The organism is Rhodococcus sp. NPDC058639, from assembly GCF_042717545.1.
Taxonomy (GTDB): domain Bacteria; phylum Actinomycetota; class Actinomycetes; order Mycobacteriales; family Mycobacteriaceae; genus Rhodococcus.
The window spans coordinates 55,560-284,495 of record NZ_JBHXRF010000007.1 but is presented as its reverse complement, the minus strand read 5'-3'; the positions used below and the strand labels follow the sequence as shown (position 1 = coordinate 284,495).

The window sequence follows — 228,936 nt, the reverse complement described above, 5'->3', positions numbered from 1 at the left end:
GTCGCGAAAGGTCTCATTGCGAGTTGCCGGTGTCGAAGTCCTGGGTTCCGACGGCGAGATCGTCCGAGGGCTTTCGAGCAACCGCGTCAGCGCGCTCCTCCCCTGTGTTCACGCGACCTCGTGCCACGGTGCTCGCATGTGAGCGGCTGCTGGGCAGGGGGTGGGATCGACGCACCACCCGTCCGTAGGCGGCGAGGGTGTCGGTGGCGACCCGGTCCCACGAATAACGCGTGACGGCACGATCCCGCCCTGCCACCCCGAAGGAACCGTGTCGGACAACGTCGGCGAGCAACTCACGCACGCTCGTGGCCAGAGCGCGTGGTGAACGCGGCGGTACCAGGAGCCCGGTCACCCCGTCGACGACGGTGTCCCGCAGAGTACCGACCGCCGAGGCGACCACCGGGCGTCCACACGCCATTGCTTCGAGAGCGACACTCGCGGAAGGTTCGCGCCCGGATGTGCACACCACCACGTCGGCAGACCTGAGCAGTGCCGGCATGTCGTCATGCGAGACATACCCCGCGACGTGCACCCTGTCGTGCACTCCGAGCTTCTCGGCGAGGTCGAGCAACCGCGTGCGCTCGTCGACCGCTGCGTCGTGTGCGACTCCGCCGGCGATAACCAGTTCGGTGTCCGGCATCAGTGGCAACGCCGCTACGGCGACGTCGAGTCCTTCCTCCGGCATCAACTCCCCCGCTACGACGAGCCGGTACCGCTGGCCTCGCCGCGGGGCTGTTTCGGATCCCGACACGGTGAAACGGTCGAGGTCCACACCAAGGGGCACCACGGACACTCGTGTGCGCGGCAGGCCCATCCGCGCCAGGTCGGACACCTGCTCGGAACAGGTCACGACGACACGTCCGGCCCCCTTGGCGAGCACGCGTTCGAGCCGGATTCGGTTGGACGTGTCGTTGTCCGGGCTGTTCCCCCGACCGTGCTCGGTAACGCCGAGCGTGATGTAGGACTGCACGGTCGGCACGCCGAGGTCGCGGGCTGCAAGTTGGGTCGGGATGCCCGTGGTCCACGAGTCCGCATGAGCGACATCGGGCCGGTTTCGCATCCATTCCTGTGCAAGGAAACTGCCGAATGTGCTCATCGACGGCACGAGAAGAGGTTCTGCCAACACGGTGGCGGGGCCCGCCGGCACCTGGACCAGCGTGTAACCGTGCTCGGTGGCGACCCGGTCCGGCAGTTCGTGGGCAACGCGGCGGGTGTAGACGGTCAGGGTGTGGCCGGCCCGGGACAGCGCCGCCGACAGCTCGGCAATATGCGGCGCACTGTGGTCCCTGTGAGCTCCGCCCACAGCGGCAGTTGGGCTGATGTGCTCGGCAACTATCGCGATCCGCATAACGTTCGCCTTCTTCTCGTCGGTGTTCGAAGAGCGTCCGCGGGCACCGGCGTCGCCTGCCGATCCGGTGTCTGCGTAGGTGTGAGGATCTGCAGTCCGTATCGGAAGCACACAGTCGATCTGTCGACCGGGTCTGATGGGGCGCTCGCCCCTCCGTTGCCAGGCCGTCGCGAATCGGACTCGGAACGCCGTCGCTGTCTGCCGTATCGATGCCGGAAAAAGGTACTCGAAATCCCCCGGACACGAGAGCGTCGGCGCGATTCTGGACCGACTGAACCAGTGGACACGAAATACCCCGAATTGCGGGGCGCAAACCTCCTCACGGAATTCCGCGCCCGGTGGCCGGTTCGTCACCACCCGGCGCGACCCTTATCCTCGACTATATGAACGCGGATTCTCCCCCGGAACTGGTGCAGCTCCTCGGCGATCTGGCGATCGAGCTCCAGAACGAGAGCGGCCCCGAGGCCACGCTGCGGGGGATCACCGGTGGTGCTGTCAGTCTGATACCCGGCGCATGGGGGGCCGGCATCTCGAAGGTCGAAGGCCGCGAAACTACAGCCGAGGCGCCGACCAATCCGACCGTTGCCGAACTCGACGAGTTGCAGACCGCACTGGGAGAGGGCCCCTGCCTGACCGCCCTGCGTGAGCACCGGACGGTGCACATCGAGGACATGGCGACCGAAACCCGCTGGCCACGTTTCGCCCGTGCCGCGTTCGGTCTCGGCGTGCGCAGAATGCTGTCGTTCCAACTTTTCGTCGTGGGCGACAATCTGGGCGCGCTCAACCTCTACGGCAACGATGGCATCGCATTCGACGAGGAGTCGCGTTTCGTCGGCAGTGTCCTGGCGCAACACGCGTCGATCGCGATGATCGGTGCGTCGGCGCAGGCGCAGTTCGACATTGCGCTGGCGAGCCGCGACATCATCGGTCAGGCCAAGGGAATTCTCATGCACCGGGAACAGCTCACCGGGTTGCAAGCATTCGCGCTGCTGGTCAAGACATCGCAGAACGCCAACATCAAATTGCTCGAGATCGCCCGCTGGGTCGTCGATCAACACGAGTCGGGATGCCTTTCGGCCTGACCCTGTCGTCGGCGCTCCGGCGGTGTGCGAATCGCACCCGGCAGCGATGATCCCGAAACGCCGATTTCGGCGAGAACTACTGCCGCGCAGGGTCGTACCGGTCTCCTCGCGCGGTGATCGCATCGGGTGCGATCATCAGGTGGGCCACGATGATGCACGCTCCGATGAGCAACGACGAGATCAGGCCGATCGAGTACGAGCCGGTGAGTGCGGCAGCGATGAACCCGATGGTGAGCATGGCGGAGAGAACGAGTATGGCGAGCATCCTCCGCTGCGACGACGGCGCGTTTTCGGATGCCTTTCGGCGGTGTGCAGCCATGACGATCTCCGTTCCCTCCCTGGAACACAGTCGCCGGACGCCCCCACGTCCGCACCCTTACCGACCGAGTTCTCGGTACGGCGGTGTGCACCTCCGTCGTTCGACGGATTCAGCGTTGCGCTCCCCACCCACTCGACGAGAGCGGATTCGGTAACGAAAATTCTATCAACTGTGATAGACGTCTCGCAATCGATTAGTGCCTCGTCACCGGCTTGTGTCCTCCGCGTCACCGACCCGGCCGGGACGTACCCGTCCCTCGAGAGGATCCCTGACGCCGTGCGGATCCCGATTCGAGGGTCTCGCCCCTCTCACCCGTGGTGCCGGCCGCTCGGGGCGACGGACGCAACGGTCACCGCCGGTGCGCGTACGCCCGGATGATGCCGTCTCCGATGGATTGCATGATCTGCACCATCACGATCAGGACGACCACCGCGACGAGGAGCACGGGGGTATTGAACCGCTGGTAGCCGTACACGATCGCGAAGTCGCCGAGACCACCGCCGCCGATCACCCCGGCCATGGCGGAATACCCGACGAGCAGGACGAGTGTCAGCGTGGCGCCGGCCACCAGAGGAGAGACCGCTTCCGGCAGCAGGACCTTCCGCACGATCTGCCCGGTCGACGCGCCCATGGCCTGGGCCGCCTCGACCCGGCCGCGCGGCACCTCCCGCAACGCTGACTCGACGATCCGCGCGAAGAACGGGATGGCGCCGATGGTGAGCGGGACGATCGCTGCCGTCGGGCCGATCGCGGTGCCGACGATCGCCCGGGTGACTCCGATCAGCGCGATGAGCAGGATCAGGAACGGCAGCGACCGGAACAGGTTGACGATCACGCCGAGCACCGTGTTGAGCGTCCGCCGCGGCAGGAGGCCCGACGGGGAGGTGATCTGCAGGACGATGCCCACCAGCACTCCCCCGATCACGGTGAGCACGAACGACACCGTGACCATGTACAGGGTTTCGAGGGTCGCCTCCCACACTTCGGGCAAGGAGTCGTACCAAGTGAGCTTGTTCATCGCGGATGTGACCTCATTCGGTGAGTCCCTCCAGTTCGGTCCCCGCGCCCCACGACAGGGTCAGGTGCGGGTGCTGGTCCACGAACCGTTCGACCCGGGCGTGGTCGGTGTCCGTCGTGAATCGCAAACGCATCCGGCCGACCGTCACGTCGCCGACCTGCTCGACCCGCCCGCCGACGACGGCGATATCGGCGTCGGCAGCCCGGATCATCTGGGACAGCCACGGCCCGTGCGCTGCGTCTCCGATTGCGGTGACCACCGCGGTATCGGCGCTCGACCCCAGCGAGGGGTCGTCACCGACCGGCAGCATGGCGGCACCGAGCGCCGAGTCGGCCGAGGCGACGAGATCGGTGATGCGCCCGGTCTCCACGATCCGTCCGGCTTCGAGTCGCGCCGCCGACGTGCAAATTCTGCGTAACACCCCGAGTTCGTGGGTGATCACCACGACCGTCACGCCCAGGGTGCGGTTCACCTCGGCGACAAGGTCGAGCACCTGGTCGGTGGTGTCGGGGTCGAGGGCGCTGGTCGCTTCGTCGCACAGCAGCACCTCGGGTTCCGCGGCGAGCGCGCGCGCAATGCCGACGCGTTGCTGCTGGCCGCCCGACAATTGGGACGGGTAGCTCTTCTCTTTGCCGGACAGGCCGACGAGGTCGATCAGCGACGCCGCGCGGGCGCGTCGCTCGTCCTTGCTCAATCCGGCGAGTTCGAGTGGCAACTCGATATTGCGCAGGACGGTGCGCGAATGCAGGAGGTTGAACTGCTGGAAGACGGTGCCGATCCGGCGCCGCGCGGAGCGCAGTTCGGCCCCGGAGAGAGTCGAGAGGTCGTCCCCGCCGAGAAGGATGCGACCCGACGTGGGCTTTTCGAGGAGGTTCAGGCACCGGAGAAGAGTGGATTTGCCCGATCCGGACGGACCCACGATGCCGAAGATCTCTCCGTCCGGGATGTCGAGAGAAACCCCTCGCAACGCCGCGACCTCCCCGGCGCCACCGGCTCCGGGGAAGGTCTTGACGAGGTTGTCGACGACGATCATCAGTTCGCGGGCTGGACCGGAACGACGGAACCCGAGTAGGTCTCCTCGATCCACGCAGCGGTTTCGGGCGACTCGAGAGCGTCCGCGAGTGCGACCACTGCGGGGTCGTTCTCGTTCTCGGCGCGCACGACGAGCAGGTTGGAGAAGGGGTTGCCGTCGACCTGCTCGGTGACGATGCCGTCCTCGGCCGGGGTCAGGCCCGCCTCGAGGGCGTAGTTGGAGTTGATCACGGCGGCGGTGACCTGCGCGTCGTCGAGCTGACGCGCGAGCTGGGGCCGCTCGATAGCCAAGAACTTCAGGTTCTTCGGATTCGCGGTGATGTTCGCTTCGGTGACCACCGAGAGATCTGCCTGGTCGAACGGCACGTCCATCTCGATCAGGCCGGCCGATTCGAGCAGGTACAGCGCGCGGGCGTAGTTGGTGGTGTCGCGCGGCACCGCGATGGTGTCGCCGTCCTTCAACTCGTCGAGCGACCCGATCTTGTTCGAGTACAGGCTCAGCGGCTCGAGGTGCACATCGGCGACGGCGACGAGATCGTCGACACCGTTCTGCTTCTGCCAGTCGATGAGGTACGGCTCGTGCTGGAAGAAGTTCGCGTCGACGTCACCGGCTTCGAGCAACTCGTTGGGATCGACCTCACCGGTGATGTCGAGGACGTCGAGCTGGTAGTCGCCGAGCGCACCGGTGCTCACGATGTGATCGAGGATCTCGACGTGCGGCGTCGACGAGGCCGAGATCCGGAGGGTGTTCTCGTCTCCTCCGGACGACGAGCAGGCGGCCAGGCCGAGAGCGAGGGTGAAAGCGGTGGTCGCGACGACGGTACGACGCAGGAACATCGGGTACTACCTTCCGTTGTGGAACTGCCGGTGGTCGGCAGGGTGGAACTGTGGGAGCGCCCGGGACGACGCGGGATCGCGCAGTCCGGACGGGTTGGCTCTCAGGCTACGGCGGGCGTGTGCTCGGGCCGGACGAATCCGGCACCGGCAGTGCGGGGACGGCAGGCGAGGACGCGGTCATCGGCCGAGTTCGAACGAGCGGAGCAACTCCGCGTGGTATCGCTCGGTGACGTTGGGATGAGCACGCAACCGGGATTTGAGTGCGTTGAGCCCGTACACCGCGTGCAGCGCTCCGCCGTGCGCGTCGTGTCCCACGCCCCGCGCCGCGGGTGCAAGGTGATCCGGCAACGGGATGGTCGGCAACGCTTTGTCGAGTGCGGGATTGAGAAAGAACGGCAAGGACACCCGATCCGTTCCTGGCGCCGGCGGTTGGACGCGGTGGACGGTGGCGGTGAGGTATCCGCCGGTGGCCACCTCGAGGAGTTCACCGATGTTGACCAGGAGGTGCCCCGGGAGCGGGTCGACCTCGAACCATGCGCCGTCGCGCTGCACCTGAAAGCCGGTGCTCCCGGGTTCGGGGTACAGAAGGGTCAGCGCGCCGACATCCTTGTGGCTGCCTACTCCCTGCTCGGTCACCGATCGATCGTGGCCGGGATAGCGCACGATCTTGAGAAGCGGGTCCGGGTCGGCGAAGGCCTCGGCGAAGAAATCTGCGGGCGCCCCGAGGGATTCGGCCCAGGCGCGCAGCAAGCGCAGACCGACCACCTGCAGTCGGTCCATCCACTCCACTGCCGCCGCCCGCAACTGCGGAACCTGCGCGGGCCACAGGTTCGGTCCGTGGAGCACCTCCCAGGGACGTGCCGGATCGAACTCGGCGACGGCGTCGCGTTCCGGCCCGACGTCGAGTTGTTCGCGCCAGTCGACGTGGCCCTGGGTGCGCTCACCACCGACCCGGGTGTAACCGCGGAAGTGTGGTGAGTGGCTGTTCTCGACCTCGAGTTTCGCGGCGTCGGGAAGCGCGAAGAACTCGCGGGAGGCAGCGATCAGGCGATCGGCCGCCGCGGGGTCGATCCCGTGGCCGGCGAGGTGGAAGAAGCCGATCTCGTGCGTGACGGTGCGAAGACGGTCGAGCGCAGCATCGCGTGTTTCGGGTGCACTGTCGAAGTCGGCGAGATCGATGACGGGGAGTGCCGTCGAATCGGACATGCGGAGGATCCTTTCGAACCGTCGCGGGCTCGGGTGACGAGGCCAACGGCGCACGGTTCGGGGACGGATTTCGGGCACGGCTCCCGAGGGGACCTATGCCCCGGTCGGGGGTATCAGAGGCAGGCGCAACAACACGACGGGGCAGCGATGCCCGCACGTGTGTGCATGTCCTGTGCTCGATTCATGCCGAACATGTCCCCTCCGATGGGTCGGCTCGACCCTTGACGACAGCAAAACCACCGAGTGGTCGATACGAGGCTAATCGTCGACGCGGCAGTCGGGCAAATTGTCCTTCGACGGCAGATCATTGACAGCACACTGTCATAATGACAGGGTACTGTCATGGATGGCATCGTCTACTTCGCCGTGTACGACACGCTCGCCGACTGGGAGATCGGATACGCGATGGCGAACATCGCAAATCCCGACTTCCAACGTCAGCCGGGGCGCTACAGCGTCCGCACCGTCTCGACCGGCCGCGACCCGGTCACCACCATGGGCGGTCTCCGCATCGTGCCGGATGTCACACTCGACGAGGTGGATCCGGCCGCCTCCGCGATGCTCGTGCTCGCGGGCAACAACATCTCGCCCACCGAGGCCTTCACTCCGTTCACCGACAAAGCGAGGGAGTTGCTCGACGCCGGCGTCCCGGTCGCCGCGATCTGTGGAGCAACCGGCGGACTCGCGCGGGCGGGCCTGCTCGACGACCACGCCCACACCAGCAACGCGAAGGAATTCTTGGAGAGCGTCGGATACGGCGGCGCACACCTCTACCGCGACGACCTCGCCGTCACCGACCGAGATCTCCTCACCGCAAGCGGCATCGCACCCGTCGAGTTCGCCCGCGCGATCTTCGAGCGCCTGGATCTGTACACACCCGAGGTGCTCACCGCCTGGTACAAGCTCTACGGCGAGCACGACCCGTCGGGCTACTACGAACTGACGGCACACGAGGGATGAGTACGACCGAGACCTCGATTCCGGAACTGCTCAGCGCCGCCGCCCTGACGTCGTTCCGTCTCAACGGCCAATTCCTGGACCTCGCGGAGACCCTCGCCGCACCCGCAGGCCTGACCGCCTCACGGTGGCAGGTACTCGGCGCCGTACTCACCACGCCGTTGCCGGTCGCGGGGATCGCGCGCGAGATGGGCATCACCCGCCAGAGCGTGCAGCGCATCGCAGATCTGCTCGTCGAGCAAGGTCTGGCGGAATACCGGCCGAACCCGGCGCATCGCCGCGCGAAGCTGGTCGCCGCGACGCCGGCGGGTCTCGAGGCGGTCGCACAGATCGGCCCCGCACACGCGACGGCCGCGCGCCGTCTGTGCGACGAGATGGGCCGCGACGACTTCGAGGAGGCCGTGTCGGCGCTGCGACGGTTGTCGGCAGCGATCGAGCGGATGCACGGCAGTTCCGCCGACCGGACGTGAGCTTTGCTCCGACCCGATGTGAGCTGCGCTCAGCGACGGGACGGGAAGTGCCGGACCAGACCTTCCTGCACGACCGTCGCGACGAGTTGCCCTTCGAGGTCGAAGTACCGCCCCGTCGCCATCCCACGCGAGCCGGCCGCGACCGGCGACTCGGTGGCGTAGAGATGCCAGTCGTCGAATCGGAGCGGGCGGTGGAACCAGATCGAATGATTGACGGTGGCTGCGACGATCCGGTCGAGACCCCACGAGAGTCCGTGCGTGGTCAGAATCGAGTCGAGGACCGTGGTGTCGGAACTGTAGGCCAGAGTCGCCGCATGCAGCAGCGAGTCGTCCGGCATCTCACCGTCGGGACGCATCCAGACACGGTTGTGGTTGAGCTTCTCGCCCGTGCCCCGCAGCACCCAGGCAGGGTCGTTCGCATACCGCATGTCGATGGGCTTGAGCGCCCCCGCGAAGTACGGCAACTGCGCCTCGAACCCCTGCAACCGCTCCCCGATCGACGGAAGTGATTCCGGCAGAGGAACTTCCGGAACTCCGACGGAATGCTCGAGTCCCTTCCCCCAGCGCTGGAACGCTGCGAGCATGACGAACAGTTCCTGCCCGTCCTGGTAGGCGGTCACCATCCGGTTCGCGAAGTCACGACCGTCGCGGTGCCGCGCGACCCGGTACTCGATGGGCGCCTTGACGTTTCCACCTCGGATGAAGTGCGCGTTGATCGCGTGCACCGGCCGGTCCCCGACCGTGCGCCCCGCCGCGACGAGTGCCTGCGCGACGAGCTGCCCTCCGAACGTCCGGGCACCGACCTGCGGAGGATGCTCGCCGCAGAACACGTCCTCCCCGGTCTGCTCGAGATCGAACAGTCCGAGGAGGACGTGGAGATCCGACGTGCCGACACCCGTCACCGGGTGTCCTTCTCCCCCAGCCGGTGTACGTGGATCAGGTTGGTCGAACCCGTCCGTCCCGGAGGGGCACCTGCGACGATCACCACGAGATCGCCTTGCTGGTAACGCCCGAGCGAGAGCAGCGCCGCGTCGACCTGCTCGACCATCTGGTCGGTGGTGTCCACCGGCGGCACCGAGAACGTTTCGGTGCCCCACGTCAGTGCCAGCTGATTGCGAATGCTCGGCGCGGGCGTGAAGGCGAGCAGCGGAAGGCGGGTGTGCAGCCGCGCGAGTCGGCGCACCGTGTCGCCCGACTGCGTGAACGCGACGAGTGCGCTCGCATCGAGCCGCTCGCCGATGTCGCGGGCCGCATACGAAATCACGCCGCGCTTCGTGCGGGGAACGTGCGTCAGGGCGGGAACGTCGGTCGAATCCGATTCGACCGCCGCGATGATGCGCGCCATCGTCTTGACGGTCTCGATCGGGAACTTGCCCACCGAGGTCTCGCCGGACAGCATGACGGCGTCGGCGCCGTCGAGTACGGCGTTCGCGACGTCGGATGCCTCCGCGCGGGTCGGGCGGGAGTTCTCGATCATCGACTCGAGCATCTGCGTCGCGACGATCACGGGCTTGGCGTTCTCCCGGGCGATCTGGATCGCGCGCTTCTGCACCAGCGGGACCTCTTCGAGCGGCAGCTCGACGCCGAGGTCGCCGCGAGCGACCATCACCGCGTCGAATGCGAGCACGACCGCTTCGAGGTTCTCGATCGCTTCGGGCTTCTCGAGCTTGGCGATGACCGGGACACGGCGGCCGACACGATCCATGATCTCGTGCACGAGTTCGATGTCGGCCGGAGAACGTACGAACGACAGAGCGATGAAGTCCACACCGAGCTGCAGCGCGAATTCGAGGTCGGCGATGTCCTTTTCGGACAGCGCCGGAACGGAGACGTTCATACCGGGCAGCGAGACACCCTTGTTGTTGCTGACCGGGCCGCCCTCGGTCACGCGGCAGACCACGTCGTTTCCTTCGACGGATTCGACCACGAGGCCGACCTTGCCGTCGTCGACGAGCAGCCGGTCGCCGGCGACCGCGTCCTGCGCGAGTTCCTTGTACGTGGTCGAGACGCGGTCGTGGGTGCCCACGACGTCGTCGACGGTGATCCGGACGAGTTCACCGTTGTTCCAGACGGTGCGTCCGTCGGCGAACCGGCCCAGACGAATCTTGGGTCCCTGGAGGTCGGCGAGCACGCCGACCGCCTTGCCGGACGACTCCGCGGCGGCACGAACGTGGTTGTACTGGAGCTCGTGATCGGCGTGATCTCCGTGGCTGAAGTTCAGCCGCGCCACATCCATGCCGGCGTCGACGAGTTCCCGGAGGACGTCGGGGTCCGAGGTAGCCGGGCCCATTGTGCATACGATCTTGGTACGTCGGGTCACGCCTCGAGCCTAGCCCCCAAGGTGCGCGCCCACCATCGGAGTCCGTAACCCGCACGCGCGTACCCGGAGCGGCAGCCCGGTGTGTCAGTCCTTCGGGTCCTCTGCTATTTCGGGTGCATTCTCCCTGGTCGCCATCCCGCCGGTCCCGCCCTCGTCGGCGGGTCCGGGCCGGCCGCCCTTGGGTTCGCGGGCGTGCGACGCGCTCGCCTCGTCCGTCTCGTCGGGGCCGTCCGAACGGTTCTTCTTCTCTGCCATCACGTCATCTCCTCATCTATCGGATACACGGACACCGGTCTCACGCATCGAGAACCTCACGCATCGAGAGAGGCTCCCCGTCCCGCGCGGCTACCGCGATACGCGTCCCGGCGCATCTCGGCGACGAGGTCGGGCCACATCCGCAACGTAGGGGGACAGTGCACCACCGGGTCGAACGAGGTCATCGCGGAATCGTCCACCGCGAGTCGCGAGGTGAGGGTGACGTCCCCGAAGCGGAGTGCCGGGCCCCGCGCGGGCGCCCAGCCGAGCGAGAAGACGAGCGGCAGCACCTCGGGCCGGAGATCGTCCGCCGATGTCGTGTTCGGCTGTCGTCCCACGGGCGTCGCGAGCACCCATCGCACCCGATCGTCACCGTATCTGCGGTACGCGGCGACGCTGCTGTAACGGGCGCTCTCCCAGCCACGCACCGGGAGCAGTACCGCCCGCGCCGGGAGATACGAGGTCGCGAGCAACAGATCCCAGGGGCCCGATTCCAGGGAGACCCGCAGCGCGAGACCGAGAATGTCGGGAACGCCGGCGGGCAGTCCGATTCCTCGGGAGAGCCGGCCGGTGACGTCATAGCGCCCCGGGGGCACGGGCCCACCTTCCACCTGTACGTCCAGATGTCCGCGGAACAACGCGCCTTCGGGGTGGAACGCTCGCGCACCCCGCAGCGCCGAAGCGGCCCGGAACACTCCGGACACGGCCGAGCGCAGGGGTCCTGCAGATCGGGAGCGGCGGGAGAGATCGAGGGGCGGCACGGACCGCGTATACCCGGTGCGGTCGGGTTCAATCCTGGTCGTTCGGTCCGGGCCGCAGGGTTCGCCGCTCGTGTGAACCCGTCACCGATCGACGCCGGCCGCTACGGGCGGAGCGGTCGTCCGTGCTCGTCGCGTACCTTGCCGGTGAGCATCAAGATGCCGTCGATGACCGGCCAGATGCCCCCGATACCGCAGGTCAACCACGTGACCGCGATCTGCGCCACCGCCGTGCCGGGCTGGCCGAGGTAGAAGCGTCCGGCACCGAAGGCGCCGAGCAGGATCTCGAGTACGCCGGCCGTGACCTTCGACTTGTCCGAGTACGCCTCGCCGGTATAGGGGTCGCGTCCGAACGGGGCGGAAGGATCGGTGCCGTATCCCTCGGTCGCGCCATAACCCTGGGGGCTGCCGTAGGCAGGCGAGTTCCCGTAGGTCGGCGGAGGTCCGTAGGCAGGCGGGGTGCCGTATCCCGACTGCGGGCCACCCTGTGCGGGAAAGCCCGGAGCGGCGGTCGGATAGCCCGGGTCCGGAGCGCCGTAGACAGGCCCCGGCGACGCGGATTCCCGTCCCTGGTTCGGACCGGGGTAGGGATAGCCGCCCGGTGGCGGATAGTCGGACTGGTGCGCCGCCGGCGGTGGGTAACTCGGCGTGGAGCCCCAGCCGGGACCGTTGCCGATCCCGGAGTTGGTATCCCAGCCGGGGCCGGGGGTTCCGGTGTGACCGCCGAACGACTCCGCCGGGGACTGTTGCTCGGACAGCGAGGCTTGCGCGGTCGCGTCGTAGTCGAAGGTCCGGCCGAAGTCCCGGGTGGGCTCGTCGTGGTGCGCGGTGTCTCCGCCCGGCGCCCCGGTGTCGGAGTGTTTGCGCAGGTCCGGCTTGGCAGGTTCGGCGTCGCGCGAGTCGGAAGCGCCCGGTTCCGGTGCGGTCACGAGTTGTCTCCCTTGCTCTTGCCTGACCGTGAACCATCTAGTTTAGCTGCGCGTTCGGCCTCGTCGTCGTCCCCTGCGCGGGGCGTCTCGGCTGCAGACGATTCACCCTCGGGCGCCTCGGCTGCGGAGTCCTCGTCGCCCGGCGCGACCTGCGGGTCGGCAGGCGTGCCGCCGAGCGTGGCCGGATCTTCGCGGCCCTTGCGCGCGAAGATCACGTAGGCGACCGCCAGCACGAACACGATGCCCGAGGTGAAGGTATTGATGCGGATTCCGGCGATCTCGGTTGCCGCATCGGCACGCATCAGCTCGATCCAGAACCGTCCGGCGCAATAGCCCGCGACGTACAACGCGAACAGGCGTCCGTGCCCGATGGCGAATCGGCGGTCGATCAGCACCAGCAGAATCACCACGGCGACGTTCCACAGCAACTCGTACAGGAAGGTCGGGTGGACGACGAAGGCCACTTCGCCGGTGGAGACGCCGTCGATCAATGCCGGCGACACGCGACCGGCGTCGTCGCTGCGCTGGTAGATCTCGAGGCCCCACGCGACGGTCGTTTCCCGCCCGTAGAGTTCCTGGTTGAACCAGTTGCCGAGCCGTCCGATGGCCTGGGCCAGCAGGATCACGGGTGCCAGCGCGTCGCCGAATGCGGGCAACGGGATCCCGCGGCGGCGGCAGCCGATCCACGCTCCGACGGCGCCGAGCGCGACGGCACCCCAGATTCCGAGGCCGCCCTCCCAGATCTTCAGGGCATCCGCAGGGTTCGCGCCCTCCCCGAAGTATTTCTGCCAGTCGGTGAGGACGTGGTAGAGACGGCCGCCGATGAGGCCGAACGGGACGGCCCACACGGCGATGTCGAGAACCGTGCCGGGCTGACCGCCGCGGGCGACCCAGCGACGATCGCCCCACCAGATGGCGACGACGATGCCGACGATGATGCAGAGGGCGTAGGCGCGCAGGGCAAAGGGCCCGACGTACCAGACGCCCTGTGCGGGGCTCGGCAGATAAGCCAGAACAGACGCAGTCGATGTCACGAGGCCACGGTAGCCGAGCGCACGCCCCTCGCGAGATCCTGCGTCAGCGCGAGCAGCGCGTCGCGGCCCTGGCCCACCGCTGTCACGAGCGCCGAGCCGACGATCACGCCGTCCGCATAACCGGCGATCTCGGCGGCCTGGGCACCGTTCCGGACCCCGAGTCCGACGCCGATCGGGATGTCGCTGTGGGTGCGCACCCGCGCCACGATCTCGGGTGCGCGGTTGTCGACCTGGTCGCGGGCGCCGGTAACACCCATCGTCGACGTCGCGTACACGAATCCGACGCACTGGTCGACCGTCTTGGCGAGCCGCTCGTTGGTGGACGACGGTGCGACGAGGAACGTCCGGCCGAGGCCGTACTTCTCGGCGGCGGCGATCCACTCTCCCGCTTCGTCGGGAATGAGGTCCGGCGTGATGAGCCCGAGGCCTCCGGCAGCCGCCAGATCACGGGCGAAGTTCTCGACGCCGTAGCGCATTACGAGGTTCCAGTACGTCATCACGACCGCTGCGCCGCCGGCGGCGTTCACCGCTTCGATCGCCCGGAACACGTCGCGCACCTTCACGCCGTTGGCGATCGCCTCGAACGCCGCTTCCTGGATGGTGGTGCCGTCCATCACCGGGTCGCTGTACGGGATGCCGACCTCGATGAGATCGCACCCGCCCTCGACCAGGGTGGTCATGGCTTCGAGCGAGCCTTGGACGGTCGGATAGCCGACGGGGAGGTACCCGATGAGCGCGGCGCGGTTCTCCGCCCGGCAGGTGTCGAATATCTGGGTGAGGCGTTCGTGCGGGGCGCTCACTGCGCGGCTCCTTGGGTGCTGTCGCTGGCGTTGTCCGGGAGGTAGCCGAACCACTTGGCTGCGGTGTCGACGTCCTTGTCGCCCCGGCCGGACAGGCACACGAGGATGATCGCGCCCTCCCCCAGCTCGGGTCCGAGTTTCAGGGCTCCGGCCACGGCGTGTGCGGATTCGATCGCGGGAATGATGCCTTCCGTCCGGCACAGCAGCCCGAACGCGTCCATCGCCTCGCTGTCGGTGATCGCCCGGTACTCCGCGCGACCGATGTCGGCGAGCCACGAATGCTCGGGGCCGACACCCGGATAGTCCAGACCTGCTGAAATGGAATGCGATTCGATGGTCTGTCCGTCTTCGTCCTGCAGCAGGTACGAGTAGGCACCGTGCAGTGCGCCGTGGGTGCCGCCGCCGATGGTCGCGGCGTGCCGGCCGGTGTCGACGCCGTCCCCACCGGCTTCGCAGCCGATCAGCTTGACCGACGGGTCGTCGATGAACGGATGGAAGATGCCGATGGCATTCGACCCGCCGCCGACGCACGCGACGACCGCGTCGGGCAGACGACCGGTCATCGCCCGCACCTGCACACGCGACTCGAGTCCGATGATGCGCTGGAAGTCGCGCACCATCGCGGGGAACGGGTGCGGCCCGGCCGCGGTCCCGAAGCAGTAGTACGTGTTGTCGGCGTTGGTCACCCAGTCGCGCATCGCTTCGTTGATCGCGTCCTTGAGTGTGCGCGACCCGGTCTTGGCGGCGATGACCTCGGATCCCAGCAGGCGCATCCGGGCGACGTTGAGGGCTTGACGCTCGGTGTCGACCTCGCCCATGTAGACGCGGCACTCGAGCCCGAGCAGAGCACATGCGGTGGCCGTGGCGACACCGTGCTGCCCGGCACCGGTCTCGGCGATGACACGGGTCTTTCCCATGCGCTTGGCGAGCAGGACCTGCCCCAGCACATTGTTGATCTTGTGGGAGCCGGTGTGGTTCAGATCTTCCCGCTTGAGGAGGATGCGGGCCCCACCCGCGTGCTCGCTCAGTCTGGTCGCTTCGAACACCGGGGACGGCCGGCCGGTGTAGTCACGCTGCAGCCGGTCGAGTTCGGCGAGGAAACCGGGGTCGGTCCGTTCCTTCTCGTACGCGGCGGTGACCTCTTCGATGACCGCCATGAGCGCCTCGGGGACGTAACGTCCACCGAACACCCCGTAGTGGCCACGAACGTCCGGCTCATGGGCGGTGGGGGTGGATACGGCGTCACTCATCGAGGGAAGGCCGTGCCCCTTGGCGAAAAGTGCGGAATCGTCTGCAGTCACTTCTTCAGTCTGCCCCACCTGGCGACGCGGATCGTGCTCGGGTCCGGCCCCGGCGACGGCTCAGCGTGCAGGCTTGGGGCACGACGGATGTGTGCCCACCGTCACCAGCTCGGCGACGGCCTGACGCGGGTCGCCGCTGGTCACCAGACCCTCGCCCACCAGCACCGCGTCGGCTCCTGCTCCGGCGTAGGCGAGCAGGTCGGCCGGTCCACGGACACCCGATTCGGCGATCTTGATGACGTGGCTGGGCAGTCCGGGCGCGATGCGGCCGAAGGTGTTCTTGTCGACCTCGAGGGTCTTGAGGTTGCGGGCGTTGATTCCGATCACGGTCGCGCCGGCCTCGAGCGCGCGGTCGGCCTCTTCCTCGGTGTGGGCTTCCACCAGGGCGGTCATCCCGAGCGATTCCGTGCGATCGATCAACGCCGTCAGCACGGTCTGTTCCAGGGCCGCCACGATGAGCAGCACGATGTCTGCACCGTGAGCACGCGCTTCGTGGATCTGGTACGGACCCACGACGAAGTCCTTGCGGAGCACCGGGATACGCACCGCGCGACGCACGGCATCGAGATCGGCGAGGCTGCCGTGGAAGCGACGCTCCTCGGTGAGCACACTGATCGCGCGTGCACCGCCTGCTTCGTATGCCTTGGCCAACTCGGCGGGATCGGCGATGTCGGCGAGCGCACCCTTGGACGGGCTGGCGCGCTTGACCTCCGCGATCACTGCGATGCCCGGCTCGCGGAGAGCGGCCTTCGCATCGATCGGCGCGGGCGCGGCAGCACCGGCGGCCTTGACGGAAGCGAAGTCGACAACTGCCTCACGGGCGGCGACGTCGGCTCGCACACCTTCGAGAATCGAGTCGAGAACTGTCATCGTGGCTCGAGTCCTTTCCCACCCTTGTCAATCCCGATGTGATTAAGCTCATCGGATTTCCTCAGAGCCTAGTGCGCGTGCCCACAGCGCTCATCGCCGGGTACCCGAATCCGATGAGCCTCCGTCGTCGTGCCCCTCGTCACCGTGGTCGACGGTCGGATCCTCCCCCGCATCCATTGCGTCCCACAGCGTCCGTTCGGTCATCGGTTCGTCGGTGTCGGCCCGTCGTACCGCCGCGTCACGGCGTACTGCGGGGCTGTCGTACTTCGACGACAACCCTGCCTGCTCGCGCGGGGTGCGCCACAGTGCGAACGCGGCGCCGAGCGCCAGGACCGCGCCCAGCAGCGCCAAGACCGCCGGCATCGGCGACACGGTCACCGCGGTGACCGTGGCACGGCCCGGAAGTTCGGCGATCCTGGCTGCCGTCTCCGGATCTCCGCCGCCGGCAAGCAGTTGCACCGCGGGAACAGCGGCGGCCACCGCGACCGCGGCGACCGCGACCGCGACGACACGCAGAGCCCGCCCCCGGACCGCGAACGCCGCGGCAATAGCGGCGAGCAGCGCCAGCGCGAGGGGGGTGGTGGCTGCGGCCCATCTCGCACCTTCGAGGTCGGTGACACGATCGGCACCGAGCCCGTCCGACGATTCGGCCCGCACCCAGGTCATCCGGCTCGAACCCCACAGTGCGGCCGCGCCGAGGGCGAGAAGCGCCGCCGCCACAACCGTGGGACGCCTGCTCACACCTGTGCGCGCCCGGGCATTGTCGCCGGTCTGCGGGTCCGGGGCGGTCACCGTACGTCCCCGCTGTAGTTGGTGACGGTCGCGGCCGCAGCGACCGCTGCGAGCGCGGACATCGCCTTGTTGCGGGCTTCGGTGTCCTCCGCGTCGGGTACCGAGTCGGCGACGATGCCGGCACCGGCCTGTACGTACGCGATCTTGTCCTTGATGAGTGCCGATCTGATCGCGATCGCGGTGTCCGCGTCGCCGGTGAAGTCGAGGTAGCCCACGATGCCGCCGTAGATGCCGCGGCGGGTCGGTTCGAGTTCTTCGATCAATTCCATCGCCCGCACCTTGGGTGCACCCGAAAGCGTTCCCGCCGGGAAGCACGCGGTGACGGCGTCGAGCGCGCGCTTGCCGTCGGCCAGCCGCCCGGTGACGGTGGACACGAGATGCATCACGTGGCTGTACCGCTCGATGTGCCGGTAGTCGTGCACCTTCACGGTGCCCGGCGCGCACACCCGGCCGAGATCGTTGCGCCCGAGGTCGACGAGCATGAGGTGCTCGGCGTTCTCCTTCTCGTCGTGCAGGAGATCCTTTTCGAGCAGGGTGTCCTCTTCCTCGTCGGCACCTCGCCACCGCGTTCCGGCGATCGGATGTGTGGTGGCTGTGCCGTCCGCGACGGTCACCAGCGCTTCCGGACTCGAACCGACGATGGAGAACGCGGTGTCGCCGTCCGGTCCCGGAATGTGCAGCAGGAACATGTACGGGCTCGGGTTCGACGCGCGGAGCATGCGGTAGACGTCGATGGGCGCAGCGTCGCAGTCGATTTCGAAGCGCTGCGAGAGCACGACCTGGAACGCTTCGCCGGCTTCGATGTCGCCGATGAGTTTGCGGACGTCGGTGCCGAACGACTCGGTGGTGCGCTGGCGACGGTATGCCGGTTCGGGGCGCGAGAACGTCGCGACGGTGGCCGGTGCCGGTGCGGCGAGCGCGGCCGTCATCCGGTCGAGGCGCGCGACCGCGTCGTCGTAGGCCTCGTCCACGCGCTGATCGGACCCGTCCCAGTTCACCGCGTTGGCGATGAGCCAGATGGTGCCTTCGTGGTGGTCCACGGCCGCGAGATCGGTTGCAAGCATCATCACGAGTTCGGGAATCTCGAGGTCGTTCTCGGAGTGGTCCGGCAGCTTTTCAAGATACCGCACGGTGTCGTAGCCGAGATACCCGACCATGCCGCTCGTCAGGGGCGGCAAACCGTGGATGCGGTCGGTGTGGAGCAGGTCGAGGGTGTCCCTGAGCACGTCGAGCGGGTTGCCCCCGGTGGGCGTACCGGCGGGGACGTGCCCGTACCACGCGGCTTCGCCGTCGACGACGGTCAGCGCCGCGGGGCTGCCCGCGCCGATGAACGACCACCGGGACCACGACCGGCCGTTCTCGGCGGACTCGAGCAGGAACGTGCCGGGACGGTCGTCGGCGAGCTTGCGGTACGCCGAGAGCGGTGTCTCCGCGTCGGCGAGCACCTTGCGGGTCACCGGGACCACACGGTGCTCGCGCGCCAGTTGCCGGAACTGCTCTCGCGTCGTGGTCGAATCGGACCAGCCACCTGCGGGGGAATCGGTGGTGGCTGCGGGAATGGTGGTGGGCTCGCCGGACATGAGGACATCATCCCAGGGATCACCCGGGGCGGCGCAGGCGCGGTCGTCCGTAACCGGACGTGCGCCACCTCCGGAACGACCACGTGCCTCAGGCGACCTGGATCGACCGCTTCGCCAATCCCATCCAGAATCCGTCGATGACCTGTTCGGGCGGCTGCGCCGGGTCGCGGGATGCCCCGAGGGTGACGAACAGCGGAGCGAAGTGCTCGGTGGTCGGGTGGGCGTAGGGCATGCCGGGTGCGCGGTTGCGGAAATCCAGCAATGCGTCGACATCCCCGCGCGCCAGTTGCTCGCCCGTCCAGTGATCGAACTCCGCGGACCACCCCGGCGCGGGGGCTTCGGGTCGCGGGTCGCGCAGGAACGGGAGTCCGTGGGTGGTGAAACCGGAGCCGACGATGAGCACCCCTTCGTCACGCAGCGGCCGCAATCGCTCACCGAGGAGCAGGAGGCGCTGCGGGTCCAGGCTCGGCAGCGATATCTGCAGGACCGGGACATCCGCGTCGGGATACATCACGGTCAGCGGCACGTAGGCGCCGTGGTCGAGGCCTCTGTGCGGTTGTTGTACGACGGGTTCCCCGTCGGGCATCAGCATCGCCACCCGGCGCGCGAGGTCCGGTGCTCCGGGCGAGGCGTAGGTGACCTCGTAGAAGCGGCGTGGGAAGCCTCCGAAGTCGTAGACGAGTGGTGTCCCCGTGGTGGTGGACCCGATCGTGAGGGGTGCGGATTCCCAGTGCGCCGAGACCACGAGGATCGCTGTCGGGCGCGGCAGACCCGCGGCCCAGGTGCGGAGTTGCGTCACCCACAGGTCGCTGTCGACCAGGGGCGGTGCCCCGTGACTGAGATAGAGGGCAGGCATCTCGCTCATGAAACTCCTTAAGTTGAAGCTTCAAGTATCGTAGCGTGTCACGGGCAGGTCCGCCGAATCGCCTCCCCCGGCGTACGTGCCGTCCCCCGCTTTGACAGGCTGGACACAGGACGACGGAAACGAGGACACCGGCAATGAACAGCGACGACCCGAGGTGGCTCGATGCGAACCAGCAGGCGGCGTGGCGCGTGCTGGTCTCGGTGATCACTCGGCTACCCGCGGCGCTCGACACCCAGATGCAGCGCGACTCGGACATGACGCACTTCGAGTACTTCGTGCTCGCCGTGCTGTCGGAGGCTCCCGGGCACCGGTTGCAGCTGAGCACGCTCGCCACCGAGGCCAACGCGTCGCTCTCGCGCCTGTCCCACGTCGTGACCCGCCTCGGCAAGCGCGGGTGGCTGCGCCGCGAACCGGTCACCGGGGGCCGCGGGTCCTACGCGGTGCTCACCGACGCCGGGCACGCGAAAGTCGTCGAGTCCGCCCCCGCACACGTGGACACGGTCCAGCGCTTGGTTTTCGACGGACTCGACGACTCTCAGGTGCGTGACCTCACGCGCCTCGGCACGGTGCTCGTCGAGCAGATCGACAAGGGGATCGCCTCCGGCACCGGAAAGGCCTGATCTCGTTTATCCCGCAGCGCGGCCCTTCGGCACGTCGCGGAACGCGAGATTTGGATCGTGGCTGCGCTCGCGCGGCATGCCGAGCACCCGCTCACTGATCGCGTTGCGCGCCATCTCCGTGGTGCCGCCGGCGATGCACCACACCTGCCGCAGCAAATAATCGACTCCGCGCTCGGCAACTGCGCCGTCGTCCTCGTCCCACGCGGCGCCGTCCGCACCCGTGAACTCGTATCCGATGGTGACCAAACGGGATTCGACCACGCCGGACATCAACCGGGAGATACTCGCGGACTGGTCCGAGATCGTCCTCGTCGCCATCCCTTGCCCGACGCGCTTGTTCAGTGCCTGTTTGGCCAGTTCGAGCGCCCGGGCTTCGCCGAGAAGATCGCGTGCGACCGGATCGTCGAGCCGACCCGCGTCGCGGGCTACCGCGAACAATTCCGAGATACGGGATCCGCCGCGCACCGAACCCGCCGGAATCGTGGTGTACGGCGAGTTCTGGTACATCCGCTCGTGGAACATCCACCGCGTTCCCACGGTCCAGCCGTCGTCGACCTCGCCGATGCGATCACTGTCGGGCACACGCACATCCGTGAGGTACTCCTGGCAGAATTCGCTGGACCCGCTGAGCATTTCGATGCGGTGCACCTCGATGGACGGTTGCTTCAACGGCAGCATGAAGACGGTCAGGCCGCGGTTCTTGGGCACATCCCAGTTGGTGCGGACCAGGCACAGCGCCCAGTCCGACCACCATGCCCCGGTGGTCCAGATCTTCGACCCGTTGAGAATCCAGTCTTCGCCGTCTCGCACCGCAGTGGTCACCGCGCCCGCGACATCGGATCCCCCGCTCGGTTCGGACAGCATCTGCATCCACAGTTCCTCGCCCTTGAGTATGGCGGGGATGTGCCGTCGCTTCTGTTCTTCGGTACCGAACTCGAGGAGGACCGCAGTGCACGGCACGAAGGTGGGCACCTGTAGCCGCGACGGGTATTCGTAGCCCCGGAGTTCCTCGTTGAGTACCTGCTGGTACGGCCGTGTGAGCCCCTGTCCGCCGTATTCGCGGGGCACGCAGATTCCTGCGAGCCCGGCGTCGAAGAGTGCGCGCTGAAGGTCGCGCTCCCGTTGGACCGCGGCGAGTTCGTCCTCGTCGGAGGTTTCCTCGCGCAGCACCCCGATGTGGGACGCGAAGTCGGACCGTTGCAGATTCGCGCTGATCCATGTGCGGGCGCGGGCACGGAAATCGTCGAGCGATTCCACATCCCGGTCGGTCGCCGAACTCTCGACGGTCATCGGTTGGCCTCCTGGTATTCGACGATGTCGGCGATGCGGACGCGGTGCTCGGCGGGCGTCCCGTAGTTCGACCGGTTGGCGGCGCCGCGCCGCGCGAACAGATGCAGGTCGTGCTCGAACGTGATGCCGATGCCGCCGTGGATCTGCATGCAGTCCTGGAAGAGTTCTCCGCCGTAGTGACCGATGTACGCCTTTGCGGCGGAGACCAGTTCGGGGGCGTCGGCTGCCTGCGTCGCCACGGCGTGCGCAGCACTGTCGCTGATGCCGTGGCTGGCCTCGAGCCACATCTTCATGTCCGCGAACCGGTGCTTGAGTTCCTGGTAGGAGGCGAGCGGACGGCCGAACGAGTACCGGTCGAACGCCCATTCCACCGTGAGGTCGAACGCGGCCTGGAGAGCGCCGACGGATTCGGCGCAGCCCAGCACGGCGCCGATGCGCAGCGCACGTTCGATGTCGGCTGCGGCGCCGCCTGCGGCACCGACGAGCGCGGTGGCGGGTACGCGGACATCGGTGAACTCGACGGCGGCGTAGCGGCGGGTGATGTCGATGGATTTCAGGGGAACGACCCGCACACCGGGGGCCTCGCGCGGCACCAGCACGTGCGAGAGCCCGTCACCGGTACGGCCGGTCACGAGCAGGAAGTCGGCCGAGACCGCCGCCTCGACGGGACGCTTCGTTCCGCGCACGACGACCTCGTCGCCGTCCACAGTGATCTCGACGCCGCTGGAGGCGACTTTACTGCCCGCACGAGGTTCCTCGAAACACCATGCGGCGGTGGCAGTTCCTTCCACGAGAGAAGCGAGAACATCGCCGTGCGCCTCGGCGTGCCGGCTCAGGACGTCGGCGACGATGTTGGTGGGGACCAGCGGGCCCGGAGCCGCATGCGTACCGAACTCGTACGCGACCAAGGTCAGGTCGACCAGGCCGTATTCACCGATCGACCCACCGCCGGTGTCCTCCCCCGCGAGCAGGCTGGTCCAGCCGAGTTCGGCACCGCTTCGCCAGTATTCCGCGCCGAACCCCGCCGGGTCGTGGCGAAGGCGACGGATCTCGGCCACGGGCACCCGGTCGGTGAGGAACCGAGATGTGGTGTCCCGGAAGAACTCTTGATCCGGACTCGGATCCAGCAACATGCGCTCCCCTATCCACTTTCAGTTTACGTATATATAACTCTCAATACAGAGAACACTATTCTCTCGCAATGCGAAAGGTCCGGGGGGACATTCCTCGGGACGCCGAGCACGCAGGGTCCGGGCGGCGTCGGTGGGCCGGGCGCCCGGTATGGCACAGTCGTCGCTGTGCCCTTGATTCAGATCAGCCAGACTCCGGGTCTCACGCCGGAGCAGAAGCGCGCGGTAATTGCAGCAGTGACCTCGGCGTACGCCGAGGCAGCCGGAAAGAATCCGGACAAGGTGTGGGTGACGATCACCGAGGTTCCCGGCGAGAACTGGGGCGTGGGCGGCGTGCCGTTGAGCTGACGGAACCTTCCACATCCAGCGCTCCGAGCCTCCTTCCTCCACCGCCGAACCCGCTCGCGGTCGGAGCGGTCTCCTTCCTGCAACTATGCGGGTGGAATACAGGTCGGGGCCGGCGCGGTGGCGTAGCCCGCTGACGATGCCCGACCGGAGCGAGGGCAGGCGCCCCGAAGGTCGATGCACACCCGACGTTCGTCGTCGTTGCCGAAGGTGTGCCGGTCGCCTGCGAGGGAGGCGAGGGCGTAGACCCACGCCGAGCGGACTGCGGAATTGCGATCGGGCCGCCATCGAATCTGGGTCTACATTTATTCGAATGTATGTGCGAATATTGCGGGTATGGGGTCGTGCGAGCGTGCACCGAAAGCGTGCCCGGAAGGGGCACGTAACGGCACGCCTCGTGCGGGGCGCAGATTTCATTCCCCCGCGCACCGGCCCGGTGCTGTTCACGGTGCAGTGGCCGGCAATCGCCGTGCTGCGTGGGGCCGCCGGCATCAATATTTACGCAGTCGCCGCACCCTTCGATGCGCGCACCGCACATGCCGTCGCATATGGCGCCGGCGCGCAGCAGCCCTCGTGGCGGACCGTTCGTCGGGATGTCTACCCGGTAAACCCTCCGATTTCAGCCAGAGACGACGTCCAGCGGACCGTGGCCCTTGGCGTTTCCGGCCGAGTTCGCATCGCATTCACTCTTCGATCGAACCTCTAGGAGCCCTCGTGCCGAGCGAAAAACTTTCGACCGCATCAGGTGTGGGCGACAATTTCATCCGTGCGGGCGTCGACACCCTCCCGTGTCACGGCTGCGACCCCGATCTGTGGTTTGCCGAGGCCCCGTCAGACCTGGAACTGGCTAAATCCCTGTGCACCGGATGTCCCGTGCGTGCGCGCTGCCTCGCGGCAGCACTCGCCCGCCGAGAGCCATGGGGAGTGTGGGGTGGCGAAATCATCAACCAGGGTGCGATCGTCGCTCGCAAACGCCCCCGTGGACGACCCGCACGACGGCCCATCACCCAGCTGCGAAAAGAATTGGTGTGCGCCTGATTGTGCCGTGGTATTCGGCGCTGCCGTCGCTGGACGCACTCCTGGGTCCTGCACCTCATGACCGAGTCGGTGGCTGCTTCGGCAGATGTCCCGCCTCGTTCCTGCGCCCTTAACTGCGGGACATAGTTTATTCACGTACCGGGTATTCGCTCCTGTGCGCCTCGACCCGGACGATCGCCGCCGTCCCGACCGTGGGATCCAGATCCGCGACGTTGCTGAACACCTCCGTGATGTTCGGTGTGCCGGACCCGCGGACGGGCGCGACCGCACGGTTACCGGCATCAGCGACGATTCCCGAACGGTGCAACCCGGCGATCTGTATGTGGCTCTTCCCGGACACCGATTCCACGGCCTCGACTTCGATGCCGATGCTGCGGCCCGCGGCGCGGTCGCCGTGCTCAGCGACCGGTCTTCTCGAGTCCTGCCCACCTTGATCGTCGACCGGCCACGCGACCGGGTCGGCGGGCTGGCGTCCTGGATCTACGGCCATCCCTCACACGAACTGCATGTCCATGGCATCACCGGTACCAACGGCAAAACGAGCGCGACCTATCTCCTCGACGCCGCACTCGCTGCCACCGGGGTCGTCACAGGCTTGATCGGCGGTGTCGTCGTCCGGGGCCCCGAGAGCACTCGACCCGCCACACACACCACGCCGGAGGCCGCGGTGATCCATCGGACCCTCGCGCAGTTCCGGGACCAGGCCGCGCGAGCGGTGACGCTGGAAGTGTCGTCGCACGCCATCAGCCACGGCCGCGTCGACGGTGTGCGGTTCCGGACAGCCGCCTTCACCAATCTCGGACCCGACCATCTCGATTTCCACCACACGATGGAGCAGTATTTCGCCGCCAAGGCGGCACTGTTCACCTCCGACCGCGCGCAGGCCGCCGTGGTGAACATCGACGACGAGTACGGCAGACGGTTGGCCGCCGCAACGGACGTACCGGTGTGGACGCATTCGACGCTGGACCCGGGCGCCGATGTGTACGCAGACTCGATCCGGTGCGACGTTCACGGCAGCACCTTCACCGTGCACACTCCAACCGGGCACGCAGGAGTGCGACTGGCCCTTCTCGGCCCCCACCAGGTGGCCAATGCACTGACAGCGCTCACCTCGATTGCCGCAGCGGGCCGCGACGTCTTGCAGGCCGCTGCGGGCTTGGAAACCCTCGCCTGCGTGCCCGGCCGACTCGAGCGCGTCGATGCCGACCACGGCATCCTCGCCCTGGTCGATTTCATGCACAACACCTCCGGACAGCAGGAACTACTGCCGTTCCTGCGGTCACTGGCAGCCGAGCGGCGACTGATTCTCGTGATCAGCGCGACCGGAGAGCGCGATCCCGAAAAACGGTTCCCGATCGGCCACACCGCAGCGACCTACGCCGATGTCGTCGTCGTCACCGACGACAGTCCGTACAACGACGACCCTCGTCTCCTCAGAGAGGCGGTCGCCGAAGGTGCACATGCCGCGCAGAGCGCCCACGTTGTGGTCGAAGGCGACCGTCGCCGCGCTTTCGAGATCGCCGCCTCCTACGCCGGCCCCGGAGATGTTCTCGTCGCGGCCGGACGGGGCAGTGAGCGTCGTCTGGTCGCGGGCGACTCCGTGCGGTTGTTCGACGACCGGGACGAATTACAGCGCGCACTGCAGCGGATACAGCGCACTGTTCGGAGTGATCGAGCCGGTCGTGAGAGGCACGGCAACTGATCGGCTACACGGATGACCACTGTCGCCGACCTGATCAGAAACGGCAGCGACGGTTGCGTGCTCGCCGACAGGACCCCTGCCACAGGCCTCCCCGTGTATGTTCCGGATATGCCCGACGACGTCACCGGGATCAGCACACTCGCCGAAGCCCAACAGACGCTCATGTCTCAGCCGTTCAGTGTTCTGATCGGTGCACAGCTCGTCGTCTACACGAGGGGCCGCGCCGAACTGGAGATTCCGCTCAGACCGGACCTGTTGCAACAGTTCGGTTTCGCACACGGCGGGGTTCTGGCCTATGCGGCCGACAACGCACTCACCTTCGCCGCCGGTACGGTCCTCGGCCCGTCGATCGTGACGACGGGTATGACCCTCGATTACCTACGCCCAGCGAAAGGCCCGCTGTTGCGGGCGGTTGCTACCGTCGTCAACGGCGGCCGTACTCAGGCGCTGTGCCGGTGCGAGATCTACTCCGTCGACGACGACTCCGGCCAGAAGCTCTGTGCTGCCGCCCAGGGAGGGGCACGCGTCATCGACCTGACCCGGTAGCCGCCGTGAACGGGAGATTCGGTGGTTTCGGGACGACGAACGACGTGGTGCAGCACATGACGGCCGATTAGTCACTGGTTTCATTCGGGCCGACCGTAATTCGTGACGTGACGCCACCACGTTGGTTGGCTGCGTTCATGACAGACGAACCTCAGCGTGTGGATGCCGCGCGCGCCACGTTGCTCAACGAGGACTGGGCCGCAGTCGTCGCGGGCCTGATCCTCATCGCCGCCGTGTTGCTCGGCGTGATTCCCTCCGGGCTGGTCCCGTGACGACGCGAGATACCGACGGGCGGAACGCCGCCGTCGAGACCGAGAGCGCACCCCAGGCAGACGGTGCAACGAAGGTCGAGGCGGCACCCGCACGGCGTCCCTCCGCTCCTGCATGGGCCGCGGCGGGTGTAGCCGTCGTCATCGTGCTGGGTGCCCTCACACGATTCCTCGAGCAGAACGTCCCGGACTGGGCTGAGGGAGGCCCCTTCGAGCGGGTGGCGGGAGCGATCGAGTTCCCGGTCTACGCGATCGTGCTCGGCCTGCTCGGGAATCTGGTCCTGACCCGCACGGGCGTGCGCGACAAGCTTTCCGGTGGTTTCCGCACCGAGTTCTTCATCAAGACCGGCTTGGTCCTCCTGGGCGCATCCATCAACCTGACCGTGCTCGCGACGGCAGCCGGGCCGGCGATCCTGCAAGGTCTGCTGCTGATCACCGCCGTGTTCTCGTTCAGCTGGTGGTTCGGCGGGAAACTCGGACTGGACGAGAAGCTGCGGGCGCTGCTGTCCGCCGCAGTGTCGATCTGTGGGGTCAGTGCCGCGATCGCCGCGGCCGGGGCGGTGCAGGCCAAGCGGGAACAGCTCGCGTACGCCGCGTCGCTGGTGATCGTGTTCGCGTTGCCCTCGATCTTCCTGCTGCCCTGGCTCGCCGGTGTCTTCGGACTGTCCGATGTCGTCGCCGGCGCCTGGATCGGCGGCAACATCGACACCACCGCCGCCGTCGCGGCGTCCGGCGCGATCCTCGGCGACGACGCCCTGCAGATCGCCACGATCGTCAAGACGACCCAGAACGCCCTCATCGGTTTCGTGGCGGTGGGGTTGACGGCCTACTTCGCGCTGAAGGTGGAGCGTCGCCCCGGCTCGGCCCGCCCGAGCATCGGTGACTTCTGGGAGCGCTTCCCGAAATTCGTGCTCGGTTTCATCGCCGCGTCGGTGATCGGCACGCTGTGGGTGAAGTTCGTCGACGACGGCAAGGCCGACATCTCCACCATCAACGACCTGCGGACGTGGTTCCTGATCTTCGCGTTCGTCTCCATCGGCCTGGAGTTCTCCGCGAAGGGACTGCGCGACGCGGGATGGCGCCCGGTAATCGTGTTCGGATCGGCGACGGTGGTCAACATCGTCGTGGCGCTCGGTCTCGCGACCGTGCTGTTCGGCAACTTCGAGTTGCCCTCATAGACCCGAGCCCCGCCCCGCAATGCGGGGCGGGGCAATCGGAGCACCAGAATGTGCCGGACACTGCCGGTTGTCCGTGGCTCCGGAAGTCAGTGGGATTCTTCGTGCGGTGCAGCGCTGAGCAAGACGTCGGTGTCGAAGCACGTGTGGGTGCCGGTATGGCATGCCGCCCCGACCTGGTCCACGACGAGCAGCACGGTGTCGCCGTCGCAATCCAGCCGCACCTCGTGCACGTACTGCGTGTGTCCGGAGGTCTCCCCCTTCACCCAGTACTGCTGCCGTGACCTCGAGTAGTACGTGGCCTTGCGGGTCGCGAGGGTGCGGGCCAGCGCCTCGTCGTCCATCCAGGCCATCATGAGCACGTCGCCCGTCGACTTCTCCTGGACGACAGCGGCGAACAGGCCGTCATCGTTGCGCTTGAGCCGGGCGGCGATGTCCGGGTTGAGGATCTCGCTCATCGGACGATGATCCCTTCTGCTCGCATCGCGTCCTTGACCTGGCCGATGGTGAGCTCACGGAAGTGGAAGACACTCGCGGCGAGGACCGCGTCGGCACCGGCATGGACCGCAGGCGCGAAGTGTTCGACAGCTCCCGCCCCACCAGAGGCGATCACGGGCACGTCGACCGTCTCGCGCACCGACGCGATCATCTTGAGGTCGAATCCCGCCTTGGTGCCGTCCGCGTCCATCGAGTTGAGGAGAATCTCCCCGACTCCCAGTTCGGCGCCGCGGCGCGCCCACTCCACTGCATCGATGCCGGTACCGCGGCGACCTCCGTGGGTGGTCACCTCCCAGCCCGACGGTGTCGGCTGCTGATCGGCGGGGACGGTACGGGCGTCGACCGACAGCACGATGCACTGCGACCCGAAGCGTTCGGACATCTCCCTCAGCACCTCGGGACGCGCGATCGCCGCAGTGTTGACCGATACCTTGTCGGCACCGGCGCGCAGCAGGCGGTCGACGTCCTCGACGGTGCGCACGCCGCCACCCACCGTGAGGGGGATGAACACCTGCTCGGCGGTGCGTGTGACCACGTCGAGCATCGTGCCCCGGTCCCCGCTCGACGCGGTGACGTCGAGGAACGTCAGCTCGTCGGCGCCTTGAGCGTCGTAGAGCGCGGCGAGTTCGACGGGGTCACCGGCGTCGCGCAGATTCTCGAAATTGACACCCTTGACGACGCGTCCCGCGTCGACGTCGAGGCACGGGATGACCCGCACGGCCAGTGTCATGATCGATCTCCTTCGAAACGCGGATCCGTCGCGGATTGCACTATGTCCAGTATTTCACCGTGGATTCCGGGTGCGGCGGCGAGCACCGACCCCGAGCCGATGCGCCACGGCTGCCCGTGGAAGTCGGTGGCGATACCGCCTGCCGCGCGCACGAGTGCGACACCGGCGGCGTTGTCCCAGGGGTGATGGCCGAAAACCACGGCACCGCCCAGCGAGCCAGCAGCGGTGTATGCGAGGTCGACGCCGGTCGATCCGTGCATCCGCAGGCGCGAGACGCGCCGGCTCAACTCGGTGATCACCGCGAGGCGTTGCGTGCCCGGCACGCGCCCCCGGCTGTCGATGTCGAAACTGCCGACCCCGACCATCACGTCCTCGAGACGACGTGGCTTCAGCTTGTCGGCGATGTTCCCGTTGAACCACAGCGGGCCCTCGGCGACGGCGGAGAACCGCTGATCGGTCAGGGGCAGCCAGGTCAGCCCGATGACGGGAATCCCGTCCTGGACCAGAGCGAGCAGGATGCCCGCCATCGGCAGGCCTGCCGAATAGTTGACGGTGCCGTCGATCGGGTCGAGCAACCACACGGTGCCCTCGTCGGCCGCCGGCCCGCCGAACTCTTCACCGTGCACAGCAATTCCGGTGCGGTCGACGAGCTCACCCGAGATTCGCCGTTCGAGTTCGAGATCGAGCTCGGTCGCGAAATCGTTCGGTCCTTTGTCGACCGAGCGCGGAGCCCCGTGCCCGGCGACGAAACGCTCCGCCACCTCGTCGAGCACATCACCCGCTACCGAGCGCAGTCGGTCGAGATCGACGGATGCAGTCATCGGATCAGCGGGACACGGCGTCGAGCGCCTCAGTCAGTGTGAACCGTCCTGCGTAGAGCGCCTTGCCGATGATGGCGCCTTCGACGCCTTCATCGACGAGCGTGGCGATGGCACGCAGATCGTCGACAGTCGAGACACCGCCCGACGCGACAACAGGCGCGTCCGTGGCAGCGCACACCTCACGCAGCAGGTCCAGGTTCGGTCCGGTCAGGGTGCCATCCTTCGTCACATCGGTGACGACGTAGCGCGAGCAGCCGTCGCGGTTGAGGCGCTCGAGCACCTCCCACATGTCTCCACCGTCCGAGACCCAGCCGCGTCCGCGCAGCCGCCACTCGCCGTCGATCAGCTTGACGTCGAGGCCGACGGCGATCCGGTCGCCGTACTCACCGATAGCGCGGGCACACCACTCGGGGTTCTCGATGGCGGCGGTACCGAGATTGACGCGTGCGCACCCGGTGGCGAGCGCCGCGGCCAGCGTGGCGTCGTCGCGGATGCCGCCGGAGAGTTCGACCTTCACATCGAGTTCGCCCACCACACGAGCGAGTAGTTCACGGTTGTCACCACGGCCGAAGGCGGCGTCGAGGTCGACGAGATGCACCCATTCGGCTCCGGCGTTCTGCCACTCGAGGGCGGCGTCGCGGGGAGATCCGTAACCGGTTTCGCTGCCTGCCTCTCCTTGTACGAGGCGAACTGCTTCACCGTTGGCAACGTCGACTGCAGGCAAAAGGACCAGGCTCACTGTCCCTACATTAGTGCCTGCACGATGGGCGCCACCACGCGCCTTGGCCGGAGGCCACCCGCTGCGGTCACCGCAGTTTGATGGTGCCACCGTCGACCATCAAGGTCTGCCCTGTCATATAGGCGGCGTCCCTGCTCGCAAGGAAAACCGCCACCCCGCCGATGTCCGCCTCCGGGTCGCCGAAACGGCCCAGCGGTGTCTTGGCCAACAAGGCTTTCTCGATGCCGGGATTCGCCTGGATGTAAGCCTCGACGCCCTCCGTCAGGGCGAGCGGCGAGATGATGTTGACATTGATGTCGTCGGCGGCCCACTCGTTGGCGGCGACACGGCTGATCGCGCGGATCGCTTCTTTTGCCGCCGCGTACGACCCCTGTGTCACAAGACCGTCGATACCGGCTCCGGAAGCGAAGTTGATCACCGATCCGCGCTGCGCGGCGAGGTGCGGATGTGCCGCCTTCATCAGCCAGAACGTGGGATAGAAGCCCGTTCCGAAGGACAGGTCGAGCATCTCCTGGGTGGTCTCGAGCAGCGGCGCCTGCCGGGAGGCGTGTGCGTTGTTGACGAGAACGTCGAGTTGGCCGAACGCGTCCACCGCAGCCGCCACGATCGCTGCGGCGTTCTCCTCGACGGAAATGTCCGCCTTCATGAACTTGCCCGCGCCGCCGAGTTCCTCCTCGAGCGCCCGTCCGGCGTTGTCGTCGATATCGACGAACAACACGCGGGCACCTTCCTTGGTGAACGCCCGGACGATCCCTCGCCCGATTCCGCCTGCACCACCGGTCACCACGGCAACCTTGTCCGTCAGTCTCATGCGGTACTCCTCTGCATCGAGTCGATCACGTGCCGTCGTCGATCGCGTGCTGCCACGGCAGGCTCCTACCCTTCCGACCCTACGCATCGACCGCCGCGCGCTGCTGCTTTCCGAGCCTGCCGCCCGGTGGGTCCTGCGGGGCAGGTGTCAGCGTTGTTCGAGCCGGTCCTGCGACGGCCGTTGTGGACAGTCGATGGCGATATCGACTGTGGCCGAGTCAGACCGTTCAGAGTCCGGCAGGGGCTGTGTGAAGTTGGGGCGTCAATCAGCCAACCAGACTCCAATGCCACGGGGGGATCGCTTGGCCGGTTGAGCTTCCTGCGGCCACCACGCTCCCCCACCCCACTCCAGGGTCTACAACCACGGGCAGGATGGATTCTGTGCCAAGCTTCCACCTTCCGGCCGCACCCCGACGACCTCTTCGCCCGTCTGCGGACTAACGGGACGGTTCGGTTTGTGACTACCGCCGGATGAGTCCTGCGACCGATCTGACCGCAGGCGCCCAGCTATGCCGGCCACTTCGAGTCTTGCACCGTTCTTGCGCAAACGGGCGAGGCCCCCGGAACTAAGGATTCCGTGGGCCTCGCTTGTTGGCGGCTCAGAGCCAGTCAGGACTCGGGGTGGGCAGTTCGACGCCGCACGTGTTGCGCCCGATCCCGACTCCGGTACCGGACACCTTGCGCATCTGCTTCGGGTGTATTCCGGCGTCGAGCGCCTGCTCGATCAGATCGAGGAGTCGCGTGTTGCACAGGGGATGCTGGGCGGCTTCGGCGCGGGCAGCGTCGATGGCGCACCGTGCGCTCGGTCCTTGAGTCGACGTAGGCGAAGAACCCAGCCGCCGTCAGCGTGGCCACTCGCTCGGGACCTTGGAGCATCCGTGCGACTGCCGCCATTGTTTCGGACGCGACTGCCGTGTCGATCACTGCGAGACCCAGAGCGGCGTCGCGGGCTTGGGTGTCGGTGGTCAGGAGGAGACCGACTCGTGCTGCAAGTGCGGCTGTCGGCTCCTGGCGCTTGCCCACAATGTCGGCCAGCTCGCTGAGGACGCTGGGAGCGAAGTTCTCGCCCATTGCTTTCCGGGTTGCGCGTGCGCCGTGCTCGTCGGTGCTGCGTGCGTCTGTGCGACGGTAGCGGTCGGTGATCTCGTCGCGGTTTTTCGCCATGGTCTTGCCGGTGAGGACAGTTGCGGCGGCGAATTCGGCCGCGGTCGGATCGACCACCGTTCCGATCTCGAACGTACGCATGTCGGTCCAGGTTTCACCACCCTCGATGCCCGGGGTGTAGTAGATGTCCTCCACCTTGACACCGAATCCGAGCAGCATCGCCCCGCGGATGTTGAGGAGATGCGTTATGCGGCTGACGATTTCGTAGATCGATTACATCACGAACCGATTCGCGAGTTCTACAGGCGCTCTCGTGGCAAGAGGCTGCCTGTGGACCCGGTCGAGACGTTCCGGCGCACCGTGACGAGCCGGCTCAACGCCGCCCACCTACTGCTGTTCACCATCGGGCAGGTCGAGACTGAGCCGCCGGGTCGGGTCGACGCTGGTTCCTGGACCGCCCGGCTCACGCCGGTAGGAACTCCACCCCGGATGCAGTCTGTTATCGACCGTTACCTGAAATTGCATCTGGAGGCGAAGCTCGGGCGTGAGCAGTCCGTCCGCCACTTCCGCGATGCATTGCGCCGTCTGGTGTTGTGGCTGCGACAGGCGCACCCGGAGGTCGAGAGCTTCGATCAGCTCACCCGTGAGCATGCGGAGGAGTTCCTGCGGTGGCTCGGTGAGCAGACCAGCCAGCAGACCGAATTTCCCCTGGCTGTGAGCACCCGGCGCTCGATCGTGACCATTCTGTCCCGGTTCGTCAGCGAGACCGCATCGTGGGGTTGGGAGGACGTTCCTGGGCGGGTGCTTTTTGCCCGAGGCGACATTCCAAAGATCGCCAAGACCGTGCCGCGGTTCATCCCCGACCACGAGCTTGCCGCTCTCATGAGCGCGATCGAGCAACTGCCCGACCCGTATCAGCGGGCCGCGTTGATCGTGGCCCGCTGGTCAGGCGCTCGACGTGACGAGATCCGCCGACTTGCGCTCGACTGCCTCGATACCTATCCGGACGGGCACCCTCGACTGCGCATCCCCGTCGGGAAGGGCTACACCGAACGCTCGATTCCGCTGCACCCCGACGCAGCTTCCGCACTTCAACCGCTGATCGAAGTGGCTCGCGCGCGTGGCGCACGTGGAAGATACGACGTCAGTGCCGGACGCGCTGTCGAGTACGTTTTTACGCAACGAGGCAAATTGTTGTCCCAGGGATTTCTGTTCGACCTCTCGCTCAAAGCCGCCTGCACCACTGCGGGACTGATCGACTCGCAGGGCCGGCCCACCGTGAGCGCGCACCGATTTCGGCACACCATCGGCACCCAACTCGCCGAGGGCGGAGCCCGGCTGCAGACGATCATGGCCGTGCTCGGGCATCGCACGCCGCACATGTCGCTGATCTACGCGTCCTTATCGGACCCGACTGTCAAACAGCAGTACCAAGACGCCCTCGGTCGGCATCTCGGCGGAGTCGCGTTGGCGGGACCAGCCGCCCAGGCACTGCGCGAGCACCAACTCGATCCCGAGGCAGTGTCCTGGCTGCAGACAAACTTTCTCGAGACCGAACTCGAACTCGGGCATTGCCTGCGCCTCCCACAGGAGGGACCGTGCGAATGCGATCTTGTCCTGACCTGCTCGAAGTTCTTGACTACCAGTGATTACGCACCCCGGCCCAGATCGAGGCTGGTCACCGAACATGCACTGATCGTCGATGCCGTCGAACGAGGGTGGGACCGGGAGGTCGAACGGCACCAACGCACCGTCGACCGAATCACAGGACTTCTGGCCGACCTGGGTGAAGACCCGGAACCGAACGGCACATCTTCCCTACGGTGCGGACGCCCCGACTGACTGCCTGCGAGGCAGTACCAAGTGTGTTTGCCGTATCCAGCAGTCGACTGCGCACGCCGTTGAACGTCCGACCTGCGGACACCTCGATCTATCTATCAGCTCGGGTAGCTGACGTTTTTGCGACGGCGGGGATCTTTGATCGGATCTGCTGCGATGATCATTAGGGTGATCCAGGCCAGAATCGAGAGCGTGCCGACGATGATCCCTACGGCGGGCGGGGTCCCCCACAGGAGCTGTCTGTCCTGGATCGCTCCGAAGATCCCTCTCAGCAGAAATATTCCTCCGCCGACTGTGAGTATTACGCTGGCGACGTAGAGTGGCCAGCCGACTGATTTCTTGTGGCCGCGCGCGAGCTGTTTCGCGAACTCTCTTGGTGTTCCGAAGACATCTGCCGGTTCATCCCCGCCTTCGGCGACGTGGCTTTCAACTTGAGCTACCGAATCGCCGATGACCTTGCCTGCAACCCCGTTCTCTCTCAGCTCCTTGACGAGTTCGGCAGTGTATTTTTCAACTGGTTCGTGTGTCCTTCGGGGTTGATGATTGACGTGACTCGGCCGCTGAAAGACAGCCACTGTTGGCGCTCTAATGAGAGGCGGGCAAGCCCTTCGTCGGTCATCCTGTAGAACTTCCGACCGGGACCGCCATCTCCTTGACGCCACTCGGCGGTAAGGGCACCGCTATCTACAAGGCGATTGAGGATTGGGTAGAGGGTGCCGCCCTTGATCGTGCCGAGTCCGGCCTCGGCTAAGCGGGCGCCGAGAACATATCCATAAGTTTCGCCCTCGGCGGCGATGGCTAATACCGCGAGTTCGATCACGCCACGCAGCCACCCTGAAGGCCAATTTCCTTGATTCACAACTAGAATGTGACACATGCTAGTCAGTGTCACAACTTAGTGATTCATTGCTGGGCACGCTTACGAGTCCCAGGCTCGGAAGAGTCGATGGACGAAGCCATTGAGCACGGATTACCTTGAGGGGCAGGATTGCCCTGTTCCATGGCCGAGAATCTTCTTTCGGTATCTCATCGGAGCACTGCTTCAAGTTCGACCTTGGCCTCAACGGGTCAGCGCATCGTTCGCGACCAATCGCGTAGCAACTGGGCAACAAAGGGGTGGTCATTCATCTTGACTTCCAGATCTTGCCCACATAATCGAACGCAATCTCATCCATGAACGCACTTCTGCCGGCGTCACCGCTGCCCGCGCCAGAGGCCGGATCGGCGGCGCCCACTTCTGAAAACGACAGAAGCGGTCTCGAATTTCAGCTCCCGCCTGATGTCTCATTAACCTTTTAGCTTTTGAAACGCCAAAGAGGCCGTCGTTCCTGATCGCGGAGCAATGATCAGAACCTGTGGATCCCAGGAGGGCGTACCTTCCCGGAAGATGATCTACGAAGTCACAAGAATCTGATCAAGACCAGCATTGGCGCGCTGGCGGGAAGGCACGCCCGTGCTCACGCTAGTACACGAAGGTCAGGGCCCGAATGAGACCGGCACCACCGCCGGTGCGGGCCGGTCGCTGCTCGACGAAATCGTCCGCGACGGCGCCCGGCAGATGCTCGCCGCAGCCCTGCAGGCCGAGGTCGCCGACTATATCGCCCGCCATGCCGGTGAGGTCGACGACAACGGCCACCGGTTGGTGGTGCGCAACGGCTACCATCCCGAACGCGACGTGATGACCGCCGCCGGTGCGGTGCCGGTGAAGGCGCCGCGGGTCAACGACAAGCGGGTCGATCCGGATACTGGTGAGCGCAAGAAGTTTGCCTCATCGACCCTGCCGGCCTGGGCCCGCAAGTCCACCCAGGTATCTGAGGCGCTGCCGCTGCTGTACCTGCACGGCCTGTCGACCAGCGACTTCGGACCTGCGCTCGAGCAGTTCCTCGGCAGCGGCGCCGGCCTGTCGCCCGCCTCGATCACCCGCCTGACCGCGCAATGGCAGGACGAAGCGAAAGCCTTCGCCCAGCGGGTTCTCTCAGAGGTCGACTACGTGTACCTATGGGTCGACGGAATTCATGTGAAAGTGCGCCTCGAGCAGGAGAAACTGCGCCTGCTGGTCATGCTTGGTGTGCGTGCTGACGGCCGTAAGGACTCGTCGCGCTCACCGACGGCTACCGAGAGTCCACCGAATCCTGGGCCGATCTGCTGCGAGACTGCCGCCGGAGGGGAATGCGGGCCCCGGTGCTCGCGGTCGGCGACGGCGCGCTCGGGTTCTGGAAGGCATTGCGGGAGGTGTTCCCCGAGACCCGCGAGCAACGTTGTTGGTTCCACAAACAGTCCAACGTTCTTGCCGCACTACCGAAATCGGCGCATCCTGGTGCATTGGCAGCGATGAAGGAGATCATCGGGGCTGAGGACATCGACAAGGCGCAGGTGGCGATCGCGGCGTTCGAACGTGACTACGAGGCGAAGTATCCGAAGGCGGTCAAGAAGATCACCGACGACGCCGATGTACTGCTCGAATACTTCCGGTATCCGGCCGAACATCGGGTGCACCTACGCACGACGAATCCCATCGAATCTACTTTCGCGACAGTGCGCTTACGGACCAAGGTCACCAAAGGCCCGGGTCCGAGGGCGGCAGGGATGGCGATGGCCTACAAGCTGATCGAGGCGGCCCAGTCGCGGTGGCGGGCGGTCAATGCGCCGCAGCTGGTTGCGCTGGTGCGGGCTGGTGCGTTGTTCCACAAGGGCAAGCTCCTTGAACGGCCGGTCAACATCGTCCCGGAACCGTCACCCGATCTTTCGGTGTCCGAGACCGCCTGACGTGGTCCACGATGACAGAACCTGACGTCATCCTTTCTCCCGAAAGGTGCCCAAATGGTACTGAAGCCCATTCCGATCTTGACACTCTCCTTCGTGCTCATCGCATGTATGTCTTGCGGGGCGACGACCAACCCGCAAAAATATGCCGCAGATTCGGCCCCTTCGAACTGTTCGCGCACAGAAGGGTGGTCAGGCCAGATAGCTGTTGGGCAAGGAGGGAACCCGCCTGGTCCAGCACTAGCGCCTCCGGACGAATCGGGAGTGACATCAGAATCAACACCGCCGACGCCAGCGGAACTCGAGAACGTGTCAATCTCGCCCATGGGTGAGTCCGCCCCCGGAGTGGAACGTATCATTTACCAGTTCGCTGGTGATGGTCAGCTTGGATGGTCGGTACGATTCGTCGACGTTCCGCTCCGTTATGCTGATACTCAGCGCGTACCGATTGCGGGAAGGTGTGTACTCCAAGTCGATTTCACCGGCTTTCCATGGGGAGAAGGCGAACCCCACTACCCCCCACGAGTCACGGCGGCGGAGGCAAGTCAAGTCGTCGAGGTACTGACATTTCCGCCGCGTGAAGGGGTGACGCAGTCGTTCACGGGACTACGGTCGCAGGACGCCCAGGTGGCTGTCGATCAGGATTCCGGTCGCGCACAGCTCTCAATCATCCTCAGCTCGTAGAGACCGTCTCAGTACCATAACGACCTCCCGGTTTGTTTCTAGGCCGTCGGAACCAAGGGTAATGATTCGTGATGAAGTCGGTAATCAGTACGTCAAGGGGAGGAACTATGTCGAAAGTGAAAAGGACTTTGTCGGCGCTGGCAGCCACCGCCGCAACAGTCGGATTGGGGCTGGCGGCACCGGGCGTGGCAGATGCGGCAAGTTGCTCCAGTGGGAGGGTGTTTTTTCAGCGGAACGAATTACACGGGTAGCCAGACGAAGCTGGACTGGACGTCCGCTTCCGACAAGCAGTTCCGTGACAAGGTCGCAGCTGCCATTGACGAAGGGCAACTTGAGGCCCTCATCGATTGCACAGCGGAGTGGGAAGACCGCTACAACAACATGGATTTCTGACACTCCGCACCTCCGACCGGCCAATCGGCGAATCCGTCCCATCACCGGGCCCCATCTCCCGCCGACTAATACAAGCTAAAGCAGCAATTCTCATCTATGCTTGTATCAGCAGGCAGAGGGGTGAACCAGAATGAAAGCGACAGCACCAGTTCTCACCGACGCGGTCGAGCTGTTGCGCCGAGCCGGCATCCGCATCGCGTCGGGCTCACTGCACGAGCTGGACCTGACGCTTCCCGACGGCCGGGCGGTGTCCACGACCGTGCATGTGCGGCGGCGTCCCCCCACCCCACACACGCTGACCGCCCTCTTCAACACTCCCACCCCGGCTCGTCGCCCGCTGATCGTCACACCACACGCCACCGCACACCTGCGAAGTCTCGCCTCCGCCGGCGAAGTCGACGTGATCGCACCCGACGAGGATCTGCTCGTATTCGGTGGCATCCGCTACCCGGCGACACCCGAAGCCGCACCCCGGCCCGCGTCGAGCGTGACCCCGGTCCGAGGCCGCAAACCGTGGACCCGCTGGGCGATCGAGCGGTTGCTTCTGTTGACCGACCAGCCGATGCCGCAACGCGAACTGGCAGCGGCGTTGGACGTCACCCAGCAGGCGGTGTCGTTGGCACTGCGACAGTGCCGTCACATACGCCGGACCCCGGCGGGCTGGGTCGCCGACTCCCGCGAGGCACTGCTCGAGGACTATCTGGCCGACTATCCCGGCCCGGGCGGTGCGACGACATACTGGTACGGCGTCGACCCGGTGCTCGCCCAAGCGGCCACCGCGGTGGAGTTCTGCACCGACCGGGATGTCACCGTGCTCCTCAGCGGCGATGCGGCAGCCGACGTGTACGCACCGTGGCGTCTACCGGCCCAGGCCGTGCTCTATGTCCCGGAGTTCGTCGACGTGGCCACAGCCGGATTCGGTCCCGCCACCGCAGAGGAACACACCCTGGCGGTCACGGTACCGGCAGATCCGACACTGTGGCGCACCGCCGCCGCAGCGGGCGAACCGGCACTGCTGGCCGATCCGCTGATCGCCGTGCACGATGTGCTCCACAGTTCCGGTGCCGACGCACACGAGGCCGCCGAGCACCTGCTCGCCGCGATCAAGAAGGGCGCACTGTGACCGAGGTCGAAGTCCTGGCCGCATCGAACGCGGCCGATCGCGGGCTGCGCTCGCGGCGGCGGCCCACGGCAGCAACTATCGGGTGATCGGCGGGCACATGGTGCACCTGCTCAACCGGATCTATCCGACGACCGACTCGGTCGCTCGGGTGACCGCCGACGCGGACGCCGGCATGGACATCGTCGCCGCTGCCGACAACGGCCTGCACGAAGCGCTCGTCAAGCGCGGATACAGGCTGGTGACGGGCAATCACTACGAAGCGCCCTCAGGCTCGGCGACTCCACTGTCGGTGGACCTGCTGGTCCCCGGCACCAGCGGACGCTCGTTGGCGAAGATCGAGTACGGCGGCCGAGGATTCGATGCGATTCCCGGGCTGAATCTCGTGCTCGCCACCGATCCTCTCGACGTGCGGGTCCGCGCACGTCTGACCGCCTCCGAGACGTTGACGTTCGAGGTGCCGGTCCCCGACGTCGAACAGGCGGTCGTGCTCAAAGCGCTTGCCTGGCGCAGCCGCCTCGCGCCGAAGGACGTCACCGATCTGTGCGCCCTGTTGGTCATCGCCCACGAGTATCGGGATCGGCTCCCCGAGTGGAAGCTCGACACCCCACGCAAGGGTGCCCGTGGCGATGCGGCCAAGGCCCTGTTCGCTCTGGTGTCGATGATCGACCGACGCCGCCCGGTCGACGGCCTCACGATCGCGCCGGGTCGTCTCGCCGCTCTCATCCGCACACACGTCGCCGACCCCGATGTGAACCCAAACCGACCGGGTAGCCGCACCGAGGACGAGGTCGATGTCGCACCCGATCGCAGCGAGCGCGATGCCCTGCTGTCCGCACTGGCTGCCGCTGCGGCAGCGCATCCGCGGCAGCCGCGGTCTGCCCGACCCAGTGAGCCACGCGTGACCGGTCACTCGTCTTCCGGCCTCGAACCTGCACACGAACCCGATCCCGGACCGGGCGCGTAGACAGTCGAGAAGGGCGATCTGCACTCGCTAACCGTTTTCGGCATCCGCGGGTTCGCCTCGATATGGCAGCACTCGACGATGCCGTCTTTGACCGCGGCCGCCGCTATGTCCTCGTATTCGTACAGGTCGATACGGTCGAGGGCATCGGCGACGCGACTGGGCGCGACAATCACCGATCCGGAATCGGGGCGTTGATGCGCAGTCTCACATACGGCGAGTCTTCGCCGATCCGGTGGGTGGCGCGCACAAAGACGGCGCATCGCGGCTGCGTCGGCGACCTCGGTGGCAGCGGTGCCGGATTGAGCTGATGATGCTTCGCCTCAGGTGTTCACGGTGTCGCGGTCGAGCGAGCCGTCGCCGTCCCAGGCTCCCATTGCCATTGTCGGTCGTCCCAGCGCACTCGGGCGCCTGGCTGTCCGGTGTCGGCGTCGAAAGCCGTACTCCCAGGTCGCTTTCGCTGTCATAGAGGGTCACCCACGGTCGAGCTTTGCGATTCGCTTCCCGCCGTTCGGCCCCGTCGAACCATTTCCTGTCGGGCTGCGGCCATCTGCGCCAGAACCGAGGCGATCAGGTCTCTTGGTCTCTTAGGTCATTGGGGCTACTGCCCAGCCCAGGCATCGGTGGGGTTGAGGTCGAGGACCTACGGTCGTCTCGTCGGCCCCGTGACTTCGGGAGCAGTGCCGAGTCGATCTCCGGCGCAGAGCCGACGAGTTGTAGCCACTCACATTCGAGGAAGCTCCGCCAACCTCTTCCCACCGGCCCCCGGGTGAGGTAGACAGAACTACGTTCCGCTCCTATGAGAACGCTGTTTTGCTCAACCGGTAGTTGTGTTCTTTCCGGCGCGAGCTTGAGCGGACGCGGCAACTTCCGGCCCACCATCCGATACGAGGCACCAATGCTCCGACGACGACGCTCCCTCACTTCGACACTCGCGGCACTGTGTGTCGCCGCCCTCGCACTCACCGCGTGCAGCAGCGGCGATACCTCGGCTGCGTCCGCGCCCGGCACGCCCGTCGGCGACCCGGTCTCCGGTGGCACGTTGCAGGCCATCCAGATCCGCGAGCCGGTCAGCCTCGACCCCGTCGCGCTTCCGAACGTGTGGACAAACTCCGGATTGCTCGGCAACGCCCTGTACGGCACCTTGATGACCAACGACGTCGACAGCCTCGACATCGAGTATTCGATGGCCACCGACTTCTCGACCGACGACGGGGGCCGCACGTTCGTCCTGAAACTCCGGCCGGGACTGACCTTTACGGACGGCACTGCCCTGGACGCCGCCGCGGTGGCATACAACTGGGATCGCCTGCGCGACCCGGCCAACGGATCGGAGTCGATTCGGCAGGCCGCACAGATCGCGGGCACCGAGGTCGTCGATGCCGAAACACTGAAGGTCATGATGGTCGCCCCCAGCCCGGTGTTCGCGTCGTCGCTGGTGCTCTCCGGACTCAACTGGATCGCCTCCCCCACCGCACTGGCGAAGGGCCGGCAGGCGTTCGACGAGAATCCCGTCGGCGCCGGGCCGTTCACCCTCACCAAGTGGGCTCGGCAGGACGTGCTCGAACTGACGCGCAACCCGGACTACTGGGATGCGCCGCGGCCCTACCTGGACGGCATCACCCTGCGCCCGGTGCCCGACGCGAACCAACGCCTCAACGCCCTGACCTCCGGCAGTGCCGATCTGGCGTCCGAAAGCAGCTGGTCCAACCTGAGCAAAGCGGAAAGTGCAGGGTTGTCCACGTCCGTCGTTCCGCTCGGCGGAGGTCAGTACCTCGCGATGAACACCCGCCGGGGTCCGTTCGATGACACTCGTGCGCGACGCGCGGTGTCTCTCGCGCTCGACCTGGACGCAATCAACACCGCGGTGTTCGAGGGCACCGGCACTGTCCCTCGGACGCTGTTCCCGGAGAACTCACCGTTCTTCGAGAACATCGCATTGTCCGAATCCGACGACGCCGAAGCACAACGCCTGTTCGACGAGTTGGCCGCCGAAGGCACTCCGGTGAAGTTCACGTTCCTGGCGTACTCCCTGGTGGAGATCAAATCGGTGGCGGAAAGTGTCCAGGCGCAACTCGCGGCGTTCGACAACGTCGAGATCGCCGTCGAGATCATGGACTTCACGGCAGCGCAGGCCAGGGTCGCCGCCCGCGACTTCGACATGACGATCGCTGCCGCCGTCGTCCAGGACCCGGACTCGTCACTGTGGACGTCGTTTCATGCCCGATCCCAGGGCAACCCCACCGGCATCGACGACCCTGAACTCAACGACGCGCTGGACTCCGGCCGCGTCGGCACCACCGTCGAGGAGCGCAAGGCGGCATACGACGTCGCGCAGCAACGTCTCGTCGATCTGGCTCCGGGCGTCTTCTACGTCCAGTCGGCGCCGTCGGTCGTCTCGGGTCCGGACGTGCACGGGGTGCGGATGTACGGGATGGGGTCCGCGATGCTCGACGGAGTGTGGATGAGCGAGTAGCCGCGCCTGGAGTCGGCTGTCTCTCGGCCGTGGGGATGACGTAGCGGGCCGACACCCGACAGATCACCCTGGCGGCTGAGGGATACTCGCGCCGTGCAGCAAGCGGCGCACCGGCAGCATCGTCGCCGCATACGCGACCACACAGACGACGAAGACCGTCCCTGCCACCGGCCACCACGGACCCTGCGGCCAAGGCTTGCCGACGAACCCGAAAGCCAGCACCGACATCGGACCGAGTGAGATCACCAGTCCGACAGCGATGGCGCCGACACACACCAGCACGGTTTCCGTCCGCGCCATCGTGCGGAGCTGGCGCGGGGTGGCCCCGACAGCTCGCAGTAGCTGCCATTCCCGTCGACGCCGAAGAGTGGTCGCGACAAGGCGATTGGCGACGGCGAGCAGGATGTAGCCCATCAGTACCACGGAGATCCCGAGGTTGAGCACGCGAGCGGGATCCTGCGAGACCGGACCGACGAGGGCAGCGGTCGCGTCGTCGATCCGCAAGCCGGGAGCCACCGAGATCAGATCGTCGAGATCTGCTGCAACTCCGGGGGTCCGACCAGAAATGAGCACCGAATCGTACGGGCCGCTTGCCCCCTGGGAGAGCAGTTCGAACGAGGCCACGATCTTGCCGAACCCGAAGCCCCGGGCGTAGATGGCGACCACCGTCGGCTCCACCGCCGTTCCGTCGGGCAGGATCAGCGACACTGTGTGCCCGACGTCGATTCCTGACGACCGAGCTGTCGCGGAATCAATTGCCACAGAGTTGTTGTCGAGTCTCGACAGGTCTCCGTCCACGACCCCGAGGTCGAGAACCCCGTCGATTCCGGAGCCGACAACAGACATCGGGTAGGTCTCGACGAGCGCCACACCGTGCTCGTCGACGGGTCTCATCACCGTCGACCCGACCATCGGAACCGCCGCAACAACGGACGGGTCATCCGCAATCGCCGCGACCGTCGCCGAGGACACACCGCCGGCCGCGGGCGCGGATACGAGCACATCCGCTACCGTGCCCTCCCTCACCTCTTGGTCGACCGCCGCGCTCACCGTCGACCCCACGTACACCTGGGTCGTCAGCAACCCGACCGCGAGCGCGAGGACGCTGACGGTCCCACCGGTGCGCACGGCATAGCTTCCCGAGTTGCGCACGGCCAGCCAGCGGCTCGCCGGCCCGGACCGGGCCGCGAGCCATCCACCGAGGCGACCGACCACCGCCGGGGCAATCAGTGCAACACCGATTACCGCCAGCAGAGTCCCCGACGCGGCACCCATCACGGCGGCCTCACTACGCGTCACGAGCGGGACGATGGCAGACCCGGCTGCCAGCGCAAGGACGATGGACCCTACGGGAGTGCGCACGGAATTCGCACTGCGCGGTTCGGCTTCGGTCTCCACCATCGCGTCGGCCGGGGACATCCGGGAGAGCCGGAAGGACCCCGTTCGCGCCGCCACCTGAACCACACCCAGCATCAACAGCCCGGTTGCCAACGCCGGGACGGGACTCCAACTCAGCGACTGCCCGCGCGCGAGCAGTCCCAGATCCACCAATGGTCCTGTGGCTGCTGCGGCCCCCAGCATGCCCGCGGCGATCCCGACAATCGTCGAGCCGAGCGCCACTCCGGTGATCTGCCGCGCCGTCATCGATCGGATCTGCGCCGGTGTCGCGCCCACCGCACGCAACAACGCCAGTTCGCGCGACCGGCCCGCCACCCCGACGGACACCGCTCCCGCTGTGATGAATCCGACGAGGGTCACCACCACTCCTCCGGCCGACAACGCGAATGCCAGCAGCATTCCGGCCCCGGCCGCCGCAGCGGGCCGTTCGACTCGGCCGATGTCGTCGCCCGCCGCAACCACCAGACCCCGACCGTCCACGAGCGCCTCGACGCGGTCGGTGACCGAACCGATATCGGCGTCGTCATGGAGGACGACGGAGAGCAGATCCACGACGCCGTCCGGCCTGCCGCCAAGATCTCGCGCCAGGGCATCGCTGACGAACACACCACCACCCCGCAGATCCGCGACACCGCTGACCCGCATATCCCGCACCTCGCCACGGAGCAACACCTGCACCGGGTCGCCGGGCGAGACGCCCACCGCGTCGGCCGCATCCACAGCCAGCACGACGTCGTCGGGGCCGATCGGGGGTGCGCCGATCAGTCCGACGGTGCCGAGGAACGCATCCCAGCCGTGCCCGTTGCGCCGGACGGACTCCACCGGCACCACCCCGCCGCGACCGTCTGCGACCGCTGCCGGGAAACCGACATCGATCGCCACCGCCCGCACACCCGGGATCTCCGCTACGGCGGGGGCCAGGTCGACAGGCACTCCGACGGGGTCGGGCAGGACGAGGTCGAAGTCCTCGTCCTGCCGCACCGTCTGGTCACCACCGATGAGGATGTCGACACCGGCGAACCGCTCGGCCGGCACAGCCGAGCGCAGGCCCGACTCGGCCATCACGAGGCAGAACGCGACCAGCGCGGCGCCCACCGCCACCGCGCACGCCACGGCCAGCATCTCGCTCCCTCGGCTGGGCAATCGCACCGTCATCGGGTTCTCCCGCCCAGGGCTGCGGTCAGCCCGACGGTGTCGGGATTGTGCACGATCTGTTGAATGCGGCCCTCGGCCATCACCACGACGTTGTCGGCCCGGGCCGCCGCTGCCGGATCGTGGGTGACCATCACGACGGTCTGCCCGAGATCACGCACGAGATCACCCAGCAGGGAAAGGATCCGGTCGCCGGTCTCAGGATCGAGTGCTCCGGTCGGTTCGTCGGCGAAGATGACGTCCGGGCGGGTTGCCACAGCACGCGCCACCGCGACCCGCTGCTGTTGCCCACCGGACAGATCACCGGGCATGCGGGACAGGAACTCACCCAGCCCGACCCGGTCGACGACCGTGGTCAGCCACGCCGGGTCGCCGGGTGTCTGCGCCAGCCGCAGCGGCAGGGTGATGTTCTCCTCGACGGTCAGCGACGGAATCAGGTTGTAGGCCTGGAAGACGAACCCGACCCGCTCCCGCCGCACCCGCGTGCGGGCACTTTCCCGCAGCCGTCCGACCTCCGTGTCCCCGATCCAGACGGCACCCCGCGTCGGTGCGTCGAGTCCGGCGGCGCAGTGCAGCAGTGTGCTCTTCCCGGAGCCTGAGCGACCCATGATCGCGAGGAACACCCCGCGTGGCACGGTCAGGCTCACGTCGTCGAGAGCAGGCGCGCCCATACCACGCCGGTATACCTTGGTCACGGATTCCAGCCGGACAGCGGGTATCCCACCGGACTCTCCTGCCACGGTGAGGGTCGTGCGCGCAGCGGCAGTGGTCACCCGTGCCGCCGGCTCAGGTAGCGCATCACCAGTACGGCAAGGCAGAGAACGCCGGGGATACCGAACACCAGCGAGAACACGATGGTGTCGGGTCGAATGATCGAGAACGCGGCGTTCAGTCCCACGAACACGGCGAGCGCGGCCCACAATGCGCTTGTCACCCAGTCGCGTGACGTCGCGCCCGAGGACGCGGCATCCGTCGTCGTCGATGGATCGAATTCCCCGGATACCTGGTTCGTTCGAATGCGATAAGCGTCGTCCACGATGTCTCCTTTATGTCGTTTGTGGTTCGACTCGACGCTATGAGCAGACGCGGCGTTCCGACATCCCGTCCTCTACCCCAGTCCGGTACAGCAGGCTGTACCTTTACCCGCCCACGTGGACGGCACCGTCGACCACCGCATAACGTCGTCTCGCACACCCACAACCTCCACCCGAAGGAGGATCCGAGGAGGACACGTGACAGCGGTTCGCGACGCCTGGCCCACCACGCTGCGCGAAAAGGCAACGGCAACAACGACACAGGCCGTCCTCGCGACGAAATGGCTCGCACTCGGGGCAGGCACCGCGATACTTGCACTGGGTCTTGTGATCGCGTTGATCACGGTCGCGCTGCTCAGCCTGGTGGGTATCGGATTGCTTCTACTGGGACCGACACTGTCCGCCGTCCGGTGGATCGCACAGCTGGAACGACGCCGCCTGGCCGCGATGGGACGGTCTGTTCGCTCGCCCTACGGACCCGTTCCCACCGACTGGCACGATGCCTGGCAATTCCTGCGCGCAGATCCCGGCCCCCGACGAGATGTCGCCTGGATGGGCATCCACGCGACGTTCGGTCTCGTCGTAGGCCTGCTGCCGTTGCAGTTCCTGTCGAATGCGATACAGGATCTCGCGACGCCGCTGTGGTGGCACTTCGTCTCGCCCGGTGCCGCGACCTTCGTCGGCGGCCTGGTTTCTGTCACGACGTGGACCGACGCGTGGTGGGCCGTCGTCGCCGGTCTCGTCTGGGCGACCCTGTGGTTGTCGCTGTCGCCGTTGTTGCTGAAGGCCCAGGTCGCGCCCGGTGTCCGTCTCCTTGCTCCGCACCCGGATTTCGACCTCTCCGAACGCGTCGCAGTACTGACCGCCACCCGAGCCGCGGCCCTGGACGCACACGCCGTGGAGCTGCGACGGATCGAACGGGCACTGCACGACGGCACACAGAATCGGCTCGTGACCGTCGCGGTCCTCACCGGCGCGGCCCGCCGAGCACTGGCACGGGATCCCGCTACCGCCGACCCGCTGCTCGAACGTGCCCAGCAGAGCGCCGAACTGGCGCTGGCAGAGTTGCGCTCGGTGGTGCGGAACATCCTGCCGCCGGTCCTCGAATCCGAAGGGTTACCGGGGGCATTGTCGGCGCTGGCCGCACAATGCGCGGTCGAGGCGCGCGTGGACACCCACGTATCCCCTCGCTGCCCGGTGGCCCTCGAAGCCATCGCGTACTTCACCGTCGCCGAAGCGCTCACCAATGTCACCCGCCACAGCGGGGCTCAGCGGGCCGACGTGCGGGCGCACCGACAGGGCGACACACTCGTCGTCGAGGTGGAGGACGACGGTATCGGCGGCGCGGTCGTCCGGCCGGGATCCGGTCTCGCCGGAATCCAGGGACGCGTCGAAGCCCACGACGGAACGCTCGAGGTGCACAGCCCGGCCGGTGGACCGACGCTCGTGACGGCGGTGATCCCGTGCGGATAGTGGTCGCCGAGGACGATGCACTGCTGCGGGAAGGACTCGTACTGTTGCTGCGCGGCGAAGGACTCGACGTCGTCGACGCCGTGGGTGATCCCGACACCCTGCTCGAGGCGGTCGAGCGCCATCGTCCCGACGTCGCGATCGTCGACGTCCGCATGCCCCCGACCCACACCGACGAGGGCATCCGCGCAGCCGTCGCGGCGCGAGCGGCCCACCCCGGCCTCGCGGTTCTCGTGCTCTCGGCCTACGTGGAGCAGAGCTTCGCCACCGAACTGCTCGCGGGCGGCGCACACCGCACGGGGTACCTGCTCAAAGAACGTGTCGGGCGGGTCGGGGACTTTCTGGAGGCACTCCGCCGTGTCGCCGGTGGCGGCACCGCCATCGATCCCGAAGTGGTGGCTCAACTCTTCGCGCGACAGCGCGCCGCCGACCGGCTCTCCGGCCTCACCGCGCGAGAGCGGGAGGTGCTCGGGGTGATGGCTGAAGGAATGGGCAACAGCGCAATCGCAAGTCGACTGTTCATCACGGAAAATGCTGTGCACAAACATATTCGGAATATTTTTTCGAAACTCGGCCTGCAGGCAGGCGACGACTCCGACCGGCGGGTCGTGGCGGTGCTCCGTCATCTCGAAGCAACGGGAGAACGGAGCTGAGCGTCGAAACCTGCGATCCGATTGCCGGAAGCACTGCCGGTGACAGAGAGGTCATGAAGGAGTTCTCGACCCCCGGCGTCCTACAGCGCGGACTCCGCCGTCAGGATCGACGCTCGTCCCGTCCGAAGGCGCGGCGGGTGGTGCGAACCGACACGAATCCCATAACTCCGATGGCGCCCACGACACCGAGCAGCGCGATCGCGAGGCTCAGTCCCGGACTCGGCTTCAGTACCACGATGACCACGGTGACGAGCGCGAGCACCGCGGCCGCCGCACCGAGCGAGGACAGGGCGAGCCGGGCCAGCGAGAAGTTCGCACCCGGCTCGTCGTCCCCGCCACGTGTCACAACGAGTTCACCCAGTTCCTCAGCAACTGCGCCCCGGCATCCCCGGACTTTTCGGGGTGGAACTGCGTAGCCGACAACGGACCGTTCTCGACGGCCGCGAGGAAGCGGCTTCCGTGTTCGGCCCAGGTCAGCTTCGGCGGAGCGAGCCGCTCCGGGTCCGGCAGTTCCCACTTCTGCGCCGCGTACGAGTGCACGAAGTAGAAGCGGGTGTCGGGGTCCATGCCGGCGAACAACACCGAATCGGCGGGGGCTTCGACGGTATTCCATCCCATGTGCGGCAGCACCGGCGCGTCGAGACGCTCGACGGTGCCGGGCCATTCGCCGCAGCCCTCGGTCTCGATGCCGTGCTCGATACCGTCTTCGAAGAGGATCTGCATGCCGACGCAGATGCCGAGCACCGGCCTGCCACCTGCGAGCCGGGTGCCGATCATCTTCTCGCCACCGACGCTGCGAAGGCCCCGCATGCAGGCGTCGAATGCCCCGACGCCAGGGACGACGAGCCCGTCGGCGGCGAGCGCAACCTTGGGGTCGGAGGTGACCTCCACGTCCACACCGGTACGGGCGATCGCTCGCGTCGCGGAGTGCAGATTGCCGGAGCCGTAGTCGAGGACGGCGACCTTGGTTGTGCTCATGGCCTCGATTCTATGCGGCGGCACGAACAGCCCCGTGCGGTGGCAGGGTCCTCCCTATTCCGTGCCGGGCCGCTCGGTGACCTGTGGCACACCGGGACGCTCCGAGGGACCGGCGAGCCGAGCCAGGAGCGGAAGAACGGGGACGAGCACCGCTGCGATGGTGAACGCCGTCGGATATCCGGCGGCCGCGGCAATCGCACCGAGCGCGAAGGAGCCCGCGCCGGTACCGGCGTCGAAGCCGATGTTCCAGGCTGCACTGGCCGAACCGATGTGTTCTGAGCCCGCTCGGCGGAACGCGATGAGCAGCGCCTCGTTCTGCACGACACCGAACCCGAGCCCGAAGCACACCGCCGCCCCGATGAGAGCCACGGCGCCGGCCCGGCCGTCGGCGACGAGCGCGAACGGCACCATGGCGAGCGCGGCGAGTCCGAGCCCGACCGGAAGCATCCGGCCCGCACCGACCCGGTCCGCGACAGCCCCGGCGCCGAACCGGCCGACCAGCGTCGAACCGCTGAGTACAGCCAGTGCTGCCGCGACCGGGAGGTCGGCCACGGCGATGGCGAGCAGCGATGTCAGACCGCCGTATGCGATCGCGCCGGCGCCCACCGCCACGGTCGGGAGCAACAGCAGCACGAACGGCATGCGCGCCGGGCGCGGGCCCGTGCGCGCTTCGAGACGCGGCAGGCGCGCTGCGGCGATCAGTCCCGCCGACGACAGGATCGCGCCCAGCACGAACACCGGTGTGGTCGAGAACCGTTCGGACAGTGCGAGCCCCGTGGGCAGTCCGATCATCTGCGACGCGGCGATCGCGATACCGAGCATGCCGGTGGCACGCCCGAGCAGTCGGGCAGGCGCGAGTTCGCCCACCAGCGCGGCGGAGGCCACCGTGATCATCCCGAAGCCGATCCCCCGGATCGCAGAGATTCCCAGGGCAGCTGCGGGCTCCATGGACACGAGGAACAGCAAGGACGGCGGACCGAGGAACAGACAGCCCGCGACGAGGGTCGCGCGATGGCCGAACCTGCGGAGCAGCTTGGGCATCGCGATCTGGGTGAGCACCGTGGTGAACATGAACACCGCGGTCACCGAGCCCGCGACGGTATCGCTCCCGCCTTCTTCCGCGATCGCCCAGGGCACCACCGGAAGCAACAGTGAGAAACCCGCGAACGCTGCCGCGGATGTCGACCACGCCGCGACGAGTCCCCGGACTCCGAACAGCTTCGGGTTGTCCGTCACGCCGGATTCGGCCACGTCACATCAACCGGAGGACACCGGCGATCACTGCCAGCAGTCCCAGGGCGAAGAGGATGCCCGCGAAGAGGGTGTTGCGGGCCTTCCACATCGACCACGTGCCGCCCGCGAGGATCCCGGCGGCGATGAAGCACAGGTAGGTCAGTACGACATCCATACCGTCAGAGCGTTCCCTTGGTGGACGGCACGCCGGTGACGCGCGGATCGGGTTCGACCGCTTCGCGCAGCGCACGTGCGACTGCTTTGAACTCGGCCTCGGTGATGTGGTGCGGGTCGCGCCCGTACAGCACGCGCACATGCAGTGCGATCCGCGCGTGGAACGCGAACGATTCGAAGACGTGCTTGTTGATCACGGTGGCATAGGGCACGCCCGGGTAGCCACCGATCACCGAGTGCACCAGGTAATCCGGTTCGCCGGTGTGGACGAAGTACGGACGTCCCGACACGTCGACCGACGCGTGGGCGAGCGTTTCGTCCATCGGGATGAAGGAATCCCCGAAACGCCGGATACCGCGCTTGTCGCCGATGGCCTGGTGGAACGCCTGGCCCAGAACGATCGCGGTGTCTTCGACGGTGTGGTGCGCGTCGATCTCGACATCACCCTGCGCGTGGACCGTGAGGTCGAAGCTGCCGTGCTGGCCGAGCGCCGTGAGCATGTGGTCGTAGAACGGGATGCCCGTGGAGATGTCGGTGCGGCCGGTGCCGTCGAGGTTCAACTCGACGGTGATGGACGATTCCTTGGTGGTGCGTTCGACCTTCGCGATGCGGTCGCTCATCGGGTTGCCTCGATTTCCGTAGCGGCGAGTTTCTCACTGACCCGCAGCAACTCGTCGTTCTCGTGTGCCAGGCCGATCGTGGTGCGCAGATATCCGGGGATGCCGACGTCCCGGATCAGGACGCCCTCGTCGAGGTAGTGCTGCCAGGTGGTGGCCGAATCGGCGAAACGGCCGAAGAGGATGAAGTTGGCGTCGGACGGGATGACGTCGTATCCGAATCCGGCGAGTTCGGCTGCGACGCGGTCGCGCTCGGCGGACAGTTCCGCGACGGAGCCGAGGGTGTCGTCGGCGTGCCGCAATGCGGCGCGCGCTGCGGCCTGGGTGATCACCGACAGGTGGTACGGCAACCGGACCAGCAGCAGCGCGTCGATCATCGCGGGCGCGGCGGCGAGGTAACCGAGACGGCCACCGGCGAAAGCGAATGCCTTGCTCATGGTGCGCGAGACGACGACCTTGGCCGGGTACTCATCGATCAGCGCGACTGCGCTGGGCGCGCTCGAGAACTCCGCGTACGCCTCGTCGACGATCACGATGCCGGGAGCGGCGTCGAGGATCTCGCGGATGCTGTCGAGCGGGACGCTGTGCCCGGTCGGGTTGTTGGGGCTGGTAACGAACACCACGTCGGGACGCCGGTCGCGGATGGCGGCGACGGAGGCCTCGACATCGAGGGTGAAGTCGGAGCGGCGGTACGCAGGTACCCACTCGGTCTGGGTGCCGTCCGCGATGATCGGGTGCATCGAGTACGACGGCACGAATCCCATCGCGGACCGGCCCGGTCCACCGAACGCCTGCGAGAGCTGCTGCAGAATCTCGTTGGAACCGTTTGCAGCCCAGAGGTTTTCGACGCCCAGGGCGACACCGGTCTGCCGCGTGAGATACGCGGCGAGGTCGGCACGTAGCGCGACGGCGTCGCGATCGGGATACCGGTGCAGCTGTGTCGCGGCCTCGCGGACCGACTCGGCGACGTCGTCGACGAGAGCCTGCGTGGGCGGGTGCGGGTTTTCGTTGGTGTTGAGCTGCACGGGCACCGACAATTGCGGCGCGCCGTACGGCGACTTGCCGCGCAGGTTCTCGCGAAGCGGCAGGTCCTCGAGCGTGATGCGCGAGCCGGGAATCGACGGGCCGGTCACCGGAGTGCCTCGAATCGCAGCCGCACCGCTTCACCGTGCGCGGGCAGATCCTCGGCGTTCGCGAGGGTGATCACGTGGCCGGCGACGTCCTTCAGTGCGGACTCTGAGTATTCGACGACGTGGATGCCACGCAGGAAGGTCTGCACACTCAGTCCGGACTGATGCCGCGCGCAGCCCGCCGTAGGCAGCACGTGATTCGAGCCGGCGCAATAGTCGCCGAGCGAGACCGGCGCCCACGGGCCGACGAAGATCGCTCCCGCCGCGCGGACCCGGGCGGCGACAGCCGACGCGTTCTCCGTCTGGATCTCGAGGTGCTCGGCCGCGTAGGCGTTGACCACCGCCAGGCCCTGCTCGATGTCGTCGACCAGCACGATGCCCGACTGGCTTCCGGACAGCGCGGTGGTGACCCGCTCGCGGTGCTTGGTCAGCTCGAGTTGCGCGGCGAGCGCGGCATCGACGGCGTCGGCGAGTTCGGGGCTGGTGGTCACCAGGACGGAGGCGGCCATGACGTCGTGCTCGGCCTGGCTGATCAGATCGGCGGCCACATGCACGGCATCGGCTGTGTGATCGGCGAGGATCGCGATCTCGGTGGGGCCGGCTTCGGCGTCGATACCGACCACCGAGCGGCACAGCCGCTTGGCGGCGGTGACATAGATGTTTCCGGGGCCGGTGATCATGTCGACCGGGGCGAGTTCGGCGCCGTCGGTGTCGATGCCGCCGTAGGAGAGCAGTGCCACGCCCTGTGCACCCCCGACCGCCCAGACCTCGTCGACGCCGAGCAGCGCGGCGGCAGCGAGGATCGTCGGGTGCGGGAGGCCACCGAAGTTCTTCTGCGGCGGCGAGGCGATGACGAGGGACTCGACCTCCGCGGCCTGCGCGGGCACGACGTTCATCACCACCGACGAGGGGTACACGGCGTTGCCGCCGGGCACGTACAGGCCGACACGGTCGACCGGCACCCAGCGTTCGGTGACGGTGCCGCCGGGGACGACCTCGGTGACGGTGTCGGTGCGACGTTGCTCGGCGTGAACCTTGCGGGTCCGTTCGATGGCGACCTCGAGCGCGGCGCGCACAGCGGGGTCGAGTTCGGCGAGTGCGCGGTCGAGTTCGGCCTGGGGAACGCGCACCGAGGCGGGGCGCACGCCGTCGAACTTCTCGCAGTAGTCGAGGGCGGCGTCGGCTCCGCGCTCGCGGATGTCATCGACGACGGGACGGACCTGATGGAGCACCGCGTCCACGTCCACTCCGCCGCGGGGCAGCGCGCCCCTCAGCTCCGCGGTGGTGGGTGTACGACCACGCAGGTCGGTGCGGGCAAGCATGAGGTGTCCTCTCTCGCAGAACAGGGATCGACCCCCATTATCCGCGATGAACCGGAGTGGTCTGTCATCCACTCCCCGTAGCGGGCGTTGTGTGCCCTCGTCGACCATAGACCGACGGCACGCCCGGCGAATCCGTCTCGAAGTGCCGCGGGCGCGTCGCAGGCGCTCTACCGTGCGATACATGGCTGCCGCGTGGCGTGCTCGGATGTCCGTCGCACCCGTTCGCGCGGCACTGCGGGTGGTGCTCGTCACTCTCGTGGCGCTGACGGCAGCCGTGTCGGGCGGGCCTGCCCACGCCGACACCGACGCCTTTCTGTGGGGCGTGTCGAGTTCCGGTTTCCAGTCCGAGGGGTCGGGCCCCGACAGCAACTGGTCGCGGTACGCGGCGAGCGGGCGCCACGATCCGGTCGGCACCGCCGTGGACTTCCGGCATCGTTACCGGGAGGACATCGCACGCGCCGCCGGCCTGGGGGTCGGGGTGTACCGCATCTCTGTGGAGTGGGCGCGCATCCAGCCGGAACCGGAGCGGTGGGACGACACCGAACTCGCCTACTACGACGACGTGATCGCGACGATCCGCGCGCACGGCATGACTCCGATGATCACGCTCGACCACTGGGTGTACCCGGGCTGGACCGCCGACCGGGGCGGCTGGGCCCACCCGGGGACGGTCGACGCGTGGCTCGCCCACGCGGACACGGTGGCGGCACGCTACGCCGGACACGGCGCGCTGTGGGTGACCATCAACGAGCCCAGCGTCTACGTGTGGCACGAGGTGTCCAACGGTGCCCTCTCCCCCGGTGACGCACCGATGATGTTCGACCGTCTCGTCGACGCGCATCGCGGGGCCTACGAGACGATCCACCGGTACGACCCGCGGGCGCAGGTCACCTCGAACGCCGCCTATGTTCCCGGTGCGGCGCCCTACCTCGACACCTGGTTTCTCGATCGCGTCCGCGACCACCTCGACTTCGTCGGCGTCGACTACTACTACGGGGTGGCCCCCGGTAATCTCACCGCGATCCGTGCGGCCACCGGGGAGCCGGCATCGGTGACCCCGCATCCGCCTGGGATGTACGACGCACTGATGGACTACACCCGGCGCTTTCCCGGGATGCCTCTGTATGTCGTCGAAAACGGAATGGCGACCGCGGATGGTGCTCCCCGCCCGGACGGCTGGACCAGATCGCGGCACCTGCGCGAGCACGTGGACCAGATGATGCGTGCGGTCGACGACGCCGCACCGGTGTTCGGGTACAACTACTGGTCGATCACCGACAACTACGAATGGGGTTCGTACGAACCGCGTTTCGGCTTGTATTCGGTCGATGCCCGGACCGATCCCGCACTCGTCCGGCTGCCCACCGACGGGGTGGAGACCTACCGGAAGATCATCGCGGAGACCCGCGTCCGGTAACGGATCAGTGCCGTGCGGGATCGACGCCGAGCCGCGCGCACGCCGCCTGGTAGAGCGCGACCACCGCGGTACGCAAACCGCGACGGTCCGTGACCGGCTCGAGCCACGGGATCCGTACCGTCTGTTCCTGCCCGTCGATCACGATCACCCACACGCCGGCCTCGCTGCTCACGCCGGTCATCCGGGTGTGCGCCGCGCGCGGTTCGGCGAACGCCCGCACGATGAGCAGACTGTCGTCGGCGTGGTCGTCGTTCATATGAGCGGTTACCGCCGCCACCACATCGGGTTCGAATTCGGTCACGGGCGTCGAGCCTAGCCAACGACCCGCCGCCGTGGGTCTCACCGGCTGGGTCTCACCGGGCCTCGTCGAACGCACCCGTGGTGACGACGGCTTCGAGTGCGACGAGTTCGGCGTCGAGATGGTCGAGCAGGCACGGCAGATCCGGCACGGTGCGCCCACACGCCGTGAGCCCGAAGGCAATCTCGTCGTCGGTGCTCGTGCACGTGATGTTGAGAGCCTGACCGTCCACCGGAACCGACAGGGGATACAGCGCGTCGACGCGCGCGCCGTTCCAGTACAACGGCTCCTCGGGCCCGGGAACGTTGGAGACGATCACGTTGAACGGCGTCCACGGCACTGCCCGGTTGCCGGTCAGTACACCGACCGCGACGGGGGCGACACCGACTGCGCTCGTCGCGAGACGGCCGACCTTGCTCATTCCGCGCATCGCACGCTTGCCCTCGGTCATCGAGTTCCGTACCCGCTCGAGCCGGTGCGCCGGATCGGAGTGCCGGGTGCCGAGATCGCACATCAGGACAGCGATGTCGTTGCCGGACTCTTTGCTGCGCAAGGAGACCGGGACCATCGCGACAAGGGACTCGCCGGGAAGCGCGTCGCGCTCGAGAAGATAGGTCCGCAGCGCTCCCGAGGACAGCGCGAGCACCACGTCGTTGATCGTGCTGTCGGTGAGCTTTGCCACCAGCCGGAGACGCTCGAGCGGCCACGACCGGGCGGCGAACCGCCGCGAACCCGAGATCTGCTCGTTGAACATGGTGTGCGGTGCGCCGAGCGACAGCGGGCCCCCGCGGTCGTGAAGGGCACGATCGACCGTACCGACCAGCGCCGGAACCAGGGAGGCCGCGCCGGAGGCGACCGTCAGCGCCTCCGACACCACACCCCGGACGGCGCGCACGGCGTGGCCGGGAAAGCCGATGGCCGCAGCCATCGTCGAGCGTGCGGGCGGTGCCCCGTCGGTCGCTGCCCACGGCGCGGGCATCCCGACCTCGCTCGGATCGGCGCCGAGCGCGCGTCGCAGCAACCGCATCGCACCGATGCCGTCGGCCAAGGAGTGATGGATCTTGACGTAGAGCGCGTACCGACCGTCGGCCAGACCTTCGATGAGGTGCATCTCCCACAGCGGCCGGGTGCGATCGAGCAACGAGGCGTGCAGCCGGGAAACCAGTTCCCACAAGACCTCGGTCGTTCCCGGCTCGGGCAGGGCGTTGAACCGCACGTGGTACTCGATGTCGAATCTCGGATCTTCCTCCCACGCCCACTGTCCCAGGGTGGTCACCGACCGGACGGGCCGCTGGCGCCACAGTGGTGCTGCCGGATCGTCGCGGCGCAGCGCCTCGTCGAACCTCTCCCGCAGTTCGGTGGCATCGGAATTCTCCGGCGGCTGCAGCAGCAGAAGCCCACCGACGTGCATCGGATGGTCGGGCGATTCGCCGAGCAGGAACATCGAATCGGTCGGTGCCATGGGTAACCGCATCGTCAATCCCTCCGCCCCCGCTGACGAGAACTGTGCTCCGCGCGGGGCCACCCCACCCCGCGATCCGACATTGCTGGTACTCGAGATGAACAGTTGTACCCCAGATCGAGGGGCCCCGGCCTCGGAACGACGCAGTTCCGGGACTCGCCCGGGATCACCCCGGAGGCAATAGCACTGCACCGGAACTGCCGGTGCCGCAGAATGGGCGCCAGTCGTGACGAACGGAGAACTCGTGAGTCTTCGAACCTGGACCGGGCCGCTTCACGGCGGCATCGTCATCCTCGGTGGCGGTCTGAGCGGGCTCTCGCTCGCCGCGCATCTCGCAGCGACACGTCCTCGGCCGGGCCCGGTTCTGGTGGTCGACGACGCCGCCCGCGACATCACCGCCGCCTCGTGGGCGTCGTGGACGCGACGCACCGCCCTGCTCGACTCCGCGGCCACCGAGACGTTCGATCGGATGCGCGTGTATGCGGGCGGGCACGACCGGACCCTCGCGCTCGGACACTATCGCTACCGCGTGGTGCACGGTGCAGCGCTGGTGGCGGCAGTTCGTCGCCACACCGATCCGGTGCCGGACGTGGGATCGGTGACCGGGCACGTCGTCGACGTCGACGATGCCGACCGGCCTCTGGTGACACTCGACGACGGGCGAGAACTACGGCCCGACTGGGTGTTCGACGCGCGCGGTCCGGTGGCGGTCGATTCCCGCGCCGATGCCGCCCTGGACTTCCTCGGGGTGCCTGTTCGGGCGGAGGACCCGCTGTTCGACCCCCACGTGCCGTTGCTGTTCGACTTCCGCACGGATCAGACCGATCGGGCGTCCTTCGTCTACGTGCTCCCGACCGACGCCCATCACGCGCTCGTCGAGCACACCTGCTTTCTCGATCCTGCTAACCCGGGCGTGCCCGCCGATGTGCACCTCGCGGCGTTGCGCGTCTATTTCTCCGAGGTCCTCGGAGTTGCGGAGAGCGCCTACGAGTTCGGCGCGTCGGAGCAGGCGCGGTTACCGCTGGTGGCGCAGCCCGCGGAGCGCAGCGACGGGCACATCGTCCGGATCGGAGCCGCTGCGGGGTTGCTCAAAGCGAGCAGCGGCTATGCGTACGAGCAGATCCAACGCGACTGCGAAGCGATCGCGTCGTCGTTCGCACAGCACGGACACCCGTTCGATCTTCCCAAGCGCCACAGCCGTTTCGAACGCTACGACCGCGCATTGCTCGCGGCCGTTGTCGAACGTCCAGGTTTCCTCGAGGACATGTTCGCCGCGCTGTTCGCGCGGACGTCGGCAGAGCCCGTGCTGCGCTTCCTCGACGAGGACACCTCCCTGCGCGACGAAGCGCGGTTGTTCGCCTCACTTCCCGCGGGACCACTGATCCGGGCGATGACCGGACGCTGACACCTACATGTCGAGGCCGAGATCGAGCACCGTCACCGAATGGGTGAGCGCACCGACCGCGAGGAAATCGACTCCGGTGCGGGCGTACTCCGCGGCGACCTCGAGCGACAGGCCTCCCGACGACTCGAGCCGGGTCTGCGGGGAGTAGGTGTTGCGCCGTTGCACCGCGATCTGTGTCTGCCACAGCGGAAAGTTGTCCAGGAGGATCAATTCGACATTCTCGGCGAGCACCTCGTCGAACTGCTCGAGTGTGTCGACCTCGACCTCACACGGGACGCCGGGCGCGTGCGCACGGACCGCACGCAACGCGGCGAGCACCGACCCGGCGGCCGCGACGTGGTTGTCCTTGATGAGGGCCTCGTCGCCGAGACCCATGCGGTGATTGACTCCACCGCCGACGCGCACCGCGTACTTCTGCAATGCGCGAAGCCCGGGCAGCGTCTTGCGACTGTCGCGGATCTTCGCCTCGGTGCCCTGCACCGCGTCGACCCAATGCGACGTGGCGGTCGCGATGCCCGACAGGTGGCACAGAATGTTGAGCATCGTCCGTTCCGCGGTGAGCAAACCGCGCGTCGGTGCGTCGACGGTGAGCACGGCCTCGCCGGGCACGACGCGGTGGCCGTCTTCGGCCCGGTCGACCACACGATAGTGATCCGGTCCGATCACCTGATCGAGGACGAGGAGTCCGACGTCGAGTCCGGCGACGGTCCCGGCCTGCCGGGCCACGACCGACGCGGTGGTGGTCGCGTCTGCGGGCACGGTGGCGTCCGAGGTGATGTCGGGTCCGTAGCGCAGGTCCTCGTCGAGGGCGCGCACGACCAGCGCGCGGGTCTCGTCGAGATCGAGGCCGGCGGGCAGGGCGGTGGCCATGTCAGTTCGCTCCTGTCAGTTGCGGGGTGGTGACGACGGTGTCGCCATCGATGCCGAGACGCATTTCGATGCTGTGTGCCCCGGCGGGGTCGGACTCGGGGTGGTCGCTGCGGGTATGACACCCGCGTGACTCGGTGCGCCGCTCCGCCGCGGCGACGAGTGCCCGCGCGGTGACGGTGAGCGCAGCGTCTTCGACCAGCGGCACGTCGATGCACGTGCTGTTCGGGGCCGCACCGAGCGTGGCCGACGCCGCCGCGAGTCCGTCTGCATCGCGGACCACCGACGCGTGCCGCGTCATCAACTGTTGCAGCGTGTCCCGGTCGAGCCGGGGAAGGACGGGCGGCGACGCGTCGGTCGCTTCGACGCGCAGACCGGCGCGTTCCACAGCGGCGGCGATGCCGGCGCGTTCGCCGAGCACCAGCCCTTCCAGGAGGCTGTTGGAAGCAAGGCGGTTTGCCCCGTGCAGCCCGGTGCGGGCGACTTCCCCGGCCGCGTACAGCCCCGGAATCCGGGTGCGTCCGTGGATGTCGGTGACGACGCCACCACACGAGTAGTGCGCGGCCGGAGCGACCGGTAGCAGGTCGTGGGCAGGATCGAGTCCCGCGTCGGCGCACAGGGCTGTGATGGTCGGGAACCGCCTCGCGAAACCGTCGAGGTGACGCGCGTCGAGGAAGACGTGATCCTCACCCAGGTCCGCCAGGCGACCCGCGATCGCGCGGGAGACCACGTCACGAGGTGCCAGGTCGCCGAGCGGATGGACACCGTCGGTGACCGATCCGCCCCGAGAATCGACGAGGCGAGCACCCTCCCCCCGGACCGCCTCGCTGATGAGCGGTCGCCGTCCTACGCCACCAGCGGCGAACAGCACCGTGGGGTGGAACTGGACGAACTCGAGATCGGCGATCCCTGCCCCTGCCCCGAAGGCGAGCGCGACGCCGTCGGCGGTCGCCCCGGGCGGGTTGGTGCTGCACGCGTACAGCTGTCCCAGCCCGCCGGTGGCGAGCAGCACCGCGGGAGCGTGGACGACACCGGCGCCGCGCTCGTCGAACACCAGCACGCCGGTCACGCCGGCATCGTCGGTGAGGATCCGTGCTGCGGCGGCACCGAACAGCACGGGCAGACCCGCGGCATTGAGCGCCCGCTGGATTTCGGCGCCGGTCGCGTCGCCGCCGGCATGGATGATGCGGCGGATGCTGTGCCCGCCTTCCCGGGTGCGGGCGACGTCGCCGTCCCGGCCGGTGTCGAACACCGCGCCGAGGTCGCGGAGTGCGGCGACCGCGTCGGGACCCGCCGACACGATCGATCGCACGGCATCGTCGTCGCACAGCCCGCCACCGGCCGCGAGGGTGTCGGCGACGTGCGCGTCGACGGTGTCACCGTGCGGCGCGACCACGGCGATACCGCCCTGCGCGTACTGGGTGGAGGTGTCGGTGGGCCCACCCTTGCTCACGGTGAGCACCCGCATCCCGCGCCGGGACGCGGCCCGCGCGGCGGTGAGGCCGGCGACCCCACCGCCGATCACGACGAGGTCGGTGTGGTCTTCCCACACCACCGCGTTCGTGCGGGTCGTCACTCGCCGCTGCCCGGGTTTCCGATGGCGATCATTCGCTGCACCGACAGGCGGGCCCGCTCGGCGACGTCGGGGGCGACGTGCACCTCGTCCTTGCCTTCCTGGAGGCAGCGCAGCAGGGCGGCGGGCGTGATCATCTTCATGTAGGGGCAGGATGCGCGATCGTTGACCGCCTGGAAGTCGATGCCCGGTGCTGCCTTACGGAGTTGGTGCAGCATGCCCACCTCGGTGGCGACGAGAACCTGCTTGGCGCCGGTTGCGCGGGCCGCGTCGATCATGCCGCCGGTCGAGAGGATCTTGACCTTGTCCTCGGGGACGAAGCCTTCCCCCGCGAGGTAGAGCGCCGATGTCGCGCAGCCGCACTCGGGGTGGACGAACAGGTCGGCGTCGGGATGTGCCTTGGCCTTGGCGGTGAGTTCGTCACCGTTGATGCCCGCGTGTACGTGGCACTCGCCGGCCCAGATGTGGATGTTGTCGCGTCCGGTGACGCGCTTGACGTGTGCGCCGAGGAACTGGTCGGGCAGGAACAGCACTTCGCGGTCGGGGTCGATGGACGCGACCACGTCGACCGCGTTGGACGACGTGCAGCAGATGTCGGTCAGGCCTTTGACCTCCGCAGTCGTGTTGACGTAGGAGACGACCACGGCGTCCGGGTGTTCGGCCTTCCACTCGCGGAGTTGGTCGGCGTCGATGGAGTCGGCCAGTGAGCAGCCCGCGCGTTCGTCGGGGATCAGGACCGTTTTGTCCGGGCTGAGGATCTTGGCGGTCTCCGCCATGAAGTGGACGCCGCAGAAGATGATGGTGCCTTCCTCGGCCTCCGCGGCGATGCGCGAGAGGGCGAGTGAGTCGCCGACGTGGTCTGCGACGTCCTGGATGGCGGGCAGCTGATAGTTGTGTGCCAGCACCGTCGCGTTGCGCGCCCGGGCCAGCCGGCGGACCTCGTCGGCCCATTCCGGCGTTGCCTCGATGCCCGTGTAACCACCGGGGCCGTCGACGATAGCGGCGGCGCCCGCCCACTCGGTCGTGGTCATGGCCTTGCTCCTTCGGGAAGGGGACTCCGGGCGGGCTGCGCCCGGATTTCCGCTTTCAGGGGTTTTCGACTTAGAATCGAAAACATGCCACATAGTAACACTCGTCACGAAGTGCTCATCGTGGTGTTCCAGGTTCGCACGTTCCCGCCCTCGTCACGGAACCCGGGCGGCGAACCCGAACTCGGGGTCCTGCTGTGGCAACGCGCCCTCGATCCCGAAGCCGGAACATGGTCGCTGCCGGGAGGCACGCTCCGCGACGACGAGGACCTCACCTCGTCCGCGCGCCGCCAGCTTGCCGAGAAGGTCGACGTGCGCGAGGTCGCCCACCTCGAGCAGTTGTCGGTGTACTCCGATCCCCACCGCGTGCCCGGCGAACGCACCCTCGCGTCGACGTTCCTGGGGCTGGTTCCGATCACGTCCGACCCGCAGCTACCGGCGGACACGTCGTGGCATCCCGTCTCCCAGCTGCCCGCAATGTCGTTCGACCACGGCCGGATGGTCGGCAATGCGCGGACCCGCCTGGCGGCGAAACTCTCCTACACCAACATCGCGTACGGACTTGCGCCCGCAGAGTTCTCGATGTCGACCTTGCGCGACATCTACTGTGCCGCATTGGGTTACCAGGTGGATGCGACGAATCTGCAGCGCGTACTGGCCCGGCGCCGCGTGCTGACGGCGACCGGGAACACCGCACCGCCCGGCCCCGCCGGTGGCCGGCCGCCCGCGCTGTACCGGTTCACCGAATCGCGGCTGCGCGTGACCGACGAATTCGCCGCGTTGCGTCCGCCCAGCTGACGACCCGAACCTCCGCAGCGCCCGCCTCGATCGAACACGGGTACGGCGAGGTGTGGCTAGGGTGCGCACGTACTCGACATCGGCCTACCCAGGAGCATCGTGACCACGATCGGCAATTCCCGGCTCGACATCTTCCCTCTCGCCCTCGGCGGCAACACCTTCGGCTGGACAGCCGACGAAACGGCATCCTTCGAGATCCTCGACGCCTTTCGCGCCGCGGGAGGCAACCTCATCGATACCGCGGACTCCTACTCCGCCTTCGCGCCCGGCAACTCCGGTGGCGAATCCGAGACGATCCTCGGCAACTGGGCTGCAGCGCGCGCCAACCGCGACGAGGTGATGATCGCAACCAAGGTCGGGCACCATCCCGAACACCGCGGACTCGCCCCGGCGAACATCCGCGCCGCCGCCGACGCGTCGCTGAAGCGGTTGCAGTCCGACCACATCGACTTGTACTACGCGCATTCCGACGACCCCGACACCCCACTCGCCGAGACCGTGGCCGCGTTCGACGAACTCGTCCGCGACGGCAAGGTGCGCTATGTGGGCCTGTCCAACTTCTCCCCCGCCCGGGTCTCCGAATGGCTCGAGATCGCGGACGCGCACGGGTTCGACGCTCCCGTGTCGCTGCAACCGCACTACAACCTCGTCCACCGCGCGGAGTACGAGACCGGGTACGCCCCTATCGCCCTCGAACACAACTTGGGCGTTCTGCCCTACTACTCTCTCGCATCCGGGTTCCTGACCGGAAAATACCGGTCGCAGGACGACGTCACCGGCCGGGTCCGCGAGCGGATGGCCTCGCGGTACCTCACCGACGCCGGCCTCGCCGTGGTCGACGCGCTCGGTGAGATCGCAACCGCCCACGCCGTCGAGATCTCCACGGTCGCGCTGGCCTGGCTGCTCACCCGCCCCGGCGTCGTCGCCCCGCTCGCCAGTGTCAGCCGGATCGAGCAGTTACCGGCATTGCTCGAAGCCACACGTCTCACGCTCACCGACCTCGAACGCGACCGTCTCACCGCGCTGTCGAACGCTGTCGCGGCGTAGGGGGTTCGACACCGGGGTGGTGGTGGGCGCGGGTCCACCACCACCCTCGTCGGTTGCTGCGGAGTTCGGAGTCCGCGTGTCTCCCGCGCGGGCCTCCCGGACCCGCCCGAGAAGCAGCAGACCTACAGTGCCGACGGCCGTCACGACCATCGCGACCGGTGCCAACGCACCGGTACTCGAACCGGCCACCAGGCTTCCGAGTGCAGCCCCCGCGGCGACGCCGAGGTTGAGAAGGGTGATCGCCACCGCTCCAGCGAGGGAACGGAACTGCGCTGACGCGAGCCGGACGACGCGGACTTGGAATACGGGTGGAAGCAAGCCGATAGCAGTCCCCCACACCACGATCGCGGTCACGAAAACCACAGGCATCGTGGGTGCGATCGTCAACAAGGCGAACGCGGCGAACATCGCCAGAGCGACCGCGGGCAGGGTCGCTCTCGGCCAGCGATCCGAGAGCCAGGCCGACAGCGCCAAACCGACCGCCCCGGCCGCGCCGAACAATGCGAGGAACCACGCGAGCGCAGTGGATTGGTACTGCGCGACCTCGGTGACCACCAGCGACACGAAGGTGAACACCACGAAGTGTCCGACCAGTACGACCGCCCCGGCCAGTGCGGTCCCGACGGAGGGAATGGCACTGCGATCCCATCGTGCCGCCGTGGCACCATCGGCTGTGACCGCCGACCCGCCGGTATCGGCGAGGATCGGCACGAGGGCAATGGCGATGACGGCGAGAACCACCGACGCTCCTGCGAATATTGCACGCCACCCGACCACGTCCGCGAGCGCAGTTCCGAGGGGCAGCCCGACGAACCCTGCGATCGTGGGCCCGGCCAGCACGATTGCCATCGCACGGCCGACGCGCTCGGACGCAACGATGTCGGAGACATACACGACGATTACCGCCACCAACACACCGTGTCCGGCTGCAGCGATCACTCGTCCGAGCAAAGCGATCTCGAACGTCGGCGCGAATGCCGTGGCCGCCCCCGCCACCGCGACCACACCGAGCGCGGTGGGGATCAACCGCGCCCGGCGAGCCTTTCTGGTGATCCGGACGAGTGGGATACCGGTAACCACGATCGTGAGTGCCCACGCCGTGACCAACGTTCCCACCACGGCCGGATCGACCCCCAGGCCGCGACCGATCTGCGGGAGAAGCCCCGAAGGAAGCATCTCCATGGTCACCGTTGCGAATGCTGCGCAGGCCAATGCGATCAACTTCGGCCACGGAAGTGCGGCATCGCTCTGCGCAATCACCGAAGTGGATTCGTTCGTCGTGCTTTCGGATGTGTTCGATCCGTCGATGTCGGTCATGGCCCGACGCTAAACTTTGACATCAGTGTGAAGGTCAAGCCCGAAATCGAGGGAACCTATGCGGATCGGCGACCTGTCCCGGCAAACCGGACTCAGCTCCCGGATGCTGCGCTACTACGAGCAGGAGGGTCTGCTCCACCCGACGAGGAGCGCGAACGGCTACCGCGAGTACACCGAGGACGATGTCGATCGCGCGAAGTGGATTCGCGACCTCGTCACGTCTGGTGTACCCACTCGTCTGATCTCGATCGTCATCGACCAACGCGACGACCGGGAAGGCAGGTGGACGAGCAACTGCGATCGAGTCTTCGCAGAACGGTTGAGCACCGAAATCGAGGACCTCGACCGCCGCATCGCCTGCTTCACTCGCAGTCGGCATGCACTCGACGACCTGTTGCGCATCACCCGGTCGGAGATTCGGTCCGCACAGGCAGATGCCTGAGCAGTCCTGATCGCTGCACCGCCGGATTCGGGAGCGGATGGCGAACGCTACTTCACAGCTGCCGGTACCCCCGAGCCGGTCGGCTCGGGGGTACCGGGTCAGGCGACGGTTGCTAGTCGCCGAGCCTCTCGTCTGCGTAGACGACCATCGCGTCTCGCTGATACTCGGCCAGGCCCTCGGCGATCTTCTCGTAGTTCGCCTTGAACCGCTCGTCGTCCACGTACATCTGCCCCAGGCACTTGTACGCGTCCCGGTTCGGGGTCCACATGCGGCATATGCCCTGGTACTGCGTGTGGATTTCCGCTTGCACGGCCGCGTCCCCGACCTGGGTTCCGGCGGCCATGAACTCCGCCATACGGATCATCGCCGCGGTGACCTCACGCTGCATACTCTCGACGTCGTCGGTGGTCAGCGTGGCGGTCTTGCGGCGAGACTGCTCGAACTCCTCCGGCCAGCGCTCGCGGGCCTCGTCGTCGTACTGCTTGTAATCGAAGCCCTCGAACAAGTTCTCCGGGCGGTTGATCTTTCCGGTCATTGCCGTTGTCCCTTCGATTTCGGCGATGGTGCGCGCCACCGTGTCGGCCATCCGTGCCAGTCGGTTCCGTTCCGTCAGCAGGCGGTCGTGCTGCCGTTTGAGGGCGGCGAGCGTGTCCGGCTCGGAGTCGACCGCTTGTGCGATCTCGGCGAGACTCAGGCCGAGTTCACGCAGTACGAGAATCTGCTGCAGGCGCAGCAGTTGCTCCTCCTCGTAGTAGCGGTAGCCGTTGGCGCCTACATAGGCAGGCTCGAGCAGTCCGATGTCGTCGTAATGCCGAAGAGTGCGGGCGGTGACTCCCGACATCCTCGCCACATCCGCGATCGACCAGCTCATATCCGTTCCCATCGTTCCGCGAGACCGGTCGGTCCGGTCTCGGCTCCGACCGTAGAAGTTGCCGTAGCGAGAAGGTCAAGCGAGAAAACATGCACTCTTCGCCCGGCGAGCGAGTGCCGTCCGGCAGGTCCGAGGCACGCGGACCGGGCCACGGTCGACGGCGCTGCAAGGCCGCGACCGACACACCGCTGCGAACTCAGCCGAGTCGTCGCGCGCGCAGCACCGAGTCGCGGACGGTGATCTCCTCGCCGGTGTGCGGGTGGGTGGCCGTGCGGGATCGGGCCTCGCAGAGTTCGATCTCCCACTTGCCGTCCTCGAGGGCCGGCACGAGCGATTCGGGGGTGAAGAGGAACGAGTGGTGGCCGTGCCGGAGCCCGGTGGCCATGTCGTCGGGATGGTGGCCCACGACGAGCAGGGTGCCGCCGGGGGCGACCGCGGAGCCGAGGCGCCGGGTGAGGTCGACCATCCCGCCGTCGGGCAGGTGCATGAACTGCGACGAGACCAGGTCCCAGCGTTCCTCACCGGGCTCCCAGCTGCGGATGTCTGCCTGGCGAGTCGAGACGCGGTCCCCGACTCCGGCCTGGGCTGCGTGCGCGGCGGTCTTGTCCAATGCCGCGGCGGCGAAGTCGAGGGCGGTCACCGACCAGCCGCGGCCGGCCAGCCAGATCGCGTCGGCACCCTCGCCGCAGCCCACGTCGAGTGCCCGCCCGGGCTCGAGAGCGGATGCCTCGGCCTCGAGTTGCGGGTTGACGTTTCCGCTCCAGACGCGATCCCCGGAGTAGCGATCCTCCCACGCGGGTTGCTCGAACATCTCGGCCCTGCGCGCGGCGACCGCACGGTCGGCGTCCTCGGCCGCCAGGTCCGCATTGATGAAGGCTCCCACCCGATTTCCGTGTGCGGCCGAGCCGATCAGGGTCATGCTGATGTCGGTCGCGTTGCCGGCTGCGTAGAGACCGGAAACAGTGGTTGCTCCCATCGCGTCGACCGCGATCACGGTGCCCATCGGCACCCCACCGAACTCGACCTGCTGCGGCTCCAGCCCCAGAGACCCGAGGAACTCGAGACGTACCTGCGGCCGCGTGCCCACCACGATCGCCTCCCGTTCGAGGACCGAGCCGTCGGCGAGCCGCAACCCCACCAGACGGTCACCGTCGGTGACGACCTCCTGCGGAGTGCCGTGCTCGATCCGCACACCGATGGCGGCCATCCGTTCCACATCGTCGGGCGGCAGTTCCACCCCGTCGGCGACGATGATCACGACGTCGTCGGTCAGTTGACGGAAGAGCAGACCCTGATGTCCTGCCATTGGACTGGTCGCCAGCACCGCAATCGCTCGATCGCGCACCTCCCAGCCGTGGCAGTAGGGGCAGTGCAGCACGTCGCGGCCCCACCGTGCGGCCAGTCCGGGAACGTCGGGCAACTCGTCCACCGCACCGGTCGCGATCAGCACGCGCCGCGCCACGACCTGGCGTCCGTTTCCGGTGCCCACGGCGAAGCCGTGCTCGGTGCGGGTCACGGCTTCTACCCGATCGCCGGTGACTTCGACGCCGTACGCTTCCACCTCGCCTCTGCCGTCGGCCAGCAGGCCGAACGGAGCGACCCCTTCCCGGCCGAGGTAGTTGTGCGCGTGCTCGGCGGGGGCATTGCGGGGTTCTCCGGCGTCGATCACCAACACTCGGCGACGGGACCGGCCCAGCGCCATCGCGCCGCTCAGGCCGGCAGCGCCGCCGCCGATGATCACCACATCGAAGTTCTCGTTATCGGTCATGTTCCGAGGGTGCAGTCCCGAGCCGAGAATTGGCAAACATTCTTGCCGGTGCAGCAAACGATTCGGGCATACTGGATGCTATGGCAGACGAAGACGTACTGAAGGGCGTGGGGCCGAGACTTCGACAACTCAGGCTCGAGCGGGAGGCCACCCTCGGCGACCTCGCGTCAGAGACCGGCATCTCCGTCAGCACCCTCTCCCGACTGGAATCGGGACAGCGCAAGCCGACCCTCGAACTTCTGCTGCCGCTGGCCCGCGCCTACCGCGTCGCACTCGACGAACTCGTCGACGCCCCGGAAACCGGTGACCCCAGAATCCGGCCGAAGGCGGTGACCCGGCACGGCCGGACCTTCCTTTCACTGACCCGGCGTCCCGGCGGCCTTCAGTCCTTCAAGATGGTGCTGCCGACGGTCGATGACGTGACTCAACCGACGTTGCAGACGCACGAGGGTTACGAGTGGCTCTACGTGCTCAGTGGACGGCTGCGCCTGATCCTGGGTACCCGCGACATGGTGCTCGCGCCGGGTGAGGTCGTCGAATTCGACACGCGCACGCCGCACTGGATCGGCAATCCCGGCCCCACCGCATGCGAAGCGTTGGCGATCTTCGGTCCCCAAGGGGAACGGATGCACGTGCGTTCGTGAACGGCCCGAGTGCGGCATGTCACCCTCGACTCGGGACAGCAGATCCGGGCGCCACCCGCTCCGCAACCAGGCCATGGCGGGCATCCGGTACTCGTCGATTCCCTTGTACGCCGCGATCTCGGCAGGAAGTTCCTCGACGATGTCGGCAAGTTGTTCCGCCCACGCGGGGTAGTCGGCGATCTCCGCCAGCGGAACCATGTAGGTGCGGATGTCGAATACGATCGCGCCCGTCAACGGAAGCCTGATGAGGTGCTCGAGCTCGATACGCAGCTGGATCCGGCCCCAGTCCCGGTCGGCGATCAGCCGGGGCATGTCGTCCATCCACTCCGGCATCGTCTCGAGACTGGTATCGCGGCGCCGCGATCCCACGGCCGAAAACGTCCAGTTCACGCGTCGGTACGGCCGATCGCTCGTGAGGCTCCGAAGAAACTGTTCGGCGCGGTCGGTGACACCGTCACGTGTCAGTCCCGGTACAGGTCTGTGGATCTCGTGCATGTTCATGCCGATGTCGAACTTCACCGACCAGTCGGCCGACGACGTCACCACCGCCGCGTCGAACCACAGGCGGTCGTCGCGTTCGGTGACGAGTAGAACGTCGTCAGGGACCTGGCACCCGGCGAACAACATTGGGTGCTCGGGCAAGGTAGTCGCGTCACCGAACACGAAGCGCTGATCGATTCCCAGAAGTCGGTTACGCCACCGATAGCTTCCGCCCTCGTCCTCGAGGTGCATCACCTCGGGATACGACGCCGCAAGTTCGCGGAAGCAGAACATCATCAGGTCCCACGCCGCAGGGGTCATGTGGGGCAGGATCTGGAAGCGCCCCGGGTCCGCTTCGAGCACGGAGCGGCGCAACGCCATCATCTCGACGTAATCCGGTCCGAGGTCGAATACGTGCGCACCCCAGGTGCCGGCGAGTGTTTGCACCGGCCGACGAGCCGGTTCGACGTTCACGCCGTAGCGGAACGTCCTGTCGCCGTCGGGGAATGGCCAGGGCAGGGAGGGCAGGTCGCTGGTGACAGTCACGGTCGCTCCATTTCCGAGAGATCCGATCGAGAGATCGAGTCAGGCAACGGCACCGAGGTAGGTGCCGTGGTGGGATGACAGATGTGGGCGGATCTCGAGGCCGATCCCGCACGCACAGCAGACGACGCGGTCCCCCGGCACAGCATCGACACGGTGCGTGGTGTCGCAGTGCGGGCAGAAGACCGCCACCGTTGTGGACTCGGTGATGTGGGTGACCGTTTCGCACGGAAGCGCTCCGGCGCGGCGAGCTGCTGCGGTCAGCGCCATCGCGTCCGGTGCGGGTCCGGCAATCATCACGCGACCACCGACGCGAAGATTCTCGACGAGGACCTCCGCGTGCGCGAGGGCCGGGTCGTCCACCACCGTGAAGTCTTTGCCCCGGATTACGGCGTCCGATGACCATTGCCGGACAGCCTTTTCCGCAGCAGCGCACTGGCCCGCCCTGAAGATCAGGAAGCTTCGGCCGGTGAGGTCGATTTCGGGGAGGGGTCCGTCCCGGAATCCGGAGATTCTCACGGCCGCACCCCCGCGTACTCCGTCAGCCAGCGCATGCCCGGCCCCCGGGTTCGCGCAATGCCCTTGTACTCGGCCATGTCGTCGGGCAGTTCCTCGAGCACCCGGTACAGGCGGCCGGCCCATTCGGGTACCAGCGCAATGTCCTCGAACGGGAGCAGGTGCGTGCGGATCAGGAACATGATTGTCCCCGACACACCGAGCCGGACGAGGTGCTGCACCTCCACACGTAGATTCAGCCTGCGTCCCACCTGCTCGAGTGGCCCGTCACCGAGCGTGCGACGGTCGCGACCCCACACCGGGTAGGTCTCGGTGGACTGGTCCAGCCGCCGGTCGACGCTCAGCGACCAGTTCGTGCGTCGATACCGTTGTCCCGCTTCGAGTCCCATGAGGAATTGTTGCGCGCGGGGAATCACGCCCTCGGCGTGGACGCGCGGAACCGGCCCGTGGATTTGCAGGAAACTCATGCCGACGTCGAAACGCAGCGACCAGTCGGCAGCGAACGTCACCAGACCGGCGTCGCCCCACAATTCGCCGTTCCGTTGATCGAGCAGCACGACATCTTCCTGGATGTGCCGGCCGATGTAGCGCAACGGCGGTTCCGGAAGAGTGGTGCGTTCACCGAATACGAAGGCCTGCTCGACGTCGAGCGCCCGGTTGCACCAGCGCCACAACTTGCCGTCGCGCGCGAGGGAGAACGTCTGGGGGTACGCGTCATCGAGCATCTTCATCAACGTGAGCATCGCGTCCCACTGGGCGATCTCCATGTGCGGCAATGCCTGGAACCGCGTTGGGTCCATGTCGAGGATGCGGTCACGTTCGGCGAGGTCGTCGAGGTAGAAGCCGTCGATGTCGACGGGGTGCTCCCCCCACCCTCCTGCCCGCGTGGTCACCGGGGTACCGGCGGGTTCGACGTTGGTGGTGTAACGGTAGGTGTCGTGCGGAAAGGGAAAGGGGAACCGCACAATCCGCTCCGGAAGAATCCCGATGCCTGCTATCGCGCTCACAGGTCCAGCTCCAATCGATCACCGCGAGCACGGGAAACACACGGCATCATGCAGTCGCCGGCGGCCTTCTCGGCTTCGCTCAGGTACAGGTCACGGTGGTCGACACCGCCGCCTCTCACCGGTAGACGGCATTCGCCGCACACTCCCTGACGGCAGAGGCTGGGTACCGCCACTCCTTCCGATTCGAGAGCTTCGAGGAGGCTGACTCCCGAATCGACGGGGACGTCGACTCCGGTGCGGCGCAAGTGGGCAGTGAACGGCGTACCCGGGTCGAGCTCGCCGACACCGAAGTGCTCGTAGTGCAGGCGCGCGTCGGGCCATCCTGCGTGGCGGGCCCGGCCGGTGAGCGCATCGATGAGGCCGGACGGGCCGCATACGTACAGGTGGGTGCCGAGCGGCTGGTCGAGCAGCGCAGGTTCCATGTGCGACCAGAAGGCGTCCGCCGTGTTGTAGGTGCGCAGCCGGTCGCGACAGAGTTCGCGCAGGTTCTCGAGGTGCGGTCCGTCGCCGTCGCGGAAGATGTAGTGCACCTCGAAGGACCGTCCCCATTGCCGCGCGGCGCGCGCGTGCGACAGGATCGGTGTCACACCGATACCGCCTGCGACGAGCACGTGGTGTCGCGCGGTGAGGACAGGAGCGAAGGCGCTGCGCGGCATCCCCGCCCGTACCACCTGCCCGACCTCGAGCTCGTGAACCCATCGTGATCCGCCCCGGCCGTGCTCGTCGAGGCGTACAGAGATCGAGTAGTGGTCGGGCTCGAACTCGGGTCCTGTCAGCGAATACGCGTTGCGGCGTGGGCGTCCGTCGGCGTCGGTGCCACACCAGAGCACCAGGTGGCTACCCGGGGTGAACGACGGCAGGGTGCGTCTTGCTGGGTCGGTGAAGCGCACGTGCCGGACCCCCTGAGTAAGGGATGCGACCTCTGCAACGGTGAGCGCGAGGCTCGTCTCGTCGATCGAAGGTCGGACTTCGGTCCGTGCTGCCAGTGCCATCAGCGCTCCTCCGCATCGAACATGTAACCCAGATACGCGCCGTGATGACGCGACACGTGGTGATAGACAACCAGTTCCACCGCGCAGTTCGGGCAGGTGGTGACCTGTCCGATCCCGGCCGAGGCGAGGTGGGTGGAGTGGCAGTGCGGGCAATACACGGTGCGTGCTTCGCGGCCGATTGTGATCGGCAGGATCTCGTCATCGAGCAGTCCCGCGGCTACAGCCTCCGCGCGGGCGGAGAGTATCGGCGCCTCTTCACCGACGAGCACGAGTCGGAATCCGACCCGCGCCGCCGCGAGCCGGCGGCGGAGTGTATCCGCCGACGCGTCGTTCCAGTTCGTCGATAGCCGTAACCAGTCCACTCGGCGACCGGGGAAGGTGGGCAGAACTTTTCGCGCATGCTCGGTTGCCGCGTCGCCGAAGGACAGGATGGTCACGGTCCGCCCGCCTTCGGCGATGTGCTGCTCCTCGTACCAGCGCGGCACGCTGGTGGTTTCCATACACACGCTCATGACGTATCCCTACGGCGCGAAGGTGCGCTGGCCGACGTAGAAGGCCAGTGCGCCGTCCGGGGTTGTGAAGCGAATCCGGGAGCCCTTCGGGAAGAAGATCGCGTCCTTGGCGCGTGCGGTGGCCACCTGCCCGGTGTCGAGGTTCTCGAGCCGGAACTCTCCTTCCAGCACAACCTTCATCTCGTCGTATTCGTACAGGTAGTCGAGCGGTGCATCGGTGGGCTTCAGGGCGAAGTACCCGGCGGCCATGTCCGACCCTCCAGGGTTCGGGTAGACGTCCTCGATGTATCCCTTTGTGCCGGGAAACTCGTCGTTGGACATCTGCGGCAGCGACTTCCAGAAGTCTGCTGTGACCAGAAAGGGCGGCGTGGTGCGCGTTTCGACCATGAGGAGTCCTTCGAACGAGGCCGGTGGGCCGGCCGTGTCGGGAGAAGAGCGCCGATCGCTGGCGTGAAACACACGATAGTGGCGAGAAACGATATGGCGGTTTCATCATGGTTAATTCGTGTAACCGACTCCTTCGCTGTCGATCCCACGACAACACCGCACCGCCACCTCCTCAGCTGATTGCGCCGCCCTCACCGCATGCCGCGAACGAGGCCGCCGACTCGTGCCGAGCCGGCATGCCACCAAGTTCGTGATCGATGCTCAACGCAGCGGTTCAACATGAAGGTTGAGCGAACGCTCCGCAGCTGCCTCTGTCGCCACCGACAAGTGGCGAGGTAGCCGCCCGGTCACGAACGACAGTGGATCCGGCGACGAGCGGGAGGGTGTCAACGACGACTGAAGGTTGACCCGTGGTGGCGAAGGAAAACTGGCCCCTGTGTGCCGCTTCCGATGCGTGGTGACGAGTCACGGTGCAAGTTGCCGAGGGCCGGGGCCGTTCCGTCGAAGGTTCATCAACTGAGCGAGGCTGGTCACGAGCACCGCCAGGAACCCGGCAGGCCAAAAGAAACCGAACAGATCAAGCAAGGTCGGCTTCCATGAGAAGACGAGCGCGAAAAACCCCACGGCTGGAAACACGAAAGTGCGGCCGTTGTCAGCCAAGCAACACGCTGGCGCGGCATGAACACAGGTATCAGAGACACGAAAACCGGCAGCGCAAGAACAGGCACGATTACATTCCCGAAGTAGCTTTGGATCGAAGCGTTGCAGGCCTCGCGATTGGGGACTTCCCGCGAGTACGTGTCCAACTCGCAATCCGTGATCTGCAGCATCGGGCTGGTAGCTGCCCCGATTCCGAGCAGCACAGCTATGGCGGCAATGAGAATCCAGCCCACACGGATCGCGATCATCGAGAGATCATGCAGCATCTGAATCGTTGACGCCTGCACCCGATCAGCGGCGTCCCCGGTCGAAGTACAAGACAGACTGTCTGCCATTCAAGGCGCGGCGGCCGCCACTTCAACAACACCGGGATCGGATTCCGCGATGGTTGTGATCATGGCTGCGCCGATGCGGGTGCGGAACGCTCACCACACGTCGATCACGCCGCGACACGTGTTGGTCGGGATGCTCCACAACAGAAGACTGTTGACTGAACGGAACGTGAATTCGACCCGGCCAGGCCCCGTGCTCAACAGGAAGAACGCCGTAGGGGCAGGCACAGTGGAGCGGATCGACGTGTTCTCCGTTCCCCGAGCGCCGGTGTCGGTGTTGTGCCAGTCGAGGCGGATATCTGCGTTGTCACCGCCGGCGAGGAACCAGAAGGACGATGACGTCCCGAGCATCATGTCGCCAGTCCCCGACACCCGCTGGTGGACGGTGACGCTGGTCTGAACGTACGGCTGATCGAGAATGTTGGGACTCAGGCTGAAACAAGGCCGAGTCAGCGGCACTTTCGTTTCCGCTGCCGCCGTGCCGGTTCCCGTCGTAACTCCTGCTGTGACGCCGCGGCCGCGAATCCAGCGGCGACGATGCGTCGAAACGAAAGGTACTCAGCCGGCGCGTAAATCGAGTCGCGGCGTCTAGGCTCCTCCCATGAGCAAACCCAGCGTGTTCGTCACCGGCGCCGCATCCGGAATCGGCCGGGCCACCGCACTGCAGTTCGCGAAACACGGCTACCGCGTCGGCGCCTTCGACGTCGACGCGGCGGGATTGCACAGCCTCGCCGCCGCGCAGCCCGACATCGTCACCGGCATTCTCGACGTCACCGACGCCGGCGCCTGGGCTCGTGCACTGTCGGAGTTCTGCCCGGACGGTCGGCTCGACATCCTCGTCAACAACGCCGGCATCCTGTCGTCCGGTCCGTTCGAGGACACTCCGCCCGAGCAGCACCGCCGGATCGTCGACGTCAACGTCACGGGCACCATCCTCGGCTGCCACAGTGCCTTCGAATATCTTCGCCGCACCCCAGGCGCGCAGGTGGTCAACCTCTGTTCAGCGTCGGCGATCTACGGGCAACGCGACCTCGCCACCTACAGCGCGACCAAATTCGCCGTACGCGGTCTGACGGAGGCTCTCGAACTCGAATGGAGCCAGTACGACATCCGGGTGTTCGCGTTGTGGCCGCTGTTCGTCGACACAGCGATGACACAGAACATGAACGTCGGTGCCGTCCGCACCCTGGGCATCCACCTCACTCCCGACGATGTCGCCGCCGAACTCTACGAGGCGACCCGCCCGGGGCGTGCCTGGGGCAGGGTGCACCGTGCGGTGGGATGGCAGGCACGACTGCTCGCGGCAGTCGCGCAGGGCTCACCGGCGAGGTTCAATCGACTGGCCAACAAATGGGTGACACGCCGCTGACAACCGGCCGAGCGCAAAGAGGGCACGCGCTGCCCGTGTGTCTCCGACCTCGCGACTGTTGTGGGATGCGGCACACCGCTCTGCCGCAGGCAGGCACTGCTGAGCAGGACGGGAATTACCGTGGAGAGTCCTCGGAAAAGCGCGATCTCAGGTGCGCCCGGGTCGTTGCGCTCCGGCAAGGTTGGAGGCCAACTGTTCTCGCGTCTGGTGTTCGTGGGCGAGCCACGCCGGTTGGCCGGGACCGCTGCGCCACGACTCGCTAAGCGGGCTGTTGTCGACTGTGTCGAAACCGAATTCGTCGTACAACCTGGTGACCAATGCGACGGCATCGGGAAAGTCGCTCGAGACCGAGAGCGCGTGACGGTCGGGGCTTCCCGCCGGCTTCGCCGAGGTGAGGAGGCGAGGCGCTTGGATGTGAGTGAACGCCTTGGCCACCTTCGAATGCGGAAGCTGTTCTTGGCGCAGTTCGTGGACCGTCATCTCGCCCGAATCGACGACGGGAAAGTGACCGTCACGCCACGGCATGTAATTGTTCGTGTCGAGCACGATCTTGCCCGCCAGTTCGCGCACCGGCATGTTGTTGTCCAGTCGTAAGGGAACGGCCACCACCACGAAATCGCCGGCAGCCGCAGCACCGGCCGCAGTGTCGGCACGCGCCGAGGGGCCGAGTTCGGCGACAAGGTCGGCCAGAGTCTCCGGACCTCGCGAATTGGCGATGACCACCGTGTAACCGCACCCGACCGCTGCACGAGCGATCTGGCTGCCCACTTCGCCCGCACCCAGGATTCCGATAGTCGTCACGGGCGGTTTCCCTCCGAAGTGCCGGGTTTCGCCACGGATCGCTCGATCATCTCGAGAGCAGCATTTTTCGCGCGCCGCACCTCGTCTTCCGCGATTCCCGATTTCTGCAGAAACTCGATTCCCTGCATGACGGCGATCAGTGCCCGGGCAAGTTCTGTCGGCTCGGCGTCGGCATCGATCTCGCCGCGTTCCTGAGCTTCGGTGATCTGCCGAGCGAACAGTGCGAGAGTCTCCGAGTACACCCGGCACGCCCGTTCCCGCACCTCGTCGTCTTGGGCGCTGAGAGCCGCGATGCTGTTGGCCATCAGGCAGCCTTGGGGCGGCAATTCCAGACGGCCGTCGTCCTCGAACACCACTGCGGTAGTGAGCCCGTGCCACGGACTGGGGTCTGCGGTGACCGCAGCTTCGAGACCGGCAGCTTGGGTCGCGCAGTACTCGTCGAGAATCCGCATGAACAGGTCCCGTTTGCTACCGAACGCACCGTAGAGACTCTGCGCCCCCAGTCCGGTCGCCTCGGCGAGGTCCTGGACCGAGGTCGCCTTGTATCCGCCCCGCCAGAACGTGTCCCTCGCGGCGGTCAAGACGTCCTGCTCGTCGAACTTCCTCGGCCTTGGCATGCCGACCACACTAGCCATTATTGAATGATCCTTCAAATTTGACAAAGCGAGTCGGCTCCTCTTCTATTTGAATCACCACTCAATAACCGAAGGACGTTGCTACTCATGACAACACGAGCACTCGAAGGCAAGACCGCACTCGTGACCGGCGGATCCCGCGGCGTCGGTGCCGCGATCGTGTCGCGGTTTGCCGAGGAAGGTGCGCACGTCGCGTTCACGTATGCCAATTCCGAGGAACACGCGAAAACCGTGGTGGCTGCGGCGGCTGCAACGGGCGGCATCGCACACGCCATCCACGCGGACAGCATGAAAGAACAGGACGTGGCGTCCGCGGTCGCACAGACCGTCGACCGATTCGGAGGCCTCGACATCGTGGTGAACAATGCCGCAGTCGGCAGCTTCGGTGCGCTCGAAGATCTGACGATGGACGAAATCGACGCGATGCTGACCATCAACGTGCGATCCACTGTTGTCACCATCCGCGAGTCGCTGACCCACATGGGCAGCGGCGGGAGGATCATCAACATCGGCAGTATCAACGCCGACCGGACACCGTTTCCCGGACAGTCGATCTACGCGATGACCAAAGGTGCACTGGCGAGTCTGACACGAGGTCTCGCACGTGAATTGGCCGCGCGCGACATCACGATCAACAACATCCAGCCGGGTCCGATCAACACCGACGCCAACCCCGCAGACGGACCTGCCGCGCCGAGCATGCTGGGAGTCATGGCGTCGGACCGATTCGGCACCACCACCGAGGTCGCAGCCCTCGTCTCCTATCTCGCTGGGCCCGACGCCGCGTACATCACGGGATCCAGCCTGAACATCGACGGTGGATTCGCCGCATGACCATCCGGCACTCGGTCGCCGACATCGAATTGCGTTACCCGGGAAGACCCCGTATCAGGAGCCCGCAACGGAGACGAAACTGAGCGCGTGCCGCCCACCGACCGGGAAGCCGCGGCGTTCAGCGTTGCTCGTGCATCGGCGAGTCGATCGCACCGTGGCGTGAACACCGCGCCCACCACCCGTCGGGGACGACCTGCACGACCATCCGGCGACCGCACTGCACGCAGTACCGCGGTGGTTCGAGGCCCAGCCGAACTCCCAAGCGGCGCTCGATCTCCACACCCTCGGCGAGTTCGGCGCCGGTGTATTCGTCGAACACGTCAGATGCTTTCGCCGAGCGCCTTGATCGGCATCTGCAGGTCGACGAGCAGATCGAGATCGGTTTCGGCGCGGCGCCCGAGGGTGGTCAGGTAGTTGCCGACGATGACGGCGTTGATGCCGCCGAGCATGCCCTGCTTCGCACCGAGATCACCGAGGGTGATCTCGCGGCCTCCGGCGAACCGAAGGATGGTGCGCGGCAGGGCAAGCCGGAATGCCGCGACCACCTTGAGCGCCTCGGTGGCCGGAAGCACCTCCCGATCCGCGAACGGCGTGCCTGGCCGGGGATCGAGGAAGTTCAACGGCACCTCGTCGGGTTCGACCGACGCGAGGTCGGCGGCGAATTCGGCTCGTTGCTCCAGGCTTTCGCCCATTCCGAGGATTCCTCCGCAACACACCTCCATGCCGGCCTCCCGCACCATGCGGAGCGTGTCGAATCGTTCTTCCCAGGTGTGCGTGGTGACGACGTTCGGGAAGTAGGAGCGGGCTGTTTCGAGGTTGTGGTTGTAGCGGTGCACACCCATCGCCGCGAGTTGGTCGACCTGGTCCTGGGTGAGCATGCCCAGCGAGCACGCGACCTGGATGTCGACCTCGTTGCGGATCGCTTCGACGCCTGCCGCCACCTGCGCCATGAGCCGCTCGTCGGGACCGCGGACGGCGGCGACAATGCAGAACTCGGTCGCGCCGGTCTTGGCGGTCTGCTTCGCGGCTTCTACGAGCGACGGGATGTCGAGGCGCGCGGCGCGTACCGGTGAGGCGAAGAGGCCGGACTGGGAGCAGAAGTGGCAGTCCTCGGGGCAGCCGCCGGTCTTGAGGCTGACGATGCCTTCGACCTCCACCTCCGGGCCGCACCACGCCATGCGGACTTCGTGCGCGACGCCGAGTAGTTCCTCGAGCCGGGAGTCGGGCAGGCGGAGCACCTCGAGCGTCCGGTCGCGGTCGAACCCGACCCCACGCCGGAGTACCTGGTCGCGGGCGAGGTCGAGGATGTCGGTGCGAGCGGGCGCCTGGGTCACTGCGTCTCCTGACACGAAGAAACTTGAACGGTGTTCAATTGAACGGCGTTCAGGTTAGGTGTGGGGTCGGATACTGTCAACGGGAGGCCCAGGTACAGCGGGACGGACAGGAGCGGACACGGTGCAGTTGCGACGCGGCGACGTTCTCGACGGCGCCATGGCGATCCTCGACGAATACGGGCTCGGCGACCTCACGATGCGCAAGCTCGCCACCTCCCTCGGCGTCCAGCCCGGCGCCCTGTACTGGCATTTCCCCAACAAGCAGACCCTTCTCGGCGCGATGGCCGACCGCATCCTCGACGGCGTCGACGCGGACCCGGACTCCCCCGACTGGGACGATGCGCTCACCGAACTCGCCCACCGGCTGCGCTCCGCCCTGCTCGCCCATCGCGACGGCGCCGAACTCGTCGCGTCCACCTACGCGTCGCGGCTGACCACCTCTCGTGCCCGCGACGCGTTCGTCGTCGCGGCGCAGCGCGGAGGACTTTCCCGCGCGCACGCCGAACTCGCCGGTTACGCCCTGTTGCACTATGTACTCGGCCACACCGTCGACGAGCAGTCCCGCGCGCAACTCGCCGAACTCGGCGCGCTGACGCGGGGACCGTTGTCGCCCGACGTCGCGACGGAGACGGCACCGACCTCGGACGACGATCTCCTCGACGGCGATCCCGCAGTCCGTTTCGACTTCGGCCTGACACTCTTCGTCGACGGCATCCGGAGGCGTTTGAACGCCCGTGCCACATCCTGACGATTCGGTAGCTGTCGGAACCCTGCCGTACGTTCTCAGGACGTGACAAGCCCCTGGCCTCCCGATCGGATCGCTGCCGCCGCGCCCGATCCGTCCTCGCTGACTGCTGCGCGCGGACTGGTGTCGGGGTGGATCGATACAGGGCGGCAGGACGACGCACTCTGGGGTGAATGCCACGGCCGGGGCACCGCTGTCTACCGCACCGCGATCGACCTCGACGGCCCCGCCTACACATGCACGTGCCCGAGCCGGAAACTCCCGTGCAAGCACGCACTCGCACTGCTCATACGCTGGTCCGACGGCATGGTGCCGGAGTCCGACCCACCCGGCTCGGTCACCGACTGGCTCACGTCACGCGCCGCGACAACCACTCCCCCGGACGAGCCGGGCGACGAACCCGCCAAGGCTCCCGATCCCGCGACCGTCCAGCGTCGCGCGGAGCGCGCGGCCGCCGGTCTGGAGGACCTGGATCGGTGGCTGACCGACCGGATCCGCAGCGGTCTCGGTGCCGTCGACCACGGGTATTCCACCTACGACGACATCGCGGCTCGCATGGTCGACGCGCAGGTCCCCGGCGTCGCCTCGACACTGCGCGCTCTCGCCGGGGTCGTCGCGACCGAGGTGGACTGGCCGGCCCGGGTGCTCACCGAGTACGCGCGTCTGCATCTGCTGGTGGTCGCGTTTCGGAGGCTCGACGATCTTCCCGGCCCTCTCGCGCGCTCGGTGCGCACCCACCTCGGATTCCCCACCCGCGCCGACGACGTGCGTTCCGAGCCACCCGTCCGCGACCGATGGCAGGTGCTCGCGACCCGCATCTCCGAGGACAGCCGACTGTTCACCCGCAAGGTGTGGTTACGCGGCCGCAACACCGGACGCTGGGCGATCCTTCTGGATTTCTCCCACGGCACCGCCCGGTTCCCCGACGCGACTCCCTCGCCGGGCATGCTCGTCGACGCCGACCTGCATTTCTATCCCGGTGCCGCGCCGCTCCGCGCGCTCGTCGGGGAGCGATACGCCGCTCCCGAACCGTTCACCACGCTGCCGGCATCCCTGCCCGGTACCGCACCGGATTTCGATGCGGCACTGGACGAGTACGCCCGTGTTCTCGGCGCCGACCCCTGGATCCGCTCGTGGCCGATGCTCCTCGACAGCGTCGTCCCGGTCGAGTCCGGCGGAACCTGGCACCTCGTCGACCGGCACGGTCGCGCGCTGCCGCTCGGCGGTGACGACGACACGCGGTGGCGCCTCGTCACGGTCGCGGGTGGCCACCCGCTGACGGTATGCGGAGACTGGGACGGCGCCCGCCTGGCACCGGCGTCGTTGTTCACGGCAGGACAGGAGTTGTCGCTGTGACGGAGACCTTCGAAACCTTGTCGACCGCAGCGCTGCTCGGCACAGCCCGCTCGGCACCGGCAATATCGGCGCTGCACACCGCCGACGCGGCGACGGCGCTGACCGGCGATCCGGCCTCGCGTCTGCTCGCGGCGGCCGCCCTCGAGTCCGCGTTCCTCACCGCCGCGACCCTCCCCACGGTGCGCACCCTGCCGAGCCCTGCCCCGGACGACGACCGTCTCACGCTCCCACCGGCGGCAGCCGAGCGGTTGCGTGGACTGCTCGTCGTGCGCTCTCCCCTGCTTCCGGAGTGGTTCGCGCTTGCCGAGCGGTTCCGGGCACCGCACGAGATCGTGGTGGATCTGCTGTGGTTCGCCGCGCCCGACACCCCACACCGCGAGCACCTGCTGCGCCTCGCCGGCGCCCGCGGCCAATGGGTGGCAGCGCTCAACCCGGAGTGGTCCCACCTCGTCACACCCGATCCGTCCGACGAGCGGCTCTGGCTGCACGGCTCGCCTGCGCAGCGTCGCCGGTGGTTCGCGGTGGCGCGGGCCACCGACCCCCACGCCACCGCAGCGCGACTGACGGCATCGTGGTCGTCGGAGACAGCGGCGCAGCGGGCCGCCCTGCTCGAACTGCTGACGAACGGCCTCGGCGAGCACGACGAAGCCTTGCTCGAGCACGCGCTCGACGACCGCAGCCGCAAAGTCCGCGCGACCGCCCTCGAGTTGCTGCGCCGCCTCCCCGACTCTGCTTTTGCCGAGCGGATGACCCGGCGGGTGCGGGAGTGGACACGCGTCGCCGGCGGCGATCTCGTGGTCGAGGTCCCGGAACGACTCGACGAGGAAGCGCTGCGCGACGGCGTGGACGAGGGTGCCTCCCGGCCGGGTGGTGTCGCGATGCGCCGGCTCACGGCTGTCGTGTCCTCGGCCCCGCCCGCCGCGTGGCAGCACATCGCTCCGACTGCCCGGCAGGTACTCGAGTACCGCGTCGACGAACCCGCACGCGAGGCGCTCGACGCGGGCTGGGCCGCGGCCACTGCCCTGCATCGCAACGGCGAATGGGCCGCCGCACTGCTGCGGCGCGACGGCACGGTCGGTTCCGGCGTCGCGCAGTCGCTGCCCCGCCCCGTGCTGGTGGCGCATCTGCGCGACTCGGCCGGCCGCGCCCTGCTCGACCCCGACCTGCTCGGCGCTCTCCCCGCGCCGTGGCCCCGGGACCTGGCGGAGAAGGTACTCATCGCCCTGTACGGCGACGAGGGAACCGGCGTCCGCTCGTTCCAGACGATCCTCACTCTGATCGCGCATCGCGCACCGTTCGAACTCACCGAACTGCTCGCCGACGCCGCGAACCGCACCGACCACCTCGACCGGCTGAACCTGTTCGCGACAGCCGCCGACACCTTGACCCTGCGTAAGACCCTTCACGAGGAGCTGAGTTGACCGACGCCGTTTCCGAACCAACGCTGTTGCGCCCCCATGCGGAGCAGCAGTACGCGCACGAACTCGCGGCGCTGGCGCGGCTCGACGACCGGCCCCGCCCGCCGTCCTGGCAACTGTCGCCCTGGGCGGTGGTGACGTACCTGTTGGGCGGCGAACTGTCCGACGGCACCGTCATCACTCCCAAGTATGTCGGGCCGCGACGTCTGATGGAAGTCGCGGTGGCCACCCTCGCCACCGACCGCGCCCTGCTGCTGCTCGGCGTCCCCGGTACCGCCAAAACCTGGGTGTCCGAACATCTTTCCGCTGCGATCAGCGGTACGTCTACCCGACTGGTCCAGGGCACGGCCGGCACGTCCGAGGACTCGGTCCGCTACGGCTGGAACTACGCGCGACTGCTCGCCGAAGGACCGTCCGCGGACGCGCTCGTCCCGTCGCCGATCATGACGGCGATGCGCGACGGTGCCATCGCCCGCATCGAGGAACTCACCCGCATCCCCGCGGACGTGCAGGACGCACTCATCACGATCCTGTCGGAAAAGACCTTGCCCGTCGCCGAACTCGGCATCGAGGTGCAGGCGACCAAGGGCTTCAACGTGATCGCCACCGCCAACGATCGCGATCGGGGCGTCAACGAACTGTCCTCGGCGCTGCGACGACGGTTCAACACCGTCGTGCTTCCGCTGCCCGCCAGCGAGGAGGACGAGGTCGCGATCGTGACCCGTCGCGTCGAACAACTCGGAACCGCGCTCGAGCTCCCGAAGATCCCCGCTGCGGCCGAGGAGATCCGGCGCGTGGTCACGGTGTTCCGGGAACTGCGCCAGGGGGTCACCACCGACGGGCGCACCAAGCTCAAGTCGCCGTCCGGCACCTTGTCGACCGCCGAAGCGATCTCCGTGGTCACCGGTGGGCTGGCGCTGTCGGCGCACTTCGGTGACGGAGTCCTGCGCTCCACCGACATTGCCGCGGGCATCCTCGGGTCGGTGGTGAAAGACCCGGTGGCCGACCGTGTGGTGTGGAGCGAGTATCTCGAGGCGGTCGTGCGGGAGCGTCCCGAATGGGCGGACTTCTATCGCGCATGCCGGGAGATCGCCGGGTGAACGACGGCGCCGAGATCCGGGTCTTCGGCATCCGGCACCACGGACCGGGGTCGGCGCGCGCAGTGCTGCGTGCACTCGCGGAGTTCGAGCCCGACACCGTCCTGATCGAGGGACCGGCCGACGCCGATCCGTTCCTCGCCCTTGCCGCGTCCGACGAGATGCAACCACCGGTCGCGCTGCTCGCGTACGTGCGCGACGAACCGGCGCGCGCGGCGTTCTGGCCGTTCGCGGCGTTCTCGCCGGAGTGGCAGGCCCTGCGCTGGGCGATCCTGCACGACGCCGACGTGCGCTTCTGCGACCTGCCGGCGGCGATCTCGTTGGCCGCGGAACGTTCTCCGGAATCTGCGGAGCGCACGGACCCGCTCGCGGCGCTGGCATCCGCCGCGGGTTACGACGACTTCGAGCAGTGGTGGGATGCCGTGATCGAGCATGCCTCTGCGGAGGAAGAGGATTCGGGAGCCGGAGCGTTCGACGAGATCACCGCGGCGATGGAGGCCTTGCGGGCCGACGTGGAACTCGACGAGCACACGGCGCGCCGCGAGGCCCACATGCGGCAGGTGTTGCGCACCGCGGTCAAGGCCGGCGCCCGCAACATCGCCGTCGTGTGCGGCGCGATGCACGCGCCCGCCCTCAGCGGGCCGCTCGGACCGGCTGCGCCGGACGCGCGCGTGCTCAGAGGTCTTCCGAAGGTGAAAGCGGCGCTCACCTGGGTTCCGTGGACCCATTCGCGGCTGTCTGCCGCGTCCGGCTACGGCGCGGGCATCACGTCACCCGGCTGGTACGACCACCTGTTCCGCTACCCGGACGACACGACTGCACGCTGGTTCACCCGCGTCGCGCGGGTGCTGCGGGAGGAAGACCTCCCGGTTTCGAGCGCGCACGTCATCGAAGCCACTCGTCTCGCCGATACGCTCGCGGCGCTGCGCGGACGCGCAGTGCCCGGTTTGTCGGAGGCCGTCGAAGCCACCCGTGCGGTCCTGTGCGACGGCGACGAGGTGCTGCTCGACTTCGTGGCGCGCACACTCGTGATCGGAGAAGCACTCGGCGCGGTCCCCGAGGACACCCCGACGGTCCCGCTGGACGCCGACCTGCAGGCGCGCTCGAAAAGCCTTCGGCTCAAACGCGCCCCGATCGCCAAGAAACTGGACCTCGACCTCCGCAAAGATCTCGACCTGCAACGATCCCGCCTGTTGCACAAGCTGTCGCTGCTCGGGATCGAGTGGGCGCTACCGGCCGAGAGCGCGGTGCGTTCGACGGGAACGTTTCGCGAGACCTGGTCGCTGCAATGGGATCCGGAACTGTCGGTCGCCATCGTGGAGGCGTCCCGGTGGGGCACCACCGTCGAGGCTGCCGCATCCGCCACGGTGCTCGACCGCGCCCGGACCGCGGGCACCACGCTCGGCGAGGTCACCGACCTGCTCGAACAGGCATTGCTCGCGGATCTGCGCGACGCGGTGCCCGAACTGGTCACTGCGATCGACGCCGCTGCTGCACTCGATCACGATGTGCTGCACCTGATGTCGGCACTCCCGTCTCTGATCCGTACGGTCCGCTACGGCGATGTGCGCGGGACCGATCTGTCATCGCTGGTGCATGTCGCCGATGCGGTCCTCGCTCGTGTCTGCGCGGGCCTGCCGTCCGCCGTGACCGGGCTCGACACCGACGCCGCCGACACGGTGCGGAATGCCGTCGACGAGGTGCACACGGCTCTGGCGCTGCGCGACGACCCCGGCGCGACCGACCGGTGGCTCGACACCCTCGCCTCGGTGTGCGACCGCGACGATGTCGACGGTGTGCTCACGGGCCGGACGGTACGGATGCTTCGCGATGTGGGGAGATTGGACGAGCGCGCCACCGCCACCCGGGTCGCTCGCGCGCTGTCGGTGGGGTCCGCGGCGGCCGCGAAGGCACGCTGGATCGATGGATTCGTCGGCGGTGGAGGGCTGCTGCTCGTGCACGACCGCGATCTGCTGTCCCTGATCGACACATGGGTGTCGGGTCTGCACTCCGAAGAGTTCGTCGATGTCCTGCCCGTGCTGCGACGCACATTCGGTTCGTTCGCACACGGGGAACGCAGTCTGCTCGGCCGGGCTGTGCGAGGGGGTCCCGAGCACCGCACCTCTGCGGCCCTCGACCCCGAACGCGGCCGCCGTGCAGTCGCGGCCACCGCCTTGATTCTGGGGGTCCCGGCATGACAACGGAATTCGACGAGCGAATGCGGCGCTGGCGACTTCTCCTCGGCGATGCCGCGGAAGAATCCACCACCGCGCTGGGCGCGGGAGCCGATTCGGCGATGGACGCGGCGCTCGCCGCGCTGTACGACACCGACGCGGACGGGACCGGCGGACCGCGCAGCGGCGGGCTGGGCGCTTCGGCCCCGAAGGTCGCGCGCTGGCTCGGCGACATCCGCACGTATTTTCCGACGACGGTCGTGCAGGTGATGCAGCGCGACGCGGTCGACCGCCTCGGACTCGACCGGCTACTGCTCGAACCGGAACTGCTCGACGCTGTCGAACCCGACGTGCATCTCGTCGGCACCCTGCTGAGCCTCAACAGTGTGATGCCCGAGACGACCAGGGCCACAGCACGAGCAGTCGTCGGAAAAGTCGTCCGTGAGGTCGAGGCACGCATCGCCCAGCGCACCCGGACGGCGGTATCGGGAGCACTCAACCGATCGTCCCGGACGTCGAATCCGAAGACTCGCGACATCGACTGGCACCGCACGATCCGCGCGAATCTGGCGCATTACCAACCCGAGTATCGCACCGTGGTACCGCAGCGTCTCGTCGGATTCGGACGACGCTCGCAGGCGGTGCAGCGGGACGTGGTGCTCGCCGTCGACCAGTCGGGGTCGATGGCGTCGAGCGTGGTGTACGCGGCGATCTTCGCTGCGGTGCTCGCCTCGATGCAGGCGCTGCGCACCTCCCTCGTCGTGTTCGACACGGCCGTGGTGGACCTCACCGGCAAGCTCACCGACCCTGTCGACGTGCTGTTCGGCACGCAACTGGGTGGCGGCACCGACATCAACCGGGCGATCGCCTACAGCCGGACCCTCATCACGCGCCCCACGGACTCGTTGTTCGTGCTGATCTCCGACTTGTACGAGGGCGGCATCCGGGCCGAGATGCTCTCCCGGGTGCGCGAGATGCTCGCCGCCGGGGTCCAGGTGGTGGTGTTGCTCGCGCTGTCGGACGACGGGGCTCCCGCGTTCGACCGGGAGAATGCGGCGGCGCTCGGTGCTCTTGGTGTGCCGGCGTTCGCGTGCACCCCGGACCGGTTCCCGGACCTGCTCGCACTCGCGCTCGAACGTGGCGATGTCGGTCGATGGGCGCAGTCGATGTAACTCGGACGCCGAGATACCGTGCCGCACCCCCCGGGGGTTAGGATCGCCTAACGCACATACGACGTGCACCGGCAAGTGAAACGAGGACACCTGTGAAACTCCGACTTGTGGCGCTGATGGCGGCCACCACGCTCGCGGTGGGAGCGTGCGGCTCGACCGACAGCGACTCGGCCGAAGAGACGAGCAACAACGGATCCGGGGCGTTTCCCGCCACCATCGAAACGATGTTCGGTGATGTGACGGTCGAATCACAGCCGGAGCGCGTCGCAGCCCTCGGATGGGGTGACGCGGAGACCGCACTGGCGCTCGGCGTCCAGCCTGTCGGCGCGAGCGACTGGCTGGCCTTCGGTGGCGACGGAGTCGGCCCGTGGGTCGAGAACGGCTATTCGGAGTCACCGGAGATCATCGGTACCGTCGACCCGTCCTTCGAGCAGATTGCCGCGTTGGCACCCGATCTCATCCTCGACACCGCCAGTTCGGGCGATCAGGGCCGGTACGACACGCTCTCGGCGATCGCCACCACGGTCGGTCCCCCGAAAGGCGCCACGGCATACCTGACGCCGCGCGACGAGCAGATCTCCATGGTGGCCTCCGCGCTCGGCGTCCCCGACAAGGGCGCCGAAGTGGTCGCAGACATCGACGAGCAGTTCGCCACCGCGGCGGCGGAGCATCCGGAGTTCGCCGGCAAGACCGTCACCGTCGCCGCCTACACCTCGGACGGTTGGGGCGCATACGTCTCCGGCGACGCGCGCGTGCAGTTCCTGCAGGACCTCGGGTTCGTCAACAACCCGGCGGTGGAGGCCGTCGAGACGGACAGCTTCTTCATCCCGATCTCGGAGGAGAACCTGGGCATGCTCGACGCCGACCTGCTCGTCGTGCTCCCGATCTACGTCGAGACCTCCGAGGTCACCGACAACCCCTTGTTCCAGCAGCTTCCCGCCGTCCGGGACGGTCGTTTCCTCGTCCTCGACAGCGGCAGCGACATCGCCAATGCCATCTCGCTGAACTCGGCCCTGTCGATTCCGTTCGCGCTCGAGCAGTTGGTGCCGCTACTGAGTGAGCGCGTCAGCTGACGACCGGCGCACCCGACCCGGTCGATCAGCGCCGGAACAGCTTGTTGCCCAGCCACACCACCGGGTCGTAGCGGCGACCGGCCACCCGTTCCTTCATCGGGATGATGGCGTTGTCGGTGATGTGGATGTATTCGGGGCAGACCTCGGAGCAGCATTTGGTGATGTTGCAGAGGCCGAGTCCGGCTTCGTCCTGAGCGAGGTCGCGTCTGTCCGCGACATCGAGCGGGTGCATATCGAGTTCGGCGAGGCGGATGAAGAACCGGGGTCCCGCGAACGCGGGCCGGTTCTCCTCGTGGTCGCGCGTCACGTGACATACGTTCTGGCACAAGAAGCATTCGATGCATTTGCGAAATTCCTGCGAGCGCTCCACATCGATCTGCTGCATGCGGTACTCCCCCGGTGCGAGGTCCGGGGGAGGCGCGAACGACGGAATCTCCCGCGCCTTGGCATAGTTACCCGACACGTCGGTGACGAGATCACGGATGACCGGGAAGCCCCGCAACGGGGTGACGACGATCGGATCGTCCGTCTCGAAGAGCGACATCCGGGTCATGCACGTCAGACGCGGGCGTCCGTTGATCTCCGCCGAGCACGAACCGCATTTGCCGGCCTTGCAGTTCCACCGCACCGCGAGGTCGGGCACCTGGGTGGCCTGGAGCCGGTGGAGGATGTCGAGGACCACCTCACCCTCGTTGACCCGCACCGAATACTCCTGCAGTTCCCCACCGTCGCGGTCCCCGCGCCAGATCCTGAACTCGGCGGTGTAGCCCTCACTGTCGGCCATCTCAGTGCCTCCGTCCGGGGTGACCGGCGAGTTCCTCGTCGGTGTAGTACTTGGCGAGTTCCTCGATATCGAAGAGTTCGAGCAGTTCCGGATCCATGGGAGTCTGCTCTTCCTGTTCGACGGACACCTCCGGGATGATGCGGTCCTCTCCGGACTTGCGGCACACCAGCAGTGTCCGCCGCCAGTTCGCGTCCATCGACGGGTGGTCGTCGCGCGTGTGACCGCCGCGACTCTCGGTGCGCAGCAACGCCGCCCGCGCCACGCACTCACACACGAGCAGCATGTTGCGCAGATCCAGCGCGAGGTGCCAGCCCGGGTTGTACTGCCGGTTTCCCTCCACCGCAATGTTGGGGATCCGCGCACGCAGGTCGTCGAGTTCGGCGAGAGCGCGTTCGATCTCGTCGGCTGTGCGGATGATGCCCACGAGGTCGTGCATCACGCCCTGCAGCCGCTGGTGCAGCGAGTACGGGTTCTCCACCTCGTCGTGGTCGGCGGGATCGAACGGTGAGAGCGCTGTGCGGGCCGCCTCTTCCACCGCCTCGTCGGCCACCTCGGGCCGGGTGGTGAGACCGTGCACATAGTCGGCGGCACCGAGCCCGGCACGACGGCCGAACACCAGCAGATCCGACAGCGAGTTACCGCCGAGACGGTTGGATCCGTGCATCCCTCCCGAGCACTCTCCCGCCGCGAACAGGCCCGGTACCGACGCCGCGCCGGTGTCGGGATCGACCTCGATGCCGCCCATCACGTAGTGGCACGTCGGACCGACCTCCATCGCTTCCCGGGTGATGTCGACGTCCGCGAGTTCGAGGAACTGGTGATGCATCGACGGCAATCGCCGGATAATCTCCGCGCTCGGCATCCGCGACGCGATATCGAGGAATACGCCTCCGTGTGGGGTGGCGCGACCCGCCTTGACCTCGGAGTTGATGGCCCGCGCCACTTCGTCGCGCGGCAACAGGTCGGGTGTGCGGAGATTGTTCTCCTGATCCTCGTACCAGCGGTCCGCCTCCTCGGGCGTCTCCGCGTACTGACCTTTGAACACCGGAGGGACGTAGGAGAACATGAACCGCTCCCCCTCGGAGTTCTTCAGAACACCGCCGTCACCGCGGACCCCCTCGGTGACGAGGATGCCCTTCACGCTCGGTGGCCAGATCATCCCCGTGGGGTGGAACTGGACGAATTCCATGTTGATCAGGGCGGCACCGGCACGCAGCGCGAGGGCGTGCCCGTCCCCGGTGTACTCCCACGAGTTGGAGGTCACCTTCCAGGATTTGCCGATTCCCCCGGTCGCGATGACGACGGCAGGCGCCGTGAACTGGACGAACCTGCCCGATTCCCGCCAGTATCCGAAGGCACCGGCGACCCGGCCCTGCCCGTCGAGAAGGAGTTCGGTGATGGTGCATTCGGAGAACACCCTCACCTTCGCCTCGTAGTCTCCGGTCGCCGCGAAGTCCTCCTGCTGCAGCGAGACGATCTTCTGCTGCATCGTGCGGATCAATTCGAGGCCGGTCCGGTCGCCGACGTGGGCGAGCCGCGGATAGGTGTGTCCGCCGAAGTTGCGCTGGCTGATCCGGCCGTCCGGGGTGCGGTCGAACAACGCCCCGTAGGTTTCGAGTTCCCACACCCGGTCCGGTGCTTCGCGGGCGTGCAGTTCGGCCATCCGCCAGTTGTTGAGGAACTTTCCGCCGCGCATCGTGTCCTTGAAGTGGACCTGCCACGAGTCGCGCGAGTTGGCGTTGCCCATCGCGGCGGCGCACCCGCCTTCGGCCATCACGGTATGTGCCTTGCCGAAGAGCGACTTGCAGACGACCGCGACCCTCAGTCCGCGCTGCCGAGCCTCGATGACCGCCCGCAGTCCGGCTCCCCCCGCTCCGATCACGACCACGTCGTAGTCGTGCCGCTCGACTTCCCCCATGTGTGGTGCCTTTCCGTATCGCGTCGTGCCTCGTGTGGTGCCGGTCGTGCCGGTCTGTCAGCCGATGAATCGGAGGTCGGAGATCGTGCCGCTCGCGACGAGCATGATGTAGAAATCGGTGAGGACCAGCGTGCCGAGAGTGATCCACGCGAACTGCATGTGCCGCGCGTTGATCTTCGAGACGAACGTCCAGATCTTGTAGCGCACAGGGTGTTTCGAGAAATGCTTGAGCCTGCCACCGGTGACGTGCCGGCAGGAGTGGCAGGAGAGCGTGTACCCCCACAACAAGATCACGTTCACGACCAGGATCACGTTCCCGAGTCCGAACCCGAAGCCGCTCGGACTGTGGAACGCGAGTATCGCGTCGTACGTGTTGACCAGCGAGATGACGAACCCGATGTAGAAGAAGTAGCGGTGCGTGTTCTGCACGATGAGGGGGAATCGGGTTTCGCCGGTATACGTCCGGTGGGGTTCCGCAACACCGCAGGCCGGTGGCGACAACCAGAAAGACCGGTAGTACGCCTTGCGGTAGTAGTAGCAGGTGAGCCGGAAGAGCAGCAGGAACGGCAGCGATACGAACGCCAGCGGAATCCACCGTGGGAGTTCGCCGACCCACACGCCGAAGTGCGACGAACCCGGCAAACACGAGGCGCTGACACACGGTGAATAGAAGGGCGTGAGGTAGTGGTAGTCGTCGACCCAGTAGGCGGAACGCGTGAACGAACGCACGGTGGCGTAGACGATGAAGGCGGCCAGACCGAGAACGGTCAGTGCAGGTGTCTGCCACCACCGATCGGTCCGTAGTGTGCGCGCGGCAATGCGCGCCCGGGCCGCAGTTCGGACCCCGGCGCCGGCAGGCGCGCTCACCGCTCCCCGTGCAATCCGCCGAGTCCTTCGTCGTCGGCGTCGATTCCGCGGAACAGTGACTCGTCGTAGGGCGAATCCGGAATCGGGATGCGGTCCTCGGATGCCGCCCACAGGGGACGCGGCGGTGTCTCCTGGAAGTCGCGCGCATCGATGTCGAGACGGTCGAGGTCGTTGGAGAGCCTGCGGACCGACGCGGCATCGCCGTACCGCGACCTGATCGACCCGACGCATCGACGCAATTGCCCGATCGCGTTCTGCAGATCATGCATGTCGGTGGTGGACATCGGTACCTCCGAAGAAAACGGTCGGCACGCCGACGCCCGCCGACTCCATGTGATTGCATTCACAGTACGACAGGTGCGCGTGCTCCCGAGTCGTTTCACAGGTTGCGACGAGCGGTTGTCGCCGATCACTACGCAGGCGGAACGGAGATGTCGTGGCTCGTCCGGACAACGAACGGATCGCGGAAGTCTTCGACGCCATGGCCGACCGGTACGACTCGCAGATCGGCGTCGTCGAACGCCGCCTGCTCGGTCGCCCCCGGCAGTGGGCGGTGGAGCGGGCACGTGGCCGGGTGCTCGAGTTCGCCGTCGGTACCGGACTCAACCTCCCCCTCTACGGGCCGGACGTCACCGAAGTCCTCGGTGTCGACCTCTCCGAGGGCATGCTGCGGCTGGCACGCGCCCGCATCGAGGCGGGCCACCTCGGCCACTGCACGGTGGTCCGGGGCGACGTGCAGTCACTCGGGGTTCCGGACAACTCGATCGACACCGTGCTGTCGACCATCACCTTCTGCACCATCCCGGACCCAGCGCAGGCCGCTCGTGAAGCGATGCGCGTGCTCGTGCCGGGCGGACGGGTGGTCCTCGCCGAGCACGGCCCGTCCACCAGCAGAGTCGTAACGGCGGGGATGCGTGTACTCGAGCCGCTCTCGATCCGGTTCGGCGCCGACCACCTCACCCGGGACCCCGTCTCGTATCTGGAACCGGCGGGGTTCATCATCGACGAGGTCGAACGCACCGGGTTCGCGGGAATCGGCATCCGGGTGGTCGCGCACTCTCCCTCCTAGACCGGAACGTCCCGCAACCAGCGGGGTACCGCGGACACGAACTCCGCGGAACTCAGCGCGCCCGCCCCTTCGGGTATGGAACCGAGCAGTGGCACACCGGTGACCGCGGGCAGGTCACCGACGTTGCAGCGCTCGGCCAGATCAGGTGTGGCAGGACTGCTGCCGATGACGAGTCCGCGGCATTCGACGCCGCCCGCGCGCAGCGCCCCGACGGTCAGCGCGCTGTGATTGAGGGTGCCGAGGCCCGCGGCCACGACCACCACCGTCGGCGCGCCGAGCGCCCCGGCGAGGTCAACGAGTGTGAACCCGGCGGCGCCGAGACGGACCAGCACACCCCCGGCGCCTTCGACGAGGACCAGGTCGGCGGTGTCCTCGAGGGCGCGCACCGCGCCGACGGTTCGGTCGAGATCGAGCATCGGCCGTCCCGAGCGCCGGGCTGCGATATCGGGCGCGAGCGGATCGGGATATCGGGCGAGTTCGACGGTCTCGATATCGGCTCCGCTGAGCCGGGTGATCTCGGCGAGGTCGCCGGGTTCGCTGTCGCCGACCCCGGTCTGGGCCGGCTTGCACACCGCGACCCGCAGTCCCCGGCTCGCGGCGAGTGACGCGAGCGCGGCGGTCACGACGGTTTTTCCGACTCCGGTCGACGTGCCGGTGACGCACAGCGTCGTCACGTGCGGGCCTCGGCCACTACGTCGGTGAGCACCGAGTCCACCAGGGAGCGTTCGTGCTCGGAGAGATTCGCCCGTGCGGTCAGGCGCAGGCGGGAGGTTCCCGCGGGCACCGAGGGCGGGCGGAAACAACCCACGTGCACGCCGCGCTCGCGGCATCGCCGGGCCGCGAGCGCGGCGACGTGCGGGTCACCGAGGATCACCGACACCACCGCGGAGGGTGGCGGAAGCACACCCGTCACCCGGGCGAGATGCGCGGCCTGCTCGATGACCGAGCCGGCGAGTCCGGGCTCGGCGCGAAGCACCCTCAGGGCTCCGCGCGCGGCACCGACCGCGGCGGGAGCGAGTCCGGTGTCGAAGATGAACGTGCGGGCGGTGTCGATCAGATGTTCACGCACCCGGGCGTCCGCGAGAACCACACCCCCTTGGGAGGCCAGCGATTTCGACAGGGTGGCCGTGACGATCACGTCCGGCTGCCCGGCGAGACCCCTCTCGTGGACGAGCCCGCGGCCACCCGCTCCCCGAACCCCGACCCCGTGCGCTTCGTCGACGAGGAGGAGTGCGCCGTGGGTGCGGCACGCATCGTGCAGGTCGCGCAGCGGGGCAAGGTCGCCGTCGGTGCTGAACACCGAATCGGTGAGGACCAGCGCCCGCGGTTCGGTCCGTGCGGCGAGAGCGCCGGCGACCGCCCGGACGTCACCGTGCGGGGTGACGACGATCCTCGACCGGGACAGCCGGCACGCGTCGACGAGCGACGCATGACATCCCGCGTCGGAGACGACGAGAGTGTCCCTGCCCGCCAGCGCGGTGACAGCGCCGAGGTTGGCGGCGTATCCGCTCGAAAACACCAATCCGGTTTCTGCGCCGGTGAACTCGGCGAGTTCCCGTTCGAGTAACTCGTGCTCGGCGGTGGTGCCGGTGACCAGTCGCGATCCGGTGGCGCCGCCGCCCCAGCGGCGTAGCGCTGCGGTTGCTGCGGCCACCACCTCCGGATGGCGGACGAGCCCGAGATAGTCGTTGGATGCGAGGTCGACGATCGGTGCGGCGGCGGTGCGGGGAGCGAGTTCTCGGTGTAGACCGGCGAACCGTCGCCGTTCTGCGGCGTCGTCGAGCCAGGCGAGACCGGCGAGTGTGGACATGACCACACCGTACTTGAACAGTGTTCAAGTACGGTAGCCCCGGGAGCTCAGTCCCGGACGGTCGCTGCCGCGGCGACCACACCCGCGGTGATCGCGGCGACATCCTCCGGCGTGCAGACATACGGCGGCATCGTGTAGACGAGATTCCGGAACGGACGCAGCCAGACGCCCGCCTCCACCGCCGCCGCGGTCGCCGCCCGCATGTCGACCGGTTCCCTGGTTTCGACCACCCCGATTCCGCCGAGCACCCGCACGTCGGTCACGCCCGGGAGATCGCGCGCGGGCGCCAGCCCGGACTCGAGCCCAGCCGTGAGATCGGCCACCTCTCCGCGCCAGTCGCGCGACAACAGAAGTTCGGTCGATGCCACCGCGACCGCGCACGCGAGCGGGTTCCCCATGAAGGTCGGGCCGTGCATGACACCGCCGCCCTCGCCCGCGCTGATCGTTTCGGCGATGTGCGTCGTGCAGAGCACCGCCGCAAGCGTCAGGTAGCCGCCCGTCAGCGCCTTCCCCACACACATCAGGTCGGGCGCGACGCCGGCGTGGTCGGCAGCGAACATCTCCCCGGTCCGCCCGAACCCGGTCGCGATTTCGTCGAAGATCAGCACCAGCCCGCGTTCGTCGCACATGCGCCGCAACTCGCGCAGGTACGCCGGGTCGTGAAAGCGCATACCTCCCGCCCCCTGCACGACGGGCTCGACGATCACGCCGGCGAGTTCGTCCGCGTGCTCGATCAGGACCGACTCGAAGGCCGCGACGTAGGACGCGTGGAACGCGCGGGGAGGTGCCGGCGCGAAAACCTGCTTGGCCAGCACGTCCGTCCACATCGAGTGCATGCCACCCTCGGGGTCGCACACGCTCATCGGTGCGAGGGTGTCGCCGTGGTACCCGCCGCGCCAGGTAAGCAGGCGATGTCGTTCGGGGTGGCCGACCGCACGCTGGTACTGCAGTGCGAGCTTCGTAGCTACCTCGACCGAGACCGACCCCGAGTCGGCGAGAAAGACCTTGTCCAGGCCCTCCGGCGAGATTTCGACGAGCAACTCCGCGAGCCGCGCGGCCGGAGCGTGCGTGAGGCCGCCGAACATCACGTGACTCATCTTCGCCACCTGCTCGGTGACGGCGGCGTCGAGCGCCGGATGCCGGTATCCGTGGATCGCGGCCCACCACGAACTCATGCCGTCGACGAGTTCGCGTCCGTCCGCGAGCACCAGTCTCGTACCCGTGGCCCGATCCACCACGAGGGGTTCGGTGGACGCCGGAAACGCGCCGTAGGGATGCCACAGATGGTCGGCGTCGAGCGCTGCGATCCGCTCTGCCGACATGGGGAGGGAAACCACGGCACGACTGTAGGCGGTTGGAATCGGCCGGCATCTTCCGCGTAGTCTGCCCAAGTTCCTGGGTACGAAGGTCACAGGAATCGATCTCGCGTGCTCCACGGCGTCCCGCCCGAGGCACCGCCGAGTCCACGACACTGAGGAGAACGTGAATGGCAGTCCGCACCTCGGACCGGAGTCCGAAGGCCGCCGCGGTCTCTGCCACCCGTCTCGGATACCGCGCCGACCTCGACGGTGTGCGCGGTCTCGCGATCGGCCTCGTCGTGGTCTTCCATGTGTGGTTCGGGCGCGTGTCCGGTGGCGTCGACGTCTTCCTCGCACTCTCCGGATTCTTCTTCGTCGGCACCCTGCTGCGGGTCGCGGAGTCGCATGCTCCGCTCGACCCTCGGCCGGTGCTGCGGCGGGTGGGACGGCGCCTGCTTCCGCCGCTGATAGTCGTGCTGCTCGGCACGACCGTCGCGGCGGTGGTCCTGTTGCCGTTCACGCAGTGGTTCCGGGTGGCCGAGCAGACCGGCGCGTCTCTCCTGTTCATGCAGAACTGGCATCTTGCGCGCACGGCGAGCGACTACCTCGCCGCCGACCCGATGGTCAGCCCCCTGCAGCACCTGTGGTCGATTTCCGTGCAGGGCCAGTTCTATGTCGCGGCGCTGCTGGTGGTGTTCGGCGCGGTCTGGGTGCTGCGGCGGAGGGCGCTGCCCGCACGCCTACCGCTCGCGGCGTTGCTCGCGCTCCTCACCGCGGCGTCGCTCACGTACGCAGTCCTGGCGGACGTACCGCAGTCGTGGCTGTACTACGACAGCGCCGCCCGGATGTGGGAACTCACCCTGGGCGGAGTGTTCGCCTGCGTGATCCCGTGGCTGCGGGTGCCCCGCGCGGTCCGTATCGTCCTCGGTGCCGCCGGTCTGGCGGTGCTGTTCCTGTGCGGCGTCGTCCTCGACGGAAACAGCCTCTTCCCGGGTCCGTGGGCACTCGTGCCGGTAGGGGCGGCCATGGCGCTGATCGTGGCCGGTCACATGGCGTCGGGGGACGGCACCGCCGACACCCCCACCGCGCGGTTGTTGTCGAGCGCCCCGCTGGTCCGGCTCGGATCGGTCGCCTACGCCCTGTATCTGTGGCACTGGCCGGTGCTCATCGGCTACCTCGTGCTCCGCGACCGGCCCTCGGTCGGCCTGCTCGGCGGCCTCGGCGTGATAGTGATCTCGCTCGCTCTCGCGGAAGCCACGACCCGGTGGCTCGAGAATCCGATCCGCCGGTCCGACTCGGGCCGGACGCGCACCGTCCTCATCGCTTCCGTCACGGTGCTCGGCGTCGTGGTGATGGCCGCGGCCGCCACCTGGACGGCGCATGTGGCCCGCCAGGACGATGTCCTCGAGCGGGTGGTGGCGTTGTCTCCCGACGTGTATCCCGGGGCGGCGGCACTGAAGGGGTTCGTCGACGTCGTACCGCAACCCGTACAGCCACCGCTGCTGGTCGCACACCGCGATCTGCCGCCGGCGACGCTGGACCACTGCATCGCCCAGCACACCAACCGTGAACCGTTGACCTGCACCTACGGTGATCCGTTGTCGACGAGAAGGATGGTCCTCGCCGGCGGATCCCACTCCGAGCACTGGCTCGCGGCCCTCGACACCATCGGCAAGCAGCGCGGGTTCCGGATCGACACCTATCTCAAAGTCGGTTGCCCCCTGTCGGATCCGCTGGCGCCGCTCACGGAGGAATCCCCGACCGTGGAGTGCGACACGTGGTCGGTGAAGGTGCTCGCCGAGTTGCAGGCCGATCCACCGGACTACCTGTTCACCACGTCGACGCGGACGAAGGACGACGGTGAGGGACCCGGCGATTTCACGCCGTTCTGGTACGTCGACCTGTGGCGGACCCTCGGCGAGTACGGCATCCCCGTAGTCGCGATCCGCGACAATCCGTGGCTGCTGCACGGGGACACGAGTTACCGCGCCGCCGACTGCCTCGCCGGCGGCGGCACATCCGACTCGTGCGCGGTGGCACGCGCCGACGCACTCGACCCCGTCGATCCGGCGATCGAGGCCTCTGCGTTCTCGCCGAACGTGAGCCTGATCGACCTGTCGGATTCGCTGTGCCGGGCGGATGTGTGCCGCGTGATCGAGGGCAATGTTCTGATCTATCGTGACGACAATCACCTCACCACCACGTACGTGCGAACGTTGACGCCGGATCTCGACGAGCAGTTGGGTGCGGCCACCGGCTGGTGGTGAGCGGCCCGGCGGGTTCATGCCGCCGGGTGCGGCTACTGTGCAGTCATGCAGCCCAGCCAGACGGACAACAGCGAAGAAACCCGGGAGCCCATCCCCGTATGGCCCGGCAGTGCCTATCCCCTCGGCGCGACCTACGACGGCGCCGGAACAAACTTCGCACTGTTCTCCGAAATCGCCGAAAAGGTCGAACTGTGCCTGATCTCGCGTGAGGGCACGGAGACCCGGATTCCTCTCGAAGAGGTCGACGGATACGTGTGGCACGCGTATCTGCCCACGGTCTCGCCCGGCCAGCGCTACGGGTACCGCGTCCACGGCCCGTACGACCCCGAAAACGGTCACCGGTGCGACCCGAGCAAGCTGCTGCTCGACCCGTACGGCAAGGCGTTCGACGGGGATTTCGACGGCGATCCGTCATTGTTCTCGTACGCCCTGCCCTCGGACGCAGAAGCGGAGTCCGGCGCCGCGCAGAACGCCGACGACAGCGACGAGACCCCCGCGGAGACGACGGAGTCCGACGTCGACTTCCCCCGGCTCGATTCCCTCGGCCACACGATGACGACCGTGGTCATCAACCCGTTCTTCGACTGGGCGAACGACCGGCATCCCCGGCGCCCCTACAACGAGACGGTGATCTACGAGGCACACGTCAAGGGAATGACGGCCACGCATCCCGACGTTCCCGAGTACCTGCGCGGCACCTATGCGGGTCTCGCCCATCCCGCTGTCATCGATCACTTGCTCGACCTCGGGGTCACCGCGATCGAACTGATGCCCGTGCACCAGTTCATGCACGATCAGGTGCTCCTCGACCAGGGTCTGCGCAACTACTGGGGATACAACACCTTCGGGTTCTTCGCCCCGCACACGGAGTACTCCTCGTCGTCGAAGCCGAGCGAGGCGGTTGCCGAGTTCAAGGCTATGGTCCGCGCGTTCCACGAAGCGGGTATCGAGGTGATCCTCGATGTGGTGTACAACCACACCGCCGAAGGCAATCACCTCGGGCCGACCATCAGCTTCCGAGGAATCGACAATGCCGCGTACTACCGTCTCGTGGACGACGACAAGACCCATTACATGGACTACACCGGGACCGGCAACAGCCTCAACGCCCGGCATCCCCACACGCTCCAATTGATCATGGATTCGCTGCGGTACTGGGTCACCGAGATGCACGTCGACGGTTTCCGATTCGACCTGGCATCCACTCTCGCCCGCGAACTGCACGATGTGGACCGGCTGTCGGCGTTCTTCGATCTGGTGCAACAGGATCCGGTGGTCTCGCAGGTCAAGCTCATCGCCGAGCCGTGGGACATCGGCGAAGGCGGTTACCAGGTGGGCAACTTCCCCAGCCTGTGGACCGAGTGGAACGGCAAGTACCGCGACACGGTGCGCGACTACTGGCGCAGTGAGCCGTCGACCCTCGGGGAGTTCGCCTCTCGTCTGACCGGCTCGTCCGACCTGTACGAGGACACCGGACGGCGTCCCGGCGCCTCCATCAACTTCGTCACCGCGCACGATGGCTTCACACTCGCGGATCTGGTGTCCTACAACGACAAGCACAACGACGCCAACGGTGAAGACAACCGGGACGGCGAATCGCACAACCGGTCGTGGAACTGCGGCGTCGAAGGCCCGACCGACGATCCCGAGGTCCTTGCTCTGCGAGCGCGTCAACAGCGCAACATCCTCGCGACGCTGGTGCTGTCGCAGGGCACCCCGATGCTCGCGCACGGCGACGAGATGGGCCGCAGCCAGCACGGCAACAACAACGTGTACTGCCAGGACAACGAATTGTCGTGGATGGATTGGTCTCTCGCGGAGGCCAATGCCGATCTGGTGGCGTTCACCCGCAACGTCATCGCCTTGCGGACCGAGCATCCGGTGTTCCGGCGTCGTCGCTTCTTCGAGGGCCGGCCGATCCGCAGCGGCGACCAGTCTCGCGACATCGCGTGGCTCACGCCCTCGGGCGAAGAGATGACCCCCGAGCACTGGGACAGCGGTTTCGGCAAGTCGCTGGCGGTGTTCCTCAACGGTGACGGCATACCCGAACCCGACCACCGCGGGCAGCGCGTCGTCGACACCTCGTTCCTGCTGTGCTTCAACGCGCATCACGAGCCGATCGAGTTCGTCACCCCGGACGGCGCGCACGCTGACGAATGGTCTGTGGCGATCGATACCGATGCCGCGGACGGCGTGCGGGAGTTCACCGTCACCGCAGGAAAGCCGATCCTGGTCGAAGCACGTTCGATGGTGGTGCTGCGGAGGACCGCATGACCTCACTCCCGTTGCTGTCCACCTACCGGCTCCAGATGCGAGGTGACGCGTTCACCTTCGCCGACGCCGTCTCCATCGTCGACTATCTCGACGGCCTCGGGATCTCGCATGTGTACCTGTCTCCCCTCCTCACCGCCACGACCGGGTCGAATCACGGATACGACGTCGTCGATCCGTCCACGGTGTCGTCGGCACTAGGGGGGCGTGCGGGTTTCGAACACCTCGTACGAGAAGTGCGCTCGCGCGGCATGGGCGTGATCGTCGACATCGTCCCCAACCATGTGGGCGTGGGCGACCCGCGCCAGAACGCCTGGTGGTGGGACGTGCTGCGGCTCGGCCGCGAATCGGAGTACGCGTCGTACTTCGACATCGACTGGTCGGAAGACAACGGTGCCGACGGCCGGATCGCGCTGCCGGTGCTGGGCTCCGCCGACGCGGTGCAGGAACTGACGGTGGATCGCACGGGTGACGAACCCGTGCTCGCGTACTACGACAAGCGATTCCCGGTCGCACCGGGAACCGACGACGGAACCCCGGGCGAAATCCATGCGCGCCAGGCATACCGGCTGGTGCCCTGGGATTCCGGGTTGATCGGATACCGGCGCTTCTTCACCGTGGACGATCTGGCCGCGGTGCGGGTCGAGGACCCGCGGGTGTTCGACGCGGTGCACGCCCAGGTCGCGTCGTGGATCGACGACGACCTCGTCGACGGCCTGCGGGTCGACCATCCCGACGGTCTCGCCGATCCGTCGGCGTATCTGAAGCGCCTGCGCGCCTTGATCGGACCGCAGCGCTGGTTGGTGATCGAAAAGATCCTCGCCGAGGGTGAGCCTCTGGACACGACGTTGCCGGTCGACGGCACCACCGGCTACGACGCACTCGACGAACTCGCTGCGGTGTTCGTCGACCCCCGCGGCGACAAGGCACTCACCGCGGTGTCCCGGACCTACACCGGCTCCGACGGCGACGCCGCGTGGTTGCACGCCCAAGAGCGTGCTCTCGAACGGTCGGTGCTCGAGTCGGGTCTCGCCCCGGAGGTGGGCCGCCTGGTCCGCGCGATCCGGCGTGAGGCCGGGGACACCGACGCACCTGGTTCCGAGCACGAGTGCGCGGACGCGGCGCTGCGCGAGGCAGTGATTGCGGTCGCGGCCCGGGTGCCCGTCTACCGTGCCGACTACGCGCCGCTCACCACCATGCTGCCCCGGATCGTCGGCGAAGTAGCCCGGGAGAAGCCGGATCTCGAACCTGCTCTCGGAATCTTCGTGCGAGCACTCACGATCGGTGGCGAAGCGGCCGCCCGTTTCGGGCAGGTCTGCGGTGCCGCAACCGCCAAGGCGGTCGAGGACTGCTTGTTCTACCGGGCTGCCCGGCTCGTGTCGTTGCAGGAAGTCGGCGGGCAGCCGGGCCGGTTCTCGCTGGGTGCAGCGCAGTTCCATCTCTCCTGGGCACAACGTGCGCGGCGGCTTCCGCGTGCGATGACGACGTTGTCCACACACGACACCAAACGTAGCGAAGACGTGCGAGCGCGGATCGGTGTGCTGTCCCAGGTGGCCGAACTGTGGTCGGAGCGCCTGCACGAATGGAACACCCTCGAGCCCGCTCCCGACCCTGCCATCGGCTTGTTCTTCTGGCAGACCCTGTTCGGGGTATGGCCGGCGGACGGTGTCGTGACCGCCGAGTTGCGTGAACGACTCCACAACTACGCTACGAAAGCGTTGCGGGAGAACGGCACCCGTTCGACGTGGACCGAGGTGGACACGGATTTCGAAGCCGCCGTGACCAACTGGCTCGACTCGGTGTGCGACGGCCCCGTCGGCGCGGCCCTGACCGAACTGGTTTCCGACCTCGAACCGCACATCGCTGCGGTGTCGCTCGGGCAGAAGCTTCTGCAACTCCTGGGCCCGGGCGTCCCGGACGTCTATCAGGGCACGGAACTGTGGGACGACTCGCTCGTCGACCCCGACAACAGGCGGCCGGTGGATTTCGGGATCCGTCGGCAACTGCTCGCCGAACCCGAGTCGGCTCCCGCCAAGTTCACGGTCGTGCAGAAGGCACTCCGGATTCGCCGAGACCGGCCCGAGAGTTTCGTGGGCGGTGCGTACGTCCCCGTGTACGCCGTAGGGACGGGCGCCGAGTACGTCCTCGCGTTCGGCCGCGGGCCGTCCGCCGAGGACCTCGATGTGCTCGCGTTGTCCGTGCGGCACACCGTCGATCTCGCGGCGACGGGATGGGGTGACACGGTGCTCGACCTTCCCCTCGGGTCCTGGACCGACGTGTTCTCGGGACAGCGTTTCTCCGGAACAGTGCGGCCCGCAGATCTTTTCGCGGCGCTGCCGGTCGCGGCGCTGGTGCGTGACTGAGGTACGGCCTGTCGACCTTGGTGGATTGATGCCCGCATAGCGGGCACAATCCGACCGAAGATTTGGGGCAGGTTCTCAGACGTCGGCGGCGTCGCGCGCAGCCTCCTCGGCTTCGCGGCGCCGGTCGCGGCGGCGGACCCACATGAGGACCGTCGCCGCCGCGCCGCCACCGACGAGGGCCCCCACGACCATCCCTGCCCAGGTCGCACCGTCGTACCGGAAAGGATCCGCCAGCTCGATGTAGATGCCGGCGACTCCCGCCAGGTAGAGCGTGACGGCGAAGATCGACCGCGGCCGAAGTGTTTTCATCGTGGCGTACACGTCGACGTCGCGGGCGCGGGCGTATGCGATGGTCACCATCGCGAGCACGAACCACGCCGCCAGAATGCCGATGGCGACCATGGCGCCGCCGCGCCCGGCGATCCAGGGCAGGACGGCCCCGGCCACGAGGGCAGTCCATTGGAAGGACTGGAAACCCACCGCGGAGGCCTCGTTCCAGACCTCACGCTGTCGTTCGTCCTGGTAGAAGTCGTCGTCCAGGTCGGCGACGACGCGAGCAGCCTTGAGAAATGCGGTCACTGGGGCCCCTCCGGGGTGAGCGGGAACAGTCCTTCGACAGTGGTGCCGAGAGTCCGGGCGAGCCGCAGCGCCAGGTAGACGCTGGGTGCGTAATCGCCCTTCTCGGTCGAGACGATGCTTTGACGGCTTACTCCGACTGCCGCACCGAGTTCGGCCTGGGTGAGACGCGCCTGCTTGCGAAGCTCGCGAACCCTGTTGCCTCTCGGTATCTCCGGCATGCAAGAAGTAAAGCCTGCTTGTCATTTCATGTCAAGGATACTTGTCTTTCGAACTGTTCCCACTCAGCAGCGCACCGGCCGGCCAGGTCAGGCCACCGACCCTGCTCCGCTCCCGATCTCCACCGCTTCCACTGCCTCCACCGCGGCTCTGATGGCGTCCATCCGCTTCTCGATGTACCCGAGATATTCCGGGTGCGTGACGATGTAGGGCAGGTCCTGGACGATCCCCCGCACCACGCAGGCGCCCGCCGCGGCCGGCGTCATCCCTACATCTCCTGCGCCCTTGATGTGTGAAGCATCCTCCACATGCCCTCCCAACCGGGTGGTGTTCGCGTCGAGGTTCGACCTCACAAGTCCCGGGCAGAGCACGGACACGCCCACACCGTGTGGCGCCATCTCGGCACGGAGCGCCTCCGACAGAGAGACGACGGCACTCTTCACCGCGCTGTAGGCACCGCGGCCGGGAGCACCCGCCGTGAGCCCCATGACCGACGCCGTGTTGACGATGTGCCCGCGCCCCGCATCCCGCATCTGTGCACCGAATGCGGCTACGCCGTTGAAGACTCCCGCCAGGTCGATCGCGACGAGCAGGTCGAAGACGTCCGCGTCCGTGTCCACCACGTCGCGGCCGTTGAACCCGATCCCGGCGTTGTTGACGAGAATGTCCACCGGTCCGAACACCGATTCGGCGTCGGCCTTCGCCTGCGCCCAGGAGTCGCGATCGCGCACATCCAGACCGACTCCGCGGATCCCGGACGCCCGCTCGGCCGTCACCGCCTCGACAGCCTGCCGATCGATATCGGCGATCGTCACGGAGATCCCGTGCTGCGCCAGCGCGTCGACGATTCCGAGCCCGATCCCGCTCGCGCCGCCGGTGACGAATGCATGCCGTGCCGAAGACAGTTCCATCGCTTCACCTTCCCGTCACGAACCGGATCAGTTCGTCATCCACATTTCTTCGGGCATCGGTGAGCCGAGGGTGAACATCCGGACGCCGTGGACGTTCTCGCCGTACACCACCGCGGGCGCGGCCTTGGTGTACCAGATTCCGGGCACCAGGTCGACGAGCCGCTTCTGTGCTGTCTCGTATGCTGCCTTGCGCTCGTCCGCCCCTTCGGCGACGCGGCCGGCATCCAAGGCGTCGTTGAGTTCCGGGTCATCGAGACCCGAAAAGTTTCCGGGAGAGTCACCGTGGAATGCCGTCCACAGCGCGTAGTCCGGATCCTGAGTGATCGCAGAGGAGATCACCATGTCGAAGTCGCGTGCGCCGGCGCGGGCCGTCGCCGCAGCGTAGTCCACCACCTCGACCTTGACCTCGACGTTGTCGAACGCTCCGAGTTGCGCCTGCAGCGACTCTGCGGCCGCCTTCGTTTCCTGCGTGGGGTAGGACATGAAGGTGAAGGAGACCGGCTTGCCTTCTGCTGCCAGTTCGTCGAACAGTTGCTGCGCGGTCTCCTTGTCACTCGTCGCGAGTGGGATGTCGGCGAAGTACGGTGAGCCCTCAGGGAACAGGGTCTCGGGGATCTCACCCTCGCCGTTGAAGACGACGCTGTTGAGGGCGTCGAGGTCTGCTGCCAGGGATACCGCCCGGCGGGCCCGCACATCGTCGAACGGCGCACGCGCCGAGTTCATGATCATGATCTGGCCGCCACCCGCGGGTACGACCTCGGCGGGGATACCCGCTGCGTCCGCCTTGGCCAGAGTTCCCCAACTCGCTTCGAGAGACAGATCCGCGCCGCCGGTAGAGATCATGTTGAACCGCTGGGAGTTGTCGGCCACGGTGCGGACGGTGAGCTTGTCGAGGTACGGCTTGGGAGCGTCCCAGTAGTCCGGGTTCTTCACCAGATCGATCGAGTCACCCCGCAACCAGTTCTCCAAGGAGAACGGCCCGGCACCCACCGGCTCACGGTCGAACTCCGCCGCGCCCTTCTGCAGTGCGGCCGGCGAGGCGATCCAGTTCATCGAAGTGGTGAGCATGCCCTGCGGAAAGTGCGGATTGGGTGCTGCCAGCGCGATTCTCAGTGTGGTCGGATCGACAACCTCCGAGGACGCCACCTGCGCGGCCTGCCGGATCGCAGTCGATCCGAGCGCGGGGTCGCGCAGCCGGTCCCAGTTGAACTTGACCGCAGCCGCGTCGAGCGGCGTGCCGTCCGTGAACGTCAGCCCGGGGCGCAAGATGAGGTCGAAGGTCGCTCCCCCGTCCGTGGTGGCGAAGTCGGTCGCCATCTTGTACTCGATGTCGAGGGTGTCGAGATTGTTGATCATCAGCGTTCCGTAGAGCGCGTTGCCGAGCACGGGCTGGTGCGCCCAGGTATTGGACAGTGCCGCCGGATCCAAGCTGCGCGGCTCGCCCATCTGGATGGTGCGGAGGGTGCCGCCCGCGACGGGTTCGCCGGCATCGGCGCCTGCTGCGGACGCGACGTTGCCGGATTCGGCGCCGCCGCAGGAGGTCAACAGTAGGGCAGCGGCACAGGCCGCCGCGATCGCGGGTAGGAAGCGCTGGGGTCGGAACATGGGGACCTCTCGACGTGCGGAACAAGGGGCGAGCCGAACCACACGCGCACACATCCACCCATGCGCAGTGCAACGGATCGACAGAACTCGATTCGAGCGCTGCGCGCCCGACAAAACAGATGGCACCGAACCAGGTTCGAGGAGCAAAGCCACCCGGTGCACGCCCACTGTCAATGAGCTTCGTCCATTTGTCAACGGCACCAAGCAATTCGACGTCTTTGGGAGTAATTCCCTGGAAATGCTTGCGTTGACGAGGGCGTGAGACTAATGTTCTCTCATTACGGAACGCCATTCTTCACGAAAGGATAGTGAATCTGCCGGAGGAATTCTACTGCGGCGCAGTGCAATCCGGTTCCGCGCAAGCACTGCTGTGCCCGTGCCTGCGATTGGTGAAAGCCCCTCTTCTTCAACCAATTCCGCGATCGCGTTGCGATTCGTCGCACCTGGGTCGTCGCCGGGATCTCGGGACACGCCGTTCACCCGCGAGGGTGGCCGAGTGATTCGAGGAGGTCGACCTCGGCCGGGAAATCGCTGCGGAGCCGGTGGCGCACATTCTCGACCGATGAGTGGGCGGAAACCGGGTACCGGTGTCGTCGTGCTGCCACAGACCCGATCGAGCAGCAGCGCGCTATAACTCGTCGTTCCGGGCGTCATCGGTAACGCTGGTCATGAGGTGGGATCGGCCTGGGCGTAGGGGCGGTAGACGCGCTCGATCCAGTCCGGGACCGGCTTGTCGCGTGCCTCGAGTATCGCGCCGATCGCCACCCGAGCATTGTCGCTGCATTTTGTGAACGAGGCACCACCGTCGAGCGTGTAGTCCCATCCGAGGACCGGGAAGTAGCGGAGCTCGGACTCCACATGGTCGATCAAGCGCAACGCACAGTATCCACCGGTATCGGTGAACAATGCGGAGGTATCCGGCGCCTCGGGTGCAGGCAGATTCGGGATGATGTTCCCGCGCAGATCAGCAGCCAGACGCGCACGCGGAATGTCCGCGGTCGCATCGACCAGATCGGGGCGTTCTTCGGCGACGACCGCAAAGGCGGTCTCGACGCCGATCTCGATCATCGGCGCGCGCGTCGACATCGGCAGCTCCGCCCACGAGCCGATCAGCGGATCACGCCGCAACTGCATCGTCATCCATGCCGTCCACTCACCGGCGACAGCCTCGTCCCAGGTCAGTTCCGATCCGTGGATGCGGTCCCACTCGGCGTAGGCCAGTTCGAACATTTCGATCGGCAGCGGATGGTCCCCGAGCAGAGCCTTCGCCGCGGACTGCCGCAAGGGCGATGCACCGCGGGCAGCTTCGCCGATCAAGACTCTGGCGTAGTCACCGATGACGGCCGACAGATAATCCGGACGACGTCCCCCGACCCGATCGACGAGCCGAGGATCGACTGCGACATCGGCGATGAGAGCGTGCCGCGCCTCGGTGGTGTATTCGAATCGCGCCAGCTCGACGCCTTGGAACCACTGGTCGCGGATCGCTTGGCGTGCCTTGCGATTGCGCACCTTCGAGATCGCGGCGGCAACCTGCGGGTCGACGTCGGGTTGCGGCAGCATCAGCGGGTCGGCCGGGTCGTAAGCGGTGCGGCCCCTCGTCGACCACTTCTCGACCTCGGCGATTGCGGCCTGGTCGATACCGTCCTGAATCGCGTCGATGTGTCGGCTGCGCTGCTCGACGGTGTCGAGAAGTGCAGGGGCCCGCGCGTCGAGTGCGCGTCGGACGGTGTCGAGGAAGTCCTCTTCGACGGCTCGTGCCCGACCGGTGCGCGCCTCGATGATCGTGTCGGTCACCTCAGCGGTGACCGGGCTCTGCACCGGCCGGCCGGTGCGGGATTCCCAAAACGCCTCGGCGGCGTAGTGGCCGAGTTCCCCCCAGGCTCTCGGGTCTTCGAGCATCGCCCTGAAGACGACGAACGGGCCATCGCGGAATGCACGATCGGTCATCAGGTCGGCCAGGGCGACCAACAGCTTGACCTTGAAGTGCCCGTCCGCCCATGAGAAGAACCGGTCGGGGCAGTCGACTTCGGACTTCGCTACGGCGTCGGCCTCCGCGTCCGGTTCTTCGAGGCAGTCGAGCGGGGAGCGCGCTTTCAGCGGGCGTGTCAGTGCGTACCGTGCGGTGTCGTAACGCGGCCCCGGCACGGGTTTCGGCCTCGGGACGGTTGCTACCGGCGCGGGTGTCCTGGTCGGAGGTGCGGTCGGGAGTGGCTCGGGGACGAACATGAACAGCGGCCCTGCGGGCCGGTCCCTGATCTGCGCCTGCGGGATGTTGCCGGCCAGCAACGAGGCGACCAGGTCGTAGGCCTGGCCACGGGTGCTGGTCGCCCCAGCCGGAAACGTCGCGTCCGTCTCGGCTTCGAGCCGTTCGAGGATCTGCAATTGACGGGCGGTGACGGGGTGCTCCCGCCAGGACGATCGGGCCGTTGCGATGTCACGTACCGCCCGCTTCGGCACAACCTCCGGCTCGATGCCCGAGGCGTGTAATTCGCTGCGGAGTCGAGCTTCCAGGTCGTGCAGCTCACGCCACTGCACGCGGAGCCCGGCCAAGCGCTCGCTGAGGGAGACGAGATCCGCGGCGTCAGGCCGGTCATCACCGTCGAGACCACAAACCTGCTCGGTCGCCGAGGCGTTCTTCGCTGCTGCCAGGCGCCCGGCCAGCTTTCGGCCGAGCAGTTCCAGATCTACGAGTTCCTCACGGACCTGCGCCCATTCCGCCTGGATCAGAAGGGGAGATTCTGGTCCTGCGGAGGATTGCGCCGCATCTCGTCCTCGATCATCTCGGTCAGTTCGTCCGCCAGCGGATCGCGGGAGGTCATCGGCACGGGTCGGCCGTCCTCGATCCGCTGCGCGATCAGTGCCTGTCCCAACGCCCGGAACCATGCCGCCTTCTCCAGCCACACCCGCTCGACCACTCGCACCGCAGTCGGGTTCGGACGGACGCTCTGCGTCCGCCACCGATCCGGGTCCCGCACCGTCCGAGCCGTTTCCCACTTCTGCTCCGCTTTCCGGTCGGCCCACCGCTCGGCCGCCGTCACCGGATCGCTGTCCTCGACCGGCAGGGGGAACTCTCCGCTCTGCGCCACCGCTACGTCCTCCCTGACCCCCGGAACCGACTTCCCCTCGCTGGGTGTCCTCGTCTGCCACACGACCTCCTCTGCCGCACCGCGCGCGCAGCATCCCTCATCGACGGTGCCGGACCATGAGGCCGATCCTAGCGCCTTCGGCCCCGAAAACTGTCGCTGAACTGGCATTTCAGCGAATTGATCAAAGGGGAACCCATCGGCACGGGAAGCGCGGTGAGCGGGCGCCGGACATTCCCTCGAACCCACCTCCCCCACCGGAACGACGACCTACCCGACCTCGGGCGACCGAGGATTCCCAAGAAGCAGCATATTCAGTAGTGTGGAACGTGATTCTCGTGCATGGAAGCGATATTCTCTTGTGTGACCGGGATCGCTGCGAGCGCTCACCGCGCAGGACAGGAGAGGAACGGACCCAAATGAACATTGATGACATGGTGATGATCAGCATCGACGACCACGTCGTGGAGCCAGCTGACATCTTCGAAAAGTATTTCCCCAAGAGCCTGATGGATCAGGCACCGCGCCTGACCGCCCATCCGCGCAATCCCAACGTGCAGGCCTGGCTGTTCCAGGACACAGTCGTCGGCAGTTCCGGACTCAACGCCGTGGTCTCCTGGCCCAAGAGCGAGTGGGGCATGGACCCCACCGGATACGCCGAAATGCGGCCCGGCGTCTACGACATGGACATGCGCGTGCGCGACATGGATGCCAACGGCACCCTCGCCGCCACGCTGTTCGCCACCTTCCCCGGCTTCGCCGGCACCCACCTGGCCAGCCTGCCGGACAAGAAACTGTCCCTCGCCGCCTGTAAGGCGTTCAACGACTGGGTGGTCGGCGAAGTCCCCAACGCCCACCCCGGACGGTTCATCCCGCTCGGGATCATCCCGTTCTTCGACGTGGATGAATCCGTCAAGGAGATCGCGCGGCTCGCCGCCATGGGATGCCGCTCGATCAGCATCCCGGAAACCCCCTACGGCGTCGGCGAAGGCTACCCGGACTTCAAGTCCGGCTACTGGGACCCGATCTTCAAGGCCTGCGTCGACAACAACATCGTGCTCAGCCTGCACATCGGTGGCGGTTTCAGCCTGGTCAAGCGGCCCGAAGGCTTCAACATCGACGACATGATGGTGTTGACGCCGCTGATTTCCACCATCGCGGCAAACGACGTCATGCTCAGCGGTGTTTTCCAGAAGTTCCCGGACCTCAAGTTCGCCATGAGTGAAGGCGGCGTGGGCTGGGTGGCTCCCTGGCTCGACCGTCTCGAGCGGCACATCGTCAACCAGTCCTGGACGGGAGTGAGTTTCCTGCCCAAGGGCATGACACCGACCGACGTGTGGCGCAAGAACTTCCTGGCGTGCTACATCACCGAGCCGAGCGGCCTGAACAACCGCGACCACTTGGGGATCGACACCATCGCGTGGGAGTGCGACTACCCGCACTCGGATTCGACCTGGCCGAACTCACCCGAGATGCTCATGGAGGAACTGGTCGCCTCCGAGTGCACCGACGAAGAGATCGACAAGATCACGTTCGGTAACGCCGCGCGGTTCTTCGATTGGGACCCGTTCGCCCACATCCCCCGGGAGCAGGCGACGGTCGGTGCTCTGCGCGCCCGGGCCACGGACGTCGACATCAGCGAGACGTCCAAGACCGAGTACCGCCGCCGCTACGAGCTCGCCCAGCCGTAGGCGTCCGCACCGGATCAGGAAACACGCGCCGTCTCCTCTCGGCATCCGTTGCAGCACCGGCCATCCCATCGGATGGCCGGTGCTGCACCGCTTATTGGGGTTCTTTGCGCCACAGCAGCGCGTGCACGCACTCCACCGCCTCGGCCGGAGATTCGACGTCGAGCACGCCGCCGGCGGGCATCTTCCATCCGCCGACGGAGAAGACGGGCACACCCGTTCGCACCGCGAGCGCGATTTCACTCATCGTCCCCCAACTGCCGCCGACGACCACGAGGGCGTCACAACTCCGGACGAGAAGCGCGTTACGCATCTCCCCCAGCCCGGTGGGGATCGCCACCGTCAGATACGGATTGCCGTCGGCACGATCGTCACCGGGGAGGAAACCGACGGTGGTGCCGCCCGCCTCGATCGCGCCCCGGGACGCCGCGGCCATGACCCCGCCCAATCCCCCGGTCACCACGATCGCGCGGCGGCCCGCGAGCAGACCGCCCAGCGTGCGGGCGATCCGTCGTTCCTCGGGCGTGGCCTCACCCGGTCCGACCACCCCGACGTATCGCTGCGCGTGCATGGTCGGCATTCTCCACCACCCGCACGCCCCGAGGTGAGGGATCCGGGACAGTGGGACAATGACCGGATGGGTCGACGTCGCCGCAATTCCGAACATTCCGCCGACACCGCGTGCCCGTGCGGCCGCGGGATACCGATGGACGAATGCTGCGGGGTGTTTCTCGCCGGGCGCAGCGCACCGACCGCCGAACAACTGATGCGGTCGCGGTACACCGCGTTCGTCCTCGGCGACGTCGACTATCTCCGTCGCACCTGGCACCCCTCCACCCGGCCCGCACGCCTCGACCTGGATCCCGAACAACATTGGACCGGTCTGGAAGTCGTGCACACTACCGGCGGGGGTTTCCTCCATACGGAAGGCACCGTCGAGTTCCGCGCCCACTGGACGCACGCAGGTGTGTCCGACTCGATGCACGAGCACAGCCGGTTCGTGAGGGAGAACGGCGACTGGCTCTACCTCGACGCCGACGGCGGCAGGTAGGCCCGGTCACCGGAGAAGTGTCGCGCGGAGCGTCGACGCGAGCCACGAGCGGTAATGCTCGATGTCCCACCCGCAGTCACGGCGCAACAGCGAGTGCACTTGCGGCGAGATGAGCGCGTACAGCACGTCGGCGGCGTGCTCGGCGGTGATGTCGGGACGCAGCCACCCGCCCTCGTACAGACCTTCTGCGATGGTGCGCGCGTTGTCGGCGGTCGCGCGTGCATCTTCTTCCGCGAACCTGCGCATGTCGGGGTCGGCACCCGACGACTCGACGGAGGTCATGAGGAGCCCGCCGGCACGTTCGAGCATCTCGGCGCCGTAGTCGACGACCTGCCCGAGGATCAGGTCGGCCTCGGTCACCGGGCGGCCACCGGGCCGCCGCACGGCGGGGCGACCCTGAGTCGCCGACGTGTCGCCGGGGCCGGCCACGGCTTCGTCGAGGGCTTCGCGGAACAGATCTGCCTTTCCACCGGGGTAGGCGGTGAAGACGGTTCGCACCGCGACACCTGCCTCTTCGGCGATGTGCCGCACAGTGGTGCTCACGTATCCGTCGCGAACGAAGAGTCGCGCCGCTGCCCCGCGGATCGCGGCCCTGGTGCGCCGCGCCGCTTCTTCTCTGAGCGGCGAGCTGTAGGTTCTTCGGGCGGGCTCGGACATCACGATCACCCTAGCAGCATCGGGTGCAGCACCGATGCGCCAAAATCGGTCCCGGCGTAGGTGACACGCTGCACCGCAGGAGAACACACGGCATGCTGGTGTGGTGCATACCTTCGAGGTCTGGGCCCCGATCCCATCATCAGTGCAGCTGTACGCCGACGAGACTCTTCATCCCATGGAGCGTGACAGGCGAGGGTGGTGGCGTGCCGAAGTCGACGTCCCCCCCGACGCCCGATACGGCTTCGTCCTCGACGGCGACACCGACACGGTGCTCCCGGACCCCCGCTCTCCGAGGCAACCCGACGGGGTACACGGACTGTCACAACTCCACGTCGCCGACCCCGGCGGGTGGACCGACCGGTTGTGGACCGGCCGGCAACTCCCGGGCAGTGTCCTCTACGAACTTCACATCGGCACGTTCACCGAAGAAGGCACACTCGACGCCGCGATCGACCGACTCGACGAACTCGCCGACCTCGGTGTCGACTTCGTCGAACTCATGCCGGTCAACGCATTCAACGGCACCCACGGATGGGGCTACGACGGTGTGCTGTGGTACGCGGTGCACGAATCCTACGGCGGCCCCGCCGCACTGCAACGTTTCGTCGACGCTGCGCACGCGCGAGGCATCGCGGTGGCGCTCGACGTGGTCTACAACCACCTCGGCCCGTCGGGCAACTATCTCGGCAGGTTCGGCCCGTATGTGGCGCCTGCTCCGGGCATCTGGGGTGACAGCATCAATCTGGACGGCACGGAGTCCGGTGAGGTTCGCCGGTACATTCTCGACAACGCGCTCCGCTGGTTCCGGGACTTCCACATCGACGCTCTCCGGCTCGACGCCGTCCACGCTCTCCTCGACCACACCGCGACCCATCTGCTCGAGGAACTGTCTGTCGAAACGTTCCGTCTCTCCACGCACCTCGGACGCCCACTGAGTCTCATCGCCGAGAGCGACCTCAACGATCCGCGCATGATCACCCCGCGCTCCGGTGGCGGGTACGGGTTGCAGGCACAGTGGGCAGACGACATCCACCACGCGATCCACACCGCCGTATCGGGGGAACGGCAGGGTTACTACGGCGATTTCGGGTCTCTCGAATGCCTGGCGCAGACACTGGGACACGGGTTCTTCCATGCCGGAACGTATTCGACGTTCCGTGGCCGGATACACGGACGGCCGCTCGATATCCGTCGCACGCCTGCGAGTTCACTGGTCGCCTACACGTGCACCCACGACCAGATCGGCAACCGGGCGCTCGGCGACCGGCCCGGCGCCTATCTCGACGCCGGGCAGCTTGCCGTTCGCGCTGCTCTCGTCCTCACCTCGCCGTACACGCCGATGCTGTTCATGGGCGAAGAATGGGGTGCCGGTACACCGTTCCGCTACTTCACCTCGCATCCCGAACCGGAACTCGCCGCGGCGGTCGTGGAGGGTCGGCGTCGGGAGTTCGGTGAACACGGGTGGAACACCGAGGACGTTCCCGACCCGCAGGATCCGGCCACCTTCGAGGTCTCGAAGCTGAACTGGGACGAGCGCACCGCACCCGAGCACGCACGACTGCTCGACTGTTACCGGGAGCTGATCGCGCTGCGCCGCGAGCGGGCAGAAATCAGCGATCCGTGGCTCGAGCATCTCCACGTCACCTACGACGAGGAGGAACGCTGGATCACGTTGTACCGTGGGGCATTACGAGTGGTCTGCAATCTCGGACCCGATCCGGTGACGGTACCGGCCGGAGGGCGCCCGATCCTGTGGTGGGACGAACCGATCGTCAATCGCACCGAATCCGCGGTGCTCGTACCGGGACATTCCTTCGTGATTCTCGAATCCCGTACCGGCGCGACCCGATCGGAACCACTCGTCTGACACAGCCGAAATCCCCGTCGGCGGGGACGGGGACGCCGGCCTACGTCAGATAACGGTAGGCCGGCGACCCGGGCTCGAGCCGCTGTGCCTCGACGGGCGACGCGTCCATCCGATGAAGCAGCGACGAAAGGTTCTCTGCCGCACCGAGTTCGATACCGACCAGCGCCGCACCCGTCTCGCGGTTGTTGCGCTTGACGTACTCGAACAGGGTGATGTCGTCGTCGGGGCCGAGCACCTCGTCGAGGAACCTGCGCAACGATCCGGGCTCCTGCGGGAAATCCACGAGGAAGTAGTGCTTGAGACCACGGTGCACGAGCGACCTCTCGATGATCTCACCGTAGCGCGAGACGTCGTTGTTGCCACCGGACACCAGGCAGACGACATTGGCTCCCGGCTGCACCACGAGTGACTCGAGCGCGGTCACTGCCAGCGCGCCGGCAGGCTCCGCGATGACGCCTTCGTTCTGGTACAGCTCGAGCATGGCCGTGCAGATCGCTCCCTCGTCGACCTGCGCCAACCCGAACGGGCCGCTGCCGAGACCCTCCCGGCGCAGCGCGGCCACGAGCGGAAGGTTCGAGTGGGTGACGACCTCCGCACCGAGACGGGAGACCACGGCGTACGGAAGATCACCGATCCGTTTGACCGCCGCGCCGTCCACGAACGGTTCGACCTCGGGCAACGTCACCGGACCACCCGCGACCAGCGCAGCGGTCATCGACGCCGCACCGGCAGGCTCGACCCCGACGATGGATGTGTGCGGCGATCGTTCGCGGAGGTACGCCGCGAGTCCGGCGATGAGTCCGCCTCCACCGACCGGCACGATCAGCACGTCCAGGTCTCCGTGCAACTGTTCCAGGATTTCGCGGGCGATGGTGCCCTGGCCGGCGGCGGTACGCGCGTCGTCGAACGGCGGGATCATCGTCGCGCCGGTCCGCGCGACATCCGCGGCGGCCGCGGCGGCCGCCGCGTCGAAGGTGTCGCCGACACCGATGAGCTCGACGAAATCGCCGCCGTGCGCACGGATACGGTCGCGTTTCTGCTTCGGGGTACGCGTCGGAACGTAGATACGTCCGGTGATTCCCATCGCGCGGCAGGCGTATGCCACGCCCTGCGCATGGTTGCCGGCGCTCGCGGTGACCACCCCGGCCGCACGCTCACTGGCGTCGAGTTGAGCCATCGCGTTGTAGGCGCCGCGCAACTTGAACGACCGCACCCGCGTAAGGTCCTCACGTTTGAGGTAGACATGAGCACCGGTCAGCGCGGACAGCCGGGGGTTCGGTTCGAGGGGGGTCGGGGCGACCACCGCGGAAATTCGCTCGGCAGCCGCATCGATGTCAGCCGCGCTGGGCACGGTGGTCTCGTGTGTCGGTTCTGCTGTTCGCGCGGTGGAGGTCACCGGTCAATGCTGCCACTACCTGTGCTTCACCGACAACGCGGGACCCCCACCCGCGCCTCTCGGACGCCACGGGTCGCCCGGTCAGGAGCCGAACTGCGACGGCCTCGGCACGTTGCGAAGGTTCGATTTCGCCATCTGCACAGCTTCGCCCACTCCCCCGTTCATGACGACTTTCGACATGGCCAGTGCGAAGCCCTTGACCTGTTCGCCGGTGATCGCCGGTGGCAGCGACAACGCCCGTGGGTCCGTGACGACGTCGATCAGCACCGGTCCCGGCCGGGCGAACGCGTCCCGCAGTGCGTGCTCCACGTCCCCCGGATCTTCCACGCGGCGGGTGAAGAACCCCAGCGCGTCGGCTACCTTCGCGTAGTTCACGGCCGGGACGTCGACCCCGAAATCCGCGAGGCCGTCGACCAGCATCTCGAGTTTGACCATCCCGAGGGTCGAGTTGTCGAACAACACGATCTTGATGGGCAACCGGTGCATCGCCACCGTGATCAGTTCCCCGAGCAGCATCGCCAGTCCGCCGTCGCCACTCACGGACACGACCTGCCGTCCGGGTGCGGCGATCTGCGCGCCGATCGCGTGCGGCAACGCGTTGGCCATCGAACCGTGCAGGGCGGACGCCAGGAATCGCCGTCGGCCGTTCGGGTTCAGGTACCGGGCGGACCACACGTTGCACATGCCTGTGTCCGCGGTGAACACCGCGTCGTCGGCGGCGACGTCGTCGAGGATCGAGGCCACATACTCGGGATGGATGGGCTTTCGCTGGCCCACCGGTGTCGTGTACGCCCCGACGACCTTCCTCATCAGATCGCGATGACGTTCGAGGGTGTGTTCTAGAAATCCGCGGTCGGTCTTGCGGTGGACCAGGGGTTGCAGGGCACGCAAGGTTGCGGCGGCGTCCCCGTGCACCGCGAGCGAGAGCTCGGTGCGGCGGCCCAGCCTCGCGGCATCGACGTCGATCTGGGCGGTCGGCACATCGGGAAGGAACTGGTCGTACGGGAAATCTGTGCCGATGAGCAGCAGCAGGTCCGCACCGTGCATACCGTCGTGTGCGGCGCCGTATCCGAGCAGGCCGGTCATTCCCACGTCGAACGGGTTCTCGTACTGGATCCATTCCTTACCGCGCAGGCTGTGCCCGATCGGCGCCGCGACCGTATCGGCGAGCGCGAGCAACTCCTCGCGCGCTCCCCGCACCCCTTCACCCGCAAAGATCGCGATCTTGTCCGCTGCGTTGACGGCCTCGGCGAGCGCATGGACGTCGGCGGGATCGGGAACGAGCGTGGGTGCGCCCGTGCGGACGACGCGCGGTGCCCTACCGACGGCAGGCAGCGCGGCGATGTCGCCGGGCAGGATCGCGACCGCGACGCCCGGCGCTGCCAGGGCATGCGACATCGCGCTGTGCACGACGCGCGGCGCTTGAGCGGCCGCGCTGATCAATTCGGTGTAGGTCGAGCATTCGACGAACAACCGGTCCGGGTGGGTCTCCTGGAAATAGGCCGTTCCGATCTGCGTCGACGGGATGTGGGACGCGATCGCCAGGACGGGAGCGCCCGACCGGTGGGCGTCGTACAGCCCGTTGATCAGATGAAGGTTTCCCGGACCGCAGGACCCGGCGCACACAGCCAGTTCACCGGTGATCTGCGCGTCGGCCGAAGCCGCGAACGCGGCCGCCTCCTCGTGGCGCACGTGGATCCAGTCGATGCCACCTCGGGCGGCGCCGCCGGTGCGGCGCACCGCGTCGACGACCGGATTGAGGCTGTCGCCCACGATGCCGTAGATCCGGCGGACGCCGGCATCGACGAGCTGAGCCACAAGCTGGTCCGCGACGGTGCGCCCGGCCATCGTGCTAGATCCGCTCGAGGACGAAGACAGGGATGGCGCGCTCCGTCTTGGTCTGATAGTCGGCGTAGTCGGGGTACGCCTCGACCGCCCGCTCCCACCACAGAGCCTTCTCGTCACCGTGCACTTCGCGGGCGATCATGTCGTAGACCTCGGTGCCGTCCCGCAATTCGACGTGCGGATCTGCGACGACGTTGTAGTACCACACGGGATTCTTGGGAGCGCCCCCGAGCGAGGCGACGACGGCATACGTGCCGTCGTGTTCGACCCGCATCAACGGGGTCTTCCGCAGCTTGCCGCTCTTGGCACCGCGAGTTGTCAGGATCACCACGGGCCTGCCGCCGAGGGTGGTGCCCTCGGTACCGCCCGACGACTCGTAGGTTGCAACCTGATCGGCCGCCCAGGACGAGGGGCTGGGTTCATATTCTCCGGTAAGGGGCATGCACCCAGTGAACACGCTCCGGTGATCCGCCACACGTCCGTCCGAAAGTTCGTTGACCCGAATTCTCGAATGCGACTACCCTGAAGGAAGGCTTTCCCGACCCGCAGGAGGTGCGATGACGACACTCGAGTCGCCGACCCGTGATGCTGGGCGCGACAGCTATATCGACATCGCCGGTTCCGCATGGCCGATGTACAAACTCGAGGCCCTCGCAGTCGGGTTCCTGGTGCTCGTGGCGCTGCTCGTCCTCACCGGCACCGCACAGACCGCGGTGCTCACTGCCGCAGCAGCCACCACACTCGTGTGGTGGGTCCGCCGGGCGTATTACCGGCGCTCGTAACTGCCCGGACGGGACGGCCCCGGAGCCCGGTACCGAGTCCCCGTCCCCGTCCCCGTCCCCGATCAGGTCGCCAGACAGCTGGGTCCGAGCAGAGCCTTGAGGTCACCCATCAGTGCGGACGACGGTTCGACGCGCAGGCTGTCGTCGAGTCGGAGCACCGTGACCTTGCTCCCGGTGATCAGTCGCACGTTCACGTCGGCCGTCCCCGGATGCCGCGTGAGCACATTCTTCAGCGCCCCGACCTTGTCGGGAGTGCACAGCCGTGTCGGCATCGACACCGACACCGGTTTCGCGACCCCGATCTGGGACAGGTCCGGTACGGCGAGGTCGTTGGCGATCAACGAGATGCGGTCGTCGCGGACCGAGACCCGCGCCTTGACGAGCACCACCGAGTCCTCGACGACGTCCATGCCGTAGACGGCGTAGGCCTGCGGGAAGAAGAGCACCTCGATGCCGCCGGTGAGGTCTTCGAGCTGAGCCGACGCCCACGCGAGACCGTTCTTGTTGATGCGACGGTTCACCGACGCGAGGATGCCGCCGACAGTGACCTGCGTACCGTCCTTGAACCCGCCCTCGAGGATCGCCGGAATGTGCGTGTCGGATTGGGCGGCGAGCACGTGCTCGACACCGTTGAGGGGATGTCCCGAGACGTAGAGACCGAGCATCTCGCGTTCGAGCGCGAGACGATGCTTGCTGTCCCACTCCTCGTCGGGGATCTTCACGTTGAACACCGACGCGACCGACTCGTCGGCGTCGGCGCCGCCGAACAGGTCGAACTGGCCGATCGCCTCGGCCTTCTTGGTGCTCATCACCGCGTCGATCGCGTCGGCGTGCACGAGCATCAATCCCTTGCGGGGATGCCCGAGCGAGTCGAAACCGCCTGCCTTGATGAGAGATTCGGTGACCTTCTTCGAGCAGGCGACCGTATCGATCTTGTCGAGGTAGTCGGAGAAGTCGGTGAACCTCCCCTTCTCCTCACGGGCCTTGATGATCGATGCCACGACGTTGGTGCCCACGTTGCGCACCGCACCGAGCCCGAACCGGATGTCCTCACCCACCGACATGAAGTTGGTGTGCGACTCGTTGACGTCGGGGGGCAGCACGGTGATGCCCATCTTGCGGCAGTCGGACAGGTAGATCGCGGCCTTGTCCTTGTCGTCGCCGACCGAGGTGAGCAGACCCGCCATGTACTCGGCGGGGTAGTTCGCCTTCAGGTACGCCGTCCAGAAGGAGACGAGACCGTAGCCGGCTGCGTGCGACTTGTTGAACGCGTAACCCGCGAACGGGAGGATCGTGTCCCACAGGGCCTTGACCGCCGGCTCGGAGAAGCCGTTCTTCAGCATGCCTTCCCGGAAGCCCGCATACGCTTCCTCGAGCACCGAGAGCTTCTTCTTACCCATGGCGCGCCGGAGGATGTCGGCCTGCCCGAGCGAATAACCGGCCACCTTCTGAGCGATCTGCATGATCTGCTCCTGGTAGACGATCAGACCGTAGGTATCGGCGAGGATCTCCTTCAGCGGTTCCTCGAGCTCGGGATGGATCGGCGTGACCTGCTGCCGGCCGTTCTTACGGTCGGCGTAGTCGTTGTGCGCGTTCATGCCCATCGGGCCGGGGCGATACAACGCGAGGACGGCGACGATGTCCTCGAAGCCGGTGGGCTGCATGCGGCGCAGCAGATCGCGCATGGCGCTGCCGTCGAGCTGGAACACGCCGAGGGTGTCGCCGCGCGCGAGGAGTTCGTAGGTCGCCGGGTCTTCGAGCGGAAGAGTATCGAGATCGAGATCGATCCCGCGGTTGACCTTGATGTTCTCGATCGCGTCACCGATCACCGTGAGGTTGCGCAGCCCGAGGAAGTCCATCTTCAGCAGGCCGATGGCCTCGCACGACGGGTAGTCCCAGCCGGTGATGATCGCGCCGTCCTGCGCACGCTTCCACAGCGGGATCGCATCCATCAGCGGCTCGGACGACATGATCACCGCGCAGGCGTGCACGCCTGCGTTACGGATCAGGCCTTCGAGACCTCTCGCGGTCTCGTAGATCTTCCGCACGTCGGGGTTCGAGTCGATCAGTGCGCGCACCTCGACGGCTTCCTTGTACCGCTCGTGGCTCGGATCGGTGATGCCGGACACCGAGATGTCCTTCGCCATGATCGGCGGCGGCAGCGCCTTGGTGATCTGGTCCGCGATGGCGAAGCCCGGCTGCCCGAACTGCACTCGGGCGGAGTCCTTGATCGCAGCTTTGGTCTTGATGGTGCCGAACGTGATGACCTGCGCCACCTTGTCGGTTCCCCACTTCTCCGAGGCGTACCGCACCATCTCGCCACGGCGGCGGTCGTCGAAGTCGATATCGATATCGGGCATCGACACGCGCTCGGGGTTGAGGAATCGCTCGAACAGCAGTCCGTGCGGGATGGGATCGATGTTGGTGATGCCCATCGCGTAGGCGACGAGGGAACCCGCAGCCGAACCACGACCGGGTCCGACCCGGATACCGACCTCCCGCGCGTGATTGATCAGGTCGCCGACGACGAGGAAGTAGGCCGGGAAGCCCATCTCGTTGATGACGCCGATCTCGTAGTCGGCGCGGGCGAGGTACTCCTGCGGCGGGCCGGACGGGAACCGGCGGTCAAGTCCGCGCATGACCTCGTGGCGCAGGAAGCTCTCCTGGGTGTGGCCTTCGGGCACCGGGAAGATCGGCATGCGGTCGCGGTGGGTCCACACGTCGTCGTACGACTGCACGCGTTCGCCGATCAGCACCGAGTTGTCGCACGCCCCGGGCACCTCGGCGTCCCAGATGGCGCGCATCTCGTCGGCGGACTTGAGGTAGTAGCCGTCACCGTCGAACTTGAACCGGGTGGGATCGGAGAGCGTCTTGCCGGTCTGGATGCACAGCAGCGCCTCGTGGTTCTCCGCGGCGTCCTTGGTCACGTAGTGGCAGTCGTTGGTGGCCAGCGGCGGGATACCGAGTTTGTTGCCGATCTCGAGCAGACCCTCGCGGACCCGGCGTTCGATGGACAGACCGTGGTCCATCAGTTCGAGGAAGAAGTTGTCCTTGCCCCAGATCTCCTGCCACTTCGCTGCGGCCTCGAGGGCCTCGCGGTCGTGGCCGAGCCGCAAGCGTGTCTGGATCTCGCCGGACGGACAGCCGGTGGTGGCGATGATGCCCTCGGCGTGCGACGCGATGAGTTCTTCGTCCATGCGTGCCCACTTGCCCAACTGGCCCTCGATCGAGGCCAGGGAGGACAACTTGAACAGGTTCCGCAGTCCGGTGGCGTTCTCCGCAACCATCGTCATGTGGGTGTAGGCACCCGAGCCGGAGACGTCGTCGGACTTCTGGCTCGGGTCGCCCCACTTGACACGCTTGGTGTCGAAGCGGGAGCCGGGTGCGACATATGCCTCGATACCGATGATGGGCTTGATGTCGTACTTCTTGGCGACGTTGTAGAACTCGCTGGCGCCGTACATGTTTCCGTGGTCGGTCATGCCGACGGCCGTCATCCCCAGCCGCTGCGCCTCGGCGAACAACGGGCCGACCTTGGCGGCGCCGTCGAGCATCGAGTACTCGGTGTGGTTGTGCAGATGAACGAACGAGTCAGCCACGCGTGCCTCTCCCGGGATGTCTGTGGGCACCGACGAGTCTAAGCCGAGCTACCGACAGCCTTGACCGCGGCGCGCCCACGACGCGACCGGATCAGCGCGTCGGTGCTGTACACCACAAGCGCCACCCAGATCAGGACGAAACCGATCCACCGCGACGCCGGCATGTCCTCGTGGAGGACGAGTACCCCCCACGCCATCTGCAGGCTGGGCGTCAGGTACTGCAACATCCCCAGCGTAGCCAGCGGAACGCGTTGGGCGGCAGCCCCGAACAACAGCAACGGCACGGCGGTGACCACCCCGGCGGACATCAGCAGGGCGGTGTGACCCGCACCGAAACCGATGAAGGTGCCGGTTCCCGTCACAGCGAGAAAGATCACGTATCCCAGCGCGAACGGGGCCGCGACGACACCCTCCCCCGCCAGCGATGTCCTCGGGTCGAGTGGCACGACCTTCTTGATCACTCCGTACAACGCGAACGACAGCGCCAGCGTCAGCGCCAGGACCGGGGGCCGCCCGTAGTCGGCCGTGATGACCAGGACCGCACACACCGCGAGCACGAGCGCACCGATCTGGGCCGGCCGCAACCGCTCGCGGAAGAACAGCACGCCGAACAGCACGCTCACGAGCGGATTGATGAAGTACCCCAGTGCGGTTTCGACGACGCGTCCCGACGTGACCCCGTAGATGTAGGTGCCCCAGTTGACCGCGATCGCCGCCGAGGCCGCCGCGACGAGTGCCCAGGTGCGCAGGGACAGGCCCCGCAGCGAACCGAGCCTGCCCATCACGGCGAGCACGACGACCATGAGCACGAGCGTCCACAGCACCCGGTGCGCGAGGATCTCGATGGCACCGGCCGGCGCGAGAAGCCCGAAGAAGGCGGGAAAGAGTCCCCAGGACAGGTACGCGCCGAGGCCGCACAACACACCTGTGCGCAGAGCGGGAGCGGTCGGCCGGTTCACGAGGACACCGTACGGCTGCGACGATCCCGGCTCACGCCGAGGGACGATTCCGGCTCACGCCGAGGGACGATTCCGGCTCACGCCGAGGGACGATTCCGGCTCACGCCGAGGGACGATTCCGGCTCACGCCGAGGGCGGGCGATCTCAGGGTTCGGCGTCGTCCGGCCCGGGCACGACGGTCTCGACATGCTCGGGCAGCAGCGGAATCAGGGAGAAACGTCCCGCTACAGCATCGGAAGGCAGTACTTCCACCGCGCGTACCGCCGGGTCCTCGGCAGCGGCACGCAACTGCGCGGCGGTGCCCCGCACCGCGACCCCCACGATGCAGGCACAGCCCGCGGCCAGCCGGTCCGCAGACACCGCCGCGATCCGCGCGGCCCGGTCGGGACCGGACGACTGGAGACGCAACCGTCCCGCCGCCACCAGCGGAGCCTTGCGCAGCGCCTCCGGATGCGCCGACACGGCCACCGGGACGAGCGGCGTCTGCACTCGGTCGATCGGGACGCGAAACAACACCTGCGCGATCCGCAGTTGCCCGGGCAGAGCCGCGACGGCGGCGGTGTCGACCTCCCGCTCGAACGAGATAAGGCCCCAGTGCGGGGCGTCCGGTTCGCGCGCCGCGTCGGCAAGGCTCGCGTCGGCGCGTGCGAGATAGTCGGCGACGAGTTCACCGCTGTCCGGACCGACGCCGTCGCTCCGCACGGACGCGGGCCGCACGGGCGAGAGCCACCCTACGAGGAGCACCGCGAGAACGAGGACGGCGACAGCCGCCCACGGGAGCGCGCGCCTCATCGGTCAGGCGCTGCGGAGCACGTCGAGTGCGTGTTCCAGATCGGCCGGGTACTTGCTCTCGATCTCGATCCACTGACCCTGGGTCGGGTGCGCGAACCCCAGCGACTTTGCGTGCAGCCACTGGCGCTCGAGACCGAGCCTGGCCGCGAGGCGAGGGTCGGCACCGTAGGTGAGGTCGCCGCAGCACGGGTGTCGCAACGCCGAGAAGTGCACGCGGATCTGGTGCGTGCGCCCGGTCTCGAGGTGGACGTCGAGCAGGCTCGCGGCCTGGAACGCCTCGATGGTGTCGTAGTGGGTGACGCTGGGCTTGCCGTCCGCGGCCACGGTGAATTTCCAGTCGCTGCTGCGGTGCCGGCCGATGGGGGCGTCGATGGTGCCGCTGCTCGGATCCGGGTGGCCCTGCACCAGCGCGTGGTACCGCTTGTCGATGGTGCGCTGTTTGAAGGCGCGTTTGAGCACGGTGTAGGCCCGCTCGGAGGTCGCCACGACCATCACTCCCGAAGTCCCGACGTCGAGACGGTGGACGATGCCCTGCCGTTCGTGCAGACCGGACGTGGAGATGCGGAACCCTGCGGCTGCGAGGCCGCCGATGACGGTCGGCCCGGTCCACCCCACGCTCGCGTGCGCCGCCACCCCGACGGGCTTGTCGACCGCGACGATGTCGTCGTCGGCGTACAGGATTTCCATGCCCTCGACGGGCTGCGGCTCGATGGTCAGCGGACGCGGCGGCTCGGGGAGTTCGACCTCGAGCCACGACCCCGCCGAGAGACGATCGGACTTGCCGACGGGCGTCCCGTCCACGAGGACGGCGCCCTCCTCGGTGAGGGCGGCGACGGCGGTACGGGACAAACCGAGCAGGCGGGCGAGGCCGGCGTCGACACGCATCCCGTCGAGCCCGTCGGGTACAGGCATCGACCGGGTTTCCCTCACTGGCGGCTTTCCTTTCCGGTGGTGTCGGATTTCGTGGACCTGCTGCCGTTCGGCTCGATACCGAACACGGTCAGCGCGACGAGGAGGATCGCTCCGCACACGATCGCGGAGTCGGCGACGTTGAACACCGGCCACCATCCGACCGAGACGAAGTCCACCACGTGACCCTGCAGCGGGCCGGGGGAACGGAAGAGGCGGTCGGTGAGGTTGCCCAGCGCCCCGCCGAGTACCAGACCGAGGCCGAGTGCCCACCAGCGCGACTGCAGGGTGCGACCGATCTTGATCACGCCGATCACCACGCCGATCGCGACGATGGTCAGCAGCCAGGTCATGCCCGTGGCCATGGAGAACGCCGCACCGGGGTTGCGCACGAGCGTGAGCGTCACCGTGTCGCCGACGATGGACACCGGATCGGCAGGATCGATGAAGCGGACGGCAAGCACCTTCGTCACGAGGTCCGCCACGTAGATCAGGAACGCGAGGACGAAAAGGGCGCGGGTCGCCCGACGACCGACCGGGGACTTCACCGCGCCGTGCGGTTCCTCTGCCGCGTCGCGCAAGGGTTCCTCTGCCGCGTCGGGCAGGGGTGCCGCTACCGCGTCGGGCGTGGGCGTCTCCACCGCCCTCGGCACAGCGGGATCGCCCGCGGGATCGGGGCGGGAAGCTTCGTCAGTCACCGTTACATCATCCCCTACCCGCACGAGTGAGCGGTCACCCCTCCCGCCGTGGCTACCCTGGTGATGTGCCTGTGCTGTCCAGATTCCCTCACCCGAGGCCGTGTGCCCTCGCCGCCGTTCTCTCACTCGCCGCGTTCGTCACCGGATGCGGCGATTCTTCGGAGGGGGCCCCTGCTACGTCCGCCGCGACGTCCTCCGAGGTGACGGTGCCCGTATCCGCGGTGACGACCACGGTGTTGGAGGCGGGCAGCGAGCCCCGCGCGGTGGTGCGGCTCGCACCTCCGGCCGATGTCGAGCAGAGCGTCGTGCTGACCACCCGCTCGGAGGTGTTCCAGCAGATCGACGACGAGCAACGTCAGGACTTCTCCACCCCCGAACTCAACCTTCCCCTCGCCGCGTCGGTGACGCAGGCGGTCTCCGAGAGCCAGCCGAGCACCCTCGTCGACATCGTTCTCGGCGAAGGGACGTCACCCGATCCGATGCTCGCGTCGGCACTCGCCGACGCTGCCGGCTCCCGGGCCGGGCTGACTGTCGCCCCGACCGGCGCGATCAGCGCACTCCGATTGGCGCCGACGGTGGAAACGGCGAACGTCGCCCGCTCCGCGATCGAGCAGGCGTTCTATCAGTCCGTGTACCGCATGGTCTCGTTCCCGGACGCCGAGATCGGCGTGGGCGCGGTGTGGCAGATCCGTCAGCAGGTGATGAGTGCCGGCGTCACGATCGACCAGGTGAGCACCGCCACGCTGGTCTCCGACGACGACGAGCGCGTCACCGTCGACGTCCGGGTCGAGCAGACACCGAAGGGCTCGGTGTGGATGCTGCCCAACGGACAGGGCCAACTCGACATCGAGCACTACACGATGGCCGGGGAAGGCAGCATGACATTCGATCCGATGCTTCCGTTGCCCGTCGAGGGGACACTCGTGCTGTCGGGTGACCAGGTCTACGTCGACCCCGACGCCACGACCCGGCTCGCGCAGTCGCAGGTCGACCGTGTGGAATGGCACTCCCCCGAGAACTGACCGGGTCCGAACAGCGAAAAACGGTGCCCTACGCGGAAATCCGCGTAGGGCACCGTTCTGTGCCGAACCCTTGTATCAGGGGCAGGCAGGCATATCAGGGGCAGGCAGGGGTCTGCAGCTGTGCGGCCGCGACGATGCCGCAGGCATTGTTCTTCGACAGCTTCCAGACACCGTCCTCCGCGACGAAATCGACGGTGCCGGTAGCGACCTGGTCGCCGAGCTGGGTCTCGATGCCGGCGGTGGCGGTGCCGTTCTCGTTGTCGTTGACGTCGATGATGGTGATCACCGCACCGGCCTGCTTCGCAGCGATGGCGACCTGGTCGATCAAGGTGGGATCGAGCTCGGCGCCCTGCACCAGGTCGGTCTTCTCCTCGGCGGGCACGGTCTCGTCGAACGCGCGGTCGAGCGAGGCCTGCAGTTCCTCAGGGGTCGGGACGGGCGGGTAGTCCGCAACGACCTCGGTCGTCGTGGTTGCCGTCGTGGTCTTCGCGGTGGTCTCGGTGCTACCTCCGTCATCCGAGCTGCAGGCGGACATCGTGAGGGCGGCGGCGAGCGCCACCGTGGCCACGGTGATCTTGCGAAGCTTCAACTTGTCGTCCTTCTCGTATCTCGGTCGTGCACGAGTATTCGTGCCCGGTTCATCCGGTTGCGATCGTCCGCAACAGTACCCGGCGGTAGTAAGAACACCATGAGGGTAGCGAGAACCCGTGTCAGTTCAAGCTCGCCAGCGGATCGGCCATCTCGAGACGCGAGTCGTCTTCAGGGAGTGTACGAGCAGGTCCCGGTCCCGTCGAGCGGGTCTCGAATCGCACTGTGACGACCCCGTGGCCTGCTCCCTGCACCCACCCGTGCCCGTGTTCGGGATGGAACACATCCGTTCCCGGACGCCACCGGTCCGCGAGCACCGGCGCGATCGCCGGGAGATCCTCGTCGTCCGCGACGGTGTCCGGCGCATCGCCGTCCGAGCGGTCCAGTTCCGGGAACAACGTGTCCTGCACCGACGCCGACAATCCGGCGAAGCCGACCCCGACGAGCCGGATCGGGCCGATATCGAGCGGGTCGAGGGAGAGCCGTTGCGCGGCCGCGGTGAGCACCTGCAGGTCTTCGGTGGCGTACGACAGCGTCGACGATCGGGTCAGCACCGACATGTCGGATTTCCGGAGCTTGAGCACCACCGTGCGCGCCGCACGACCGTCTTTGCACAGCCGGGTGTGTGCCGCGAGCGCACTCGCCGAGATGGCGCGTCGCAGGTCCGGGAGCGCGACGATGTCGGTGGCATAGGTGGTTTCGGCGCTGATCTGTTTGGCCTCGGCCCGCTCCGCGACGGGACGGTCGTCGTGCCCGTTGGCGAGCCGGTGCAGCCCCGGGCCCACGGTGGGCCCGAGGATGGACGCGGCTTCGGCGACCGGCATCGATGCGAGATCGCCGATGGTGTCGATTCCGAGCTTGCGCAGCCGCTCTTCCGAAACCGGTCCGATGCCCCACAGCTTGCGGACCGGAAGACCGTGCAGCAGTGCCATTTCCTCGTCGGGCGGGACGACGAGAAGCCCGTCGGGCTTCGCGAGACCCGACCCGATCTTGGCGATCTGCTTTCCCGAACCCGCCCCGATGGAGGCAACCAGTCCGGTGCGCTCGAGCACGTGCGCGCGCAGTTCCGTGCAGAACCGTTCGACTTCGGCGGCGGACGCTCCCGCGAGCCCGGTCGGTTCGGCGAACGCTTCGTCGAGGGACAGGGTCTCGAGCACCGGGACGTGGGCACGCAAGGTCTCGAACACGACCGAACTCAGGTGGTGGTAGACCACGCCCCGCGGTGGCAGCACCACTGCCGACGGTCCGATGAGCCGGCGTGCGCGGCTCATCGGCATGGCGGAGCCTGCACCGTACACGCGAGCTTCGTAACTCGCGCCCGCGACGACCCCGCGGGCACCGAGCCCACCGACGAGCACCGGCCGACCCCGAAGGGTCGGCCGGGTCAGTTGCTCGGCGGACGCGAAGAACGCGTCGAGGTCCAGGTGCAGAACCCAGCGCCGACTCACGGAGGCGGGCACATCTCCAGGTTAGAGCCCCACACCGACGCGCTCACGCCTGCCCGCCGGGCACTCACGCCTTGGTGATGGACGCCCGGACTCCTTCACCCAGCTCGATCGCGTCCGGTCCGGCCGGGCCGAGGTCGAACGTCGTCGCGAGGACTTCGCCGGCGATCAGATCACGGTGCCGGGCTGCCCACTCGGAACGGTCTGCGGGAACCTCGAACTGCACCGAGATCCGGTCGGACACATCCAGACCGAGGTTGCGGCGCGCGTCCTGCAGCTCCCGGATGCGGTCCTTGGCCCAGCCCTCCGCCTCGAGTTCCTCGGACACGGCCGTATCGAGGACGACGAGCCCGTTGCCGTCGGGCAGCGCGGCGGTGGATTCCGGTTCCGCCGCGACGAGCCTGCTCGTGTACTCCTCCGGCAGCAATTCGATGCCCGCTGCGGTCACGACGCCGTCCTCGGATTCGGTCCAGTCGCCTGCCTTGACTGCCTTGATGACCTTCTGGACGTCCTTGCCGAGGCGCGGACCGGCGACCCGTGCGTTGACCGCGATCTCGAAACGGCCGTGCGCTTCCACGTCGTCGGTGGTCACGACCTTCTTGACGTTGACCTCGTCCTTGATCAGGTCCACGAACGGTTCGAGGTGCGCCGAGCCCGGTGTCGCGACCGTGACGAGCGGCAACGGCAGCCGCACGCGGAGATGCTGTGCCTTACGCAGCGACAGCACCGTCGAGCAGACACCACGGACCTCGTCCATCGCGGTGACGAGCGCGGGATCGGCGGGCAGTTCCTCCGCTGTGGGCCAGTCGGCGAGATGCACCGAGCGCTCGCCGGTCAGCCCACGCCAGATAACTTCGGTGGCCAGCGGCAGGAGCGGTGCCGCCAGCCGCGTCACGACCTCGAGGACCGTGTGCAGGGTGTCGATCGCGTCGCGGTCCTCGTCCCAGAAGCGGGAGCGGGACCGTCGCACGTACCAGTTGGTCAGTGCGTCACAGAATGTGCGCAACTCGTCGCAGGCACCCGCGATGTCCACGGCCTCGAGCGCGTCGGTGATGACGTCGCGGGTCTCGGCGAGCTTGGCCAGGATGTACCGGTCGAGGACGTTCGACGAGTCGGTCCGCCACGTGCCGGGGGTCGACGCGTACAGCTGCAGGAAGCTCCATGCGTTCCACAACGGCAGCAGTGCCTGTCGCACGCCCTCGCGGATACCCTGCTCGGTGACGACCAGGTTGCCGCCGCGCAGGATGGGCGACGACATGAGGAACCACCGCATGGCGTCGGAGCCGTCGCGGGAGAACACCTCGTTGACATCGGGGTAGTTGCCCTTCGACTTGCTCATCTTCAGGCCGTCCTCGCCGAGGACGATGCCGTGGGCAGCAACGGTTTTGAACGCCGGACGGTCGAACAGCGCGGTCGCGAGGACGTGCAGGGTGTAGAACCAGCCGCGCGTCTGCCCGTTGTATTCGACGATGAAGTCGCCGGGGAAGTGCGAGTCGAACCAGTCGGTGTTCTCGAACGGGTAGTGCACCTGCGCGAAAGGCATCGAGCCCGACTCGAACCAGCAGTCGAGCACCTCGGGAACCCGCCGCATCGTCGACGCCCCGGTGGGATCGTCGGGATTGGGCCGGGTGAGCAGGTCGATCATGGGCCGGTGCAGATCGTCCGGTCGCACGCCGAAGTCACGCTCGAGTTCGTCGAGCGAACCGTAGACGTCCACTCGGGGATACTCCGGGTTGTCCGACACCCAGACCGGGATCGGGCTGCCCCAGTAGCGGTTCCGGCTGATGTTCCAGTCGCGTGCACCCTCGAGCCATTTACCGAACTGTCCGTCGCGGATGTGTTCGGGCACCCAGGTGATCTGCTTGTTCAACTCGACCATGCGGTCGCGGAACTCGGTGACCGCGACGAACCACGACGGCACCGCCATGTAGATCAGCGGCTGGCCCGAACGCCAGGAATGCGGGTACGAGTGCTCGATCGTCTCGTGGCGCAACAGTTTTCCGGCGGCCTTGAGGTCCTTGATGATGACCGGGTTGGCGTCGAAGACCTGGAGGCCCTCGTACGGCGGCACCATCGAGGTGAACTTGCCACCCGGGTCGAGCGGCTGTACCAGTTCGATGCCGTTACGCTGGCAGTACTCCATGTCCTCCTCACCGAAAGCCGGTGCGAGGTGGACGATTCCGGTACCGGAGTCGGTGGTGACGTAGTCTGCCGCGATCACCTGGTGCGCGTTGTCCCGGCCGACGAAGAAATCGAACGGCGGCTCGTACGCGAGACCGACGAGGTCCGCTCCGGTGTACTCGGCGAGCACCTCCGGCTCGTCTCCGAGCTCGCGGCTGTAATGCCCGAGCCGGTCCTTCGCGAGCAGGTAGGTCTTGGCCTCGTCACCGGTGCCCGCCCGCACCGCGACGTAGGTGATGTCGGGGTGTACCGCGATCGCGAGGTTGGACGGCAGCGTCCACGGCGTCGTGGTCCAGATCAGCGCGTTCGCCCCGTCGAGCTCGGTGCCCGGTGCGTGCAGCACCATGTCCACGGTGACGGCCGGGTCCTGACGCATCTTGTACGCGTCGTCGAGACGGGTCTCCTGGTTGGACAAGGGAGTCTGCTCGTACCAGCTGTAGGGCAGCACGCGGAAGCCCTGGTAGATCAGGCCCTTGTCGTACAGCGACTTGAACGCCCACATGACCGACTCCATGAAGTCCAGGTCCAGCGTCTTGTAGTCGTTGTCGAAGTCGACCCACCGGGCCTGCCGGGTGACATAATCGCGCCACTCGCCCGTGTACCGCAGCACCGACTGCTTGCAGTACTCGTTGAACTCGGCCAGACCCATCGTGTCGATCTGCGACTTGTCGGTGATGCCGAGTTGCTTCTCCGCCTCGAGCTCGGCAGGAAGTCCGTGGCAGTCCCACCCGAATCGGCGATCGACCCTCTTGCCCCGCATGGTCTGGAACCGCGGCACGAGGTCCTTGACGTACCCGGTGAGGAGATGGCCGTAATGCGGCAGACCGTTCGCGAACGGCGGGCCGTCGTAGAACACGTAGTCCTCGGCGCCGGCGCGGTGCTCGAGCGAGGCCCGGAACGTGTCGTCCTTCGCCCAGTGCGCGAGGACCCGTTCCTCGAGGTCGGGAAAGTCGACGCCGGAATCGCGCGGGAGCCCGTAGTCCACTCGGGGATACCCACTGCCTTCCGCCGGCGTCGCCGTGGGTTCCTGGGTGCGATCCGATGCAGCGTGATTCTCGGTCACAGCGTTGATACCTCCGTGCCTGTGTCTTCGGCACGGGGACGATCACCGTGCCCTTCGCACGGCCACCGCGGTACCACCCCGCTTGCTCGCTCCTGCGGAACGAGCCACTCGTTCTTCAGGCTGTGACGGGCCCACCCGTTCGGTTCTACTGAGCGGTGCCCACACGAGCGGTGCATCGCTGTTCTTCCGAAGGCTCCCCGGTGATGGCCGGATCGACGCCGCCCCGCTGTGCGGGGGTACTGCTCATCTTCGACGATTGTGCGCTTCCCATTGTAGGGAGCGATCACTCGTCCGAGGAACCCTGGTCTCCCGGGGCCTTCTTCGGCGTCCGAGACGACGAACGGCCCGTTCGGGCGGCGCGCTCACCTGCCGACGCGTTACGCGCACCGAGCGCGCTGACCAGCAGGAGCACCGCCCCCACCACGCACACCGCGATGCAGCCCCACGCCCACACCACCGAACCGGTCATCAACGCAATGACGAGAAGACCGAATCCGATTGCTGCGAGCACCAGCGTCACGACCAGCACGACGCTCCTCCTCAACCGCGGGGCAACAGCGACCGTAGAGCTCGGTCAGTTGGCGCCCTTCGCGAAGGACGTGGAACCGAAGGACGAGGAATTGGACTGATTGAACGCATCCTGGCCACCGTCGACCGGCACCGCGGAGCCACGCTGCTCGAGTTCCTCGAGCTGCGATTCGAGGTACGACTTGAGGCGCACGCGGTACTCGCGCTCGAACGTCTTGAGCTGCTCGATTCGTCCTTCCAGCACCGAACGCTGCTGGTTGATCGTCGCCATGATCTCGGTGTGCTTCTTCTCCGCGTCGGCCTGGAGGGCATCGGCCTTCTCCTTGGCCTGACGCAGTTGCGTCTCGGACCGGGTACGCGCATCCGACAGCATCGCGTCGGACTTCTGGCGCGCGTCGGCGATCATCGCTTCGCTGCGCGTCCGCGCGTCGGAGACGAGCTGCTCCGAGTTCGTCCGCGCGTTGCGCACGAGCTCTTCGGCCTCGGTCTTGGCGTCGCCGGTGAGCCGGTCGGCCATCTCCTGGGCGAGGCCGAGCACCTTGGCGGCCTGCATGCTGGCGTCACCGCTCGTCGGCGCGGCAGCCGCCACGGGCGCCGGCGTCGGTGCGGGTTCCGGCTTCGCAGTCTCGACCACGCGTGCCGGCTCGGGCTTGGTCTGTTGTGCTGCCGGAGCGGAGGAGGCCGAGCGCGGAGCCTTCTTGGCCTCGGCCAGCTCCTGGTCGAGTTCGGCCACGCGCTGACGGAGGTCGGCGTTCTCCTCGATCAGGGAGGTCAATTCCTGCTCGACGAGATCGAGGAATGCGTCGACCTCGTCCTCGTTGTATCCGCGCTTCCCGATAGGGGGCTTGCTGAACGCGACATTGTGCACATCAGCTGGTGTCAGCGGCATGGAAGGGTCCCTTCACGCGTCAAGTAAGCGGTCAAGCAGGCGTTCGGTGATATCGACAGTGCGTCACGCGTATCAAAACGCACTGTATCTGGCTTCCTATTCTGGCACATCGCGGTCGTCACGAGCCTCGTGGCCGCGCCGGTACGGCGCGTCATACAACCCCGCCACGCGGCAGGAACGCCATGAGGAAGTACACGATGAACAGCAGGACCATGATCGAAAGGTCGAGCCGGACACCGCCGAGATTGAGCGGCGGAATCAACCGCCGCAACAACTTCACCGGCGGATCGGTGACTGTGAAAATTGCCTCGAGCACCACCACGACGAAACCCGAAGGCCTCCAGTCCCGAGCGAACGTCCTGATGAACTCGACGATGATCCGCCCGATCAGCAGAAGCCAGAAGATGAAGAGCAGGAACCAGAGCACCTCGAATACGGCCACGTTTCCACAATGCCCGACGAACACAAGCTAGCCAAACCGAAACGCCCGGCCTGCAGTGATCTGCATCATGGCCGGGCGTGTCCGCGAGCCGCGAGGGTGACGGCGCGCGTCGGTTACTGCTGGTTGTAGAAGCCGGTCTCCGCGATGCGCTTGCGTTCTTCGGCGGAGACGTCGATATCGGCGGGAGAGAGAAGGAACACTTTCGTCGCGACCTTGTCGAAAGAACCCCGCAAGGCGAAGGCGAGGCCTGCCGCGAAGTCGACGAGTCGCTTGGCGTCGGCGTTGCTCATTTCCACCAGGTCCATGATCACCGGCGTGCCATCGCGGAACCGCTCGCCGATGGTGCGTGCCTCCCCGTAATCCCGGGGTCGCAGGGTGGTGATCTTCGACAACGGTCCACCTTCGTCGAACAGAGCGCCGCGGCGGGGTTCCACGCGGTCGAGTCGAGCTTCGGCGCCGAGCGCCGAACGGGCCGGCACACGTGCCGGCGCCACGGATCGGGGTGCCCGCGCCGTGATCGGCTCGACCCGGGGAGCCCGGGCCGGCGGCTCGTAGCGATCGAAATCGTCGTCCGCGAATTCACGGACACTGTCGTCACGCCGGACGGGCGGGTACTCGTCGCGGTGCGAGGGCGCGTACGAGGAGTACGGCGGTTCGCCGTAGTCGCGATCCCGCTCACGGCGCGCACTCGACGGATCATCGAGGTAATCGTCCTCGTAATCCTCGAGTGGCACCATTCCGAAGTAGGCCTTGAACTTGTGGAGCGTGCTCATCGATCGCCCTTCCCTCACGTGGCGGTTCCCATCAGGCTAACGGCCGTATACCCAGCACAGCCGTTCCGACACGCACACAAGTAGATCCCCATCGCACCGCGTGTTCAAGATCACCCGACATTCCCGCCGACAACTCCGTCGCGCCGGGATATCGCTGGAGCAACCGCGCGTGCAGTTCCGCCAGTCGTTCGAAGGCGGCGTCCGGTTCCCACCCGAGTGGCGGGACACCCATCACTCCCCCGAGTTCCAGCTCACCGGAGGCGGCGACGGCGTCGGCAAGGGAGTCCAGTTCGTCGGCCACCACACCGCCGCGCTCACGGTCACCGTCGAGGCTGATCTGGAGAAGCACCCGGACCGGCGTGGAGCGTTCTCCTGAATCTTGCGCAGCGGCAACACCTTTGGCCAGCGCACCGGCGAGACGGAGACTGTCGACCGAATGGACCGTGTGCGCCCAGCGTGCGACGGCACGCGCCTTGTTCCGTTGGAGTCGGCCGATCATGTGCCACTCGACCCCGTCCGGCACCTTCTCGCGGAACTGCGCGATCTTCGCGGCCGCCTCCTGCTCCCGAGACTCTCCGAAAGCGCGGCATCCCAATTCGTGGAGCAAAATCGCATCGGTGACCGGAAAGTACTTGGTCACCACCAACAGCGAGACCTCCGACGGATCGCGTCCTGCCGCGCGGGCGGCGGCAGCGAGACGCTCTCGCACAGCCTGCAATCGGCGGGCAAGTTCCACGCGGCGATCCTGCATGGATTGTTCGGCCGAGTTCACGCCGTGTCCTCCTTCGCACCGCCCGCGGTGTTGTCCTCGAGCCAGATCACCGAGGCGAACCGGCCGGTGGGCGCACTGCGCCGGTGGCTGAACAACATCGGATCCTCGATCGTGCACCGCGGGTCCTCGGCGACCGAGGTGACACCGTGGTCGACGAGTTGTCTCCTCAGCCCCGCACGCAGGTCGAGACCGGGTGTGCCACGGGCTGTTCGGGTGGCGCTGCCGGGGAGATGCGCCTCGACGTCGTCACGCATCGCGGCCGGGACCTCGTAGTTGGCACCACTGGCGGCCGGACCGAGCAGCGCGGCAATGCGTTCCGGTCGTGCGCCGAGATCGCGCATGACGTCGAGTACCCGCGGCAGGATCCCGATCCGGGCACCGACACGTCCCGCGTGCACCGCCGCGATGACGCCCGCCTCGTCGTCCGACAGCAGAATCGACACACAGTCGGCGCTGAGGGCAACCAGAGCGAGATCCGTCGCCCGCGTCACGAGGGCATCGGTTGCGGGAACCTCGCCCTGCACCGGGCCCTCCACGACCGTCACGTTCCGGCTGTGGATCTGCTCCATCCAGACGAAGCGTTCTTCGGGCAGGCCGATCACCGATGCCAGGCGGCGACGATTCGCGGCCACAGCCGCGGGATCGTCACCGACGTGGCCGGCGAGGTTGAAACTGTCGTAAGGCGGGGCCGAGATCCCGCCGGCTCGTGTGGTCACGACCCGGCGAGAACGCAACCCGGTGTGCGAATCGGTCAACGGCGCATGAAGATCGGAACGTCGACGTCGTCGCCGTCGTCCTCGTCGTCGTCGACGGGGCGCGGCTGAGTGCCGCCCGTCGCCGGCGGAAGTCCGCCGCCCACCGGCGTGGAAGCGGGTTCCCGGGACGAGACCGCGTCCGCGTTCTCACGCTCGGAACGGCCGAGTTCACCGGCCCGCCCGGCGCCGATGCCCCCGGGACGGGTAGTGGTGGTCTGTGCCGGCGGAGCGGATTCCACCGGTCGGCGGGCGGGAGTGCCGGCATCGAAGCCGGCGGCGATCACGGTGACCCGCACCTCGTCTCCGAGCGAGTCGTCGATGACCGTGCCGAAGATGATGTTGGCGTCGATGTGCGCGGCTTCCTGCACGAGCGATGCCGCCTCGTTGATCTCGAACAGACCGAGATCCGAGCCGCCGGCGATGGAGAGCAGCACGCCCCGTGCGCCTTCCATCGACGCTTCGAGCAGCGGCGAATTGATCGCGGACTCGGCGGCCTTGATCGCGCGACCCTCACCCCGCGACGAGCCGATACCCATGAGTGCGGATCCCGCGCCGGACATCACGCCCTTCACGTCGGCGAAGTCGACGTTGATCAGACCCGGGGTGGTGATGAGGTCGGTGATGCCCTGGACGCCGTTGAGAAGTACCTCGTCGGCGGAACGGAAGGCATCCATGAGGCTCACCGCGGCGTCCCCGAGCTGGAGCAGCCGGTCGTTGGGGATCACGATGAGCGTGTCGCAGGATTCACGCAGCGACTGGATGCCGTTGTCTGCCTGGCTCCCGCGCCGCTTGCCCTCGAACGAGAAGGGACGCGTGACGACGCCGACGGTGAGGGCACCGAGCTTGCGGGCGATGCTCGCCACGACGGGTGCGCCGCCGGTGCCGGTTCCGCCGCCCTCGCCGGCAGTCACGAAGACCATGTCGGCGCCCTTGAGCACCTCTTCGATCTCGTCCTTGTGGTCCTCGGCGGCCTTCCGGCCCACCTCGGGGTCGGCGCCGGCGCCGAGTCCGCGGGTCAGTTCACGGCCGACGTCGAGTTTGACGTCGGCGTCGGACATCAGCAGAGCCTGCGCGTCGGTGTTGACGGCAATGAACTCGACTCCTTTGAGTCCCTGCTCGATCATGCGGTTGACCGCGTTCACGCCGCCACCGCCGATACCGACGACCTTGATTACGGCGAGGTAGTTGTGCGGGGGCGTCATGGGCTCTCGCCTTCCTGGGTTTTCGGGTCACGCTTCGATCAATCGATGTCGCCGTCACCGTGAAAACCCTCAACCATAGCTTGAAGGTGATGTCAAGTGCGCGACTGGTTCGAAACGCTATGGCACCACAACGGGGATTTGCTAGTGGACTCGCCGGAGAGAGCGCACGAATTTCGCGGCGATCCCCTCAGCGGACCGTCGGGAGGTCCGGGCTGGCGACATCGAACTGCTGACCTGGCTGGGTGAGCAACGGAAGAATCACCGCTGCCTTGCGTTCCGATCTTTCCACACTCCCCCACACCACCACCCGGCCGTCCGCAAGAACGAGCGAGATATCCGTCTCCGATCGGGCTTCCACGGCGTCGACCTGCACACCGAGTTCCGGTGGCAGCACCTCGAGCACACGCACCGCGGCCATCGTTGCGGGATCACCGGTGCCCGGTGTCGCCGTGACGAGACGAGGAGTCAGGAGCGGTGGTGGCTCGACCGCGAAATCGACGCCCTCGGCATCGACCGAGTGGGTGCCGTCGGGTGCCTCGAAGTACAAGACCGCTTCACGCTCGGTGACCGTCACCCGCACCGACGACGGATACTCACGCTGCACCCGGACGGACGCCGCGCGCGGAAGAGTCGCGACGCGCTGCGCTGCCGCGGCGGTATCGACTTGGAGCAGAGGTGTGCCTTCTGCGACCGCGAGCGCGTCGAGCACCTCTTCCCGTGTCACAACGCCGATTCCTTCGACGTCGATGGTGCGCACCGACAACAGGGGCGAGAACCAGGCGACGGCGATCGCGGCGAGCAACGCCACCACGACGCCGGCGCCGAGGAACACGGTCCGCACCCGCACGGAACGACCCGACGGACGCCGGGCGGTGTTTCGGTCGCGTCGATCCCGCGTTCGAGTGGAGGAGGGCGTCACGAGCCTGCCGACTCCGGTCCGGAAGCTGTGGACCGGAACCTGCTGGGCCTGCTGTGCAAGGCGTCGAGAATCTGCCGGCCGAGCATCGTGACATCGCCCGCGCCCATGGTGATCACGATGTCACCGGGTCGGCTGAGGTTCGCCACCTGACGGGGCACCGCGGACAGATCCGGTTGATAGTGCACCGGCTTGGTCACCGCCCGCGCGACCAGTGCGCCGCTCACCCCCGGAATCGGTTCCTCACGGGCTCCGTACACATCGAGGACGACCACCTCGTCCGCGAGATCGAGCGCTGCACCGAATTCGGTGGCGAACGTCTCGGTCCGCGAATACAGGTGGGGCTGGAACACCACGATCACCCGGGGACGTTCCGTCCCGGATTCGGTGTACCGCAGCGGTTCCCCCGCGACGAGTTCGGCGGCCGCAGCCAGCACGGCCCGGACCTCGGTGGGATGGTGCGCATAGTCGTCGAACACCCGCACGCCGTGTTCGCGGCCGGTGTACTGGAAACGGCGGTGTACCCCACCGAATCCCGCGAGACCCTCGATCGCCTCGTCGACCTGTGCGCCGGCGTCGAGTGCCCCCAGCAGCGCTGCGAGAGCGTTGAGCGCCATGTGCCGGCCGGGCACCGACAGGCGCACCGTGCGCGGCGCCTCTTCGCCGGTGAGGTGGAACTCGGCGACACCGCCGATGTCCTTGGCTTCCCAGTTCAGCAGTCGCACGCCGACGGGCACGCCCCGGTATTCGGGATCCGTGCCGATGACATCGGACGTGCCGTAACCGAGTACGCGCAGGTCGCTGCGGCCCGATGCGACGACGCGCTCGGCGAGCGCGGCCGAACCCGAGTCGTCGAGACACACCACGAGCAGCCCGCCGTCGGGCAGACGCGCGACGAAGTCGTCGAACACGCGGGTGTAGGCCTCGGGAGTGCCGAAGTAGTCCAGATGGTCGGGCTCGATGTTGGTGACGATGATGGTGTCGGGGTCGTACTGCAGGAGCGAGCCGTCGCTCTCGTCGGCCTCGGCGACGAACACGTCCCCGCTGCCGTGGTGAGCATTGGTGCCGGATTCGTTGAGTTCACCGCCGACCGCGAAGGACGGATCGAACCCACAGTGCTGCAGCGCGACCACCAGCATCGAGGTGGTCGAGGTCTTGCCGTGTGTACCGGAGACGAGGAACGTCCGGTGCCCGCGCATCAACGATGCGAGGACCGTGGGCCGCAACAGGATCGGAATACCGCGCTGCCGTGCTGCGACCAGTTCGGGATTGTTCTGCGGGATCGCGGCGAACGTGGTGACCACCGCGGTCGGCCCGCCCTCGAGCAGGTCGAGGGCGCTGGCGTCGTGCCCGATGCGAACCTGGGCGCCGCGCGCGCGCAGTGCGAGCACCCCGCGGCTCTCCTTCGCGTCCGACCCGGATACCTGTCCGCCGCGAGCCAGGAGGATGCGTGCGATACCGGACATTCCGGCGCCGCCGATCCCGACCATGTGCACCCGCTGGAGTTCTGCGGGCAACTGCGCACTCATCGTTCGCTCCTGTTCGGTTCCGTACCGGCCACGTCCAGCACGATTCGTGCCACTTCGTCGGCGGCACTGCGGTGTCCGGCCGCGCCTGCACGCCGACCCATCTCGTCGATTCGCTGCCGGTCGCGCAGGAGCGGGACCACAGTGCCGGCAATGTACTCGGGCGTCAGATCGCCGTCCGCGACAATCATCGCACCCCCGGCGGCAGCGACGGGACGGGCGTTGAGTGCCTGTTCCCCGTTGCCGTGCGGAAGCGGCACGTATACCGCGGGCAGTCCCACGGCCGACACCTCCGCGACGGTCATCGCCCCCGAACGGCACACGACGGCGTCGGCCGCCGAGTAGGCGAGGTCCATGCGCTCGAGGTACGGCACCGCCACGTACGGCGCGGTCGCATGACCGGGATGGGCCGGAACGCTCACGGTGTTCTTCGGTCCGTGCGCATGCAGCACGGCGATCCCCGCCTCGGCCAGCGCGCCGGATGCCCCGACGACCGCCTCGTTGAGCGAGCGTGCGCCCTGGGATCCGCCGAAGACGAGCAGCACCGGCACGTCGTCGGGTAGCCCGAAGTGGCGGCGCGCCTCGGCGCGCAGCGCACGACGGTCGAGACGGGTGATGGACGAGCGCACCGGAATGCCGACGATCTGCGCGTCACCGCGGCGGAGGATCCCCGATCCCGGCACTGCCGCGAGTACCCGTTCGGCCCGCAGTGCGCCGATCCTGTTCGCAATACCGGCGCTCGCGTTGGCCTCGTGCACGATGACGGGGATGCGGCGGCGCCTGCGGAGCGGTCCGGCCCCGGCGGCGAGATAGGCGGGCAACGCGACGTATCCACCGAACCCGACGATCACGTCGGCATCGACCTCGTCGAGGATTTCGCGGGTGCGGCGCACCGACGCCACCACACGAGCGGGCAACTTCGCCAGGTCGAGGGTCGGCTTGCGCGGCAGGGGCACCGGCGGAATCAGCTCGAGGGGGTACCCGCGCCGCGGCACGAGCGTCGTCTCCAACCCGCGCGCGGTGCCGAGCGCGGTGATCCTCGCATCGGGCACGAGTTCCCGGACGGCATCGGCCACGGCGAGTGCCGGTTCGATGTGGCCGGCGGTCCCACCTCCGGCCACCACCACGGACAGGGCAGACTTCTCCCCACTCACCTACGATTCCCTCGCTCTCCGGTTCGTCCATTCGCACCGCGTGTGGTGCGGGCGGTCTTCTGACGGGCGGCACGGCCCGGTTCCCGTGTGGGTTCGGCTCTGCGCGTGGGTGCACCGTCCACCCGGGCGGGCGCCCGGCGCGTCCGAGTGCCCGCACCGGCAGACCGGCCACGATCGTCCCGGCCGGCGCCCCGCGGGTCTCCACGGCGCTGCGCTGCCCGTGCTGTGACGGTACGCGTTCCGCCCCGGGGAGGCAGGTATGGCTCCGGCTGCCGCAACCGGATCAGCCGCGCGAACCGGCCGTCCTGGCCCGCCTGCAGCGCGGCGATGGCCTCCGGTTCGTGGCGGGCAGCATTGGCGATCAACCCGAACATGAGAAGTGTCGTCGCGGTCGAAGTGCCACCGGCGGACACCAGCGGCAACTGGAGACCCGTCACAGGGAGCACACCGACGACGTAACCGATGTTGATGAAGGCCTGGCCGATGATCCAGGTGGTCGCCGTGGCGGTGAACAGACGCAGGAACGGGTCGATCGACCGCATCGCGACGCGGAGCCCGACGAAGGCGAACAAGCCGAACAGTCCGATGACCGCGGCGCCGCCGAGAAAACCGAGTTCTTCGCCGATGATCGCGAAGATGAAGTCGTTGTGCGCGTTCGGCAGGTAGCTCCACTTCGCGCGACTCTGGCCGAGGCCGCGGCCCCACAGCCCCCCGTCCGCCAGCGAGAACTTGGCCTGGCGTGCCTGATACCCGCTGCCCTGAGGATCGTCGCCCGGATTGAAGAAGGCGCGCACACGCTGTGAGCGGTAACCGGCGGTCACCGCGAGGATCGCCGCGAGCGCGACCGCCGTCCCGAGCATCCCCATGTACACCTTGAGCGGCAACCCGGCGAACCACAGCAGCGCCAGCACGATGATGACCAGCGACACCGTGGTACCGAGGTCGGGCTGCAGCACGATCAGCCCCGTCACGACCAGCGCGGCGGGGAGGAGCGGGACGAGCATCTCCTTGAGCGTGGAGTGCTCTGCGCGTCGCGATGCCAGCAGGTGGGCGCCCCACAATGCGAGCGTGATCTTGGCGACCTCGGACGGCTGCAGGGACACCCCGAAGACGACGAACCAGCCTCGCGTGCCCTGCGAGAGGGTGCCGATGCCGGGGATGAGCACCAGGACGAGCGCGACGACCGACGCTGCGAACGCGACGAACGAGTACTTCCGCAGCACCCGCACCGGTATCTGCAACGCGATGTAGAAGATGACCATGCCGATCGCGGCGAAGACCAGCTGGGAGGTGAACAACCCGTAGGCGGACCCCACCGACACCACAGCCCCGACGCTGGACGACGACAGCACCATCACCAGGCCGAGCACGGTGAGCAACACCGCGATCGTCACCACGAGGTGGAACGATGCGAGTGGCCGGGCCATCCACGCCCCGACCCGTCCGCCGCGGGCCTCCACGGCCGGACGTTGGGCCGCTCGGCCTGGCTTCGAGATCACCGCTCGGTCCCGCCCCGGCGGAGTTCTTCCACAGCGGCGACGAAACTGCGACCGCGTTGCGCGTAGTCGGCAAACATGTCGAGCGACGCGGCGGCCGGTGCCAGCAGCACCGCCTCACCGGGCCGTGCGAGCGCGGCCGCCTCCTGCACGGCGACGCGCATCGCCGCGGGTGCGTCGGCGCCCGGAACGGCGACTCGTCTCGGTCCGGCCTGCACTCGCGACTCACCGGGGAGCTCACTGATCATCGCACCATCGTCGCGCGTGTCCACCAGCACCACGGGGACCTCGGGTGCGTGTCGCGTGAGTGCGTCGGCGATCTCGCCCGCGTCACGTCCGAGCAGCACCACCGCCGAGAGCCGCGGTGCCACCTCGACCACGAGATCGTCGACGCGGGCACCTTTGAGGAGGCCTCCCGCGATCCACACCACGCGATCGTGGGCAAGCAGCGAACTGCGTGCGGCGTGCGGGTTGGTGGCCTTCGAGTCGTCGATGTAGAGGACCTCGTCGACGACCCCGACGGGTGCGGCACGGTGCGGTCCGACCCGGTGCCGCAGCAGTCCGTCGTGCACGGCTGATTCCGGAACGTCGATGGCACGCGCGAGCGCGGCTGCAGCCAGTGCGTCGGACAGGCCCGCGGGCCCGGGCGGAGTGACGTCGTCGACGGACGCGAGAACCGCGGAATCCGCGAACGCGCGGTCGACGAGAACGTCGCCGCTGATCCCGAGTTCGCCGGCATCGGGATAGCCGAGCGTGAATCCGACGGTGAAGACCGCGCGCGACCGGTCACGCAGCGACCCGGCGATGGGGTCGTCGAGTCCGAGCACCCCGACGGTGCCGGTCAGTGCGCCGAGCTTCGCCTCGATGTAGTTCTCGATGCCGCCGTGCCAGTCGAGATGGTCTTCGGCGATATTGAGGATCACGCCTGCGTCGGGCCGCACCGACGGCGCCCAATGCAGCTGGAACGAGGACAGTTCGACAGCCAGCACGTCGGCGCGGGGCTCACCGCGGCGAAGCACGTCGAGCACCGGCAGACCGATGTTGCCGCAGGCTGCGCTGGGGATACCGGCAGCCTCGAGGATCGCGTGCAGCATCGTCGTCGTGGTGGTTTTGCCGTTGGTGCCCGTCACGACCAGCCACCTGCGGGCAGGGCCGTAGATCTCCGCCCGGTCGATGCGCCACGACAACTCGATATCGCCCCAGATGGGAAGGGCGGCACCGGCCGCCCGCGACAACAGCGGTGCGCTCGGCGGAAAACCGGGACTCGTGACGACCAGGGCGAAATCACGCAGCGACGCATTGTCTTCGAGCAGGCTGTCCAGCTCGACAGTGTCCGCTCCCAGTTCGGCACATCGTGCCAGCGCGTCGGCGTTGCGGTCCGTGACGGTGACGTGGGCGCCGAGATGGGACAGCGGCGCGATCGTCGCTCGACCCGACACCCCGGCACCCGCGACGAGGACGCGGGCTCCGCGCAGTCGCTCGAGATCGTAGGTCATGGCGTCAGTCCCCGATCGCCGCGAGGTACTCGCTGTAGAACAGGGCGAGGCCGATCGCCGAGGCGATGGCGGCGAGCAACCAGAACCGGATGATGACCGTGGTTTCCGCCCATCCGCCGAGTTCGAAGTGGTGATGGAACGGCGCCATGCGGAACACGCGCCGTCGGCTGGACCGGAACACCGCCACCTGGATGACCACCGATGCGGCTTCGGCGACGAACAACGCGCCGATGACGACCATGAGCAGTTCGGTACGGGTGGTAACCGACAGACCGGCGAGCATCCCGCCGAGCGCGAGCGAACCGGTGTCGCCCATGAAGATCTTCGCGGGAGCGGCGTTCCACCACAGGAAGCCGATGCACGCGGCCGCTGCGGCCGCACATAGCAACGCGAGGTCGAGCGGATCGCGGACGTCGTAGCACCCGGCGGTCGGTTCGACCACGCACGCGTTGCGGTACTGCCAGAACGTGATGATCACGTACGCGCCGAGCACGAGCGCCATCGATCCCGCGGCGAGCCCGTCGAGTCCGTCCGTGAGGTTCACCGCGTTCGACCACGCGCTGACCAGCAGATAGACGAAGAGAATGAACACGATCGAACCCATCGACACCGTGGCGATGTCGCGCACGTACGACAGGTCGGTGCTGGCGGGCGTCAGTCCGTCACTGTTGCGGAACTGCAGCGCGAGGATGCCGAAGGCGACGGCTGCGACCAGCTGGCCGACGAGCTTGGCCGTCTTGTTCAGACCCAGGTTGCGCTGCTTGCGAATCTTGATGAAGTCGTCGAGGAAACCGACACCGCCCAACGCGGTGGTCAGGCCGAGGACGAGCAGGCCCGACGCCGTGGGTCCCTGAGCGTCGTAGCCCAGGCCGATCAGGTGCGACCCCCAGTATCCGGCCCACAGGCCGGCGAGAATCGCGACGCCGCCCATCGTGGGCGTGCCTCGCTTGGACTGATGGCTCTGCGGTCCCTCCACCCGGATCTCCTGGCCGAAGCCCTGCCGGGAGAAGGCTTTGATGAGGACCGGGGTGAGCAGGATCGACACCGCAAGTGCGATACCTGCGGCAAAGAGAATCTGTCTCACCGGGCGTCCTCCGTCCCCGTAGCAGCGGTGTTGTCGGCGGGGTCGCCGAGCAGGGCATCGGCCACCACCCACAGTCCGACCGATTGTGACGCCTTGACGAGAACGATGTCGCCCGGCTCCAGTTCTTCACGGAGAACGGCGAGCGCGGCGTCCGCGTCGGGGACATGGCAGGCTTCCTCGCCCCAGGAGCCTTCCATCACGGCGCCCTGATAGAGCCCGCGGACCTGTCTCGTGGGTCCGACCGCGATGACGCGGCTGACGTCGAGCCGGACCGCGAGCCGGCCGATCGCGTCGTGCTGGACGACGGAGTCGTCGCCGAGTTCTGCCATCTCGCCGAGCACCGCGAAGGTGCGGCGACGGGTGTTTCCGGCTCGCGCCATCGTCACCAGGGCTTTGATACCCGCGCGCATCGAATCCGGGTTGGCGTTGTAGGCGTCGTCGATGATCGTGACGCCGTCGGCGCGCGTGCGCACCGCCATACGGTGCGCCGATACGGGTGATGCGGCGGCGAGAGCTCCGGCGGCCTGCTCGGGGGTCGCACCGCACTCGACCGCGACGGCGAGGGCCGACAGGGCGTTCGAGACCTGGTGCTCACCGTGTACCGCGAGGGTCACCGGTACGCGGCGCTCCCCCGCGTCCTCACGGAAGACGGCGGTGAACGAGGCCCGCGCCTCGTCGTCGAGGCGCACGTCTTCGGCGCGGATATCGGCCGAGTCTCCGCTGCCGACCCACACCACGCGTGCCGTTGTGCGCGCTGCCATCTGCGCCACGAGGAGGTCGTCTGCGTTGAGCACCGCGACGCCACCCTCCGAGGCGTCGGGCAGTGCCTCGACCAGTTCGCCCTTCGTTTGGGCGATGACTTCCTGCGACCCGAACTCGCCGAGGTGCGCGGTGCCGACGTTGAGCACCACGCCGATCTTCGGCGGTGCGATGGCGGCGAGTGTCGCGATGTGCCCGCGACCGCGCGCGGACATCTCCAGGACGAGGAACCGGGTGTCCTCGGTGGCGCGCAATGCCGTCCACGGATGACCCAGTTCATTGTTGAACGATCCAGGCGGGGCGATCACCTGGCCGAGGGGTGAGAGCACCGCCGCGAGCAGGTCCTTCGTCGACGTCTTGCCGGCAGATCCGGTGACGCCGACGACTGTCAGCCCGCGTTCGGTGAGGGTGTCGACGACCGACCGTGCCAAAGCCGCCAGCGCCGCGAGCACCGCAGCGCCCGATCCGTCGGCGTCGTGCTCGAGGGCGAGCGCGTTGGTGTCGGTGGGGGCGAGCGCCGGCACCACGATCGCGGGAACACCGACGGGTCGCGCGGCAAGCACCGCGACCGCCCCGGCCGCGATCGCTGCGGCCGCGTGGTCGTGGCCGTCCGACCGGGCGCCGGGCAGCGCGAGGAACAGGTCCCCGGGGCCGATCTTCCGGGAATCGAACTCCACCGTGCCGGTCACCTCGGCGGACGGATCATCGGCGTCGTAGAGCGTTCCCCCGACCACCTCCGCGATGCGTTCGAGTGTCATCGGGATCATGCAGTGCCTCCGTGATGCGGTCCGCCCACAGCGGGCGGGATGTGACCGTCGTACCCGGAGGTGCTGCGGCGGTCGATGGACGCGGCCAGCACCTCTCGGTCGTCGAAAGGATGCTTCGTACCGTCTATTTCCTGACCGGTCTCGTGGCCTTTACCGGCGACGAGGACGACATCACCCGGGCGGGCCCACTGCACGGCAGCATCGATGGCGGCCGCACGGTCGCCGATTTCGAGGATGTCGCCGCGTTCGGTGTCGGGGACGGCCCATGCCCCGTCGAGCACAGCCGCGCGGATCGCGGCGGCGTTCTCGCTTCGGGGATTGTCGTCGGTCACGATGAGCAGATCGGCTCCGCGAGCGGCGACCTCACCCATGAGCGGTCGCTTGCCGCGGTCTCGGTCTCCCCCGGCCCCGACGACGACCGCGATCCGGCCGGTGGCACTGCCACGCAGGGTGTCCACCACCGCCGAGAGAGCGGCGGGTTTGTGGGCGTAGTCCACGATCGCGAGAAAGTCCTGTCCTCGCTCGACACGTTCGACCCGTCCGGGAACCGAGACGGTCGCGATGCCGCGGATCGCGGCGTCGAGGTCGGCGCCCACGGCATCGCAGATCGCTGCCGCCAGGGCGGCGTTGGTGACGTTGTACCGTCCGGGCAGAGCGACCGATACCCGGTGCCCGTCGCCGCCGGGTCCGGTCAGCGTGAAGTCCTGCGCCCCGTCGGGGCCGGTGGTCGCGTCGGAGACCGTCCAATCGGCCAGGGTCCCCGGTGCGGTGCCCAGCGTCCACACCGTGTCCTCGCCGGCACGGCCGGCCGCGGCAAGCTCGGCCATCCGCTCGCCCCAGGGATCGTCCACGCATACCACCGCGCGTGCGGCGCGCACCGGAGAGTCCTGCGCGAACAGTCGCGCTTTCGCGGCGAAGTAGTCCTCGAAGTCCTTGTGGAAGTCGAGGTGATCCTGCGACAGATTGGTGAAGGCACCGACGTCGAAGTCCGTGGCGTCGACGCGTCCGAGTGCCAGCGCATGGCTCGACACCTCCATCACCACGGTGTCGACACCGCGTTCGAGCATGACGGCGAACAGAGCGTGAAGTTGCGGAGCTTCCGGCGTCGTCAGGGCGCTGGGGATCCGGATGCCGTCGATGCGGGTCTCGACGGTGCCCACCAATCCGGCGACACGCCCGGCCGCGGACAGTCCGGCTTCGACGAGATATGCGGTGGTGGTCTTGCCGGAGGTACCGGTGATGCCGACGACTCGCATCCGGCGGGACGGATGTCCGTACACCGTCGCCGAGGCTGCGCCCAGTACCGAACGAGGGTCGGGATGCACCAGGACCGCGACGGGGCCGGAGGCGACTGCAGCGACGAGGTCGCGTCCCTCCGCATCGGTGAGGACGGCGACGGCACCCCTGTCGAGGGCCTCGGCCGCGAAGGACGCGCCGTGCGCGCGTGCACCGGGCAGGGCCGCGAAGATGTCGCCGGGTCGGATGCCCTGCGCCCGGAGATCGATGCCGGTCACCGTGGTGTCCCCGGTCGGCGCTTCGTTCCCCACCGCGGTCAGCTCGGCGCCGATCGCGGCGGCGAGATCCTCGATCCGCGTCACCGGTGGATGTTCGGGCCGACGGCCCTCCTCCGGAGGCGTCGGATCCGGACTCGATGACACAGGCACCAGGTTCCTCTCACTATCGCCGCAGCGTCTGCTGCCGGGCTCAACGGTTGCGTTCGTTCCGGCGTATCACGTTACCGACGTGCCCGGGTAAGGACAGCAGGCGGTCGGGCGATCAGTCGATCTGCAGGATCAACTTGCTCCCCGGATCGGTGGACAGCGGGACTCCGGTGCGCTGCAGCAACCACGACGCGATGTCGCGGAACAGCGGCGCGGCCGACTGCCCGCCGGAACCGTCGGCACTGCGCGTCGGCGCGTCGAGCATGATGCCGACGACGTACCGAGGATCGTCCGCCGGGGCGATACCGGCGAAGGTGATCCAGTAGTCCGAATTCGAGTAGCACTTGCAGTTCTGGTCGATCTGCTGGGCGGTGCCCGTCTTACCCGAAATCTGATAACCCTCGATCGCGGCTCCGGTGCCCGTCCCGCGCTGGTTACCGGTGTCGTCCTGCACCACCGACCGGAACATGTCGCGCACGGTCGCGGCGGTCTGCGGGCTCACGACACGCACCGGGTCCGGCCGGGGTGTCTCCTCCCGAGACCCGTCCGGTCCGATCGTCGCCCGGACGATCCGCGGAGGCACGCGTTCGCCGTCGTTGGCAATCGCCTGGTAGATGCTCGTCATCTGCAACAGCGTCATCGACAGTCCCTGCCCGATGGGCAGGTTCGCGAAGGTGCCACCGGACCACTGCTCGCGGCTGGGTACCAGACCGGCGGATTCGCCCGGCAGGCCCACCTCGGTGCGCTGCCCGAGTCCGAACAAGTGCAGCATCTCGGCGTAGCGGTCCTCACCGACCCGCTCCGCGAGCATGAGCGTTCCCACGTTCGAGGACTTTCCGAACACGCCGGTCGTGGTGTACGGGACCACCCCGTGGTCCCACGCGTCCTTGACCGTGGCACCGGACATGGTGATGGTGCCGGGCACCTGGAGTACCTCGGCGGGAGTCGTGAGACCGTCCTCGATGGCCGCAGCAGCGGTGATGATCTTGTTCACCGACCCGGGCTCGAACGGGGAACTCACCGCGAGGTTGCCCTGCTCCGCATCGGGCGGGTTGTCGGCCACCCCGATCGACGGGTCGAACGTGTTGTCGTTGGACATCGCGAGCACCTGGCCGGTGCGCGCGTCGAGCACGACCGCTGAGGCGTTCTTCGCACCCGACAGGTCGCGGGCACGTTGCACCTGCTGCTGGACGTAGTACTGGATGTCGTTGTCGATCGTGAGTTCGACGGACGATCCGTTCACGGCGGGTTGCCGGTCACGCCAACTGCCCGGGATCACCGCACCGTCGGAACCGCGGTCGTAGGTCGACGAGCCGTCCGTACCGGCGAGCATCGAATCCATCGACGCTTCGAGGCCGATGAGCCCGTGTCCGTCCCAGCCGGTCGCGCCCACGATGTTCGCGGCGAGGGAACCGCCCGGATACAGCCGGATGTCCTGCCGTTCGAGACCGACCATGTCGTATTCCTCGACGATCTCGGCTGCGACACCCGGGTCGACCCCGCGCGCGAGATAGACGAAACTCTCGTCGCTCTGGAGTTTCTCCAGGACGTCCTTCTCGGGTGCCGCCGTACCCAGTGCCTTGTGCACGGCCTTGGCGACGCCCTCGAGATACTCGTCGGTCGCAGGCGCCGACGGGTCTTTCTCGCGTGCCTCTTCCAGTTCTTTTCGGACGCGGACCGGCTGAAAAGTCAGCGCTTTCGCTTCCATCGTGTACGCGATGGGATTTCCGTTGCGGTCGGCGATCGTCCCTCGGGTGGCAGGTTCGACGAGACGGGTGGTCCGCTGGCTTGCAGCCTCGGCCGACAGCGTCGGCGCTTGGAACACCTGGACGATCAGCAACTGCACGGCGACGGTGACCAACGCCAAGAACATGACCCCGCGCCCGACCTTGGTCCGGAACTCGAAGCCGGTGGAACCGCCCCGAGCCGGACCCTTTCGAGCGCGTCGGGCGCCGCCGCGCGCTGCCGGTGTCGCACGACCCGGCGGTACACGGCGAGAGGTGGAGCCTCGCGTCACCGGCGCCCGTCCTCGGGCTCCGCCGGTTGCCCGGCGCCCGGAGCCTCGGCGGCTCGTGGCGCGGCGTCCTCGGGTCGGGGCATCTCGCTCACGGGCACCAATTGTTCCGCTTCCACCCCGGGTGTCCCTGCATTCGGGAGCTCCGGCGTGGCGGCGGCCTGCGGTTCCGCCGGGCGGGGCGCAGCGTTCTCGGCCAGCGCGTCCGTTCCGCTCGGCCGCGGGGTCGGTTCTTCACCGACCTCGGACAGCGGACGCGGGCTTTCGACGCCGGCACTACCCGACAGGGGCGCTTGTCCCCGTGTCTCGGTGCTCTGCCGCCCGCGGTTGAGCGGAGCCGGCGGAGCGCCCTGGGCGGGGACGGCTTCTCCCACGACGCCGACGGATCCGTCCTCGGCGACGACGATCCGCGCCGCCTGCGTACTGGGAATCATGCCGAGCTTCGCGGCTTCCACGGCGAGTACGGGTGCGGAGTTGCCTGCCTCGACGTCGCGCTGCAGCACTGCCCGTTGCTGAATCAGAGTCTCGTTGTGGGCGCGCGCGGTGCTCAGGTGGTAGGTGTCCTCCGCGGCACCGCTCGTGAGCAGGAGCGTCGCGGCCATACCCACCCCGAGCAGAGCGAGAATAGTGGCTACGAACGGGATTCGGGTCCGGACACGACCGCCACCGGTGGTACGTCCACGCGTCTGCGCCACGGGCACACCGAGTTGCGCGGCACGCTGGTGCCGGCGCTGATATGCGCGTTGCGCCGCCGTGGATCGAGCCGGCCCGCGGTGGGGCGACGACGCCACCTGTACGGTCATCGGTTACCTCCTGGCGATTCGTTCTGCAGCACGCAGGCGGACGGGAGCCGAACGTGGGTTGATCTCGATCTCGTCGTCCGAGGCGCGCTCGGCGCCACGGGTCAACATGCGTAGCTCGGGTCCCATCCCCGGCAGTTCCACCGGGAGTCCCTCGGGGCTGCGCGATTTCGCGCGAGGAGCGAGTTCCTGCTTCACCACCCGGTCTTCGAGGGACTGGTACGACATGAAGACGATCCGGCCGCCTACCGCCAACGCGTCGAGGGCCTCGGGTATCGCGTCACGCAGCGAGTCGAGTTCGCTGTTGACCTCGACGCGCAGCGCCTGGAACGTCCGCTTGGCGGGGTGGCCGCCGGTACGGCGTGCCGCAGCGGGGATCGCCCGGTAGAGCAGTTCGACGAGTTCGCCGCTGGTGCGGAACGGGGTCTTCTCCCGGGTGCGGACGATGTCGGAGGCGATCTTGCCCGCGAAGCGTTCCTCCCCGTAGGTGTGGAGGATCCTCGCGAGGTCGCCGTGACTGTAGGTGTTGAGCACGTCCGCGGCCGTGATGCCGGTGGTGGGATCCATCCGCATATCGAGGGGAGCGTCCTTCGAGTACGCGAAACCCCGTTCCGCCTCGTCGAGTTGCATCGACGAGACTCCGAGGTCGAACAGAACGGCGTGTACGGACCCGACGCTGTCGAGACCGCACTGCTCGAGCGCGTCGGCGAAGCCGTCGTATCGCGTGTGCACGAAGTCGGTGCGATCGGCGAACTCGGCGAGCCGATTCTGCGCGATCGACAGCGCATCGGGGTCGCGGTCGAGTCCGACGAGGCGTAGACCCGGATAAGTCCTCAGGAAGTGCTCGGCGTGCCCGCCGAGACCGAGCGTGGCGTCGACATAGACCGCACCTTCGCCGCCGGGGCCCACCGCTTCGATCGCGGGGCCGAGGATCTCGATGGCCCGGCCGAGAAGGACAGGGACATGCCCGAATTCTCCGTGCTCGTCCGCGGTCGACTCGTCCTCGCCGTCCACCATGTCTCCTCCGGAATCCTGCTCGGGCCGCATACGGTCTGTCGGTTACTCGATCGAGATGCTCGGTGTCGCACTGGTTCCGGATACGGCGACGGCGAATGCCTCGAGGTCTCTGTCCGAGCGCGGGAGACCTGACGCTGGGGAAGTGCGTCAGGGCTTCCCTGTCCGAACCTGGCGCTGGGGAAGTGCGTCAGGGCCGGCGTCGGGCAGAGACCTCGCGGCATTCGCCGCGCAGCCGTGGCTCCGTCACGAAATGTCGCGGTCACAGGATGTCGCGCAGTGCCTCGTCTCTCGCTTCGGAGAAGTCCTCTTCGTGTTCGGCCAGGTAGCTGTCCCACGCCTCGGCGTCCCAGATCTCCAAATACTTGACCGAGCCGATCACCACACAGTCCTTCGTCAGCCCCGCGTACTTGCGGTGCGCCGAGGACAAGGTGATGCGACCCTGACCGTCCGGACGTTGCTCGTCCGTCCCCGAAGCGAGGCTCCGAAGGAACGCGCGAGCCTGGGGGTTGCTGCGAGAAGCACCCGCAGCGCGCTCCGCCAAGGCAGCGAACTCTTCCCGAGGGAACACGGTGAGGCTGTGATCCTGCCCCTTGGTGATCATCAGCCCTCCCGCCAGCTCGTCTCGGTATTTCGCCGGCAGCGTGAGCCGGCCCTTGTCGTCCAGCTTCGGCGTGTAGGTACCGAGGAACACTCGGCACCTCCCGCCTTGGTCGGACGGATCTTTCGTCTATGACGGGCTCACCTGCCTCCCGCCGCGACCCACAGTACCCCACTTTCCCCCACCGCAGCCCGATTACCGCACCCGTTTCGTGTGTGTTGCGGCAAAAGTTCCAGCTCACTCGTGGTGGCGGAAAGTGGGGGCGATTTCGTCACCCGGCCGGCGACGCCGAACACGCCGACGTTCCGGTGCGATCTCCATCACACGAATCCGAGCAAAAGCCCAGGTAGGGCGACGGTGCCGGATGGCAACCGTGGACACCGAGCCGGAAGGTGGGGGGCGGTGGAGATACGGGCCGGGGCAGGTCGCCCGGCAGGTCGCGAACCTCCCCGGAAACGACTACGGCGCGACCCGTCGGGTCGCGCCGTAGTACGTGTGAAGCGGTGATGCGTCAGTCTTGTTCGAAGCGCCTTCGGAAACGCTCCTCCATGCGGTGGGTGAACCCTCCGCCGGATTTCTTGCCGCCCCGAGGTCCGGTACCGCCGGTCCTCCCGGAAGCAGGCCGGGTGGGTGCATCTCCCGCATTCGATCGTCGACGACCGCCTACCAGGAGCAGAACACCAGCCGCGAACATCACCAGAAACCCGAGCAAACTGATGACCGGGAATCCACCGGGCTTGACCGGCAACGCGACTCCAGCGATCAACAGTGTCAATCCCAAGACGAACAGCACACCGGCCTGTAGCCGGTGTCGATTCGACGCCATCCCCAGCCGCTTCCCGCGGACGGTCGAGGCGAACTTGGGGTCCTCAGCATAGAGCGCGCTCTCGATCTGATCGAGCATGCGCTGCTCGTGCTCGGAGAGTGGCACGGTACCTCCCCCGGCACTAAACGGTGGCCACCGAATTCTGGGTGAATCCGACGGGGGGCCGACTTTGACGGCCGCCTGGTGTTGATAATACGAGTACATCTCCCCCGGGACCACCAACTCTGTGGCCGAGTTCCCGGACGCCTCACGAAAACGGAGACCGGATGGGGACAAAAGTCACCGCGTAGAGGCGATTTCGGCACCTTCTTCACTGGCGAGATAGTCCTCGACGTCGTGGAGGAAGCGCCCCACCTCGTCGTAGAACCCACCGGCCTCGTCGACATCCACCGCTCGCGCCACCCCGGCTTCGACCGCGGCGCGCGTGGCGGAGCGATCGGCGAAGTAATCCGCCCAGACCGCGAACGACTCGTCGGCGCGCGCCATCAAGAGCCACGCGTTGCGGGTACCGGGCCGGCGCAGCGGACGAGTCGGGGCGCGCAACTCCGCCGCCGCCACCACCGCGCCCGCACCTCGCAGCGCAGCGAGATAGGCGAGCCGGAAGCGCTCGGGAGGGGCGTCTGCACCGGCAGCCGCGGACAGAAGTGCGTCCGCCTTGCGGAGCAGCGTGGCCGCGCGGGCGGATGTCGAATGCCCGGCGCATCGCGCGGAGCCGCGGGACGACTCGCCCGGAACGTGGCGTGGTCCTCGTATGCCGAAATCTATGGTGGACATGCCGTGCACCTCCTCGACCTCACCACCGGTGTCCGGTAGTGCCACCCACCACCGTGGTCTCGGTGGTGGTATTACCGGTGTTCCGGTAGTGCCCGGAGTGATCCGGGGATGTTCGCTTCCCTCGAACATCACCGGATCACCGGTATCGAACATGCGTTCGACGTATTGAATGATAACCGGACCTACCGACAACCCGTCAAGAGAAGGCGGCCCCCGATCCCAGACGAGCATCGATCCTCTGTGAACCCATCGAACGAACCGCCCGCCGAGACGGGCAACGACCGTCGTCCCGAACCCCCTCGCGGCGCACCGATCTTCGTCGACCTGTCCCCCGCGGCGTTCCGGGCACACCTGCCCCAACTGCTGGCGGTCTATGTAGCCGCGATGAGATACCCGCGCGGGACGGAGCAGCATCGCGCACCGATGTGGTCCGAACATGCAGGGCGCGCCGGATGGCAGGCCGTCGCGGTCGCACTTCCCGAGGACCCCGGAACCTTCGTCGGCATCGCCTACGGATACCGCGGCGACCCGCACCAGTGGTGGAACCAGCAGGTCCGCACCGGGATGCGGCACACGGGCCGGACGCAGGACTACATAGATTCGGTCCTCGGTGACTATTTCGAACTCACCGAACTGCACGTGCGACCCGATATCCAGGGCCTCGGCCTCGGCCGGGCACTGCTGTACCGACTGCTCCGCGACCGCACCGAACGCACCGTGTTGCTCTCCACCCCGGAGGTCCCGGGCGAGGACAATCGTGCGTGGCGCCTGTACCGGAGCTTCGGCTTCGTGGACGTCGTACGTAGATTCGTCTTCACCGGCGACGCGCGGCCCTTCGCCGTCCTCGGCCGCACGCTTCCGCTCGAACCACATCTCGCCCCTCCCGCTTGACAGGACCCTCATGACGCCAGTTCTGGATACGCTCGTCGTCGGCTCGGGACACAACGCGCTGGTGTCGGCGTGTTATCTGGCCCGAGAGGGCTGGTCGGTCCACGTCCTCGAACGTGACACCGTGCCGGGCGGGGCCGTGTCCACCGTCGAACGATTTCCCGGCTATGCGGTGGACCGCGGGTCATCGGCGCACATCATGGTGCGGCACTCCGGCATCGTGGAGGAACTCGACCTCGCCGCACACGGGCTGAGATATCTGGACTGCGATCCGTGGGCGTTCGCGCCTCCGCCCCCCCACACCGACCGTCCCGGGATCGTGTTCCACCGCGACCTCGACCGGACCTGCGTGTCGATCGAAAAGGCGGCCGGCAAACGGGAGGCCGACGCCTACCGCCGCTTCGTGACCGACTGGGGACCGCGCAGCGCCGCCGTCATGAAGTCGTTTGCGAACCCCCCGACCGGCCGGCATCTGCTGTCGTCGTTCTGGGGTCTGGACGCGAAGGACGGTGGCAGCGCACTGTCGCGCCGCTTCCTCACCACGGGCGACACCCTGCTCGACGAGTACTTCGACGACGAACCGCTCAAGGCCGCGCTCGCCTGGTTCGGCGCACAGTCCGGGCCGCCGATGTCCGAACCCGGCACCGCCGCCATGGTCGGCTTCGCCGCGCTCATGCATACGCTTCCACCGGGCCGGGCGATCGGCGGGAGCGGCGCCTTGACCCAGGCACTCCTCTCCCGCCTCGAGTCGGACGGCGGATCGGTCACCTGTGGCGATGCCGTCACGGAGATCCGCCGGACCGGGTCGACGTGGACGGTGCGCACCGCGTCGGGTAACACCTTCACTGCTCGCACCGTGATCGCCGGGTGCCACATCCTCACCACCCTCGATCTGCTCGGACAGGGCGGCTACGACCCCGACACACTGACACGCTGGCGCCGCGCGGTACGGGTGGGACCGGGCATCGGAATGGTGCTCCGCCTCGGTACCGATGCTCTTCCCCGCTACCTCGGTGCCGACGATCCCGCCGACACCACCACCGGTCTGCAACTGCTCGTCGACGATCGCGCGCACCTTCGCCTCGCACACGGTGCTGCGATGGCGGGCGAACTGCCGCCGCGCCCTTCCGTGCTCGGGATGAGCTTCTCCGCGATCGACCCCACGATCGCCCCCGAGGGCGAGCACCAGGTGACCCTGTGGTCGCAGTGGCATCCGTACCGGCTCAGCGGCGGACGCACCTGGGACGAGGTCGCCGAGAGCGAGACGGACCGGATCCTCGCGGAGATGGAATTGCGCGCACCCGGTTTCACCGACAGTGTCCGGCACCGGTACGTGCAGACTCCCGCCTCGATCGAAAGCGAACTGGGCCTGCTGGGGGGCAACGTGATGCACGTCGAGATGTCGCTCGACCAGATGTTCCTGTGGCGTCCGCTGCCCGAACTGTCCGGCTACCGGGTGCCCGACGCTCCCGGCATGTATCTCACGGGCGCGTCGACCCACCCGGGCGGCGGGGTCTCCGGCGCCAGCGGCCGCAGTGCCGCGCGGACGGTGCTCGCGGATGCACGGGGCGGTGTACTGCGGCGGACCTGGAACCGGATCTCACGGTGACGGATGTCGGCACCGGGTGGAGGGTCCCGACGTGGCAGACGGCCGTGCCGGTCGTGCTGGCCGCGTGCGCTGTCGCCGCCCAGATCGCCTATCCGCTCACCGAGGGAGCCGCGCGGGACCGGGTCACGGTCGCGGTGGTGCTCCTGCTCGCCGCAGCGTCGCTCACCCATGCCGCCGCGCGCCGTGGCCTCGGCTGGGCCGCGGTGCTGTTCGTGGTCTCCGCGGGCGGGGGTTTCGCCTCCGAGTTGATCGGGACCGCCACCGGCTACCCGTACGGCTGCTACGCCTACGCGATCGACCGGATCGGTCCGGCCGTGGCGGACGTACCGCTCGTGGTTCCTCTCGCCTGGACCGCCGGCCTCTACCCCGTGTGGTGTGTCGCCACACGCATCACCCGTACGGCGCCGGGCCGCGTCGCCGCGGTCACCGTCGGGATGGTGGGCTGGGACCTGTACCTGGACCCGCAGATGGTCGCGGACGGCCAATGGGTGTGGTGCAACGGCGGCGGCCTGCCCGGCATCGCGCACATTCCCCTCACCAACTACGCGGGCTGGGTGGTGGTCGCCGCGGCGATGGCCACAGTCCTGCTGGTGTTCGATTCCCGCTCGAGACGTCTCTCACCCCGGCACGACACCGTTCCGATCGCGTTGTTCCTGTGGACGTGGCTCGGCTCCGCACTTGCCCACAGTGTGTTCCTCCAGGCGTCCGAACTCCGCTTTTCCGCGATCTACGGTCTCGTCGTCATGGGGATTCTCGGCGTTCCGCTACTGCGGTCCCTCATGTCCACGGCGCCGGACGACACCGACCGGCGACTCGCCGCAACGACCCGGATGGCCCGCCGACCGTGACCGCGCCTGGCACCATATCCCCCGTGCAGCAGTCCACCATGCCTGTCCGCCGCGCCCTCACGGTCGCGGGCCTCGTACTTCTCGCCCTTCCGTTCCTCACCGGTTGTCTCCGGGTTCAGGCGTCGATGGGTATCTCGTCCGACGACCGTGTGTCGGGGCAGATCGTCGCCGCAACCATTCCCGCCGACGAGGAAGACAACGGCCCCCAGCTCGTGGCACCGGCGTCACTGGAGGGCAAGGTCCAGGTCCAGCAATACGAGCGGGACGGCTATGTGGGCAGCCAGGTCTACTTCAGCGGTCTGACGTTCGGCGATGTGCAACAGCTGATGACGATGTCCGAGCAGGGCGCGGGTATGCTCCAGCTCAACCTCCAACGCAACGGGGACCTGGTCTCGCTCAACGGCCGGGTCGACCTCGAAGCGGCGCCGTCGCAGGGCACCGACGTGCAGTTCACGATCGCCTTCCCCGCCCGGGTCGCGACCACCAACGGCACGCGTGAGTCCGACTCCATCGTGACGTGGAAGCTGCCCGCCGGAGAGGTGAGCACCCTGCGGGCCGAGGTGCGCTACTCCGACCCCAACACCCGGGGCCTGGCAGGCTGGGCCGGAATCATGGCGGGCGGAACATTCGGGGTCGCGCTCCTCGTCGGCGTGCTCGCCTGGTGGACCCGCAACCCGGTACCCCAGCGCACCACAGTGTCCGACGACGAGGACCGGTCCTGAGCCGGATGGTCCGCTCGACCGGTCACGGCGCAGCCGGCCCGGTACGGCTCCGCCTCACCCGCCGCGCGGTCGCGCTGGGCGCTGGTGCCGCCGTGTACGGGGCCGTCGTCGCGTCCGCCAACCGGTTCGCTCTGCCGCGCCTGCGCGAGGGATCTGCGGTCACCGAATCGGTGACCGTGGTGGTTCCGGCCCGCGACGAAGCACCCCGGATCGCATCCGTGATCGCCGACCTCCGGGAACAGCGCGGTGTTCCGCGGCTGCGGGTGCTCGTGCTCGACGACGACTCCTCCGACGGCACCTTCGAGATCGCGCGGCGCGCGGCGGGTAGCGATCCACGGATCACGGTGGTGCGGTCGAGCACGCCTCCTCCGGCCGGCTGGACCGGAAAAGCCGCGGCGTGCGAGCGGGCCTTCTCGGAGTCCCGCCCCGACGAGACCGGCGTCGTGGTGTTCATCGACGCGGATGTACGACTGCGCCCCGGCGCGATCGCCGCGGCGGTCACACTGCTCCGGTCACGATCGGCGGCACTGGTGTCGCCGTGGCCGTACCAAGTTGCCGGCACCGCGACGGAGCGTCTCGTGCAGCCGTTGCTGTTCTGGTCCTGGTTCTCGATATTGCCGGTCGCGGTTGCCCATCGCACCAGTCGCCCGTCGATGGCCGTCGCCTGCGGTCAGTTCCTCGCGTTCGATACGGCCGACTACCGCGCGATCGGGGGGCATTCCGCGGTCGCGGCGAGCCCCACCGAGGACCTCGACCTGGCGCGGACGTTGCGGCGGTCCGGGCGCACCACCGTCGTCGCGGCGGGCGGGCCGCTCGTGTCGTGTCGGATGTACGAGGGCGCACACGCTCTGACCGGCGGCTACACGCGATGGTTGTGGTCGGCGTTCGGATCACCGGCGGGTGCGGCAGCAGTCGTGACGGCATACGCGGTCGCCTACGTCGTTCCCGCCGTGGCCGCGGTGACGGGGCGTGGTCGCACCCGCCGCTGGGGGGTGCTCGGCACGAGCGCGGCACTGTTGTCCCGCTGGGTCGCGCGATCGACGGAGCGGGGCGAGCGCCTGGACGCGGCGGACGCCCTCGGTATCGCCGCGCATCCGGTCTCCGTCGTCATCTTCGGGTGGCTGACCGCCGCGTCCGTGCGGGCCCGCAGCGCGGGACGCGCGGTATGGAAGGACCGCCTGCTGCCGTGACCCGGGGATCGGACGGGCCGTGATCGGACGGGCCGGGTATCAGACGGGCTGCCCGGCCGGCACGGAGGAACGGACCTCGATCCCGAGCCGCGAGAGCACCTCGCTGGTCGCCCGGGCGAAGTTCAGCGTGATGAAGTGCAGGCAGGGTGCGCCTTCCGCGATCAGCCGCTCGCACATCTCGGTCGCGACCTCGATGCCGACCTCGCGCACGGCGGCGCGATCCTCTTCGGGCCCGTCTCCGGCCGCGCGGACCAACCGCTCCTCGAGCGCAGTGGGCAGCTTCGAACCCGACAGTTCGAGGCTCCGGCGAGCCGAGCGCAGCGACGTGATCGGCATGATCTCCGGAATGATCGGCTTGGCCGCCTGTTCGGGATCGCACGCGGCGACCCGGTCGCGCAGTCGCAGATAGTGCTCGACATCGAAGAACATCTGCGTGATGGAGTACTCGGCACCCGCGCGCAACTTCTGTACGAGGTAACGGGTGTCGTGGTCGAGGTCCGGCGAGCGGTGATGACCTTCCGGGAACGAAGCCACTCCGACGTGGAAGTCGCCGAGATCGCGCACCAGTCGCACGAGTTCGTCGGCGTGCTCGAGACCGTCGGGGTGCTTCTCCCATTCCCCGAGCGGATTTCCCGGCGGGTCGCCGCGCAACGCGAGAATGTTGGTGATGCCGCGGTCGGCGTAGGCACCGACCATCGCGCGGATCTCGTCGACGCTGTGTCCGACCGCGGTGAGGTGGGCGACGGGGAGCATCGTGGTTTCTTCGGCCAGGTCGCCGGTGACGCGAACGGTACGGTCTCGGGTCGATCCGCCGGCGCCGTACGTCATGGAGACGAAGGCGGGGCCGAGCCGCTCGAACGCGCGCACGGCTCGCCACAGTCGTGCCTCGGCGTCGGCATCCCGGGGCGGCGAGAACTCGACCGAGAACGGAATCCTGCCGGACCGTGTGGCACCGAGACGGTCCACGATGGATGGGGTGCGGGACTCTCCGCTGTCCTCGGTCGCCCTGACCAGATCGTTTTCCACGCGTTCAGCATAAGGCGCGGGCATTCGCGTCCGGTCTGCGGCGACCCCTGCGGGGGCCGGTTAGGGTGGACCGAGGTGCCGGGACCGTGGTCGTCCGGCGGTGCCGTGCACATCGACCAGGAGGTTTGTCCTGTCCACCGGAGCCGATCCCGTGCCCGCCCCCTCACTCCCCGGACTCGTCGAGGACGCCCTGCGGCAGTTCTTCGCCACCCGCGCCGAACTGGTCGACTCGGTCGGCGGTGGATACCGCGACGCCGTGGCGACACTCCAGTCGTTCGTGCTGCGCGGCGGAAAGCGGGTCCGGCCGTCGTTCGCCTGGACCGGCTGGCTCGGGGCCGGCGGCGATCCGGCCGGACCCGACGCGGACGCCGTGCTGCGCGCGTGCTCGGCCCTCGAATTGGTGCAGGCCGGTGCGCTCGTCCACGACGACATCATCGACGCGTCGACCACCCGCCGGGGCTTTCCGACCGTGCACGTCGAGTTCGCGAGCGGGCACCGCAACGCCGGGTGGCAGGGTTCGCCGGAGCAATTCGGTGAGGCCGCTGCCATCCTGGTCGGCGACCTCGCTCTCGTCTGGGCCGACGACATGCTGCGGGAGTCGGGACTCTCCGCCGAGCAACTCGCACGGGTGACGCCGGTGTGGTCGGCGATGCGGACCGAAGTCCTCGGTGGCCAGTACCTCGACATCGTCGGTGAGGTCGCGTCGGACGAGACGGTCGAGTCCGCGACGCGTGTGAACCGGTACAAGACCGCGGCGTACACGATCGAGCGCCCGCTGCACATCGGTGCGGTGCTCGCCGGCGCCGACGACGACCTGATCGCCGCCTATCGCCGGTTCGGCACCGACATCGGTTTGGCATTCCAGCTTCGCGACGACCTGCTGGGAGTCTTCGGCGACCCCGCCGTCACCGGTAAGCCGTCGGGAGACGACCTCCGGTCCGGCAAGCGCACCGTACTGCTCGCACTTGCGCTCGAGTCCGCGGACGCGACCGACCCGGCTGTCGCTCGAGCGCTGCGCGAGGCGATCGGCGCCGACCTCACGGACGATCAGGTCGAGGAGATCCGCGGCGTGCTCGTCGATCTCGGCGCAGTCGACAAGGTCGAGCAGCGGATCACGGCTCTCACCGAAAGCGCGTTCGAGGCTCTCGACGCGTCCGGCGCCACCGAGGAGGGCAAAGCGCGGTTACGCGCGTCGGCGGTCGCCGCGACGCGACGCGCCGCCTGATGACCGGCACGCGCATCGTGCCCGGCGCACACCGGGTGGTCGTGGTCGGTGCGGGCCTCGCCGGCCTCGCGGCCGCCCTGCACCTCCGTGGTGCCGGGAAAGAGGTCACCGTCCTCGAGCGCGCCGACAGCGTCGGGGGCCGCGTCGGGACCTACACCGGCCCGGGCTACGAAATCGACAACGGCGCAACGGTGCTGACGATGCCGGAACTGATCGTCGACGCACTCGCCGCGGTGGGCGCCGACGCCGGTTCCGTGGATCCGCCACTGCATACGAGCCGGCTCTCCCCCGCCTATCACGCCCGGTTCGACGACGGCAGCACCCTCGACGTCCACTCGGACCCGGACGCGATGACCGCCGAGATCACGCGAGTGTGCGGCGCCGAGGAAGCGCAGCGGTATCTGCGCCTGCGCGCGTGGCTCGCAGACATCTTCGACGCGGAGTACGACCGCTTCATGGACGCGAATTTCGATTCGCCGCTCGACCTCGTCTCCTCTCCGGCCGCCGTCCGCGACCTGCTGCGCCTGCTCCGGATCGGCGGGTTCGGCCGGCTCGGCACTCAGGTGGGCCGCCGGGTCACCGACCCGCGGCTGCGGCGGGTCTTCACGTTCCAGTCGCTCTACGCGGGGGTCGCTCCCGCGCAGGCACTCGCGGTGTACGGAGCGATCGCACATATGGACACCACACTCGGTGTGTACACCGTCGAGGGTGGGATGCGCCGGATCGCCCGGGCGATGGCCGGAGCATTCGTCGGTGCGGGTGGGCACCTGCACCTCGGCAGCGAGGTCACGGCGCTCGACGTCGACGCCGGACGTGTCACAGCGGTATCCACGGCGGAAGGTGACCGTTACGAATGCGACGCCGTGGTGCTCACGCCGGGCTCGCCCGTGGTGGACCGCCTGCTGCCCGCGCGCCGGCGCCGGCGGACGCTGGCCGCACCGTCGGCCGTCGTGCTGCACGGCACCGTTCCCACCGCGGTCTCCGGCGCGTGGAACGCCCGGCATCACCACGTCATCGATTTCGGTGGCGCGTGGGAGCGCACGTTCGCCGAGATCACCCGGCCGCGGGGTCGTGGACGGCTGATGTCGGATCCGTCTCTGCTCATCACCCGGCCTGCACTGTCCGATCCGGGACAGTTGCTGGAGCGCGACGGTATCGAACACGAACCGCTCTCGGTGCTCGCACCGTGCCCGAATCTCGACAGCGCGCCGTTCGACTGGTCGGCGCTGTCCGGCCCGTACCGCCGGGAACTGCTCGCGGTCCTGGAGTCGCGCGGCTACCTCGGCGTCGCGAACGAGTTCCGGATCGACCACGTCGACACCCCGGCCACGTGGCACGCCCGGGGCATGATCGCCGGAAGCCCGTTCGCCGCGGCGCACGTGTTCCGCCAGACGGGGCCGTTCCGTCGTCGCAATGTCGATCCTCGGTTCCCGAATGTGGTGCTGGCAGGGTCGGATACGGTTCCCGGAGTCGGTGTTCCCACTGTGCTCATGTCCGGACGTCTGGCCGCCGAACGGCTCGGCGTCCCGCGGACCCGACGGACTAGGGAGCCGGGGACACCACGCCTCCACTAAACTGTCACCGTTCGTCAGCACCTGTTCGTCAACATCGTTCGTCAGACCCTGCGCTCCGCGCCGGCACCGCTTCCGGGGAGGAACCCACACCCATGTCGTCCCCCGCCGCCCCAGACGCCGACCCGCAGGACCGATCGGCGGCGGATTCGGCAGCATCCCCACCCCCTGACGTCCCCGTCTCTGACGTCCGCGACTCGCAGAACCGGGTGGCGAACGGCCGAACGTCGGCCGGCAGGGTCACAGCGTTCCTTCGGAGCCCCGCCGGCAATGCGGCCCTCCTCGGGACGTGCGGTTCGGTACTGATGACGTTCGGTAGCTTCGGCGCCGGTAGCGTCCGCCGGCAGGACCCGCTTCTCGAAGAGATGTTCCTGTCGTGGCTGCGGTTCGGCCACGGGCAACTGCTGTCGATGATCATTCTCTGGGTCGGCGTGCTGATCATGATCGGCGCGTGGGTCCGCGTCGGCCGCGCGACACTCGCCGGCACGGTCGGCCTCCGCGACCTGTGGACCGTGTTGCCCGCCTGGACCGCACCGCTCCTCGTGGCCACGCCGATGTTCAGTCGGGACGCATATTCGTATCTGGCGCAGGGCGCGATGCTGCGGGCCGGTTTCGATCCGTACACCGACGGCCCGGTGGTCAACCCGGGCGTCCTGCTCGACAACGTGAGCAACGTATGGACGACGACGACCACGCCGTACGGTCCGGTGCATCTGCTGCTCGGTTCCGGTATCACGGCCATCACCGGCGACAACGTCGTGTCGGGCACCTGGTTGTGGCGGGTGACGATGCTGCCGGGCCTGTTCCTCATGGCCTGGGCCGTGCCCCGCCTCGCACGCCGCATGGGCGGCAACCCGGCGATCGCCCTGTGGCTCGCGGTACTCAATCCCCTCGTGCTCATCCACCTCGTCGGTGGCGTCCACAACGAACTGCTCATGGTCGGCCTGATGACGGCGGGTATCGTGCTCGTCCTCCAAGGCCGTCATGTCGGCGGCATCGGCCTGGTGTCGGCGGGCGCCGCGATCAAGGCCACCGCCGGGATCGCGCTGCCGTTCCTGGTCTGGGTGTGGATGATCCACGAACGCGACCGGGCGCTCGCCGAGGGGCGCGAACCGGCGGCCCCGGTGCGGCTGTTCTTCAAGGCGGCGGGCGCCGGATTCGCAGTGTTCGTGGCGGTCTTCGGTGGTGCCTCACTCCTCGCAGGCGTGGGTATCGGCTGGCTCACGGCCCTGTCCGGATCCTCGAAGATCATCAACTGGCTCTCGCTGCCTACGATGGTGGCGCACGTGGGCACCTGGATCACGCCGTGGCGACTCGGGTCGATCCTCGATGTCACCCGAATGCTGTGTGCCCTCGCGCTCGTCGCGATCCTCGTGTGGGCATGGTGGCGATTCCGCCGCACCGAACGCGACGCCGTGCTGGGCATCGTCGTGGCGCTCACCGCCGTGACGTTGCTCTCCCCCGCGGCGCTGCCCTGGTACTACTCGTGGCCGCTCGCGGTGGCCGCAGCCTTCGCCATGTCGGATCGCACCCTGATGATCCTGGTCGCCCTGTCCACCTGGCTCATGTTGGTCTTCAACCCCGACGGTTCGATCGGCATGTACAACATCGCGCACGTGGCGCTCGCGGTGGTGGCAGCCGTCATCGCCGCTCGGTCGCTGACCACGCGCGACCCGCTACGCCTGAGTTCCCGGTCCCGCACCGCACAGGTCGACGGTCCCGGCTCCGCACCTGTCGGCGGGGCCTGATCACCGGAGTGTTCGATCCGCAGGTCCCCCGACCACGCCACGACGACCTCGACGCGGCGTTCGCACACTGTGCTCGTCTCACCGCGGAGCACGGGCGCACGTACCACCTCGCGGCGCGGCTGCTCCCGTCCTCGCAACGACGCGCGATCCATGCCCTGTACGGGTTCGCGCGGGTGGTCGACGACCTCGTCGACGTCACCGCGGTCGACGATCCGGTCGAGGCCGCGCGCGGGCTCGCCACCACTGAGCACCGGTTCCGGGCCGCTCTCGCCGGAGAACCCGGCCGGCCCGACGAACTGGGCCTCGTGCTGCGTGCTCTCACCGAGACGGTGCGCCGATACGACGTTCCGATCGCCCATTTCGAGGCGTTCCTCCGATCCATGCGCATGGATGTCCCCGGTACGCCCGAGCACCGCAGCCACTACCGCGACCTGGCCGAGTTGCACGACTACATGTACGGCTCCGCCGTGGTGATCGGTCTCGAACTGCTCCCGGTGTTCGGGGTGGACGATCCGGACGCGGTGCCGCATGCCTCCGCGCTCGGCACGGCATTCCAGCTCACGAACTTCATCCGCGACGTCGGTGAGGATCTCGACCGTGGCCGTCTCTACCTTCCGGTCGAGCTGTGGGCCTCGTTCGGGGTAGATGTCGAACTGCTGCGGGAGGGCCGACGCACCGGCACGGTGGATCCCCGCGTCCGGCGGGCTCTGGCCCACGCGGTCGCGCTGGCCCGGGCCGAATACCGCAAGGCCGAGCCGGGGCTGGATCTGCTACCCGGCCGGGTGCGACCGGGTATCCGTGCCGCTTTCGTGCTCTACGGGCGAATACTCGACGAGGTCGAGGCGAGCGGCTTCCGGGTTCTGGACCGGCGGGTGACGGTCCCGCGGCGCACCCGCGCGGCGGTCGCGCTCACGCAGTTCGTCGCGGGATCGGTCGGAGCGTCCGTCAGATGGCGGCAGCCTGAGCGCGCCGCATGACCTCGCGCGCCGAGTCGGTGTGCAGCGCGGCGATCGGGCAGCCACCCGGCAGCGAATCGTCGTCCTGGAAGAGCCACTCGAGGATCTCCTCGTCGTGGAATCCACCGTCGTGGAGCAGGGCGAGAAGCCCGCGAAGCTGCGGGAGCACCTGCCGGTCTTCACCGAAGAACGCCTTGGGTACCACGGGGACGCGGTTGCGCTTGAAGGCGAGCAACTGCCGGTCGCGCAGCATCTGATGCACGCGGACGATCGGGACATCGAGGCGTTTTGCCACGTCGACGAGCTGATAGACCGATATGGAGGGGTCGAGGACGTCGTCGCAATAGGGAATCGAACTCACTGCTCCACGGTATCGTCGCCTACCCGCAGCCATCTACGCGGCTGCCGCTTTTGTGGGCTGGCTACCATCTACGGAGGACGAGATCGGCTTCCGCGCAGGCGACGACGTACTCCGTCTCGCCGGCACCACGGCAGTCGCGTCCAGTGCCGGTTGTCGATGTTCCACACCGATGTTCCACACCAGAGACGGGAGTACACCGGGTGACCGCTGGAGGCGACCGAATGGTCGGCGTCGTGCTCGATCGGCGCTATCGCATCGAATCGCGGATTGCGCGCGGCGGGATGTCCACGGTCTACCGCGCGACAGATCTGCGGCTCGATCGTCCGGTCGCGGTGAAGGTCATGGATCCGCAGTTCGCCGCCGATCCGCAGTTCCTCGCGCGCTTCGAGTTCGAGGCGCGCGCCGTCGCACGACTGAACCACCCCGGTCTCGTCGCCGTGTACGACCAGGGCCAGGACGGTGACCATGTTTTCCTGGTCATGGAACTGGTCGAAGGCGGCACGCTGCGCGAACTGCTCCGCGAACGCGGACCGATGCCGCCGCACGCCGCCGCTGCCGTCGCCGCGCCCGTCCTCGGAGCGCTGGCCGTCGCCCACCGCGCGGGTCTCGTGCACCGCGACGTCAAACCCGAGAACGTCCTCATCTCCGAGGCGGGAGAGGTGAAGATCGCCGACTTCGGTCTGGTCCGGGCGGTCGCGGCGGCCACCACCACCTCGCGCAGCGTCATCCTCGGCACGGCGGCGTACCTGTCTCCCGAACAGGTCACCGCCGGGAGTGCGGACGCCCGGAGCGACGTCTACTCCGCCGGCGTCCTCGTGTTCGAGATGCTCACCGGACGCACGCCCTTCTCGGGCGACACGTCACTGTCCGTGGCGTACCAGCGCGTCGAGAAGGACGTGCCCGATCCGGGCTCCTGGATCGACGGGGTGCCAGAGGAATTCGACGAGTTGGTGCGGCGCGCCACCGAACGCGAGCCCGGCGAACGGTTCGACGACGCCGAGGCGATGGCCCGCGCCCTCAACGACGCGTGTGAAGCGCTCGACCTTCCCCGTTACCGTGTCCCGGCTCCTCGCCGGTCGGCTCTCGCGACGAGCGCGGTGCCCGCGGCCTCACCTCCTGCCGCAGTCGAAGGTCCGGCGTCCCGGGCAGAACCTGCGACGACGGTGATCTCGTCGCCGGAATCGACGTCGTCGCACGCTCCCACCGCCGTCTACCCGGCCGGACCCGAGCAGCGCGCCCCCGCAGATCCCGGCGCGGTACCGCAGGCCGAGCTGCATCCCACCCGCACGATGCACACCAAGGTCGTCACGCAGCCGCATCCTCGCTCCGACCCGGAGCAGCCTGCACCGCAGCCCGATTACGTACACGAGCATCACCGGCACCGGCGCTCGGTGGTCGGGTGGATCGCGGCGATTCTCGTACTCGCACTGTTCATGGGCATCGCGGGATGGTGGCTCGGCGCCGGCCGGCTCACCGACGTACCGACGGTCAACGGACTGGACCGCGCGGCCGCGGTCTCCGCGATCGAGGCGGCGGGGCTGACGGCCGAGGTTCGCGGCGAGTATTCCGACGACATCCCGCCCGAGACGGTGCTGGGCACCGATCCCCCGACGGGCTCCCGTGTCCCGGACGGCAACTCCGTGGCGCTACTGGTCTCGCTGGGGCCGCCCACGGTGCCGAACGTCGCCGGATCAGGTGAGCTGTCGGTCGTCGAGGACGAATTGCGCCGGCGCACGTTCGAGCCCGTGGACGGCGGAAGCGCCTTCAGCACGACAGTCCCCGAGGGTGGTGTCGCGGCGCTCGATCCGGCACCCGGGACAGTCCTGCCCGTCGGATCGCAGGTCAAAGTCGTGGTGAGCAAGGGCTCCCCGCCGGTGGAACTGCCCGATCTCACCGGACGAACCGTCGACGACGCCCGGCGCATCCTCGACGAAGCCGGCCTGACGGTGCAGGACGTGCGGGAAGTGTTCGACCCCGAGGTCGACGGCGGTCGCGTCGCGGGCACCGATCCGGAGGCGGGTACCGAAGTCCGCGCGGGCAGCACTCTGACATTGCTGGTGTCCAACGCCGTCAAGGTGCCGTCGATGCTCGGACGGTCGGTCGGTTCGGCACGGGACGAGCTGCGGGAACTGGGGTTCGACGTGTCGGTGCGGCAGGTCGCCGACTCCGACCGCTCGGTGGTGATCGCTCAGAGCCCGGGTGCGAACGGTCGCGCCGAAGAGGGCAGCACGATCACACTGACCGCGCTGCCCTGATCGGCTCCGCCACCGGCGGAGTGATGTCCCAGGCGGAGGGCTAGCCCCGCAGCATCTCGGCGACGAGGAACGCCAGTTCGATCGACTGCTGGGTGTTGAGCCGGGGGTCGCACGCCGTTTCGTACCGACCGTGCAGGTCGAGGTCGGAGATGTCCTGGGCACCGCCGAGGCACTCGGTGACGTTCTCGCCGGTGAGTTCGATGTGGATGCCGCCGGGGTGGGTGCCGAGCGCGCGGTGCACCTCGAAGAAGCCCTGCACCTCGTCGACGATGCGGTCGAAGTGGCGGGTCTTGTACCCGGTCGATGCCTCGTGGGTGTTGCCGTGCATCGGATCGCACTGCCAGATCACCTTGTGGCCGGTGGCCTCGACGGCCGCGACGATACCGGGCAGCACCTCCCGAACCTTCCCGTGACCCATACGGGAGATCAACGTCAGGCGACCGGGCTTGTTGGTGGGGTCGAGGCGCTCGACGTATTCGGCGGCCATCTCGGGTGTGGTCGACGGGCCGATCTTCAGGCCGATCGGGTTCGACAGCAGTTCGGCGAACGCGATGTGCGCTCCGTCGAGCTGACGGGTGCGGTCGCCGATCCACAGGAAGTGGGCCGACAGGTCGTACAGACGCGGTTCGTCACCGGAGGTGTCGAGACGCAACATCGCGCGCTCGTAGTCGAGGACGAGTGCCTCGTGGCTGGCGAAGATGGTCGCGGCCCGCAGGTTGGGGTCGACCACGCCGCAGGCATCCATGAAGCGCAGGCCGCGGTCGATCTCGGAGGCGAGTGCCTCGTACCGGGCGCCGGCCGGCGACGACGCCACGAAGGCGCGGTTCCAGTCGTGCACGCGGTGCAGGTCGGCTTCACCGGCGGCGGTGGCGGCGCGCACCAGGTTCATCGCGGCACTCGCGTTGGCGTAGGCGCGTACCAGCCGCGACGGGTCGTGCGCGCGCACACTCTCTTCGGCGACGAGAGAGTTGATCATGTCGCCGCGGTAGGACTTCAGGCCCAGCGCATCCGTGTCGGACGAGCGAGGCTTGGCGTACTGACCGGCGATTCGCGCGACCTTGACCACCGGCGTCGATGCGCCGTAGGTGAGCACGACGGCCATCTGCAGCAGCGTGCGGATGTTGCCCCTGATATGCGGTTCGGTGTTGTCGGCGAACGTTTCCGCGCAGTCACCTCCCTGCAGGAGGAACGCCTCACCGCGCGCGACGGCCGCGAGCTGGCGCTGCAGCTCCTCGACCTCGCTCGGCACGGTGATCGGGGGCACGCTCTCGAGCACGGTCCGCATCGCGGCCGCCTGATCTTCCGGCCAGCTCGGTTGTTGCAACGCCGGCTTGGCGAGCGCCGCGTCGAGTTGGTCGCGCAGCTCCGCCGGAAGTGGAGGCAGTTCGGGCAAGCGGTCGATCGGCACGTCCACAGTCCAGTTCACAGAACCAGGATATGACCCGGCGCGTTCTGCCGTGCGATCACCCCGGATCGCAGTGTCACCGGGAGCGGCGGGCGACCTCGATCGCTTCGAACTTCGCGAGGTTGTGGCGGGCGTCGGCGAGCGCGTCGTGGTTGTCGTCGGGCACCCGGGGCAACGGGGGCCGGCCTGAGTATTCCCAGTGTTGCCGGAGTTCGCGCGTGTACCGCGGGAGTACCTCCGGCAGTTCCGGCATGGTTCCCCACAATTGCACCAGCACGACGTGGTCGTACGCGCCGATCCACGCCCAGAGTTCGGGTTGGACGCCCGGCCTGGGAACGAGGAACTTCAGCAGGTCGTCGCGGATCCGCTCGCGCGAACGCCACGCGGGATGCGACCGAGGAGGCAGCTTCGGAAGAACATTGCGGCGCACCCACTCCCCGGCCCGGTCGGGATCGAACTCCGTTGACACCGCGTAGAACTCGCGGCCGTCTTCGCAGGCGACACCGATCGATACGAGTTCGATGGTTCGACCGTCCTCGATGAACTCGCAGTCGTAGAAGTAGCGCACGCACTCACATTATGCCGGTGGGACCGTCGAGCGTGCCCGCGGGGTCGCGGCGCGATCAGCCCGCTTGGGTGTCGGGCAGGCGATCCGCCGTCGGAGTCTGGACGGCAGCCTTCCCGTCCGCGATGTCCTGGGGCTTCGGCTCCTTGAGGGAGGCCGCATAGATGTCGACGTACTCCTGGCCCGACAACTGCATGAGCGCGTACATGACTTCGTCGGTGACGGTGCGCTCGACGAACCGGTTGCCGCCCATGCCTTCGAAACGCGAGAAGTCGATGGGCTTACCGATGCGTACGGTGACCTTCGCCGGACGCCATATCTTGGATCCGATGGGGTTCATCTGGTCGGTCCCGATCATCGCGACCGGAATGACGGGGACGCCGGTCTCGAGCGCGAGCCGGGCGAGGCCGGTTTTGCCTTTGTACAGACGACCGTCGGGCGAGCGGGTGCCCTCCGGGTAGATCCCGAGGAGTTTCTGCTGACCGAGGACACGGGTGCCGGCCGCGAGAGCGTCCTGCGCGGCATCGGCGCTGGTGCGGTCGATGGGCACCTGGCCGGCCGCGGAGAAGAACCAGCGCTGGAAGCGACCCTTGAGGCCCGTGCCGGTGAAGTACTCACTCTTGGCGAGGAAGGTGATCCGCCGCCGAACCAGCAGGGGAAGGTAGAACGAGTCGAGGACGGCTCGGTGATTACTCGCCAGGATGGCCGGACCGTTGACGGGAATATGTTCGCCGCCTTCGAATTTCGGGCGTCCCATCAGCAAGAGCAGCGGGCCCAGCAGAACGTACTTCAACAGCCAGTACCACATGGCATCCTTCCCCGACATAGATCGGTCCCCGACATAGATCGGTGCGGGCAGCACAACCGGCCCGTCGGTCGACTCTACGACGATGCGCCCACCACACGCACATCGGCCACGTGCCCGGCCCCACGCAACGCCGCCGAGGTGACACGGATCTCACCCCTCGATGGCCGCCCGCGCGAGGTCCGCCGCCCCGACGAGCCCGGCCGCGTCGCCGAGCTGGGTCACGCGGACCCGCGCGAGAGGCCGATGTCCGGCACCGGTGGTCGCGGCGGCGTAGCGCTCTCGGGCGTCGTCGAGGAACAACGACGCCGAACCGGACACCCCACCTCCGACCACAATGATTTCGGGGTCGTAGATGTCGGCCACCATCGCCAGTCCCAACCCCAGCCAACGAGCGAACTCGGCGATCGCGGCCACCGCGAGCGGGTCGCCGTCCTGTGCGGCGCCGGCGATCCGGCGCCCGGTCAGCGAACCGGGATCGGCGTCGACATGTGCCGCGAGCTGAGACCTGCCGGGGTCCGCGGCGAGCATCTCTACCGCGGTATCGACGAGTGCTGTTCCACTGCAGTATCTTTCCCAGCACCCACGCTTGCCGCACGGGCACGGCCGCCCGTCCGGCACTACCTGGAGATGACCGAGTTCCGGCGCGACGCCGTAGGCCCCGCGGTACAGCCGACCGTCGATGAGCAGGGCGGCACCGATCCCGGTTCCGAGCGCGACGACCACCGCAACTCTGCTCCCTGCCGCCGCCCCGAACCGATATTCGGCCCACGCCGCGGCGTTGGCGTCGTGCTCGAGCACCACGGGCAGCCCGAATCTCTCGGAGAGCGTCGCCCCGACCGGGGCACCGACCCACGGGAGATGCGGAGCGAATCGGACGGTCGTGCAGTCGGCCGTGAGGAAACCCGCGACCGCAAGACCGACCGCAGCGACGTCGTTACGTTCGGCGAGGTGCCGTACGACGCGGTGCAGGGCGTCCTCGAGCACGGGGGCCGACCCGGGAGTCTGTGCTCGCACCGAATCCACCACTTCACCGGCACGGTTCACCACCGCTGCGCGGATGCTGGTGCCGCCCACGTCGATTCCGATCGTGTGGCGGTCGGATGAATCGCGCTGCCGCAGGTCCGGGTTCATACCTACAGCCTGCGGCGTCAGGGGCGGATGGTGACGGAAATCGGCACGAATCCCCCGCCGTTGTCGCGAGGCTCAGGCGGCGTCGGATCCGTGGGCGCCGACGGGTCGGGCCGTCCCGGGAGATACCGCTCGAGCAGTTCGCGTACCAGAGCGATCAACGCCGCGAGTTGGGATGCGAGGAGCGTGAGCAACTCGTGGTTCTCCCCGCGGAACAGCGCCACCACCGCGCACACCGGGCACCAGGAACACCCGGTGGTCGCCGGTCGCCCGGATTCGCCTGCGTCGGCGTGCGCACCGGGCTCCTCCGGAACCGGTCCCGAGACGTCGCCGCGACCGGCAAGTTGTTCGGCCACGCCGTCCAAGTAGTCGAGGACCGTGTCGGCCAGGACCCGCAGGTCGGCGAGGAGAGCGTCGTGGTCGTTGTTGCTCACTGCGGCCACACCGCCGGGTCGGGCACGAAGTGCACGAGCAGATCGGTGCCGTCGAACTCCGCGTCGGAGACCGTGCATCTGCGCAGCACCGAGGCGAGGTGCACCCGACGGCGGATGCCGTCGGCACCGACCACAAGGTGGTCGTCGACTCGGCCCAATGTCAGCGACGCCGGATCCGCCAGCGGCAGATACATCCGCATCGCATACACCGCGTCCACCCCCGTCCCCGACTCGTGCTGTACGCGAATCCGTTCCATGCCGTCCCGAAGGGTGGCCGGATCGCGGAGATCCCGGAGATCGGTCGCCAGGTCTCCGAGAGACGCCCACCCTACCGGTTCTTCGTCGCGTTGCTCACACCCGACCACCGGCACCTCGGTGACGATCGAGGTCATTTCGTCGAGCACGGCCAGTTGGTCGGCACGCCGGCGCGCGAGCCACCGCGCGGCCGGGCCGTCGCCGTCGAACGCCGGCACGATCCCGTTGGCGATCACGGCCTCGAGGGTCAGGCCGATCAGGGCGGCCCACGAGCGGAGCCGGACCATCTCCGCACGACCCGCACGGTCGGGAGTGGAGACGAGCACGGCGGTGGTCCTGTCCGGGTTCTCGAACAGGTCGCGGGTGGCGGCAATCCCCGAGAGAACCCGGTCGAACAACGCCACCACGACCGTCAGGCGCGGGTCCGGCCCGATCGCCGCCTCGACGCGGCTGTGCTGCGGCCAGATGCGATCCATATAGTCCGAGATCGTGCGCGGCGCCGCGAGCATGCGCACCGCGTCCGCCGATGCGGGGGCGTCCACGATCACGGTGTGCCAGCGTCCGCTGTCGGCCAAGCGCGCCACCTCCGAGAGGGCGAGCAGTTCCTCCACCCCGGGAAGGCCGGTGAGTTCTTCGGGCGCGGGCAGAGCGAAGCGGTCGCCGTGCTCATGGCCCGCGGCGATCGACGCCAGTGACGCCAGGCTCGCGAAGCGTTGCTCGAGCAACGCGAGCGAATCGATCTCGATCAGGTCGACCCCGTCCCCTGCCGAGCGCACACCGTCACCGGGGGCAACGTCGAGGACACCGGCCAGCGAATGCGCCTGGTCGATGGAGGCGATCAGCACCGGTGCCCCGGTGCGGGCGATGCCGAGCGCGGTCGCCGCGGCCAGCGTGGTCTTGCCTGCTCCGCCCTTGCCGAAGAACACACGCACGCGCGCGGGGGTGGTGGCCTCGCTCGAGGTGCTCAGCCCTCCACCTGCTTCTTCAGTTCCTTGAGCGCGGTGTCGGTGATGACCTTCTCCGCCTTGCGCTTGAACAGTCCGATCATCGGGATGTTGACGTCCACGGTGAGCTGGTAGTCGACGACCGTTCCGCCGTCCGGGGTGTCGTTGAGAACGTACGAGCCGGACTGCGCCTTCTGGATCTCTCCGGATTCGAGTTCCCAGCTCACGGCGCGGCCGTCTTCGGCCCACTGGTATCGCAGGACGTAGGTGTCCTTCACGATTCCGGCGTCGAGCACGAAGCGGACCCGGTCCGCGAGACCATCAGGCCTGGTGCTCAGTACCTCGACGGTTTTGGCGGCTTCGACCCATGTGGGGTAGGCGGCGAAGTCGGCGATGACAGCCATGACCCGATCGGCCGGCGCATCGATGGTGATCGACCTCTTGGTCTTATCGGCCATGCGATGAATGCTCCCTTTCGTCCGTCCACCCGACACAGCGCGCTCGGCGCCGTCGCCCGTTGTCTATCACACCGTATCCGGCGGCTCCGCCGTCAGAGGCGCGGGGATTCGCCCGCCGGACGACCTGCCTCGAGGCGTGCCTTCACCTCGAACGCCATCTTCTTTCCCGCGACGCGCCGCTCGCGGGTGATGCCGGCGATGTTCACCGATGCGATGCGCGACGGTGCGACACCCGTCGGTTCACAGTGCAGAAAGTAGTGGACGACGGCTCCGTCGAGAACCGGTTCGATCCACACTTCCATCGTTCCGTTCAGCGGGCCCGCGACGGCCCATCGGATGCCCTTCTCGGCTCGGTCCTCCCGGACCGTGAGCGCGAGCTCGGGCCACCACTCGCGCCATCGCGCGGGCGACGCCAGGGCGGTCGCGATCCGTTCCGGGGGTGCGGCGATGAAGGTTTGGTCCGCCACCTGAATGCTGCTCACGGGGACAGCTTCACATACCCGCCGACGGTGTCCGTCCGTCGCCCCGCCGATCGGGATCCGTCGCCGAAGGCACGGGCTCCACCTCGAGGAATCGGCGCAGCTTTGCGCCCAGCACGTCCCATCGCCACTCGGTCGACACCCATTCGCGTCCCGCCGCGCCCATCGCCGCGGCGCGGTCCCGGTCGGCGAGGATTCCACTGACGGCCGTCGCGATCGCGGTCACCGACGTGCCGTCGACGACGAATCCGGTCTCCCCGTCCCGCACGGTTTCGGGAGCGCCCCCGGACCGCCCCGCAACCACAGGGACACCGGTCGCGGACGCTTCGAGGTACACGATGCCGAGTCCTTCGACATCCAGTCCGCCTCCCCGGGTCCGGCACGGCATGGCGAACACGTCGGCGATGGTGTGATGGGCCGCGAGTTCGGCAGCGGGGACGCCACCGGTGAAGACGACATGGTCGGTGACACCGGTGCGGTGTGCGAGGTCGCGGAGCCGGTCCTCGTAGGGTCCACCACCGACGATCACGAGCACCGCGCCGTCGATCCGGCGCCGGATCTCGGGCAGGGCGCGGATCAGCATGTCCTGGCCTTTGCGCGGGACGAGCCGCGACAGGCACAGCACCGTCGGGCGGTCGCCGAGCCGGTAGCGGGCGCGCAACTCGGCGCGTGCGACCGGGTCCGGGCAGAAAACGTCGGTGTCCACTCCCGACGGGAGGTGTTCGAGTGCGGCATGCGGGCCGAATGCCGACGCGAATCGGCTGCGCGTGTAGCGGCTCACATAGGTGATGGTGTCGGTGTGGTCGCCGATCCGGCGTAGGGCCTGACGTCCGCCCGGCACCATCGACCAGCCGACTTCGTGGCCGTGAGTACTCGCGATCACGCGCTCCGCCCCGGCTCGTCGCAAGGCGGGAGCCATCAGCGCCAGCGGTGCGGATGCTCCGAACCACACGCTCTCGCAGCCGTACTCGGATACCAGGCGCGCTGCGCGTCGAGCGACGTCCGGGGTGGGGAGCATCAGCGTCGTCGGATGCCGCACCACCTCGTACCGCTGCTGCGCGTCGAACTTCACGTGACTGTCCCCGCGCCAGCGAGGTGCGTAGACAACGAGATCCTCGGGACGCAACTGCCCGGTGAACGCCTGCAGGTACGACTGGATACCGCCGGGTCGGGGCGGAAAGTCATTCGTGACCAGCAGAGTTCGCGACATGGCTACACCGTAGCGATGCCCGGGCCGAGTCCGGGTGGACGGGTGGGTTCAGCCCACGGTGAGTCGTTCGGAGACCCAGTCGCCCCACCGGCCCACAAAGTCGTCGGTCCCGAGTCCCACGACCTCCCGGAGCGCGTCGTCGACCTCGTCCGGCTCGGCCGGTCCCGTCGCGAGCGCTCGGTACAGCGACGTCAACCGGTCGGCGCCGAACTCGTCGGCGGTGAACGCCGCCACGGACCACGCCTTCTCGTAGGCGCTGCGTGCGCCCTCACCTGCTGTGAACTCGGAATCGTCGGGTAGTGCCCGGGGTAGGCCGTTGCGGAGAGAATCCGCGACGAGAGTCGGTGCGATCCGGCGAAGGTCGTTCGCGGTGACGCCGCCCGCGAAGTCCGTGCCCGTTCCGCGGTACCCGATGTAGTCGGCATAACCCTCGAGGATCCACAGCGGGGAGCCGTCGACCGTCTCGGTCCGGGTGGCGATGTGCACCATCTCGTGCCGCAGCAGGGCGCGCAGACCCTGAGCGGTCAGGCGTTCCCCCGCATCCGGAGCGAAGACGATCCGCTGTCCGGTCGCGGTGTCCATTCCGGGCCGGACGGCGTCCGAGACCGCGACGGCTGCGATTTCCTCCCCGTCGTGGCGGGTTCCCACCTGGTGTGTGAATTCCTCCCGCGATCCCGTCGCGACGACGAGGGCGCGCCGGGACCATTCCTCTCCCCACACGTCGGAGACGGCGTCGACCGCGGAGTCGAGTTCGGTCGCCGTCGCCTCGATGAGGTCGCGGCGGTCGGTGGGCCCTATCACCAGCGAACTGCCTCCGGAGGTCGCGACCTCCGCGACATGGAGCGGTCCGTGGTCCCACGGGCCGCGCCACGTCACTGCTCCGGGAATCACGGGCGCATCGTCTGCGAGCAGCCATCCGCCGGACCGCTCGACGAACAACGCCGTGACGGGACGGCGGGTCGGTTCCTCGTCGACACCGTCGACCGCGTAGCGGAGATAGACGATGTGCGCACGCACCGGGTCCGCGCCGAACGCTGCGGTGAGGGTCGTGGGTACGTCGAGGTCCGGTTCGGGTCCCAGCTCGTATCCGAAATCGGCGAGGGGCACCGCCCGGAGCGACTCCGCGCGCAGCGTTTCGGCCTCGAGCAGTGTTGTGGCGGCCGGGTCGATCACCGTCGCCAGCGCGGCGCGGTCGGCGCGGCGCACCGCATCCGCCCAGCGATCGACCAGCGACTGCAGTTCGGTGCGGGTCGTCTGCTCGGTGTCGGCCGAGTCCGCGGGCGCGACGACGAGGAGCACACCGGCAGTGACGACAGCGAGAACGAGCCCGGCCAAGCCGAGACGTTCCCACCGCCGATCACGGTTTGTCGACGCAGGCGCAGGCACGGCGGCCAGTGTAAGGGGCCGCCCGCGCGGTCAGTACCGGCGTGCGCTGTGGAAGGGGAAGCTGGCCATCGACTGCACCTTGACGGGTACACCGAACGTAGAGGCGTGCACGATGTTGCCGTCACCCGCGTAGAGGCCCACGTGGGAGGCATCGTCGTAGAAGATCACCACGTCGCCGGGCTGAAGGTTGTCGCGCGAGACGGGGATGCCGCCCTGCGCCTGGGCCTGGCTCGAGCGCGGCAGGGTCTTGCCCACCTGGTTGTACGCCCACACGACGAGTCCCGAGCAGTCGAACTGGTTCGGTCCGGTTGCGCCCCATACGTACGGGTCGCCGATCCGGGTCATGGCAGCGCGGAGCGCGCCCCCACCGGTGCCGGGAACGAGGTGCTGGAGGATCGTGTCGGCGTCGAGACCGGGCGGGAACGGAGTGCCTGCGAGCACTTCCTTTTCCTGGTCGCTCAGCGCGTCGAAGGCGTCGAGGACGCCGGCGATATCGGCTTCGAGTTCGGCCTTGCGGCGCTGCAGATCGTCCCGGAGTACCTGTGCCTCCTCGGCCGCGACCGCGGCGGCTTCCGCCGATCGCTCCGACGAGGCGGCCACTTCGGCGGCCGCGGCCGTGGCGACCTTGAATCGTTCGACGTCGCGGGCCGTCTGGGCGCCGAGGACGTCGAGCAGCACCATCTGGTCGAGCATCTGCTGCGGCGAGTCACTGACCATCAGGGCGAAGAGCCGGTTGGTGCGGGCCCCCCGGTAGTTCGCCTGCGTGAGTTTGTCCACGGTGGGCTTGAACCGGGCGACCTCGGCGCGCGCCAGGTCCAGCGCGTCGCGGTCCTCGGCGGCAACCGCCTCGGTGGCCTGCTGGTCGGCGATCTTCTTCTCGAGGTCCAGCCCGGCGTTGTGAAGGGCTTCGGTGGTCTGTTCGGACCGACGGGACAGGTCCGCCAGATGTTCGAGCTTTGCCGTGGGGCTGTCGTCCACCGGCTGCGCCCCCGCGGGCGAGAGGGAGACGGCCAACGCCATCAAGACCGCAACCGCCAACACCGCACGAATTGCCTGCTTCGTCCTATCGGAAACCACGAAGGCGCATCCTTTCCAAAGGTCTCGATGAGGTTACGGAATGGCATACGTTTGTGTCTACCCGGTGGTAGCGACCCGGACTACGACGTGAGGGTGGGTCCGGCCTGAGCCGGACCCACCCTCACGTAGCTGCATACCGACGGATCAGAAGCGGCGTGCTCCGTCGACCGGCATCGAGTCGAGCGGTGCGATCTTCACCGGCTGGCTCGAGGTGGACGCGTGCACGATGTTGCCGCCACCGACGTAGATCCCGGTGTGGCTTCCGCCGTAGAACGACACGACGTCGCCCGGCATCAGGTCGGAGATGTTCACGGCCTGACCGGCGGATGCCTGGTCGTAGCTGGTGCGGGGAACGTTCAGTCCGGCCTGCTGGTAGGCCCACTGCACGAGACCGGAGCAGTCGAACGAGCTCGGGCCGGCGGCGCCGTACACGTAGGGGGACCCGATCTTGCTCTGGGCGGCGTCGGCTGCACGCTGGCCGACCGAGGTGAACGGGGCGGTGTATGCCGCAGGCGCGGGGGCGTTTCCGGCCTGCTGGGGGATCAGGTTGGCGACCTCGGGCGGCAGGGTGACACCGGCCGGGAGGTCGAAGGATCCGACTCCGGGGATGTTGACGGTGTCCGCCGTGGCGGGGCCGGCCGAGACGGTGACTGCGCCGAGCGCGATGGCTCCGGCGACGAGCGCGCGCCGAACGGTGCGCTTGTTGTTCTGCGAAACCACGAGGGGGGTGCTCCATTTCTTCCGTTCGCCCGCCGACCGAGTTAGCTGACGGGTTCGGGCCGGAAGTCAGCCCTACCCTTCGCCGGCGAGCGGCTGAAGGGATTCACCCCAGGTACTAAGTGGGTCCCCGGCTCGGATCCTCCGTGACTGGAGCCTCCGATTAGGCGGTGACCGAGCGGCTCCGACACGGGAGTGGGCCGGAAAAACACTCCGCTTGGTCTCGAGAAGGTTACGAAACGGCAACGGAGAAGTCGAGTGCCTTCCGTGAGCATTGTCCCTTTTGGTTTAATTTCGGTCACTTTTGCGCCCGGTGCTCCCCTTCGATAACGAAGCAATAACGACCGGTCTGCTTTACTTCGCGCGCCGTGCGCGACACGACGAGTTCTACCCCGGTGCCGACGACGTCCGCGCGGACGCTTTCCCAGGTCCGCGGCCCGATCCCGGGGACGGGCGTACCCGCACGCAGCGACGCTCCGACACCGCTCCAGCGCCGGGCCGATCGGTATGTTTCGAGGTAGTCGAACGTCCTTGTATCCCAAACCGAAAGACCCCTGTGACGCTCGTCTCTCGCACCCGTACGCGCGCCCGCCGACGTCGTTTTCCGAGGTGAGGTCACGGCCCGGGCACGGGGCTGTGGCGGAGGGGCCGGCGGCCGTGTCGGTGCCGATTCCTAGGCTCGGCCGCATGACGTCGCCGCCACGGTTCACCGAATCCGGGCCCGGAGTCCAGCTCGGCTTCGACGAATTGGACACCCCGCTCCGAGACACCACCTTCGTCGTCGTCGACTTGGAAACCACCGGCGGGCGGGCAGGCGACGACGCGATCACCGAGATCGGCGCGGTCAAGATCCGCGGCGGAGAGGTCCTCGGCGAGTTCGCGACGCTGGTGGACCCGGGGCGTGCGATCCCGCCGCACATCGTGCAGCTCACCGGCATCACCACCGCGATGGTGTACGCCGCGCCGAAGATCGACGAGGTGCTGCCGGCGTTTCTCGAGTTCGCCGCGGGTTCGGTACTCGTCGCCCACAACGCCGGATTCGACGTCGGTTTCCTCAAAGCCGCGACCGCCCGGTGCGGCGCGGCGTGGCCACGTTTCCCGGTGGTCTGCACAGTCAAACTGGCGCGTCGCGTCCTCGGCCGCGACGAGGCGCCCTCGGTGAAACTCTCGGCACTCGCCCAGCTCTTCCGCGTCTCGACGCAGCCGACACACCGCGCGCTCGACGACGCCCGCGCCACCGTGGACGTCCTGCACGCGCTCATCGAGCGCGTCGGCAATCTGGGCGTCCACAGTCTCACCGAGCTCCGGGACTACATCCCGGCCGTCACCAGCGAACAACGGGCCAAGCGCACGCTCGCCGCGCACCTGCCCCGGCGACCGGGTGTCTACATGTTCCGCGGACCGTCGGACGAAGTGCTCTACGTCGGCACCGCCGTCGATCTCCACCGCCGGGTGCGCTCCTACTTCACCGGGTCGGAGACGCGCCCCCGGCTGCGCGAAATGGTCGCGGTGACCACCCGCATCGACCACGTCGAGTGCGCCCACGGCCTCGAAGCGGGTGTGCGTGAACTCCGGTTGCTCGCAGCCCATGCGCCGCCCTACAACCGCCGCTCGAAGTACCCCACCCGTGGGTGGTGGATCGTGCTCACGGACGACCCGTTCCCGCGTTTCGCGGTCAGCCGCACCCCTGCCGCCGACGCGATCGGGCCGTTCTCGGCACGCACAGCAGCGTCCGAGGTTTCGACCCACCTCGCCGAGCTGTGCGGGATCCGCACCTGCACCCGCCGGATCGGCCGTACCGGCAAGCACGGGGACCGGTGCCTGCCCGAGGCCGTGGGTGCGTGTGCAGCCGCGACCTTCGGAGTTCAGGACGCGGCCGCGTACTCGCGACAGGTCGAACGTGCCCGCGCCGTGATCCGGGGTGGCGACGACAAGGTTCTCCACGACCTGCACGGCCGGCTCGACCGGCTCGTCCTCGACGAACTGTTCGAGAACGCGGCACGTCTGCGCGACCGCGCGGCCGGCACGCTGCTGGCCCTGCGACGCACCCAGCGACTCGCCGCGCTCGCCGCGGTGGACGAACTCGTCGCGGCCCGTCCACGCGACGAGGGCGGGTGGGAGTTCGCGGTCGTGCGGGCGGGAAGACTCGCGTCCGCCGGGGTCGCGCCCCGGGGGGTGCCGCCGATGCCGGTCGTGGACGCCATCGTCGCGTCTGCGGAGACGGTCCGGCCGGCTCCGGGGCCGTTCCGGGGCGCCTCGCCCGAAGAACTGGGCCTGGTGGCACGCTGGCTGGACTCCGGGGGTGTCCGTATCGTCCGCACCAGCCACGGGTGGTGCGAACCGGCTCTCGGCGCCGGTCGCTGGAGCGGATGGGCCGAGAAAGCACGTGACGCCCGCGCGGTATCCGCCGTGGCGCCCGACGAGCGAACGACCACATAGTCTGATGGAACCCGAGGAAGGCAAGGAGCCCTCATGATCAACGCCATCGTCCTGATCGACGCCGAAGCGCACCGTATTCCGGAGACCGCGCAAGCGGTGGCCGACCTGGCCGGGGTCGACAAGGTGTATTCGTGCGCCGGGGACGTCGACCTGGTGGCTCTGGTGCGCGTCCGCGACCACGAGCAGATCGCCGAAGTGGTCACGCGCGGCATCAACAAGGTCGAAGGCGTGACGAAGACCGTCACGCATATCGCTTTTCAGTCCTACTCGAGCGCGGACGTCGACGCGGGTTTCTCGATCGGCAGCTGATCCGCCCGGCGGACGACTGTGGGCCCGGACTCCGAAGAGTCCGGGCCCACCTTCAATTCGCGGACTTCTATGCTCCCGGAGCGGCACCGAGACGGGTGGTCACCTCGGACCACACCCGGAGGACTTCTTCGGCCCGGCCGCTGTCGATCGCGGCAGCAGCGGCCTCGAGTCCGGCCTCGAGCGCCTCCTCGAGACTGTCGCCGATCCCGCGGAACGCCGCGATCGCGCCGGCCGCGTTGAGCAGGACCGCGTCGCGCACCGGCCCGGCCTCCCCCGCCAGTACCGCACGGGCGATGGCGGCATTCTTCTCTGCGTCGCCACCGCGTAGCGCCTCGAGCGGTACCCGGGCGATGCCGAGGTCGGTGGGGTCGAGGGTGACGACCCGGACCTCTCCGTCCCGCACGATATGGACGGTGGAGGTGGTCGAGGTGGTGAGTTCGTCGAGGCCGTCGTCGCCGCGCACCACCAGGGCCGAGTTCCCGCGCTGGGCGAGCACACCGGCGACGGTGCCGACGAGGTTCTCGAATGCGCATCCGATCAGACCCGCGCGCGGGCGCGCGGGGTTGGTCAGCGGCCCCAGCACATTGAACGCCGTCGGGATGCCGATCTGCTTGCGCGGGGCCGCGGCGAAACGGAGTGCGGGGTGGTAGACCGGCGCGAAGCAGAATCCGATGCCCGCCTCGACCACCGACTGCGCCACCTCCTCCGGCCCGAGGTCGATGTGGACGCCCAGTGCCTCGAGCACGTCGGCGCCGCCGCTCTTCGACGACGCCGCCCGGTTGCCGTGCTTGACGACGCGGATCCCGGACGCTGCGACGACGATCGACGCCATCGTCGAGATGTTCACGGTGTCGGCGCGGTCACCGCCGGTGCCGACGACGTCGACCACATCGTTGTCGACGGGAACGAGCCGGGCGTAGCCGAGCATGGTGTCGGCCAGCGCGCGCAGTTCGTCGGGGGTTTCCCCTTTCATCTTCAATGCGACACCGAAGGCTGCGATCTGCGCGGCCGTCGCATTGTCGGAGAAGATCTCCTCCATCGCCCACTGTGCTTGTTCACGCGAGAGATCGTGCCCGGCAGTCAGCGCACCGAGGACCGACGACCAGGTCGTCACCGTCCCGTCCACCGCTCGAGTCGCGTTCATCGCACCTGACCTCGCCGCATGCCGCTCCCTACCGGGCACCGGTGTGCCCTCCGCCGCGAAGCTTAGTCAGGCGATACCGGGGGCTGTAGCGCGTCCCACCCCAGCGCGGTACCACCGAGTCGCTGCGCGAGCGAGACCATGCGGGACTTCTCCTGCGCGCAGTGCATCGCGTCCAGAACCTGGGTGCGCTGCAACACCAGTGCTCTCAGGCTTGCGTCCCCGGCGGGCGGCGTCTCCACCGGGGAGCCACCGACGGTATAGCCGTCCTGCGCGGCAAGCTCGACGGCTCGGCCGACGCTGTCGGGCGGAAGGGTGAGATGGTGACGCAGTACCGCCTCGTCGGATTCCGTCCAATACGGCTCCGATTCGGCACCTCGCGTCAAAGCCGCCGAACATGCCTCGGCGTCGTCGAACGAGGACACCACCACGACGAGATCCGTACGCTCCCTGTCGAGGGGGGCCCGGCGCCGGGACACCATCGCGCGGAGCCGATCCCACAAGCCACTTCCGGTACTCATTGCACCAGGTTCGCACGTCCCCGGAAGGCCCGCACAGTGACCCCACCAGGGAAATTATCGGGGCGCGACCAGCACTGACGCGCCTATTTCGGCCCCGATTGCCCAAGACGTACTACGACGGGTCATACTAGCCAGCGTGACGAGCGCAGTAGGGACTTCAGGATCTGCAATCACACAGCGCGTGCACTCGTTGAACCGGCCCAACCTGGTCAGCGTCGGCACCATCGTGTGGTTGTCCAGCGAGCTCATGTTTTTCGCAGGGCTCTTCGCCATGTATTTCGTGGCACGGGCGCAGGCGCCGGAGGGCATGTGGCCCCCGCCGCCCACCCACTTGAACCTGTGGCTGGCGGTTCCGATCACCACGGTGCTGATCGCCTCCTCCTTCACATGCCAGATGGGCGTTTTCGCCGCCGAGCGCGGCGACGTCTTCGGGCTGCGACGGTGGTACCTCATCACCCTCGCCATGGGCACGTTCTTCGTGCTCGGGCAGGGCTACGAATACATCACGCTGGTCGAGCACGGCACGACCATCTCGAGCAGCGTGTACGGCTCGGTGTTCTACATCACCACCGGCTTCCACGGCCTCCACGTGATCGGCGGCCTCGTCGCCTTCGTGTTCCTGCTGGTCCGTACCCGCGTCAGCAAGTTCACGCCCGCGCAGGCCACCGCAGCCATCGTCGTGTCGTATTACTGGCACTTTGTCGACATCGTGTGGATCGCACTGTTTGCCACGATCTATTTCATCCGTTAGCCAGCTGAACGCACAGGCAGCCCCCTGACGTCCAGTCCGTCCCAAAACAAAAAGGGATACAGATGAGTTCATCCCCACCTCTCGGTTCCGAGGGTGACATGCCCGGTCGATCCTCGACAGCTTCCGCTGCCAAGTCCCGCCGCCAGCGCAAATTCCGCCGGCGCGTCACGGGTGCCCTGGTTCTGGCGGTCGGCTTGCTCAGCGCCGGCTTCCTCGCCTCCGCGTTGACCCCTGCCCCGCAGGTGGCCACTGCGCAGGACGACCAGAGCGCACTGATCCGCGAGGGTAAGCAGCTCTACGAGACCTCCTGCGTGACATGCCACGGCATCAACCTGCAGGGTGTGCAGGACCGCGGTCCCACCCTGATCGGTGTCGGTGAAGCAGCCGTCTACTTCCAGGTGTCCTCCGGTCGTATGCCGGCCTCGCGCAACGAGGCTCAGGCGCTCCGCAAGGAACCGAAGTTCAACGCGGCCCAGACCGACGCACTCGGCGCCTACATCCAGGCGAACGGCGGCGGCCCGACGGTCATCCGTGACGAAGACGGCGAGATCTCCCAGTCTTCGCTCCGCGGCAACGACATCGGCCGCGGTTCCGAACTGTTCCGCCAGAACTGCGCCTCGTGCCACAACTTCACCGGCCGCGGCGGTGCGCTGTCGTCCGGAAAGTTCGCGCCGAACCTCGATCCGGCCAATGAACAGCAGATCTACACGGCCATGCTCACCGGGCCGCAGAACATGCCGAAGTTCTCCGACCGTCAGCTGACGGTCGAGGAGAAGCAGGACATCATCGCGTACGTCAAGTCGGCCAGCGAGACGACGAACCCCGGCGGCTACGGATTGGGCGGGTTCGGCCCGGCCGCCGAAGGTCCGACGATGTGGGTCATCGGCATTGTCGCCGTCGTCGGCGCTGCACTGTGGATCGGAGCAAGGTCATGAGTGGCGGCGAAACGCCGACTAACAAGCACTCGGTCGAGAACCTCGAACAGATGAGCCGCGACGACCTCGTCGCGCTCGGGACGAATCTCGACGGTGTCGATGTCGCATTCCGCAAGGATCGGTGGCCCGTCGAGGGCACCCGCGCCGAGAAGCGCGCCGAGCGAAGCGTCGCGATCTGGTTCGCGATCGCCGGCATCGCAGGTATCGCGTTCATCGCGATCTACCTGTTCTGGCCGTGGGAGTACCAGGGCCCGGGCGACCCGAACTACACCCTGTACAACCTGTACACCCCGATGCTCGGCCTGACCCTGGGTCTGTCGATCCTCGGTATCGGTGTCGGCGCGGTGCAGTTCACGAAGAAGTTCATCCCCGAAGAGGTGTCGATCCAGGATCGCCACGACGGTCCGTCCTCGGATGTCGATCGCAAGACGATCGTCGCCGAGCTGGCCGACTCGCTCGACACGTCGACGCTTCCGCGTCGCAAGCTGATCAAGCGCACCGCGATCTTCGGTGGCGGCGCACTCGGCGTCGGCCTGATCATGCCGCTCGGCGGCTTGATCAAGAACCCGTGGGCACAGGGCGACAAGTCGCCGCTGTGGGTCTCGGGCTGGACTCCGAACTACGAGGGCGAAACCATCTACCTGCGCCGCGACACCGGACGGCCCCAGGACATCGTCCTGGTTCGCCCGGAGGATCTCGACGCCGGCGGCATGGAGACGGTCTTCCCGTTCCGTGAATCCGACCGTGGCGACGACCATGCGCTGCTGCAGAGCCTTCGCGGCATCCGCAACGCCGTCATGCTCATCCGTCTGCGCACGGAGGATGCCGAACGCGCCATCAAGCGCAAGGGCCAGGAGAGCTTCAACTACGGCGACTACTTCGCCTTCTCGAAGATCTGCACCCACCTCGGCTGCCCCACCTCGCTGTACGAGCAGCAGAGCAACCGCATTCTCTGCCCGTGCCACCAGTCGCAGTTCGACGCACTCGAGTACTGCAAGCCGATTTTCGGTCCCGCTGCTCGTGCACTGCCGCAGCTGCCTATTACAGTGAACGAAGAGGGCTTCCTGGTCGCCAACGGTGACTTCACCGAGGCACTCGGCCCGGCATTTTGGGAGCGTCGCCCGTGAGTACTGCAACTCCATCCCGCGCCGCACAGGCCGCCGAGAATATCGATTCCCGGTATCACCTGTCGGCAGGCATCCGTCGGCAGATCAACAAGGTCTTCCCGACACACTGGTCGTTCCTGCTGGGCGAGATCGCGCTCTACGCGTTCATCATCCTGCTGATCTCCGGTGTCTACCTGACCCTGTTCTTCGACCCCTCGATGGCACACGTCGTGTACGACGGCGTCTACCAGCCGCTGCGCGGCGTGGGGATGTCCCGTGCCTACGAGACCACCCTGAACCTGTCCTTCGAGGTTCGTGGCGGCCTGTTCGTCCGGCAGATCCACCACTGGGCTGCGCTGATGTTCGCCGCGTCCATCGTGGTGCACCTGCTGCGCATCTTCTTCACCGGTGCGTTCCGGCGTCCTCGTGAAGCCAACTGGGTGATCGGCTCGCTGCTGCTCATCCTGGCGATGTTCGAAGGCTTCTTCGGTTACTCGCTCCCCGACGACCTGCTCTCCGGTACCGGTCTCCGCGCCGCGTTCTCCGGCATCACCCTGAGCATCCCGGTCATCGGCACGTGGATGCACTGGGCCCTGTTCGGTGGCGACTTCCCGGGTGACCTGATCATCCCGCGCTTCTACGTCCTGCACGTCCTGCTTGTTCCGGGCATCATCCTGGCGCTCATCGCCGCGCACCTCGCGCTGGTGTGGTACCAGAAGCACACCCAGTTCCCCGGCCCCGGCCGCACCGAGCAGAACGTCGTCGGCGTGCGCATCCTCCCGGTCTTCGCAGTGAAGTCCGGTGCGTTCTTCGCGATGACCTTCGCGGTCCTCGCGCTGATGTCCGGCCTTCTCCAGATCAACCCGGTCTGGAACATCGGCCCATACAACCCATCGCAGGTCTCCGCAGGTTCGCAGCCCGACATCTACATGATGTGGACGGACGGCCTGGCACGTATCTGGCCGGCATGGGAGCTGTACCTGTTCAACCGCTACACGATCCCGCAGCCGTTCTGGATCGCCCTGATCATGGGCCTGGTGTTCGTGATCCTGACGATCTACCCGTGGATCGAGAAGCGGTTCACCAAGGACGACGCACACCACAACCTGCTGCAGCGTCCGCGCGACGTGCCGGTCCGTACCGCCATCGGCGCGATGGCCCTGGCCTTCTACGCGGTCGCGACCATCATGTGCGTCAACGACATCATCGCGTACAAGTTCGACATCTCGATCAACGCGACGACGTGGATGGGCCGTATCGGCCTGGTCGTGCTGCCGCCGCTCGCGTACTACATCGCCTACCGGTTCTGCCTGGGCCTCCAGCGCAGCGACCGCCAGGTCCTCGAGCACGGCATCGAGACGGGCATCGTCCGTCGCCTGCCGCACGGTGAGTACGTCGAGATCCACCAGCCGCTCGGCCCGGTGGACGAGCACGGCCACCCGATTCCGCTCGAGTACCAGGGCGCCGCGATCCCGAAGACGATGAACCGTCTCGGTACCGCCGGTAAGCCCGGGGCCGGCAGCTGGTGGCGTCCGGACCCGGCTGAGGAGACGGCTGCACTCGAAGCCGCTCATCACGAGGCCGAGGCCGAACTGCGCACCACGCTCCGTGAGTACCAGGAGCGCGTGCACGGCGAGTCGAACGGTTCCGAGACGACGACGAACCTGCCCGACACGAAGCACTGACCGGCACGTTTCATCACGAGTGGGGCCCCGAACCTTCCAAGGTTCGGGGCCCCACTCGCGTGTACGGAGGCTAACGCTTCCCTACCGCACGGGCAGCCTGCATCCCCCAGCACGCGAGCACCGCGGCTTCCATCGCGGCGTCGAGCAGGTAGGTCTTCGGGATCCTGCCGGCGGGCACGTAGATCAGGTCCACGGCCAGGAGAGTCGCGGCCGTGGCCACGCCCACCCGCCGAGCGTGGCGGTGCCCCTCGGGAGTGTCCTCCGCCCGTAGTTGCGCGATGCCATTGCCCACGAGAAGTCCGGCGACCGTGTATTGCAGCCATCGGTCCACCTTCGACCCGAAGACGGCTTCGAAGCTCCGCCGGTGCAGGAGTGGCCACAAGCCTCCGGCCACATTCAACGATCCGTTTAGCCTGGCAAGGTGGTGGCCGAGTGCGTCGCCACGCGGTGCGATTGTCTTCATCGTGCTGCCTTCCCCGTGGTCGGGTTCCATCCCCCACCGGTTCCGCGGCTCACCCGGGATCGGTCTCCTCCGGATCGTCTTCCCCTTCGGCCTGGTCGGGCTGCAGAGGAGCGTTGGATCGGAGATTCTCGGGATCGGCGTCCGGATCCTGGTTGGGGTCGTAGCCGTCGGCAGGTCCTTCGGTGCTGGTCATGAATATCGGGTTTCCGATGTCGGGCCAGCCAAACCTGCCGTCCGGTGCGTCGCTGGGCCGGCGTGTCAGTGCCGGCGGGCGTACAGCTTCGACACCGTCCGTACCGCAACGCCGAGTCCCGCACCGAGAGCCATGAGCCACGGCGTGCCGACGAGGATCGGATCCATCCAGCGGTGGGAATTGTCCACTCGGGTCCTGTCCGCAAGTGCCTGGGACCCGCCGTGAGTGAACTCGGCTCGGATGCCGGTTTCGGTGACGGGGTTGTCCGGACGCCCGGAGACGAACGAGCGCAGATGAGACTCGACCGCGTCGACGCGGTCTGCCCCGAGCAGGAGCAGCCAGTGCGCGGCACGAGCTTCGCTGAAACGGCGATAGGCGTACTTGCGGATCACACCGGACAGGCCTTTGGGTGGGCACGACGTACCGAAAACCGGCGTGACGAAGGCATGCTCGACAGAGCGTTCCCGAGGCCACCTCTCCTCCTGGCGCTCGGGAAAGGTCCAGTGGGCACCGGACGCCTCGGGGTCGAAGCGCTCTCTCGGCACCGACGGACGGTCCGCAGGATCGATATCGACGCCCCATCCGGGGATACGCGCGCGCAACGCGGCGGCGTCCGGCGGTTGTGGCGCGCTCGGAACATAGGCTTTCGGGAGTTGGTGTTCAGCCATAGCACAGCCCTCTCATCCAGCATCCGGCACAATGACCGGCTTGATGCACTCGTCCAGCTTCGCGGAGAAGATGTGGAATCCCTCGGCGATGTGTTCCAGCGGAATCCGGTGCGTAACAAGCTCGTTGGGCTTGATGTAGCCGTTACGGATGTGTTCGAACAAACGCGGCCATTGGCGTTTGACGGGGCACTGATTCATACGCAGGGTCAACCCCTTGTTCATCGCGTCACCGAATTTCACGGCGCTGAACATCGGCCCGTACGCCCCCATAACGGAGACGGTTCCGCCCTTGCGGACCGAATCGATGGCCCAGTTCAGTGCGATCGGCGATCCACCCTGCAGCTTGAGTTTCGCCGACGTCACGTGTTGCAGAAGGTTTCCGTCGGCTTCCGCTCCTACCGCGTCGATGACGACATCGGCTCCGAGGTAGTCGGTGGCCTTCTTCATCTGCACGACGATGTCGTCGTACTCCGCGAAGTTGTAGGTCTCCGCGTGAGCGAAGGTGCGCGCCTTCTCGAGTCGATACTCGAGATGGTCGATCACGATCACACGGCCGGCGCCCATGAACCACGAACATTTCGCGGCATACAGCCCGACCGGACCGGCACCGAAGACCACGACGGTGTCGCCCTCGGTGATGTCACCCAACTGCGCGCCGAAATAGCCTGTCGCCAGCGCGTCGGTGCACATCAGTGCGTCTTCGTCGTCCATCCATTCCGGGATCGGTTCGGGCCCGACGTCGGCGAACGGCACTCGCACGAATTCGGCCTGGCCTCCGTCGTATCCGCCGCACGTGTGCGAGTAGCCGTAAATGCCGCCTACCGCCGTGGCGTTCGGATTGACGTTGTGGCAGTTGGAATACAGTCCGCGTGCACAGAAGTAGCAGGATCCGCAATACACGTTGAACGGCACCATCACCCGGTCTCCAGGCTTCAGATTCCGGACCGACGGCCCGACTTCGTGCACCACGCCGATGAACTCGTGACCGAAGGTCATCCCGACACGCGTGTCGGGCATCATGCCGTGGTACAGGTGCAGGTCCGAACCGCAGATAGCCGCTCTCTGCACGCGGACGATCGCATCGTTCGGGTGCTCGATACGCGGGATGTCCTTCTCTTCTACCCGGACCTTGTAGGGCCCCCGGTACACCATCGCTTTCAAGTCGCCTCCCGGCTCTCCTCGGTTTCTGCGTGGCAGGCGAGTACCCGCTCGGATACGTCCGATGCACGACCAGGCCGATCAGTTCCCAGGACATTTCACGATCTCGGAGGTTTGGCCCCGTTTCGCGGTGGTACCTCCTCCACCGCAGGGCACAGAATTCCCGACACGAAGGGGAGAGAAATTGTTCCGCCACACAGATCACCTCCAGTTCGACGTCAAACCCGAGAAACCGGATCCCGTATACGCCCGTAAACTCCAAGAACTCATCGGCGGCGCCTACGGCGAAATGACCGTCACCATGCAGTACCTGTTCCAGGGATGGAACTGCCGGATGCCCGGCAAGTACAAGGACATGATCATGGACGTCGCCACCGAAGAAATCGGCCACGTCGAAATGATCGCCACCATGGTCGCCCGACTGCTCGAAGGCGCACCCGCGACGGAATCGACCAAGAGTGCCGCCGCCGATCCCGTGGTCGCTGCCGTGCTCGGCGGGATGGACCCGCAGCAGGCCATCGTCTCCGGTGGCGGACCGACACTCTCCGACAGCAACGGTGTGCCGTGGAACGGACGGTTCATCGTCGCGAGCGGTAACTTGCTCGCCGACTTCCGGGCCAATGTCGCGGCCGAAGCGCAGGGCCGGGTACAAACCGCGCGTTTGTATCACATGACCGACGACCCGGGTGTCAAGGACATGCTGAAGTTCAACCTCGCGCGCGATACGTACCACCAGAATCTGTGGCTCGCGGCGATCGAGGAACTGCAGGCCGACGGGCTCGAACCGTCCCCGATCGCGCCGAACGCGTTGTTCGACGAGGAGCATTCCGAACATGCCACGAGCCTGTGGCATCTGTCGGACGGTGTCGCGTCGGATCAGGGTAGGTGGGCGCACGGTACCGGTCCCGACGGGTCGACTCCGATGTCGTTCCTGGCTGATCCGGTTCCGCTGGGTGATGTGGGCAGTGCGCCGCCGCCGGATCCGAAGCTGTATGCGACCTATGACGGGTCGCAGGGTAAGCCGCGTTCGGCTGCGTTGGGTACGGAGAAGGGCATGATGGGCAAGATGAAGGACGCCCTCGACCCCGACACGCCCTGACCTGAACACCTGCGCGGGTCCGCTTCCCACGGGATGCGGGCCCGCGCCGTCGTCGGAGCGCACCTCGCATGTGAAGACCCGGATGTGAAGACCCCGCCGGCGCATGCGCCGACGAGGTCCTCTCGGAAGGTTCGCAACGCGTGCGACTGCGAACCGGACACGGTGACCACCGCTCGTGGCCAAACCTGGATATCCAGACGGCGCGGGCTCAAACAGACACAACGCGAAACGCCGAGTTTCAGTGCACCGAAGTCTCAGTGCGCCGAGGACGTCTTCTTCCGCTTCGGGATCAGGTGCATCACCAGGACCACCAGTGCGCCGAGAGCGAGCCCGACGAGTGCCGAGGCCACGGTCCCGGCAGTCCAGGACAGAATACCGCCGAACCCACCATGGACAAGATCACCGAACCAGTGCTCGAGATCGTGAAGCCGGTCGGCGGGCCAGTGGAATCCGGCTTCGCCGACATTGATGATCAGGATGTGTCCGCCGACCCACAGCATCGCGGCGATTCCCACGACGGTGAGTACGGCCATCACCTTCGGCATCGCGGCGACGAGTCCCCGGCCGACCCGCCGAGCGAACGACGACTGTCGCTGGGCGAGCGACAAGCCCACGTCGTCCATCTTCACGATCAACGCGACCACGCCGTACACCAGCGCGGTGATGAGGATCGCTACGACGATCAGAACCATCAGCCTGGTCACGAACGGTTCGGATTCGACCGACGACAGCGAGATCACCATGATCTCGGCGGACAGGATCAGATCGGTCCGGATAGCTCCGTTGACCATGGTCTTTTCGAGTTCGGGTCCGCTCTTCGGTGCGTCCGCGGTCTCGTCCTCGTGATGGCCTCCGGTGAGGGCCTCGTAGACCTTCTCCGCTCCCTCGTAGCACAGGAACAGGCCGCCGGCGATGAGAAGGTACGGCAGCGCTTGCGGCAGGAATTGGCTGAGGATCATCGCCACCGGGAGGATGATCAGGAGCTTGTTGCGGATGGAACCGATCGCGATCTTGCGAATGATCGGCAGTTCCCGGTCCGGGCTGAATCCGTGCACGTAGCGGGGAGTGACCGCGGTGTCGTCGACGACCACCCCCGCGGCCTTGACGCTCGCGCGTCCGGCCGCTGCGCCGACGTCGTCGATGGACGCCGCTGCTGCTTTCGCGAGCGCCGCGACGTCGTCCAGCAGGGCGACGAGACCACCAGCCACGAGGAACCTCCACAGTTCGGTCGATCGAGCGACGCGCGGTCGCGGGTCGACCTTCAAACGGTAGCCGATCGCCCGCCCGGCCCGACAGCCCGTGGGTACCTGGCCGGGCGAGCGACGACCGCTCACCTCGAGGAGACTACGAGTCGGGTGAACGGCGCCGACGACAGCGGGCGCCACACCCGAAGGTGTGGCGCCCGCTGTGGAGTATGAACTCGCTCAGTGCTTCTCGGGACCGATGTGGTACTCGAACACCAGGCCGGCCGAAGCCGCGAGGATCAGCACCACGGCACCCGCGATCATCCATGGCTGGAAGAACGCCAGCGAGATGGCGGCGAAGGATGCCGACGCAGCCAGCAGGATCGGCCAGAAGCTGCCCGCGCTGAAGAATCCGAGGTCGCCGGCGCCATCGCTGATCTCGGCATCCTCGTAGTCCTCGGGGCGGGTGTCGAGACGCCGAGCCACGAACCGGAAGTACGTTCCGATGATGAGGGTCAGTCCGGCGGAGAGCACGATGCCGGTGAGACCCGCCCACTCGATGCCCGTACGGGACAGTCCTGTGAAGGTTCCGTACACGATCGCGACGAGCACGAAGAACACCGTCGTCACTTCGAAGAGCTTGGCTTCGATTTTCATATCAGCACTTGTCCTTGTCGATGAAAGGCGAAGAGACGGGTCACTCGCTGGCGCCGGAGGCGGAACGGTCGGTGCGATCGGTCTTGAACGGGACCGTCGACGTGGCGACGGGGCTCTGGCCGATGGCCTCGAGTGCGGCGGCGTTGGACAGACCCTGTCCGCCGTCCTCGACCGGCTTACGAAGTTCGATGAAGCGTGCGAAGTCCTCCGGGCTCACCGCACGGACCTCGAAGTTCATCATCGCGTGGTAGGTGCCGCACATCTCCGCGCAGCGACCGACGAAGGCGCCCTCACGCTCGATCTCCGAGATCTGGAAAACCGGGTCGGAGTTGTTCTGGATCGGGTTCGGGTTCACGTCACGCTTGAACAGGAACTCGGGGACCCAGAAGGAGTGGATGACGTCCGACGACGCGAGGTAGAACTCGATCCGCTTGCCGGTCGGAAGGACCAGGACGGGAATCTCGTTGCTGGTGCCGATCGTCTCGATCTTGTCGTAGTGCAGGTAGGACAGGTCTTCGACCGGGGCACCGTGGATCGGGCCGAGTTCGGCGTGCGCATCCTCCGCGTTCGGGATGTCGATCTGCACTGCTTCCTCGGCGGCCTCGTCGATGCCGTTGTACGGCTGACTTCCGTCCTGGAGGTCGATCGAGCGGTAACCGAACTTCCAGTTCCACTGGAAACCGGTGACGTCGACGACGACGTTGGGGTTGTCTTCCTTCTCCAGGACGTAGTTCTGCACCACGACCGTGAAGTAGAAGAGGACACACACAGCAACGAACGGCGCCGCCGTGTACGCGAGCTCGAGCGGCACGTTGTATGCCGTCTGCCGCGGGAACTCCGGGGAGTCCTTCCGTCGCCGGTAGGCGATGATCACCCAGAAGGTGAGGGCCCACACGAGAATTCCCATGACGAGGGCGGCGACAACCGACCACGTCCACAGGTCACGCATACGCTCGGCTTGGGGGGTCACGCCCTCCGGCCAGCCGAAACGAAGGACTTCTTCGCTCGAACACCCGGTCAGCACCAAGGCTGCAATGCCGAGTGATGCTGCGAGCCCGAACCGCCGAAGGATCCGACCTTGCGCCACGTTCACGCCTTCCTGATCGCTGCAATTTCAGTAGGGCACACCAAGAGGGCCAGCCCAATTACTACGCAGCGTAGACCAAACCCGGCCGCTATCCATCCTCGGGGCACGAAGAAAGTGTCGCGCCTGGGGATTCGCCCGGAACGTACCGACGTGACGACGGTTTTTGCGCGGTGCCGCCCGCTCGCCCTCCCGGCTGTCTGCGGCATACTCCAAGGGAACAACGACGAACGTCGGCGAACAGTTCCCACGGCCCTGAGCGGTGGTCGCCGGCTGGTTCGCTTCTGACACCCCGACCGGAATGAGGTACCGAACGCGTGTGCGGCTTGCTCGGGTTTCTGACCACCGACGGCACCAGCGACGAGGCCGTCGCCCAGGTGGCGTCCGCAATGCACTGCCTCCGGCATCGCGGCCCGGACGAACACGGCACCTGGAATGATGCCGATCTCGTCTTCGGGTTCAACAGACTGTCGATCATCGACATCGCGCATTCGCATCAGCCGCTGCGCTGGGGGCCTCCGGAGCAGCCCGACCGGTATGCCCTGACCTTCAACGGCGAGATCTACAACTATCTCGAACTGCGCAAGGAACTCGCCGACGAGTTCGGCGCGACGTTCGAGACCGAGGGCGACAGCGAGACCATCGTCGCGGCGTACCACCACTGGGGTGCCGAGGCGGTCCGTCGCCTCCGCGGAATGTTCGCGTTCGCGATCTGGGATACCCACAACCGTGAGCTGTTCCTGGCACGCGACCCGTTCGGCATCAAGCCGCTGTTCCTCGCGACCGGCACCGCCGGCACCGCGTTCGGCAGCGAAAAGAAGAGCCTTCTCGAACTGGCCGACCTGATCGGCATCGGCACCGAACTCGATCCGCGGGCCGTGGAGCACTACACGGTCCTGCAGTACGTGCCCGAGCCCGAATCGCTCCACAAGGAGATCCGCCGACTCGAGTCGGGTTGCTACGCGCGACTGACCCCGGGAGCGGAGCCCGAGATCACGCGGTACTTCGAACCGACCTTCCCGGTGCGCCCCTTCGCGGCAGGCCGGGAGCAGGATCGCTACCGCGAGATCGCCGACGCGCTCGAGGATTCTGTCGCCAAGCACATGCGCGCGGACGTGACGGTGGGTTCGTTCCTGTCCGGGGGCATCGACTCCACCGCCATCGCGGCTCTGGCGATGCGCCACAATCCGAACCTCATCACGTTCACGGCCGGCTTCGAGCGGGAGGGATACTCGGAGGTCGACGTGGCCGCCGAGTCCGCTGCCGCGATCGGTGCGCGCCACGTGGTGCGAGTCGTCTCCCCCGCCGAGTTCGCCGCGGCCATTCCCGAGATCGTCTGGTACCTCGACGACCCCGTCGCCGACCCGGCGCTGGTGCCGCTCTGGTTCATCGCCAAGGAGGCCCGCAAGCACGTCAAGGTGGTGCTCTCGGGCGAGGGCGCCGACGAACTGTTCGGCGGCTACACGATCTACCGGGAGCCGCTGTCGCTGCGACCGTTCGAGTTCTTGCCTCCGGCGCTGCGCCGCGCCGCGGGCAAACTGTCGGACCGGATTCCCGAGGGCACCCGGGGCAAGAGCCTGCTGCACCGCGGGTCGATGCCGCTCGAGGAGCGCTACTACGGCAACGCGCGGAGCTTCAGCGACGCGCAACTGCGGTCGGTGCTGCGCGAGTTCCGGCCCGAGTGGACGCACCAGGACGTCACCGCGCCCATCTACGCGCGGTCGGTGGGCTGGGATCCCGTCGCCCGGATGCAGCACCTGGACCTGTTCACGTGGCTTCGTGGCGACATCCTCGTCAAGGCCGACAAGATGACCATGGCGAATTCACTCGAACTGCGCGTCCCGTTCCTCGATCCCGAGGTGTACCGCGTGGCGTCGCAGGTCCCGCTGGACCAGAAGATCACCAAGGACACCACCAAGTACGCGCTGCGTAAATCGCTCGAGGGCATCGTCCCGTCGCATGTCCTGCACCGCGCGAAGCTCGGGTTCCCGGTGCCGCTGCGGCATTGGCTCGCCGGCACCGAGTTGTTCGACTGGGCACACCAGGTGATCGCCGAGTCCGGCACCGACCACCTGATCGACAAGGCCGCGGTGACGAAGATGCTCGACGATCATCGCGTCGGCACGGTCGACCACAGCCGCCGCCTGTGGACCGTGCTGGTGTTCATGATCTGGCACGGCATCTTCGTCGAGGAGCGCATCGTTCCGCAGATCCAGGAACCGGCGTACCCGGTCGAGGTCTAGGCACCACACGCACGACAACAGACGGTCGTGGCCACTCCGCCGAGCGGAAGTGCCCACGACCGTCTGTTGTCGTTCCGGGGCGCGGTAGCCCGGTGAACTAGAGGATGGCGGCGATCTCGTCCGCGGCAGCCGCACCGTAGGCGTCGGCGAGACGCTTGAGCGCGTCGGCCCGGTCGAAGGTCCACTCCTGCGTCCCGGTGGTCTCGAGGACGTGCACCGCGACCAGCGAGCCGAGTTGAGCGGCGCGCTCGACACCCAGTCCTGCGCGGTGGGCGACGAGGAAGCCCGCACGGAAGGCGTCGCCGACGCCGGTCGGGTCCACCTTCGCGCGGTCCGGGACCACGCCGACGTGCACCCAGTTGCCGTCGCGGTCGACGATCTTCGCGCCGTTGCCGCCGAGCGTGGTGATCCGCATGCCGACCTTGGCGCCGATCTCGTCCTCGGTCAGGCCGGTCTTCTGCTGGAGCAGTCCCCACTCGTATTCGTTGGTGAACAGGTACTCCGCGCCCTCGATGAGCTCGGCGGCCTGCTTGCCGTCGAGGCGCGCGAGCTGCTGGGAGGGGTCCGCGACGAACGGGACGCCGAGCCGGCGGCACTCGTCGGTGTGGCGGATCATGGCGTCGGGATCGTTGGCTCCGATCAGCACGAGGTCGACGCCGTGTTGTGCCACGACATCCGCAATCGAGATCTCGCGGGCCTCGGACATCGCGCCCGGGTAGAACGACGCGATCTGCGCCATGTCCTCATCGGTCGTGCACACGAACCGAGCGGTGTGCGCGGTGTCCGATACACGCACGGACGTGCAGTTCACGCCGTGGTTCTCCAGCCAGCCGCGGTACTCGGCGAAGTCCGCACCGACCGCGCCGACGAGCACCGGAGAACCTCCGAGTACACCCATCGCGAAGGCGATATTGCCGCCGACACCACCTCGCCGGACGACGAGGTCGTCCACCAGGAAGCTCAGCGAGATGTGTGCGAGCTGGTCGGCGAGCAACTGTTCGGCGAACCGGCCGGGGAAGCGCATGAGGTGATCGGTGGCAATGGAGCCGGTCACAGCGATGGTCACGTGGCTGTACCTTTCCGCAGGAATCGGGACGATGAGGCACTCGGGACGAGGCCGTCAGCGCCCTCACGGTACCCGGAGACACGAGAGGGCCCCGGTGCTCTCGCACCGAGGCCCTCTCGAGACCGACTCAGTTGAACGAATCACCGCAGGCGCACGAACCCGTGGCATTCGGGTTGTCGATCGTGAAGCCCTGCTTCTCGATGGTGTCGACGAAATCGATCGCCGCACCTTCGACGTACGGAGCGCTCATACGGTCCACAGCGAGCTTGACGCCGGCGAATTCCTTGGTCAGGTCGCCGTCGAGACTGCGGTCGTCGAAGAACAACTGGTATCGGAGACCCGCGCAGCCGCCGGGCTGCACGGCGATACGCAGTGCGAGGTCGTCACGGCCCTCCTGATCGAGAAGTGCCTTCGCCTTGGAGGCGGCGGCCTCGGTCAGGACGACGCCGTGAGTGGCGGTTTCTTGCTGCACAGTCATGGGCGCTCCCTGTATTTCGTGTCGGACCTGTGGTTCGTGTCGGACCCGGATGCCTCAACGGTACCGCGCCCGGATGTATTCCCCGTGAACGAGTCGCTCAACACAGTGGTATTACAGCCTGGTTTACCCGTTCTCGCGAATATCCCATAGCCTGGAAGGGTGAAGTTGCTACGCCGCGGCGGTTCCGACGAGTCCGCCGACCACGAGGTTCCCGTGCCCGAGGCCCTGCCCGACGGGGAGGCTGTCGCCGCCGCCCCGAAGGTCACCACCGGCAAGGGCCGCCCGACGCCCAAGCGCCGAGACGCCGAAAGCCGCCGTCGCGGCCCGGTCGCCCCGGCCCCGATGACGGCGAAGGAAGCACGCGAGCGACGCAAAGCCGCACGCAAGTCGCAGTCGAAGGACCAGCGCAAAGCCGCTGCAGCCGAGCGTCGCGCGGCCGCATCCGAGCGCCGTAACCGGATGCTCGCCGGCGAGGAGAAGTTCCTGCTTCCCCGTGACCGCGGCCCGGAGCGCGCTTACGTCCGCGACCTCGTCGACAGCCGCCGCAACCTCGTCGGCCTCTTCATGCCGCTCGCGCTGGTGCTCATCATGTCGATGTTCCTCGGCCCCGTCGTGCAGCAGTACGTCACGCTGGCGATGTTCCTCTTGATGCTGCTGATGGTGATCGAGGGTATCTACCTCGGCCGTCTTGTGAACAGGAAGGTCCGCGAGCGGTATCCCGACTCCGCGCAGGGCGGGTTCGGGCTGGGCTGGTACGCGTTCGTCCGCGCGTCGCAGATCCGCAAGCTCCGCGCGCCGCTCCCCCGGGTCAAGCCCGGCGACGCCGTCTAGGAATCCTCGCCCCCTCGGCACGCATCGTGGTTTTCGGCCGCGGCCCGCTCGTCCTCGGACGCTTCGGGCCGCGGCCGAGCCGTGTCTGCGGGCCGGAAGGCGTTGGTCCGCCACCAGGCCCTCGCCGCCCATCCGGGCCGTGCGGGCGGGAGCAACCGGCCGATCTCCGGCGTTGCCGCGAGTGCCAGGAGAAAACCCATGATCACTATGATGTCCGCCATATCGCCAGCCTGCAGCCGATGACCTCCAGCCGAAAGTGGCAGAGAAGACATCAATCGTCGGATTTCTGCCATAGGGCGAATTGATAGCGTCAGTCGGTGATTCCACACGCGAGAGGTGACATGTGACCAGCACCCCCGGCTCACCCGCCGGTATCGAGTTCCCCCAGCTGACCGCGCCGGACCGGGAGGTGCGACTCGTCGCCGAGGAACGACAGCGGGACCTGACGAAGCCTGCCGGCTCACTGGGCCGTCTCGAGGTCCTCGGTTGCTGGGTCGCGGCGTGCCAGGGTGAAGTTCCCCCGCACCCGTTCCGGCGGCCCCGCGTCGTGGTCTTCGCCGGGGACCACGGCGTCGCACGCAACGGTGTCTCCGCGTACCCACCCGAGGTGACGGCGCAGATGGTCGCCAACCTCGTAGCGGGCGGTGCAGCCGTGAACGTCCTGGCCCGAGCAGCCGGAGCAGGCGTCCGCGTCGTCGATATGGCGGTGGACGGCGACACCCCCGCCGAGGTGTCCTCCTTCAAGATCCGCCGCTCGAGCGGGAGCATCGACCGCGAAGACGCCCTCACTCACGACGAGACGGTACGGGCGGTCGAGGCCGGTCGCGCACTCGCCGACAAAGAGGTCGACGAAGGTGCGGATCTCTTGATCGCCGGTGACATGGGGATCGGCAACACCACCCCCGCCACCGTCCTCATCGCGACGCTGACCAGCACCGAACCTGTTGCGGCCGTCGGCCGCGGCACCGGAGTCGACGACGCCGGCTGGATGCGCAAGGTCACGGCCATCCGCGACGCGATGCGGCGTGCACGTCCGCACACCCGAGATCCGATCGCCCTGCTGCGTACCGCGGGTGGTGCCGATTTCGCCGCCATGGCGGGATATCTGTCGCAGGCCGCGGTACGCCGCACGCCCGTGATCCTCGACGGCGTCGTCGTCACCGCCGCGGCGATGGTGGCCGAGGAACTGACTCCGGGCGCATCGCGATGGTGGGTCGCCGGGCATCGGTCCGCCGAACCGGCCCACACCATCGCGCTGCGCCACCTTCGGCTCGAACCGATCCTGGACCTCGACATGCGCTTGGGCGAAGGATCGGGCGCGGTGGCGGCACTTCCCGTCGTGCAGGGTGCGGTGGAGATCCTGGCGAACATGGCGACGTTCTCCGAGGCCGGAGTCAGTACCCGCGACGAGGCTCCCACCAAGACCGCCGGGTGATGCTGCGCCGGTGGATCGACGGCGTGTCGCTGTCGCTCTCGTGGCTGACCGTTCTTCCCGCGCGCGGACCGCACGACATCGACAGGACGGTCGCCGGCCGGGCGATCAGCGCCGCTCCCGTTGCGGGCCTGGTGCTGGGCGTAGCGGCCGCGGCGGTGTCCTGGGTCGCGAGCATCGCCGGTGCGCCGGTCTTCGCCACGGGCCTGCTCTGCGTCGGTGCGCTCGCGGTCGGGACCCGCGGGATGCACGTCGACGGGCTGAGCGACACGGCCGACGGTCTCGGTTGTTACGGACCGCCCGAACGTGCCCGAGAAGTGATGCACAGTGGCGGCGCGGGTCCGTTCGGCGTCGTTGCCCTGATCGTCGTACTCGGCATCCAGGCAGCGTCGTTCGGCGCGCTCGCGGCCGACGGCGGATGGGCGGCGATCCTCGTTGCGGTAGCCGTGGGCCGGGTCGCCGTGGTTCTCGCGTGCCGCCGAGGAGTGTCCGCGGCCCCGGGCAGCGGCTTCGGCACCCTGGTTGCCGGAACGCAGGGTCCTCTTCCGATCGCGCTGTGGCTGGTCGCGGCGACAGCCGCTGCCGTTCTGACCACGCCCGGAACGCCGTGGCTCGGCCCGCTTGCCGTACTCGCGGCACTGGTGCTGTCGACCCTGTTCGTGCGGCACTGCGCCCGCCGGTTCGGCGGACTCAACGGCGACGTGCTCGGTGCGGCACTGGAAGGCACCGTCGCGGCGGTCGCGCTGGTGGCGGCGACCGCGCTCTGACCGAGCGCCTGCCCGACCGAAACAGCCCGACCGAAACAGAAGGGGCCGCGACCGTGGGTACGGTCGCGGCCCCTTCTGCAAATGCAGATCTATGCGCGCAGCGTCGTCATCCAGCCGTGCGTGTCGGCGAACGTGCCGCGCTGGATACCGGTCAGCGTGTCGCGCAGCGCCATCGTCACCGGTCCGGGCTCCCCGTCGCCGATGATGAACTCGCCGCCCGTGTCCTTGATTCTGCCGACCGGGGTGATGACGGCCGCGGTTCCACACGCGAACACCTCGGTGATCTCCCCGCTCGCGGCCTTCTCACGCCACTCGTCGGTGCTGATCCGCTGTTCGTCCACGACCAGCCCGGAATCCTTGGCGAGAGTCAGCAGCGAGTCGCGGGTGATGCCGGGCAGCAACGATCCCGACAGTTCCGGGGTGACGAGACGTGCATCCGCGCCGGACCCGTACACGAAGTACAGATTCATCCCGCCCATCTCCTCGACGTACTTGCGTTCGATCGCGTCGAGCCACACCACCTGGTCACAACCCTGCTCGGCGGCGTGTGCCTGCGCGACGAGCGACGCCGCATAGTTGCCGGCGAACTTCGCGGCACCCGTGCCGCCGGGTGAGGCGCGCACGTATTCACGCGAGAGCCACACGCTCACCGGCCGCACGCCACGCGGGAAGTACGCGCCCGCGGGAGAGGCGATGAGGAGGTACCGGTACTCGTTGGCGGGTCGAACGCCGAGCGCAGGCTCGGTCGCGAACATGAAGGGCCGCAGGTACAGCGACTCCTCCCCGCCCGCCGCGGGAACCCACTCGTGGTCGACGTCGAGCAGTTCGCGAACCGACTTCTCGAACAACTCCGGCGGCAGGTAGGGCATGGCCAGGCGCTCGGCGGACCGGTTCATCCGGGCCGCATTCTCACTCAAGCGGAACGACGAGATGCTGCCGTCCGCCTGCCGGTACGCCTTGAGTCCTTCGAAGATCGCCTGCCCGTAGTGCAGCACCATGGCAGCCGGATCGATCTGGATCGGGGCGTACGGCTCGACCTTCGCGTCGTGCCAGCCGACACCTTCGGTGTAGGTGATCGACACCATGTGGTCGGTGAAGTACTGCCCGAATCCGGGCGCGGACAGAATCTCCTGTCGCCGCTCCGCGGAGCTGGGTGAGGAATGCGGGACGCGGACGAATTCGAGGACACCTGTCATGAACGACAATCCTAACAATCAGCCGGACGAACCTACTTCGTGTGGTCCTCGACGAACGGCGGGTTCACGACCTCGGCCCGCAACGACCGGCCCCGCACGTCCACCGTGACCTCGTCGCCGACGGCGATTCCCGGGGCAGTGTCGAGAAGCGCGAGCGCGATACCGATCTTGAGCGTGGGCGAGAACGTTCCGGACGTGGTCTGCCCGACGGGCACCCCGTCACGCGAGACGGTCAGCCCCTGGCGCAACACCCCGCGGTCGACGGCCCGCAGACCCCACAGGCGCCGTGCCGGTCCGGATTCCTTCTCGGCGAGGAGGGCCTCGCGGCCCCAGAACTGCGGCTTCTTCCAGCCGACGGCCCAGCCCACCCGTGCCTGGACGGGCGAGATGTCGACGGACAACTCGTGCCCGTGCAACGCGTAACCCATCTCGGTCCGCAGCGTGTCGCGAGCGCCGAGGCCTGCCACCTGCCCGCCGGCGTCACGGACCGACGCCGCGAGCGCGCGAAACACCGTCTCGGCGTCGTCCCAGCGGGGCAGCACCTCGAAACCACGCTCACCGGTGTAGCCGCTGCGGCACACCCGCACCGGCATGCCCTGGTAGTCGGCGTCGACGAAACCCATGTAATCGATGTCGGTGGGCAGCCCGAGCCCGGCAAGCACGTCCTCGGCCCGCGGTCCCTGCACGGCGAACACGGCGTAGTCGCGATGCTGGTTCGAGACTGTCACGCCGTCCGGTGCCGCGGCGGACAGCGCCTCGACGACAGCGGCGGTGTTCGCTGCATTGGGAACGAGGAACAGGTCGTCGTCGGAGACGTAGTAGACGATGAGGTCGTCGGTGACACCGCCGGTGTCGGTGCAGCACAGGGTGTACTGCGCCTTGCCGGGGCCGATCTTGGCGAGGTCGTTGGTGAGCGCGGCGTTCACGAATTCGGCGGCGCCGGGGCCATGGACCAGGGCTTTGCCCAGGTGGCTGACATCGAACAGGCCCACGGCCTCACGGACCGCGGTGTGCTCGGCGACCGTCCCGGCGTAGGAGACGGGCATCTCCCAGCCGCCGAACGGTGCGAAGGTGGCGCCGAGTTCGACATGGACGGCGTGGATGGGCCCCTGCTGGAGTTCCTCGTCACTCATGTCGCACGACGCTATCCCACCGCTGCGACCGTTCGGACGGTGGTCACTAGCATCGAAGCCATCACCCCCGCTTCCTAGGAGTTGCCTGTGAGCACACCGACCCCCGCCCTTCCCGAACTCGTACTCGCCGGTTCGGTATCCAAGCGAGCCGACGTTCTCGTCATCGGACTCACCTCGTCCGACAACGGTCCCGAAATCCTCTTCGGCGACGGCCCTGTCGACGAAGCGGTGCTCGGAGAACTGCTCGACACCCTGCAGGCAGTGGGCGCCACAGGCCGCAGCGAAGAACTCACCCGGGTGCCCGCGCCGGCCGGACTCCCCGTCGGAAGCGTGCTCGCCGTCGGCCTCGGAGCCGCGGACCGTATCGACGCCGAACAGGTCCGCCGTTCCGCCGGTGCCGCCGCGCGTGCGCTGACCGGTGTCACCACCGTCGCGACCACGTTGTCGTCGGTCGATCTCGGTGCCGCCGCCGAAGGCTTCGCGCTGGGTTCCTACACGTTCACCGAGTTCCGTTCCGCGAAGTCGGCACCGAAGGATGACGCGCGCCCCGCGACCCGCATCGAACTGCTCGTTCCGTCCGTGCGCGACCGGGCGGCGAAGGCCGTTCTCGCCCGGGCGACCGCAATCGCCGAGGCGGTGGCGACCGCCCGCGAATTCGTGAACACCCCGCCGAGCCACCTCTACCCCGCCGAGTTCGCCGAGCGCGCGAAGGCATTGGGTGAGGCTGCCGGGCTGAAGGTGGAGGTGCTCGACGAGAAGGCCCTCGAGAAGCAGGGCTACGGCGGGATCGTCGGCGTCGGCAAGGGCTCGTCGCGGCCGCCGCGACTGGTGCGGTTGTCGTACTCGGCGAAGAAGCGGAAGGCGCCGAAGATCGCCCTCGTGGGCAAGGGCATCACGTTCGACACCGGCGGCATCTCCATCAAGCCCGCTGCCGGCATGGAAGCGATGACCTCCGACATGGCCGGTGCCGCCGCCGTCGTCGCCACCGTGGTGCTCGCCGCCAAGCTCGGTGTCGCTGCCGACGTCGTCGCCACCGTTCCGATGGCCGAGAACATGCCGTCCTCGACGGCGCAGCGTCCCGGCGACGTGCTGACCCAGTACGGCGGAACGACGGTGGAAGTCATCAACACCGACGCGGAGGGTCGTCTCGTGCTCGCCGACGCGATCGTGCGTGCGTGTGAGGACGAGCCCGACTACCTCATCGATACCGCAACGCTGACCGGCGCGCAGATGGTCGCTCTCGGCAATCGCACCCCCGGTGTGATGGGCAGCGAGGAGTTCCGGGATCGGGTTGCCGCGCTGTCCCAGGAGGTCGGCGAGAACGGCTGGCCGATGCCGTTGCCGGAGGAACTGCGCCGCGACCTCGACTCGCGGGTCGCGGATCTCGCGAATGTCACTCCGCACCGGTGGGGCGGCATGCTCGCCGCAGGCCTGTTCCTGAAGGAATTCGTCGCCGAGGGCGTCCAGTGGGCGCACATCGACGTGGCAGGTCCGGCGTTCAACACCGGTGGCCCCTTCGGGTACGTCGGCAAGGGCGGGACCGGAGTGCCGGTACGCACGATGATCACCGTCATCGAGGACATCGCCGAGCGCGGCTGACCACACCGCCGAGCGCGGCTGACCGCGCCGCGGGCGCGCCCTGCTCCCGGCGCCACCGTGCGCTGCGAGCAGGGCGCGCACTGTCCGCGGTGTGAGACGGTGCTGCCCCTCTGCAACCGCGCCGAGACGATGAGTGCAAGGATGGTTATGGCCATGCCTCGCTTGGGCAGCGGTCCGTCTACCCCTGAAGCACCCGCACGAGTCTCCGGCCTCGAGCACAATGGTGACGACCACACAATGGTTGTCGACCACGAGTCGGTACAACTCAACACACACGAACACAACCGTCGAGGAGTCAACAGACATGGCCTTCTCCGTCCAGATGCCAGCGCTTGGTGAAAGCGTCACCGAGGGAACTGTCACGCGATGGCTCAAGCAGGAAGGAGACACGGTCGATGTCGACGAGCCCTTGCTCGAAGTTTCCACTGACAAAGTGGACACCGAGATCCCCTCGCCCGCTGCAGGCGTCCTGGTCAAGATCGTCGCTCAGGAAGACGACACGGTCGAGATCGGCGGCGAACTCGCTGTAATCGGTGACGCCGGCGAGTCGTCGGACGACGCCGCTCCTGCCGAAGAGCCCGCCGCCGAAGAGCCCGCCGAAGAGCCCGCTGAGGAACCCGCAGCCGAAGAACCGGCCGCCGAGGAAGCTCCCGCGGAATCCGCCCCCGCCGCCTCCGGTGGCAGCGGCGAAGGCACTCCGGTCACCATGCCCGCACTGGGCGAGTCCGTCACCGAAGGCACCGTCACCCGGTGGCTCAAGGCTGTCGGCGACGAAGTGGCCGCCGACGAACCCCTCCTCGAGGTCTCCACCGACAAGGTCGACACCGAGATCCCGTCCCCCGTCGCCGGTATCCTCACCGAGATCACCGCGCAGGAGGACGACACCGTCGAGGTCGGCGGACAGCTCGCCGTCATCGGCTCCGAGGCTCCCGCCGAGAAGCCTGCGGAAGAGCCCGCCTCCACGCCTCCCTCGGAGGAAGCGGCACCCGAGCCGTCCGAGTCGGAGCCGTCCGAGCCCGAGCAGTCCGCTCCGGCTGCTTCCGGTGGCAGCGGCGAAGGCACTCCGGTCACCATGCCCGCACTGGGCGAGTCCGTCACCGAAGGCACCGTCACCCGGTGGCTCAAGGCTGTCGGCGACGAAGTGGCCGCCGACGAACCCCTCCTCGAGGTCTCCACCGACAAGGTCGACACCGAGATCCCGTCCCCCGTCGCCGGTATCCTCACCGAGATCACCGCGCAGGAGGACGACACCGTCGAGGTCGGCGGACAGCTCGCCGTCATCGGCTCCGAGGCTCCCGCCGAGAAGCCCGCCGAGCCCGAGGCGAAGCCTGCGCCCAAGCAGGAGGCTCCCAAGCAGGAAGCGCCTAAGCAGGAAGCACCCAAGCCCGCCGAAAAGCCTGCCGAGAGCAAGCCCGCCGCGTCCGCGTCGGCCGCTCCGAAGGCCGAGCAGGCTGCATCGGCTCCGGCTCCGCAGGCTGTGGCGGCCTCGTCCGGCGACTCGTCGAACGGGTCCAGCCCGTACGTCACTCCCCTCGTGCGCAAGCTCGCTGCGGAGAACGATGTGGACCTGGCCACGGTCAAGGGCACCGGTGTCGGTGGCCGAATCCGCAAGCAGGACGTGCTTGCCGCCGCGGAGGCGAAGAAGGCTCCGGCCGCCGAGGAGAAGGCTCCCGCGAAGTCCGCTCCGTCCGCACCGTCCGGTGCCGCACCGGGTGTGCGTCCCGAACTGGCCGATCTGCGCGGTACCACGAAGAAGGTCAACCGGATCCGCCAGATCACGGCGAAGAAGACGGTCGAGTCGCTGCAGACCACGGCGCAGCTCACGCAGACCTTCGAGGTCGACATGACCAAGATCGCCCAGCTGCGGGCCCAGGCGAAGAAGTCCTTCGCCGAGCGTGAAGGCGTGAACCTCACCTTCCTGCCGTTCTTCGCCAAGGCTGTCGTCGAGGCGCTGCGCGCGCACCCGAACGTCAACGCGTCGTTCGACGAGGGCAAGAAGGAGATCACGTACCACGCGGCGGAACACCTCGGCATCGCCGTGGACACCGAGCAGGGTCTGCTCTCCCCCGTGATCCACAACGCCGGCGACCTGTCGCTGGCAGGGCTCGCACGGGCAATCGCCGACCTTGCCAAGCGCACGCGCAGCGGCGGTCTCAAGCCGGACGAGCTGGCCGGCGGCACGTTCACGATCACCAACATCGGAAGCCAGGGCGCGTTGTTCGACACCCCGATCCTGGTGCCGCCGCAGGCCGCGATGCTGGGTACGGGCGCGATCGTCAAGCGCCCCGTGGTGGTGACCGACGAGACCGGCAACGAGTCGATCGGCGTCCGGTCGATGTGCTACCTGCCGCTCACCTACGATCACCGTCTCATCGACGGCGCCGATGCCGGCCGGTTCCTGACGACGATCAAGCATCGTCTCGAGGAAGCCGCATTCGAGGCCGACCTCGGTCTGTGATCCTCGGTCTGTGATCGACTGAAGGTCGCATCCGTGCTCCACGGATAGCGGGGGCGCCGTCATCACGACGGCGCCCCCGTTTTTTCGTTGTGCGGTCGCGGTACGGGCCGTTCCGCTTCGACCCGACCGGCGTAAAGTCCGGATACATGAGCAACCCCACCGCGTCCGCCCGTTCCGATACCGCGCCGGTCACCGTGGTGCATCTCGGGTCGATCGGGTACCTCGAGGCGTGGGAGCGGCAGCGGGAGATCCTCAACGCCCGCGCCGACGGCACCGGGTCCGACACCCTGCTGCTGCTCGAACATCCGGCGGTCTACACCGCGGGCCGGCGCACCGAGGACGGCGACCGTCCCACCGACGGCACCCCCGTGATCGACGTCGACCGGGGAGGAAAGATCACCTGGCACGGTCCCGGCCAGCTTGTCGGGTATCCGATCGTCAAGCTCGCCGAGCCCATCGACGTCGTCGGGTACGTACGCCGGATCGAGCAGGCACTCATCACGGTGTGCACCGACCTGGGACTGACGTGTGGCCGCATCGAGGGACGCTCCGGGGTATGGCTTCCCGGGGAACTGCGCGACGGCCAGTGGGTGCCCGAACGGAAGATCGCTGCGATCGGGATCCGCGTGCAGCGCGGCGTCACGATGCACGGCTTCTCGCTCAACTGCAATTCCGCGCTCGATGCGTTCGACTCGATCGTGCCGTGCGGAATCCGCGACGCCGGTGTCGCGTCGCTGACCGGGGAACTCGGCAGGGAGATCACGATCGACGATGTCACCCCGGCGGTGACCGAGGCCGTGCTCGATGCGCTCGACGGACGGATTCCCGTCACCACATCCGACATCGACCGGGTCACGTTCGAGGAGGCGGCCGGAGCGGCCGAAGGCTCTTCACGCGCCCCGGAATTCACCACTGTGCAGTTCTGACCGGCGGCGCTCCCCGACCGGGTCACGGTGTGAGCGCGGGCGTACGATCGAGGACGTGACTGTGGCCCCAGAAGGACGCAAACTGCTGCGGATCGAGACCCGAAACGCGCAGACGCCGATCGAACGTAAACCCAACTGGATCAAGACCCGGGCGAAGATGGGCCCGGAATACACCGAGCTCAAAGGCCTTGTACGACGCGAGGGCCTGCACACGGTCTGCGAAGAGGCCGGGTGCCCCAACATCTACGAATGCTGGGAAGACCGTGAGGCGACGTTCCTGATCGGTGGTGAACAGTGCACGCGGCGCTGCGACTTCTGCCAGATCGACACCGGCAAGCCCGCAGCACTCGACCGTGACGAACCGCGCCGCGTCGCCGAATCCGTTCAGGCGATGGGCCTTCGCTACTCGACGATCACCGGTGTCGCCCGCGACGACCTTCCCGACGGCGGCGCGTGGCTGTACGCCGAGACCGTGCGGCAGATCCACGAACTCAACCCCGGCACCGGTGTCGAGAACCTCATCCCCGACTTCAACGGCAAACCCGACCTCCTGCGCGAGGTGTTCGAGTCCCGTCCCGAGGTGCTCGCTCACAACGTCGAGACGGTGCCGCGCATCTTCAAGCGCATCCGCCCGGCCTTCCGCTACCAGCGGTCGCTCGACGTGATCACCGCCGCCCGCGAATTCGGTCTCGTCACCAAGTCGAACCTCATCCTCGGGATGGGCGAAACCCCCGACGAGGTCACCCAGGCGCTGCACGACCTGCACGACGCCGGGTGCGACATCATCACGATCACGCAGTACCTGCGGCCGTCGCCGCGGCACCATCCCGTCGAGCGGTGGGTCAAGCCCGAAGAGTTCGTGGCGCACTCCGACACTGCCCGCTCCATCGGGTTCGCCGGCGTGATGGCCGGTCCGCTGGTGCGCTCGTCGTACCGCGCGGGTCGCCTCTACGCGCAGGCCATGGCCCATCACGGCCGCGAGCTTCCCGCAGCCCAGGCGCACCTTGCCGAGGAAGGCACCGCATCGCAGGAGGCGGGCGCAGTCCTCGCCCGATTCGGTAGCTGACGCTCCGTACCGGCGACGCTGTCCGGTCGGCCCCGGTGGTGGCGAATGTGCCTCCACCGGGGCCGTATCCTTGTGGGTATGGCCAAGGGCAGTAGCAGCGACAAGGAAGCGAAGGCTGCGGCGAAAGCCGCACGGAAGCAGGCGTCGAAGGAGCGTCGCGGCCAGTTGTGGCAGGCGTTCCAGATTCAGCGCAAGGAAGACAAGCTTCTCCTTCCGTGGATGATCGGGGCGCTCGTCGCATCGATCGTGGTGTTCTTCCTCATCGGTTTGATCTTCGGGATCCAGTGGTTCCTGTTGCCCATCGGAATCCTCGTGGGCGTGCTCCTCGCGTTCATCATCTTCGGGCGCCGCGTCCAGAAGTCGGTGTACACGAAGGCCGACGGACAGGCCGGCGCAGCAGCCTGGGCACTGGACAATCTTCAGGGCGCATGGCGTGTCACCCAGGCGGTCGCCGGGACGACACAGCTCGACGCGGTCCATCGCGTCATCGGCCGCCCGGGCGTCATTCTCGTCGGTGAAGGCAACCCCGGCCGGGTCCGGGGTCTCATGGCTCAGGAGAAGAAGCGCGTCTCCCGCCTCGTCGGCGACACCCCGATCTACGAAGTGATCGTCGGAAACGACGAGGGACAGGTCAAGCTCTCGCAGCTCCAGAAGCACCTGTCGAAGCTTCCCCGCAACATCGACACCAAGCGCATGGACACCATCGAGGGCCGCCTGTCGGCGCTCAGCACCAAGAAGACCGGACCGGCCATGCCGAAGGGTCCACTGCCCGCCGGCGCGAAGATGCGCAGCGTGCAGCGCACGATCCGTCGCCGCTGACCCCGCACTCCCCGTTCCACGCAAAGGCCGCCCCGATCCACGGATCGGGGCGGCTTTTCGGTGCCGTGAGGTGTCTAGCGGGCGCGGACGATCGCGGTACCGGTCGCGCGGTCGTGCAGGCCGCGCCCGTCGACATCGGTGACGGTCGCGGGGACGACGAACACGATCAGCATCTGGCGTGCGAGCGCCCGGACGATACCGACGCGGACGGGTGCGTCCACGCGAGCGACGCGCACCCCGGCGAGGAACTGGCCGGGGGTGAACGAGAACAGCGCGACGGTCACGACACCGACGACAAACCAGATGATCAACGTGTATGCCGAGAGCCGGGAGCTTTCGAGCGGGTTCTCGCCGACCAGGCTCGCCGCGATCGCCATCGACAGGAACCAGTCGAGCGACAGGGCCAGCACACGCCGCGCGGTCGACACGAGAGACCCGGGTCCGTGCTGGGGAAGACCGAGCAGTTCCCCGGAGTACGCCTGCTCTTCCTGCTGCCCCTTCGGGAGCGCCGCAGAAGGTCCGGAAAGCCAACTGCCCGTCATACGTGCCATACGTCCAGGATAGGCTGGTCGCTGCGGATCACCACGATCCCATGCACCGGCGGTGACCTCTACCACGTTTCTGTCCTGACAGCGGGGGCAATGCGAGCCGTAACACCGCCGAAACATAGGTTTGATGGGCGGGCAACACCAGGTCCATACCGTCTGATCCGACGCAGGCGCCCCAGCACCATGGCGCGCACCGACTGAAGGAGCACAAGCGTGGCGTTCACCACGGCCGAAGAGGTCATCAAGTACATCGCGGACGAAAACGTCGAGTACGTGGATATCCGATTCACCGACCTGCCCGGCATCGAGCAGCACTTCTCGATCCCGGCGAAGGCGTTCAATCAGGACGTCTTCGAGGACGGTCTGGCCTTCGACGGCTCGTCCGTGCGTGGCTTCCAGTCCATCCACGAGTCGGACATGCTCCTGCTTCCGGACGTGACCACCGCGCGTATCGATCCCTTCCGTGCTGCCAAGACGCTCAACGTGAGCTTCTTCGTCCACGACCCCTTCACTCGCGAGTCGTACTCCCGCGACCCCCGCAACGTCGCGCGCAAGGCCGAGGAGTACTTGGTCAGCACCGGCATCGCCGATACCGCGTTCTTCGGCGCCGAGGCCGAGTTCTACATCTTCGACTCCGTCTCCTACGACTCGAAGATGAACGGCTCGTTCTACGAGGTCGACTCGATCTCCGGCGCCTGGAACACCGGCGTGGACTACAACGCCGACGGCACCCCGAACCGCGGCTACAAGGTTCGCCCGAAGGGCGGCTACTTCCCCGTCGCGCCGTACGACCACTACGTGGACCTGCGTGACGAGATCTCCACCAACCTGCAGCTCGCGGGCTTCGAGCTCGAGCGCGCCCACCACGAGGTCGGCACCGGCGGACAGGCCGAAATCAACTACAAGTTCAACACGCTGCTCTCGGCAGCCGACGATCTCCAGCTGTTCAAGTACATCGTCAAGAACACCGCCTGGAAGAACGGCAAGACCGCCACCTTCATGCCGAAGCCCCTCTTCGGCGACAACGGCTCGGGCATGCACGTGCACCAGTCGCTGTGGAAGGACGGCAAGCCGCTGTTCCACGACGAGTCCGGCTACGCGGGTCTGTCCGACCTCGCCCGCTGGTACATCGGCGGCATCCTGCACCACGCGCCGTCGCTGCTCGCCTTCACCAACCCGACGATCAACTCGTACCACCGTCTGGTGCCGGGCTACGAGGCTCCGATCAACCTCGTCTACAGCCAGCGCAACCGTTCGGCCGCGGTCCGTATCCCGATCACGGGCAACAACCCGAAGGCCAAGCGCCTCGAGTTCCGCGCGCCCGACTCCTCGGGTAACCCGTACCTGAACTTCGCCGCGCAGATGATGGCCGGCCTGGACGGCATCAAGAAGAAGATCGAGCCGATGGCTCCGGTCGACAAGGACCTCTACGAGCTTCCGCCGGAGGAGGCCAAGAACATCCCGCAGGCTCCGACGTCGCTCAACGCGGTCATCGACCGCCTCGAGGCCGACCACGAGTACCTCACCGAGGGCGGCGTGTTCACCACCGACCTGATCGAGACCTGGATCTCGCTCAAGCGTGAGCAGGAAATCGCTCCGGTCAACCTGCGCCCGCACCCGTACGAGTTCCAGCTGTACTTCGACTGCTGAGTCTCGTGATGCGCTGACCTGCCGGACACTCCCCTAGGAGCGTGTCGTCAGCAGGACTCCCGCGGTAGCTCGAAAACTGGTCCGCTTGCCCCGATGTGGGCGAGCGGACCAGTTTCATTTCCGAGCTCGAGGAACATGTGGAACAACTCTTCGACGGCCGGACCGACGACTTTCGTGGTCGAGGGCACGGAGTTTTCCCGCTTCGTCGGGAGTGCCGCGCCCTCAGTCCAGCCGCAGATCTCGGAGTTGACGTCGCGATGTCACTCCGAGTTTTCGGAAGACCTTTCGCAGGTGGTAGTCGACGGTGTTCGGACTGACGAAGAGCTGCGACGCGATATCGGTGTTGGTGTTGCCCGCCGCCGCCAGTCTGGCCACAGATGCTTCCTGCGGGGTCAGTGGCGACGGGCCGCGAGACGCATTCGGCTCGCGGCACTTACCTGTTGCGTCGAGTTCCCGCTGGGCACGTGTGGCCCAGCCTGCCGCACCGAGACGGAGAAATGTCTCCAGCGCGGCGACCAGATGCTGCGCGGCATCCGTCCGTCGACGTCGTCGCCTCAGCCATTCGCCGTAGAGCAGATGAGTGCGGGCGGCATCCATCTCGAGAGCTGGTCCGGTGAGCAGTTCCAAAGCGCGCTCACAACGCGAGGCTGTGTCTTCTCCTTCGAGGTGAGTCATGCTTCGCTCCAGAAGCCCGGCCGCCCACCGGCTCTGTGTGTCCCGGCACTCGATCGTCAACTGTCGTATCAGTTTTTCCGCTGAGTCGCGGTCACCGGCGCGGGCCGCACACTCGATCAGATCGGCCAGATAGAGGGTTCCTGTGAAGAAGGGATCCTCGTGTCCGATCCGGCGTCCGTAGTGCCACGCTTCGGCGTATCTACCTTCTGCCGCCCGGAGCAGCATGGCACCTACGAGGCGTGATGCGCCGCTGCGTCCGTAGCCGACGTTGCGCGCTTCGACCAGAACCTCGTCGTCCTCGTCGATAACAGTCTCGTCGCCCTGCCATCCGCGAACAATGGGGAGCGAGAGCGCTATGTCTGTCCAGAGTCGCGGCAGCCCCATGAAGGCGATGATTTCCCCGGCCCGGGTGAGGTGGTCGGTGCCTTCGCCGATTCTGCCTCGCTGCATGCTGGAGTACGCGCGGAGAAGGAGCACCCGGGCGAGAGCCAGCGCAGCGCCCTGCCTCTGCGCCGCGCGTTCGGCATGTCGGAGCACGGCCTCGACCGCGTCCGGTTCTCGGAGCAGACAGGCCGCGTGTGCAATACACATGTAGGACTGCAGGATTTCCTCATCTGCGGTGTCATTCGTTGTCGCCCGGGCTACTGCTTCCTTCACCAGCGGGGAGGCCGCCGCTCGCCCGTCCAGGACGAGGGTGCTCAGGGCGACGAGCGCCTGCGTTGTCAGGTCCGATCCCGGATCGGTCCGGCAGATATGTCGCGCCTCATCGGCAACCTCCCGAGACGTGGTCCCCTGCACCAGCTCGTCGGCCTGGATCAGAGCCCAGAACGCATTGGCAACCGCCTGTTTGGCATGTGCCGGGTCGAGGGAATGGAGGTACCGCGCTGTGGCGAGCAACCGTTGGGGGCGGTGCGCGAAGACGGGACTCGTGACGGGTGTGAGGACCTCCAGCTCGCACAGCGCAAGAAGCAGTCGCCCACGCGCCGCGTCGTCCAGTCTGGCTGGGTCGAGGGTTGCCAGCAGAGCACCGGCCTGCGCGCCCGCACCCGCGACCAGCGCCGATTCCCCCGCTGCCAGGATGCGCAACTCTTTGCGTGCGGCGTCGGATGTCAATGCCGCTGCACGGACCAGAAGATCGGCCCGAGTCATGTATCCGCCACGCTGAGTGACGATGTCGGCGGACCGCTCCAGTTCTTCGGCAACCTTGTCGTCCGTTCCGACCGTTGCTGCGGCGCGGTGTGTCACCGACTTGTGGACATCGCCTCGCTCGTGCGCCACGCCGGCGAGATGAGAATGCACCCTGCGGAGCTCTGGGCTGGGAGCACCGTTGTAGACAGCTGAGCGCACCAACGGATGGCGAAATGTCACCGTCGAATCCACACGGACGAGACCGGCCAGCTCGGCCCGATGAGCGGCCGCCTCGGGCAGCCCGAGAGCCTCGCCGGCCGCGGTGATGGCGCCCAGATCCCCTTCGGGCTCTGCGGCGGCAGCGAGAAGCCAGGTCCGAGTCTCCCTGGGTAGCCCGCGAATCTGCTTCAGGTAGTGCGCTTCCAGATGTTTTCCCAGGGGAACCGGCTCGTGCAGGAAGTCTTCGCCCCGAAGCTGCTTCAAAGTGAGCTCCCCGGGGAGATCCACCAACGCGAGCGGGTTGCCTCCCGTCGCATCGACAATGCGGTCGACCACGCGGTGGTCCAACGGTCCGCACGAAGAAGTGCGGAGGAGTCGCCGCGCGTCGGCACGGTCCAGTCCCTCGAGTGTCCGGCCCGGGAGGTCGTCCAGCACGGACGAGCCGAATCCCTCGGTGCGAACGGCGAAGAGCAACGCAACACGTTCGACGAGAAGGCGCCTGCCCACGAACGCCAACGCCTGCAGCGACTCGGGATCTATCCACTGTGCGTCGTCGATGAAACAGACGAAGGGCGCGTCATCGGAAAGGCGCGCCAGGAAGGTGAGCAGCCCGAGCCCCACCAGTGATCGTGACGGCGACGGACCCGCCGCCATCCCGCACGCCACGCCGAGAGCTGATCGCTGCGCCCCCGGGAGACTCTCGAACACAGGCCGGTGGCTCAGCATCATTCTCTGCAGCGCGGCATAGGGAAGGTCGGCTTCGGACTCCACACCGACCATGCAGGTGGATCCCAATCGCGGGTGTTCCGACAGCACCGAACAGACAAGATACGTCTTGCCCATGCCGGCGTCACCACGTAGGACTCCGACGACTCCGCGCCCTTCGACCGCGGACTGGAGAAGGCCGCTGAGCCATGCCTTCTCGACGGCTCTCCCGACGAGCCTTTCCGAGGGCGCCCGATTGTCCATCGCGTCCTGTTTCCGAGACCGAGGGTTGCCGTTACCCGGGATGCTAACAAGCGGAGGCTCGAGGCGGAGGTGGAAGGCTACGAGCCCACGGAAAACGCGGGCCCGGTCTCTGGGGGACTACGTGGATCGCGTGGTCCGGTTCGTGGTGAAGCCGTGCAGGCTGGTGGAACCGATGCGCAGCCGAGGAGCACACGATGACCTTCATCGAGACCGAAGACGGAACCGCAATCTTCTACAAGGACTGGGGGCCGGTGGACGGGTCGCCGGTGCTCCTCAGCCACGGCTGGCCACTCAACAGCGACGCCTGGGAAGCCACCGCACGGTATCTCGCCGTCCGGGGATGTCGCGTCATCGCTCACGACCGGCGGGGGCACGGGAACTCCACCCAAACCTGGAACGGCAACGAAATGAACACCTACGCCGATGATCTCGCGACGTTGCTCAGCACGCTGGAGCTGACGGGCGTCACACTCGTCGGGCACTCCACGGGTGGCGGTGAGGTCACCCGCTACGTGGGCCGCCACGGCAGCTCTCGGGTCGCGGGGCTCATTCTGGTGTCGGCGGTGCCCCCACTCATGGTGCGCACAGAGGACAACCCCGGCGGTCTTCCCGTCGAAACCTTCGACGCCCTGCGAGACGGCGAGTCCGCCAACCGGTCCCAGTTGTACCGGGACCTCGCCGACGGCCCCTTTTTCGGTCACAACCGCACCGGTGAGGTACCACAGGGCACCCGCGACGCCTTCTGGCGACAGGGGCTCGAGTCGGGTACACACAACGCCTATGAATCCATCGCCGCTTTCAGCGCCACCGACTTCAGGCCGGATCTGGCGAAGATCGATGTGCCGACCCTGGTGATCCACGGAGAGGACGACCAGATCGTTCCCTTCGACATCAGCGGAAAGCTCTCCGCTCAACTCGTCCCGGACGCGAAGCTGATCGCCTACGAAGGCGGAGCTCACGGCTTACCGGACACCGAGCGCGACCGGCTCAACGCCGACATCTTCGCGTTCGTCACTCGATGATCACCATCCATAAACAACAAGGAGCGCACCCCGGCGATTCGGATCGCGTCAGAGTGCTGTCGGCGATACTCGCGCGTCTCACCGTGCGTGCGACCGGACGGCGGTGATTGCACCGTGGGGCCGGTAGCCGCTCTCCCTCCGCGTATGTGTCTCGACCACTTCGAAGCCGGCATCAGTCAGTTGCTGGGCGAGTGCGGCTACCGGCCATCGATACGCGGTAGCCACCGCGTGATCGAACGCCTCGACGGTTGGTCCTTCGAAGAATCCGAGCAACAATCCTCCGCCCGAACGTATTACGCGTGCGAACTCGGCGATCGGAATCCGAATGTCGTTCGGACTGTGGTGGATCAGCGAGTACCAGGACAGCACACCTCCCAGTGCTCCGGACGGAGTATCCAAGGCTTCGAAGCTGCCGATCTCGAAGGAGTGTTCCGGATACTGCGCACGAGCCCGCTCGACGAATTCGGGAACGAGATCGACGCCGCTGACGGCCAGTCCGCGCCCGGCCAAGAAATTCGTCCACTGCCCCGGGCCGCATCCGGCGTCGAGCACGGGACCTGCGACGGTGTCTGTCCAGCTACCGATCAGCGCCAGGTCCAATGGATGCGCCGACGTCACGGAGCCGAAGAGATCCGCATATTCCTGAGCCCTGGCCGAGTACGACTCGCGGACGGTGTCGACAGCGGGGACGCTCGTGTTCTCCATACCGACGATGATGATCGATGGGTGCAACACAGGCCGCACGGAATAAGCCGCCTCCAGCTCTCGAGTTGATTCCGGCCCCTCAGGCCGACACCAACCGGTGAAGCTCACGCTCACTGCGCCGTACGGCTCGACCCTGCCGCGGCGGGGTCGCGGACGGCCGGCAGCACGGCGAGGATCCCGATCGCGCCGGCAACCGCGAAGGCGAGGACCGGTGACGCACCCAGCAGCACTCCCAGTGCTACCGAACCGGCGGCCTGGCCGACAGCCAGGGCGATGAACAATACGACGGTCCCCTCGGCGGCGAGATCCGGCACCACGCGCACCGCCCAGACGATGAGGACCCCACTCATCGCGGTGTAACTCGCCCCGAACGCGGCCACGGAGACATATGCCGCCACTGGTGTGCCCGGAGCCAACCCGAGAAGGACGGTCGCTGCCGCCATGACCGCGGTCGTGGCGATCCAAGCAATTCGCAAACTCCAGGTCTGCACGATCTTCCCCGCGGTGGCGCCGAGCATCCCGAATGCTCCGAGGACCATCCAGGCGGCAATGGACAGTGTCTCGTCGCCTGCTCCGGAATCGGCCATCACCGAGCGTCCGAAGGTCCAGATCGCGGCACTCGACGCCCCGGCCAGCGTCGCGGCCACGACTGGACGAGCGAGGGTCGCCACGTCGTCGGCTTTCACCCGAGACGGACGAGTGGACGGGCGGCGACGCGGCGACGACCGGTCCGCGCGCAGAGTTGCGACCGTTGCGAGCGCTGCCGCGAGTGCGATGAGCAGCCATCCGACACGCCAGTGCCCGGCGGTCAGGATCAGGAGGGCGCCCGCGACGACGATCCCGGCGCCGGTGCCGGCGTTGACGATGGTCTGCGCGTTCTCCTGTCGCGCGGCGGCGACGTTGCGTTCGATGAGGGTGACGAGGCCCGGCGTCGCAAATCCGGCGCCGGCCCCGGCAACGATCACACCGAGCGCGAAGAGGCCGACGTGCGGTGCCAGCGCAACACCCGCGGCTCCCGTGGTTGCCGTCGCTCCGGCGCAGACCACGACCAGGCGGGGGCGGTCACCGAGGCGAGTGGCGATCAAGGCGGCGCAGCAATAGGAGAGGAAGCTTCCCGCCTGAACGACCCCGGCGAGGGTGGAGCCCATCTGGAAGGTCTCGCTGAAGCGTGGGAGGAAGAGTCCGTAGCCGAAGCGCGCCAACCCGTAGGTCGCCGCGATCAGAGCCATGCCGCTGACCACGAGGGTTCGCATCGCACCTCCGACGTAGCCCGACCAGAACGCTCGTTACACTACTCCGAAACGGATGTGTTGTCAGAACGAGCGTTACAGTGGGGTGGTGTCCGTGGCCCAGCGATCCCCCGCACGCACCCGCCTGCTCGAGGCGGCCGAAAGCATGCTGTTCGACCGCGGCATCCGCGCGACGTCCGTGGACGAACTGCTGCGTCGGGCCGAAGTCTCGGCGGCGACCTTGTACGCGCAGTTCGGCAGCAAGGACGCGCTCGTCGCGGAGGTACTGCGGCTTCGGCTGGCGGACTGGCAGGCCGTATGGGACCAGCACATCATCGCGGCCGACGACGACATGTCGCGGTTGCTGGCGGTGTTCGACGCCCTTGCCGACTACCGCGACACACGCGGTGCTCCCGCCCGCTGGTGCGCCTTCCTCGCTACCGCCACCGAACTTCCCGACGCGACGGACGGCATCCGCGAGATCCTGTCCGCGGACACCGCACTACTCACCACCCGGCTTCTGCACTTCGCCCGTCCTCTTGCCGGGGCACGTGCCCAGGATCTCGCCGACGAAGTGCTCATGGCCTACAACGGCACCCTCGTAGCGTTTCTCCGCGGCCGTCCGGCGGCGCCGATCGAGACCGGACGCCGACTGGCTGCTGCGGCAGCCCGAGCCCACGGCGAGAGCTGACCGCGACCACGCCGGCTGTTCGTGCGGCGGATCGGCCGAAATCACGACTCATTCCAAAAACGTGGGTCATAGTGGTCTGGTGCCCACCTCGAGGGAAGCAGCACAGCAGTTGCGCGCAGCAGGTCTCCGCGTGACGCGGCAGCGAGTCGCTGTCCTCGACGCCGCCGAGGCTCACCCGCACGCCGACGCCGAGACGATCTTCGAAACTGTGCGCATTGCGCTTCCCGACGTCTCTCGCCAGACCGTCTACGACGTGCTCCACGCGATGACGTCACGGGGGCTGCTCCGGCGGATCGAGCCGTCGGGCTCCCACGCGCGATACGAGTCCCGCGTCGGCGACAACCATCATCACCTCGTCTGCCGATCCTGCGGAGTCATCGCGGACGTGAACGGCGCGACCGGTGAAACGCCCTGCCTCGCCGGGTACGACGACGCCGGTTTCGCGGTAGACGAAACCGAGGTCGTCTTCTGGGGCCTGTGCCCCGGCTGCTCACCATCGGAGGCTCCGCGACCACAAACCTGAAGTCTGTTCGTCCATACAGCTCCGGAAGGAACCTGCAGTGTCCGAAAGCGAAAACCCGGCAATCCCCTCCCCCACGCCACAGCCCCATCGCCCCAGGACCACCCTGGACTGGTGGCCGGATCAGCTGGATCTCCAAGTCCTGCACCAGCACTCCACCATGGCGAATCCCATGCCACCCGACTTCGACTACCGCAAAGAGTTCGAGAGGCTGGACGTCGAAGCACTCCGGCAGGACCTCATCGCGCTGATGACCGACTCGCAGGACTGGTGGCCCGCAGACTTCGGGCACTATGGCGGTCTGTTCATCCGCATGAGCTGGCATTCCGCGGGCACGTACCGCATCGCCGACGGCCGGGGCGGCGGAGGCAAGGGCGCACAGCGCTTCGCTCCGCTCAACAGCTGGCCCGACAACGTCAGTCTCGACAAGGCCCGGCGGCTGCTGTGGCCGATCAAACAGAAGTACGGACGCAGCCTGTCGTGGGCCGACCTCATCGTCTTCGCCGGCAACTGTGCCTACGAGTCGATGGGATTCAAGACGTTCGGATTCGCGTTCGGCCGCGAGGACATCTGGGAAGCGGACGAGGTGTTCTGGGGCCCGGAGGACACGTGGCTCGGCGACGAGCGTTACGCCGGCGAACGCGAACTCGAGGGTCCGCTGGGCGCGGTCCAGATGGGTCTGATCTACGTCAATCCGGAAGGCCCCAACGGCAATCCGGAGATCCTCGCGTCGGGGCGCGATATCCGCGAGACGTTCGCCCGCATGGCGATGAACGACGTCGAGACCGCCGCGTTGATCGTCGGAGGCCACACGGTCGGCAAGACGCACGGTGCGGCGCCCGCCGACAATCTCGGTCCCGAACCCGAGGGTGCGCCGCTCGAACAGCAGGGCCTCGGCTGGAAGAATTCGTACGGCACGGGCAAGGGGCCCGACACGATCACCAGCGGCCTCGAGGTCACCTGGACACCCACGCCCACGAAGTGGGACAACACGTTCCTCGAAATGCTGTACGGGTTCGAGTGGGAGAAGACCAAGAGTCCGGCGGGCGCCTGGCAGTGGACGCCGAAAGACAACGCCGGGTCGGATATCGTGCCCGATGCGTTCGATTCGACCAAGAAGCATGCACCGGGCATGCTGACGAGCGACCTCGCGCTGCGGTACGACCCCGTCTACGGCGAGATCACCCGGCGCTGGCTCGACCATCCCGAAGAGCTCGAAGCAGAGTTCGCCAAAGCCTGGTACAAGCTGCTTCATCGCGACATGGGGCCGCTCTCGCGGTACCTCGGACCGTGGATTCCGGAGCCGCAGTTGTGGCAGGACCCCGTTCCGGCGGTCGACCACGAGCTGATCGGCGACGACGAGATCGCCTCGCTCAAGAGCACCGTCCTCGACTCCGGGCTGACCGTTCCGCAGTTGGTGGCCACCGCATGGGCGTCGGCGGCGAGTTTCCGCGGCACCGACATGCGCGGCGGCGCGAACGGCGCGCGCGTCCGTCTCGAGCCCCAGAAGAACTGGGAGGCCAACGAACCCGCCCAGCTCACAGCGGTCCTGCCCGTCCTCGAGCGCATCCGGGACGACTTCAACAGCTCGGCGACGGGAAACAAGAAGATTTCACTCGCGGATCTGATCGTGCTCGCCGGTAGCGCTGCGGTCGAGAAGGCAGCCAAGGAAGCCGGACACGACATCACGGTGCCGTTCGCTCCGGGCCGAACGGACGCGTCTCAGGAGATGACCGACGTCGAATCGTTCTCGGTGCTCGAACCGAAGAGCGACGGATTCCGCAATTTCCTGCAGGGCGGCGAGAAGCTGCCTCCGGAAAAGCTGCTCCTCGAACGTGCGAATTTCCTGACCCTGACCGCCCCCGAAATGACGGTCCTCGTCGGAGGTCTCCGTGCCCTCGGAACCAACCACGGCGGCAGCAAACACGGCGTCCTCACCGATCGACCTCAGGTGCTCACCACCGACTTCTTCCGCAACCTCCTGGACATGCGGACCGAGTGGAAGGTGTCGGAGTCGTCGGAAGGGATCTACGAGGGTTGCGCGCGCGGAACCGACGAGGTGAAGTGGACGGCGACCGCCGTCGATCTGGTGTTCGGCGCGAACTCCCAACTGCGGGCGCTTTCCCAGGCGTACGCCACCGACGACGCGCAGCCGCAGTTCGTGCAGGACTTCGTCAAGGCGTGGACCAAGGTGATGAATCTGGATCGGTTCGATCTGGCTTGATCCGTCCGGGAACGGAGCCGCGAACCGGCACCGCGACACCGAAGCCACTCGTCGTACGTCGGCGGGTGGCTTCGTCGCGCGGGGGTCGTGTGGCCGGTGCTGAGGCGAAGGGCCGCGGGACCCGCCGCACCGGCGTAGTCTTATAGTGCCGTTGATGGTGACCTCGATCACACCAATGGCGATGGAGAACATTTCTTTGCGTCGGGGCAAAGACAGGGATACGCCGCCTGCGTCACGGCACCCGATTCTCCGGTCGCCGCGTCCGTTGCCGACGCGACGCCTGTCGTTGCGTATCCGGTCGTCGTGCGAGACCGTCCTGCGCGTTCGGCCCTGTCGAACCCGGGCTCGTGCCCGGCCGAGTACTCCGAACGACATGTCTCCCGGAGGAGACCGTGATGCGCAAAAACATCCTCAGGGCTGCGGCATGCTCTGCCGCCCTGCTCGTAAGCAGTATCGGCGCCGGCGTCGCCGGTGCCCAGACAGATATCTCGACCGTGGGAATGTCCCAGGAACAGGCCGAAGCCACACTGTCCGAGGCCGGCGTCGAATTCATCATCCTCAGCCGCGCGGGCAGCACCCTACGGAACTGCAACGTGACCGAGCAGCGCGACCGCGGCTACGACACCGAGGTCGAATACTCGTGGGACGCCGACGACCAGGAGTGGGACAAGACCGAGACGCAAGTCTGGCGCGGGGTCTCCCTGGTCGTTTTCTGCGACTGATCCCCGCCGCCGTCAGGCACCGAACACCCGCTCGACCACTGCCCGTGCACGACGGGTGACGCGCAGATAGTGGTCGAGATATTCCGAGGCGTCTTCGCCCTGCCACCCTGTCACTCTCGCGACAGCCGTGAGAAGCCTTCCCGGGCCGGGCAATTGGTCGGTGCGCTTACCCCGGACGAGCACCAGCGCGTTGCGTGCACTGGTGGCGGTGATCCACGCGTCGCGCAGCAACTCCACGTCCCCAGCGCTGATGAGCTCGGCCGCACCGATCGCGTCCAAGGTCTCGAGCGTCGACGTGTTGTGCAGGGCCTCGATGTGGTGCGCGTGCTGCAACTGCAGCAACTGCACCGTCCATTCGATGTCGGCCAGTCCGCCGCGGCCCAGTTTCGTATGGGTGGCGGGGTCGGCTCCCCGGGGCAGACGCTCCGAGTCGACCCGCGCCTTGATCCGGCGGATCTCGCGGACCGCCTCCTGCGACAGGCCGCCCTCCGGGTAGCGCACCTTGTCGATCATGCGCAGGAAGCGCGTGCCCAGGTCCGGGTCGCCGGCGACAGCGTGCGCCCGCAGGAGCGCCTGCACCTCCCACACCTCGGCCCACTGCGTGTAGTACGCCTCGTAGGAGGTGAGCGTGCGCACCAGCGGTCCACTGCGACCTTCCGGCCGCAGGTTCAAGTCGACCTCGAGCGGCGGATCGGTGCTCGGCGCGCCGAGGAATTTTCGGACCTGTTCGGCAACGGTCGTCGCCCATTTCACGGCGTCGGTGTCGTCGGCGTCCGCGTGCGGTTCGCACACGAACAGCACATCGGCGTCGGAGCCGTAGCCCAGTTCGGCGCCTCCGAGGCGACCCATCCCGATCACGGCGATGCGCGCGGGGGCCGGTCCCCGTGAGCTTTCCGACGCCCGGATGACGGCGGTGAGTGCGGCTTCGAGCACGCCGGCCCACACCGTCGACAGTGCTTCGCACACCTGGGGCACGTCGAGCATCCCGAGGATGTCCGCACTCGCGATCCGGGCCAGTTCGGCGCGGCGCAACGAGCGGGCGGCGAGGATCGCACGCGCCGGGTCGCCGTAGCGGGACGACGACGCGACCAGCGCGCGCGCGACCTCCGGGGGGTTCGGTTCGAGCAACCGCGGACCGGTCGGGCCGTCGGCGTACAACCGCAGCACTTCCGGCGACTTCACGAGCAGGTCCGACACGTACGCCGACGATCCGAGCACCGTCATGAGGCGTTCCGCCACCGCCGGCTCGTCGCGGAGCACCCGCAGGAACCACACGGTGTCGTACAGCGCGTCGGACAAGCGGCGGTAGGCCAGCAGTCCGGCATCCGGATCGACTGTGTCGGCGAGGTATTCGAGCAGTTGCGGAAGCAGCATCGCCTGGATCCGCGCCTTACGGGAGGCGCCGCCGGACAAGGCCGTCAGATGGTCGAGCGCGTGCGAGGGCGCGCTGTACCCGAGGGCGGCGAGCTGCCGGACGGCCGCGTCGGGCGAGAGCCGCACGGCCTCCTTGTCGAGCTTGCTCACCGACTCGAGCAACGGGCGGTAGAACAGTTTCGCGTGCAGTTTCCGGACCCGCGACGAGTTGCGCTTGATCTCGGATTCGAGCACGCCGAGCGCATCCTTCCGCCCGTCCGCGCGCATGTGCGACGCACGGGCGAGCCAGCGCAGCGCTTCCCGGTCGTCCGCGGGCGGCAGCGTGTGGGTGCGCTTGAGTCGCTGGAGCTGAAGGCGGTGCTCGAGCAGCCGGAGGAACTCGTACGACGCGCGGAGGTTGGCGGCGTCGTCGCGGCCGATGTAGCCACCGTCGGCGAGCGCACCGAGCGCCTCGACCGTGTTGGGAACCCGCAGTGATTCGTCGACGCGGCCGTGAACGAGTTGGAGCAGCTGCACGGCGAATTCGACGTCGCGGATGCTGCCGCGGCCGAGCTTGAGTTCGCGTTCCTGCAGTTCTGCGGGCACCAGGTCCTCGACGCGCCGGCGCATCGCCTGGACTTCCGGGACGAAGTCCTCGCGTTCGGAGGCCGTCCACACCATCGGGCTCAGCGCCTCGACGTACCGGCGCCCCAGATCGAAGTCGCCGGCCATCGGCCGGGCCTTGAGGAGCGCCTGGAACTCCCATGTCTTGGCCCACCGGTTGTAGTAGGCGATGTGCGACTCGAGGGTGCGCACCAGCTCACCGCGCTTGCCTTCGGGGCGGAGCGCGGCGTCGACCTCGAAGAAGGCGGAGGTGCCGATCCGCATCATTTCGCCCGCGATCCGGCTCGCGCGCGCATCCGCGGGTTCGGCGACGAAGACGACGTCGACGTCGCTGACGTAGTTCAGTTCCCGCGCTCCGCATTTGCCCATGGCGATCACCGCGAGGTGGATCGGGCACGGCTCGTCGGGAACCACCGTCGACACGGCGACCGCGAGCGCCGCGGTGAGGGCCGCATCGGCGAGGTCGGCGAGCAGGGCCCCAGCCTCGAGGTACGGAAGGACCGGCTCGTTCTCCACGGTCGCGGCGAGGTCGGCCGCCGCGATGATCATGAGCTGGTCGCGGTACGCGGTCCGCAAGGCCGCGACCGCGGCGGGTCCGGTGATCTCGGCGCGGTAGAGCAACCGGCCGACGCGACCACCGGGCTCGGGATACCCGCCGACGCTGTCCAGCATCCGCGCGGTGAAGGTGTGTTTGTCGGGCAGATCCAGGGAACCTTCGAGCAACCGCCAGCCGGCAGGATTGGCGACCACGTGGTCACCGAACGCGGACGAGGCCCCGAACAGGCCGAACAGCCGGCCACGCAGGCCCTTGTCGGCACGCAGCGCGGCATCGAGTTCGGCCCAGCCTTCGTCACCGAGACTGTCCGCGAGGCGGGCCAGGGTCCGCAGCGCCAGATCGGCGTTGGCGGCGCGGGACAGGGCCCACAGCAATTCGACGCTGTCGGCGTCGTTCCAGCCGAGCCGTTGCAGCTCTTCTGGCGCGGTCGGCTCGACGAGGCCGAGCCGACCGGGAGCCGGGACAGTGGAACGGGAAGTCGGCGGTTTCACCACCACATCATCCGCCATCGCCGGCCGATTACAGTCCCAGGTACTGCTCGAGCTCGAAAGGTGTGACCTGGCTACGGTAGTTCTCCCACTCACGCCACTTGTTCCGCAGGAAATAGTCGAACACGTGCTCGCCGAGCGTTTCGGCGACCAGCTCGGACTTCTCCATCTCGCGAAGCGCGATGTCGAGATCGGTGGGCAGCTCTCGGTACCCCATCGCGCGACGCTCCGCCGACGTCAGCGACCACACGTCGTCTTCGGCCTCGGGAGGGAGTTCGTATCCCTTCTCGATGCCGCGCATGCCCGCCGCGAGCAGCAACGCGAACGACAGGTACGGGTTGCACGCGGAGTCCGGCGTGCGGATCTCCACCCGGCGCGACGACGCCTTGTTGGGCGTGTACATCGGGACACGGACCAGAGCCGAACGGTTCGACGGTCCCCAGCACGCCGCGGTCGGCGCTTCGCCGCCGTGCACGAGACGCTTGTAGGAGTTGACCCACTGGTTGGTGACGGCGCTGATCTCGTTGGAATGCTCGAGGATGCCGGCGATGAACGCCTTGCCGGTCGCCGAGAGCTGCAGCGGGTCGTCGGGGTCGTGGAATGCGTTGGTCTCGCCCTCGAACAGCGACATGTGGGTGTGCATGGCCGAGCCCGCGTGCTCCTGGAAGGGCTTCGGCATGAAGGTCGCGCGCACGCCCTCCTGCATCGCGATCTCCTTGACCACGTAGCGGAAGGTCATGACGTTGTCCGCCATGGACAGCGCGTCGGCGTATCGCAGGTCGATCTCCTGCTGGCCGGGAGCCGTCTCGTGGTGGCTGAACTCCACCGAGATGCCCATCGACTCGAGCGCGTCGATGGCGTGGCGCCGGAAGTGCGGGGCGGACCGGTGGACGGACTGGTCGAAGTAGCCACCCGTATCGGCGGGCACCGGCGCGGCGCCCTCTTCACCGTTCTCCACGAGGAAGAACTCGATCTCGGGATGCACGTAGCAACTGAAACCGAGCTCGGACGCCTTGTTGAGCTGACGCCGCAGCACGTGCCGCGGATCGGCCCAGCTGGGCGTGCCACCCGGCATGGTGATGTCGCAGAACATGCGCGCGGAGTACTGGTGGCCCCGGTCGTCGGTCCACGGCAGCACTTGGAAGGTCGTCGCGTCGGGGCGGGCGACCATGTCGGCTTCCGAGATCCGGGAGAATCCCTCGATGGCCGACCCGTCGAACCCGATGCCCTCTTCGAAGGCTCCTTCGAGTTCGGCCGGGGCGATCGCCACAGATTTCAGGGTGCCGACCACGTCGGTGAACCAGAGACGAACGAACCGAATGTCGCGCTCTTCGAGGGTGCGGAGCACGAACTCCTTCTGGCGATCCATATCCGCGAGAGTAGGCACCATCCGTTAATTCTGTGTTACATACGCCGGTTCGAACCGTGGCGTGTCGCTCACATCTTGCCGGAGTCAGCAGTGAGGATCGGTCTCGGGGACATCGAGGTCTATCAAATACCTGGTCACAGCGTCGTCGACGCATTTCTCACCGTCGAGCACGACCGTGTGCTGGGTCCCGTCGAAACTCAGCAGCGCACCGCCGAGATGACCCGCGAGCTCCACGCCCGCGAGATACGGGGTCGCCGGGTCGGCGGTGGTGGACACCACGAGCACGGGAGCGAGACCGGACAGCTCCGCGTCCTCGCCGCCCCCGGTGGGCGGGACGGGCCAGAAAGCGCAGGTGTCGAGAGCGGCAGAACCGTTGCCGCGACCGTCGTCGAGGAACGGCGCCGCCTCCCGGAAACGGGTGTCGAGTTCTCCGGCGAGCGCCCGGTCGGTGACGGGTACGTCGTCGATGCATCGCACCGCGTCGAACGCGGCGGTGATGTTGCTGTAGGTGCCGTCGTCGCCACGACCTTCGTACAGGTCGGCGAGCCGCAGGAGCGTGTCGCCGGTACCGCTGGTTGCGAGAGAGTCCAGCCCGCCGCGCAACGAGCCCCACAAGGTCGGCGAGTACAGCCCCTGCTGGACCCCGGTGATCGCGTCCCCGTAGCTCAGGCCTCGGGGGTCGGTGGTGGGCGCCGGCGTGTCGAGCAGCGGGCCGACGAGGGCGCGGAACCGGTCCACAGCCGCCGCAGGATCGCCGCCGAGCGGGCATCCGTCGTAGTCGGCGCAGTAGTTCGCGAACTCGTCGAACGCCCGCTGGAAGCCCTCCGCCTGCAACAAGATCTCCTCGACGGGATCCTGATCCGGGTCGATGGCGCCGTCGAGCACCATCGCCCGCACCCGGTCGGGAAACGCTGCGGCGTACTCCGCACCGAGCCGGGTGCCGTACGAGTAGCCGAGGTAGCTGAGCTGATCGTCGCCGAGGACCCCGCGCACGACATCCATGTCGCGCACCACCTCGCGGGTCCCGACGTGCGCGAGCACCTCCGCCCCGGTGCGCTCGGCGCACAGATCCGCGTACTCCCGATTGAGTTTCTCGGCCCGCGCGATGCCCTCGCTGCTGGTATCACCCGGGTCGAGGGCGCGGTCGGCGTCGGCCTCGGCGTCCGTGCGGCACACGACCTGCGGATCGGAGGCGCCGATCCCTCGCGGGTCCATCCCGATGACGTCGAATCGCTCGGCGAGCGACGTACCGTCCGCGGCCAGCGCGAGCGACAACCCCGACGCGCCCGGCCCGCCGGGGTTCGTCAGAAGTGAACCGATCCGCTCGCCACCGGCCCGGGACCGCGACAACGCGAGCGAGATGGTCTGTC

At 67.5% G+C, this 228,936-nt stretch carries 213 protein-coding genes, 2 pseudogenes and 1 riboswitch (1 of these 216 cut by a window edge); of the genes and pseudogenes, 75 read left to right on the top strand and 140 right to left on the bottom strand.

What is annotated here, in order from left to right:
• Positions 1-13: 13 nt before the first annotated feature.
• Positions 14-1,348, bottom strand: coding sequence for a glycosyltransferase (locus ACFWU2_RS16065; protein ID WP_378607892.1), 1,335 nt, complete (start codon positions 1,346-1,348; stop codon positions 14-16).
• A gap of 383 nt (positions 1,349-1,731) precedes the next feature.
• On the opposite strand from ACFWU2_RS16065, the gene ACFWU2_RS16060 reads away from it, so the two are divergent.
• A complete protein-coding gene (locus ACFWU2_RS16060) occupies positions 1,732-2,430 on the top strand; it encodes a GAF and ANTAR domain-containing protein (RefSeq protein ID WP_378607890.1) in 699 nt (232 codons plus the stop codon).
• A 76-nt stretch (positions 2,431-2,506) separates the two neighbouring features.
• Here the strand turns inward: ACFWU2_RS16060 and ACFWU2_RS16055 are convergent, their stop codons facing one another.
• From ACFWU2_RS16055 to ACFWU2_RS16035, 5 genes are all read right to left on the bottom strand, one after another.
• On the bottom strand, positions 2,507-2,749 hold the full coding sequence (locus tag ACFWU2_RS16055) for a hypothetical protein (protein WP_378607888.1): 243 nt from the start codon (positions 2,747-2,749) through the stop codon (positions 2,507-2,509).
• Positions 2,750-3,098: 349 nt separating this feature from the next.
• Positions 3,099-3,767 (bottom strand): methionine ABC transporter permease, encoded by a 669-nt coding sequence (locus ACFWU2_RS16050; protein WP_378607886.1) that lies wholly within the window; start codon positions 3,765-3,767, stop codon positions 3,099-3,101.
• Positions 3,768-3,780: 13 nt separating this feature from the next.
• Positions 3,781-4,800 (bottom strand): methionine ABC transporter ATP-binding protein, encoded by a 1,020-nt coding sequence (locus tag ACFWU2_RS16045; protein WP_378607884.1) that lies wholly within the window; start codon positions 4,798-4,800, stop codon positions 3,781-3,783.
• Positions 4,800-5,636: a MetQ/NlpA family ABC transporter substrate-binding protein gene (locus ACFWU2_RS16040; RefSeq protein ID WP_378607882.1), complete on the bottom strand. Its 837-nt coding sequence runs from the start codon at positions 5,634-5,636 to the stop codon at positions 4,800-4,802. The genes ACFWU2_RS16045 and ACFWU2_RS16040 overlap by 1 nt, the downstream gene beginning before the upstream one ends.
• Before the next feature lie 177 nt (positions 5,637-5,813).
• Positions 5,814-6,842, bottom strand: coding sequence for an isopenicillin N synthase family dioxygenase (locus ACFWU2_RS16035; protein ID WP_378607880.1), 1,029 nt, complete (start codon positions 6,840-6,842; stop codon positions 5,814-5,816).
• Positions 6,843-7,184: 342 nt separating this feature from the next.
• Between ACFWU2_RS16035 and ACFWU2_RS16030 the strand changes: the two genes are divergently transcribed.
• Both ACFWU2_RS16030 and ACFWU2_RS16025 read left to right on the top strand, forming a co-directional pair.
• The gene (locus ACFWU2_RS16030) at positions 7,185-7,802 is read left to right on the top strand and encodes a DJ-1/PfpI family protein (protein ID WP_378607877.1); all 618 of its coding nucleotides are present in this window, start codon (positions 7,185-7,187) and stop codon (positions 7,800-7,802) included.
• Complete coding sequence (locus ACFWU2_RS16025; protein ID WP_378607874.1) at positions 7,799-8,269, top strand: MarR family winged helix-turn-helix transcriptional regulator; 471 nt, start codon at positions 7,799-7,801, stop codon at positions 8,267-8,269. Before ACFWU2_RS16030 ends, ACFWU2_RS16025 begins: the two co-directional genes overlap by 4 nt.
• Before the next feature lie 29 nt (positions 8,270-8,298).
• Here the strand turns inward: ACFWU2_RS16025 and ACFWU2_RS16020 are convergent, their stop codons facing one another.
• The 12 genes from ACFWU2_RS16020 to ACFWU2_RS15965 form a co-directional block, all read right to left on the bottom strand.
• A complete protein-coding gene (locus tag ACFWU2_RS16020; protein WP_378607872.1) occupies positions 8,299-9,171 on the bottom strand; it encodes an acyl-CoA thioesterase in 873 nt (290 codons plus the stop codon).
• Entirely contained in the window at positions 9,168-10,589 is a 1,422-nt protein-coding gene (gene pyk, locus ACFWU2_RS16015; RefSeq protein ID WP_378607870.1) for a pyruvate kinase, read from the bottom strand. The genes ACFWU2_RS16020 and pyk overlap by 4 nt, the downstream gene beginning before the upstream one ends.
• Positions 10,590-10,673: 84 nt before the next feature.
• Positions 10,674-10,844: a hypothetical protein gene (locus ACFWU2_RS16010; RefSeq protein ID WP_378607868.1), complete on the bottom strand. Its 171-nt coding sequence runs from the start codon at positions 10,842-10,844 to the stop codon at positions 10,674-10,676.
• Positions 10,845-10,900: 56 nt separating this feature from the next.
• Positions 10,901-11,605, bottom strand: a complete 705-nt coding sequence (locus ACFWU2_RS16005) for a phosphodiesterase (RefSeq protein ID WP_378607866.1) — start codon at positions 11,603-11,605, stop codon at positions 10,901-10,903.
• 101 nt (positions 11,606-11,706) lie between these two features.
• Positions 11,707-12,531, bottom strand: a complete 825-nt coding sequence (locus ACFWU2_RS16000) for a TM2 domain-containing protein (RefSeq protein WP_378607864.1) — start codon at positions 12,529-12,531, stop codon at positions 11,707-11,709.
• Positions 12,528-13,565: a prolipoprotein diacylglyceryl transferase gene (gene lgt, locus ACFWU2_RS15995; protein ID WP_378607862.1), complete on the bottom strand. Its 1,038-nt coding sequence runs from the start codon at positions 13,563-13,565 to the stop codon at positions 12,528-12,530. The genes ACFWU2_RS16000 and lgt overlap by 4 nt, the downstream gene beginning before the upstream one ends.
• On the bottom strand, positions 13,562-14,365 hold the full coding sequence (gene trpA, locus ACFWU2_RS15990) for a tryptophan synthase subunit alpha (protein ID WP_378607860.1): 804 nt from the start codon (positions 14,363-14,365) through the stop codon (positions 13,562-13,564). The genes lgt and trpA overlap by 4 nt, the downstream gene beginning before the upstream one ends.
• On the bottom strand, positions 14,362-15,615 hold the full coding sequence (gene trpB / locus ACFWU2_RS15985; RefSeq protein ID WP_378608065.1) for a tryptophan synthase subunit beta: 1,254 nt from the start codon (positions 15,613-15,615) through the stop codon (positions 14,362-14,364). Before trpB ends, trpA begins: the two co-directional genes overlap by 4 nt.
• A gap of 111 nt (positions 15,616-15,726) precedes the next feature.
• The gene (gene trpC / locus ACFWU2_RS15980) at positions 15,727-16,536 is read right to left on the bottom strand and encodes an indole-3-glycerol phosphate synthase TrpC (RefSeq protein ID WP_169652927.1); all 810 of its coding nucleotides are present in this window, start codon (positions 16,534-16,536) and stop codon (positions 15,727-15,729) included.
• A gap of 90 nt (positions 16,537-16,626) precedes the next feature.
• Positions 16,627-17,328 (bottom strand): TIGR02234 family membrane protein, encoded by a 702-nt coding sequence (locus tag ACFWU2_RS15975; protein WP_378607857.1) that lies wholly within the window; start codon positions 17,326-17,328, stop codon positions 16,627-16,629.
• Positions 17,325-18,908, bottom strand: coding sequence for an anthranilate synthase component I (locus ACFWU2_RS15970; RefSeq protein WP_378607855.1), 1,584 nt, complete (start codon positions 18,906-18,908; stop codon positions 17,325-17,327). The genes ACFWU2_RS15975 and ACFWU2_RS15970 overlap by 4 nt, the downstream gene beginning before the upstream one ends.
• A gap of 88 nt (positions 18,909-18,996) precedes the next feature.
• Complete coding sequence (locus ACFWU2_RS15965) at positions 18,997-19,764, bottom strand: dioxygenase (RefSeq protein WP_378608063.1); 768 nt, start codon at positions 19,762-19,764, stop codon at positions 18,997-18,999.
• A gap of 143 nt (positions 19,765-19,907) precedes the next feature.
• Between ACFWU2_RS15965 and ACFWU2_RS15960 the strand changes: the two genes are divergently transcribed.
• On the top strand, positions 19,908-20,393 hold the full coding sequence (locus ACFWU2_RS15960; protein ID WP_378607853.1) for a MarR family winged helix-turn-helix transcriptional regulator: 486 nt from the start codon (positions 19,908-19,910) through the stop codon (positions 20,391-20,393).
• A 6-nt stretch (positions 20,394-20,399) separates the two neighbouring features.
• Here the strand turns inward: ACFWU2_RS15960 and ACFWU2_RS15955 are convergent, their stop codons facing one another.
• Together ACFWU2_RS15955 and ACFWU2_RS15950 are read right to left on the bottom strand one after the other, a co-directional pair.
• Positions 20,400-21,683, bottom strand: a complete 1,284-nt coding sequence (locus ACFWU2_RS15955; protein ID WP_378607851.1) for an acyl-CoA dehydrogenase family protein — start codon at positions 21,681-21,683, stop codon at positions 20,400-20,402.
• Positions 21,680-22,816 carry an acyl-CoA dehydrogenase family protein gene (locus tag ACFWU2_RS15950; protein WP_378607849.1) on the bottom strand — a complete coding sequence of 379 codons (1,137 nt, stop codon included), beginning with the start codon at positions 22,814-22,816 and terminating at the stop codon, positions 21,680-21,682. Before ACFWU2_RS15950 ends, ACFWU2_RS15955 begins: the two co-directional genes overlap by 4 nt.
• Positions 22,817-22,981: 165 nt before the next feature.
• Between ACFWU2_RS15950 and ACFWU2_RS15945 the strand changes: the two genes are divergently transcribed.
• From ACFWU2_RS15945 to ACFWU2_RS15920, 6 genes are all read left to right on the top strand, one after another.
• Positions 22,982-23,161, top strand: coding sequence for a 4-oxalocrotonate tautomerase family protein (locus ACFWU2_RS15945; RefSeq protein WP_378607847.1), 180 nt, complete (start codon positions 22,982-22,984; stop codon positions 23,159-23,161).
• A gap of 744 nt (positions 23,162-23,905) precedes the next feature.
• Positions 23,906-24,196 (top strand): WhiB family transcriptional regulator, encoded by a 291-nt coding sequence (locus tag ACFWU2_RS15940; protein WP_378608061.1) that lies wholly within the window; start codon positions 23,906-23,908, stop codon positions 24,194-24,196.
• A gap of 301 nt (positions 24,197-24,497) precedes the next feature.
• A complete protein-coding gene (locus tag ACFWU2_RS15935; protein ID WP_378607845.1) occupies positions 24,498-25,901 on the top strand; it encodes a Mur ligase family protein in 1,404 nt (467 codons plus the stop codon).
• Positions 25,902-26,009: 108 nt separating this feature from the next.
• Positions 26,010-26,447, top strand: coding sequence for a PaaI family thioesterase (locus tag ACFWU2_RS15930; RefSeq protein WP_378608059.1), 438 nt, complete (start codon positions 26,010-26,012; stop codon positions 26,445-26,447).
• Positions 26,448-26,584: 137 nt separating this feature from the next.
• Positions 26,585-26,719: a hypothetical protein gene (locus ACFWU2_RS15925; protein ID WP_277350445.1), complete on the top strand. Its 135-nt coding sequence runs from the start codon at positions 26,585-26,587 to the stop codon at positions 26,717-26,719.
• Positions 26,716-27,894: a YeiH family protein gene (locus ACFWU2_RS15920; RefSeq protein ID WP_378607842.1), complete on the top strand. Its 1,179-nt coding sequence runs from the start codon at positions 26,716-26,718 to the stop codon at positions 27,892-27,894. The genes ACFWU2_RS15925 and ACFWU2_RS15920 overlap by 4 nt, the downstream gene beginning before the upstream one ends.
• Positions 27,895-27,980: 86 nt before the next feature.
• On the opposite strand, the gene hisI is transcribed toward ACFWU2_RS15920, so the two are convergent.
• From hisI to ACFWU2_RS15890, 6 genes are all read right to left on the bottom strand, one after another.
• Positions 27,981-28,349: a phosphoribosyl-AMP cyclohydrolase gene (gene hisI, locus ACFWU2_RS15915; protein ID WP_378607840.1), complete on the bottom strand. Its 369-nt coding sequence runs from the start codon at positions 28,347-28,349 to the stop codon at positions 27,981-27,983.
• Positions 28,346-29,119 (bottom strand): imidazole glycerol phosphate synthase subunit HisF, encoded by a 774-nt coding sequence (gene hisF, locus ACFWU2_RS15910; protein ID WP_169620075.1) that lies wholly within the window; start codon positions 29,117-29,119, stop codon positions 28,346-28,348. The genes hisI and hisF overlap by 4 nt, the downstream gene beginning before the upstream one ends.
• The gene (locus ACFWU2_RS15905; protein ID WP_378607838.1) at positions 29,116-29,940 is read right to left on the bottom strand and encodes an inositol monophosphatase family protein; all 825 of its coding nucleotides are present in this window, start codon (positions 29,938-29,940) and stop codon (positions 29,116-29,118) included. The genes hisF and ACFWU2_RS15905 overlap by 4 nt, the downstream gene beginning before the upstream one ends.
• 4 nt (positions 29,941-29,944) lie before the next feature.
• A complete protein-coding gene (gene priA, locus ACFWU2_RS15900; RefSeq protein WP_378607835.1) occupies positions 29,945-30,679 on the bottom strand; it encodes a bifunctional 1-(5-phosphoribosyl)-5-((5-phosphoribosylamino)methylideneamino)imidazole-4-carboxamide isomerase/phosphoribosylanthranilate isomerase PriA in 735 nt (244 codons plus the stop codon).
• Between the two features lie 67 nt (positions 30,680-30,746).
• Positions 30,747-31,490, bottom strand: a complete 744-nt coding sequence (locus tag ACFWU2_RS15895) for an SDR family NAD(P)-dependent oxidoreductase (protein ID WP_378607833.1) — start codon at positions 31,488-31,490, stop codon at positions 30,747-30,749.
• Between the two features lie 608 nt (positions 31,491-32,098).
• Entirely contained in the window at positions 32,099-32,812 is a 714-nt protein-coding gene (locus ACFWU2_RS15890; protein ID WP_378607831.1) for a DUF4192 family protein, read from the bottom strand.
• Positions 32,813-32,923: 111 nt separating this feature from the next.
• Here ACFWU2_RS15890 and ACFWU2_RS15885 point away from each other — a divergent pair, with 111 nt between their 5' ends.
• The gene (locus tag ACFWU2_RS15885) at positions 32,924-34,435 is read left to right on the top strand and encodes a tyrosine-type recombinase/integrase (RefSeq protein WP_378607829.1); all 1,512 of its coding nucleotides are present in this window, start codon (positions 32,924-32,926) and stop codon (positions 34,433-34,435) included.
• A gap of 95 nt (positions 34,436-34,530) precedes the next feature.
• Here ACFWU2_RS15885 and ACFWU2_RS15880 read toward each other — a convergent pair whose 3' ends face one another.
• Both ACFWU2_RS15880 and ACFWU2_RS15875 read right to left on the bottom strand, forming a co-directional pair.
• Entirely contained in the window at positions 34,531-35,007 is a 477-nt protein-coding gene (locus tag ACFWU2_RS15880; RefSeq protein ID WP_378607827.1) for a hypothetical protein, read from the bottom strand.
• A complete protein-coding gene (locus tag ACFWU2_RS15875; RefSeq protein WP_378607825.1) occupies positions 34,911-35,309 on the bottom strand; it encodes a PadR family transcriptional regulator in 399 nt (132 codons plus the stop codon). The genes ACFWU2_RS15880 and ACFWU2_RS15875 overlap by 97 nt, the downstream gene beginning before the upstream one ends.
• Before the next feature lie 681 nt (positions 35,310-35,990).
• Between ACFWU2_RS15875 and ACFWU2_RS15870 the strand changes: the two are divergent.
• The 5 genes and pseudogenes from ACFWU2_RS15870 to ACFWU2_RS15850 all read left to right on the top strand — a co-directional run bounded on the left by ACFWU2_RS15870 (position 35,991) and on the right by ACFWU2_RS15850 (position 42,832).
• Positions 35,991-37,198 (top strand): annotated as a pseudogene (locus ACFWU2_RS15870) (IS256 family transposase).
• Between the two features lie 1,204 nt (positions 37,199-38,402).
• On the top strand, positions 38,403-39,395 hold the full coding sequence (locus tag ACFWU2_RS15865) for a hypothetical protein (RefSeq protein ID WP_378607823.1): 993 nt from the start codon (positions 38,403-38,405) through the stop codon (positions 39,393-39,395).
• Between the two features lie 82 nt (positions 39,396-39,477).
• Positions 39,478-40,359: a hypothetical protein gene (locus ACFWU2_RS15860; RefSeq protein WP_378607821.1), complete on the top strand. Its 882-nt coding sequence runs from the start codon at positions 39,478-39,480 to the stop codon at positions 40,357-40,359.
• A 62-nt stretch (positions 40,360-40,421) separates the two neighbouring features.
• Positions 40,422-40,667, top strand: a complete 246-nt coding sequence (locus ACFWU2_RS15855; RefSeq protein ID WP_378607819.1) for a hypothetical protein — start codon at positions 40,422-40,424, stop codon at positions 40,665-40,667.
• A gap of 587 nt (positions 40,668-41,254) precedes the next feature.
• Positions 41,255-42,832 (top strand): ABC transporter substrate-binding protein, encoded by a 1,578-nt coding sequence (locus ACFWU2_RS15850; RefSeq protein ID WP_378607817.1) that lies wholly within the window; start codon positions 41,255-41,257, stop codon positions 42,830-42,832.
• A 63-nt stretch (positions 42,833-42,895) separates the two neighbouring features.
• On the opposite strand, the gene ACFWU2_RS15845 is transcribed toward ACFWU2_RS15850, so the two are convergent.
• The 3 genes from ACFWU2_RS15845 to ACFWU2_RS15835 are packed head-to-tail and all read right to left on the bottom strand — an operon-like array spanning position 42,896 to position 46,418.
• The gene (locus ACFWU2_RS15845; RefSeq protein WP_378607815.1) at positions 42,896-45,385 is read right to left on the bottom strand and encodes an FtsX-like permease family protein; all 2,490 of its coding nucleotides are present in this window, start codon (positions 45,383-45,385) and stop codon (positions 42,896-42,898) included.
• Positions 45,382-46,155, bottom strand: a complete 774-nt coding sequence (locus ACFWU2_RS15840) for an ABC transporter ATP-binding protein (protein WP_378607813.1) — start codon at positions 46,153-46,155, stop codon at positions 45,382-45,384. Before ACFWU2_RS15840 ends, ACFWU2_RS15845 begins: the two co-directional genes overlap by 4 nt.
• A complete protein-coding gene (locus ACFWU2_RS15835) occupies positions 46,152-46,418 on the bottom strand; it encodes a hypothetical protein (protein WP_378607811.1) in 267 nt (88 codons plus the stop codon). The genes ACFWU2_RS15840 and ACFWU2_RS15835 overlap by 4 nt, the downstream gene beginning before the upstream one ends.
• A 196-nt stretch (positions 46,419-46,614) precedes the next feature.
• On the opposite strand from ACFWU2_RS15835, the gene ACFWU2_RS15830 reads away from it, so the two are divergent.
• Both ACFWU2_RS15830 and ACFWU2_RS15825 read left to right on the top strand, forming a co-directional pair.
• The gene (locus tag ACFWU2_RS15830; RefSeq protein ID WP_378607809.1) at positions 46,615-47,889 is read left to right on the top strand and encodes a sensor histidine kinase; all 1,275 of its coding nucleotides are present in this window, start codon (positions 46,615-46,617) and stop codon (positions 47,887-47,889) included.
• Positions 47,880-48,539 (top strand): response regulator, encoded by a 660-nt coding sequence (locus tag ACFWU2_RS15825; protein WP_378607807.1) that lies wholly within the window; start codon positions 47,880-47,882, stop codon positions 48,537-48,539. The genes ACFWU2_RS15830 and ACFWU2_RS15825 overlap by 10 nt, the downstream gene beginning before the upstream one ends.
• Positions 48,540-48,639: 100 nt before the next feature.
• Here ACFWU2_RS15825 and ACFWU2_RS15820 read toward each other — a convergent pair whose 3' ends face one another.
• The 7 genes from ACFWU2_RS15820 to hisD are packed head-to-tail and all read right to left on the bottom strand — an operon-like array spanning position 48,640 to position 53,993.
• On the bottom strand, positions 48,640-48,885 hold the full coding sequence (locus ACFWU2_RS15820) for a hypothetical protein (RefSeq protein WP_378607805.1): 246 nt from the start codon (positions 48,883-48,885) through the stop codon (positions 48,640-48,642).
• Positions 48,882-49,517, bottom strand: coding sequence for an imidazole glycerol phosphate synthase subunit HisH (hisH, locus tag ACFWU2_RS15815; protein ID WP_378607803.1), 636 nt, complete (start codon positions 49,515-49,517; stop codon positions 48,882-48,884). Before hisH ends, ACFWU2_RS15820 begins: the two co-directional genes overlap by 4 nt.
• Before the next feature lie 54 nt (positions 49,518-49,571).
• Positions 49,572-50,768 carry an MFS transporter gene (locus tag ACFWU2_RS15810; protein WP_378607801.1) on the bottom strand — a complete coding sequence of 399 codons (1,197 nt, stop codon included), beginning with the start codon at positions 50,766-50,768 and terminating at the stop codon, positions 49,572-49,574.
• Between the two features lies 1 nt (position 50,769).
• Positions 50,770-50,925, bottom strand: a complete 156-nt coding sequence (locus ACFWU2_RS15805) for a hypothetical protein (protein ID WP_378607799.1) — start codon at positions 50,923-50,925, stop codon at positions 50,770-50,772.
• Between the two features lie 4 nt (positions 50,926-50,929).
• Positions 50,930-51,544 (bottom strand): imidazoleglycerol-phosphate dehydratase HisB, encoded by a 615-nt coding sequence (hisB, locus tag ACFWU2_RS15800; protein ID WP_378607797.1) that lies wholly within the window; start codon positions 51,542-51,544, stop codon positions 50,930-50,932.
• Positions 51,541-52,674, bottom strand: coding sequence for a histidinol-phosphate transaminase (locus tag ACFWU2_RS15795; protein ID WP_378607795.1), 1,134 nt, complete (start codon positions 52,672-52,674; stop codon positions 51,541-51,543). Before ACFWU2_RS15795 ends, hisB begins: the two co-directional genes overlap by 4 nt.
• A complete protein-coding gene (gene hisD / locus ACFWU2_RS15790) occupies positions 52,671-53,993 on the bottom strand; it encodes a histidinol dehydrogenase (protein WP_378607793.1) in 1,323 nt (440 codons plus the stop codon). The genes ACFWU2_RS15795 and hisD overlap by 4 nt, the downstream gene beginning before the upstream one ends.
• 181 nt (positions 53,994-54,174) lie before the next feature.
• Here hisD and ACFWU2_RS15785 point away from each other — a divergent pair, with 181 nt between their 5' ends.
• Positions 54,175-55,410: a family 1 glycosylhydrolase gene (locus ACFWU2_RS15785; protein ID WP_378607791.1), complete on the top strand. Its 1,236-nt coding sequence runs from the start codon at positions 54,175-54,177 to the stop codon at positions 55,408-55,410.
• A 4-nt stretch (positions 55,411-55,414) separates the two neighbouring features.
• Here ACFWU2_RS15785 and ACFWU2_RS15780 read toward each other — a convergent pair whose 3' ends face one another.
• Both ACFWU2_RS15780 and ACFWU2_RS15775 read right to left on the bottom strand, forming a co-directional pair.
• Positions 55,415-55,711, bottom strand: coding sequence for a DUF2470 domain-containing protein (locus tag ACFWU2_RS15780; protein ID WP_378607789.1), 297 nt, complete (start codon positions 55,709-55,711; stop codon positions 55,415-55,417).
• A 52-nt stretch (positions 55,712-55,763) separates the two neighbouring features.
• Positions 55,764-57,182: a wax ester/triacylglycerol synthase family O-acyltransferase gene (locus ACFWU2_RS15775; RefSeq protein ID WP_378607787.1), complete on the bottom strand. Its 1,419-nt coding sequence runs from the start codon at positions 57,180-57,182 to the stop codon at positions 55,764-55,766.
• A gap of 232 nt (positions 57,183-57,414) precedes the next feature.
• On the opposite strand from ACFWU2_RS15775, the gene ACFWU2_RS15770 reads away from it, so the two are divergent.
• Complete coding sequence (locus tag ACFWU2_RS15770) at positions 57,415-58,575, top strand: lycopene cyclase family protein (RefSeq protein ID WP_378607785.1); 1,161 nt, start codon at positions 57,415-57,417, stop codon at positions 58,573-58,575.
• A 3-nt stretch (positions 58,576-58,578) separates the two neighbouring features.
• On the opposite strand, the gene nadC is transcribed toward ACFWU2_RS15770, so the two are convergent.
• Genes nadC through nadA form a run of 3 tightly spaced genes read right to left on the bottom strand, consistent with a single transcriptional unit; the run spans position 58,579 to position 62,046 of the window.
• The gene (nadC, locus tag ACFWU2_RS15765) at positions 58,579-59,445 is read right to left on the bottom strand and encodes a carboxylating nicotinate-nucleotide diphosphorylase (protein WP_378607783.1); all 867 of its coding nucleotides are present in this window, start codon (positions 59,443-59,445) and stop codon (positions 58,579-58,581) included.
• A 1-nt stretch (position 59,446) separates the two neighbouring features.
• Entirely contained in the window at positions 59,447-61,018 is a 1,572-nt protein-coding gene (locus tag ACFWU2_RS15760; RefSeq protein ID WP_378607781.1) for an L-aspartate oxidase, read from the bottom strand.
• Positions 61,015-62,046 (bottom strand): quinolinate synthase NadA, encoded by a 1,032-nt coding sequence (gene nadA, locus ACFWU2_RS15755; protein ID WP_378607779.1) that lies wholly within the window; start codon positions 62,044-62,046, stop codon positions 61,015-61,017. The genes ACFWU2_RS15760 and nadA overlap by 4 nt, the downstream gene beginning before the upstream one ends.
• Before the next feature lie 84 nt (positions 62,047-62,130).
• Between nadA and ACFWU2_RS15750 the strand changes: the two genes are divergently transcribed.
• A complete protein-coding gene (locus ACFWU2_RS15750; protein WP_378607777.1) occupies positions 62,131-62,841 on the top strand; it encodes an NUDIX domain-containing protein in 711 nt (236 codons plus the stop codon).
• A 99-nt stretch (positions 62,842-62,940) separates the two neighbouring features.
• Positions 62,941-63,888: an aldo/keto reductase gene (locus tag ACFWU2_RS15745; protein ID WP_378607775.1), complete on the top strand. Its 948-nt coding sequence runs from the start codon at positions 62,941-62,943 to the stop codon at positions 63,886-63,888.
• Here the strand turns inward: ACFWU2_RS15745 and ACFWU2_RS15740 are convergent.
• Positions 63,799-65,205: an MFS transporter gene (locus ACFWU2_RS15740; protein WP_378607773.1), complete on the bottom strand. Its 1,407-nt coding sequence runs from the start codon at positions 65,203-65,205 to the stop codon at positions 63,799-63,801. The genes ACFWU2_RS15745 and ACFWU2_RS15740 overlap by 90 nt on opposite strands.
• A 58-nt stretch (positions 65,206-65,263) precedes the next feature.
• Between ACFWU2_RS15740 and ACFWU2_RS15735 the strand changes: the two genes are divergently transcribed.
• Entirely contained in the window at positions 65,264-65,647 is a 384-nt protein-coding gene (locus tag ACFWU2_RS15735; RefSeq protein ID WP_378607771.1) for a MerR family transcriptional regulator, read from the top strand.
• Positions 65,648-65,759: 112 nt separating this feature from the next.
• Here ACFWU2_RS15735 and ACFWU2_RS15730 read toward each other — a convergent pair whose 3' ends face one another.
• Entirely contained in the window at positions 65,760-66,518 is a 759-nt protein-coding gene (locus tag ACFWU2_RS15730; RefSeq protein WP_378607769.1) for a MerR family transcriptional regulator, read from the bottom strand.
• 196 nt (positions 66,519-66,714) lie between these two features.
• Complete coding sequence (locus tag ACFWU2_RS15725; protein WP_378607767.1) at positions 66,715-68,286, bottom strand: FAD-dependent oxidoreductase; 1,572 nt, start codon at positions 68,284-68,286, stop codon at positions 66,715-66,717.
• Between the two features lie 80 nt (positions 68,287-68,366).
• On the opposite strand from ACFWU2_RS15725, the gene ACFWU2_RS15720 reads away from it, so the two are divergent.
• Complete coding sequence (locus ACFWU2_RS15720; RefSeq protein ID WP_378607765.1) at positions 68,367-68,930, top strand: helix-turn-helix domain-containing protein; 564 nt, start codon at positions 68,367-68,369, stop codon at positions 68,928-68,930.
• 57 nt (positions 68,931-68,987) lie between these two features.
• Here ACFWU2_RS15720 and ACFWU2_RS15715 read toward each other — a convergent pair.
• From ACFWU2_RS15715 to ACFWU2_RS15680, 8 genes and pseudogenes are all read right to left on the bottom strand, one after another.
• A pseudogene (locus ACFWU2_RS15715) lies at positions 68,988-69,956 on the bottom strand (DUF3445 domain-containing protein); the annotation flags it as partial.
• Between the two features lie 39 nt (positions 69,957-69,995).
• On the bottom strand, positions 69,996-70,472 hold the full coding sequence (locus tag ACFWU2_RS15710) for a dimethylamine monooxygenase subunit DmmA family protein (RefSeq protein WP_378607763.1): 477 nt from the start codon (positions 70,470-70,472) through the stop codon (positions 69,996-69,998).
• Positions 70,469-71,476 (bottom strand): DUF3445 domain-containing protein, encoded by a 1,008-nt coding sequence (locus tag ACFWU2_RS15705; RefSeq protein ID WP_378607761.1) that lies wholly within the window; start codon positions 71,474-71,476, stop codon positions 70,469-70,471. The genes ACFWU2_RS15710 and ACFWU2_RS15705 overlap by 4 nt, the downstream gene beginning before the upstream one ends.
• Positions 71,473-72,468 (bottom strand): PDR/VanB family oxidoreductase, encoded by a 996-nt coding sequence (locus ACFWU2_RS15700; RefSeq protein ID WP_378607759.1) that lies wholly within the window; start codon positions 72,466-72,468, stop codon positions 71,473-71,475. Before ACFWU2_RS15700 ends, ACFWU2_RS15705 begins: the two co-directional genes overlap by 4 nt.
• On the bottom strand, positions 72,468-72,980 hold the full coding sequence (locus ACFWU2_RS15695; RefSeq protein ID WP_378607757.1) for a dimethylamine monooxygenase subunit DmmA family protein: 513 nt from the start codon (positions 72,978-72,980) through the stop codon (positions 72,468-72,470). The genes ACFWU2_RS15700 and ACFWU2_RS15695 overlap by 1 nt, the downstream gene beginning before the upstream one ends.
• A gap of 9 nt (positions 72,981-72,989) precedes the next feature.
• Positions 72,990-73,367: an ethanolamine utilization protein gene (locus ACFWU2_RS15690; protein WP_378607755.1), complete on the bottom strand. Its 378-nt coding sequence runs from the start codon at positions 73,365-73,367 to the stop codon at positions 72,990-72,992.
• Between the two features lie 530 nt (positions 73,368-73,897).
• Complete coding sequence (locus ACFWU2_RS15685) at positions 73,898-74,293, bottom strand: hypothetical protein (protein WP_378607753.1); 396 nt, start codon at positions 74,291-74,293, stop codon at positions 73,898-73,900.
• Positions 74,294-74,452: 159 nt separating this feature from the next.
• A complete protein-coding gene (locus ACFWU2_RS15680) occupies positions 74,453-74,818 on the bottom strand; it encodes a hypothetical protein (protein ID WP_378607751.1) in 366 nt (121 codons plus the stop codon).
• Positions 74,819-74,960: 142 nt separating this feature from the next.
• On the opposite strand from ACFWU2_RS15680, the gene ACFWU2_RS15675 reads away from it, so the two are divergent.
• Positions 74,961-75,728 (top strand): SDR family oxidoreductase, encoded by a 768-nt coding sequence (locus ACFWU2_RS15675; protein ID WP_378607749.1) that lies wholly within the window; start codon positions 74,961-74,963, stop codon positions 75,726-75,728.
• 147 nt (positions 75,729-75,875) lie between these two features.
• Here ACFWU2_RS15675 and ACFWU2_RS15670 read toward each other — a convergent pair whose 3' ends face one another.
• Together ACFWU2_RS15670 and ACFWU2_RS15665 are read right to left on the bottom strand one after the other, a co-directional pair.
• Positions 75,876-76,529: an NADPH-dependent F420 reductase gene (locus ACFWU2_RS15670; RefSeq protein ID WP_378607747.1), complete on the bottom strand. Its 654-nt coding sequence runs from the start codon at positions 76,527-76,529 to the stop codon at positions 75,876-75,878.
• Complete coding sequence (locus ACFWU2_RS15665; RefSeq protein ID WP_378607745.1) at positions 76,526-77,146, bottom strand: TetR/AcrR family transcriptional regulator; 621 nt, start codon at positions 77,144-77,146, stop codon at positions 76,526-76,528. The genes ACFWU2_RS15670 and ACFWU2_RS15665 overlap by 4 nt, the downstream gene beginning before the upstream one ends.
• Before the next feature lie 105 nt (positions 77,147-77,251).
• Between ACFWU2_RS15665 and ACFWU2_RS15660 the strand changes: the two genes are divergently transcribed.
• Positions 77,252-77,998 (top strand): SDR family oxidoreductase, encoded by a 747-nt coding sequence (locus ACFWU2_RS15660; protein ID WP_378607743.1) that lies wholly within the window; start codon positions 77,252-77,254, stop codon positions 77,996-77,998.
• 118 nt (positions 77,999-78,116) lie between these two features.
• On the opposite strand, the gene ACFWU2_RS15655 is transcribed toward ACFWU2_RS15660, so the two are convergent.
• Together ACFWU2_RS15655 and bioB are read right to left on the bottom strand one after the other, a co-directional pair.
• Positions 78,117-78,317 (bottom strand): hypothetical protein, encoded by a 201-nt coding sequence (locus tag ACFWU2_RS15655; protein ID WP_378607741.1) that lies wholly within the window; start codon positions 78,315-78,317, stop codon positions 78,117-78,119.
• 1 nt (position 78,318) lies between these two features.
• A complete protein-coding gene (gene bioB / locus ACFWU2_RS15650; RefSeq protein ID WP_378607739.1) occupies positions 78,319-79,332 on the bottom strand; it encodes a biotin synthase BioB in 1,014 nt (337 codons plus the stop codon).
• 121 nt (positions 79,333-79,453) lie between these two features.
• Here bioB and ACFWU2_RS15645 point away from each other — a divergent pair, with 121 nt between their 5' ends.
• From ACFWU2_RS15645 to ACFWU2_RS15615, 7 genes are all read left to right on the top strand, one after another.
• Positions 79,454-80,080 (top strand): TetR/AcrR family transcriptional regulator C-terminal domain-containing protein, encoded by a 627-nt coding sequence (locus ACFWU2_RS15645; RefSeq protein ID WP_378607737.1) that lies wholly within the window; start codon positions 79,454-79,456, stop codon positions 80,078-80,080.
• Positions 80,081-80,122: 42 nt separating this feature from the next.
• Positions 80,123-81,433 (top strand): SWIM zinc finger domain-containing protein, encoded by a 1,311-nt coding sequence (locus tag ACFWU2_RS15640; protein WP_378607735.1) that lies wholly within the window; start codon positions 80,123-80,125, stop codon positions 81,431-81,433.
• Entirely contained in the window at positions 81,430-82,854 is a 1,425-nt protein-coding gene (locus ACFWU2_RS15635; protein ID WP_378607733.1) for a DUF5691 domain-containing protein, read from the top strand. The genes ACFWU2_RS15640 and ACFWU2_RS15635 overlap by 4 nt, the downstream gene beginning before the upstream one ends.
• Positions 82,851-83,951: an AAA family ATPase gene (locus ACFWU2_RS15630; RefSeq protein WP_378607731.1), complete on the top strand. Its 1,101-nt coding sequence runs from the start codon at positions 82,851-82,853 to the stop codon at positions 83,949-83,951. Before ACFWU2_RS15635 ends, ACFWU2_RS15630 begins: the two co-directional genes overlap by 4 nt.
• Positions 83,930-86,146, top strand: coding sequence for a DUF5682 family protein (locus ACFWU2_RS15625; protein WP_378608057.1), 2,217 nt, complete (start codon positions 83,930-83,932; stop codon positions 86,144-86,146). The genes ACFWU2_RS15630 and ACFWU2_RS15625 overlap by 22 nt, the downstream gene beginning before the upstream one ends.
• Positions 86,143-87,294 carry a VWA domain-containing protein gene (locus ACFWU2_RS15620; RefSeq protein WP_378607729.1) on the top strand — a complete coding sequence of 384 codons (1,152 nt, stop codon included), beginning with the start codon at positions 86,143-86,145 and terminating at the stop codon, positions 87,292-87,294. The genes ACFWU2_RS15625 and ACFWU2_RS15620 overlap by 4 nt, the downstream gene beginning before the upstream one ends.
• 116 nt (positions 87,295-87,410) lie before the next feature.
• Complete coding sequence (locus tag ACFWU2_RS15615; protein ID WP_378608055.1) at positions 87,411-88,367, top strand: iron-siderophore ABC transporter substrate-binding protein; 957 nt, start codon at positions 87,411-87,413, stop codon at positions 88,365-88,367.
• A gap of 25 nt (positions 88,368-88,392) precedes the next feature.
• Here ACFWU2_RS15615 and ACFWU2_RS15610 read toward each other — a convergent pair whose 3' ends face one another.
• Genes ACFWU2_RS15610 through ACFWU2_RS15595 form a run of 4 tightly spaced genes read right to left on the bottom strand, consistent with a single transcriptional unit; the run spans position 88,393 to position 92,220 of the window.
• Positions 88,393-89,151, bottom strand: a complete 759-nt coding sequence (locus ACFWU2_RS15610; protein ID WP_378607727.1) for a succinate dehydrogenase/fumarate reductase iron-sulfur subunit — start codon at positions 89,149-89,151, stop codon at positions 88,393-88,395.
• Position 89,152: 1 nt separating this feature from the next.
• A complete protein-coding gene (locus ACFWU2_RS15605) occupies positions 89,153-91,069 on the bottom strand; it encodes a fumarate reductase/succinate dehydrogenase flavoprotein subunit (protein WP_378607725.1) in 1,917 nt (638 codons plus the stop codon).
• A gap of 57 nt (positions 91,070-91,126) precedes the next feature.
• Positions 91,127-91,936 (bottom strand): hypothetical protein, encoded by an 810-nt coding sequence (locus ACFWU2_RS15600; RefSeq protein ID WP_378607723.1) that lies wholly within the window; start codon positions 91,934-91,936, stop codon positions 91,127-91,129.
• Complete coding sequence (locus ACFWU2_RS15595) at positions 91,933-92,220, bottom strand: hypothetical protein (protein ID WP_378607721.1); 288 nt, start codon at positions 92,218-92,220, stop codon at positions 91,933-91,935. The genes ACFWU2_RS15600 and ACFWU2_RS15595 overlap by 4 nt, the downstream gene beginning before the upstream one ends.
• A gap of 152 nt (positions 92,221-92,372) precedes the next feature.
• On the opposite strand from ACFWU2_RS15595, the gene ACFWU2_RS15590 reads away from it, so the two are divergent.
• Entirely contained in the window at positions 92,373-93,005 is a 633-nt protein-coding gene (locus tag ACFWU2_RS15590; protein ID WP_378607719.1) for a class I SAM-dependent methyltransferase, read from the top strand.
• On the opposite strand, the gene bioD is transcribed toward ACFWU2_RS15590, so the two are convergent.
• Genes bioD through ACFWU2_RS15575 form a run of 3 tightly spaced genes read right to left on the bottom strand, consistent with a single transcriptional unit; the run spans position 93,002 to position 96,137 of the window.
• Positions 93,002-93,679, bottom strand: coding sequence for a dethiobiotin synthase (bioD, locus tag ACFWU2_RS15585; protein ID WP_378607716.1), 678 nt, complete (start codon positions 93,677-93,679; stop codon positions 93,002-93,004). The genes ACFWU2_RS15590 and bioD overlap by 4 nt on opposite strands.
• The gene (locus tag ACFWU2_RS15580; protein WP_378607714.1) at positions 93,676-94,815 is read right to left on the bottom strand and encodes an 8-amino-7-oxononanoate synthase; all 1,140 of its coding nucleotides are present in this window, start codon (positions 94,813-94,815) and stop codon (positions 93,676-93,678) included. The genes bioD and ACFWU2_RS15580 overlap by 4 nt, the downstream gene beginning before the upstream one ends.
• 47 nt (positions 94,816-94,862) lie before the next feature.
• Complete coding sequence (locus ACFWU2_RS15575; protein WP_378608053.1) at positions 94,863-96,137, bottom strand: adenosylmethionine--8-amino-7-oxononanoate transaminase; 1,275 nt, start codon at positions 96,135-96,137, stop codon at positions 94,863-94,865.
• 164 nt (positions 96,138-96,301) lie between these two features.
• Between ACFWU2_RS15575 and ACFWU2_RS15570 the strand changes: the two genes are divergently transcribed.
• From ACFWU2_RS15570 to treY, 3 genes are read left to right on the top strand one after another with little or no spacing between them, the layout of a single operon-like run.
• Positions 96,302-98,380 carry an SGNH hydrolase domain-containing protein gene (locus ACFWU2_RS15570; protein WP_378607712.1) on the top strand — a complete coding sequence of 693 codons (2,079 nt, stop codon included), beginning with the start codon at positions 96,302-96,304 and terminating at the stop codon, positions 98,378-98,380.
• Between the two features lie 45 nt (positions 98,381-98,425).
• Positions 98,426-100,654, top strand: coding sequence for a glycogen debranching protein GlgX (gene glgX, locus ACFWU2_RS15565; protein ID WP_378607710.1), 2,229 nt, complete (start codon positions 98,426-98,428; stop codon positions 100,652-100,654).
• On the top strand, positions 100,651-103,014 hold the full coding sequence (treY, locus tag ACFWU2_RS15560) for a malto-oligosyltrehalose synthase (protein ID WP_378607708.1): 2,364 nt from the start codon (positions 100,651-100,653) through the stop codon (positions 103,012-103,014). Before glgX ends, treY begins: the two co-directional genes overlap by 4 nt.
• Before the next feature lie 75 nt (positions 103,015-103,089).
• Here the strand turns inward: treY and ACFWU2_RS15555 are convergent, their stop codons facing one another.
• From ACFWU2_RS15555 to ACFWU2_RS15530, 6 genes are all read right to left on the bottom strand, one after another.
• Positions 103,090-103,593, bottom strand: a complete 504-nt coding sequence (locus ACFWU2_RS15555) for a DUF2029 domain-containing protein (protein WP_378607705.1) — start codon at positions 103,591-103,593, stop codon at positions 103,090-103,092.
• Positions 103,590-103,811: a helix-turn-helix transcriptional regulator gene (locus ACFWU2_RS15550; RefSeq protein ID WP_378607703.1), complete on the bottom strand. Its 222-nt coding sequence runs from the start codon at positions 103,809-103,811 to the stop codon at positions 103,590-103,592. The genes ACFWU2_RS15555 and ACFWU2_RS15550 overlap by 4 nt, the downstream gene beginning before the upstream one ends.
• A gap of 87 nt (positions 103,812-103,898) precedes the next feature.
• Positions 103,899-104,720: an SDR family oxidoreductase gene (locus ACFWU2_RS15545; protein ID WP_378607701.1), complete on the bottom strand. Its 822-nt coding sequence runs from the start codon at positions 104,718-104,720 to the stop codon at positions 103,899-103,901.
• Positions 104,721-104,747: 27 nt separating this feature from the next.
• A complete protein-coding gene (locus ACFWU2_RS15540) occupies positions 104,748-106,325 on the bottom strand; it encodes an ABC transporter substrate-binding protein (RefSeq protein WP_378607699.1) in 1,578 nt (525 codons plus the stop codon).
• A 666-nt stretch (positions 106,326-106,991) separates the two neighbouring features.
• Positions 106,992-108,878, bottom strand: coding sequence for a hypothetical protein (locus ACFWU2_RS15535; protein ID WP_378607697.1), 1,887 nt, complete (start codon positions 108,876-108,878; stop codon positions 106,992-106,994).
• A 173-nt stretch (positions 108,879-109,051) separates the two neighbouring features.
• Positions 109,052-109,414 carry a hypothetical protein gene (locus ACFWU2_RS15530; protein WP_378607695.1) on the bottom strand — a complete coding sequence of 121 codons (363 nt, stop codon included), beginning with the start codon at positions 109,412-109,414 and terminating at the stop codon, positions 109,052-109,054.
• A 317-nt stretch (positions 109,415-109,731) separates the two neighbouring features.
• Between ACFWU2_RS15530 and ACFWU2_RS15525 the strand changes: the two genes are divergently transcribed.
• Positions 109,732-111,102, top strand: coding sequence for an amidohydrolase family protein (locus ACFWU2_RS15525; RefSeq protein WP_378607693.1), 1,371 nt, complete (start codon positions 109,732-109,734; stop codon positions 111,100-111,102).
• 91 nt (positions 111,103-111,193) lie between these two features.
• Here the strand turns inward: ACFWU2_RS15525 and ACFWU2_RS15520 are convergent, their stop codons facing one another.
• Positions 111,194-111,679, bottom strand: a complete 486-nt coding sequence (locus ACFWU2_RS15520; protein ID WP_378607691.1) for a TIGR00725 family protein — start codon at positions 111,677-111,679, stop codon at positions 111,194-111,196.
• 57 nt (positions 111,680-111,736) lie between these two features.
• Between ACFWU2_RS15520 and ACFWU2_RS15515 the strand changes: the two genes are divergently transcribed.
• Positions 111,737-112,150, top strand: coding sequence for a YchJ family protein (locus tag ACFWU2_RS15515; RefSeq protein ID WP_378607689.1), 414 nt, complete (start codon positions 111,737-111,739; stop codon positions 112,148-112,150).
• A 6-nt stretch (positions 112,151-112,156) separates the two neighbouring features.
• Here ACFWU2_RS15515 and ACFWU2_RS15510 read toward each other — a convergent pair whose 3' ends face one another.
• Positions 112,157-112,807 carry a TetR/AcrR family transcriptional regulator gene (locus ACFWU2_RS15510; protein ID WP_378607687.1) on the bottom strand — a complete coding sequence of 217 codons (651 nt, stop codon included), beginning with the start codon at positions 112,805-112,807 and terminating at the stop codon, positions 112,157-112,159.
• A gap of 103 nt (positions 112,808-112,910) precedes the next feature.
• Here ACFWU2_RS15510 and treZ point away from each other — a divergent pair, with 103 nt between their 5' ends.
• Complete coding sequence (gene treZ, locus ACFWU2_RS15505; protein WP_378607685.1) at positions 112,911-114,674, top strand: malto-oligosyltrehalose trehalohydrolase; 1,764 nt, start codon at positions 112,911-112,913, stop codon at positions 114,672-114,674.
• Positions 114,675-114,714: 40 nt separating this feature from the next.
• Here treZ and ilvA read toward each other — a convergent pair whose 3' ends face one another.
• From ilvA to ACFWU2_RS15490, 3 genes are all read right to left on the bottom strand, one after another.
• Entirely contained in the window at positions 114,715-116,070 is a 1,356-nt protein-coding gene (gene ilvA, locus ACFWU2_RS15500; protein ID WP_378607683.1) for a threonine ammonia-lyase IlvA, read from the bottom strand.
• A gap of 81 nt (positions 116,071-116,151) precedes the next feature.
• Positions 116,152-117,918, bottom strand: coding sequence for a pyruvate dehydrogenase (locus tag ACFWU2_RS15495; RefSeq protein ID WP_378607681.1), 1,767 nt, complete (start codon positions 117,916-117,918; stop codon positions 116,152-116,154).
• 4 nt (positions 117,919-117,922) lie between these two features.
• A complete protein-coding gene (locus tag ACFWU2_RS15490; protein ID WP_378607679.1) occupies positions 117,923-118,357 on the bottom strand; it encodes a nitroreductase family deazaflavin-dependent oxidoreductase in 435 nt (144 codons plus the stop codon).
• A 115-nt stretch (positions 118,358-118,472) separates the two neighbouring features.
• Between ACFWU2_RS15490 and ACFWU2_RS15485 the strand changes: the two genes are divergently transcribed.
• The gene (locus ACFWU2_RS15485) at positions 118,473-118,697 is read left to right on the top strand and encodes a hypothetical protein (RefSeq protein WP_378607677.1); all 225 of its coding nucleotides are present in this window, start codon (positions 118,473-118,475) and stop codon (positions 118,695-118,697) included.
• A 62-nt stretch (positions 118,698-118,759) separates the two neighbouring features.
• On the opposite strand, the gene dnaE is transcribed toward ACFWU2_RS15485, so the two are convergent.
• The 5 genes from dnaE to lspA form a co-directional block, all read right to left on the bottom strand.
• Positions 118,760-122,296, bottom strand: a complete 3,537-nt coding sequence (gene dnaE / locus ACFWU2_RS15480) for a DNA polymerase III subunit alpha (protein WP_378607675.1) — start codon at positions 122,294-122,296, stop codon at positions 118,760-118,762.
• A 38-nt stretch (positions 122,297-122,334) separates the two neighbouring features.
• Positions 122,335-123,255, bottom strand: coding sequence for an EamA family transporter RarD (gene rarD / locus ACFWU2_RS15475; protein WP_378607672.1), 921 nt, complete (start codon positions 123,253-123,255; stop codon positions 122,335-122,337).
• Between the two features lie 144 nt (positions 123,256-123,399).
• Positions 123,400-124,047: a hypothetical protein gene (locus tag ACFWU2_RS15470; protein WP_378607670.1), complete on the bottom strand. Its 648-nt coding sequence runs from the start codon at positions 124,045-124,047 to the stop codon at positions 123,400-123,402.
• Between the two features lie 3 nt (positions 124,048-124,050).
• Complete coding sequence (locus tag ACFWU2_RS15465) at positions 124,051-124,959, bottom strand: RluA family pseudouridine synthase (protein WP_206036640.1); 909 nt, start codon at positions 124,957-124,959, stop codon at positions 124,051-124,053.
• 14 nt (positions 124,960-124,973) lie between these two features.
• Positions 124,974-125,597 (bottom strand): signal peptidase II, encoded by a 624-nt coding sequence (gene lspA / locus ACFWU2_RS15460; RefSeq protein ID WP_378608051.1) that lies wholly within the window; start codon positions 125,595-125,597, stop codon positions 124,974-124,976.
• Positions 125,598-125,719: 122 nt separating this feature from the next.
• Here lspA and ACFWU2_RS15455 point away from each other — a divergent pair, with 122 nt between their 5' ends.
• A complete protein-coding gene (locus ACFWU2_RS15455; protein ID WP_378607668.1) occupies positions 125,720-126,676 on the top strand; it encodes a hypothetical protein in 957 nt (318 codons plus the stop codon).
• Between the two features lie 94 nt (positions 126,677-126,770).
• On the opposite strand, the gene ACFWU2_RS15450 is transcribed toward ACFWU2_RS15455, so the two are convergent.
• From ACFWU2_RS15450 to mraZ, 22 genes are all read right to left on the bottom strand, one after another.
• Positions 126,771-127,265, bottom strand: coding sequence for a hypothetical protein (locus tag ACFWU2_RS15450; protein WP_169620152.1), 495 nt, complete (start codon positions 127,263-127,265; stop codon positions 126,771-126,773).
• A gap of 121 nt (positions 127,266-127,386) precedes the next feature.
• The gene (locus tag ACFWU2_RS15445; RefSeq protein WP_378607666.1) at positions 127,387-128,724 is read right to left on the bottom strand and encodes a DNA polymerase IV; all 1,338 of its coding nucleotides are present in this window, start codon (positions 128,722-128,724) and stop codon (positions 127,387-127,389) included.
• Positions 128,725-128,776: 52 nt separating this feature from the next.
• On the bottom strand, positions 128,777-131,953 hold the full coding sequence (gene ileS / locus ACFWU2_RS15440) for an isoleucine--tRNA ligase (protein ID WP_378607664.1): 3,177 nt from the start codon (positions 131,951-131,953) through the stop codon (positions 128,777-128,779).
• Positions 131,954-132,236: 283 nt separating this feature from the next.
• The gene (locus ACFWU2_RS15435; protein WP_378607662.1) at positions 132,237-132,482 is read right to left on the bottom strand and encodes a hypothetical protein; all 246 of its coding nucleotides are present in this window, start codon (positions 132,480-132,482) and stop codon (positions 132,237-132,239) included.
• A 45-nt stretch (positions 132,483-132,527) separates the two neighbouring features.
• Positions 132,528-133,370 (bottom strand): DivIVA domain-containing protein, encoded by an 843-nt coding sequence (locus ACFWU2_RS15430; RefSeq protein ID WP_378607660.1) that lies wholly within the window; start codon positions 133,368-133,370, stop codon positions 132,528-132,530.
• A gap of 151 nt (positions 133,371-133,521) precedes the next feature.
• Entirely contained in the window at positions 133,522-133,812 is a 291-nt protein-coding gene (locus tag ACFWU2_RS15425) for a YggT family protein (RefSeq protein ID WP_378607658.1), read from the bottom strand.
• A 113-nt stretch (positions 133,813-133,925) separates the two neighbouring features.
• Positions 133,926-134,585, bottom strand: coding sequence for a cell division protein SepF (locus ACFWU2_RS15420; protein ID WP_169620157.1), 660 nt, complete (start codon positions 134,583-134,585; stop codon positions 133,926-133,928).
• Positions 134,586-134,616: 31 nt separating this feature from the next.
• A complete protein-coding gene (locus ACFWU2_RS15415) occupies positions 134,617-135,336 on the bottom strand; it encodes a YggS family pyridoxal phosphate-dependent enzyme (RefSeq protein ID WP_378608049.1) in 720 nt (239 codons plus the stop codon).
• A gap of 17 nt (positions 135,337-135,353) precedes the next feature.
• Positions 135,354-136,091 carry a peptidoglycan editing factor PgeF gene (gene pgeF, locus ACFWU2_RS15410; RefSeq protein WP_378608047.1) on the bottom strand — a complete coding sequence of 246 codons (738 nt, stop codon included), beginning with the start codon at positions 136,089-136,091 and terminating at the stop codon, positions 135,354-135,356.
• Positions 136,092-136,108: 17 nt separating this feature from the next.
• A complete protein-coding gene (gene ftsZ, locus ACFWU2_RS15405; protein WP_378607656.1) occupies positions 136,109-137,314 on the bottom strand; it encodes a cell division protein FtsZ in 1,206 nt (401 codons plus the stop codon).
• A 187-nt stretch (positions 137,315-137,501) separates the two neighbouring features.
• Complete coding sequence (locus ACFWU2_RS15400; RefSeq protein ID WP_378607654.1) at positions 137,502-138,161, bottom strand: cell division protein FtsQ/DivIB; 660 nt, start codon at positions 138,159-138,161, stop codon at positions 137,502-137,504.
• Positions 138,162-138,229: 68 nt separating this feature from the next.
• The gene (gene murC, locus ACFWU2_RS15395) at positions 138,230-139,759 is read right to left on the bottom strand and encodes a UDP-N-acetylmuramate--L-alanine ligase (protein ID WP_378607652.1); all 1,530 of its coding nucleotides are present in this window, start codon (positions 139,757-139,759) and stop codon (positions 138,230-138,232) included.
• Entirely contained in the window at positions 139,756-140,910 is a 1,155-nt protein-coding gene (gene murG, locus ACFWU2_RS15390; RefSeq protein WP_378607650.1) for an undecaprenyldiphospho-muramoylpentapeptide beta-N-acetylglucosaminyltransferase, read from the bottom strand. The genes murC and murG overlap by 4 nt, the downstream gene beginning before the upstream one ends.
• Positions 140,907-142,337 (bottom strand): putative lipid II flippase FtsW, encoded by a 1,431-nt coding sequence (gene ftsW, locus ACFWU2_RS15385; protein ID WP_378608045.1) that lies wholly within the window; start codon positions 142,335-142,337, stop codon positions 140,907-140,909. Before ftsW ends, murG begins: the two co-directional genes overlap by 4 nt.
• 68 nt (positions 142,338-142,405) lie before the next feature.
• Positions 142,406-143,902, bottom strand: coding sequence for a UDP-N-acetylmuramoyl-L-alanine--D-glutamate ligase (gene murD, locus ACFWU2_RS15380; RefSeq protein WP_378607649.1), 1,497 nt, complete (start codon positions 143,900-143,902; stop codon positions 142,406-142,408).
• Positions 143,903-143,906: 4 nt separating this feature from the next.
• The gene (mraY, locus tag ACFWU2_RS15375) at positions 143,907-144,986 is read right to left on the bottom strand and encodes a phospho-N-acetylmuramoyl-pentapeptide-transferase (RefSeq protein ID WP_378607647.1); all 1,080 of its coding nucleotides are present in this window, start codon (positions 144,984-144,986) and stop codon (positions 143,907-143,909) included.
• Positions 144,983-146,512, bottom strand: a complete 1,530-nt coding sequence (gene murF, locus ACFWU2_RS15370) for a UDP-N-acetylmuramoyl-tripeptide--D-alanyl-D-alanine ligase (RefSeq protein WP_378607645.1) — start codon at positions 146,510-146,512, stop codon at positions 144,983-144,985. The genes mraY and murF overlap by 4 nt, the downstream gene beginning before the upstream one ends.
• A complete protein-coding gene (locus ACFWU2_RS15365) occupies positions 146,509-148,170 on the bottom strand; it encodes a UDP-N-acetylmuramoyl-L-alanyl-D-glutamate--2,6-diaminopimelate ligase (protein WP_378607643.1) in 1,662 nt (553 codons plus the stop codon). Before ACFWU2_RS15365 ends, murF begins: the two co-directional genes overlap by 4 nt.
• Before the next feature lie 118 nt (positions 148,171-148,288).
• Entirely contained in the window at positions 148,289-150,190 is a 1,902-nt protein-coding gene (locus ACFWU2_RS15360; RefSeq protein WP_378607641.1) for a peptidoglycan D,D-transpeptidase FtsI family protein, read from the bottom strand.
• The gene (locus ACFWU2_RS15355; protein WP_378607639.1) at positions 150,187-150,990 is read right to left on the bottom strand and encodes a hypothetical protein; all 804 of its coding nucleotides are present in this window, start codon (positions 150,988-150,990) and stop codon (positions 150,187-150,189) included. The genes ACFWU2_RS15360 and ACFWU2_RS15355 overlap by 4 nt, the downstream gene beginning before the upstream one ends.
• Positions 150,991-150,993: 3 nt before the next feature.
• Entirely contained in the window at positions 150,994-152,004 is a 1,011-nt protein-coding gene (gene rsmH, locus ACFWU2_RS15350; RefSeq protein WP_378607637.1) for a 16S rRNA (cytosine(1402)-N(4))-methyltransferase RsmH, read from the bottom strand.
• Positions 152,005-152,263: 259 nt separating this feature from the next.
• The gene (mraZ, locus tag ACFWU2_RS15345; RefSeq protein WP_169653065.1) at positions 152,264-152,695 is read right to left on the bottom strand and encodes a division/cell wall cluster transcriptional repressor MraZ; all 432 of its coding nucleotides are present in this window, start codon (positions 152,693-152,695) and stop codon (positions 152,264-152,266) included.
• A 271-nt stretch (positions 152,696-152,966) separates the two neighbouring features.
• Between mraZ and ACFWU2_RS15340 the strand changes: the two genes are divergently transcribed.
• Positions 152,967-153,092 carry a hypothetical protein gene (locus ACFWU2_RS15340; RefSeq protein WP_378607634.1) on the top strand — a complete coding sequence of 42 codons (126 nt, stop codon included), beginning with the start codon at positions 152,967-152,969 and terminating at the stop codon, positions 153,090-153,092.
• Between the two features lie 21 nt (positions 153,093-153,113).
• Here ACFWU2_RS15340 and ACFWU2_RS15335 read toward each other — a convergent pair whose 3' ends face one another.
• The gene (locus tag ACFWU2_RS15335) at positions 153,114-153,533 is read right to left on the bottom strand and encodes a DUF3040 domain-containing protein (RefSeq protein WP_169620171.1); all 420 of its coding nucleotides are present in this window, start codon (positions 153,531-153,533) and stop codon (positions 153,114-153,116) included.
• Positions 153,534-153,707: 174 nt separating this feature from the next.
• The gene (locus tag ACFWU2_RS15330; RefSeq protein ID WP_378607632.1) at positions 153,708-154,247 is read right to left on the bottom strand and encodes an SAV_6107 family HEPN domain-containing protein; all 540 of its coding nucleotides are present in this window, start codon (positions 154,245-154,247) and stop codon (positions 153,708-153,710) included.
• A 195-nt stretch (positions 154,248-154,442) separates the two neighbouring features.
• Here ACFWU2_RS15330 and ACFWU2_RS15325 point away from each other — a divergent pair, with 195 nt between their 5' ends.
• The 5 genes from ACFWU2_RS15325 to ACFWU2_RS15305 are packed head-to-tail and all read left to right on the top strand — an operon-like array spanning position 154,443 to position 159,459.
• Positions 154,443-155,093, top strand: a complete 651-nt coding sequence (locus ACFWU2_RS15325) for a GNAT family N-acetyltransferase (protein WP_378607630.1) — start codon at positions 154,443-154,445, stop codon at positions 155,091-155,093.
• A 10-nt stretch (positions 155,094-155,103) separates the two neighbouring features.
• Positions 155,104-156,699: a phytoene desaturase family protein gene (locus ACFWU2_RS15320; protein ID WP_378607628.1), complete on the top strand. Its 1,596-nt coding sequence runs from the start codon at positions 155,104-155,106 to the stop codon at positions 156,697-156,699.
• On the top strand, positions 156,696-157,547 hold the full coding sequence (locus ACFWU2_RS15315; protein WP_378607626.1) for a carotenoid biosynthesis protein: 852 nt from the start codon (positions 156,696-156,698) through the stop codon (positions 157,545-157,547). The genes ACFWU2_RS15320 and ACFWU2_RS15315 overlap by 4 nt, the downstream gene beginning before the upstream one ends.
• A 38-nt stretch (positions 157,548-157,585) precedes the next feature.
• Positions 157,586-158,269, top strand: coding sequence for an LppM family (lipo)protein (locus ACFWU2_RS15310; RefSeq protein ID WP_378608043.1), 684 nt, complete (start codon positions 157,586-157,588; stop codon positions 158,267-158,269).
• Positions 158,270-158,274: 5 nt separating this feature from the next.
• Positions 158,275-159,459, top strand: coding sequence for a glycosyltransferase (locus tag ACFWU2_RS15305; RefSeq protein ID WP_378607624.1), 1,185 nt, complete (start codon positions 158,275-158,277; stop codon positions 159,457-159,459).
• Positions 159,460-159,498: 39 nt separating this feature from the next.
• On the opposite strand, the gene metF is transcribed toward ACFWU2_RS15305, so the two are convergent.
• Positions 159,499-160,425 (bottom strand): methylenetetrahydrofolate reductase [NAD(P)H], encoded by a 927-nt coding sequence (gene metF / locus ACFWU2_RS15300; protein ID WP_378608041.1) that lies wholly within the window; start codon positions 160,423-160,425, stop codon positions 159,499-159,501.
• Between the two features lie 211 nt (positions 160,426-160,636).
• Here metF and ACFWU2_RS15295 point away from each other — a divergent pair, with 211 nt between their 5' ends.
• From ACFWU2_RS15295 to ACFWU2_RS15280, 4 genes are all read left to right on the top strand, one after another.
• Positions 160,637-161,710 carry a polyprenyl synthetase family protein gene (locus tag ACFWU2_RS15295; protein WP_378607622.1) on the top strand — a complete coding sequence of 358 codons (1,074 nt, stop codon included), beginning with the start codon at positions 160,637-160,639 and terminating at the stop codon, positions 161,708-161,710.
• Complete coding sequence (gene crtI / locus ACFWU2_RS15290; RefSeq protein WP_378607620.1) at positions 161,710-163,284, top strand: phytoene desaturase family protein; 1,575 nt, start codon at positions 161,710-161,712, stop codon at positions 163,282-163,284. Before ACFWU2_RS15295 ends, crtI begins: the two co-directional genes overlap by 1 nt.
• 92 nt (positions 163,285-163,376) lie before the next feature.
• A complete protein-coding gene (locus tag ACFWU2_RS15285) occupies positions 163,377-165,029 on the top strand; it encodes an alpha-(1->6)-mannopyranosyltransferase A (protein WP_378607618.1) in 1,653 nt (550 codons plus the stop codon).
• Between the two features lie 8 nt (positions 165,030-165,037).
• Entirely contained in the window at positions 165,038-166,006 is a 969-nt protein-coding gene (locus ACFWU2_RS15280) for a phytoene/squalene synthase family protein (protein ID WP_378607616.1), read from the top strand.
• Here the strand turns inward: ACFWU2_RS15280 and ACFWU2_RS15275 are convergent.
• Positions 165,975-166,346 carry an Rv2175c family DNA-binding protein gene (locus ACFWU2_RS15275; protein WP_378607614.1) on the bottom strand — a complete coding sequence of 124 codons (372 nt, stop codon included), beginning with the start codon at positions 166,344-166,346 and terminating at the stop codon, positions 165,975-165,977. The genes ACFWU2_RS15280 and ACFWU2_RS15275 overlap by 32 nt on opposite strands.
• Before the next feature lie 200 nt (positions 166,347-166,546).
• Here ACFWU2_RS15275 and pknB point away from each other — a divergent pair, with 200 nt between their 5' ends.
• On the top strand, positions 166,547-168,601 hold the full coding sequence (gene pknB, locus ACFWU2_RS15270) for a Stk1 family PASTA domain-containing Ser/Thr kinase (RefSeq protein WP_378607612.1): 2,055 nt from the start codon (positions 166,547-166,549) through the stop codon (positions 168,599-168,601).
• A 40-nt stretch (positions 168,602-168,641) separates the two neighbouring features.
• Here pknB and ACFWU2_RS15265 read toward each other — a convergent pair whose 3' ends face one another.
• From ACFWU2_RS15265 to ACFWU2_RS15210, 12 genes are all read right to left on the bottom strand, one after another.
• Entirely contained in the window at positions 168,642-170,027 is a 1,386-nt protein-coding gene (locus tag ACFWU2_RS15265; protein ID WP_378607610.1) for a class II 3-deoxy-7-phosphoheptulonate synthase, read from the bottom strand.
• A gap of 55 nt (positions 170,028-170,082) precedes the next feature.
• A complete protein-coding gene (locus tag ACFWU2_RS15260) occupies positions 170,083-170,574 on the bottom strand; it encodes a polyadenylate-specific 3'-exoribonuclease AS (RefSeq protein WP_378607608.1) in 492 nt (163 codons plus the stop codon).
• A 55-nt stretch (positions 170,575-170,629) separates the two neighbouring features.
• Entirely contained in the window at positions 170,630-171,379 is a 750-nt protein-coding gene (locus ACFWU2_RS15255) for a lysophospholipid acyltransferase family protein (protein ID WP_378608039.1), read from the bottom strand.
• 150 nt (positions 171,380-171,529) lie between these two features.
• Complete coding sequence (locus tag ACFWU2_RS15250; RefSeq protein WP_378607606.1) at positions 171,530-172,510, bottom strand: ROK family protein; 981 nt, start codon at positions 172,508-172,510, stop codon at positions 171,530-171,532.
• A 17-nt stretch (positions 172,511-172,527) separates the two neighbouring features.
• Complete coding sequence (locus ACFWU2_RS15245; RefSeq protein WP_378607604.1) at positions 172,528-172,941, bottom strand: hypothetical protein; 414 nt, start codon at positions 172,939-172,941, stop codon at positions 172,528-172,530.
• Positions 172,938-174,128, bottom strand: a complete 1,191-nt coding sequence (locus tag ACFWU2_RS15240) for an ArsA family ATPase (RefSeq protein ID WP_378607602.1) — start codon at positions 174,126-174,128, stop codon at positions 172,938-172,940. Before ACFWU2_RS15240 ends, ACFWU2_RS15245 begins: the two co-directional genes overlap by 4 nt.
• A gap of 32 nt (positions 174,129-174,160) precedes the next feature.
• On the bottom strand, positions 174,161-174,598 hold the full coding sequence (locus ACFWU2_RS15235; RefSeq protein WP_378607599.1) for an SRPBCC family protein: 438 nt from the start codon (positions 174,596-174,598) through the stop codon (positions 174,161-174,163).
• A gap of 92 nt (positions 174,599-174,690) precedes the next feature.
• Positions 174,691-175,080: a polyketide cyclase / dehydrase and lipid transport gene (locus ACFWU2_RS15230; RefSeq protein ID WP_378607597.1), complete on the bottom strand. Its 390-nt coding sequence runs from the start codon at positions 175,078-175,080 to the stop codon at positions 174,691-174,693.
• A 10-nt stretch (positions 175,081-175,090) separates the two neighbouring features.
• Positions 175,091-176,287, bottom strand: a complete 1,197-nt coding sequence (locus ACFWU2_RS15225) for a glycosyltransferase family 4 protein (protein ID WP_378607595.1) — start codon at positions 176,285-176,287, stop codon at positions 175,091-175,093.
• Positions 176,288-176,335: 48 nt separating this feature from the next.
• Positions 176,336-177,673, bottom strand: a complete 1,338-nt coding sequence (locus ACFWU2_RS15220) for a hypothetical protein (protein WP_378607593.1) — start codon at positions 177,671-177,673, stop codon at positions 176,336-176,338.
• A gap of 30 nt (positions 177,674-177,703) precedes the next feature.
• A complete protein-coding gene (locus ACFWU2_RS15215) occupies positions 177,704-178,750 on the bottom strand; it encodes an NlpC/P60 family protein (protein ID WP_378607591.1) in 1,047 nt (348 codons plus the stop codon).
• 144 nt (positions 178,751-178,894) lie between these two features.
• Positions 178,895-179,470 (bottom strand): C40 family peptidase, encoded by a 576-nt coding sequence (locus ACFWU2_RS15210; protein WP_378607589.1) that lies wholly within the window; start codon positions 179,468-179,470, stop codon positions 178,895-178,897.
• Between the two features lie 14 nt (positions 179,471-179,484).
• Positions 179,485-179,647, bottom strand: a riboswitch (cyclic di-AMP (ydaO/yuaA leader).
• A 507-nt stretch (positions 179,648-180,154) separates the two neighbouring features.
• On the opposite strand from ACFWU2_RS15210, the gene ACFWU2_RS15205 reads away from it, so the two are divergent.
• A complete protein-coding gene (locus ACFWU2_RS15205; RefSeq protein ID WP_378607587.1) occupies positions 180,155-181,906 on the top strand; it encodes a DEDD exonuclease domain-containing protein in 1,752 nt (583 codons plus the stop codon).
• 33 nt (positions 181,907-181,939) lie between these two features.
• Entirely contained in the window at positions 181,940-182,215 is a 276-nt protein-coding gene (locus tag ACFWU2_RS15200) for an Lrp/AsnC family transcriptional regulator (RefSeq protein WP_072699135.1), read from the top strand.
• A gap of 67 nt (positions 182,216-182,282) precedes the next feature.
• On the opposite strand, the gene trpD is transcribed toward ACFWU2_RS15200, so the two are convergent.
• The gene (gene trpD, locus ACFWU2_RS15195; RefSeq protein ID WP_378607585.1) at positions 182,283-183,359 is read right to left on the bottom strand and encodes an anthranilate phosphoribosyltransferase; all 1,077 of its coding nucleotides are present in this window, start codon (positions 183,357-183,359) and stop codon (positions 182,283-182,285) included.
• 62 nt (positions 183,360-183,421) lie between these two features.
• Positions 183,422-183,877 carry a hypothetical protein gene (locus tag ACFWU2_RS15190; protein WP_378607583.1) on the bottom strand — a complete coding sequence of 152 codons (456 nt, stop codon included), beginning with the start codon at positions 183,875-183,877 and terminating at the stop codon, positions 183,422-183,424.
• Between the two features lie 136 nt (positions 183,878-184,013).
• Here ACFWU2_RS15190 and ACFWU2_RS15185 point away from each other — a divergent pair, with 136 nt between their 5' ends.
• The 4 genes from ACFWU2_RS15185 to ACFWU2_RS15170 all read left to right on the top strand — a co-directional run bounded on the left by ACFWU2_RS15185 (position 184,014) and on the right by ACFWU2_RS15170 (position 188,354).
• Positions 184,014-184,628, top strand: a complete 615-nt coding sequence (locus ACFWU2_RS15185; protein ID WP_378607581.1) for a heme-copper oxidase subunit III — start codon at positions 184,014-184,016, stop codon at positions 184,626-184,628.
• A 62-nt stretch (positions 184,629-184,690) separates the two neighbouring features.
• The gene (locus ACFWU2_RS15180) at positions 184,691-185,563 is read left to right on the top strand and encodes a cytochrome c (RefSeq protein ID WP_206036642.1); all 873 of its coding nucleotides are present in this window, start codon (positions 184,691-184,693) and stop codon (positions 185,561-185,563) included.
• Complete coding sequence (locus tag ACFWU2_RS15175; protein ID WP_378607578.1) at positions 185,560-186,690, top strand: ubiquinol-cytochrome c reductase iron-sulfur subunit; 1,131 nt, start codon at positions 185,560-185,562, stop codon at positions 186,688-186,690. Before ACFWU2_RS15180 ends, ACFWU2_RS15175 begins: the two co-directional genes overlap by 4 nt.
• A complete protein-coding gene (locus tag ACFWU2_RS15170; RefSeq protein ID WP_378607575.1) occupies positions 186,687-188,354 on the top strand; it encodes a cytochrome bc complex cytochrome b subunit in 1,668 nt (555 codons plus the stop codon). Before ACFWU2_RS15175 ends, ACFWU2_RS15170 begins: the two co-directional genes overlap by 4 nt.
• Before the next feature lie 70 nt (positions 188,355-188,424).
• Here ACFWU2_RS15170 and ACFWU2_RS15165 read toward each other — a convergent pair whose 3' ends face one another.
• From ACFWU2_RS15165 to ACFWU2_RS15150, 4 genes are all read right to left on the bottom strand, one after another.
• The gene (locus ACFWU2_RS15165) at positions 188,425-188,817 is read right to left on the bottom strand and encodes a hypothetical protein (protein WP_378607573.1); all 393 of its coding nucleotides are present in this window, start codon (positions 188,815-188,817) and stop codon (positions 188,425-188,427) included.
• A gap of 49 nt (positions 188,818-188,866) precedes the next feature.
• Entirely contained in the window at positions 188,867-189,010 is a 144-nt protein-coding gene (locus ACFWU2_RS15160; RefSeq protein ID WP_378607570.1) for a hypothetical protein, read from the bottom strand.
• Positions 189,011-189,075: 65 nt separating this feature from the next.
• Positions 189,076-189,678: a hypothetical protein gene (locus tag ACFWU2_RS15155; RefSeq protein ID WP_378607567.1), complete on the bottom strand. Its 603-nt coding sequence runs from the start codon at positions 189,676-189,678 to the stop codon at positions 189,076-189,078.
• Positions 189,679-189,690: 12 nt separating this feature from the next.
• Positions 189,691-190,839, bottom strand: coding sequence for a zinc-dependent alcohol dehydrogenase (locus ACFWU2_RS15150; RefSeq protein WP_378607564.1), 1,149 nt, complete (start codon positions 190,837-190,839; stop codon positions 189,691-189,693).
• Positions 190,840-191,020: 181 nt separating this feature from the next.
• On the opposite strand from ACFWU2_RS15150, the gene ACFWU2_RS15145 reads away from it, so the two are divergent.
• The gene (locus ACFWU2_RS15145; RefSeq protein WP_378607561.1) at positions 191,021-191,935 is read left to right on the top strand and encodes a manganese catalase family protein; all 915 of its coding nucleotides are present in this window, start codon (positions 191,021-191,023) and stop codon (positions 191,933-191,935) included.
• A gap of 254 nt (positions 191,936-192,189) precedes the next feature.
• On the opposite strand, the gene ACFWU2_RS15140 is transcribed toward ACFWU2_RS15145, so the two are convergent.
• From ACFWU2_RS15140 to ACFWU2_RS15130, 3 genes are all read right to left on the bottom strand, one after another.
• A complete protein-coding gene (locus tag ACFWU2_RS15140; RefSeq protein ID WP_378607558.1) occupies positions 192,190-193,143 on the bottom strand; it encodes a DUF808 domain-containing protein in 954 nt (317 codons plus the stop codon).
• Between the two features lie 216 nt (positions 193,144-193,359).
• Positions 193,360-193,776 carry a cytochrome c oxidase subunit 4 gene (locus tag ACFWU2_RS15135; protein ID WP_169620203.1) on the bottom strand — a complete coding sequence of 139 codons (417 nt, stop codon included), beginning with the start codon at positions 193,774-193,776 and terminating at the stop codon, positions 193,360-193,362.
• Positions 193,777-193,816: 40 nt separating this feature from the next.
• Entirely contained in the window at positions 193,817-194,869 is a 1,053-nt protein-coding gene (locus tag ACFWU2_RS15130) for a cytochrome c oxidase subunit II (RefSeq protein WP_378607555.1), read from the bottom strand.
• 308 nt (positions 194,870-195,177) lie between these two features.
• Here ACFWU2_RS15130 and asnB point away from each other — a divergent pair, with 308 nt between their 5' ends.
• Entirely contained in the window at positions 195,178-197,103 is a 1,926-nt protein-coding gene (gene asnB / locus ACFWU2_RS15125) for an asparagine synthase (glutamine-hydrolyzing) (protein ID WP_378607552.1), read from the top strand.
• 97 nt (positions 197,104-197,200) lie between these two features.
• On the opposite strand, the gene ACFWU2_RS15120 is transcribed toward asnB, so the two are convergent.
• Entirely contained in the window at positions 197,201-198,169 is a 969-nt protein-coding gene (locus tag ACFWU2_RS15120) for a carbohydrate kinase family protein (protein WP_378607549.1), read from the bottom strand.
• A 127-nt stretch (positions 198,170-198,296) separates the two neighbouring features.
• The gene (locus ACFWU2_RS15115; RefSeq protein ID WP_378607546.1) at positions 198,297-198,647 is read right to left on the bottom strand and encodes an iron-sulfur cluster assembly accessory protein; all 351 of its coding nucleotides are present in this window, start codon (positions 198,645-198,647) and stop codon (positions 198,297-198,299) included.
• 159 nt (positions 198,648-198,806) lie between these two features.
• Here ACFWU2_RS15115 and ACFWU2_RS15110 point away from each other — a divergent pair, with 159 nt between their 5' ends.
• Positions 198,807-199,478 (top strand): DUF3043 domain-containing protein, encoded by a 672-nt coding sequence (locus ACFWU2_RS15110; protein ID WP_169620208.1) that lies wholly within the window; start codon positions 198,807-198,809, stop codon positions 199,476-199,478.
• Here ACFWU2_RS15110 and ACFWU2_RS15105 read toward each other — a convergent pair.
• The gene (locus tag ACFWU2_RS15105) at positions 199,475-199,699 is read right to left on the bottom strand and encodes a hypothetical protein (RefSeq protein ID WP_378607543.1); all 225 of its coding nucleotides are present in this window, start codon (positions 199,697-199,699) and stop codon (positions 199,475-199,477) included. The genes ACFWU2_RS15110 and ACFWU2_RS15105 overlap by 4 nt on opposite strands.
• A gap of 122 nt (positions 199,700-199,821) precedes the next feature.
• On the opposite strand from ACFWU2_RS15105, the gene cobT reads away from it, so the two are divergent.
• Positions 199,822-200,913 carry a nicotinate-nucleotide--dimethylbenzimidazole phosphoribosyltransferase gene (cobT, locus tag ACFWU2_RS15100; protein WP_378607540.1) on the top strand — a complete coding sequence of 364 codons (1,092 nt, stop codon included), beginning with the start codon at positions 199,822-199,824 and terminating at the stop codon, positions 200,911-200,913.
• Positions 200,913-201,677 (top strand): adenosylcobinamide-GDP ribazoletransferase, encoded by a 765-nt coding sequence (locus ACFWU2_RS15095; RefSeq protein WP_378607537.1) that lies wholly within the window; start codon positions 200,913-200,915, stop codon positions 201,675-201,677. The genes cobT and ACFWU2_RS15095 overlap by 1 nt, the downstream gene beginning before the upstream one ends.
• An 89-nt stretch (positions 201,678-201,766) precedes the next feature.
• Here the strand turns inward: ACFWU2_RS15095 and ACFWU2_RS15090 are convergent, their stop codons facing one another.
• Entirely contained in the window at positions 201,767-202,873 is a 1,107-nt protein-coding gene (locus ACFWU2_RS15090) for a branched-chain amino acid aminotransferase (RefSeq protein ID WP_378607534.1), read from the bottom strand.
• 32 nt (positions 202,874-202,905) lie between these two features.
• A complete protein-coding gene (gene gcvT, locus ACFWU2_RS15085; protein WP_378607531.1) occupies positions 202,906-204,006 on the bottom strand; it encodes a glycine cleavage system aminomethyltransferase GcvT in 1,101 nt (366 codons plus the stop codon).
• An 81-nt stretch (positions 204,007-204,087) separates the two neighbouring features.
• Here gcvT and ACFWU2_RS15080 point away from each other — a divergent pair, with 81 nt between their 5' ends.
• The 5 genes from ACFWU2_RS15080 to ACFWU2_RS15060 all read left to right on the top strand — a co-directional run bounded on the left by ACFWU2_RS15080 (position 204,088) and on the right by ACFWU2_RS15060 (position 210,874).
• Positions 204,088-205,605 carry a leucyl aminopeptidase gene (locus ACFWU2_RS15080; RefSeq protein WP_378607528.1) on the top strand — a complete coding sequence of 506 codons (1,518 nt, stop codon included), beginning with the start codon at positions 204,088-204,090 and terminating at the stop codon, positions 205,603-205,605.
• 304 nt (positions 205,606-205,909) lie between these two features.
• Complete coding sequence (gene sucB / locus ACFWU2_RS15075; RefSeq protein ID WP_378607525.1) at positions 205,910-208,063, top strand: 2-oxoglutarate dehydrogenase, E2 component, dihydrolipoamide succinyltransferase; 2,154 nt, start codon at positions 205,910-205,912, stop codon at positions 208,061-208,063.
• A 146-nt stretch (positions 208,064-208,209) separates the two neighbouring features.
• A complete protein-coding gene (lipB, locus tag ACFWU2_RS15070; RefSeq protein WP_378607522.1) occupies positions 208,210-208,989 on the top strand; it encodes a lipoyl(octanoyl) transferase LipB in 780 nt (259 codons plus the stop codon).
• Between the two features lie 55 nt (positions 208,990-209,044).
• Positions 209,045-210,055 carry a lipoyl synthase gene (gene lipA / locus ACFWU2_RS15065; protein ID WP_378607519.1) on the top strand — a complete coding sequence of 337 codons (1,011 nt, stop codon included), beginning with the start codon at positions 209,045-209,047 and terminating at the stop codon, positions 210,053-210,055.
• Between the two features lie 78 nt (positions 210,056-210,133).
• The gene (locus ACFWU2_RS15060; protein WP_378607516.1) at positions 210,134-210,874 is read left to right on the top strand and encodes a DUF4191 domain-containing protein; all 741 of its coding nucleotides are present in this window, start codon (positions 210,134-210,136) and stop codon (positions 210,872-210,874) included.
• Positions 210,875-210,948: 74 nt separating this feature from the next.
• Here ACFWU2_RS15060 and ACFWU2_RS15055 read toward each other — a convergent pair whose 3' ends face one another.
• The gene (locus ACFWU2_RS15055; RefSeq protein ID WP_378607513.1) at positions 210,949-211,425 is read right to left on the bottom strand and encodes an RDD family protein; all 477 of its coding nucleotides are present in this window, start codon (positions 211,423-211,425) and stop codon (positions 210,949-210,951) included.
• A gap of 210 nt (positions 211,426-211,635) precedes the next feature.
• On the opposite strand from ACFWU2_RS15055, the gene glnA (ACFWU2_RS15050) reads away from it, so the two are divergent.
• On the top strand, positions 211,636-213,072 hold the full coding sequence (gene glnA / locus ACFWU2_RS15050) for a type I glutamate--ammonia ligase (RefSeq protein ID WP_378607510.1): 1,437 nt from the start codon (positions 211,636-211,638) through the stop codon (positions 213,070-213,072).
• Between the two features lie 222 nt (positions 213,073-213,294).
• Here glnA (ACFWU2_RS15050) and ACFWU2_RS15045 read toward each other — a convergent pair whose 3' ends face one another.
• On the bottom strand, positions 213,295-216,063 hold the full coding sequence (locus tag ACFWU2_RS15045; protein ID WP_378607507.1) for a LuxR C-terminal-related transcriptional regulator: 2,769 nt from the start codon (positions 216,061-216,063) through the stop codon (positions 213,295-213,297).
• A 194-nt stretch (positions 216,064-216,257) separates the two neighbouring features.
• On the opposite strand from ACFWU2_RS15045, the gene ACFWU2_RS15040 reads away from it, so the two are divergent.
• The gene (locus ACFWU2_RS15040) at positions 216,258-217,085 is read left to right on the top strand and encodes an alpha/beta fold hydrolase (protein WP_378607504.1); all 828 of its coding nucleotides are present in this window, start codon (positions 216,258-216,260) and stop codon (positions 217,083-217,085) included.
• 78 nt (positions 217,086-217,163) lie between these two features.
• Here the strand turns inward: ACFWU2_RS15040 and ACFWU2_RS15035 are convergent, their stop codons facing one another.
• Positions 217,164-217,790, bottom strand: coding sequence for a class I SAM-dependent methyltransferase (locus ACFWU2_RS15035; protein ID WP_378607501.1), 627 nt, complete (start codon positions 217,788-217,790; stop codon positions 217,164-217,166).
• A gap of 110 nt (positions 217,791-217,900) precedes the next feature.
• Positions 217,901-219,043, bottom strand: coding sequence for an MFS transporter (locus ACFWU2_RS15030; RefSeq protein WP_378607498.1), 1,143 nt, complete (start codon positions 219,041-219,043; stop codon positions 217,901-217,903).
• Positions 219,044-219,128: 85 nt separating this feature from the next.
• Between ACFWU2_RS15030 and ACFWU2_RS15025 the strand changes: the two genes are divergently transcribed.
• The 4 genes from ACFWU2_RS15025 to ACFWU2_RS15010 all read left to right on the top strand — a co-directional run bounded on the left by ACFWU2_RS15025 (position 219,129) and on the right by ACFWU2_RS15010 (position 223,176).
• A complete protein-coding gene (locus ACFWU2_RS15025; RefSeq protein ID WP_378607495.1) occupies positions 219,129-219,710 on the top strand; it encodes a TetR/AcrR family transcriptional regulator in 582 nt (193 codons plus the stop codon).
• Positions 219,711-219,789: 79 nt separating this feature from the next.
• Positions 219,790-220,233 (top strand): Fur family transcriptional regulator, encoded by a 444-nt coding sequence (locus ACFWU2_RS15020; protein ID WP_378607491.1) that lies wholly within the window; start codon positions 219,790-219,792, stop codon positions 220,231-220,233.
• A 37-nt stretch (positions 220,234-220,270) separates the two neighbouring features.
• Positions 220,271-222,454: a catalase/peroxidase HPI gene (gene katG, locus ACFWU2_RS15015; RefSeq protein WP_378607488.1), complete on the top strand. Its 2,184-nt coding sequence runs from the start codon at positions 220,271-220,273 to the stop codon at positions 222,452-222,454.
• A 395-nt stretch (positions 222,455-222,849) separates the two neighbouring features.
• Positions 222,850-223,176, top strand: coding sequence for a hypothetical protein (locus ACFWU2_RS15010; RefSeq protein ID WP_378607485.1), 327 nt, complete (start codon positions 222,850-222,852; stop codon positions 223,174-223,176).
• A gap of 12 nt (positions 223,177-223,188) precedes the next feature.
• Here ACFWU2_RS15010 and ACFWU2_RS15005 read toward each other — a convergent pair whose 3' ends face one another.
• From ACFWU2_RS15005 to ACFWU2_RS14995, 3 genes are all read right to left on the bottom strand, one after another.
• A complete protein-coding gene (locus ACFWU2_RS15005; protein ID WP_378608037.1) occupies positions 223,189-226,203 on the bottom strand; it encodes a bifunctional [glutamine synthetase] adenylyltransferase/[glutamine synthetase]-adenylyl-L-tyrosine phosphorylase in 3,015 nt (1,004 codons plus the stop codon).
• 25 nt (positions 226,204-226,228) lie between these two features.
• Positions 226,229-227,566, bottom strand: a complete 1,338-nt coding sequence (gene glnA, locus ACFWU2_RS15000; protein ID WP_378607483.1) for a type I glutamate--ammonia ligase — start codon at positions 227,564-227,566, stop codon at positions 226,229-226,231.
• An 84-nt stretch (positions 227,567-227,650) separates the two neighbouring features.
• Positions 227,651-228,936: the 3' portion of an alpha/beta hydrolase gene (locus ACFWU2_RS14995; RefSeq protein ID WP_378608035.1), read on the bottom strand. The gene runs 247 nt beyond the window's last position; only the last 1,286 of its 1,533 coding nucleotides appear in the window; its start codon lies off the right edge, out of view — the gene reads right to left on this strand; it ends in the stop codon at positions 227,651-227,653.

Excerpts from the sequence above, each read along its gene's own strand:
- ACFWU2_RS15775 (WP_378607787.1), bottom strand. The coding sequence starts at position 57,182 with ATGCGGTTACCCATGGCACCGACCGATTCGATGTTCCTGCTCGGCGAA.
- ACFWU2_RS15040 (WP_378607504.1), top strand. The coding sequence starts at position 216,258 with ATGACCTTCATCGAGACCGAAGACGGAACCGCAATCTTCTACAAGGAC.
- ACFWU2_RS15675 (WP_378607749.1), top strand. The coding sequence starts at position 74,961 with ATGAGCAAACCCAGCGTGTTCGTCACCGGCGCCGCATCCGGAATCGGC.
- ACFWU2_RS16010 (WP_378607868.1), bottom strand. The coding sequence starts at position 10,844 with ATGGCAGAGAAGAAGAACCGTTCGGACGGCCCCGACGAGACGGACGAG.
- nadA (WP_378607779.1), bottom strand. The coding sequence starts at position 62,046 with ATGACCACGACCGAGTGGGCGGGCGCCGCCGCTATCGTCGACGGCCCC.
- ACFWU2_RS16025 (WP_378607874.1), top strand. The coding sequence starts at position 7,799 with ATGAGTACGACCGAGACCTCGATTCCGGAACTGCTCAGCGCCGCCGCC.
- ACFWU2_RS15925 (WP_277350445.1), top strand. The coding sequence starts at position 26,585 with ATGACAGACGAACCTCAGCGTGTGGATGCCGCGCGCGCCACGTTGCTC.
- glgX (WP_378607710.1), top strand. The coding sequence starts at position 98,426 with ATGCAGCCCAGCCAGACGGACAACAGCGAAGAAACCCGGGAGCCCATC.
- ACFWU2_RS15250 (WP_378607606.1), bottom strand. The coding sequence starts at position 172,510 with ATGAACCCGGACCTGCGGCAGCGCGATTCATCCGACCGCCACACGATC.
- ACFWU2_RS15720 (WP_378607765.1), top strand. The coding sequence starts at position 68,367 with ATGGCAGACGAAGACGTACTGAAGGGCGTGGGGCCGAGACTTCGACAA.
- ACFWU2_RS16060 (WP_378607890.1), top strand. The coding sequence starts at position 1,732 with ATGAACGCGGATTCTCCCCCGGAACTGGTGCAGCTCCTCGGCGATCTG.
- ACFWU2_RS15305 (WP_378607624.1), top strand. The coding sequence starts at position 158,275 with ATGGTCCGCTCGACCGGTCACGGCGCAGCCGGCCCGGTACGGCTCCGC.
- ACFWU2_RS15695 (WP_378607757.1), bottom strand. The coding sequence starts at position 72,980 with ATGAGCGTGTGTATGGAAACCACCAGCGTGCCGCGCTGGTACGAGGAG.
- ACFWU2_RS15750 (WP_378607777.1), top strand. The coding sequence starts at position 62,131 with ATGCCACATAGTAACACTCGTCACGAAGTGCTCATCGTGGTGTTCCAG.
- ACFWU2_RS15845 (WP_378607815.1), bottom strand. The coding sequence starts at position 45,385 with ATGACGGTGCGATTGCCCAGCCGAGGGAGCGAGATGCTGGCCGTGGCG.
- ACFWU2_RS15660 (WP_378607743.1), top strand. The coding sequence starts at position 77,252 with ATGACAACACGAGCACTCGAAGGCAAGACCGCACTCGTGACCGGCGGA.
- murC (WP_378607652.1), bottom strand. The coding sequence starts at position 139,759 with ATGAGTGCGCAGTTGCCCGCAGAACTCCAGCGGGTGCACATGGTCGGG.
- ACFWU2_RS15045 (WP_378607507.1), bottom strand. The coding sequence starts at position 216,063 with ATGGACAATCGGGCGCCCTCGGAAAGGCTCGTCGGGAGAGCCGTCGAG.
- ACFWU2_RS15865 (WP_378607823.1), top strand. The coding sequence starts at position 38,403 with ATGAAAGCGACAGCACCAGTTCTCACCGACGCGGTCGAGCTGTTGCGC.
- ACFWU2_RS15595 (WP_378607721.1), bottom strand. The coding sequence starts at position 92,220 with ATGTCCACCACCGACATGCATGATCTGCAGAACGCGATCGGGCAATTG.
- ACFWU2_RS15010 (WP_378607485.1), top strand. The coding sequence starts at position 222,850 with ATGCGCAAAAACATCCTCAGGGCTGCGGCATGCTCTGCCGCCCTGCTC.
- ACFWU2_RS15520 (WP_378607691.1), bottom strand. The coding sequence starts at position 111,679 with ATGCCGACCATGCACGCGCAGCGATACGTCGGGGTGGTCGGACCGGGT.
- ACFWU2_RS15235 (WP_378607599.1), bottom strand. The coding sequence starts at position 174,598 with ATGGCCGATAAGACCAAGAGGTCGATCACCATCGATGCGCCGGCCGAT.
- hisI (WP_378607840.1), bottom strand. The coding sequence starts at position 28,349 with ATGAGCGAGATCCTCAACCCGGACATCGCCGCCCGGCTCAAGCGCAAC.
- trpC (WP_169652927.1), bottom strand. The coding sequence starts at position 16,536 with ATGACAGTTCTCGACTCGATTCTCGAAGGTGTGCGAGCCGACGTCGCC.
- ACFWU2_RS15415 (WP_378608049.1), bottom strand. The coding sequence starts at position 135,336 with ATGCAGGATCGCCGCGTGGAACTTGCCCGCCGATTGCAGGCTGTGCGA.
- ACFWU2_RS15665 (WP_378607745.1), bottom strand. The coding sequence starts at position 77,146 with ATGCCAAGGCCGAGGAAGTTCGACGAGCAGGACGTCTTGACCGCCGCG.
- ACFWU2_RS15095 (WP_378607537.1), top strand. The coding sequence starts at position 200,913 with ATGCTGCGCCGGTGGATCGACGGCGTGTCGCTGTCGCTCTCGTGGCTG.
- ACFWU2_RS15055 (WP_378607513.1), bottom strand. The coding sequence starts at position 211,425 with ATGGCACGTATGACGGGCAGTTGGCTTTCCGGACCTTCTGCGGCGCTC.
- ftsZ (WP_378607656.1), bottom strand. The coding sequence starts at position 137,314 with ATGACGCCCCCGCACAACTACCTCGCCGTAATCAAGGTCGTCGGTATC.
- trpB (WP_378608065.1), bottom strand. The coding sequence starts at position 15,615 with ATGAGTGACGCCGTATCCACCCCCACCGCCCATGAGCCGGACGTTCGT.
- ACFWU2_RS15355 (WP_378607639.1), bottom strand. The coding sequence starts at position 150,990 with ATGACCGTACAGGTGGCGTCGTCGCCCCACCGCGGGCCGGCTCGATCC.
- ACFWU2_RS15225 (WP_378607595.1), bottom strand. The coding sequence starts at position 176,287 with ATGTCGCGAACTCTGCTGGTCACGAATGACTTTCCGCCCCGACCCGGC.
- ACFWU2_RS15540 (WP_378607699.1), bottom strand. The coding sequence starts at position 106,325 with ATGTTCCGACCCCAGCGCTTCCTACCCGCGATCGCGGCGGCCTGTGCC.
- ACFWU2_RS15955 (WP_378607851.1), bottom strand. The coding sequence starts at position 21,683 with ATGACCGTCGAGAGTTCGGCGACCGACCGGGATGTGGAATCGCTCGAC.
- ACFWU2_RS15950 (WP_378607849.1), bottom strand. The coding sequence starts at position 22,816 with ATGTTGCTGGATCCGAGTCCGGATCAAGAGTTCTTCCGGGACACCACA.
- ACFWU2_RS15470 (WP_378607670.1), bottom strand. The coding sequence starts at position 124,047 with ATGAGGCGCGCGCTCCCGTGGGCGGCTGTCGCCGTCCTCGTTCTCGCG.
- sucB (WP_378607525.1), top strand. The coding sequence starts at position 205,910 with ATGGCCTTCTCCGTCCAGATGCCAGCGCTTGGTGAAAGCGTCACCGAG.
- ACFWU2_RS15430 (WP_378607660.1), bottom strand. The coding sequence starts at position 133,370 with ATGCCGCTGACACCAGCTGATGTGCACAATGTCGCGTTCAGCAAGCCC.
- ACFWU2_RS15105 (WP_378607543.1), bottom strand. The coding sequence starts at position 199,699 with ATGGCGGACATCATAGTGATCATGGGTTTTCTCCTGGCACTCGCGGCA.
- glnA (WP_378607483.1), bottom strand. The coding sequence starts at position 227,566 with ATGGATCGCCAGAAGGAGTTCGTGCTCCGCACCCTCGAAGAGCGCGAC.
- ACFWU2_RS16045 (WP_378607884.1), bottom strand. The coding sequence starts at position 4,800 with ATGATCGTCGTCGACAACCTCGTCAAGACCTTCCCCGGAGCCGGTGGC.
- ACFWU2_RS15580 (WP_378607714.1), bottom strand. The coding sequence starts at position 94,815 with ATGTCCACACTCGCCGGTCTCGCCTGGCTCGACGACGCCGCAGAACGG.
- ACFWU2_RS15620 (WP_378607729.1), top strand. The coding sequence starts at position 86,143 with ATGACAACGGAATTCGACGAGCGAATGCGGCGCTGGCGACTTCTCCTC.
- ACFWU2_RS15420 (WP_169620157.1), bottom strand. The coding sequence starts at position 134,585 with ATGAGCACGCTCCACAAGTTCAAGGCCTACTTCGGAATGGTGCCACTC.
- ACFWU2_RS15490 (WP_378607679.1), bottom strand. The coding sequence starts at position 118,357 with ATGCCCCTTACCGGAGAATATGAACCCAGCCCCTCGTCCTGGGCGGCC.
- ACFWU2_RS15090 (WP_378607534.1), bottom strand. The coding sequence starts at position 202,873 with ATGACAGGTGTCCTCGAATTCGTCCGCGTCCCGCATTCCTCACCCAGC.
- ACFWU2_RS15285 (WP_378607618.1), top strand. The coding sequence starts at position 163,377 with ATGTCGTCCCCCGCCGCCCCAGACGCCGACCCGCAGGACCGATCGGCG.
- ACFWU2_RS16055 (WP_378607888.1), bottom strand. The coding sequence starts at position 2,749 with ATGGCTGCACACCGCCGAAAGGCATCCGAAAACGCGCCGTCGTCGCAG.
- ACFWU2_RS15340 (WP_378607634.1), top strand. The coding sequence starts at position 152,967 with ATGGCAACCGTGGACACCGAGCCGGAAGGTGGGGGGCGGTGGAGATAC.
- ACFWU2_RS15685 (WP_378607753.1), bottom strand. The coding sequence starts at position 74,293 with ATGCTGCATGATCTCTCGATGATCGCGATCCGTGTGGGCTGGATTCTC.
- ACFWU2_RS16040 (WP_378607882.1), bottom strand. The coding sequence starts at position 5,636 with ATGTTCCTGCGTCGTACCGTCGTCGCGACCACCGCTTTCACCCTCGCT.
- ACFWU2_RS15960 (WP_378607853.1), top strand. The coding sequence starts at position 19,908 with ATGAACAGCGACGACCCGAGGTGGCTCGATGCGAACCAGCAGGCGGCG.
- ACFWU2_RS16035 (WP_378607880.1), bottom strand. The coding sequence starts at position 6,842 with ATGTCCGATTCGACGGCACTCCCCGTCATCGATCTCGCCGACTTCGAC.
- ACFWU2_RS15255 (WP_378608039.1), bottom strand. The coding sequence starts at position 171,379 with ATGTGGTACTGGCTGTTGAAGTACGTTCTGCTGGGCCCGCTGCTCTTG.
- ACFWU2_RS15890 (WP_378607831.1), bottom strand. The coding sequence starts at position 32,812 with ATGCTGCTCGGATTCGGTGTCAAGGTGGAGGACATCTACTACACCCCG.
- lipB (WP_378607522.1), top strand. The coding sequence starts at position 208,210 with ATGAGCAACCCCACCGCGTCCGCCCGTTCCGATACCGCGCCGGTCACC.
- ACFWU2_RS15700 (WP_378607759.1), bottom strand. The coding sequence starts at position 72,468 with ATGGCACTGGCAGCACGGACCGAAGTCCGACCTTCGATCGACGAGACG.
- murF (WP_378607645.1), bottom strand. The coding sequence starts at position 146,512 with ATGATCCCGATGACACTCGAACGCATCGCGGAGGTGGTCGGGGGAACG.
- murD (WP_378607649.1), bottom strand. The coding sequence starts at position 143,902 with ATGACCTACGATCTCGAGCGACTGCGCGGAGCCCGCGTCCTCGTCGCG.
- gcvT (WP_378607531.1), bottom strand. The coding sequence starts at position 204,006 with ATGAGTGACGAGGAACTCCAGCAGGGGCCCATCCACGCCGTCCATGTC.
- ACFWU2_RS16050 (WP_378607886.1), bottom strand. The coding sequence starts at position 3,767 with ATGAACAAGCTCACTTGGTACGACTCCTTGCCCGAAGTGTGGGAGGCG.
- hisF (WP_169620075.1), bottom strand. The coding sequence starts at position 29,119 with ATGACACTGGCCGTGCGGGTCATCCCGTGCCTCGACGTCGACGCGGGA.
- ftsW (WP_378608045.1), bottom strand. The coding sequence starts at position 142,337 with ATGGCCCGGCCACTCGCATCGTTCCACCTCGTGGTGACGATCGCGGTG.
- ACFWU2_RS15850 (WP_378607817.1), top strand. The coding sequence starts at position 41,255 with ATGCTCCGACGACGACGCTCCCTCACTTCGACACTCGCGGCACTGTGT.
- rsmH (WP_378607637.1), bottom strand. The coding sequence starts at position 152,004 with ATGGTGGACGGCGAGGACGAGTCGACCGCGGACGAGCACGGAGAATTC.
- crtI (WP_378607620.1), top strand. The coding sequence starts at position 161,710 with ATGACCGGCACGCGCATCGTGCCCGGCGCACACCGGGTGGTCGTGGTC.
- ACFWU2_RS15805 (WP_378607799.1), bottom strand. The coding sequence starts at position 50,925 with ATGGATGTCGTACTGACCTACCTGTGCTTCATCGCCGCCGGGATCCTC.
- ACFWU2_RS15730 (WP_378607769.1), bottom strand. The coding sequence starts at position 66,518 with ATGAGCTGGTCGATCGCGGATGTGGCGAGGATGTCGGGAGTCACCGCC.
- hisH (WP_378607803.1), bottom strand. The coding sequence starts at position 49,517 with ATGAGCACAACCAAGGTCGCCGTCCTCGACTACGGCTCCGGCAATCTG.
- ACFWU2_RS15855 (WP_378607819.1), top strand. The coding sequence starts at position 40,422 with ATGGCAGCACTCGACGATGCCGTCTTTGACCGCGGCCGCCGCTATGTC.
- ACFWU2_RS15200 (WP_072699135.1), top strand. The coding sequence starts at position 181,940 with ATGATCAACGCCATCGTCCTGATCGACGCCGAAGCGCACCGTATTCCG.
- ACFWU2_RS15155 (WP_378607567.1), bottom strand. The coding sequence starts at position 189,678 with ATGGCTGAACACCAACTCCCGAAAGCCTATGTTCCGAGCGCGCCACAA.
- ACFWU2_RS16030 (WP_378607877.1), top strand. The coding sequence starts at position 7,185 with ATGGATGGCATCGTCTACTTCGCCGTGTACGACACGCTCGCCGACTGG.
- ACFWU2_RS15190 (WP_378607583.1), bottom strand. The coding sequence starts at position 183,877 with ATGAGTACCGGAAGTGGCTTGTGGGATCGGCTCCGCGCGATGGTGTCC.
- ACFWU2_RS15690 (WP_378607755.1), bottom strand. The coding sequence starts at position 73,367 with ATGGTCGAAACGCGCACCACGCCGCCCTTTCTGGTCACAGCAGACTTC.
- ACFWU2_RS15545 (WP_378607701.1), bottom strand. The coding sequence starts at position 104,720 with ATGGAACTGTCTTCGGCACGGCATGCATTCGTCACCGGCGGCGCGAGC.
- ACFWU2_RS16065 (WP_378607892.1), bottom strand. The coding sequence starts at position 1,348 with ATGCGGATCGCGATAGTTGCCGAGCACATCAGCCCAACTGCCGCTGTG.
- ACFWU2_RS15615 (WP_378608055.1), top strand. The coding sequence starts at position 87,411 with ATGGCGGCCACCACGCTCGCGGTGGGAGCGTGCGGCTCGACCGACAGC.
- ACFWU2_RS15970 (WP_378607855.1), bottom strand. The coding sequence starts at position 18,908 with ATGTCCGGCGAGCCCACCACCATTCCCGCAGCCACCACCGATTCCCCC.
- ACFWU2_RS15165 (WP_378607573.1), bottom strand. The coding sequence starts at position 188,817 with ATGAAGACAATCGCACCGCGTGGCGACGCACTCGGCCACCACCTTGCC.
- ACFWU2_RS15550 (WP_378607703.1), bottom strand. The coding sequence starts at position 103,811 with ATGCCGGAGATACCGAGAGGCAACAGGGTTCGCGAGCTTCGCAAGCAG.
- ACFWU2_RS15160 (WP_378607570.1), bottom strand. The coding sequence starts at position 189,010 with ATGACCAGCACCGAAGGACCTGCCGACGGCTACGACCCCAACCAGGAT.
- ACFWU2_RS15030 (WP_378607498.1), bottom strand. The coding sequence starts at position 219,043 with ATGCGAACCCTCGTGGTCAGCGGCATGGCTCTGATCGCGGCGACCTAC.
- ACFWU2_RS15575 (WP_378608053.1), bottom strand. The coding sequence starts at position 96,137 with ATGTCGGCAGAGCGGATCGCAGCGCTCGACGCCGACCATCTGTGGCAT.
- ACFWU2_RS15625 (WP_378608057.1), top strand. The coding sequence starts at position 83,930 with ATGCCGGGAGATCGCCGGGTGAACGACGGCGCCGAGATCCGGGTCTTC.
- ACFWU2_RS15175 (WP_378607578.1), top strand. The coding sequence starts at position 185,560 with ATGAGTGGCGGCGAAACGCCGACTAACAAGCACTCGGTCGAGAACCTC.
- ACFWU2_RS15895 (WP_378607833.1), bottom strand. The coding sequence starts at position 31,490 with ATGAGACTGACGGACAAGGTTGCCGTGGTGACCGGTGGTGCAGGCGGA.
- ACFWU2_RS15875 (WP_378607825.1), bottom strand. The coding sequence starts at position 35,309 with ATGTGTCACATTCTAGTTGTGAATCAAGGAAATTGGCCTTCAGGGTGG.
- ACFWU2_RS15495 (WP_378607681.1), bottom strand. The coding sequence starts at position 117,918 with ATGGCCGGGCGCACCGTCGCGGACCAGCTTGTGGCTCAGCTCGTCGAT.
- ACFWU2_RS15510 (WP_378607687.1), bottom strand. The coding sequence starts at position 112,807 with ATGTCCGAGCCCGCCCGAAGAACCTACAGCTCGCCGCTCAGAGAAGAA.
- nadC (WP_378607783.1), bottom strand. The coding sequence starts at position 59,445 with ATGGCCACCGCCCTGCCCGCCGGCCTCGATCTCGACGAGACCCGCGCG.
- ACFWU2_RS15115 (WP_378607546.1), bottom strand. The coding sequence starts at position 198,647 with ATGACTGTGCAGCAAGAAACCGCCACTCACGGCGTCGTCCTGACCGAG.
- ACFWU2_RS15135 (WP_169620203.1), bottom strand. The coding sequence starts at position 193,776 with ATGAAAATCGAAGCCAAGCTCTTCGAAGTGACGACGGTGTTCTTCGTG.
- ACFWU2_RS15965 (WP_378608063.1), bottom strand. The coding sequence starts at position 19,764 with ATGCCTGCCCTCTATCTCAGTCACGGGGCACCGCCCCTGGTCGACAGC.
- ACFWU2_RS15905 (WP_378607838.1), bottom strand. The coding sequence starts at position 29,940 with ATGACTGCATCCGTCGATCTCGACCGACTGCGCTCGGTAGCGGGTGAT.
- ACFWU2_RS15485 (WP_378607677.1), top strand. The coding sequence starts at position 118,473 with ATGACGACACTCGAGTCGCCGACCCGTGATGCTGGGCGCGACAGCTAT.
- ACFWU2_RS15205 (WP_378607587.1), top strand. The coding sequence starts at position 180,155 with ATGACGTCGCCGCCACGGTTCACCGAATCCGGGCCCGGAGTCCAGCTC.
- ACFWU2_RS15060 (WP_378607516.1), top strand. The coding sequence starts at position 210,134 with ATGGCCAAGGGCAGTAGCAGCGACAAGGAAGCGAAGGCTGCGGCGAAA.
- ACFWU2_RS15610 (WP_378607727.1), bottom strand. The coding sequence starts at position 89,151 with ATGGCCGACAGTGAGGGCTACACCGCCGAGTTCAGGATCTGGCGCGGG.
- trpD (WP_378607585.1), bottom strand. The coding sequence starts at position 183,359 with ATGAACGCGACTCGAGCGGTGGACGGGACGGTGACGACCTGGTCGTCG.
- ACFWU2_RS15320 (WP_378607628.1), top strand. The coding sequence starts at position 155,104 with ATGACGCCAGTTCTGGATACGCTCGTCGTCGGCTCGGGACACAACGCG.
- treY (WP_378607708.1), top strand. The coding sequence starts at position 100,651 with ATGACCTCACTCCCGTTGCTGTCCACCTACCGGCTCCAGATGCGAGGT.
- hisB (WP_378607797.1), bottom strand. The coding sequence starts at position 51,544 with ATGAGCGACCGCATCGCGAAGGTCGAACGCACCACCAAGGAATCGTCC.
- ACFWU2_RS15735 (WP_378607771.1), top strand. The coding sequence starts at position 65,264 with ATGCGGATCGGCGACCTGTCCCGGCAAACCGGACTCAGCTCCCGGATG.
- ACFWU2_RS15310 (WP_378608043.1), top strand. The coding sequence starts at position 157,586 with ATGCCTGTCCGCCGCGCCCTCACGGTCGCGGGCCTCGTACTTCTCGCC.
- ACFWU2_RS15605 (WP_378607725.1), bottom strand. The coding sequence starts at position 91,069 with ATGGGGGAAGTCGAGCGGCACGACTACGACGTGGTCGTGATCGGAGCG.
- ACFWU2_RS15035 (WP_378607501.1), bottom strand. The coding sequence starts at position 217,790 with ATGGAGAACACGAGCGTCCCCGCTGTCGACACCGTCCGCGAGTCGTAC.
- ACFWU2_RS15465 (WP_206036640.1), bottom strand. The coding sequence starts at position 124,959 with ATGCCTGTACCCGACGGGCTCGACGGGATGCGTGTCGACGCCGGCCTC.
- hisD (WP_378607793.1), bottom strand. The coding sequence starts at position 53,993 with ATGCTTGCCCGCACCGACCTGCGTGGTCGTACACCCACCACCGCGGAG.
- ACFWU2_RS15740 (WP_378607773.1), bottom strand. The coding sequence starts at position 65,205 with ATGACCGACATCGACGGATCGAACACATCCGAAAGCACGACGAACGAA.
- ACFWU2_RS15725 (WP_378607767.1), bottom strand. The coding sequence starts at position 68,286 with ATGACCGATAACGAGAACTTCGATGTGGTGATCATCGGCGGCGGCGCT.
- ACFWU2_RS15785 (WP_378607791.1), top strand. The coding sequence starts at position 54,175 with ATGGCTGCCGCGTGGCGTGCTCGGATGTCCGTCGCACCCGTTCGCGCG.
- ACFWU2_RS15515 (WP_378607689.1), top strand. The coding sequence starts at position 111,737 with ATGGGTCGACGTCGCCGCAATTCCGAACATTCCGCCGACACCGCGTGC.
- ACFWU2_RS15570 (WP_378607712.1), top strand. The coding sequence starts at position 96,302 with ATGGCAGTCCGCACCTCGGACCGGAGTCCGAAGGCCGCCGCGGTCTCT.
- ACFWU2_RS15930 (WP_378608059.1), top strand. The coding sequence starts at position 26,010 with ATGCCCGACGACGTCACCGGGATCAGCACACTCGCCGAAGCCCAACAG.
- ACFWU2_RS15180 (WP_206036642.1), top strand. The coding sequence starts at position 184,691 with ATGAGTTCATCCCCACCTCTCGGTTCCGAGGGTGACATGCCCGGTCGA.